Here is a 228,116-nt window from a genome sequence, read left to right on the forward strand (position 1 = left end):
AAAGACCAGCAGCCATAAAAAGCCGCGCAGAACGGACATCCTGACAATCTCGCATCGCGTGAGGGACGAGCATCATAGCAAATGCCTGGCGTCGTCCCGTCGACCTGACCCGCCGCTCTGACCCCGGCCGGCGCTCAAGACTTTCCCATGACGATTTTCAGCCGTCGCCGGGATACGAAACGTGACAATCTGGGACGGCCCCCGTCAGGGCGTCCGATCGAGCAGACAGGCGATGCAGAAATGGTGCATGGGCGTGAACTGCGGCGCATAGTCGCTTATTCTTGGCGGTGATCTCTGGAAGCGCGGACAATTTTGCGGTGTTTCCTTAGAGGGTGTGCACAAATTCGGTGAGCGAAGACAGGACCAGGCAGGATCGGCGCAGACGGAGCGGGCGAGGCGTAATCGTACCCGAGGGTCAATGCTCCTTTTGAGGCCGATACGCCGTATTGTCGGGTGCAGCCATTGGGTGAACACGCTCTCAACGGCTAGTCGATGATCGCCGCGATAGAGAGGGGAGCTGGCGCCACGGGCAGCGGGTCGAGACCATGCCACGCAGCCATTATCGGTTAGCCATCTTTGGTAGACAGGGAAGCGGCCCAAGTCGAGATTTCCCGGATGATCCATCTTGAGGACAGAGGAAAAGCAACATGACCGATATTGCCAAGCTGCTGGGCAAGGAAGCAGACAGCCTACTCAGCTATACCTGCACGGGCTTCAAGAAAGAAGACCTGTATCTGCCGGGCCCCGACTTCGTCGATCGCGTCTTCTCCGACACCGATCGCAGCCCGCACGTGATGCGTAACCTGCAGACGCTGTTCAATACCGGTCGCCTGGGCGGTACCGGTTACCTCAGCATCCTGCCGGTCGACCAGGGCATCGAGCACTCGGCCGGTGCGTCGTTTGCTCCCAACCCGATGTACTTCGATCCCAAGAACATCGTCGAGCTGGCCCTGCAGGGCGGCTGCAACTGCGTCTGCTCGACGCTGGGGGTGCTCTCTTCGGTGGCGCGACGCTATGCGCACAAGATCCCGATGATGCTCAAGCTCAACCATAACGAGAGCCTGACGCTGCCGGCGATGTACGAACAGACCATGTTCGCGCAGATCGAGCAGGCCCATGACATGGGCTGCATCGCGGTCGGCGCCACCATCTACTTCGGTTCCGAGGACTGCCGTCGCCAGATCCAGGAAGTCAGCGAAGCCTTCGAGCGCGCTCACGAGCTGGGCATGGTCACCGTGCTGTGGTCCTACCTGCGCAACCCGGCGTTCAAGAAGGATGGTGTCGACTACCACGTCTCCTCCGACCTCACCAGCCAGGCGGTGCACCTGGCGGCGACCATCAAGGCCGACATCGTCAAGCAGAAGCTGCCCGAGAACAACGGCGGCTACAAGGCGATCGGCTTCGGCCATACCCACGACAAGGTCTACAGCGAGCTGACCAGCGATCACCCGATCGATCTGGCCCGCTACCAGGTGGCCAACTCGTTCATGGGGCGCGCCGGACTGATCAACTCCGGTGGTGGCTCCAAGGGGCACTCCGACCTGGGCGAAGCGGTTCGTACGGCGGTCATCAACAAGCGTGCCGGCGGCATGGGCCTGATCTCCGGGCGCAAGGCGTTCCAGAAGCCGCTGAACGAGGGTATCGAACTGCTCAACGCGGTTCAGGATGTCTACCTTTCCAAGGATGTCACCGTCGCCTGATCCCGGGTCCGGGATCGACGCTGGACGCAGGACGCCACGGAATCTCCGAAGCCCGGCCATCGCCGGGCTTTTTTTCTGCCTCGATTTCAGGGAGTTGCACCGACCGACGGCATGCGACCTTGGTCTGGGGACTTAAGTTGAATTGTCTGACAAAGTCGCCTTCATTACCGTGCAAGACGTGTTCGATGATAACGCTATCATTTTGTCCCCACCGGGGTAGGGCGGCGCGAGTCGCGCCACTCGAGTGGGCAACGGTATGAGGGAGACGTGTCATGAAAGCGATTTGGAGCAAGACCTGTCTGGCGGTCGTGGCCAGTGCCGCCATCGGGATGTCGGCCTCGGCACAAGCCGCCGACGACTGTCCGCTGCCGGGCAACCTGCGCGTGGTGATCGGCTCGACCTCTACCGGGGGCGACACTTACCAGAACTCGAGCATCGTGGTGGATCAGTTGGCGGACAAGCTCGATATCAACGCCAAGGTCGATGCCGTCGGGGTGATGCCCGGCTTCCAGGCGCTGGAGCGCAGCCGTCACGGCAACACCGTGATGATCTTTCACGATGGCGCCTACCTGGGCAATCTCTACGGGGTGAACGGCTATCCCGATATCTTCGACAAGTTCATCGTCGGGCCGACCATCGCCATCAATCCGGGCAACGCCTATCTGGTGCCCAAGGATTCCCCTTATCAGTCGATGAGCGACATCATCGAGGCCGCGGGCGATGGCAAGCAGATCAAGGTCGCGATCCAGCCGGGCAGCGTCTCGGAGATCGGGTTCTCGGCGCTCAAGAATGCCGTGCGCATGAAGTATCCCGGCAAGGAGGGCAATATCGTTGCCGTCAATACCGGCTCCCAGGCGGACAAGAACCAGCTGCTGTTCGACGGGGCGGTGGACGTGATCAACGGCTCGGTGCAGGCCAACGAGCAGTACACCCAACTGCCGGCGGATGATCAGAAGGCGATGCGCTTCGTCTGGATCACCGCGCGCGAGCAGACCATCGCCGAGACCGACGAAGCGGGCATGGGCGATACCACGCGCGAGCAGCTGCTGCAGTACGTGACGCCGAATGTCAGCGTGCCGATGACGGCCGACCAGGACTTCACTTTCGACAAGGAATTTTTCTTCCTCTACAACAAGGACATGGATCCCGCCGCGATCCAGTGTATCGACGACGCGCTGGCGGAGATCTACGACGAGGGCGAGATCCAGCAGCAGCAGAAGCGCTCGTTCTTCGTGCCGGACTTCAAGCCTTCCCAGGAAGCGGCCAGCTACCTGAAAGAGAAAAACGACCAGTACAAGACCATCATCAACGACCTGAAAGGTTGATCCTGTCGCGTACCGGCCGACTGACGTCGGCCGGTACGGCTCGTTCCCACCACTGAGACTGCCGGCGATGACCCGGCGCAGGAGCCGCTTTCCATGGAAAGCCAATGGCTGTCGCTGCTCGATGTGACCATCGATTTCGACCAATCGCATCTCTTCTTTCCGCGAATCGTCACCTGGATTCTGGTCGTACTGCTGGCGATCATCCTGATCACTCGCTACCGGCGGCTGGTGCCGGGGCTCAAGCACGCGGGGCGCGTTCTGGCCGGGCGCGAGGGCGATTTCGACCACCGGCGCTTCTTCGGCACGCTGGCGCTGACCACGGCCTACTTCTACCTGATGGGCGTGTTGAGCGATGTGTTTCCCAACACCGGCTACAGCTTTCTGATCATGTCGGTGCTGTTCGTGTTTCTGCTCTCGCTGTTGTACGTGGATCGGCCGACGCGGCGCCTGTGGGTCATCCTGGTGCTCAATGCGCTGATCGCACCGACGCTGGCCTGGTACGTGCTGGCACAGCTTTTCCGCATCACCCTGCCCTGAGCCGCTGGCCCCCAACTCCTTCGCCCTGACTGCCGGAGACGTCTTTCATGGATATTCTGTCTCATCTCACGCCGATGTTCTTCGCGCTGATCGCCGCGGGGACCGCGATCGGCATCATCTTCGGCGCGATCCCCGGCATGACCGCCACCATGGCGGTGGCGGTCTGTCTGCCGCTGACCTACGCCTTCGGCCTCGAGAACGGCATCGCGCTGTTGCTGGGGCTTTACGTCGGCGGCATTTCCGGCGGGATGGTGCCGGCCGTACTGATCAACATCCCCGGCACGCCATCGTCGATCACCACCACCTTCGACGGCTATCCGATGGCCAAGCGGGGCGAGGGCGAGCGCGCGCTCAAGATCGGGATCGTCGCCTCGGTCTTCGGCGGGCTGTTCAGCGCCGCGGTACTGTTCTTCTTCGCGCCGTTGCTGGCGGACTTCGCGATCAAGTTCTCCTACGTCGAGAAATTCCTGATCATCCTGCTGGCGCTGACGGTCATCGCCTCGCTCTGTTCCAACATGCTGATGGGTGTGTTCAGCGGCGTGCTGGGGGTGTGGCTGAGCCTGATCGGCACCTACTCGATCACCGAGGGTGGCAACGGCGAGCCGCGGCTGATGTTCGACTTCATGCAGTACTACCTGATCGACGGCTTTTCGCTGCTGCCGGTACTGATCGGTATCTTTGGCCTGACCACCGTGCTGCTGGATGCCGAAAAGGGGTTCAGGGACGAGACCGGCCAGGGGCCGATTTCGCTCAAGAACGGTGCCAAGTTCCGGTTCGGCGTGTTCAAGGGCCAACTAACCAACCTGATACGCTCCTCGAGCATCGGCACCTTCGTCGGGATCCTGCCGGGCGTGGGGGGCAGTGCCGCTTCGGTACTGGCCTACAGCCAGGAGAAGAATTTCTCGCGGGACTCCTCGCAGATGGGCAAGGGCGCCCCGCAGGGGATCGTCTCGTCGGAGTCCTCCAACAACGCGCTGACCGGTGGTGCGCTGGTGCCGCTGCTGTCGCTGGGTATCCCCGGGGACTCCACCACCGCGATCCTGATCGGCGCGTTCACGCTCCAGGGCATCCAGGTCGGCCCGCTGTTCATCGGCAACAACCTCGATACCTGGTACCTGATGATCATCGCGCTGCTGGCGGCCAACGTGCTGATGTTCGGCATCATGTACTTCGCGATCCGCCATATCGCCAGGGTCATCGAGGTGCCGAAGTACATTCTCTATCCGCTGATCATCATGATGTGCGTCGTCGGTGCCTACGCCATCAACTACGGCATCATGTTCGATGTCTGGACGCTGCTGATCTTCGGCGTGTTCGGCTGGGTCGCCCACAAGATCGGACTGGAGACGGTGCCGCTGATCATCGGCTTCATTCTCGGCAAGTCGGCAGAGGTCTATTTCGTCAAGAGCCTGGAGTCATACGGCAACTACTCGATCTTCTTCACCAAGAGTCCGATCGCCGTGTGCCTGTGGGTATTGATCGCCGTGTCGCTGGCGTTCGCGATCTATCTGCGGGTGAGGAGTCGGCGCCAGGTCGCCGTCGAGAGCTGACCTGATCCCCCGTCGAACGGGTGAAACGGAACGAAAAAGCCCACGCCATCGGGGATGGCGTGGGCTCTTCAGTATGACACTGGTGGGCGCTCAGTCGACGCTCAGCTTACGCACCTGACTGAGGTTTTCCATCGTCGTCAGGCACGCCTCGGCGGCCTCGCGTCCCTTGGTGAGGAAGTGCTGCTGGAAGAACCCCAGATGCGCCTCGTGCTCATGGAAGTGGTGCGGCGTCAGCACCGCGGAGAGCACCGGCACTTCCTGTTCGACCTGCAGTGACATCAGTGCGTCGATCACGGCGGTGGAGACGAAGTCGTGGCGATAGATGCCGCCGTCGACGACGAAGCCGGAGGCGACGATCGCGGCGTAGCGGCCGCTCTTGGCCAGCAGCTTGGCCTGGAGCGGAATCTCGAACACGCCGGGGACGGTAAAGGTATCGACTTGCTCGGTGGCAAAGCCGCGTTCGGCGACCGCTTCGAGGAAGGCAGCGTGGCAGTTGCCGACGATATCGCCGTGCCAGTCGGCACGAATGAAGGCGATGCGTTGCGACAGCGTCTGCGGCGAGAGCTGCGGCGGATAGGGCTGATTCATGGTCGTTTCCTATTGATCGGTGACCGAAGTCACGTTAACCAGAATCAGGGCTTCGGATCCGCTTGGGAGTCACGGGAGGCGGTTGGCGTGGGGGCGAACGGTGAATGTCACCGACAGCCGCGCGGCTGACCGAATCGTCGTTGCAAGGGAACCGTTCTCTTTCATCCGGACTATCACCGTCGGCTTCGGAGTCTCACCGAATCTGCTGACCTCGAAGGCGACGCCTTCGAGCGCTCGCGGGCTGAGATACGGGCGTTCTTTTCACGCCGCATCATTACCGCCGGTGGGGACTTGCACCCCGCCCTGAGAACCGATCGCGGCGAACCGCAATCCGCCGATAGTCTACGCCGATCACGGCGCGCGAGAAAGTCGAACGCGGTGGACCCTGTGGTATCGTGAGCCGGTCGAAGCGGCCGGCTGGGCGAGGGTGGGACGCGCCCGTCACGGGCCGTTCAAGACCGATCTTCTCAACACTCGATCTTCTCAAACTATGGAAGCGTGCATGAACGAGCGCAACGAGAACGCCGATATCGCTCTGATGACGGAAATCGCCACCCTCTACTACACCGAGGGTGAGACCCAGGAGGTCATCGCCAATCGATTGGGGATCTCGCGGGTCAAGGCGGGACGCCTGCTCAAGCGCGCGCAGGCGGAAGGCATCGTCGACGTTCGTGTGCGCCAGCATCCCGCCGTCAGCGCGGAGATCGAGCAGGCGCTGAAACGGCGCTTCGGGGTCAAGCGCGCCCTGATCGCGCTCGATCACGCCGATGCCGACGTTCAGCGCGCCAACGTGGCCAGCCTGGTGGCCGATCATCTCTCGCGGCAGCTGAGCGAGGGGGCGATCGTCGCCGTCGGCATGGGGCGCAATGTCGGTGCGGTGGCGGACAACGTGTTCGAGCAGGGGCAGCGGCAGTGCTCGTTCGTCTGCGCCATCGGCGGTTCGGTGCGGGCGGGGGAGTACATGAATCCGGACCATATCTGCCGCCGCCTGGCGATCAAGTTCGGCGGCGACAGCGAGACGCTTTACGCGCCAGCGCTGGTGCAGAACCTCGAGCTGCGCGACGCCATGTACGAGAACCCGACCATTCGCCAGACCCTGGATCGCGCCCGGCGCGCCGACCTCGCCCTGATCGGCATCGGCGATCTCAGCGAGAACAGCAACATGGTGCGGATGGGCTGGTTCACCCCCCAGGAGACTGCCGAGGCGCGCCTCTCCGGCACGGTCGGCGACATGATGGGCTACGACTTCATCGACATCTACGGTCGGCCGTCGATGACGCCGATGCAGGGCCGCGTGATCGGCTTGACCATCACCGATCTGGCGCGGATCCCCGACGTGATCGCCATCGCCGCCGAGAACACCAAGGCGGCCGGTATCCTCGGCGCGCTGCGCACCGGGGTGATCGACACCCTCGCCACCAGCGTCACCAACGCCCACACCATTCTGCGCCTGGACGAGGCGACCCGGGTCGACGACAAGTCCGATTGAGCGCTGGCTGAGACCGGAGCGTTCCTCGGCAGCCGAGAGCATCAGGGCGGCCGATAATACCCTCGCCACCAGTGTCAACAACGAAAAACGCCCGGCCAGCAGGCCGGGCGTCTGGTTGGACGCTGTCGGGTGTAACGATCAGCCCAGCAGCTTCTCGGCGCGGGCGACGACCTTGTCGACCGTGAAACCGAAGTGCTTGAACAGATCGCCGGCCTTGGCGGACTCGCCATAGGTGGTCATGCCGATGACGTCGCCATCGAGGCCCACGTACTTGTACCAGGTCGACGGGATGGCGGCTTCGACCGCCAGACGCTTGCGCACGTCGCCCGGCAGCACCGACTCGCGATAGCTCTCGTCCTGCTCGTCGAAGGCGCTGGTGCAGGGCATGGAGACCACGCGGACCTTCTTGCCCTTGCCCTCGAGTTCGGTGGCGGCGTCCATCGCCAGGCCCACTTCGGAACCGGTGGCGATCAGGATCAGCTCCGGCTTGCCGCCCTCGGCTTCCTTGAGCACGTAGCCGCCGCGACGAATCTGCTTGAGCTGCTCGTCGTCGCGCGGCTGGGCCGGCAGATCCTGGCGCGAGAAGATCAGCGCCGTGGGGCCTTTCTCCCGCTTCAGGCCCTCGACCCAGGCCGCCGTCGTTTCGGTGGCGTCACACGGGCGCCACGTTGCCAGACCGGGCAGATTGCGCAGGTCGGCCAGCTGCTCGATCGGCTGGTGGGTCGGACCATCTTCGCCGAGACCGATGGAGTCGTGGGTGAAGACGTGAATGATGCGGGTATGCGACAGCGCCGACATGCGCACGGCGTTGTGCATGTACTCCATGAACACCAGGAAGGTCGCGTCGTAGGGAATGAAGCCGCCGTGGGTGGCGATGCCGTTGGCGATCGCGCCCATGCCGAACTCGCGCACGCCGTAGTGCAGGTAGCCGCCGTCGAAGTCTTCCTTGCTGATCGCCTTGGCGCCTTTCCACAGGGTCAGGTTGGAGGGGGCGAGGTCGGCGCTGCCGCCGAACAGCTCGGGCAGGTCCGGTCCCAGCTCGTTGAGGACGCCCAGCGAGGCCTTGCGCGAGGCGGTGGTCTCGGATTTCTCCTGCGCCGTCTTGATCAGGGCATCGCCGTCGAAGTTGGCCGGCAGCTCGCCGTTGTAGCGACGTTTCAGCTCCTTGGCCAGTTCCGGGTAGGCCTGCTCGTAAGCCGCCAGCTTGGCGTCGTACTCGGCTTCGCGTTTCTGGCCCTGCTCGCGGGCGTCCCACGCCGCGTAGTAGTCGTCGGGAATCTCGAACGCCGGATATTCCCAACCCAGCTCCTTGCGCGCGGCCGCGACTTCGTCTTCGCCGAGGGCGGCACCGTGGCTCTCCTCCTTGCCCGCCTTGTTGGGCGAACCGAAGCCGATCACGGTCTTGCAGATGATCAGGGTCGGCTTGTCGGTGACACGCTTGGCTTCCTCGATGGCGGCGTTGATCTGCTCGGCGTCGTGGCCGTCGACGTCGCGCACCACGTGCCAGTGGTAGGCCTCGAAGCGCTTGGCGGTGTCGTCGGTGAACCAGCCCTCGACCTCGCCATCGATGGAGATGCCGTTGTCGTCGTAGAACACGGTCAGGTTGCCCAGGCCCAGGGTGCCGGCCAGCGAGCACGCCTCGTGGCTGATCCCCTCCATCAGGCAGCCGTCGCCGGCGAAGACCCAGATGCGGTGGTCGACGATCTCGTGGCCGTCACGGTTGAACTGCGCCGCCAGAGTGCGCTCGGCGATGGCCATGCCGATACCGTTGGCCAGGCCCTGGCCCAGCGGCCCGGTGGTGGTCTCGATACCGGGCGTGTAACCGTGTTCCGGGTGACCGGGGGTCTTAGAACCCAACTGGCGGAAGTTCTCGAGCTCCTTCATCGGCAGGTCGTAACCGGTCAGATGAAGCAGCGAGTAGTGCAGCATCGAGCCGTGACCGTTGGAGAGAATGAAACGGTCGCGATCTTCCCAGTCCGGGTTGGCGGGGTTGTGCTTGAGATGGTCGTTCCACAGCACTTCCGCTATATCGGCCATGCCCATCGGCATGCCGGGGTGGCCGGAGTTGGCCTTCTGCACGGCGTCCATGGAAAGCGCGCGGATGGCGTTGGCTAGCTGACGACGAGATGGCATTGGCTTTCGGATCCCCTAGATCGTAAATGGATGATGTCGCGAGACGCGATCTGGCACTCGGTTCGACACGACAATCAAGTCTAACGTGGCATCAAGTCTAACGTGGCTGTTCAGTTTAGCGCGGATGGTCAATCCGGTGCGGAGGATTCGCTCCCCGCGGCTGATCCGTTTGACGCGAGCAGCGAGGCTTCGTTCACGATCGCCTCGAACGCGGCCGGATCGTGGGCGAAACGCCCCAGGAACAGACCATCGACCTTTCCCGCCAGGCGGGTCAACAGGTCGGGGCCGGCGCTGCCACCATAGATCACCCTAGCAGACGGGTGCGTGGAGAGGTGATCCCGCAACCCCTGGCAGACCGCTGCAATGTGCGCCAGTGACGCCGGTTCCGAGGCGCCGATCGCCCAGTGCGGTTCATAGGCGACCACCAGCGGCTGCGAGCGCTGATCCGGCGTTACCAGCGACAGCGCCGAGTCGATCTGGTGCCGGCAGTCGGCAATGGCATCGCGCGGCTCGCCATGGTCGGCTTCACCGATGCAGAGCACCGGTATCAGCCCCTGCGCCAGGGCGATCCGTGTCTTGGTGGCGACGACAGCGTCATCTTCCGCGAACAGGCGCCGGCGTTCGGCATGGCCGATCTCGACATAACGACAGCCCATCTCGGCCAGCATGGCCCCGCTCACCTCGCCAGTATAAGCGCCGGGTGGTGCCTGATACAGGTTCTGGCCACCCACGCCGATTGGCGTGTCGGCGAAGCAATCGAGCACCGGGGCGAGCGCCGGGAAGCTGGGCAGCACGAACAGCGACACCCGGCCGTCGACGACGGCCGGGTGATGGGCGAGAAGGGTGGCGATCCGGCGACACCACTCCAGGGTCTGGGCATAGCCGAAGTACATCTTGAAGCTGATGCCCAGGGTGATCGGGGCTTGAGCCATGGCGTCCTCGCGGTTGTCTAGCCTTGGGCCATCGAGAACGGGATCACCGGTCGATGACGGGTTGAATGGCGGCGACGATCAGGGAGAGCGAGACCGCGCCGGGATCCGGCGTGCCGAGGCTCTTCTCGGCCAGCGGGCGGGCGCGCCCCATCTTCGGCCGGAGCTCGGAGGTGGCGGTCGCCGCCGCTTCGCAGGCCTCGACGGCCTTGCGCCATGCCGTCGCCAGATCGTCGCCGGCATCCACCGCCTGTTCGAGCGCCTCGCTGAACGGCGCCAGCGCATCGACCAGCGTCTTGTCGCCCAGCTTGGCCTTGCCGAATGCCATCACGTCATTCTTGGCCTTGGTGATGCCTTCGGCATAGTGCGCCGGGGTTGGCGCGTCGTCGTCGCCGAGCGTCACGCTGAGGGCATTGAGCATGACGCCCCAGATCGCGCCGGAGGTGCCGCCTGCGCGATCCGACCACGCCTCGGCGGCCATGCGCAGCAGCGTGCCGGCCCCGGCACTGCGGCTCACCGCGTCTTCCGCGGCCAGTTCCGCGGCGACCGCCCCGCGCTGCATGCCGATGCCATGGTCGCCATCCCCGGCAATGGCATCGAGTCGCCCCAGCTCCTCCACCTTCTGGTCGATGATCTTGCGCGTCGCGCTCAACGCCTGGTAGAGGCAGCGCGCGGTAGCGATCGACGCTTCGCTGGCGGGTGGAATGGCATCGGCATCCGGGATGTCCAGCTGGGAGGCGTCGATGGGCGGGGCGGCCTCGAGACTGCCCTTGCGATAGGCTGGCGCATCGGCCGGCGCCTTCCACAACCGCTCCAGCTCGTCGTCGAGCCAGAACAGTGTCAACGAGGCGCCCGCCATGTCGAGACTGGTGACCAGTTCCCCCACTTCCGGCTCGACGATCTCCAGGCCGGCCTCCGTCAGCAACTGATTGACCCGCCGATAGACCACGAACAGCTCTTCGTACTTGATCGAGCCCAGGCCGTTGAGCAGCACCGAGGCCTTGGCCCCCTCGACACTGCCGACCCCGTCCGGGATCTCCTCCATCAGGTGAGAGACGAGTAGCTCGGCGAGAGCGTCGGCGCTGGGAACGTCCTGCTCGCTGATCCCCGGTTCGCCGTGGATGCCCAGGCCCACCGCCATCTTGCCGGCGGGTACGTGGAACAGCGCATCCTTCGCACCCGGCAGCGTGCAGCCGTCGAATGCCACGCCCATGGAGCGGGTGCGCAGGTTGGCCGCGCGGGAGACGCGTACGACCTCCTCCAGCGAATAGCCGGCCTCGGCCGCTGCCGCTGCGATCTTGAAGACGGTCAGGTCGCCGGCGATGCCGCGGCGCTTGTGCAGCTCGTCCTGGCCGGCGCTGGAGACATCGTCGATGACCGCGACGATCTCGCAGGGGATGCCCTCGCGGATCAGGCGCTCCCGGGCCTGGCCGAAATGCAGCACGTCGCCGGCGTAGTTGCCGAAGCTGAGCAGCACGCCGGCGCCATTGTTGGCTGCCTTGCAGACGTTGTAGACCTGCTGTGCCGACGGCGAGGCAAACAGATTGCCCATTACCGCGCCATGCGCCAGGCCCTGGCCGACCAGCCCCGCGAAGGCGGGGTAGTGGCCGGAGCCGCCGCCGATGACGACGGCGACGGTGCCCGGTTCGCTGCGGGTGCTGCGGATGACCCCGCCAGGTACCTGGCAGACCCGCTGCGCATGCGCGGCGACGAATCCTTCGGTCGCTTCGTCGACGAAATTCACAGGATCGTTGTAAAGACGTGTCATGGCCGACGCTCCCGGCGATTGAGATGTGTGCCAGGCCATGGACGATCGCTGTCCGGATCTGGCCTGATGAAAATATGATCCGATGGTGCACATTTGGTTGTCTATGGCGTTCGGGACCATCATAGCGACCGGAAAGGGCGAGGATATGCGACTTTGGTGGTGATATCGCATCGTTCCATCTCGTGGCTCGAGCGTGATTCTCTCGGCTTGCCAGCGGCTTTGGCGCCGATTCTTGCGTCGGTGACGCCGTTTGATACACGACTTTTTGCTCATATGAGATGTTGTTGTTCATATGAACAATGTGTGGCTATGATGACGCCGTCGACGTTCGACGCCATTGAGAGCATGGGAGGTGAGTGATGGCAAAGCAGTGGCGAGTGGCGCTGGGGTGTGACGAGGCGGCGTATGAGATGAAGCAGGCGATGATCGAGCATGTCCGGGCGCTGGGGCACGAAGTCGAGGACTTCGGCACCCACGAGGCGAAGCCGGTGCTCTATCCGGACATCGCGATCGAGGTCGCGGAGGCGATTGCCGAGGGTCGCTACGATCGCGGCGTCCTGATGTGCGGCACCGGCATTGGCGTGGCGATCTCCGCCAACAAGGTGGCCGGCATTCGCGCCGCCCAGGCTCACGACACCTACTCCGCCGAGCGCGCTCGAAAGAGCAATGATGCCCAGATCGTCACCATGGGCGCGCGCGTCATCGGTATCGAGTTGGCCAAGACGATCGTCGAGAGCTTCCTGAGTAACGAGTATGAGCCCGGCGGTCGCTCGCAGCCCAAGGTGGACCGGATCGAGGCTTACGAGCGTGAGCATCGCTGAGTCGGGTTGAAGGCTCGGCGTGCCGCCCGGTGTTTTCAGCGGGATGGCTGGACGGTCGACGGTCTCGATATGGGGTGGGAGGTAAAGGCTGCTGCATGGTGATCATATGATCATGAGGAAATGAGCGCCCGATTTTGCCTTGTTTTGATGCGTCGTCGTGCTGAAATTTATTAAGCCAATGAAATTGAAGTGAAAAAAGGTGGCTTTCATCGCAGCCACTGAAGCCTGCCTTGTTCAGTTTGCAAGCCAAGCGGTGAGTGATGGTGACATGAGGTGTTCATGTGAACTCCATGTGTCTCATTTGAATGGTGGTTTGGATCATTGCGGAGGGTTCTTCATGAAAATCGTCAAGGCGAGTCTGGCACTGGCACTCGGCATTCTGGCATCCGCGGGAGTGGCTTCATCGACCCTCGCCGCCGAGGGTCCGGGGACCGAGAAGCACGATAGCTATCGTTTCGTGGTGGTGCCGAAGGTGGTCCACCCCTGGTTCGACAAGGTCAATCAGGGTGCGCAGCAGGCTGCTGCTGCCATCAAGGCGCAGACCGGATCCGACGTGGAGATCCAGTACTCGGCTCCCCAGAGCGCCAACGTCGCCCAGCAGAACGAGATCATCGAGCGTGCCATCTCGACGCGTCCCGACGGGATCATCGTCGATCTTCTCGATCCCAGCGGCAACCGCACCGTGCTGGAGGAGGCCCAGGAGCAGGGGATTCCGATCACGCTGTTCGATTCGATCAACCCCGAGGGAATGAATCTGACCACCGTCGGCAGCGATTTCTGCGAGCAGGCCGAGATGGCGGCCAACCGCCTGATCGAGCTGTTGGATGGAAAGGGCAAGGTGGCAATCATGATGGGCGTGCCCACGGCCCCCAATCACGCCGAGCGGGCGCGCTGCGCGCAGGCCGTGTTTGATGCGCACGAGGGTATCGAGGTTGTCGCGACCGGCGTCGACAACGATGACATCAATACCGCGCAGCAGCAGGCCTCCGCGATCATGCAGGCCAACCCCGACCTCGATGGCTGGGTGGCGTCGGACGCCGCCGGACCGGTCGGTATCGGCCAGGCGATCAAGGAGGCCGACAAGGTCGGCAAGGTCCAGTTGGTCGGTCTCGATGACCTCAGCCAGATGCTGGTGTTGATCAAGGAGGGCGTGGCGGACTCCTCGTCGGCTTCGCGCCCGACCATGCAGGGCTACTGGTCGGTGATCAACATGTGGCAACTGGCTACCGGGGCGATCACGCCCAATCACATCGATACCGGTAACGTCATGATCACGCCCGATAACGTCGACTCCTTCATGGAGTGAGGCCCAGGGCGCCCCCGCCGGCAGCGATATCTCCGGCGGGGGCGGTTGCGGTGATTCAACGCGAGAGTCCACGGGAGGCGACGATGGCTTACTTGCATGTCGACCATGTCAGCAAGCGTTTTCCGGGCGTCAAGGCGCTGGATGACGTCGTGCTCGAGATCGAGATGGGCCGGGTGCATACGCTGGCGGGGGAGAATGGCGCGGGGAAGTCGACGCTGGTCAAGATCTTGACCGGCACCGAGAAGCCATCCCAGGGGCGGGTGATGATCGACGGTCAGGATGCGTCGAGTCACGACCACCTGCACAAGACCATTGCCTATGTCCCCCAGGAGATCAACCTGTTCGGCAACATGACCGTTGCCGAGAACCTCTTCATGCCGTTCTCGCGCTCCCGGCGCGGGGGCTGGCTATTTAAGCGTGGCGAGCTGGAGCGTGCGGCGCAGACCTGGCTCGATCGATTCAAGATCGCGGCCAGCCCTGGCGACAAGGTGCGCCACATCTCGATCTCCGATCAGCAGCTGCTGCAGATCGCGCGAGCCTGCACCAACGAGTCGATGAAGATCCTGATCCTCGATGAGCCGACCTCTTCGCTGACGGAGACCGAGGTCGAGCGCGTCTTCCGCGTGGTGCGGGATGTGGTGGCCTCGGGGTGCGGTGTCGTCTTCATTTCGCACAAGTTCGACGAGATGTTCGCCATCAGCGACACCATCAGCGTGTTGCGTAACGGTCGCAAGATCGAGACGCGGCCGGCGTCGCAGCTGGATGACCGTCAACTGGTCTCGCTGATGTCGGGGCAGGAGGTCAAGACGGACAGCCGCCTGCAGCCGGAGGGCGGGAGCGGGGAGGTGATGCTGCGAGTCGAGGGGCTCTGCGGGAAACGATTCGAGGATGTCTCGTTCACCTTGCGGCGCGGAGAGATCCTGGGGTTCGCCGGCCTGGTCGGGGCTGGCCGCTCCGAAGTGATGCAGACGCTGTTCGGCTTTCTGCCGGCCCGGTCCGGGACGGTCCAGCTGGAGGGGGAGGCGTGGCGGCTGGGGGATACGCACTACTCCATTCGCCACGGTCTCTTCTATCTCTCCGAGGAGCGCAAGTATCACGGCATCTTTCCCGGCCAGAGCGTGCGCCGCAATATCGGCATGGCATTGCTGCGCGCCACCGCCCGCCACGGGGTGATCGATGCCCGCCGGGAGCGGGCACGGGTCGGCGACATCGTGCGCGACTACGACATCAAGACGCCGACCATGAACAAGAACATCGCTTTCCTGTCGGGCGGCAATCAACAGAAGGCGATCATCGGGCGCGCCATGGCCTGTGACCCTCGCATACTGATCTTCGACGAGCCGACCAAGGGGATCGATATCCGCACCAAGATGGAGATCTATCGGTTGATGAAGGTGCTGGCGGAGCGTGGCGTGGGAATCATCCTGGTGTCTTCGGAGATGGATGAGCTGCGACGCTGCGCCAATCGCATCATCACACTCTACGAAGGGAAGGTCAGCGGAGAGTTTCATATCGATCAGGCCAGTGGAGACGCGCTGGTCGGAGCCATCCACGGTCATGGGGGAAGCGGGCATGCTGCGTAAGGCAATGGGGTTCATGGTCAGCAACCCTCTGAGTGGCGTGGTGGGGGTGTTGGCGCTCATCGTGGTGGTGGCGTCGCTGCTGTCGGAAAATTTCCTGAACAGCTACAACCTGGTCATCATCGCCAGGTCGCTGGCCTTCATCGGCATGATCACCATCGCGCAGTCGATGTTGATGATCCTGGGGGAGCTGGACCTGTCGCTCGGCGCCATCGGTGGCTTCTGCGGCGTGATCGGCGGCATCCTCATGGTCAAGCTGGGGCTGAATCCGTGGCTGGCATTCGCGCTCTGCCTGGTGATCGGGGCACTGTTCGGGCTGCTCAACGGCCTGCTGGTGACGCTGCTCCGGCTCCCCTCGCTGGTGCTGACGATCGGCATGGCGGGGGTCTACGGCGGACTCAACCTGGTCATCACCAAGGGGGTGGCGATCACCGGCATTCCCGCCGACATCGGGTTTCTCGGCAGCGGCAAGTGGGCCGGCCTGCCGGTGCCGTTCTGGATCATGCTGCTGTTCCTGGTCGTGGCCTGTTTCATCACGCTGAAGACCCCGTTCGGGCGCTACATGTATGCCGTCGGCAGCAATCTGTCGGCCGCCAGGATGCTGGGCATTCGCGCCGATCGTGTTCGTCTGGGCGTGTTCGCCTTCGCAGGCTTTCTGGCGGCGTTGGCCGGCATGCTGATGGTCGCCCGGCTCGGCTCGGCACAGCCCTCCATCGGGGATTCGTGGGTGCTGGGGCCTATCGCCGCCTCGGTGATTGGCGGGGTGCCGACCACGGGCGGCATCGGTACGCCGCTGGGGGCGATCTTCGGCGCGGCGATCATCGGAGTGATCGAGAACGTGATCGTGCTGCTGGGCATCTCCCCGTACTGGCAGTCGATGGTGAGCGGCGCCATCGTGGTGATCGCGATCTCGCTGGACTCCATTTCCCGGCGCTATTTCAAGCGCGATTGACCGGCCCGGCAGCCGGGCCGCTGTCGCGGTCCGGCTGTGGCACGGCCCCCGGCCGGATGCCCGACACCGACCTCCTCCTTTCTCATGGGCAGTGGCTCCACCCGAGCCTCTCCGCTGCCGTCGCTCACGATCACGATCGTGCGTTTCGATCCTTGCGGTGATCATATGATCTTATTTAGATCATTCTAACGCATTTTGTTTCCAATCGATTTCTCGAATCTTGCCGCCAACCCGACGATAACTTTAGTCGTAAGAAGTCAAATGAATTCATTTTAAATCTATGTTTATCAACAAGATAAAAATCATTTGGCTAAAGTCTTAGGGTGTGTTCCCGCTCTGCGTATTGATGTCTTTTCCGCTGCTGGGCTAAAAACATATGACCAAATATTGATCATGTGTTTAAGCGCAGGAGATCTTCCATGAGCGACGCCACTGCCACATCCACCCAAGCGACTTCCCACGACGACATCCCCCGCACGATGAAAGCGGTGGTCGCCTACGCACCCAACGATTATCGCTACGAAGAAGTGCCGGTCCCCGAGATCGAGGACAAGGAGATCCTGGTCAAGGTCGAGGGGTGCGGCATCTGCGCCGGGGACATCAAGTCCTACGACGGCGCGCCCAGCTTCTGGGGTGACGAGACCCAGCCCGCCTATATCAAGGCACCGATGATTCCGGGGCACGAGTTCATCGGCCGGGTGGTCAAGGTCGGTACCCAGGTCGAAGGCTACGCCGTCGGCGATCGGGTGATCTCCGAGCAGATCGTGCCGTGCTGGAACTGTCGCTTCTGCGGTCGGGGCCAGTACTGGATGTGCGAGAAGCATGACCTGTACGGCTTCCAGAACAACGTCAACGGCGGCATGGCCGAGTACATGAAGTTCACCAAGGAGGCGATCAACTACCACGTCCCCGAGGAGCTGCCGCTGGAGAAGGCGATCCTGATCGAGCCTTACGCCTGTTCGCTGCACGCGGTGCAGCGCGCCAAGATCGAACTGGGCGACGTGGTGGTGCTCTCCGGCGCCGGCACCCTGGGGCTCGGCATGGTCGGTGCGGCCAAGAAAGCGGGCGCCGAGAAATTGATCGTGCTCGACCTGTTCGACGACCGCCTGGAACTGGCCAGGAAATTCGGCGCCGACCTGACCCTGAACCCCAAGCGCGACGATGTGGTCTCGATCATCAAGGAGATGACCGAGGGTTACGGCTGCGACGTCTACATCGAGGCGACCGGGCATCCCAAGTCGGTGGAGCAGGGGCTGTCGATGATTCGCAAGCTGGGGCGTTTCGTCGAGTTCAGCGTGTTCAAGGATCCGGTCAGCGTCGACTGGAGCATCATCTCCGACCGCAAGGAGCTCGACGTGCTGGGTTCCCACCTCGGCCCGTACTGCTATCCGCTGGTCATCGAGGGGATCCGCAACGGCGACTTCCCGACCGAAGGTGTGGTGACTCACAAGCTGCCGCTGGAGAAATACGAGGAAGGCTTCGAGCTGATGAAGAGCGGATCGAAGTCACTGAAGATCGTGCTGATCCCCTGATTTCGGCGCGGCGGCGACGGTTGCCCCGGCGCCGTGCAGACGAAGACAGCGGTATCAGGAAAGAGGGCTCGAAGCGATGAGTACAACAGTTGCCAGTCGGCCAGCGGCGCCGGGCAAGCTGAAAGGGCGCCTGATCATCGGCGCCTGTGTGGTCGTGGTGCTGGCGGCAATGGCCTGGGATACCACGGTGGTCGAGATCGGCCACGAGGCGGAGTTGGCCGGCGGCTTCTCTGCCGAGACCTATGGCGGGGAGCATTTCCCGGCGATTCAGGCGAGCGTCGAGGAGCGCGCCGTCGATGCCGCTGAACTGGCGTCGGCGGTACTCGCGGATTCGACGGCGGCGGGTCAGAAGTACGGTGTCGGCGACGGCTTCGGCCCGGTGGTGCCGGTCACCTTCAGCGGGACATTCGGTGAGGCGCGTTCAGGCATCTATACCGTCGACGCCAAGGGCGTGCCCGACGAGATCACGCTGCGCGTGCAGACCGGCCCGGCGATCAATGGTACCGACCTGCGCGACGCCACCGGCCAGATCTCGTTCGGCGAGTTTGCCAACCAGATCGAGTATCAGAACGCCGGCGCCTCGATCAACGACGCCATGAAGAAAGCCGTGCTGGCGGACATCGATACCGCCGATCTGAGCGGCAAGACCGTCAGCGTGACCGGTGTGTTCAAGCTGATCAATCCCAAGAACTGGCTGGTGACACCCGTCAGCATGGAGGTGCAGTGATGGCTTCCTCCTCGAGTCGGCCTGCTCCTGCAGGCGAACCGGTCGACGATGTGGTGCTGTCGGCGCGGGATGTCGCCAAATCGTTTGGCAGCGTGCATGCGCTCAAGACGGTCAATTTCGACGTCTATCGCGGTCAGGTGACCACCCTGTTCGGCGAGAACGGGGCCGGCAAGTCGACGCTGATGAAGATCCTGTCCGGGGTGATCCAGCCGACCTCCGGCGAGATCGTGCTGGAGGGTGAACCGGTGCGGTTCGCCTCGACCACCGATGCCCAGCGCCTGGGCATTTCGATCATCCATCAGGAGTTGAGCCTGGCGCCCAATCTCAGCGTTCGCGACAACATCTTCATGGGCCGCGAGATCAAGGGGCCTGCCGGTATCGACTATGCCGAGGAGGCGCGTCAGACCCGGGCGTTGATGGAGGAGCTCGACGAACCGATCGATCCGCTGACGCCGGTGGAGGACCTGCGCCTGGGCCAGCAGCAGATCGTCGAAATCGCCCGCGCGCTGTCGGTGAATTCGCGCATCCTGATCATGGACGAGCCGACCTCGGCGCTGTCGGCGACCGAGGTCGAGGTGCTGTTCCGGGTGATTCGCGATCTCAAGAGCCGCGGCGTCTCGATCGTCTACATCTCCCACCACCTGGAGGAAGCGCTGCTCATCACCGACCACGCCGTGGTGCTGCGTGACGGCGTGATGACGGCCTATGCCCGGCGAGCGGACATCGATCTGGAGTGGATCGTGCGCAACATGGTCGGCGAGAACTTCGATCTCGGCTCGCCGCCGACTGGTCACGCCATGGGCGACGTGGCGCTGTCGCTCGAGGATGTCAGTGTCGCCGATACCGCGGTGCCGGACCGCTCGGTGGTCGACCATCTGTCGCTGGAGGTGCGCGCCGGCGAGATCGTCTGCATCTATGGCCTGATGGGCGCCGGACGCACCGAGCTGCTCGAGTGCGTGGCTGGCCGCGTGCCGCTGAGCGGCGGCCGGGTGGTGCTGGAAGGCGAGGACGTCTCGCACCTGAGCATCGCCGAGCGCATCGCCAAGGGCCTGGTGCTGGTGCCGGAAGACCGGCAGCGCGATGGTCTGGTGCAGACCATGTCGGTGGGCGAGAACCTGTCGCTGGCCAGCATCAAGGCGTTCACCCGCTGGCTGCTGACCTCGGGCAGCCGCGAGCGCGGCGTAGTCGACGAGTCGATCGCCAATGTCCATATCAAGACCGACGGGCCCAGGGCCGAGATCGGTTCGCTCTCCGGCGGCAACCAGCAGAAGGTGGTGATCGGCAAGATGCTGGCGACCCATCCCCGGGTGGTGGTGCTCGACGAGCCGAGCCGCGGTATCGACATCGGGGCCAAGGCCGAGGTGTTCAAGCTGCTGGCGGAAGGGGCCGCCAAGCAGGGGCTGGCGGTGATCTTCTCCACTTCCGAAGTCGGCGAATGCCTGAGCATCGCCCACCGCATCGTGGTGATGAGCCGCGGACACATCGCGGCGGAGTTCGGCGCCGACGCCTCCAAGGAGCAGATCATGGCCGCCTCGGGCGAGGCCGTGGTCGCGTGAGCGCTTTTACTCGAAGGGAGTTTTGATTATGTCCAAGCACAGCCAAGCGCCAGCGCGCCAGAGTGGTGGCTTCGATCTGGGGCGAATGCTGCTCGAGGGTCGCGCCTTCTTCGCCCTGATCGCGATCATCATCATCTTCTCGGCGCTGTCGCCGGTCTATTTCTCGACCAACAATTTCCTGACCATGTCGTCCCACGTGGCGATCTTCGGGCTGCTCTCCATCGGCATGCTGCTGGTGATCCTGACCGGCGGCATCGATCTGTCGGTGGGCTCGACCCTGGGCCTGTGCGGGGTGGTCGCCGGCTTTCTGATGCAGGGCGTGACGCTGGATGCGTTCGGCGTGACCCTCTATCCGCCGGTCTGGGTGGTGGTGATCCTCACCTGTGGGGTCGGGGCCTTCATCGGCGCCATCAACGGCGTGCTGATCGCCTACTTCAAGGTGCCGGCGTTCGTCGCCACCCTGGGCCTGCTCTATGTGGCCCGCGGCGTGGCGCTGCTGATGACCGACGGCCTGACCTACAACAACCTCGGCGGCGATCCGGCGCTGGGCAATACCGGTTTCGACTGGCTCGGCTTCAACCGCCTTTTCGGTGTGCCGGTGGGCGTCTGGGTGCTGGCGATCGTCGCGGTCGTCACCCTGCTGGCGCTGGCGCGCACGCCGTTCGGGCGCTGGGTCTACTCCACCGGTGGCAACGCCCGCGCCGCGGAGCTCTCCGGGGTGCCGGTCAAGCGGGTCCAGGTTTCGGTCTATGTGCTCTCCGGCATCTGTGCGGCGATCGCCGGGCTGGTGCTGTCGTCGCAGCTCACCTCCGCCGGCCCCACCGCCGGCACCACCTACGAGCTGACCGCCATCGCCGGCGTGGTCATCGGCGGGGCGGCGCTGACCGGTGGCCGCGGTACCGTGCGCGGCACGCTGCTGGGGGCCTTCGTGATCGGCTTTTTGTCCGATGGCCTGGTCATCATCGGCGTCTCCTCGTACTGGCAGACCGTCTTCACCGGTGCGGTGATCGTGCTGGCGGTGCTGCTCAACAGCATTCAGTACGGCGGGCGCCGGAAGCGCGTGGCTAGGCCCGCGGAACCGAAGGCACCCGACGACCCCTCTTCTCCGGCCTCGAGCGGCAACGCCGCGCGCGTGACATCCGAGGCGGAAAGTACGGCCGGTAAACCGGCAACACAGCACTAGCCTCACCGCTGCACGCTAGTCATCACAATCGCAAAAGAAGGGTGATCCATCATGTTCAAGACAGGAAAACGCCTGCTGATCGCAGCCCTCGCCGTCAGCGCGCCGTTGCTCGCCGGAACCGCCTTGGCGCAGGACAAGGGGCTGATCTCGGTCATCGTCAACGATACCTCCAACCCCTACTGGTTCACCGAAGGCAAGATCGCCCGGGAAACGGCCGAGGGGTTGGGGTATCGCGCCAACGTCAGCGCCCACAAGGGGGATACCAATACCGAAAGCCGCCAGATCGATACCGCGATCACCAACCAGGCCAAGGCGATCATTCTCGATCCCGCCAATGCCGATGGTTCCGTCGGTGCGGTGCGCAAGGCCGTCGACGCCGGTATCCCGGTATTCCTGGTCAACGCGGAAATCAACGAGCAGGGGCTGGCCAAGGCGCAACTGGTCTCCAACAACGCCCAGGGTGCCGCCCTCGGTGCCCAGCAGTGGGTACAGGCGGTCGGCGACTCGGCCAACTACGTCGAGCTGAAGGGCGCGCCGTCGGACAACAACGCCGCGACCCGCTCCAACGGTTACGAGACGGTGTTGAGCCAGTACCCGGATCTCAAGAAGGTCGGCGAGGATGTCGCCAACTGGGACCGTACCCAGGGATTCAACAAAATGCAGAGCCTGTTGCAGGCCAACCCTGACATCCAAGGGGTGATCAGTGGCAACGACGAGATGGCGCTGGGCGCGATCGCCGCACTCAAGGAAGCCGGCAAGCTGGACGATGTCGTGGTCGGTGGCTTCGACGGTTCGCCCGACGCGGTCGACGCGGTCAAGTCCGGCGAGCTCGCCTACACCGTGCTGCAGCCGGTGGCGATCTTCTCCAAGGCGGCGGTGCAGATGGCCGACAAGTTCATCACCACCGGTGAAACCGGTGTCCAGGGCGAGAAGCACCTCTTCGATTGCATCCTGATCACGCCGGATAACGTCGACAAGTACGTCTCGCCGTTCGTGCTCAAGCAGTAAAACGCAAGGCCGTCCCCCGAGACGCCGCCGCGGGTACCCGCCCGCGGCGGTTTTTTTTTCGTCTCGATTGAGGCCAGGTCCGAGCGTTGGCGTTGGCGCTAGCGGTGAAGGGGTAGGGACACCGTCAAATGTCCGGTCTGTAAAATATCGATGACCCGCTCAGCGGCGACAGCGTCATGTCTGGAATGCCCCGAGCTCCGCCGGTGACCTTGTCGCTGACTCATCATCGAGGCGTAGGCTCGAGCCGGAGCGGCATCACCTGGCATCAGGTCGCCCGACATGCCAACAACGGATCATCGGGTGGTTGGATAAAGGGTGGTAAGACAACGAGAGGGGCGTGGCTGGGGTGTTGCCCTGGCAAGAAATGGTGCCACCACACATCGCACAGGCCCGAGGTGGGTAATTTTCCAAGCACGTTAGTGAATATTCCTAAGCGCCGTGAAAATTGAAGCCCTGTTTAGGTACTTCGCGTAATCGTTTGCACTATGTAAAATGTTTTTATCCTCCCTGACTCTGTAGCATAACCATTGCGGCATTGAGTGATCAGGGCTTTCTAGAGGGTGAAAAGATTATCTGATTCCTGCCCGCGAGTGGCGCGGCCATCAGCCGGGTCAGAAGACGGTAGTTATCTCAGAGTGCCTTGTTACTAGTGTAATTTTTTGGGCAAGTTGAATGCGGGAAAGGCGACGAAAATATCCTCCCTACGGGCACCCGTCACAAGTCCACAGCTTCGAATACTGGCTGCATCTATACGATATGTTTTCGAGATGTCAGTCATCTTCTAGAAGAGCTTCAGGAGTCGTCTCATGGCTGAACTACAAAAAACCCTTACCGCCTGGAGGGGGGCAGCGCTATTCATCAATATAGTTCTGGGTGCAGGGCTGCTCGTTTTACCCGGTCTCACGGTGCAAAGAGTTGGAGATCTCTCGTTGGTCTCATGGATCATTTGTGCCGTGCTGGCCACTCCTCTGTTCGTCATCTTCATTATCCTGGGCTGCCGACACCCCGGACCAGGAGGGTTGGCCGCATACGTGCAACAAGCTTACGGCAGGTTCGCTTATGTCGTTGCCTCATTGATGTTTCTGGGCGCCGTCGTTCTGGGCCTCCCTGCGATTGCTTTGACGGGAGGCTACTACGCCAGTACGACATTTGGCGGCTCCGCACACATTTACGGATTGCTGATCATGGGGGCCGTGCTACTGCTCAATCTGCAGTCAGTCGAGGCCGCGGGCAAGCTAAATCAGGTTCTATCATGGGTGCTGGTGGTTTTCTTGACTGGCCTGGCACTGCTGTCGCTCTACCTGGTCTCGAATGAGCCTGCATACCATGCCATCGCAGCTCCAAGTTCTATTGACGAATTCCGCACCATTTGGTTGGCGGTTCCGATGATCTTCTTTGCCTTTACCGGGTGGGAAGTGGGAGCCAGCATCACCGGCGAGTTCAAGAACCCCAGAAAAGATCTCCCCATCGCCATGTGGATATCCTTCTTCGTAGCCATTGCGCTATATCTGATCATGGCCTATGTGGCTCAGCGTGCGAATTTGCAGAACGGTTACGCAGCGCCCTTCGCGACTATCATCAATAATCACCTTGGCGCCTATGGAAGCGTGATTGTCGGTCTCATCGCTATCACCTTGATCTTTGCGAATCTCAGTGCTGCCGGGTGGGGAGTGTCAAGGATGGTCTACTCTCTGGCGCAGGAAGGGATCGCGCCCTCCTATCTGCTTAATCTCACCAAAGGCCAGCCATATTATGCACTGATAACGATCGTTCTCATCTTCAGCACCGTTATCGTCTTTGACTGGATTGGGTTTTTGGGTATCGATAATCTTCTCAAGTTGGCGGGCCAGAATTTTCTGATCCTGTATGGTTTTTCGGCGCTGGTGCTTTTCAAGTTGGCGCAAGGAATGGCTGAGAAAATGATTGCCTGTCTTGGCGCTGGTGTGTGCTTGATAATCGTGCTTTTGCAGGGGCTAAGCGTTATTTATCCGATCCTGATCGTTGCGGTTTCCATTTTCGTGTACTCCTGGAAAGGCGAGATTAAGAGTGTGTCTTAGCAGTGAGATGTCAAGGAGACCTAGTCCCACATTTTGATCACTGGGGAGATTGATGAGCTTTTCACTTTTGGATGTTCAGTCAAGAAGTATTTGAGTTTCATCATTTCCTCGAGTGAGTCATAAGATATTTCCAAAATCAGATCCAGGTCGCCATAAACGGAGTACTTGCTTTTGATGATATCGAAAGTTTCGAGTTCTTTAAGCAGCTGTTCGCATTGCGAGCCATAGACATGATTGATGATGACGAAGCCTCTCAGCTTTTTTGAGCTTCTCTCCTTGTCTGTATTTAATATTACGTTGTAACCTTGAATGGTTCCGTCTGCCTCGAGTCTCTCGATTCTCTTCTCTACCGAAGTCCTGGAGCGGTTCACCAACCTGGCGATGTTCGAGAGCTTCTCTCTCGCATTCTTTTTCAATAGCTCTATGATCTGCGAGTCAACGTTGTCTTTGATGCCCATGCTCTTACTTCGCCTCATCAAAAATGCCAGCTATTTTAGCGTTCAACCTTTGCGGAGGCCTTGACACTGTCATTGCCAATCAATTTTCAGGCGCGGCCTGAATTGGTTTCAGTCTCTGTATCTTAGCAACAGGTCACGATCGAGGAGAATACCCCGCTCACGAGTTCTGCGGATGACTTAATATCAGACATAACGAATGCACTGTCATGGACGATAAACCCGATGGGGCGTGTCGCCTTATGGGAGTTCTCGACCCTGGCATTTTCCACCGTGGCCTCGCCCGATCGACGCCAGCATTGGCACCATCTCGAGATAATTAATCTTCCTCGTTCGATCGGTGGCCGCCATGCTTGTCAGGTCTTCGATGGCCATCAACGGGCCCGGAGCCGGTGACGCTTCGAGCTGAGCCGGGAGTTTCCCGCCGCTGCTCTCGCAAGAGCGGTCTTCGGTGACTCCCAGCGATGCTCGGAGAGTGGAACTTCGCCTACTCAGGTCGAGCCCGTCATAGCCGAATCAGGCGATAACGAACCCCGGCCTCGTCCAGCGTGGTGCGATGCTCGACGGTAAGGCTTTCATCGATCAATACGAGGTCGAATTCGTCGAGATCGGCGAGGCGGTGCAGCGCGCCATGGCCGAACTTGGCACTGTGGACGAGCAGTATCCGACGCTCTGCCGCCGCCATCTGGGCGCGCTTGATCTGGGTCACCGTCGGGTCCTGCACGTAGGCGGTAGTGCCGAGGATCGCCGAAGCGGAAAGCACCGCGATATTGGCACGCAGATTGGCGAGCGTCTGTTCGCAGAGCAGGCCGAAGGTGGCATTGAAACGAGGCTGGTAGTCGCCGCCCAGGGTGATCAACTTGATGCCGCTGGTGGCCTTGAGCCGGTCGATGCTCTCCAGGCCATTGGTGATCACGGTCAGCGGCTCCCGCGCCGGCAGTAGCAGGGCGAGTTCGGCGGCAGTGGTGGAGTCGTCCAGCATCACCGCTTCGCCGGGGGCGATCTCCTCCAGCGCCGCGCGGGCCAGGGCCTGCTTTTCTCGCGTGGCGATATGCGAGCGCAGTGCGAAGTTGCTTTCGAACACGCTGGAAGAGCGCGTGGTGACTCCGCCGTGCTGCTTGTTGACCATGCCCTGCTCGGAGAGGGCGTCGAGATCGCGGTGCACCGTCATCCGGCTGACGCCGAAGCGCTCGGCCAGTTCGTCGACCTGGGCCGAGCCGGCCTGGATGATGTAGTCCAGCATCGCCTGGCGGCGCGCTGGCGCCCCCCGGGTCACGGCACGCGTCGTCATGTCTGCGGGCGAGGTCATGACGCTCCCGTCGTCAACACGACCTTGATCGAGTCGCGCCGGGCGGCGATCTCGAAGCCGCGTTCGAAGTCGGTCAGCGCAACACGGTGGGTGACGATGCCGCGAGTCGTCACCAGCCCGCGGGCCAGCAGGTCGATCGCCACCGGGTAGGTATGCGGAGAGAGGTGAGAGCCGCGGATATCCAGCTCCTTGCGGTCGCCGATAGTGGACCAGTCGACGCTGGTGGGCTCCTTGAAGACGCTGAACTCGACGAAGCGGCCGAGCTTGCGTAGCGATTCCAGGCCCTGGGCCACGCCGCTCGACGAGCCCGTGGCGTCGATATAGACCTCGCAGCCGTAACCGCCGGTGAGTGCCCGAATCTCCTTGGCGATATCGTCGCGATGTGGATTGAAGCCGTGATCGGCACCGTAGTCGTAGGCCATTGCCAGGCGGTCGTCGTGGGTGTCGACCAGAATCAACTGCCTGGGCGTCTTGAGCCTGGCGAGCTGCACCATGGCCAGGCCGATCGGGCCGCCACCGGCGATCACCACGGTGTCGTCGAACTGAATCTCGGCGCGGTTGACGGCGTGGATGCCGCAGGCCAGCGGTTCGAGAAAGGCGGCTTCCTCGACGCTCAGGCGCGGGTCGACCGGGTGCAGCACCGCATTGGCCGGCACGCGCAGGTACTCGGCCATGCCCCCATCGGCGACACCGCCCTGGAAGCCGAAGATATGATGCACTTCACACATCCAGTAGTGGCCGCGCTGGCAGTAGAGACATTTGCCGCAGGGGAGGATCTGTTCCGGCACGACGCGATCACCGAGCGAGACGCCGAAGTGCTCCCCGGCACCCTCGCCCAGTGCGACGACTTCCCCCGTGAATTCGTGGCCGACGATCATCGGTGGTTTGACGAAAGGGGCGAAGCGGTCGCCGTCGCCCCAGTACATGGCGGCCCCGTCGCGGCACTTGAGATCGCTGGAGCAGATGCCGCAGGCCTGGATGCCGAGAATCAGTTCGTTGGGGCCGGGCCGGGGGGTGGGCACGCGCTCCAGCCGGTAGTCGCCGGGGCCACGACAGACCACGGCTTGCATGTCATCGGGTAGCATCGTCACGGTCTCCTGAACGGGTGAGCGGAAATCCACGTCAAACGTCGCCGTTTATAGATAGTCTTCGACGTTGTCCTGATCGATGAATACATGTCCCGTGTCGATGTACTCGGGCACTTCCGCACCATTGGCGCGCTGCCAGGCACTGATGATGAACCAGCACCCCATCAGCCTCGGGCGTAGTGCGGACGTGGAATCGATGACGCCTTCCTGGATCAGGCTCAAGGTCTGGTTGAGATCATCGATACCGACGATTTTGATCTGCCCCGCCTTGCCGGCTTCCTTGACTGCCTGGCCAATGCCGATGGGGCCGGCGGCATTGGAGGGGATCCAGCCATCCAGCTCGGGATGGGCCTGCATGATCGCCGCCGCCTGATTCTGTGCCGTGGAGATGCTGTCGTTGTCGACACCGGTAGCGACGATGTCAATGTCGGGATAACGATCAAACACCGCACGGCTGCACTCGGCGCGCTGCGCGTGGTTGGAAGCCGTTGGTACGCCCATCATGATGGCCACGTTGCCTTTCTGGTCGAGGAGTTCGACCAGGCGTTCTGCCGCTACCATCGCCTGGGTGCAGTAGTCGCTGCCGACGACGGGGAGATGCATGTCCTCGATCCCCTTGTCATCGATGACCGAGACGGGAATCTCCTGCTCCAGGGCCTCGCGGATCACGGCGCGGTTGCCGGTGGGGTCGAGCAGGTCGGTGATGATGGCGTCGGGTCGAGTCGCGATGGCTCTCTCGAGTATCTGATTCTGTTCTGCAACGCTGGCACTCTGGGGCGCGGTGTATTGAACGGTGACCTCGGCACCGGTCAGGCGCTGAATCTCGCGAGCCGCTTCCTGAGCCCCCTCGTTGAGCTGGTCGAACCAGGGGTGCACGACCTTGGGAACCACCACGAAGCGATACTGGCGCTGGGCATCATCGGCATGGGCGGTGGTGGAGATCGCCCACAGGGCCAGCGAAAACACATAAAACAGGTTTCGAAGCATGGCGTTACACATGATGTTTCACTCCTGCGAGGAGAGGGCTTTTTTGTCGATGTGTAGGAGAACGCTGTCATGTTGATCGGCGATGAAGAAATAACATCAAAAAGTGACGATGCGCCCTATGACTTTGGTCTCGATAAAACCGTTTCGTCATGAGGTTAGTTTTAACTACCTGAAATTAAATTAATTTTTCAAATTTTAGTTCTGGTTTAACACCATCGTCTAACGTCCAGGTATCACAAGATGGTGTTAGAAATGGCGCTCATGAAGCTCTCGCAACGATAGGCAAGTGTGCCGGCGGGGCCAATACACGGGAGGCAGCCATGTCGCGCGGTTATCTGCTGGGGCTGGACGGTGGCTCCAGTTCCACCAAGGCGGTGATTTTCGATACCCGGGGCAACGTCGTGGGAATCGGGCGGGAAGCGTCCCGGCTCGAGCATCCCCAGGCGCACTGGGTCGAGCGTGACATGAACGTCGCCTGGGCGAGCGCCACCGCATCGATACGCGCCGCCCTGGCGGCTGCCGGTCTCGAGGGCGGTGAGATACTGGCGGTGGGGGTCACGGCCCACGGCGATGGGCTTTACCCACTCGATCGCAAGGGTGAGCCGCTCGGCCACGCCATCACCTCGCTCGATAGCCGTGCGGCGGGTATCGTCGAGCGGTGGTGCGAGCGGGGTCTGCGCGAGGAGGCGTTGACGCGGATCGGGCAGACGCCTTTCGCCTTCTCGCCGGTGACCTTGCTGGCGTGGCTGCAGGCCAACCAACCCGAGCGCTACGCCGCTCTCGCCCACGTCCTGACCTGCAAGGACTGGCTGCGATTCAAGCTGACCGGCGAGATCGCCACCGACTTCACCGAGGCCAGCACCGGCTATACCGACGTCAACACCCAGCGCTACAGCCGCGACGCACTGTCGATGCTGGGCATCGCCTCGGCCTTCGAGGCCCTGCCCGACGTTCGCCTGCCCGAGGAGGTCGCCGGCCAGGTCTGCGCGTCGGCGGCGCGGGCCACCGGCCTCAAAGCCGGTATACCGGTCGCCACGGGGTTGCACGACGTAACTGCCAGCGCGGTGGGGCTGGGCAATATCGCATCGGACACGCTGACCATCGCGGCCGGGACGTTCAGCATCAACGAAGTCTTTTCCGACGCGCCCAAGCCCGATCCGCGTTGGGCGACACGCAACGGGCTGCGCCCTGGCCAGTGGCTCAACATGGCGATTTCACCGGCTTCGTCGAGCAATCTCGAGTGGTTTCATCGTCAGTGGGGGCAGCCGGGAGACGGTGGTACCGGGGCCTTCCTCGCCGACATGGAGGCGGCGCTCGACGCCGCCTTCCGCAGCCCGTCACGACTGGTCTACCACCCGTTCCTCTATGGTTCGCCCTACGACGAGCCGGCCAGTGCCGGGCTGTTCGGTCTCCAGGGCTGGCACGACCGGGGCCATGTCCTGCGCGCGATCCTGGAAGGGGTGGTGTTCAATCACCGGGTGCATGTCGATGCGCTGGCGTCGACGTTCCCTATCGATCGCATCCGGATCACCGGGGGCGGCAGTCACTCGCCGCGGTTGGCCCAGCTGTTCGCCGACTCGCTGGGGCGACCGCTGGAAACGTCGCGAATCCAGGAGGCCGCGGCCTGGGGCGCCGCGATCTGCGCCGGCGTGGCAGCCGAGATATTTCCCTCCATCGAGTCCACCACGGCGCTTTGCGAGGTCGATCACCGCTATAGCCCCGATTCGGAGCGCCAGGCAGCGTGCCAGCAGGGCTTCGAGCGTTATCAGCGCTTGATCGAAGGCATGAGAGCGCTATGGGCGACACTGGATGCCGAGGCGTCGCCCTCGGATTTGCCCGACACCCCGACCGAATCCACGCCGACGATGGGAGCAGGACAATGACGGAACCCGCCAATGCCGCACCGCTGACGCGCCGGCAGACCCTGGATCGCCTGCGCGCGGATCCCGCGGTGTCGGTGCTGATCATCGGTGCCGGAATCAACGGCGCCGGGCTGTTCCGCGACCTGGCGCTGCAGGGCGTCGATACCTTGATCGTCGACAAGCAGGACTTCTGTGCCGGCGCCAGCGCCGCACCGTCGCGACTGATCCATGGGGGACTCAAATATCTCGAGACCGGCGAGTTTCGGCTGGTGGCTCAGTCGACCCGCGAGCGCAACCTGCTGCTGCGCAACGCGCCGCACGTGGTGCATCCGTTGCGCACGGCAATGCCGACGCACAGCTGGTGGGGCGGGATCTGGCCGTCGATCCAGCGGTTTCTGCGTCGTCCGGCGAAGATCGACGATCGCGGCATCCTGATCAGCGAAGCGGGGCTGACGCTCTACGACTTCCTCGGCCGCCATTTCCGCAGCATGCCGCGTCACTCGGTGACGCTGGGGAAGCGGGTGCGCGAGTCGCTGCCGGACGTGCGTCACGACGTCAAGGCGCTCCACACCTACTACGATGCCGCGATCAGCCAGGCCGAGCGGCTCGGATTCGAGCTGATCGACGACGGCTGCCGTGCCCATCGCGGCGCGATGGCGCTCAATCACGTCACCCTGACCGGTAGCGATGGCGAGGCGATAACCTTCGCCGACGGAGACGGCAGCGCCTTCCAGGTGCGCCCGCGGATCATCGTCAACGCCGGCGGCGCCTGGATCGACGAGATCAACCGTCAACTGGGCCGGGAGACGCGGCATATCGGCGGCACCAAGGGCGGGCACCTGGTCGTCGACGTGCCACGGATCCGCGATCAGCTCGATGGGCGCATGATCTATTTCGGCACGCCCGATGGCCGCATCTGCCTGATCTATCCGTTCATGAGCCATGTGCTGGTCGGCGCCACCGACATCCGCTGCACCGACCCGGATCAGGCCGTCTGCGACGACGACGAGCGCGACTACCTGCTCGAAGCGGTGCATTACCTGTTTCCCGAGGTGACGATCGGTCCGGATCAGGTTCGCTACCGCTATAGCGGCGTGCGGCCATTGCCGCGCAGCGATGCCGCCGATCCGGGCCAGATCAGCCGCGATCACGCCATCGTCGAGGATCGCATCCACGCCTGGCCGGTATTGTCCCTGGTGGGGGGCAAATGGACCACGTTTCGCGGGTTCGCCGAGGAGGCGGCCGACGACCTGCTGGCGAGACTGGGGCGTCGGCGCGAGATCGATACCCGGCAGTTGGCCATCGGCGGTGGGCGGGACTTTCCCCGCGATGCGACCTCGCGGGAGGCGTGGCTCGCCCGGGCGACGGCCCTCTGCGAGGGCGACCGGTACCGGGCCATTACCCTGCTGGATCGCTATGGCACGCGGGGCGAATCGGTGGCACGGCACTGCGCGGGGATGAATGCCGGCGGCGCCTGCCGTCAGCGGCCGCTGGATTCGCTGCCCGGTTATCGGGTCGGGGAGATCGATTTCGTCTGCCGCTTCGAGCGCGTCGAGCATCTGGCGGACGTGCTGTTCCGGCGTCTGCCGATCGCGCTGGCCGGCCTGCTCGACAGCGCGGTGATCGAAGAGGTCGCGACACTGTGCGGCGGGGCCCTGGCGTGGTCGGAAGACCGTCGTCGGGAAGAGATCGACAGGGTACGGGAGATCGCCGTGCGCATGCACGGTGTCTCGCTCGCCCCGGCTGCCGACGACACCACGGGCAGCGCTACCGAGCCGTCTCCTTCTTCGCCGGGAAGCGCCCCGCGGGAGGGACCCTCCTCCAGTCAGGAGTCAGCATCATGACCCACAGATTTTCCGCCAGCGGATTGAGAACGGGGCGGCTGTTCCGTCGCGAGACCGGCCTGACCTGCATGGTGGCGTTCGATCGCACGCTGCTGGCGGGTCCGGTGGCGCATGCGATCGATGCGCGACGCACCTGCGAAGCCATCGTCAACTCGCGTCCGGATGCGGTACTGCTGTCGCCGGGCGTGCTCAAGTCCTGCGGGGCGCTGTTCGCCGATAGTCGGGCTCCCAGGGTCGTGCTGCGAATCGACTATCCGATGGTGGGCGACTTCACCCTGGCGGGGGAGGAGCATCACCGCATGATCGCCACCCCCGCCCAGGCGCAGGCGATGGGCGCGGATGCCGTGGTGATGTGCCTGATCTCCGGCTACGACGACCCTCGGCGCGAGGCCGACAATCTCGAGGCGGTGGCGGTGGCGGCGCGTCAGTGCGAAGCGATCGGGCTGCCGCTGATCGTCGAGGCGGTGGTGTGGGGGGCCAGGGAGGAAGGGTTGCTCGATGGAGAGCGTATCGCGCGAGTCGCGAGAATCGCCGCCGAGCTGGGAGCCGACCTGATCAAGGCGCAGTACACCGGCGATCCCGACGACATGCGTGCTCTGACGGAGAGCTGTCCGGTGCCGGTGCTCGTGCTGGGGGGCGCCGCGATGAACGATGACGAGGCGTTGACGCGATTTACCCGGGGTGCGCTGGACAATGGCGCCAGCGGCGTGATCTTCGGCCGCAACGCCTGGCAGCGCGAGGGCGTGACCGGGGGCATCGAGCGGCTGGTCGCCATCGTGCATGGGCGTGACGACGACGGAGGCGATGCGGCGCACGGCGAAAGCGATGGCGGCGGTGGCAAAACGTAGGCAGCTAGCTATTCTGTGTGTAGACTTTTGTACCCTGTCCCGATCCACTCGGGGCAGCGATGCCGTGCGTCGTTTCATCCGTCCTTCCGACCGGCGGCGCTGCGTTTTGTCAGGCGGGCCGCGCGCGTCCCGCAACCAGTGAACGAAGGGATCTCCGTACGCCATGAGTGAATACTCTCTGTTTACCTCCGAGTCCGTGTCCGAGGGGCACCCGGACAAGATCGCCGACCAGATTTCCGATGCCGTGCTGGACGCCATCATTGCCCGTGACAAGCAGGCCCGCGTCGCCTGCGAAACGCTGGTCAAGACCGGCGTGGCCATCGTCGCCGGCGAGATATCCACCACCGCCTGGGTCGATCTGGAAGAGCTGGTGCGCAAGGTGATCATGGATATCGGGTATACCTCGTCGGAGGTCGGCTTCGATGGCGAAACCTGTGGCGTGATCAACCTGATCGGCAAGCAGAGTGTCGATATCGCCCAGGGCGTCGACCGCAGCAAGCCCGAGGATCAGGGGGCGGGGGACCAGGGCCTGATGTTCGGCTACGCCACCAACGAGACCGAGTCGTTCATGCCGGCGCCGATCCACTACTCGCATCGTCTCGTCGAACGCCAGGCGGAACTGCGCAAGAACGGCACGCTTTCGTGGCTGCGTCCGGACGCCAAGAGCCAGATCACCTTCAGCTACGACGACCAGGGCCAGCCCAACGGGGTCGATGCCGTAGTGCTCTCGACCCAGCACGATCCGGACATCTCCCAGGATGACCTGCGCAAGGCGGTGGAGGATCTGATCATCCGCGACGTGCTGCCAACGAAGTGGATTCACGACAACACCCGGTTCCATATCAATCCGACCGGCAAGTTCGTGATCGGCGGTCCGGTGGGCGATTGCGGTCTGACCGGGCGCAAGATCATCGTCGACACCTATGGCGGCATGGCGCGTCACGGCGGCGGTGCCTTCTCCGGCAAGGATCCCTCCAAGGTCGACCGCAGCGCCGCTTACGCCGGGCGTTACGTGGCCAAGAACATCGTCGCCGCGGGGCTGGCCGACAAGTGCGAGATTCAGGTCTCCTACGCCATCGGCGTCGCCGAGCCGACCTCGGTGTCGATCAATACCTTCGGTACCGCCCGGATCAGTGAGGCCAAGATCATCGAACTGGTGCGCGAGCACTTCGACCTGCGCCCGCACGCGATCACCCGCATGCTCGATCTGCTCCATCCGATGTATCAACTGACCGCGTCCTACGGCCACTTCGGCCGCGAACCGTTCGAGTCCAGCTATACCTGGACCGACGTCAACGGCGAAACGCAGACCGAGACCTTCACCGCCTTCCCGTGGGAGAAGACGGACAGGGCAGAGACCCTGAGGGCCGCCGCCGGACTGTGACGAGTCCCGGCACGGCCAGCGGTACAGGACATAGCGGACCCGCCCACCGGGTCCGCTTTTTTGATGGAGCGGCGACGACAGGGAAGGGGACGATGCTGGAAATTGCAGCCATCTTCATCACGATCACCGCGCTGTTCGCGTGGTTCAACTATCGATTCATCAAGCTGCCCGCGACGATCGGCGTGATGTTCATCTCGCTGGTGACATCGGTGCTGCTGATCGCCTCGAGCCACCTCGGGTTCGACGCCATCACCGACTGGGCCGAAGCCTGGCTGGGACAGATCAACTTCAACGCCCTGCTGATGGACGGAATGCTCTCCTTTCTGCTGTTCGCGGGTGCGCTGCATGTCGATTTCCATCAGTTGAAGCGCTACCGCTACTCGATCGGCCTGCTCGCCACCGCCGGGGTGTTGATCTCGACGGTGGCGATCGGCAGCGCCGCCTGGTGGCTCTTCCGCACCTTCCATATCGGTGTGCCCTATCTCTACTGCCTGGTCTTCGGCGCCTTGATCTCGCCGACGGATCCGATCGCCGTTCTCGGCATCATGCGCAGTGCCGGTGCGCCGGAGGACATGGAGATCAAGATCGTCGGCGAGTCGCTGTTCAACGATGGGGTCGCGGTGGTGGTGTTCACCATGCTGCTGGGAGCAGCGACCGCGACGGAGGCGCTGACGGTGACCCACTCCGCGATGCTGTTTCTGGAAGAGGCCGGGGGCGGGATGCTGCTCGGGCTGGTGATGGGGTATGTCGCCTACCGGTTGATGAAGAGCATCGACCAGTATCAGATCGAAGTGCTGGTGACCCTGGCCCTGGTACTGGGTGGCTACACGCTGGCGACGCATCTGCAGGTCTCGGGGCCCATCTCGATGGTCATCGCCGGGCTGTTCATCGGCAATCGCGGGCGCGAATACGCCATGTCGGACACCACCCGCCGCTACGTCGATGGCTTCTGGGAACTGATCGACGAAATCCTGAACGCGGTGCTGTTCGTGCTGATCGGCCTCGAGTTACTGCTGATTCCCTTCGAATGGTCGTACTTGATCGTCGCGGGCCCGGTGATCGGCGTGATCCTGCTGACGCGCCTGGCCACCATCGGCCTGCCCATCGTCGTCTTGAGTCGCTGGGTCCACTTCCGCCACGGAACCACGCGGGTGCTCACCTGGGGCGGGTTGCGGGGCGGAATCTCGGTAGCGCTGGCGCTGGGCCTTCCCGAGAGCGATTACCGCAATACGCTGGTGATGGTGACCTACCTTATCGTGCTGTTCTCGATTCTGGTCCAGGGCTTGACCATTGGCGGCGTCGTGCAGCGGGTATTGGCACAGGGATCTGACCCGTCTTAGACTTTAGTGGTATGTGACGGCTCAGGCATGGTATCGGCGCCGGGCGTTCCTTACTCTTGTGTCATCGTGTTGTATCTTCTTCTTCGGCCGACCGGCCGATGGTATTCAAAAATGACGGGGTGAACCATGATGTTACGCACAGGGATGCTGGTCGCGGCACTAGGCCTGTCCGGCGCGCTGCTGGTGGGCTGCGGCGATGACAGCGATGATCAGGCGAAGAGCGAGACTCAGGAACCGTCATCCTCCCAGCAGGAAACCCAGTCTTCCGGCTCCGATTCCCAGGAGATGGCCGCTTCCGACTCCTCCGGCAGCGAAGGCAGCAGTGGCGGCGAGCCGGTGAACCTGATCTTCGGCACCGGCGGTACCGGCGGCTCCTACTATCCGATCGGCGGCGCGCTGAAGAGCGTGTTCGAGCAGAGCGATCTGGTCAATGGCGTGCAGGTGGTCTCGACCGGCGCCTCGGTGCAGAACATCAACAACATCACCGATGGTCTCAACCAGGTCGCCATCGTGATGAGCGACGTGGCCTATGACGCGGTCAAGGGCCAGAACCAGTTCGACGGCCAGCCCGCCGATATCGAGACCATCGCCGGGATGTATCCGAACGTGGTGCAGGTCGTTGCCACCGCTGACAGCGATATCCACAGCATTGCCGATCTGAAAGGCAAGCGCGTCGGCGTCGGCAAGGTCGGCTCCGGGGTCGAGCAGAGCGCCGCCAAGGTGCTGGAGTCTGCCGGTCTGAGCTACGACGATCTGGCCCAGGTCAGCCATACCGGTTACGCCGACAGCGTCACCGAGATGAGCAACGGCAATCTCGATGCCGCGTTCTTCACCTCCGGCGTTCCCAACTCCAGCATCACCGGTCTGATGCAGAGCACCGACATCACCTTCGTACCGGTCAGCGGCGACGTCGCCTCCAAGCTGCTGGAGAAATACCCGTACTACGAGAACTACGAGATCCCGGCCGGTGCCCCCGAGCGCTACAACCTGGGCGATGCCGTGGACACGGTGGCGATCCGCAACATCCTGATCGTACCCTCCTCGATGCGCGATGATGTCGCCGAGGACCTGGCCAAACGCTTCCACGACTATCTGGAATCCGGCAACGTTTCCGTCGGCGCACTCAAGCAGTTCGACCCTGCGACCATGGACCAGAATCTGGTCGTGCCGTTGCATCCGGGCGCCGAGGCGTATTACGAGACGCTGGCTGGCTCCGCGGATGCGAAGTCCGGCGACGCCGCCGCGACCACTGGCGACAACAGCGATCTCTCGGAAGAGACCGCCTCCATGCCGGCCAACGAGCAGGCGGCCACGACCGAAGCCGATGGCGCCGAATCCGAACCGGCCAAGCAGACCAGCGCCGAGACGCCAGAAGACAATATCGACACGACCGAAGGTAGCGACACCAGCGGCAGCGAGAACGCCCAGGACAAAGAACCGCAGTCCTGAGCGTCGGCGGGCGTCACCGGCAAGCATTGCGATGACGTGTGATTCCGATGCGTAAAACCTGGTTGAGTCTGGCAGCGGTGGCGATCCTCTTGATCGCCACCGCTTCGGTTCCGCTGCCGTGGTTGGTCATCCGCGAAGGGCCACAGTGGCGGTTCGCGTTTCCCGGGTGGCAGGGGACGACCTTCACCATTCGCTGGATGCATTCGGTCGAAAAAGAGGACTGGGAAGAGTGGTTCAGGGTGACCGATGCCGACGCCATCGAGATCACCGGGACGCGCTTCAAGACCTTCGGCGCCGGTGTGCCGTCGGATGCCGGCACCGAAACCCATCTCGAGGACGGTTGGGTAGTGATGACCGGGATCGATCGCGACGTCGATCCGTTGGCCGTCCAGGCCGCGGCAGAGGAGCATTACAGGCTGATCTTCGCCGGCCACACCATCGCCTTGTCTCGGGGTGACCCGCCGCCGATTCTCACCTTTTCCATCATCAGGGTGCCGTTGTGGCAAGCACTGCCGGCACTGTTGCGTCCCTGGTTATCGTAGATTCCCGCCTGGCGAGGAAGAAGTATGTCCGAACAAAAAGTCACGGTTTCCGCCGATGCTCCCGAGGATCCGTCGGTCAAGGAGGCGCTGGAGAAATTCGATCGCGAGAGCCTGGTCCGGGATCGACTGCCGCACAGAGTGATCCAGTTCGTCACCGCGGTGTCGGTACTGCTGGCGCTGTTCCACCTCTACACCTCTTTCTCCGGGCCGCTGGTGGACGTTGCCCAGCGCAGCATTCACCTCTATACGCTGCTGGGGCTGGCGTTCATCCTCTATCCGTTGACCCGCAAGGGCGCGCGGGACCACGTGCCGTGGGGTGACGCCATCCTCGCGCTGGTCGCCTTCGGCATTGGCGTCTACATGCTGACGGTGTCGGATCGGGTCATCGCCTCCGCGGGGCGCATCAACAATATCGACATGGTGGTCGGCTTCGTGGCGATTCTGCTGGTGCTGGATGCTACGCGTCGGGTGACCGGCTGGGGGCTGACGATCCTGGCCTCGCTGTTTCTGCTCTACGGCTTCTACGCCAAGCTGTCGTTCTATCCACAGGTGAACGAGGCGATCGTTCTCGCGACGTGCAAGCAGATCGTCTCGCACCTGGTGTATATCACCGAGGGCTTGCTGGGCACCGCGATCGGGGTCTCGGCGAGCTACATCATCCTGTTCATCCTGTTCGGTGCCTTCCTCGGCAAGTCTGGCCTGGGGCAGCTGTTCAACGATCTGGCGCTGGCCATCGCCGGGCATACCCGGGGCGGCCCGGCCAAGGTGGCGGTCATCGCCAGCGGCTTCCTGGGGTCGATCAACGGCTCCGCCATCGCCAACGTGGTGACGACCGGCGCCTTCACCATTCCGCTGATGAAAAAGACCGGCTACAAGCCCAATTTCGCCGGCGCGGTGGAGGCCGCGGCCAGCGTCGGTGGGCAGATCTTGCCGCCGATCATGGGCGCGGCGGCGTTCATCATGGCCGAGGTGCTCTCGGTGCCTTACACCCAGGTGATCCTGGCCGGCATCATCCCGGCCCTGCTCTACTACCTCGGGGTGCTGTTCCAGGTGCATCTGCGGGCCATGCGCAACGGGCTGGAAGGGATTCCCCGTTCGCAGTTGACCCCGCTCAAGGAGGTGATGCTCAAGCGCGGTCATCTGTTGATACCGATGGCGGTGCTGCTCTGGCTGCTGTTCGAGGGCCGTGCGCCGTTCTTCGCCGCCTTCTGGTCGATCGCCGCGACGGTGCTGATCTGCGGCACGCGTCGCGTGACCATCGGCCTGAGCCTGATCCTGGCGCTGTTGATCTTCGAGCCGCAACTGCGGGCGCTGATCGGTGGTCATGCGCTGCCCAATTTCCCGGCCAGTCGCTGGGTGCTGTTCCTGATCATCGCGATTCCGGTGGCGATCAATGCGCTCCGGGCCAGGCTCGGGATGGTGGCCGAGAAGATGGATGTCGGGGATTGCCGCGATGCCATGCACGACGGCGTGCGCAACGCGATTCCCGTGGCGGTGGCCTGCGGCGCGGTGGGGGTCATCGTGGGGATCGCCACGCTCACCGGCATTGCGCTGGAAGCGGCGGATGCCGTGGTGACACTGGGCCAGCAGATTCCCATTCCGATGATTCAACTGCTGGTCACGCTGGTGCTGACCATGATCGCCTCGATCGTGCTGGGCATGGGACTGCCCAGTATCCCGACCTACATCATCACCAGCACCATGGCGGCGCCGATTCTGCTCAACCTGCCGCTGTTCCGCGAGCTGGCCGGCAGCAACGAGACGGCGATCTTCGTCGCTCACATGTTCGTATTCTACTTCGGGCTGTTCGCCAACCTGACGCCCCCCGTGGCGCTGGCTGCCTATGCGGGCGCCGGCATCAGCGGCGGGTCGCCCAACGCGACCGGCTTCCAGGCGATGAAGCTGGCGATCGCCGGGTTCGTGGTACCGTACATGTTCGTGTTCGCCCACAGCATGCTGATGATCGATGCCACGCTGTGGAACACCCTGTGGGTCATCGTGACCGGCGTGGTCGGCGTGCTGCTGCTGGCGGTGGCGGTGGAGGGCTACCTGCGCCGGCCGCTCAACCCCTTCTGGCGGATCCTGGCGGCGGTCGGCGCGCTGGCGCTGATCTTCCCGGGGCTGGCCAGCGATGTCGTCGGCGCGGTGATTACCGTGGTGCTGTTCCTGCTGGCCAAGGCCAAGCCGCCCCAGCAGGCACCGGTCGGCGACTGACGGCTACCCGACAGCGGCCTGCTTCTGCATGACGCCGTCGAGCTCTACGGCAACGCCCGCGCTCCCGCCAGGGAGGGCGGGCGTTTTCGATGGTGGGCGGTCGACCGGACCTGGCGCCACCGGGCACGTCGCCGGCGGTGGCAACGATCCATCGAGTGGCGTCGGCGGGCATTCCTGGCCGAGGTTTGCTATAAGGAATTCAAGGCACCCATCCGGCAGCAGAGGTGTCAGTCAACGACCGATGAGGAGAACTGATGGCTATCAACGTCACTCGGCGCCAGTTTTTCAAACTGGGCGGGGCGGGGTTGGCGAGTTCGAGCCTGGCGATGATGGGGTTCGCCCCGGAGCCCGCCGAGGCCTCGATTCGTCAATTCAAGCTGACCCATGCCAAAGAGACTCGCAACACCTGCACCTACTGCTCCGTCGGCTGCGGCATCCTGATCTACAGCAAGGGTGACGGTTCCAAGAACGTCGAGCAGAACGTGTTCCATATCGAAGGCGACCCGGACCATCCGGTATCCCGCGGCTCACTCTGCCCCAAGGGGGCGGGTCTGCTGGACTTCGTGCACAGCAAGGGGCGACTGGCCTACCCGCAGGTTCGTGAGGCCGGCAGCGACGAGTGGAAGCGGATCAGCTGGGACGAGGCGCTCGGACGTATCGCCCGGCACATGAAGGATGACCGCGACGCCAACTTCGTCCAGCGCAACGCCCAGGGGCAGACGGTCAATCACTGGACGACGACGGGTTTCCTGGCGGCGTCCGGCTCCTCCAACGAAGCCGGCTACATCACCCACAAGGTGGTGCGCAATCTCGGCATGGTGGCGTTCGACAACCAGGCGCGCGTCTGACACGGACCGACGGTGGCAGGTCTTGCCCCTTCATTCGGTCGCGGTGCCATGACCAATCACTGGGTCGACATCCGCAATGCCAATCTGATTCTGTCGATGGGCGGCAACTCGGCCGAGGCACACCCCGTGGGCTTCCGTTGGGTCACCGAGGCCATCGAGCACAACCACGCCGAGCTGATCACCATCGATCCTCGTTTCACCCGCACCGGCGCCGTGGCGCAGGACAAGGCGTTCATTCGAACCGGCACCGATATCGCCTTTCTCGGCGGGCTGATCAGCTATCTGATCGAGACTGACCAGATCCAGCGCGAATACGTGCTGAACTACACCGACGCGGCGTTGATCGTGCGTCCGGATTACGGCTTCGAGGATGGCCTGTTCTCGGGCTACGACGAGTCGACCCGCAGCTACGACAAGCAGTCGTGGATGTACGAGATGGGCGACGATGGTTTCGTGCGCCGCGACGAGTCGCTGAGCGATCCCCGCTGCGTCTACCAGCTGCTGCGCGAGCACTACTCGCGCTACACGCCGGATATGGTCTCGAGCATCTCCGGGATTCCGGTCGAGACCATCCAGCGAATCTGGAAGAAGATCGCGGCGATGGCGGTGCCCGACAAGACCATGACCATCCTCTACGCGCTGGGTTGGACGCAGCACTCGATCGGCTCCCAGATCATCCGCACCGCGGCCATGGTCCAGCTGCTGCTGGGCAACATGGGTATGCCTGGCGGCGGCGTCAACGCCCTGCGCGGGCACTCCAACATCCAGGGGCTGACCGACCTGGGGCTGCTGTCGCAGCTGCTGCCGGGCTACATGACGCTGGCCAATGCCAAGGAGCAGGAGTACCGCGCCTACATCGACAAGCGCACCAAGCAGCCGACGGTGGAGGGGCAGGTCTCCTACTGGAAGAACTACGAGAAATTCCACGTCAGTCTGATGAAGTCATGGTTCGGCGAGGCCGCCAACGAGGGCAACAACTGGTGCTTCGACTGGCTGCCCAAGCTCGAGCGACCGCTCTACGACATTCTCGATACCTTCGAGCGCATGTCGAAGGGGGAGCTCAATGGCTACTTCTGCCAGGGCTTCAACCCGCTGGCCTCCTTCCCCGACCGGGCCAAGGTGACCCGGGCGCTGGCGTCACTGAAGTATCTGGTGGTGATGGACCCGCTCAATACCGAGACCAGCGAGTTCTGGAAGAACTACGGCGAATACAACGATGTCGACCCGAGCCAGATCGATACCGAGGTGTTCCGTCTGCCGACCTGCTGCTTCGCGGAGGACGACGGGTCGATCGTCAACAGCGCGCGCTGGCTGCAGTGGCACTGGGCGGCCGCGCCGCCGCCCGGTGACGCCCGGCCGGACACCCGGATCATGGGTGAGCTGTTTCTCAAGCTGAAGCAGCTCTATCTCGATGAGGGCGGTGTCTTTCCCGATCCGATCCTCAACCTGACCTGGGATTACAAGATCCCCGCGGAGCCCAAGGCGGAGGAGCTCGCGCGGGAGTACAACGGTCGCGCGCTGGAGGATCTCACCGACGAACAGGGCAACGTGACCCGGCGTGCCGGCGACCAGCTTGCCGGATTCGCGGAACTGACCAACGACGGTCGCACGGCGGCCGGCTGCTGGATATTCACCGGCTGCTGGACCGAAGACGGCAACCAGATGGCGAATCGCGACAACTCGGACCCCTACGGCACCGGCAATACCCTGGGCTGGGCCTGGGCCTGGCCGATGAATCGCCGCATCCTCTACAACCGCGCCAGTGCCGATCTGCAGGGCCGGCCGTGGGGCGCCAACAAGGCGTTCATCTGGTGGGACGGCAAGCAGGGGGCCTGGGTCGGCGCAGACGTGCCGGACTTCCCGACCAACTCGCCGCCATCCCAGGGGCAGATGCCGTTCATTATGCAGCCGGAGGGCGTCGGCCATCTGTTCGCCGGGCAGAGCATGGTCGACGGGCCCTTCCCCGAGCACTACGAACCGTTCGAGTCGCCGGTGCCGCAGAATCTGTTGCACCCGGGCAAGGAGAAGGCGCGCAACAATCCGGCCGCCCGGATCTTCGACGAGGACCGCGAAGCGCTGGGCAAGCCGGAGGAGTTCCCGCACGCGGCGACGACCTATCGTCTGACCGAGCATTTCCACTTCTGGACCAAGCACGCCGAGCTCAACGCCATCGTGCAGCCGCAGCAGTTCGTCGAAATCGGCGAAGCGCTGGCCGGCGAGATCGGCATCGTCGCCGGGGATTGGGTGAAGGTGTCGTCCAATCGTGGATTCATCAAGGCGGTGGCGGTAGTGACCAAACGGCTGCGGCCGATGATGATCGGCGACAAGCAGGTCCACCACGTGGGCATTCCGCTGCACTGGGGCTTTACCGGCGTGGCCAAGAAAGGCTACCTGGTCAACGCCCTGACGCCGTTCGTCGGTGACGCCAACACGCAGACGCCGGAATACAAGTCGTTCACCGTCCGCGTCGAGAAGGCATAGGGAGCTCGCCATGATCAATTCGCAAAACATCATCGCCCGCTCCGCCACGACCACCGAGCCTCCTCAGGCGCGCAGCCATGTGGAGGAAGTGGCCAAGCTGATCGATGTATCCAAGTGCATCGGCTGCAAGGCGTGCCAGGTGGCGTGCATGGAGTGGAACGACCTGCGCGACGACGTCGGCGAGTGCCACGGCACCTACGACAACCCCACCGACCTCACCGCCGAGTCCTGGACGGTGATGCGATTCAGCGAGCACGAAAGCGCCGACGGCAATCTCGAGTGGCTGATTCGCAAGGATGGCTGCATGCACTGCGCCGAGCCGGGCTGCCTCAAGGCCTGTCCGGCCCCCGGCGCGATCGTGCAGTACGCCAACGGCATCGTCGACTTCGATTCCAACCACTGCATCGGCTGCGGCTACTGCATCACCGGTTGCCCGTTCGACATTCCACGCATCTCTCCCAAGGACCAGAAGTCCTACAAGTGTACGCTCTGTTCGGACCGGGTCAGTGCCGGGATGGAGCCGGCCTGCGTCAAGACCTGCCCGACCAACTGCATCGAGTTCGGCACCAAGACGGACATGCTGGCACGCGCGGAGAAGCGGGTCGGCGATCTCAAGGCGCTGGGCTTCCGCGATGCCGGCATCTACGATCCGGCCGGGGTCGGCGGAACCCACGTCATGTACGTGCTGCATCATGCCGACGATCCCAATCGCTACAGCGGGCTGCCCAAGGATCCCCGCATCTCGCCGCTGGTCGGGGCGTGGAAGGGCGTGACCAAGCCGATCATGTCCGCGATCATCGGCATCACCGCCTTTGCCGGCGTGATCCACTACATGACCAAGGGGCCCAAGGAGGAGCCGGAAGATTCGCCCGAAGAGGAGCATCGAGCGACGCGCGACGGCGGCGTTCCGCCTTCCTCACTGGGCTATGACGCTACCCGGCGGCGTCCCGGAGCCGGTCGGAATGCGGACGATCGTCCGCAGGGAGAAGATCGATGAAGATGCCTCGGGATCGCCTGATTCGCTACTCGCCGCTGGATCGCGCCAATCACTGGACCATGGCCATGGTCTTCGTGCTGCTGGCGCTCTCCGGGCTGGCGTTCTTCCACCCGGCATTCTTCTTCCTCAGCCACACGCTGGGCGGGCCGGTATGGGCTCGCATTCTCCACCCGTTTCTCGGTGTGGTGCTGGTTCTGCTGTTCTACGCCATGGCAGCGCGACACGTGCGTCGCAATCTGCTCGGCGAGAACGACGTGCAGTGGATGCGCCAGATCGGTGACGTGCTCGACAATCGCGACGAGAAGTTGCCGCCCGTCGGCAAGTACAACCCCGGTCAGAAGCTGGTCTACTGGTCGCTGGTGGTATCGATCGCGCTGCTGCTGATCAGCGGCGTGATCATGTGGCGGCCGTGGTTCGCCGGCTACTTCCCGATTCCGCTGATTCGGTTCGCCAGCCTGCTCCATGCGGTGTCGGCCTTCGTTGCCATCGTCACCATCGTGGTTCACGTCTATGCCGCGATCTGGGTCAAGGGCTCGGTCCGCTCGATGACGCGAGGCTGGGTTACCCGCGCCTGGGCGCGTCATCACCATGGCCTGTGGGCCCGCGAACAGGAGGAGGCGCAGCGCCGTGAACAGCAACCCTGACGATTCGACGCCAGGCGCGAACGGCGACCACGCCTTCGGTCAGGCGCCTCCTTCCCCGGGGGCGCCGCCGATGGTGATGCTGCCTTCGCGCAAGCTCTTCGCCGAGCGTGCCCAGCGGCTGCGGCAGTTGGCCGACCGGCTGCCGACGATGACCGCCTACCTGCGCTTCATGGCGATGATCGTCGAGGCCCAGCATCGCGTCATCCAGTTGCCCCGGCCCTCGTTGGTGGGCGGAGCACAGCTGGCGATGACCCATGGCATTCCGCCCCTCTCCCTGGATGGGCTGTGGCGAGACATGTCCTGGGCGGAAGACCTCGATGCACTGCTGGCGGAACTGGACGGCCAGGTCGTGGCGCCCCAGCGGGCGTGGTTCGACGCGATCTGCGATCTCGCCGTCGCCGACCGTGTCGAACTGGCCCGGGCCATACTGGCCGGCCAGCCGCTGGCGTTGGAGCAACGCGGGATGGCGCCGCTGATGGGCGCGGCACTGCAGGTGGCCTGGACGCGCCAGGCACGCTCGCTCCCCGTGCCGCCGCCGCGTCCGTCGGGCGCCGCCGGCACCTTGTGCCCTTGCTGTGGTGCCCCGGCGGTGGGGAGTCTGGTCCAGATCGGCATGGCCCGCTCCCGGGTGCGCTACCTGCAGTGCGGGCTGTGTGCCAGCGAGTGGTACGCCGAGCGTGCCAGGTGCGCGCAGTGCGGTAGCAGTAAAGACCTGGATTACTGCGGCTTGGAGGATGAGCAGGGCGAGCGGGTGTTGCCCATCCAGGCCGAGACCTGCGATCAATGCCACAGCTATCTGAAACGGGTCAACCGGGAGTGGGAGGCCGCAGCCGATCCCTTGGCCGACGACCTCGCCAGCCTGGCGCTCGACATGATGATCGCCGACCGCGATCTGGCGCGACGCGCCTTCAATCCACTACTGGTGCTGGGCGAGCCGGCCTGAATCCACGCAGTTCGTGAGGTGGCGGTGCCGATGGCAAGCCACGGCGTACCCTTGCCGTGGCTTGCCAGGTGTCATTGGCTTTCGTCACCCTTGTTCCCGATCGCCGGTAACGATTAAATCGAGACTCCTCCCGCCGGTTACCGCGAGCCGTTCATGTCCGATAGTGCTGCCAATCCGAATGACCTGCGTCGCCAGTTGCCGGCGGTCGACCAACTGCTAAATCACCCCCGCTTCGAAGCCTCGCGCCGCGAGCATGGCGATGGTCTCGTGATCCGCGCCATCCGCACGACCTTGGCCGAATGGCGACGCCGCTTGGGCGATCCGGCGATGTCGCCGCTCCCGACGATCGATGAAGCGGCGCTGCTCGCGGCCGTGGAGCGCGCGCTGGCCGCCGAGGCACGGCTCAACGTCCGCGCCGTCTTCAATCTTACCGGCACCGTCATCCATACGAATCTGGGCCGCTCACCGCTCTCCGAAGCGGCCATCGATGCCGTGGTCCAGGCGGCGCGCCATCCGGTGGCGCTGGAATACGATCTCGACAAGGGGCGGCGCGGGGATCGCGATCGCCTGGTCGAGGGACTGCTGATCGAGCTCACCGGCGCCGAGGCGGCGACGGTGGTCAACAACAATGCCGCTGCCGTACTGCTGGCCCTGACGGCGCTCGGCGCCGGCCGCGAGGCAGTGATATCCCGCGGCGAGATGATCGAGATCGGCGGCGCCTTCCGGATGCCGGACGTGATGACCGCGGCAGGCTGTCGCTTGGTCGAGGTCGGTGCCACCAACCGCACCCACGGGCGGGATTTTCGTCAGGCTCTCGGTGATGACAGTGGCCTGATCGTCAAGGCGCACACCTCCAACTACGCCATTACCGGCTTCACCAGCAGCGTGCCCGAGGCGGAGCTGGCCACGATCGCCCGCGACCACGGCATCCCCTTCATGATCGATCTCGGCAGCGGGGCGCTGACCGATTTTCGCGAGCTTGGCCTGCCCCACGAGGCGCGACCGGGGGAGGCGATTGCCGCCGGGGCGGATCTGGTCACCTTCAGCGGCGACAAACTGCTCGGCGGCCCCCAGGCCGGTATCGTCGTCGGCAAGCGCGAGTTGATCGAGCGTCTCAAGCAGCATCCGCTAAAGCGGGCACTGCGCTGTGACAAGCTCACCCTCGCGGCCTTGGAAGCCACGCTCCGGTGTTATCGCGATAGTGCCGAGCCAGCCCGGCATCTGCCGACGCTGGCGATGCTCTCGCGTGGCGTCGACGAGATCGATGCTCAGGCGGCGCGACTGTTGCCTCGGATGCAGGCGGCGCTGGACGGCGTCGCCGAGGTCGTCACTCGCGCTTGCCGAAGTCAGCTCGGCAGCGGTTCGCTGCCCGTCGATCGGCTCGACAGCCGGGCGCTGGTCATGCGTTGCACCGAGGGCCCGGCGCTCGCCCGGCTCGAGCGCACCCTGCGCGCGCTACCGCGACCGGTGATCGGTCGCCTGCACGAAGGTGCGCTGTGGCTCGATCTTCGTTGCCTGTGCCGTGAGGCGGACGAGCGGTCGTTCCTGGCGCAGCTCTCGGGCATTCAGTCGCTGTGGCGTGCCACTCCATGATCGTCGGTACCGCCGGTCACGTCGACCACGGCAAGACGTCCCTGATCCACGCGCTGACCGGCGTGGCAACGGATCGCCTGAAGGAGGAGCAGGCACGGGGACTCACCATCGAGGCCGGCTATGCCTATCCCGAGCCACCACCGGGACAGGCCGGGGCCGTGCTGGGGTTCATCGATGTGCCGGGGCACGAGCGTTTCGTTGCCAATATGCTCTCCGGCGCCGTGGGTATCCAGGCGATGTTGCTGGTGATCGCGGCAGACGACGGCATCATGCCGCAGACGCTCGAACATGCCCGCATCCTCGAGCTGCTGGGCGTGACCCAGGCCTGGGTCGCGCTGACCAAGATCGATCGGGTGACGCCGGCGCGCATCGACGAAGTACGCCGCGAGATCGCCGCCTGGCTCGACACGACAGCTTTCGCCGGCGCGCCGATCTTTCCGCTCTCCAGCGTTACGGGGGCCGGGTTGCAACCGCTCGAGAGCACGCTCTGGGCGCAGGCGGCGCAGCCCTTGCCCGTTCATGAGACGGGGCGCTTCCGGCTCGCCGTCGATCGTGTCTTCGTCAAGCAGGGCGCTGGCGTCGTGGTGACCGGCACGGTGCGCAGCGGCCGCGTCGCCCTCGGCGACAAGGTACGGCTGTTGCCTGGCGACATGGATGCGCGAGTGCGCGGACTGCGCGCGCAGGATCGTGAGGTCGACCTGGCGCGGCCGGGTGAACGCTGCGCCCTCAATCTGAGCGGACCGGGCATCGAGCGGAGCCGGCTCGCCCGAGGGAACTGGGTCGTGGCGGCGGCCTCCCGGGCGGCCGATCGGGCACGACTCGACGTCGCCCTGGACTGGCTGCCGGAAGCGCCAGCGCTCAGGCACTGGACGCCGGTCCACCTGCATCACGGCAGCGCCCATGTGACGGGGCGGGTTGCACTGCTGGAGGCGGATACGCTGGACGCCGGCGGCTCGTCGCTGGCGCAGCTGGTGCTGGATTCGCCGCTGCAGGCGATCCACGGCGACCGCATCGTGATCCGCGATCACGGCGCCAGCCGTACCCTGGGAGGCGCCAGGGTGCTGGACGTCGCCCCGCCACGCCGCGGTGCCCGGAAACCGGATCGGCTGACCTGGTTGAGTCGACTGCGAGAGGTGCTGTCGGATGGCGTCGGGCCGCCGGATTGGCAGCCGCTGTTTTCCCCACGGCGGGAGCTCGCGAACCTCGAGATGACCAGCGTGGATCTCGCGGCGCTGGCGGTGAATCTCGATGTGCCGGTCGACGATGTGCAGCGGAGCGCGTCAGCGGCGCATTGGCTCGTGCTGTCAAACCCGACGGAACAGCATGCCCTGGCGCCGATCCATGAGCGATCGCTGTATGACGACGCGATCGAACGTCTGGCGTCGATCCACGAGCAGGAGCCGGCAATGCGAGGCGTCGATATCGATCGTCTGCGTCGCATGGTGGCGCCGCGACTTCCCGCCGACCTGTTTCGGCCGCTGCTCGAACACTGGAAAGCGCGTGGAGATCTCGCCCAGCACGGCCCCTTCGTGGCGCTGGCATCGCATACGGCGTCGCTGTCGGCGCAGGACGAAAAGCGCTGGGATGCGGTACGCCCGCTGCTCATGGCGCGGCCCTACGATCCACCTCGGGTGCGCGATATCGCCGGGCAGCTCGGGTGGGCCGAAACCGACGTGCGCCAGCTCCTGCATGACTGCGCGCTACTGGGCGATGTCTATCAGTTGCGACATGATCACTTCTTCCTGGCGAGCCGAGTTTCCGAGCTGGCAGCAGTGATTCGCCAAATCGATGGCGAGTCGCCAGCCGGGGCGACAGCGGCGGTATTTCGCGATCGGATCGGCTGCGGCCGGAAACTGGCGGTGGCGATTCTCGAGTTTTTCGACCGGATCGGATTCACCCGGCGGGTCGGGGATGGTCACAAGGTCATTCGGGACGATATGCTGTTCGAGTGATTGGGCTCGATCCCTGGCGGTCGAGCGTCCGCAGGGGGCGCGAGGTCGGCCGGTAAGGGCATTTCGTGAATCCTCTCTCAGGAAGAGAATCGTTCCCCGGTGGGGCGCCAGGATTTCAACTCCTGTAGGGGCTGCCAGCAGTCTCTGGTGGGTTCGACTCCCACTCTCTTCCGCCATCGTCTTGGCTGCAGACGAGGAGTTCGTCCGGTGTCGGCGGTCGCCGGGTTCCAGCGCTTTGCCTCGTACCGGTGGTATGAGAACGGCCATTTTTCGGATGTTGCAAAAAATTACGTGTTTTGTTGAATACTCAGTTACTTATAAACGCATGATTAAGAACACTTAAGTTTTGTTATTAGCAAAAACGATCAAGATATCACGAGAAAAACGTTGGCGTGGCGACGATGAAGGTCCACTCTGACACTGCCCACTTAGCCAAGTGGCTCTCACCGCGAAGGAACGTGGGAGTGGGTTCTTCTCTCTTCTTACCCTTCTATCGGTTACCACGATTCGGTGGCATCGATATCTTGCTTCTCACCTGTAACCGCGCGGCGCATTTGGCACTGAAGCGCGCCGGATTTGGCACCATGCCTAAGTCTTGGAGCAGGGCACTTTAGCGGTCCATTTGGCACCACCCCAGGTTAGCCGACGATAGGGTCAGGATATTCTTTCCACGCCGAATACCTGCAAGTGATGCACTCAAGTACTTCGTCGTTCTCCATCATCACCGCTAGTTTCCCGTCCTCTTTACATCTTGGGCATATTGCATGGTTGGGCTCATAGGGCCCTGCCTGACGTTCATCGAGCCTGAGAACGAAATAGCCTCGCCTTGTTTGCTCGAGGTGATAGCGATCAAACCGCGCCTCTCTGGCCTGAGCCTCCCTTAGCTGCCTCACTTGATCCAGCAGGGCATGATGTAGTGGTCAACTAATTCCGGACAGTGAATTGAGTGTTGCTTCCGCTCGTGCGGGCGACATGCCGCCGTTGTACTGATGGGGTCGCTGTCGGTTGTAGCGCTCCATCAGATAGAAGCTGATATCTCGTAAAGCCTCTTGTGCTGACAGATAGCCGATCGCGGGCATCCACTCGCTCTTGTAGCTGCGGAACAGCCGCTCCATCGGTGCGTTATCCCAGCAGTTTCCACGACGGCTCATGCTCTGTTGTATCCGGTAGCGCCACAGTCGCTGACGGAAGACTCGGCTCGCATATTGACCGCCCTGATCTGAATGGAACAGCAGCCCCGGCGGCCTGCCTCGCTGCTCGAAGGCCCTGTCCAGCGCATTGATGACCAGGGCCGCGTCGGGGCGATTAGATAATGCCCATCCGACGACGCGTCGTGCATACAGATCCAGCACGACGGCCAGATAGTGCCAACGGTTCTGTACCCACACGTAGGTGATATCGCCACACCACACCTGATTGGGCGCGGTGACAGTAAACTGACGGTTCAGGCGGTTGGGAATATCGGGTCGCTCGACCGTCGCCCGTCGGTAGGCCGGTGGTCGCGGCTGTTGGCATATCAGATCCATCTCCTGCATCAGACGTCGGACCTTGAATCGTCCCACGTCGGCCCCGGATTCCCGCATCTGCATCATGATCGTTCGGCTACCCGCGGAACGCCGGCTCTGGTTGAACAGCTCTCTAACGGTTGCGCGCAACGTCAACCGCTCGATATCGACGCGAGATCGGCGAAGGCGATGTTCGTAATAGCTCGAACGTGCAATGCCAAAGGCGCTACAGACCATATTCACAGGCGCCTGCTCACTCAACTGGTCTATCAGCGCGTACGATCGAGATCGTCCGACATCAAGAGAGCGGTAGCCTTTTTTAGTATCGCTTTCTCCCGCTCCAGCCGGTTGATGCGGCTCTCGAGTTCCTGGATTCGCTGCTGCTCGGGCCTCAGCGCTTTTGACTTTGGCGTGACACCACCGCGCTCTGCCCGGAGCTGATCTATCCAGCGTCTCAGAGGCGTTTCGCCGACATCGACGGCGCGAGCGGCTTGAGCCACGGAGTAGCCCTGGTCAAGTACGAGCCCAGCGGCTTCCCGCTTGAACTCGGTGGAGAATGAACGACGTTTTCTGGCCATGGATCACCTCTACTTTGGTGGCGACGATACCACCTAAATGGGTGTCCGGTTTTAGTGAACCACTACATGATGCTCCTGAAGCACTTCCGTAAGGGTGAACTGTGCTGAGGTCAGCCGTTCCATGATGTCGCTGACCGCTGCGTTCAAAGCTGCTGCGTCGTTGACGTCTTTAGCGGCTCTAGCTGTGTCGTAAGCCGTGCGAAGCGCTGTCAGTGCTGCACCTATCTCCACCATCTCTCATCCCCTGGTTTCATCAGCCCGAGTCCACTTCTTAACATACCGAACGTCGCACCATCGTAGGTAGCAGCGCCGCCGGATCTCGGCCTCGACCTCCTCAACGTAAAAGACATTTCTTCGCAGCACCGCCACGCCTCGATTGCTGTCAGCTCTCGAAGGTTACTGGACATACCCATATTTTTGTTGCCAAAGTGTAACCTCATCGCTTGATAGGCGATCACCTCAACCTAGAAAATGGGTAGGACTGTTATGACTTGGACTTGTGACTCTTGCGGTGGACCTATAAACGAAGCTGAGGACGGATGGGTAGAATGGCTGCACCAAGCGCTTCCCAACGGCGAAAGCACGCCCTCGCATTCCCTTCGTCTAGTACACGCTCGACTTGCTTCGCCTCGTAGTCAAGGGTGCCAGTACGACACTGATCAAGCGTACCGGCAGGGGGGGAATATGGTTTCTGACTTGGGGCTTGATTTTTTTGCGACTCCCGACGGACTGATGGTTCTGCTACAAAATCTGTCTGATAGTGAGTTCCAGAACCCCGAGGAGGTGCTGGAAATGATAAAACGCTTACACGTACCAAATTATGAGCAAGCTCAACCATTTATGAACCAAGCCGTCTCTGAAGGAGTGATCGAGCGTAATACCAAACCGGGTTACGAATTTCAGGGCGATCTTGTCGCTGTTAGAAAGTGGAAAGGAGTCTGAAGGCTATAGGCCGGCAGTGTTTTTGCACTGCCGGTGTTCCTAGAGCGAAGCGTGGCGCTGAGGGACGTTACATGGAGCGCCCACAATAGCCGCATAGCCCTCGTTCAATCGGCAGTTATCATTGCCCTAGAAAAGCCCCGCCGGCTCGGCCTCCACATCCCAACTGAAGATCAGCACCTCGCGAGCCTCCTGGCCCTTACCGCCACCCACTGTATACCTGATGTCGGTCGTCTCGATGTGGTAGCCAGCGAAAACGCGACGGATGTCGGGATGGTCGTTCAGCGAGATGATCGCCTTGCCCTTGAGCCTACCGAGGATATCGGCCATCTGCTCGTATTCTTCGATGCCAAAGGGAACGCCATAACCCTCGGTCTGCCAGTACGGCGGGTCGAGGTAAAACAGCGTGTGGGGGCGGTCGTATCGGGCGATGCAGTCTTGCCAGCTCAGGTGCTCAATGTAGGTGCTGGCCAGCCGCAGGTGCGCGGCTGACAGCGATTCCTCCAGTCTTAGCAGGTTGAGCCCCGGCGGTGTGGTGGTGGCGGTGCCGAATGTCTGGCCCTCGATGCGAGCGCCGAAGGCGTTCTGCTGCAGGTAGTAGAAGCGCGCGGCGCGTTGGATGTCCGTCAGCGTCTCGACGCGGGTCAGCTTCAGCCACTCGAATACCTGCCTGCTCGAGAGCGCCCACTTGAATTGCCTGACGAACTCTTCCAGATGGTTCTGGACGACCCGGTAGAGGTTCACCAGATCGCCGTTGATGTCGTTCAACACCTCGACCTGCGCGGGTTGAGCACGCAGGAAGAAGAGGGCCGCACCGCCGGCGAAGGGTTCCACGTAGCACTCATGGGCGGGCATTAGAGGGAAGATCCTATCGGCCAGCCTTCGCTTGCCGCCCATCCACGGGATTATCGGTTGAGCCACGATTTTGCATCCTGTTTGGCATGGAGCTCGTGGCTCTCTGGGTATGGAGTCGCCCGCAGCGCGGGCACTTGATTTCGATGGTGTCGAATCGGCTGGCGCGTGCCAGCAGCTTGCTACAACCGCTACAGCGGATCGCTTTCATTCATCCAGGCCTTCTGTCGATCTAACGTTTCGCCTAGACTCCCGCGTGCATCGCGCGATGCGGGGAGCCCTGGCCGACACGCAGGCTGGATCTGCTGTTGGGGTCGCCGGTGGTGTGTCCGCACCTCCGGCGATCGCTCCTCTTCCCCGGCCTAGCTGGCCGTCAAACTCTCCCAGGTCACCGCGAGCGCCGCCTCCGGCGTCTGGGCGTCCTGTATTGCCCACTCGCCGCGTTGCCGTGTGCCGGTGAACGTCTGCCAAGCGATGAACGCCTCGGCGCGGGCGAGCACTGCGGCGACGAGCTGCTCGAGCGTCTCGGTGCCGGTGTTACCATTGCGCCCCGCGAGGATTGCTTCCAAAGCCGGTGTTTGGGGCGCGTCGTCCGGCTTGTCGGCGTCCTGCCACGCACGATAGGCATTGGCCTCGGTCTGTTGGGTGCCCCAGCTTAGCCGCTCGATTTCCGGATACTCCCGGAGCAGCGGGCTAGCGGCGGCTTCGTAGCTGTCGTTCAGTCGCCTGAGCGCGCGGGCTCGAGCTTCCGCTAGCCGATCAGTGGAGGAAGGGGGCGGTGTGTGGGTAAAGCTGCCCATTAGATTTCAACCTCTCGTGTAGACCGCTGAACACTCCAAGCTTCGAAAGCTTCCCGGAATGCATCGTCAGTTTCGAACGCTGTTCTGGCTGGTTCCGGCCCATAGGGTGAAATGACCACCACGGTTAGCGAGCCGCTATCGCATGAAGCGCTCTCGATGGGAACGAATGGCAGTGTGTCGGAGGTGAAGTCATGAAAGACGCCGTCGCTGGCCCCCGTGAAATCGAATGTGTCACGCTGCCCGTTGACCTCGATAATCAGACGTTCCCCTTCACGGTGATATGTGACGGCGTCGTCACTCCGCACGGGTGATAGCAGTAGCTTCATAGCTTCTCCGTTTAGCGAGCGATACCGATCGCCATCCAGGCAGTTTTAGGGAACGAGTCCGTCGTCTCAAACTCGGAGGTGTCCGGCGCCCAGAACGCCAGATGGGCGTTATACCCATTGTTTGCGAGCCCCCCGGCAGGAATTGCCTGGTTGAACTTCGTGCCTCGGCTTCCCCAGTCCGGCAGAACGCAGACCGACCCCGTGTCATTTGCGAAGGGGGCGGGCATCGTTTTATAGAGCCTGCAGCGCAGGCGGGTGTCGTAGGGAATCGTGTCTACACCTCGGCAGATGAGCGTCCCATCCGCGAACTTGGTGTAGCTGCCGTTTTCGTTTTCTCCGGACTCGACAATTGCGCCAGACAATGGATCGGATACATCACCAACAGCGGTAGCGGAGCTTACCGAGCGAATCCAATTGATTGTGTCCGAATTCTGTCTCTGAACAGCGTTGAATTTACGCCCAGCGTTGTCGGTGTAATCAAACTCTTTGAATTGATAGCTGCCGCTGGAAGTTGCGCGCACAGAGATAACAGCTGTAGTCCCACCTGACTCAGGGGCATTCACCGGCTTGCTGCTATAGCAGCAATATGTAGCGTCAACGAAAGGGAGGCTTGCCAAGTCGTCAGCATCGGTCAGCCTCACACCATGTGAACCCACCCCAAACGCCCCGACCTCCATCAGGTTGCCGGCTTCGGTACCCACATTCCGCGTCGCCGCCGTTCCCACCTCATTCGGCAGCCCCGAGCCCCTGGCATGCATGATCTTTTCGGCATCGACACTGGCTGCCGCCGATTGCGCGGCTTCGCGATCGGCGGCCGTTGCTTGGCGATCTTCTCCGGTCTGCTGGCGATCGGCGGCCGTGGCCTCGGCGGCGGCGTTCGTTGCGGTGCGATCCTCTCCGGTCTGCTGGCGATCGGCGGCCGTAGCCTCGGCGGCAGCGGCTGTCGCGGTGCGATCCTTGCCGGTCTGCTGGCGATCGGCGGCCGCAGCCTCGGCAGCAGCGGTCGTTGCCTGGCGGTCCTCGCCGGTCTGCTGGCGATCAGCGGCGGTAGCTTCGGCATCGGCTTTTGTGGCTTCGCGATCTAGTCCGGTCTGTTGCCGATCGGCGGCCGTGGCTTCCCGCGCCCCGGCGATGGCATCCCGGTCCTCTCCGGTCTGCTTGCGATCAGCGGCCACTTGGTCGGCCAGCGTCTGCGCCAACGCTGCTTGCTGTTTCGCTGTGCGGGCCACGGCCACGGTGTTGGCCAGGGCGGGAACGAAGCGCAGGCGGTGGCCACCGGCAGCGAGGCCGGTGTCTGGGTTGGCGTCGTCGGTGACGACGAGGCCGTCACCGCCTAGGTCTTCGGGGAATATGACTTCTGCCATGTCAGAGGATCTCCAGCAGTTTCATGCTGTTGGTGTGCGTGAATTCATAGGGCTGGGCGAGCGGATCGAGCTGCTGCTGTCGCGCCAGAAACGTCCGGGCGAAGTTTTCCGGTCGGGCCGCCAGATTGAAGGCGTAGACGACCTCCCCATGGGTACCCAGCACGCGCTGCAGCGAGTAGAGACGCTGGTACGCCTCTTCCTCGGAGAGCCAATCCAGGCTGAACGTCGCGGTACGCCGCTGGCGCTTGACGTCGGCGTACTCGGTGCGATCGCCGGCCTCGGCGAATTCGGTGGCGTTGTCGAAGCCATGTTGGATGCCGAATGAGACGTTGACGTCCGGCTGCCAGGCGTCGGCGAGGAAAACGCGACCGAAGCGAACCGCGCCCTCCGGGTTGCCGGCGTCGTCGATCTCGACGCGCACGCTCTGGGCGAGCTGGACGTCGTCTGAGAAAACCGTCAGCAGCGGCGTATAGAGGGCGCGGTCATCCTCGGCGATGGTGCCGAGCCAGTAGTTGTCGTATTCCCACTCCAGCTCGCTGGTGGCAAAGAGCTGCGGCCATACGGTCTGCCAGGCGCTGTCCCAGAGTGGAAACTGCTGCTCGACATCGCCATAAATGCGCACGCGGTAGCGCGCCGGCGCGCTGAACGAGTGGGCGGCAATGGCCAGGCACTGGATCGGCCGCGGCTTGTCGAGCGTGATATCGAACCAGGTCGATTCAGGTGTGGCATCGACGCTCTTACAGCGTACGGCCAGCGTCGAGTCCTGGGCCAAGGCCAGCGGCAGGCCGGCTAGCCAGGCGCCGCCGGAGAGCGATGCCTTGTCGACCAGGTTGGGCCAGCACAGGGTGATCTTGTCGGGATTCAGTGCCATCAGCCCCAGAGCTCCAGTGTGAGACGCCCGGTGCGGGCGTTGATCTGCTGGCCAAGCACCAGCATGGTTCGGCCGGCGGCGTAACCCTGACGCGGGGTGACGATCTCGACGCCGGCGCCGATCTCGAGACGATGGCGAGCGACGCGCCCCTCGAGCGTCACGCGATCGCGGCGCACGCTGACCAGCTCCAGAATCGCCTCGGCGGCCGCCTGAGCATCGGCGAGATCCCGCAGGCAGGAGTCGATCTCCAGTTCGCCAGCGAGGGGATGGCGCTCGAGCACGTCGGGCCGCTCGGCGATCGCTTCGCGGTACTGCCGGCCAAGCCGGCCGCGGCGGCCCTCATCGACGGCGCCGGCGAGGTCGGTCTGCGTTGTCTCGAGACGATCGGCCCGCACCGTGACCCGCCAGATCGGCAGCCCATCGCTGCTGGCGCCAGCCGCTTTACGATCGAGCGATAGGATCTCGTGGTCCTGGATCTTCGCTGGCGAGCCGTCTGACTGAGTGAGGGGCACTTCGAGCCGTGCCGCGCGCAGCGTCCCTGCGGCGTCGATACGCCACCAGGCACCGGCGGCAACGAGCCGGTCGAGCAGCGCCGCCGTGTCGGCGGTATCGGTAACATAGAGCCCGACGCTGCCCATGCCCGAGAGCGCGGACGTATCGCATGGCTGATCGACTTCGTCGCAGAGCATGGCAATCACGGCGTCGATGCCGGTGTCGGCGGTGCGAGCGTCACAGGTCAACGTACCGACGGGGCTGTCACCCAAGCGCAGGTAGCCGCGCCAGGCTCGCCACTCACCGGCGGCAGGCGCGGTGCTTTGCAGCTGCGTCAGTGAGCTGTAGGCCGCTCCAGCCGTTAGTTTGGCGCCCTTGTCGTAGACGCTGGTGACCGTGCAATTATCTCGGCTGCTGATCTGATAGATAAGCTTGGCAGTGTTGACTAGCGTCGGCTGGGCGTTGCGCACGTCGCCATAGACGCGAGGCTTGGGCTGGCCCTGGATATCGTCGGCCGTGCCTTCGACGCCCTCCGGCAGCGTGTTGGTACCGGCATAGGTCTGATACGGATGCGGACGCTGCAACAGCGCCTGGGGCGCGCGCAGCTTGAGCGATACCTCGTTGCGCTGGTAGGTGAGCCCGGCGGCGGTGCCGCGCAGGATCTCGGTCACGCCCGTTTCGGTCGCCAGCGACAGCACCACGGCGCGACCATCCACGGCGTAGTCGACCAGGTAATCCAGGCCGCCATCGGTGTTGATCAACGTTGTTTCGCCGAAGCCGGAGCGATCGACACTAACGATCTCGCCGGCGTAGAGCCCGGCCTGGTAGAGCCCCGGTTGTTGGATGCGTGGCAGATAAAGCGTGTCGTCCGGCGCGTCATAAGCGCCATCGGAGAAACGCAGCACGCAGGGCTGGTTGTCCGGGTCGCGGGCTTCGATGGTGAGTAGCCAGGTCATGACATGGCCCCCATCCGCTCGCGATCATCCATGCTCTCATTGGTACCTGCGATGCGCTCCAGTTGCCGAATGGATCGCTGATGTCCCGCCTGAGCGACCCGAACGCCGGCAGCGCCGTGAGATTCGAGACGCTTCAGCAACTCGGTATTTTCAGCGGTAAGTTGGGCCAGCCGGCGGAGTAAGCCTTCGACTTGAGCGTTGCTGGTCGGCGGCTGTGAGGTCGGTGGCAGCGACACCATCTTGCCGCTGAGGAATTCCCGCACCGCCGGTGCTTCATCGGCCGTGGCGACCAGCTCGCCCCGGTGCAACTCCGCGCGATAGCCATCGAACGGCACGTACGAGAGCCCATCGGCGTGGCTGCCGTCGTACTGCTCGACCTGCTTGAGCTTCGCGATCTCCTTGGCCAGCTTGTCGATCTGTTTCTGGTAGTCGCGGATATCGTTCTTGGCGTCGTCCATGACGTCGCCGAATCGATCCAGGTCGCGGTTGATGTCGGAGACGCTGTCTATGGCCTTGTAGTCGAACGAGGTGCCGTAGTAGCTGTTCAGAGCCTTCTGCATCTCCGTCCAGACATCATCCAGGTCTTGCACGCCGTTGGAGTCGTAACCGGCCTTGTAGGTCTTGCCGCCGTACTCGATCTCGTAGCGGTTACGGGAATCGCCGACGCCATACCAGTCGGTCTCGTCTAACGCCAACTGCTTGTAGTCGCCTTTACCGGTCTGGGATTGGTAGAGATCGATGAAGTCCTTCATCGAGTACCAAAGCTTCCCGACGTTGTGCTTTTCGGCACTATTCCCCGACGTTTTGAGACCTCCGTCATACCAGGCGTTCTCGTCACCGATGTAGCCGGTATAGCCCTTATAGGAGCGATCCATGTCATCGAACGAGGAGGACGCTGCGCTGAACCGGTTCTCCTTGTAGGCGGCCGCGCTTCGGTCTTCGTAGAGGCCAAGCCGGGTCTGGTCCGCATCGTCGTAGCGGGACTGCTCACGGTCCAGCTTCGACTCGATGCTGGTGAGCTGGCGCTCGAGCTCGGCGCGCTGCTTGGCCGCTGCTTCGGCTTCCTGTCGGGCCTTCTCGATCCGCGCCAGCTCTTCCTGCGCCACGCCCAGTGCACCGATCGCGTCGCGGAGTGAAACCATGTTCGAGTTGAGGGTAATGAACTGGTCGGTGCTGCGCGCCATCTCAGACGTCAGGTTTGTGAGCCGCTCGAGCTGCTCCAGCGAGCGCTCTTCGATCGACCCGGTGTTGTTGCCCACCTTGTCGGTCGATGCCTTCACCGCCTCTAGCGCCGATATCTGGCCATCACCATCCGTGTCGAGCTGACGAAAGATCTGCTGCAGCTGCGAATCGCTGGCCAGCCCTTTGAAATACTTCCCGAATTCTCCGTAATCGATCAGCCCGTCCAGCGACGAGTCGATCTTGTCGAACATCGGATTCAGCGCGCCGCCGATACCGCGTGCCAGCCCGCCGAGCCGGGCGTTGGCGACTTCCTGCGCATCCAGCAGGCCGTCGCCGTTGGCATCGGTGGCGCGGATCAGCGCCTGGATCTCCGCATCGGTCGCGATCGGAGAGAGCGCGGAACGTACCTGGTGCTCCGTCAGCGCCTTGTTGCCGTTGGCCCGCAGCTGGGAGCCGAGCACGTTAGCCAGGGTCGCGTCCGTGGGCATGCCGGAGACGATGACCGATTCCAGCCCGGAGACGATGTCGTCACCGTTGAGATCCAGCGCCCGGATCATCGCGTCGAGCTGGCGATCGGTGGCCTTGCCGTTCATCACCAGCTTGAGCTGGTCGCGGGTCAGCACGCCGTCGATACCGCCTGCTAGGGTCGCGAAGTAGCCAGCCAGCTCGGTACCGATGGAGGCCGGGTTATCCCCACGCAGCACATCGGCGAGCTTCGTGGTGATGCCGTCGGTTTGCTCGATCAGCGCCTGCTTGATCTCGTCAGCGATATACTCCTCGGCAGACACCTGGTCGGGCAACTCGCCAAGCGCGTCGAGCACTTCATCGCGGATGCGTTGATAGCCGGAGCCTGAGCCGTAATACGACTGGCCGGCCTGCTGGTAGCGGTCGGCGTACTGGGTAATCGAGTTGAGCGCGTCGCGGTCGCCATTCTCGGCAAGTGCCAATTGGCGTGCGAATTGGGCCTGCGCTTCCTGCAAATTGACGCTTGGTGAGCCGCCGGTGGCGGTCTGCTGGTCGATCCAGGCGCTGATATTGCCCAAGGTGCCGTCGAGCTGGCTCGAGGCCTGCTCGAGCGCGGAGCGATAATCGGCGCTGGCCTGGCGGGCGTCCTGGAGCGCGGACTGCTCGTCTTGCAATGCCCAGATGCGCTCCTGGATCGGTCGCAGGCTCTCGTCGATCGTTTCCAGCTCTTGCTGGCGCTGCAGGTTCAGTGCCTCCTGGTCGCGGCCGGCGAGCTGCAAGAGCGTGACCTGCTGATCGAAGGCCTGGCTGGCGAAGGTCTCATACGCCTGGCGCACGGCGTCTTTGGCACTCTCGACCTGCGATTTGGCGGCCGCCTGCAGATCCTCGAGCGACTGTGTAGTCTCCTGGATCGGACCGGAGATCTCGGCGAAGGCGCCGGCGACGCTCATCAACTCGGCGTATGTCTTGCGGCCAGCTTCGGTATTGAGGTCGAGCGATTCCACGACGTCGCGGAACTGCTCGCGGGTCGAGGCGGCGGAGAGCCCCACGGTCTGGAGCACCGGGGTTAGCTGCTCGATCGCACGCTGCTGGCGCTCGGCATCGGTGAAGAAATTTTGATAGTAGGTCTGAGCCTGGCTCTGCAGGTTCTCTAGCCCGCCCGTGAGCTGAGCGAGATCCAGCGACGCCTCGACGGCCTGATCGCCCATCTTGTCGAAGGTCAGGTTGAGCTCATCCGTGATCGCGGAGACGGCGGCGTGGGCCGAGACGCCGGCGGTAATCTGGGAGAGCGCGTCGTCGATGGAGAGGTTCGTATCTTCGACGACTTGTGAGGCATAGGCACGAACGTTCCCTGACAGCCCATCGATCAACTTGTTGAGCTGCAATGCGCCGGCCAGTGCGGTCGACCACTCCTCGGTATTGTCGTTCGTGAGTTCCGGCACGCGCTCGAGTAGCGCTTTCTCGACGCCGTCGGATGCTTGGCCATCCAGCGTGCGTAACAGCCGCTCATAGCGCTTTGCGAACACCTCGCCGACGTTCGACTCGTTGATCTTCCAGCCGGAGGCGAAGTCGTCGGTGACGGCCTTGCGCTGCACCTCGGTCATCGCGTCCGACAGCACGCCATCGATCTGCTCGAACGCGTCGAGCATGTTGAGAATGTCCTCGGGCTCGGTCTTGACCTTGTCGAGGATCGTGAATGTGCCAAATGCCGTATCCGCGTGGTAATCGCGATACTCGTTGTCGCCGTTGGAGCCCAGCCCGCCTTGCCAGCCTTTGACCTTTGCCTTGCGACCGGAACCGAACAGCGAATCGACCATCCCGCCCAGTGTCGAGCCGGCGAACGCCCCGATCGGACCGCCAAAGTAGGTGCCGACCGCGCCACCGATGGTGGAACCCCATTGCGAGTTGGCCTGCTTGCCGAACAGTGATGATCCCAGCTTCGTCCCAACCTGGCTGCCTGCATAACCGGCCCCCAGAGATGCGATGCCATTCATACCACTGAAGTTGGAGAAGGAGCCGCCGAACTGTCCGCCGCTAGTTGCGACTTGGGAGCCAAAGCCTTGAGCGTAAGACGTCGCGCCGGTCGGCGCTCCGGTCCAGTCGATCGCTCCGAAGCCGTCGGTGATGCCCTGGTAGATCGTCTTGCCCAGACTGGTGAGATCCATGCCGCCACCGCCGAGACCGCCCATGCCATCGGCGGCGGCCGTTCCGGTACCGGCGAGCGATAGCCCCAGAGACGCGGTGATCTTGCGCGTGGTGTAGGCGTGGATGATCTCGGCCAGCGTCGAGATCGCGACCTGCTTGAACGCATCGAACGTGTTCTTGCTGCCGCTGATCACGTTCTCCCAGAAGTCGACGAAGGCGTCGTCGGTGCGCTCAAGGCTTCGCTTGAGCGTTGTCTCGAGCACGGTCATCTCGCGCGTGACCGCCTCCGCCGCGTTGCTGCCGTCCAGGCCATAGACCTGGGCGGCATCGCCGGCGTTCTGGTAGGCCAACTGGAGTTTGTCGACCAACTCGAAATAGCGGTCGAACGTGATGGCGCCCTGAGACACCGCCTGGTTGAGCAGTTGCGTGTCTGCCTGGAAGTCGCGCTGTGACTTGGCGACCGGGTCGAGCTTATCGAGCAAGCCCTGTAGGGCGTTGTCGTAGGCGCTCGTTTGCTTAGCCAGGGTCGCGACCGAGGTAGACGTCTGGTCAGCCGTCTCACCGGTATCGAACAGCCACTGATCCAGCGTCTTGAAGATCTTGACCCCGGATGTCGCCGAGGTTTGGATGCGAGCGACCTGCTCATCGAAGTCGTCAAGGCCTTGCTGGAGGGTCGCGACGACGGACTTCGCCTCCGCCAGCTGCGGGCTCAGCTTCTGGCGTTCAAACCAGGCCGAGCCGGCTCGGCCCTGGTTGGTGATCATCTGATCGCGGTTCTGCTTCTCCAGCGCCGAGAATTGCTTCTGCAGCTTCTCGGCTTCGATCCGGGCCTCGACCAGATCCTGCACCAGCGACGCTCGCTTGTTATGGACCTGTGCCTCGGTCAGACCATCCAGACTGCCGGTTAGCTGATCGACTTTCGTCTTCGCGTCATTGGCTTTCTTGCTGACGAAGCCCAGTTCTTCCCGGAAGGCGTAAAGCGCACCCACGGCGATCAATGCAGCACCCGCGGGGCCGCCAATCAACGCCAAGGCTGCCGAAGCACCACGCGCCGCTGCAGCCATCGTAGTGGCGGCAGCGCTAGAGGCACGCATCGCCCCTGTGTATGCCCCTTGGGCCACGGTTGCAGCTCGCGTTGCAGCCGCCTGTTCAGCCGAGGCCAAGGTCGCCGCGCGACTGGCGGACGTCACTGCCGCTTCTGTCTGGGTCAGCTTTGCGTTGGCGGCGGTTAGCTGGGTCGTAACCAGCATCTCGGAACGTCGCAGCTCCGCCATCCGAGCGATCGAGCGCTGGCGACCGGTCGCGGAAATTTGCGCCTGTAACCGCTGCGCTTCCAGCTCACGCTCCGCAACCAGCGAGGCCCTTACCTGGGCAAGGTTGGCGGCGTTGTTGGCCGCGTCCTGACGGGCGGAGAGGGCTCGGCGTGCGGCCAACGAGGCGTTGTTGGCCTCCGCCGTCTTCTCCGCCGCCGCCGTGCGGGCCAGGGCCAGTTGGCGACCCGCTTCGGCGGCGGATGCATCACGTTGGGCTTGGGTATCACGGACGGTGGCGATGGTACGGGCTGCATATCCTGCTGCTGAGCTGGCCAACGCGCCCGCGACTCGACCGCCGTAGAGGGTGGCAAGCACCGTAGCGATAGTGACCAGCTCGTCCATATGACCGACCAGGCCGAGCACGGCATCGCCCGTGAGGTGGACAGCGCCGCTGACTTGATCACTGGTTCCCACCCACTGGATCATCTCGTTGCGAGCCACGGCCATCTTCTGGCCAAACGAGGCAATCGACCCGCCGAAGGTCTCATCGATCGCCGCGCTGGCCTTTTCCAGCGCGTTGACGACGATCTCTGCGGTGATGCCGCCGGATGCCGCGAACTCACGCAGCTCGCCGAGCGTCATGTTCAGCGAGTCAGCGATTGCGTACATGATCGCCGGGGCTTGCTCCGAGACGGAATTGAACTCGTCTCCGCGCAGGGCGCCAGCAGCCAACCCCTGGGACAACTGTACGATCGCGGCAGACGCTTCCTCTGCGGTGGCACCGGAAACCGCGAACGACTTATTGATCGTCTCGACCAGGCTATAAGTGCGCTCATAGCCGAGATTGAGCTTGGTTGTCGCTCGGGTCAGGCGGGCATAGAGGTTGGCGGTGGACTCGTAGGATGTTCGGGTGTCATTGGCGATCGCCATCAGCCGTTGTTGGCTGGCGATCAGTCGCTCGTTGCTGTCCGAGACCGTGCGGATCTGGTTGGTGGTATTGGTCCATGCGTCCGAATAGCCGATTACCTCACGAACCGAAATCGCCCCACCCAAGGCGAGTAGCGAGTTGCGGGCGAGGTCGCTGACACGGTTGAGTTCCGTGACCTCACGATTGACACCGCGCACGCTGCGGCCGGTACGATCGAAAGCGGCCGATGACTGACGCCCTGAGCGATCCGATGTCGCCCCGAACTCGCGGACCTCACCGGAGGCGTCACGCAGCGTGCCGGAGAGATGGCGACCATCCCCGCGCAGGGTGACTTTGAGAGTGAGGTTGTCAGCCATCTAGCCTTTCGCCTTGTTCATCTCATTGAGCGCGCCGCGCTCGAGCAGCCGGATCTGTTGTAGGCGGTCACGGCCTTCGTCGGGTGGCACAGCGTGGATTTGCATGACCACGTAAACCGCGCTGTAATCCAGCCCGGTCAGCCCCCCCATCGGGGCCTGGCGCCATTGGGTCGAGCAGTCGAGGAACAGCTCCAGCGCGTCCCAGTTCTCCGGTAGTACCTCGAATTCGTCGGCCGTTGATTCGTCCAGCTCCTCTGGCTCATCCGGTAGCCGAACGCCGAGCTCCGCCGCTTCCGCGCGAAACTCGGCCTCCGATCGTGAAGCCCGGTCAGCACCGGCCCAGAAACGGCCGGCGTCGATCAGGTTCTGGGCCGGTTCTTTTTTGCGATCGACTCGTGGTAAGCACCCACGGTGGCGGCGGAGAGTGCCGGGTCATTCTTCACAGCTTCCAGCAGCTCGTTGCCGGCGAGCGGCTGGCCATCCTCGCCACCGATCTCGATCTCGCTAACGCTGGTCAGCACGGCATCCAGCAGCGTGGTGTCTTCCGGCAGTTCCTTGGCTTGGTCGTGGGGTAGCACCCTGAAGTGCGCCTTGAACTTGCCGGTCTGCTCCTTGCCCTCGGCGTCGTAGACGGTGGCGGTTACGGGGTATTGATAAGTGCGGTTGCGGTTGACCTTGAACACGGGCATAGCTCCTGAAATGTCTGAATCGTTCGGACTGGCCTTCCCAGCGGCTTCGGGCTGGTTAGAAAGAGCGCCGCGCTTAGCGGCAGATGATGCGGACTTCGTCGTTGCCCTGGACCGGCTCCGGCCGATAGTTCATCGAAAGCATCTGCACGCCCTGGTCGTCGGCGTAGGTCGGGCTGGCCAGCGAGCAGGACGGCATCACGATCTCGATGATCGAGCCCGGCTCGGTGCCGTGGATCAACGAGATCTCGCCGGTTTCGACGTTGAGCGAGCGCTGGAAGTAGTTCACTGCGACGACGCCAGGGTCATCGATCGTCAGCGAGCCGCTCGGCTGACGCCCGGTGATGGCGATGTCGTTGGCCCCGACCACCGTGCGCTGGCGGGTCTGCGCGCTCATGTCGAGCGAGAACGACTGGAACGGCGACGCGATGCCAAACACCTTCAAAGGCTGGGTGTTGAGCGTGTTGATCGGCAGCGCCTTGGGCCAGTGAGTGAGATCCACCTCCGGCAGCGCGACGTTGGTCACCGGCTGAATCAGCGCCATCAGCGTGACCTGGAGCGCCGGGATCGACTCGGCGTTGAGCGTGAACTGCGGCGTGCCGCGCGCACCGCGCCCTTCGTGCAGGTTCTTGTCGACGTGGCAGTAGAAACGGCCGCTGTCTTCGTTGTCGGAGACCGGCGCGTAGACGACCTGGGCAGTCGTCTCGCCATCCGCCGGCACGATGGTCTCTGTCCAGCCACAGGTACGCAGCAGGGCGCCCCAGGGCGGCGGCGTTCCGGCCTCACCGGAAGTGGTCAGCTCCACGCCCACCTGCACCTGGACGTGCTTCTCGCCCGGCGCTTGCGGTGCGTTGCCGTAGTGGGGCCGGATGTAGCTGCGGTCGATGTCGTTGCCGGCCAGCGGCGTCACGTCGATGGAGGTCGGCAGGATCGCCGTCATGTCCGGCACGGTGTCCGCGTTGTAGCTCGCTTCGATGCCGAAGCGCAGTACGCGGCGATTGGTACGTTGGTTGCTCACGGGGTTGTCTCCTGAGATTGATCGGCCCACCAGTAGTCAGTCGAGACGACATCGACCCAGAATAGGGCGCTGTCGGTCAGGGCGAGCAGCTGCCCGCCGTTCCAGCGAATCGGCAGCTCCGCGCCAGGCGGCTGCCAGTAGATGAGCCGCGAGAGAACCGGCTGACGCAGATTCGCCAACTGGTCCTTCGCGGTGCCAAAGCGCGCGCTACCGAAGCGGGCCACGCCTGTCACCACCATCACTTCGCAGCTCACCTTGTGCAGCGTGCGCGGGTGGCGCTCCTGGTGCGTGACGCGCTCGCGGCCGCTGATCAGCGTGAGGCTCGGGTTGCCCCGGACCTGCTGGGCGGCCTTGACATCCGCCGCCAGGCTGGCTTGCACGCCCAGCGCGGCACCGTTCAGCCGCTCGAGCCACGGCTCCAGGCTCAGCATCAGTTGGCCTTGCTACCCGACGACGGCAACTCCTCGACGACGAGCCCGCCGTTGGCCAGCAGTTCCTTGTGGGCACTGTGGTTCCTGGCGATCTCGACGGTTTGCCAGCTGCCGGTGAAGACCAGGCCGATCGCGGTTCGCTTGGCGCCGGTCTGCTTCGTTCGCACCCGCAAGCGAACCGGTGTCGGCTTGTAGGGCGCTTTCTGCGCGACCGGCGCCGCGGACTTCTCTTCGGTCGCCTTGGGCGCGTCCTGTTTTTCCTGGGGCTGGGGTTTCGTGGCCATCGTCGGCACTCCTCAGAATCCACCGCCGCGAAATACGCGACGGCTGTCATTGAATTGAACGTCGCCGGCGGAGCTGGGCGCCTCGCTGGCGGTTCGCCCGAGCTTGATATCGCCGCGCGAGACGCCGAGCAGGAACCGCATGGCATCGTCGTAACGGCCTTTCACCGCGTCGCTGACCTGGTCGTCGTAGAGCCGGTAGCGAGCGATGTCGGCAGCGATCGCGGCCACCGCACCCGGTACCGGCACCATCGGCGTCTCGATGCCTGCGGCGGCGAGGCGACCATCGATCTCGCCGGCCGCGTCATCGCAGGCGCGCTGCACGGTGCTGGTGTCGATGCCACCGTTGTCGTCCGGTGCCAGCGCCCGCAGCTCGTCCTCGCCGAAGCGAGTTACCAGCGCCATCTGGTCGACGTAGGCCATCACTGCGTGTCCGTATCCGGCTGCGCCGGGAACGAGCACTCCTCGACGACCAGCGTCGGGTCGCTTTCGAAGGCCGCGATCTGCTCGGTGCTCAGGCCAGAAAGCGCGATGCCGTGCCCCTCCGGCGTGAACACGTGACCGCAGCGGCGGCGCTTCAAAATCGACTTGCGAGTGCGGATGAACAGCGCGGGGATCTCGTCCTGGGCGGCATCGGTAGCGTCGTCGCCCTGGGCGTCATCACTCACGCCCTCGGCGGTGCGCTCGCCCGCTTCAGGGTCGACCGGGGGCAGCGCTTCGCCCGAGCCGTCGCCAGTGACGCTGTTGCCCGTAACGACCTCAATCGGGCCGCTGTCCGGCGTGTTCGTCGGCCCGGCGGCAGATTCGACGGTCGCTGCCGGCGTTGCCGCCGATTCCCCGGTCTCCGCCGGTGCTTCCTGCTCGGGCGCCTGGCTGTCGGAATTCGGGGCGGGTTTCGCGGTGCTTTTGGCACTGGTCGAACGCTTACGGTTAGTGGTGGTCATGTCGCTTTCTCCTCAGATGAACGGGAGCCTGGCGCCACTTACGCGGCGCTTGGCAGCCAGGGGTTGAGAAGCAGCTGGGAAGTGCCGGCCCACTCGTTGGTCGCGCCGTTGGCCGCCTGGCTATTGTTCAGCACACGGCGCGCAGCGCCTTCCATGGAGCCCGGCACCATGGTGTGGGTGTGACGCAGCGCCAGCGGTCGGCCGTGATCGCCCTTGAGATCCTGCAGGCGCTTGCGGGCGGCCTCGTAGGTTTCCGGCGTGAACTCTTCCTGGCAGCGCACGATCAGCTGCCACAGACCGGGGCCGGCATTGACGCGGGCATCGGTGCCGAACACGAACTCGTCCGTCATGAAGACTCGGTCGCTGTTCAGATCAGTGAGCGCCCGGAACGAGTAGTCGCGCCGGCGCTGGAAGATCATCGGCTTGATGGCGCGGGAGAAATCCGCGACGTACCAGGCGGCGCCACTGCCACCGATATCGTTGGAGACGGAGATTTCCTTGCCGTTCTTGTCCAGCACCGGGTGGTCTGCGTCGAACAGCTGCTGGCCGTCGTAGCAGACCGGATTCTTGGCCAGTACCTCGACGGCCAGCTCGTTGGGGTGCTCGCGGCTGGACCGGCCGAACTCCTGAAACGTGGGACCGTAGAGGCCGTAGGTGTCGTCCTCGATCGCATCGCGAGAGACGCCGGCGGTTAGCTCGAACTTGCGGTTCTTGATCGCGAAGTCCGCGCCTTCCAGACCATGGATGACACGGTCTCCAAGCCATTCGCGCATGCGCGGCAGCGTCTTGAGCCAGGGGTAAACCTCAACGGCAGTGGTCGAGGGCACCACGGTGCAGATCTGTTCGTACTGCGAGCCGTTGTCGCCCAGCGAGTTGAAGCCTTGCTGGAAGTTGGTGTTGTACGCCTTGAACAGCGCGTTGAGATTGGCGGATGTGAGATCCATCGTCGGTCGTCCTCGAGATTGATGATCGGTGTGGTATGCGGGGCTTGGCTTGAGGGGCTTAGCCCAGCGCCACGCCATTGGTCGGGTCGACGTTGACCCACACGCCACCATCGCCATCGACGCCGTCGATGATCCCGGCCGGTGAGCGCGTGCCGCCGCCGTCGGTCAGCGCCACGGTCTCGGCGTCGACGACGTAGCAGGGCTTGCCGATATCGCCAGCGGCGATCTCATCAGCACCGCTGGCGCCAGCCAGCTTGAAATAGCCGCGATTGACCTCGGCATGGGCGTCGCCTGAAAGGCCGCCCGAGTTGTCGACGAGCTTGTCGAACACGCCGACAGCAGTCAGGCCGGTGGCCTCGCGGCCGGGCTGGACGTAGCCGTCGGTATCGATCATGGCAAGCGTGCCGGCGTGGCAGACGGCGCCGGCGAGCACGAGATGGGCGCGGCGCATGCCGGCGCGGGATGCGGTATTGCGATTCATCGGTGGTGGTCCTCGGTCGAGAATTCAGGGGGCGAGACGCGAGAGTCGGCGGCGTTTACTGGGCCGTCGGGTTGGCCTTGCGGTACTCCTCGGGTGAGATACCCGACGCGCGGCAGACAGCCAGCTCGGTCTCGGAAAGCGCGTCCGACTTGTCGTCAGCCGGCGGCTTGCCCTGGGTCTGCGAGTTGCCACGCAGCGCGGCGATCGGCGGCGCTCCGTCGAGGTACGCTTTGCACGCGGCGAGCCCCTGGCCCTGGAGCCAGTCCGCCGTTGCCTGGCCGGGGATGCGGCCGTCTTTGACGCCTTCTTCAATCAGCGCCTTCAGCTCGGCGTCGTTGCTGCCGGTGCGCAGCGCGGCGAGTGCCGTCTGTTGTTCCTCGAATACTGCCTTGGGAACGTACTGGGTCATGTCCGGCTGTGCGGGCGTCACGCCGGCTTTCAGCGCGGCCACGGCGTCGGCGGGCTTTGCGTCATCCTTGGCACCGAGTGCCAAACGCAGCGCGCTGGCGTCATCGCTGCCGGCCTTGAGCGCGGCGATCTTCTGGTCGATCTGTTCGTCGGTGGCGTCGGCTTTCAGTCCGAGCGCGGCAATCAGCTTCTCGCGGTCCACGGTGGTGACCTCCTGGTCATTGGGAGTGCGGCCTGACGACATGCGCGCTGCGGCCAGTTCGGTGATAGCGCCGGTGTCGATCGCCGGCGTGTTGGTCAACCCGACGTGCAGCAGGTCGAGCACATCGCCCGATTGCGCGTCGTAGGGGAAAACGGGGGAGAGATAGCGATACGAATCGTCGTCGATCGCCGCCCTAGCGGCAGCGGTCCACTTCACGCGGCCGTATAGGCCGTCAGCACGCCATTCCAGCGAGCGCGGGTCGACCCAGCCGGCGGCAGGCGCAGGCAAGCCGTTACGCTCGGCGAGCAGCGTCTGGTGTTCGTAGTCGATGACGATATCGGTGGAGCGAGCCGCCGCTCGCTCGATGATCGAGCGAGCGTGGGACTCAAGAAGATGCCACGGGCCTTGGCCCTCGAGCGATCCACGCGGCGCCGTGAAGGTGCCGGCGGGGATCAGCCGGGTCAGGTCATCGCTGGCGGAGACGCGCAGCGAACAGACCGCAACGGGGTTGGCGGTCGGCGCCGAGCATGCGGCGATGGGGTGGCGAAGTGCGAGTGTCGTATCCATGCGCCCATGGTGGCGGGCGCAGGGTGAGGCGGGGGATTAAAGCGTTTTGGGAATTATCGGCGGTAGAACATTTGAGGTAGGAGGCCGTTCAATCTCAATGCTCGCCCGTTTCCTTTTCTCGTCGTTGACGAATTTGATGCTGCATCGCGTTAACATGCTTTCGACTGATCAGTGCAGGCAACTGAAACGAATAGAGCACTCCTAGCGTCGTGGTGAAGAGAAGCGCTCGCTCTAACCAGCACTGCGACCAGTCTGGCCAGTGGCTGTCAAGGCTCACGACAAACGATAAAACTAGAGTGACCAGATAGATGTAAAAAATGATGGAGTACTTCAACAGCTCATTCTTGATTAATCGAAGGTAATATGTGTCTTGCCTCCAGTTGCGCCCACGCAGGATCCTATCGTTAGCAACGATAGCCATCACGGCGGCTAGAAAACCGGCCAGAATAGAGAAAACCGTGACTAGTACGGTCACGGCGTCCTCGCTGGAGTGAAACCAGGGCTGCAGCTTCCAAGATGCCAATGCCGCTAAAACTAAGCTCGCGGCGACATAGAACACCTTTTTTTTGCTGATCCTCTGTTTCTGTGCGTTTATCTCTGCCATGCGCCTCTCTGGCGTAGCTCACTTCTGAAGGTTTGGAGCTCGTCCCATACCTCAATATGGTCGAGATCGTTCTGGCCGTCTTTGCGGCCCAACCGCACCTGCTTCGTCAGGATCACGTCTCCGGATCTAATCTCGTTTCCTTGTCGGGTTTTGATCACGACTTCTGAATCGTCCGGTATTTCATCGATCACGTCCATTGCAGCATCATCGAGAGTCGTCAGTACGACCGGTTCTGCGCGGCTACCACCGACTGGTGCGATCGTAGTTGTGATATTGAAGTCGCCCCAATGGCCTGCCAGGATGGCTCGCTGCTGATCGTCCTCGGCTTCTTCTGTGAACAATCCTTGAACTCCTCTACGGAATCGACGCCAAGCCGCGGTGAGACCCTGAGGCTCATCCCCGTCCAGCTCGCGCGTTGCTGCATAGAGGGTGCCTTTTAGCTTCATCTCTCTGACCCCCTCTAGCTCAAGCGTCCTGCGTTTCTCTTGATTTGACGCTGGTTCAAAGTCAAAAGTCTGAGTGTTTGGGGGTAAATTTGCTTGGCTGAAGAGATCCCTTAGATACCGTGCCACCATGCTGTAACCTCGCATAGCGCCATCGGTGCAGATGATTAGCTCATCTTCGTCAATCAGGACGAAAGCGTCAGCTAATTTGAAAGCTCGATCTACTGGTGGAGCCTCAGGGGCATCGAGGTCATGAACGGCGACGGTATCAGCGCCAAATGTACCTATTGATTCGCCCGGAGCGCCGGCTCCGATCGCAATCCTAAGAGGCTCAGCGACGTTTTCCCAGTCAGCATGCCGTTGCCTAACCCCAACCACCCCCATCGTCCGAATCGCCACTTTTGTATCTGCAACGTGTGGTAGCTGCTGAAGTGCTCTTCTGACCAAGCTGGCGAAGTTTTCCTGTGGGCGATTGGCACGAGTGTAGACGGCGCGAACATAATGGAGTCTTTTACTGGTAGGACGACGAGCCATGGTTTCTTCCTGTGACGACGCTGAGTGTGTTTTGTATCTTAACGTCACAATCTCCCCCGTCTATGGCTATTCTCCTACACCCTTGGTGGCTCGGCGGCCCATGACGCTACTTGTCGCCAATCTAACGCACCTCTAACGCTTCTCGCCGCATTTTCTCGGGCCAGCGTAGCGCCCAGCCGCTCCGAACGCCTCACAGCGCCTTACAGGCGGTCGGTCACAATCCGCCTTCGAGGTAGAGCGAGAGGGTATCCAGCACCTCGTCGCGGTCGTCGCTGGAGACGCCCAGAAACTCACGACCGGGGATGTCGCCCCATAGGTGCGGGAACTCGGATTGCTCGCCGCCGTAGTGCTGCATGGCGGCGTAGATCATCGAGCTGCCCCAGAGCAGCTCGTCGTCGTTGGTCTCGTAGTGGATCTGTCGAGCGAGCTGACCGCTTTCGCCTTCGAGGATGCGGTCGTGTCCTTTGCGCTCGACGGTGGTCTCGGAGAGTGGCGTCCAGGGCGTGCCGTCCGGTGCCTCCTTCTCCTGGAAGCGCTCGTGGGTGCTCGCCACCATCGCTTCGCCGATCGCCTTGAACGCCGGCTGCAGCCGAATCGAGCGCTGCTGCATGGCGCTGAGCGCCTGCAGTACCTGGTCGTCGTCGATGGTGATGGACATGCTCTCTCCTGGGAGATGGGCTTGATCACGCCCCCGGATCGGCTCAAACTGGACCTACGAGTGCGAGAGGCCAACATTCGTCTGGCGTACCCAGCGCATCGCGCTGATGAGGTATCTGGGGATGACGAACCAGCCTCGCTCTCTTCCTACCGCAGTCCTATCTCAGCCGTTCCATCTTGTTTCTCACGTTGCGCTCCGCTGCCGACTCCTTGACCTTGAACAGCGTCAGGAAGTAGTTGCGCTTGCCGTCCTGCGTTCGCTTGAGCGCGGCGCGGTAGGTCACGCCATCCACCGTCAGATAGATCAGCCGGCCATCCTCGCCCGTGCGCCGATAGACCTCGCCCCGGTCCAGCAGCGTCTGCACGCGCCGATAGTCGGCCAGGCCGATCTCCGGGTGCCTCTCGATATGCGCCGCCAGGCTCGCCTGGGAGAGCAGCACCGTTGGCGATTCGGCGCCGAGGATCTCGCGTTCGGTCGGCGGTACCACGGCGATGGGGAACTCGCCCTGGATCTCGCCGGCGCAGAAACGGCCGAACAGGTCGCTCTCGACCAGATCCTTGACGTTGAGTCTGGCCACGTTCGCCTCGACCGTATCCAGCCGATTGAGCCGGGCGGCGACGGCTGTCTCTGCAGCGCTCTTGCCCGGCGCGTAATCCCAGCCCGGTTGCACGCCGTTTGGCACTTCGGTCACTTCGCCGGTGCGATCGTTGACGTGCTGGGTCATGCCGTCGTTGGGGGCAGTATCTGGCCCGGTGCGACCGCTGCGCTCGAGCTGGCGGCGGCTCATCGTCTCGACGCCACAGTTGCAGCCCCAGCCGTTGGGTGGCCAGTGAGTGTGAAACCACGGGTCGCCAGCGGCCAGCACCAGGCCGTCCCACCGCTGATGCTGGATGCGCGGGTTCTCGACGGTGTTGTGGACGTAGCGCCAGTAGGGCCGCGCGCGAACCACATCCGGGTCGGTCATCTGCTGCCAGCGCCCGGCCATGTAGCTGGTGTCCATGTTGGTCTTGTAGATGACGCGGGTTCGCCAAGCGGTGCCGGCTTTGGAGCCTTCCCCAGTCCAGCCCGTCCAGCCGCGCTTGGCGACGATCTCTCGGAACTGGCGGCGGAACTCGCCCAGGCTCTGACCGTTCGCGATCGAGTCATCGACGGCCGCACGCAGGTCGGCGAGCAGATCCGCTTTGGTGGCGCCGGCGACGACGAATGCCTTGTCGTGTTCGTCCCGCCACAGGTCGTCCCAGCGGTTGGTGGGCAGGCTCTGCTTCTGGCGGAAGTAGGCGACCTGTTCCTTGAACGGCCGCCGGAACATGGCGCTAACCGTTGGCATCGGTTGCCTCGGCTTCATCGCTGACGGTCGAACGCCCCGCGAGGTTGGCGGCGAGGAAGGCTTGGCCCATCACCTCGGCAAGCTGTTCTTCGTCCAGATCGCTGAACGCCTCCAGGATGCGTGACTGTAGATCCTCGAACGTCTCGGCCTCATCGACGATCACCTGGAGCTGATCGACCCAGCCGTCGATCGCGGGCTGTGCCTCGCGCTCGAGCACGCTGGAGGCCGGCTCGCGATAATGCTCAGGCTGTGCGGGTGTCGGCACCGCCGGTGCCTCGCGCAGCGCGGCCAGCCCCGGCGGCCGGCCGGTCTTGAGCATCGCCTGGCCAAACGGCTGCAGCTGAGCGCGTGGCGTCAGGATCTCGTCTTGTTTGGTCGCCTCGGGGATGCCGGTTTTCTCGTGTGCCCACCATTTGGGGATGGCCATGCCCATATCGACTAGTATCGGCAGTGTGCTGGCCAGCGTTTCGAAGTCTTCGGTTTCGCCCATATCGAGCACGAACCGGGGCGCCCGGCGGCGGTTGTCGACGCCGAAGTTGAGTGCAGCCATCGGCCATAGGATGTCGCGCTGGATGGTGCCGCCGTACTGGCGGATATCCGAGCGGATCAGCGACGCCTGGCCGCGCTCGTGGACGTTGCCCAGGGCGTTGGTGTTGGTACCTTCGCCGGTACCGCTGGTCAGCGTGCCGCCGAGAATGGCTTTCGCCTTGGCGCGTTCGCACCAGTGGATCATCGACTCGAACATATCGGCACGGCCGCCGGCGGCTTCCATGAACTCGATTGCCATCCCTTCGGGGATGATGCCGGCGGCGTCCTTGCCCATGGAGACCACGGCCCGCAAGAGCGTCGCTTTCTCCTGCTGGGTGGCGTTCTTCGGGTATTTGCCGACCCGCGCCGGCAGCCCGTAGATCTCGAGCAGTTGGGCGAGATCGCCGAGGGCGTAGTTCTGGAACAGATAGGGCCAGACCAGCATCCGACCGAGGCCCATCCGCGCCACATAGCCTGGCTTGGCCCGGTGGCGGTGCTGCACCCAGCCCAGCGCCCATAGGTCGGCACCATTGTTGGAGCTGTCGCGCAGCGTGATGCGGTTCTGATCCTCTCCGTGCAGGCGAAACCACGAGTGTGGGCGCAGCTGCGGCTGCTCGATGAAGCGTTGGGCGCCGTCGCGGTTCCAGGCAAGCTCGAGATTGGCCCAGCCGTGGCCGATGCCGGTCCCCATATCGAGTATCAGATCCTCGACCTCGAGCCCGTCGAACACCTCGGCGCAGAAATCCGCCGCGCGCTTTTCAGCGGCGCTGGCGTTGTCCGGCGGCACGATCTGCCACTCCAGCTCGGCGGCGAGTTGACGGCGTTTGCCCAGGTCCGCGCCGATCTGGCTGTCTTTCTCCTCCATGTCGTCGAACAGCTCGGACTGACTCTTGAGGTCGCCTTGCTCGGCGGCCTCCAGGATCTGATGGAGCTTCGCCGGGGTCAGCCCCTTGCTCGGGTGCTCGGCGAATTCGCGTTTGAGGTTGCCGACCGTCGAGCGGTCGTCGGCATCTGTCTGCTGTTCATCCAGGGCGCGGGACCGCTCATCGCGGCCGGTGCCAAAGAGTGCGCGTAAACGTTGTGTCAGGCTCACCAGCCGCCTCCTAAACCGTCGTAGAGATCACCGACGTCATCGTCATCGGCGTAATGGTTGCTGCCGGCCTTGGGCACGGCGATAAAGTCGATCTCGCTGACGTCCATCAGGCTGGCGTAATAGGCCAATGCCAAGGCGATTGCGGCGTCGCCGTGGCGCGCCTTGGCATCACCGGTCTTGCCATCCGGCAGCTTGGGTATCCCCTTGATCACCTGCAGAGCGCGCAGGTCGTCGGCCACGTCGCGGTCGCGGGGAATCGCAATCTCGCCATCCTCGAACGCGGCTTTGAACTTGGGCATCGCCTCCAGGTACCAGCCCTGGGAAAGCATCACTGCCTCGATACGGCCGCTGCCGTACTGGTCCACCGCCTGCTCGGCGAGGTACTGGCCGTTACCGCGTGCGTCCAAAGCGCCAGCCTGAAGGCGCGGCAGCCGATCGACGATGTAGAACAGCACTTGCTCCTGCTGTTTGAACGGCACGTTGCGCAGTTCGACCAGAAACGGCACTAGGCGCTTGAGCTGTTGATCGATCGCCATGGGGGCGATCACGGTCAGGTCGCCGGAGCGGGCGAAGTCTTCCCCGAAACAGTGGGTATGTTGCGGATCGAGCTGCATCAGCAGCGGCAGCAGTTCTTCCTGGCACCATTGCGCCATCTCGACCGCGCGTAGGGTTTCCGGCAGCGCGTTGAATGTCGCCGAGCCCTCGAAGCGCAGCACCGGGGCATCGACCATGCGTGACTCGATCAGGGCACGGGAGAGGTAGGCGCCACCGCCCGACTTGGGAACGCAGTAGTACTCCTCGAGCGCATCCTCGCGGGTCGCGGTATCGGCGAGCAGGTTCGCCTTCCACTGATCCTCGGCCGCTTGGGTCCACGTCTTGCCGCGCACCTGGCAGATGCGCTTGTAAAGCCCCTGTTCGCAGGCGTCGTCGAGCGTGATGCGGTGGACCGAATAGCGCTTCTTGCCGGCGCGGCTGTCCTGCACCAGTTCGTTGAAGAGGTTGTCGACGCCGTTGTGGGTCGAGATCAGACGCACCTTGGCGCCCCACATGGTGAGTGCCAGCGCTGCCTTCAGCACTTCGGCTAGCTCGCCATGGAAGGCGGCCTCGTCGATGGTGACGTTGCCCTGGCGGCCGCGAAGATTGCTCGGCCGGCTGGATAGCGCCTGGATCTTGAAACCACTGGAGAAGCGAATATTGAAGGTGAGGATGTCCTTGTCTTCATCCTGGATGATCTCTTCCTCGATCGCGCTGGCCGCCTTGTTGAACGCCCTGGCCCACATGGCGGCCGCGTCGATGAACTCGATCGCCATCTCGCGGTTCGAGCCCACGTAGAAATGGTTGGTGCCGCCGGCGGCCTTTGCCGCGCTGGCGCTCAACACGGCGTCCGCCGCTTCGCCCCAAGTGATACCGGTTCGGCGCGACTTCTCGGCTATCTTGAGATCGGATTCATCCTCGATCCACGTCTGCTGGTAGGGCAGCAGCACCGACTTGGGCATGGCGATCATTTGTTGAAGACCCCCCGAATCAATGCGGCGACCACGATGGCGAAGCCAAGGGAGTCGCCAGCATCGACGATAGCCTGAGCAATGGTGAGTTCATCCATCAGGCGATCCCCAGGATGTCGCGCTTGATCGCGTCGATGGCATCGCGGCTCATGCCCTGGCTGGCCATGGCGCCCTCGGCCGCCGCCGCTGCCTCGGCGGCGACTTCGACACGCAGCTCCCGCGCCCACTTCTTCTGGCTCAAGCTGACCCGGCCGATATCGGCCAGCGCCTTGGTCACGCTGCCTAGCTGCTTGGCGGCTTTGGCCGGATCTTCCTCGGCTTTGCGCATGGCGATCGAGATCCGCAGCAGTTGGTCCTGCACGATGCGCGCGGTGGCATCCAGCAGCGCGCCGGATTCGTCCTCCTGCTCGGCGGTCAGGGCGCGGGCGAGTTCCGTCGTCTTGCGCACATCGCCCATCGCTTCCTCGAACTCTTGCTGGAGATCGGAGCCGTAGCGGGCGACGCTGGAGCGCGAGATCTTGTAGCCGTTGGATTCGAGCCACTCGGCCAGGCCGGTGTAATCCTGGAAGCCGCTCGAGACGAGCTTCTCGTTCAGCTGGTCGCGGATCTCTGGCGGAAGCTCATAGACCTTGGAGCGTGGGGGCATGGGTTTACTCCGGCAACGGCTTGGCGACGCCGGGAACGTTGGCGAGGCCAGTCGCGGCATCATGGCCACGAGCTGTCAGCGTGACGATCATGCCGGCACGCGGCGATTGGGTGATCACGAGCTGCTGCTCTTCGAGCCACGCCAGGTCGCCATGCAGCCGATCACGACTGACGCGATGGGCGTAGGCACCGACCAGCTCGTCGTTGAGCGAGTATTCATTGGTGGTGTACTGATTGCGCCGCGCCAGGATGCGCAGGATCGAAAGGCGCCGGCCCTCGGTCTCGAAGTCTGGATAGTTCATCGGTTCCCTCGCTCATTGAACAGGTAGGTGTGGATGCGATCCGTGAGCTGCCCCTGGGCGCGTTGTGTCGCGGATATCTCGGCCAGTAGCCGGTTGGTCTTGGCCTGTTCGGCACGTAGGTGGTCGATGTCATCGCGGCTGGGCAGCGAATGCACCTGGTGTTCGAGAGAGGTCATGTGGCGCTCCACTTCGTCGATGCGGGAATCCACCCGACGGATCGCTGTCTCGCTGGCTCGTGTCCGGTTGATCCACCAGATGCCGGCGGAGAAGAGCAATACCGAGATCGCCTGCAGGAAATCCCAGACGACACGGATGGCATCCCAGTTGAGTGGTCCCATCGTTTCCTCTGCGTTACGCGTTATGGTTTTGCCGGAGCCAGCGCTCGCGCTTGGCACGCCTGGCTCCGTTGATCGACTCGGGCCAGTCTCAGCCAGCCTCGAGAGCCCCAGCGATGCAGGGCGGTGATGTAGCTGCCGACATCGCGTTGGGTGTAGTCGCCGAGCGGTTTGGCCGGTTCGGCTTCGCGCTCGGTCATCCCGGCGGGGATCGCGCAGATCACCACCGGTGGTGCGTTGTCGATCATCGGCGGCGGTGCCGGCACGCTCTCGCAGGCGGTGAGCATTGCGGTGGAGACAACGATACCGATGAGCTTCATGGCAGATCCTCGATCGCCTGACGCAATACCGGCGCCACCGGCGCATCGTCCGCCGTCGGCGCCTGGCGGATACGCTCGGCTGAGGGCCGATAACGCTCGTCGAGCGTGTCGAGTTGGTTGTTCAGCTCACGGGTGGCGGTCTCACCGGCCGCACGCTCCTCGCGTTCGGTCGCCAATTCGCGAGAGCGCTGGAAGGCCACGTTTAGCCACGCGTCGCGATCGCGTTCGGCGGTTATCAAAGCCTGTTTGGCATCGACCAAATCGTCGCGCAGCCCGTCGATGGTGTGTTGCTGGTAGAGCAGGCAGCCGATCACCAGCGCGCCGGTCGCCAGCGCCACCCACAGGGTTGGCGGCACGATCTTGAACAGGCCGCCGAGGCGGCTCAGAAGTGATAGCACGGTGACCTCCCGCCCCAGGCGCTGACGTAGCGCGGTGTATAGCGCAGCAGGATGCGATCCACGTAGTCGCGGTTTTCTCGTTTTGCCCAGTCCGCGCGAGCGGTGTAGTTCGCTACCGAGCCGAACCATACGGCGGGGTTATCGCCGGCGTCGTCGGCCAGTTTCTGGTCACGCCAGACCCATCCCAGCCCACCGTTGTAGCCGGAAAGCGTCATTGCCCAGCGCTGGCAGGCATCGGCGGCGTCTACCCGCTGCCAGATCCAGCGGTCGTAGCGCGCCATCGCCCGCATCGCCCAGCCGGGTGAGTACGGCGCCACCGGCCCCAGGTCCGGGTAGATTTCGACGATCCAGGCGCTGGTGCTCGGCATGAACTGCGCCAGCCCCTGGGCGCCGACGGGGCTATCGACATCCGGACGCCAGGCGCTCTCTTGCTGGATCTGCGCGGCGTGAACAGCGACGGAGCCATCCAGCCCCCAGGTCTGCTGGACGATACGGGTCAGCTCGCGTTGGTATCGCTCGGCGTTGGCCGGCGGCTGCCAGGCAGTGGCCGGCTGGCAGCCGACCAGCAGCAAGGTTAGAAAGAGGCCGAGGCGAATCACGCTTCGCCCCCGTAGCGCGCCAGTAGCGCGTCGGTATGGCGCTGGTAGCGACGCAGCACCGCATAGAGCCGGGCGCGTTCTGTGACGTCATTCGCGGGCAGAGTTCGTAGCTTGCCGATCGCGATCTCGGCCAGCCCGGTCATGATCGACCAGCCCTCGGCGGCGAGGTCGGCATCGTTCGTTGAGCCAGTCGCCGGCGCCTGAGATTCGACGGCTTGCGGGTCAGATGGCTCGGCTCCATCTGTGCCGCTGGAAACTGGGCCAACTGGTGCCGGCGGCTGGCTATCCAGTTCGCGCCGGCCGGCAACCGTCACGAGCAGGCCGTTGCCCCGGTGAGTGTCCTCGACCGCCTCGAGGCAGCCAGACCCCAGCAGCTCGGTGATGTGCCGATCCACGCGCTCGCGACCCGCCGTCGAAGCGACATTGAGTGCGATGGAAACCAGGGCCGGCGGGACCGGGCCGCGTCGTTCGCGCTGCTCGGCGTGGACCGCCGCCAGGATCTTGCGATGCTGGCCGTTCATCACACGCCCAGCCCGACAGCGATGGCCACGGCGGCCATCAGGATGACGCGTCGCAACATCATGTAGGTGATCAGGCTATTGCCAGCAGTCGAGCGTGATTGGTAATCCCCAGGGCGGGCGTACCAGAACACCCAGCGGTCGAGCCAGTAGGCGAGATAAATCGCCCAGAACACCTTGGTCAGCGACCACAGCAGCAGCCCCACCTGCTGTGGGTAGACGGCACCCACGGCAGTCGTGGTGACGATGGCCAGCAGCAGGCAGGGCCACAGCCGGGTGGCGCCTTTGAGCTTTTCAAACAGGGTCTGGAACACGGTGCCGTCTCCGTCGGTTTCGGGTCAGAATCGATGCGCGTGGCGTGAGTTCTGACGTTACCGGCGGGAGCGGTCGAGGCGGGATTCAAGCGGTTTACGAAAAACGCCCACCGGGTGGTGGGCGTTGGGTCTTTCGAGAAAAGGCGCTCTGGCGTTCTGAGAGCATTATCGCTGGTGCGGTGATGGTGTAAAGCTATCCTCGAAGCTCGCTCTTATCCTGGCTGAGCTTGCCGTTGGCTGGGTCGTAATACCATCGGCTCGATGTGTTGATCGGCTTTCCGCAGTAGAGGAAATAGAAGCTATCTCCCGTCACGCGAGAGAAGCCACCGCCTTCGCGCATAACTTCTGCCTGACAACCATCCTTGGTGCTGAGATCTTGGATGGCCAGGGCAAACTCGTTTTTGTAGGTGTCGGCATCTTGAGAGAGCTCAGCGATGTCGAGCGACTCTTCCATGCTAATCGGGTCTTTGCTGCAACCCGAGAGCGAGAGGCAGATCGCTACCGAGGCTAGGAGAAGTGAGGCGTACTTCATGGTTTTCTCCTACCAGTGGCAAGCATCGCGAAGCGGTTGAATGGCTTCTTCAAGTCCAGTGACCGGGAATTGTGCAGTAATCGGCGATTCATTGAACGGCGTTGCTCTGACTGTCAGCATGTCGTGCCCGAACATACTCTCCAGGAAAGGAATGGAACTGCCTCCTCGCCATAGCCCGAGAGCCTTATTGTCAGTCGAGCTGTCCATATTGATCGTTCTGGCCTTCAAATCATCGACTCGAGTCGTGACCTGACCGTACGACTGAATATCGGTCATGTGGTTGCCAGCAAAGATTAGGTACATCGACGTTGTATTTTCGGAGCAGCGAGCGATTAGCGTCGCGCTTTCCGGCCGCCCGAACCTGCTTCTCACCGGCTGCGTCGAGTCGGTCATCAATACCACCGTTTTGGAATCGTCGATCGGTGAGGTTGAGGTGTTCACACTCCACGCAGATTTCTGTGACGTGCTTGTCGCAGGACGGTACTCGGCGTCATAGCAGGCCAAGCGACTTTGATCGTCACTGATGCCAGCACATTCTTCGTTGGCGTTAGCGGCGCCGGCTACGGCGATCGCGGTCAGCGCCATAATGGTCGCTACTGTTTTCATTCTATTTTCCCTTGCGTCTTCGTTATTAGAACAGGCCCGGCTGAAGCCGATTTCGGGCCAGTTTTCGTTGTTCGGCCAGTATCGAGTAGACCTGAACCTCGGTCAGCCGATGCTCCCGCGCGAGCTGCGTCACGTTGGCACCGTTGTGGCGCTCGAAAATTTCGCGATCCCTAAGCGCAATCTCCAGCCTGTCGCCCTTGGGCAGGTAGAACGAATGCCCACCATGGAAGTGTGCCAAGGCGCGCACGGCGCGGAAAGCCCGCGCTCGCGCTATCTCCTCGTTATCGCCATGGCGGCGGTAGACCGCTTCGATCACTAGCAGAATATCGGTGAGCCCCTGTGGCCACTTCTTGAGAATCTCCGGGTCGGTCATCCGTTCCAGGGCGTCGTCCGGCACGTCCGGGAACATATCGAGGTTATCGGCCATTGCGCATTCCTCCTATACCGGTTTCTGCCATCAATCGTTGTAAGCGATCTCTGTTTTCTCGCCGCTGTGATTCGCTCATTTGCGGCTTACCAAGACGCGGGCGTTGGAGGCGATCAGGCATTGCCTCGATCAACTGGCGCGGCGCTGGCCAGCGGTTGACGCTACCGGCCAGGCGCTGGAACGCAGTTCTCAGTCGTCGAGTGTCGAGCTCCGCATCCCATCCGATCGGCTTGGCCCACAGCGTGTCGACCCATGCCTGCTGGGTGTAGGCGATGTCGTCTTCCCACGGCGCGTTCTGCAGGCGAAGCACCACCAGCCGGGCGAGCCCCTGGGCGATCTCATCGCGGAACCATTGCGCGGGCTGGCTCATGCCGGGATGGGTCATGACTGCCTCCCCACATCCAGCGCGGCAAGTGCGCGGGCGACGCCCTTGGTCGGACGACGATGGCCATCGTCGGGAAGTGCGGCGCGGGCCTCGGCGCGCGCGCCCATGCTCTCGACGACACGCTTGAGATAGTTGTGGTTCTTGAGCGGCCGAGTGTCCTCGCCGCTGTCGCGCTTGGCGCGGATTGCCTCGACCGTATCCGACAGCGCCGCGCCGACCAGGCTGGTATCCGACGCCAGTGCCAGCGTCTCGCGTGCCAGGCGTAGCTGGCGCTCATAGGCGGTGCTGCGACTCTTGCCCCGGAAGAGCCCGAGATAAGCAACCAGCGGTCGCGATACGTCGCGCGGCAGATCGGAGAGGATGCCCATCAGCTCGCGCAGGGATTCGTCCTCGACCATCTGCTCAAGGGTGAACTGGGTATGGCACGCGGGGCAGCGAACGTCGGTCATTTGCCTCTCCGTTTGGCATCGATCACCAGCCCCTGCATTAGCCGCGTCAACTGGTCATCGTCGAGCCAGTCGACACGCTCGATGTTGAACATGCGCTGCGCCATGCCGTCGGCGTAGGCCCAAGGGCGACCGGAGTCGGCCAGCAATGCTTCGACCTTGCTCATGACCGAGGCGCGGGTGCGCGGCGGGCGTGGCGCCTTCCGGCCGGCTCGTTTGGCCGGTGCCGGCTTCCAGCCCAGGCGCTGGAACTCATTGATCACCGCGCCCACATTGCGATTCGTGAGTTCTTTGGCACTGCTGACGCCAGCAACACGAGCGAGCAGTGCGCGGTAGTCGTCTTCGCTCAGGCCCAATTGGCTCTTGGCGATATGGATCTGGGCGAGCTTGCTGCGGTGGATCATGATGATTTCCCGAGCGCTGTTTGGCGCTGACCGTTCACGCCCTGATAAAACTCCACACGTTTGCCATCGGCGCGTCCTTGGATCAGGGCAGAAGCGTCATGGTTGCGAAGGCCTTTGGTGTTGTCGCGCCCGGTCATCGTTTCCAGCGGCTGCTGCCAGCGGCGTTCCTGGTAGCGCTGAATGACGGCATTCTCGGCGTCGCTGCGTTCGTGTTTGATCACGTGCTGGGCGACTGTGTGAATCCAGCTCTGCGCATAGAGATCGCCGCGACGGATCTTCGTTGTCCGCTTGAGACGCTTGCTCTGGGTCTTGAGATAGGCGTTCCGGTCGCGGGTGAGCTGGCGCAGCAGCACCTCGAAGGCATAGCCACTCACTTCTCCGGCGCCGTTAACGCCGTAGAACTCGAATCGACCGTGCCAACGCTTGCCATCATGAACCGGGCAGTAGATCAGCTCGGCGCCGAATGCACTGGCGACCATGTTGGCCAACATGCCGAGGTGTGCGGGAGGCCGCTCACCGGCAGCGACCTTGGCGATATGGCTGTCGACATCACTGACCGTGACGTCATCAGAAGTAATGCCATGTGCCGCCATCAGCTTCTGCGCCTGACGCATTGCAGCCGCTGCTTCATTGGCATTGCTCGACTTCGCCAGGCGAAGGCATTTCTTTATCTTGTCGAGGATCTTCGAATCCATTGGAGTCTCCTGCGGCTGCTCATCAGTGCCGGGCCACCACGCTCGGCAGACGCCTCGGGTCGACCCGAGGCGTTTCGCTCAGTGGGTCGTTTCTTTCCGGGCTTTCTCGCGATACTCGATCATGGCGTGATGGATAGCCGTCACACCGACCAGAGCAAGCGCTTGAGTCGTGCTCAGGCTGCGTGGGTCGCTGACTTCGAACCCGGCATCGACCGACACGCCTCCATGCTCGTTCTCGAAGATCCGGATCGTGCAGGGCGTGCCGTGGCTGTCGCGTTTCTGGCTCATGCTTCGCTCCGGTGATGCGTGACGTGGTAGCGGTACTGGATGCCGGCAGCGACATCGCTGTCGCGTAGGTAGTCGTTCACCACGTCGACCTTGCCGCCGTAGACCTTGCGCGCGACTCTTCGGGCCGCTTCCTCGTGGCTCCAGGTGCAGGTAGCGCGTTTGCCCTTCAGCGTGGCGGCGTAACCGCCCATCGCTGGGCGGACACGAATGGTGGCGGTATCCATGCTCACACCCCCGCGATATCGAGTGAGATGGGCAAGTACTGCTCGCTGTCACCGACCCGCTCATAGAGCCGGATGTATGACTTGGAGCCAGTGACCTGGACGGCATCGCTGATGGCATCCATGGCCTTGAGCCAGCGCTTGTCGTCGATATCCAGACGGCGCAGGCCGAGCACCTGGCCGGTGCGGATGTTGCCGGCCTGGTCAACGCGGAAAGCATCCTGGACGATCGTTGCGATCTCGGGGCGGGCATCCTGAGTCCACTCGCGCAGGCACTCGTCGATCAGCCCCTTCGCAGCCTGCAGGCGCTCGTCGAACGAGATCCGCTCCTGGATGGCGCGGACCACCTTGTAGCGGCCATCGAACGAGTAGAGGGTGACGTTGCCTTTCTTGCCGCCGATCTGGACGTCGTACTCGCTCGCGGATGTCTCGACGAACTGCTCGATCTCGCTGAAGGCGTCGCCCTTGTAGTCGCGTAGCTCGTCACGGAGCTGATTGGCGCGATCGACCATCGATAGCACGATCTCGTCGCGAAGCTGATCGATCGGCCTGATCTGGGATTCGGGGATCAGACGGCCCTTGGCGTCCTGGCGGAATCCGGCGGGGATCTGTTGCGGTGCGTTCATTGGTGACTCCCGATTTGCTCTTCGCGTTGGATGGCTTGGCTGACCGCTTCGATGGCGGCCATGTAGCGAGCGGTATGCGGCCCATGCAGGCAGACCAGTGCCGCAAACGGCTGGAACTGGTGGCGGCGAGTGATTGCCACCGCGACGTTGGGAGAGCGTTCGGCGCCCATGTCGCGTAGCAACTGACTGACAGTTGCCTGGCCGATGTCGTCGGTATCGATCAGCCTCAGAATGGCGTTGTGGGTGGTCATCTCAGGCTCCTCGGATTTTGAAGTTGGCGCTGGCGTTACGGTGGCTACGGTGTTTTCGGTGATGGCGCATGGGTTCGATCGCTGCGCCGTTGCGGTGCGGCAGTGCCTCGCACTCGTCGCGCCATCCGGCGAGCAGCTCGGCGATGTCGATCAGGTCGTCTTCGTCGAGCCACGGACCGTGGGTCGGGTCGGCATGCTGGCGCGGCATCACGCCGGTGTCCTGCTGCTGCCAGCAGCGCAGAATCGCGGCTTGCTGGCTGGCCAGCGGCGGTTCGCACTCGGTCGCGGCACGTTCCTCAAACAGTTCGGGATCGGCGCAGAACTGGGTGAAGCTCACTCGTCGCCGTTCAAGGCGGAGCTTCACGAACCGTGCCATCAGCTCGCAGCGCTCCGGGTTCGCCAGGTAGCGGTCGAGCTGGATGCCGGCGCGGGCGATGCCCAGTAGCTGGAAGCGATCGGCGTAGTAGTCGAGCTGTTCGTCCGAGATGCGCGTCATGACTCACCTCCCTGCGTGTTGTCGGGGTTGTGCGGGCAGTTCTGGCAGGTACGCCAGGCGCGCATCGCCATCGGGTTATGGGTGGGGGCCTGGCGCTGTCGGTAGCTGCGGCACTGATCGCTGGTGATCACCGCTTCCTGCGCTGGGCAGTGAGTGCCATCCAGGGCTTCGATCACGCGCTGCTCGACGCCGGTGGTGTTCGGGCTCGGGTAGCGGTTGGCGAGTGCCAAAGAGACCGCCGAGCGCGACATGCCGATACGCTCGCCGGCGCGGGTCATGTTGGTGGCCTCGACCTCGGCGGCGAGCAGTTCGATCCAGTGCGGCGGCGCGTCGCCCCAGGATGAAATATCGACCTGTCGCGGCTTTCGAACGGCGCTCATGGCTCACCTCCGTCCACGCGCGTGACGCGGGAATAAACGACCGACTTGGTGTTCGGGTCGTAAAGCTCTTTGGTGCGGCGGATCTGCGGCGCCATCGGCCCGGTCCAGCGACCGGCGGCGAGACGATAACGGGTTGGTAGCGCCGGGCCCGGCTCCCGAGTGATGGCGAGATAGTCAGCACGCGCCAGAAACTTGCAGTACTCGTGGGCGGTAGCCTCGGCGATGGTGCGATCCGGCGTCGTCGCGGCGCTGGCAAGATCGGCGGCGGTGAATTCCCCGATGATCTTCATGGTGCGCCACAGCTGTTCGCGGCCCGGCGCAGGTGGCTCGCTGCCATCGCGGCGCACGCGGGGGGCTTCGAATCCGATATCTCTTGCCAGTCGGTATTCCACGACTTTTCCAGGCTTCTTATGCGGATCATTACGCTCGAGGTAGCCGGCAGCCGTCAGCCCGCGCAGATAGTCGGTGATCCGTGAGGCAGGCACCTTGGGCAGTAGCAGGTCGAGCCGCGCCATGGTGATGGTGAGCTTGTTGGCATGCAGGGTGCGGATCGATTCCCAGATCTGCTGACGGCTGGGAACGTCTCCGGCCAGAGTCGGTTGGTTGCGCTTTGCCATGCTCAGCCCCTCCGTGCCGGCGGTTGACCGGTATGGATCTCGCGCTCGTCCCAAGTGGCAACGTCGACGCGATCCCAGCCATTGGCCAGCGCTTCCTGGTGGATCTGGTAGAGGTTGACGGCAACCCGGCGCAGGCAGCCGCGCACCCGATCGTTGACCAGCGCAAGCAGGTCGTCGGCAATCTGGATATCCGCATGGCTGCGCGCGGCGAGTGCTCGCACGTCATCCAGACTGGCGGCTTCCGCCGGTACCCACTCGAGCACGCGGTTGTGCAGGCGCTCGAGACGCCCCATCGACGCCGGCACGCGCTCTTCGCCGATCAGAATGATGGTGCCTTCGGAGGCGTTGTAGAGGTCGGTCAATACGTTGGCGGCGGCCTTGTCGATCACGTACTGGACGTCGTCGACGATCAGCGGCCGGCCGGAGCGGGAGAGCTGCTCGGCGATCTGGTCGACCATCTCCGAGATGGTCTTGGCCGGGATCACGCCGATCTCGCGCAGGATCGCCAGCAGGAAGGCTTTCTTGGTCCAGCTCTCGCGGCACTCGACGTAATAAGCGCGGTGCTGATTGGCGGAGTAGGACGCGGCCAGACTCTTGCCGTACCCGCTGGGGCCATACATCACCACCAGCCCCGGCAGGCCCGCCGGTCGGCTCGAGGCGCGCTCGATGGCGGCGGCGAGTAGGGCGACATTGGTGAGTGGTACAATGGTGTTGACGCTCATGGTGCTTCCTTACAGTGGTTCCTGCGGGTGTCATGGGCCGTGGTTCAGACGGCCCGCCGGGTGCGGGTGGGTTGCCGCCCACTCGCATCCATCTCGGTATCCATCACCTTGGCGATGGCCTTGAAGTCGCTGTTATTCCGGTAGTGGTCGTGCCAGCGCAGGGCCGCGTCGGACAATTCCTCTCCGGCCCGGAGCTGCGCATCGAGTTGGTTCCAGAATCGGTACCGCTCGACCTTTCCTTGGGGTATCTCGAACTTCGGTGCTTCATTCGCGAGCTGCTTGGCATGCTCGCGGGCTTCTTCGAGCTGGCGATCATTGCGCACGGAGGGCTGCTCGGACTCGACCCGGCGCAATTCGAACTCGCCACCGGTCAGCGTCTTGGCTTTCTTCACGATCCTGGCGATCTGGCCTTTCTCGCGCTTCTCTCCGGCGCGTTCCATCATCGACTGCGGCATGGCCGGGGTAGCGTTGCCGTCCAGGATCGCTTCGCCGATCCACTCGCCCTCGAGCGTGTAGATACCGACGGCACCCACGTCGCGGTAGTCCCAGGCGACGCGGATCTCTTCGCCGTGGAAGTCGCGCAGCGCATCCAGGAAGTAGATGCCGGAATTGATCTTCACTTCGCCGCGATGGGTCTTGCGGGTCTCCTGAGGACGCATCAGCGAGGCGACCACATCCGCTGGCGCGGTCAGCGCCTCGAAGCCTTCGGCTTCGGCCGACTTCCACGCTTCCATCGGCGAGCGATGGCGCAGGTTGCCGGTGTCCAGGTCGCGGATCTTCGGCAGGCCGCGATGCGGCCGATGGTTGTAGGCATCGATGGCCTGGCAGAGCCGGTCGTAGAATTCCTGAAAGCTCGGAATCTGAGCCGGTTTCAGACCGTTGGCGATGTCGCGGCGTGATAGCCGGTGGGCGCGGGTGCCGGCTTCTTTATCCATGTCCGCGCCGATATAGCTCGGCATGGTCTTGGCGAGATTGACCAGGATCGATCGGTGAGCGCGTTCGATAACGCCGCGCGCCTGGGAGTTGTAAGGCAGCGAGTGCGTGATGGTGCCGCCGAGACGATCGACCACTTCATAAACAGTGGCGTTGTCAAAACCGGAACCGTTGTCGACATAGAAGACGTTGAACATGCCGGTGCGGCTGACTGCGTCGCGCAGCACATCTAGGGTGGCCAGCGTCGATTCGGCCAGGTTGAGCGCAAAGCCGGTGATGCGACGCGTTGCCCAGTCGATGACCATGGTGATCTCGGGGCGGAATGCCTGGCCGGTCAGCGGGTTGATCACTTCGGCGTCAAAGGTGTGACCGTCCGCGACCCAGACATCGTTTGGCCACAGCGTGTCAGCCTTACGGCGCTTGAACGGCTGCAGCGTCTTGAGTTCGTGGGCGCCCATGCGGCCGCGTTCGCGGGCTTCCGGCGATAGCTTCGCCAGCCATCGGCGCACCTGATGGATGCTCGGATGTGGCGGTTGGGTCTGCTCGACCAGCAACTGGTAGGCAGCTTCCACGCTCGGTTTCTGCGGGCGCTGGTAACGCTTGAGGAAGTCGCCAGCCCAGTTCGGCACGCCCATATCGGCCTTGCGGCGCTTCGGCGCCAGACCGCGCTCGCCATGCTTGCGGTAATCGGCCAACCAGCGTTTTAGCGTGCGCTCGGAAAGCGTGCGAGTGTCCGTCTTGCGATCGTTGGCCAGCACCACCCGCTCGGCGAGGTAGGGCGATAGATCGTCGGTCGCGGCCAGCGTTAACAGCGTTTCGATGGCGCGCGTCTGGGTGACGTGCTGTGTCATCCGCTCGATTTCTCGAACGAAGGCGACGCGGGCTCCCATGACGCGGCGCTGGGTATCGGTCAGCGCACGCTGCTCGGGGCGTTCGGATTCCTGTGTCTCATCGGCGGCGGTGATGACCTCCGGCTCGGCTTCGCCGGCACTACGCATCAGCAATGCGTTCTGCGTCTCCGCTGGCAGCACGCCGAAGGCGTATTCGAGCGCCTTGGTGCCGAGGCGGCGTTGGCCCTCCCAGGCGGACCGGTCTGCTGCTTTCTTGACGCCTCGTTCGGTACCGGGCATTCCTGGAAGACCAGCAAGCTCGCGAGCGGTGAACCAGCCGCGTGTGAGTGGAGAGGCTTGGGCATTCATTCCTCTTCCCCCATCAACTGCTTCAGCTTGCGCATGTCGGCCTTGAGCTGGTCCATCATCTGCTGACGACGGCCGTACTCGGCGTGAAGTGCCTCTCGGCCATAGGCCACGCGACCACCGCGCTGATGTACCAACCAATCGGTAAAGGCGTGGCTCGAGCACACCTCTTCGATCAGCGGCACGCGATAGAACGGGATGTTGTGATCGGCGCGGGCCGGTGAGCTCCAGGCATCCAGCATGTTCTTGGAAACGTCGTCACCGGAGAGCCGGCTCATCTGGGAAGCGACCTCGTAACGGTCGATTGGGCATTCCTTGAGTACGATGCCGACCAACTCGCTCACTTGGGCGGCGTAGTTGCCGCTACCCGGCGCGGGGACCACCGGCATGGGAACGGCGAAGATGTCTAAAGTCTGAGTGTCTCGAACGCGACGCATGTTTACGCTCCCGTGACAACTTGCCGATGCGCGCTGTCGCCATGAACGTTAGACTCTGCGCGAGTCATCGCATTTTTGGGTCGACGCAAGTTTGCTTCGGAGCGTCCTGGTCGCTGACGGTGGGGTGTGCCGTCCGAGTTCCAGCGCTCAGGCCAAATGACACACGGGGCCAGCCCGATCTTGTTGGCGATGGCGCGTTCGACTCGTGGGTACTGTCGGTGCTTCGCGTCTTTGACTGCGCTGCTCACGACGCCAAGCTCGTCGGCGAGTTTGATGAGAGAGCTCCCCCTGACTCGGAGCTGATACTTGAGCCATTCCCAGCGATGGGTTGGTTCCAGCGGGACATCGGTTGCTTTCATGGCGTCACCTGCGTGGCGTTTTTTTGGGATGTCTAACCCGTCCTTGGACGTAAACATAAACCGAACTTGGGTCTGTATCAACCCGTTTTTGGTGTTCTGATTCTTCAGATTTGAAGCGTTGAAGCCCTTGTTCGGGTTTTGTCTGAAGTTTCAGAAGCTTAGAGAGAAACGGAATTTATGACTGACGACGCAAATTCGGTTCCGAATCCCGAGAATGGAATCGGAACCCGAATCGCTGAAGTGGCAGAGAGGCTGGGGAGCAGGAAAAAAGCCGCCGAAGCGGCGGGGGTTTCTGTTTCCACGCTGAATCGCTGGATCACTGGCGAGTCGGTTCCGGTGTTCGCGGGCGTGGCTCGGCTGTGCCTGGCGGCGGGTGTGTCGCTGGACTGGGTTGCAACGGGTAGTGCGGTAACAACGAGAGCATCGAGTGGTCGCAACATGGATTCCCCGCAGGGGGTTCAGTTGCCCGAGGGCATGTCCATCGGCGACTTTGCGTTTGTACCGCTATACGATGCGCAGTGCAGCGCTGGCGACGGCGCTTGGAATGAGAACTGCCGCGTGCTGACGCACATTTCGTTCACGCGCTACTCACTGCGCAAGCAAGGGCTCACGCCGGATCACCTCTCTGCGATCCGTATCGATGGGGATTCGATGGAGCCGGTGCTTCACAGCGGCGATACGGTGCTGATCGACCATACGCGCACCACGGTCGAAGGCGAGGGCATCTATATCCTGCGCCTGGATGGCCACCTGTACGCCAAGCGCCTGCAGCGCCAGTTCGACGGCGTTGCCATCATCAGCGCAAATAAGGAGTACGAGAAGATCGTCGTCCCGCGTGATCGTATGGACGAACTGGAAATCGTCGGCCGCGCGGTGTGGTCGGCGGGATGGCTCTGACAACGATAACGGAGGCCGCTATGGTCCAGTACACAGTACGCATGGTGTTACACGGAGCGAATTCGGAAGATTACAAAAATCTTCACCAGCAAATGCAGCAGCGAGGGTTCACTGACCGACTGCGAGCTGACAATGGGACTACTTGGTTGATGCCAGATGGTGAGTATGACTACAGGGGAAGCGAGTCCATCCAGCAGGTAGTAGACAAGGCGGAGTCCGCAGCGAGAGCGGTGGGTAAGCAATACGGCGTTTTAGCGACCGAGAGTGCTCGGAGGCAGTGGACGGGCTTGCAGCAACTCTGAGGTAGTGCCAAGTAGCTTGCGAAAAGGGCCGATCTATGCCGGATCGACCCTTTTTTGTCTTTGTGCAGTTTTGGCACTGCTTTAGACATCGCACCGCGCTGAAAGCGGCGCCACGTCCCGCTTCATCCCACTTGCGCCCACCAAATCCCACTTAACTCCATCAGTGCCATATCTCCTGCTAACTCACATCACCGCGTATTTCGGTGGATTCGACGCTCAGCCACGCTGATGTCTGCTTTTCCCTATCGCCGGCCTCGCCCGTTGCGTGACCCCCTGCGTGATCGTGATTCCCGCTTCCGTGCAAGTCGTGACTACAATGATGCCCTGACGACAACGTCGCCATCGATGGAGACACCATGCAGGGTTCGCTGATCGGTATCGTGGTAGGGATGGTGGTCTGGATGGCCTCTGCCGAATGGGGGTGGGGGATTGGTGCAGGCATCGCCTCGGGAATCGCCTGGGATCTCTGGCGCCAACGTTCGCGGCATGACGACTGAGGCGTTGGCGGCTCGGGCCAGTCCGACAGGTCGAAATGGCCCGATGGCGATATCAGTTGCGGGTCTTGACCCCCTCGAGTAGCGCCGCCATGTCGTCGGCATGCTCCTCTTCCTGCGCCAGGATGTCCTCCATCACTCGGCGAGAGGTCGGATCCTTGTCACCAAGGTAGGTGATGATCTCGCGGTAGCTGTCGATCGCGATCCGCTCGGCAATGAGATCCTCCTTGATCATCTCCTCGAGCGTTTCCCCCTCGGCGTACTCCGAGTGCGAGCGGCTCAGCAAACCCTCCGGCGAGAAATTGGGGGCACCGCCCAACTGGGTAATGCGTTCGGCGAGCTGGTCGGCGTGCTGCTGCTCTTCCTGGGCATGCTCCAGGAATTCGTCCTTGGCAATGCTCGCGCTGAGACCGTCGGCCATATAGTAATGACGCTTGTAACGCAGGACACAGACGATCTCGGTTGCCAGTGCCTCGTTGAGAATCTTGATGACCGTCTCGCGGTCGGCGCTATATCCCTCGGTGACGGCGCCATTCTCGATATGCTGGCGGGCCCGTTCGCGAATCGTCTTGATATCGGTCAAAAAGGTCTGCTCGCTCATGACTTCCTCCTTGATGGTGATGGTGCGATGGGTGGCGGCCAGGCAGCGGCACGCCCCGGTCGTGATCTCAACGTAGTCGATCGAACCCCGTTGTCCCAGGGATATCTCGGGAGTCGAGTGCGCTCGCCGCGCCAGCAGCGTGTAATACAATAGCGTCGGGGTCGTGAGCTAAGATCCGGGGACACACCCGTCAGGATCCATGACATGGCCTCGCACGACCACTCGCATCACGACCCTCATGATCACGCCGGGCAGGGGCATTCTCACGGCCACGACCATGGGCACTCCCACGATCATGCGCCAACCGTGACGGCGGACAGTGTCCGGCGCGTCAGGCTGGCGATGATCCTGACCGCCGGCTTCATGCTGGCGGAGGTGGTGGGCGGCTGGATCTCCGGCTCGCTGGCGCTGCTGGCCGACGCCGGCCACATGTTCAGCGACAGCTTTTCGCTCGGCCTGGCGCTGTTCGCCTTCTATATGGGCGACAAGGCACCGGACAGGTTTCGCACTTTCGGTTATCAGCGCTTCCAGGTGCTGGCCGCCTTCGTCAACGGGCTGACGCTGCTGGCGATCGCGGTATGGATCGTGATCGCTGCGATCCAGCGATTCACCCAGCCGGTCGAGGTCCTGGCAGGTCCGATGATGGTGGTAGCCGTGCTGGGGCTGCTGGTGAACATCGTGGTCTTCAGAATTCTTCACGGGGGCGACCAGGAAAACCTCAACCTGCGCGGCGCCTTGCTGCATGTGATCGGCGACCTGCTGGGATCGGTGGCGGCCATCGTGGCATCCGTGGTGATCCTGATCACGGGCTGGACGCCGATCGACCCCCTGCTGTCGATGCTGGCCGCGACATTGATTCTGCGCGCCGCCTGGAAGATCCTGGGGCGCTCGGCGCATACCCTGCTCGAGGGCACGCCCGAAGGTGTCGATGTCGGCCAGATCCGGCAGGCGCTACTCGACGTCGAGGGCGTCAAGAGCCTGCACGACATTCATGTCTGGGGCCTGACGCCGCAGGACCCGCTGCTCAGCGCGCACCTGGTGATCGAGTCTCCCGCCTTACACGACGGTGTCATCGAGCGTGCCTACGCTATGCTCCAGTCCCGCTTCGGGATCCAGCACGCCACCCTGCAGGTCGAGACGCGAGACTGCCTCACCGGGGGCGAGTGCAACCACGGCATGATCGTGCATCCCTGAGCCCGTCGCGCGGGATGTCGCTTCGTGATGAGCCTTGTTCATGAGAAGGGCAGGAAGGTTTCATTGGCCGTGATCGCCCCGGAGAGGCAGAATCGCCATCATACGGTCGTCAATCCATCGTCGGTCGTCGCTACCGGGACATCGGCGCTCGAGAGCGAGACCTCGCCCAGCGTGTGATCGCGCGGGCCCGCATCGAAGAGAGCACTGTCATGAGCACGCAGCCTCCACTGGGGTTCAGTTTCGAATTCTTCCCTCCCAATACCGACGCGGGGCGCGAGAAGCTCGGTGGGGTCCGCGATGCGCTGGCTGCTCGCAAGCCGCGGTTTTTCTCCGTCACCTATGGGGCCGGTGGCTCCACCCAGGCGCGCACGTTCGACACCGTCAAGACGGTCCGTCGCAGTGGCGTCGCCACGGCGCCACACCTCTCCTGTGTCGGTAGCGACAAGTCGTCGCTGCGTGATCTGCTGCACACCTACCGGGAGGATGGCGTGGATAGCCTGGTGGCGTTGCGTGGTGACTTACCATCTGGCATGGGGGGCGCAGGCGAATTGCGTTACGCCAACGAGCTGGTCGAGTTCATTCGCGACGAGACCGGCGATCATTTCGAGATCGCGGTGGCCGCCTACCCGGAAGCCCATCCCCAGGCAGCCAGCTTCGAACGTGACCTGGAAAACTTCGCCCGCAAGGCCAAGGCGGGCGCGGATCTCGCGATCACCCAGTACTTCTTCACCGCCGACGCCTATTTCCACTTCGTGGACCGGGTTCGCGCCATGGGGGTGGAGACGCCGATCATTCCCGGCATCATGCCGATCACCAATTACACCAAGCTGGCTCGTTTCTCCGATACCTGCGGCGCCGACATCCCGCGCTGGATCCGCAAGCAGCTCGAGGCCTACGGCGATGACAGCGACAGCATCCAGGCCTTCGGTACCGAGGTGATCTCGAAGCTATGCCGGCGGTTACTGGAGGGCGGGGCCCCTGGCCTGCATTTCTATACGCTGAATCAATCCGCGCCGGTGCTCAAGGTGCTCGACAACTTGAGCTGAATCTGGCCGCCGAGTTCGCCTCGCCGAAACCCGGCCGTTCGCGTTAGTGCCGCCGGTTGGCTACGTTGAAACCAGTCCCGATCAAGCAAGTCGTCGATCGGGACCCGTCACTCACGCAGAGGAGAACGCCATGCAACGCAATGGATTGATCGGTCTGACCGCGGGGGTCGCGCTAGCCCTGTCGGGGTGGGCACAGGCGGAAACCACGGTAGAGATGCATGCGGTGTCCGCCGACGGGGTCGGTGATAGCGTCGGTACGGTGGTCGCCAAGGACACCGATTATGGACTGTTGCTGACGCCGGACCTGTCGGGGCTGAAGGCCGGACTTCACGGTTTCCACCTGCATACCAACGCCAGTTGCGAGACCAGCGAGACTGATGGCGAAGTCACGCCCGGTGGCGCTGCCGGGGGCCATTTCGACCCTGACGAGACCGGCACCCACCAGGGGCCCTACAGCGACGAGGGCCATCTCGGGGATCTGCCGGCCCTCACGGTCGGGGACGACGGCAAAGCGGCGACACCAGTGCTGGCGCCTCGACTCACCGAAGCCGATCTCGCCGGTCACTCGCTGATGATTCACCAAGGTGGCGACAACTACAGCGACGAGCCCAAGTTGGGTGGGGGCGGGAGCCGAGTGGCCTGCGGCGTCATCGACGGTAACTAGCGAACATTGAGCGGCACGCAACTCGACGGCTCCACCAAAGGTGGAGCCGTTTCGTTGCGGAGCCGGTTCGTCTTGAGGCTGTTTTCTTAAGCTATTGTTTTCTGGTTGGCTGGCGCGCCATAATCTGTTCATTTATCCAGTTGTGGGGCGCCCGGCCAATGGCCAACTTTCGAACGCATCTCGGCGTGGCGACCGTCGGGGGAGTCGCGGTCGCTCAGGCCGGATGGCAGGCGGGGCAGTGGAGCGGCTGGCAGTCGCTGGCGGTCGCGATGCTGGTGGCGTTCGGCGGGATTCTTCCGGATATCGATGCCGATCAGTCCCAGGCCATTCGTCTGATCTTCAATATCCTGGCCGTCGTCGCGGTGGTGCTGGCAGTGCTGGTCCTGCAGCATCGAGTCACGCCGGCCTATCTGTTTGCCGCCTGCGGCGGTATCTATCTCGGCGTGCGCTACCTGGCCGGTGCGATCTTCGCACGCTTCACGGTTCATCGCGGGTTGTGGCATTCGCTGCTGGCAGCGTCGATCAGCGGGCTGTCGACGGCAGCGATCAGCTTCTCCCTGCTGGGTCAGCCTGAACGCCTGGCCTGGATCCACGGGTTGGCGATGACACTGGGCTTCGTCATCCATCTGACGCTGGACGAGCTGTACAGCGTCGATCTCACCGGGGCGCGCTTCAAGCGTTCGTTCGGCACGGCCCTCAAGCCGTTCAGCTGGCAGTCTCCGGGCAGTGCGCTGATGCTGGCGCTGATATCGGCGCACCTGTTGAGCTGGCTACCGTCCTTCTCGGTGCTGCGGCAACTGGTGATGCAGGGTGTGGCGCTGTGGCACTGAGGCGCTGCTGCGGGGCCGCCAATCGATGGCGACGACTCGAGAACCTTGCGAGCGTTAGACGTTATCCCTCGCTACGCTTTTCCCATCCGATCTGAATCATCAGCCCCAATGATGGCATGGAGTCCACGATGCATCTGGTATTCGACGTCAATGAAACACTGCTCGACACGGGAGCGCTCGATCCGCTGTTCAAGCGCTGGTTCGGCACCGACGCTGCGCGCTCTGAATGGTTCCTGACGCTTCAGGAGACCTGGATGACGGCCAACTTGGTGGGGGAGTTCGAACCCTTTGCAGATCTTGCCAGAAGTGCGCTGCGCCAACTCGGGGCCAAACATGGCGTCGCGATCGCTGTGGGCGACGAGCAGGAGCTGGTCGAGGCGATTCTCTCGCTGCCGGCCCACGCCGATTCGGCGGCGGCGCTGGCGCAGCTGCGCGAGCATGGGCATACGCTGACGGCGCTGACCAATAGCGCGCTGAAGGCAGCGCATCGGCAGCTCGACAACGCCGGACTGAGCGGTTATTTCGATGCCATTCTAAGTGTCGAGAGCGTGGGGCGATACAAGCCGTCTCCAGAGCCTTACCGGCATGCGGCGAGCCACTGGGGCGTCGCCACTGCCGAGCTGATCATGATCGCCGCTCACGGCTGGGATTTGATCGGTGCCAACGCGGCCGGGCTGCGAACCGGGTTCATCGCACGGCCGGGCAAGGCAATGGATCCGCAGCTCGGCGACGTGCCGGACTGGCAGGATGACGACCTTGCCCGTCTGGTTCAGCGCGCTGTCGCGCAGTGACGACTGCCGCCGTTGGCGTCAATGCAGCTTGCCGGGGTCGATGATCCGCACCGGGCGGACCTCGTCGCTGGCTGGCCGCTGTTTGTCACGCGGTTGATTGACGCGAGTCGGAATTTCCTGCGGTGTGTCGTCTTCGATCGGTAATTGTTCGAAGAAGTCGCAGCTGACGCAGTCGCGGTAGCGAATGCCGTTCTGCTCCCACGAACGTATGCGGTCCATGGCGGCACAGCGAGGGCAGATTGCGCCGGCGATGAAGCGTTTCGGCGTCTGGGACATGCATTACCTCGAAAGCAGTGGGCGGGCGCTGACTGGCGCCCGCCCGGTTCACTGTGGGATCAGACACCGCCCAGGATCAGGCAGCATCCTTGGCGTCGATACCGGAGTGGCGCAGTAGCGCATCGATGCTCGGTTCACGGCCACGGAAGGCTTCGAACAGCTCTGCCGCTTCCCGTGAGCCACCCTGTTCGAGAATCGCTTCGCGGAAGCGTCGGCCGGTCTCGGGATCGAAAATCCCGGCTTCCTCGAAGGCGCTGTAGGCATCCGCCGACAGCACCTCGGCCCATTTGTAGCTGTAGTAACCGGCAGCGTAGCCACCGGCGAAGATATGCGCGAAACCGTTCTGGAAGCGATTGAAGTCGACGGTCGGCACGACCGAGACCTTGGCTCTCACGTCATCGAGCAGACGCTGGACGTCACTGGCGCTCGGTTTCTCGAGTTCGTGATGGAGACGGAAGTCGAATAGCGAGAATTCGAGCTGGCGCATCATCTGCATCGCCGACTGGAAATTGCGCGCCGCCTGCAGCTTGTCCAGCAGCTCGTCCGGCAATTTGTCGCCGGTGTCGACGTGGCCGGCGATCAGGTCGAGGCCCTCGCGCTCCCAGCAGAAATTCTCCATGAACTGGCTCGGCAGCTCGACGGCATCCCAGGCGACGCCGCTGATGCCGGAAACGTCGGCGACCGTCTGCTGCGTCAACATGTGGTGCAGGCCATGGCCGAACTCGTGGAACAGCGTCAGCACCTCCTCGTGGGTCAGCAGTGCCGGCTTGCCTGCCACCGGGGGCGTGAAGTTGCAGGTGAGATAGGCCACCGGCAGCTGCAGTTCGCCATTCTCGCGCTGGAGACGCGTGCGGCAGACGTCCATCCAGGCGCCGCCACGCTTGCCTTCTCGGGCGTACAGGTCCAGATAGAAACCGGCGATGGGGCGATCGCCATCGAGCACGTCGAAGTATTTGACGTCCGGGTGATAGCAGGGCGCTTCCGGGTTCTCCGCCATGCGGATGCCGTAGAGCTTGTTGGTGACGCGGAATAGGCCCTCGATGGCGCGCGGCGCCGGGAAGTAGGGCCGCAACTGCTCCTGCGAGATATCGTAGCGCGCCTGGCGCAGCTTCTCGCTGACGAAGCCGGTGTCCCACGGTTTCAATGCATCGAGGCCGAGGGTCTCCTTGGCGAAGGCTTCGAGCTCGTTGAATTCGCGCTGCGCCTGCGGGTGCGCGCGCTCGGCGAGGTCGTCGAGGAAGCCGAGCACCTGTTCGGGCGTTTCGGCCATCTTGGTGGCCAGCGAGTAGTCAGCATAGGTGTCGAAACCGAGCAGACGGGCCAGCTCCTGACGCAGCCGCAGCGTCTCCTCTATCACTGGTGCATTGTCGTTTTCGCCGGCCTTGGGGCCCTGGTCGGAAGCCCGCGTGACATAGGCGGTGTAGACCTCACGGCGCAGTTCGCGATCTTCGGCGAAGGTCATGACCGGCAGGAAGCTGGGAACGTCCAGGGTGATCCGATAACCGGTAACGCCCTTGGCTTCGGCATTGGCCTTCAATGTCTCCAGGGCGCTCTCGGGCAGGCCGCCCAGGCGGTCGGCGTCGGCAAGATCGAGATGCCAGGATTGGGTCGCATCCAGCAACTGGTTGGAGAAGGTGTTGCCGAGTTCCGATAGGCGAGCCTGGATTTCGCCGTAGCGTTTCTTGTCCTCGGCTGGTAGATCGACGCCGGCGAGGCGAAAGTTGCGCAGGGTGTTGTCGATCGCCTTGCGCTGCGCGGTCTCGAGTGAGGCGAACTCGTCGCTCTGCCGCAGACGTTCGAATGCCTGGAAAAGCGCGGTGTGCTGGCCGACCCAGGTACCGTACTCGGAAAGCATGGCCAGGCACTGCTGATAGGCGTCGCGCAGCGCGTCGCTGTTCATCGTCGAATTGAGATGGGACACCGGCGACCACGCCTGGGACAGGCGGTCGTCGAGCGATTCCAGCGGCGCGGCCAGGGTCTGCCAGCTCACGTCCTGCTGCCGGGCCAGGGTCTCGGTGGCCTGCCGGTTGTCGGCAATGATCTTTTCGATGGCCGGTACGACGTGTTCGGGACGGATCGCCTCGAACGGCGGCAGGGTATGATGCTCGAGCAGCGGGTTATTCGACATGGTCACCTCGGACGATGGAATCAGTGTCATTCTATATGGGGGAAGCCGAGGCAGCTTTCAATCCGGGCTCCAGTTGGCAGCGCCCGCTGTTGGACGCTGGCCCGGGCCAGATTGGCGAGCCGCCCCGGTGCTGATAGGCTCTTCGCGTTTTCGCGCCAGCCCTGCCTGTCCCGGGTGGGTAGTCCGCGGCCGCAATCCGTTCGCTAAAGGTCCCGAATGATGAGTGAAACTCTGGAGCGCTGGCAGTCCCGCCGTGCCTTCATCCTGGCGGTCACCGGCGCCGCCGTGGGGCTGGGCAACATCTGGCGCTTCCCCTACATGACGGGCGAGAACGGAGGCTCGGCGTTCCTGCTGCTCTACATCCTCTTCGTACTGCTGCTGGGGCTGCCGATGATGATGGCCGAGATCATGATCGGTCGCGCCGGTCGGCGCAGCCCGATGCAGGCGCTGGCGTTCCTGGCCGACGAGGCCGATGTCAGTCGTCACTGGAAATGGCTGGGGCTGTTCGGCGCGATCACGGTCTTCTTCATCCTGTCGTTCTACTCGGTGGTCTCCGGCTGGTCGATCGAGTACCTGGTCAGTGCCGTGAATGGCAACTTCGTCGGTCTCTCTCCCCAGCAGGTCGGTGCGAGCTTCAATGCCTTCCTGGCAGACCCGTTGCGCATGACCTTCAACCATACCCTGTTCATGCTGCTGACCATGTCGGTGGTGGCGGCCGGTATCGTCAACGGGATCGAAAAGCTCAACAACGTGATGATGCCGCTGCTTTACGGGATCCTGATCGTTCTCGCGGGCTACGCCGTGACCACGCCGGGCTTCGGGGCCGCCATGCACTGGCTGTTCACGCCGAACGTCGCTGCCATTACCTGGAGCGTCGTGCTCAATGCCATGGGACACGCCTTCTTTACTCTGGCGGTGGGGGCGTGTGCCCTGATGGCCTATGGCGCCTACATGCCCGAGGAGCAGAGCTTGCCCAAGGCCGTCTTCGCCGTGGCTCTGCTCGACATCACGGTGGCGCTGCTCTCCGGTATCGCCATCTTCTCCGTGGTTTTCACCCATGGTCTCGATCCCAGCGAAGGGCCCGGGCTGATGTTCGTCACGCTGCCGATCGCCTTCAGCGATTTGCCGGGCGGCCAGGTCTGGCTGGGCGCCTTCTTTCTGCTGCTGCTGGTGGCGACTTGGACGTCGTCGATCAATCTCGCCGAGCCGATGGTGTCGATGCTGGTCGGTTCCGGGTGGCGTCGCAGCCGCGCTGCTATTCTGATCGGGTCGCTGGTGTGGCTGGTGGGGCTGTTGTCGGCGCTCTCGTTCTCTACCCTGGCAGACGTGCACTGGGTCGGCGAGATGAACTTCTTCACGCTGGTGTCGACCATTCCGCCCGATATCTTCCTGCCGATCGGTGGTCTGCTGATCGCCATCTTCGCGGCCTGGGTGATGTCGAGGGAGGCCGCCGTGGCGGCGCTGGGCGTCGGCGCCGGCAGTTTCCGACTATGGCAATGGCTGGTGCGTTACGTGTCGATCCCGCTGACGGTGGTGGTGCTGGCGTCCAGCCTTCTCTAGGCCGTGCTGCGAGGGACAAGCCGATTCTGGATAGCGACAGGAGGAGAACTCATGGCAATTCGAACATTTCAGGGTGTGACGCCCAGCCTCGGTCAACGAGTGTTCATCGATGATACCAGCGTCGTGCTGGGGGACGTGGCGCTGGGTGACGACTGCTCGGTATGGCCGATGGCGGTCATTCGGGGTGATGTCCATCGCATTCGCATCGGCGCGCGCACCAGTGTGCAGGATGGCTGCGTGCTGCATTGTACCCACGCAAGCGACTACAACCCCGGCGGCCATCCCTTGATCATCGGGGACGAGGTCACGATCGGCCACCAGGCCACTCTGCACGGCTGCCGGATCGGAGATCGGGTTCTCATCGGGATGGGCGCCGTGGTTCTGGACGGGGTCGTGATCGAAGATGAGGTGATCGTCGCCGCGGGCGCCATGGTTCCGCCGGGCAAAGTGCTGGAGAGCGGTCATGTCTACGCCGGTAACCCGGCCAAGCCGCTACGCGAGCTCAAGGCCGCCGAGCGGACGTTTTTCAGTTACTCCGCGGGAAATTACGTCAAGCTGAAGGACCAGCACCTGAGCGGAGAATGATCGGAGGCTGGCGCACTCAGGGCTCGAGGCGGTCGCTCAGCAGCTGCGAGCGCCTCTCGGCGCGCCGGGCCCTCGATTCGGCACGCTGCATGTCGATCAGCCCCGCCTTGACGTAGTCGAGATGCTCGTGGGCCAACGTGCGAGCATCCTCGGCTCTCCCTTCCTGAATCGCCTCGAGCAGCGCACGGTGCTGTGCCATCAGACGCTGGCGGGCATTGGGACGCTCGAACAGATGCGCCAGGTTGCCGACGATACTCTTCTCCAGCAAATGGAAGAGGCCACGAATGGTATGCAGCATCAGGACATTGTGGGCGGCCTCGGCAATGGCGAGATGAAAGGCGGCATCGGCCTTGGCCTCGCGTAATGGGTCGCCTTGCTGAACGGGATCCCGATAACTTCTGTCCAGCGCCTCGAACCGTTGCTGCAGCATCTCCTTGTCGGCCGGGGTTGCCCGCATCGCCGCGTGGTAGGCCGTGATCCCCTCCATTGCATCGCGGAACTCCAGCACATCCAGGTGAAACTCGTCGTGACGCGACAGCATCTCCAGCATGGGGTCGCCGTAGCTGGCGGCGAGACGCTCACTGACGTAGGTGCCACCACCTTGCCGGCTGATCAGCAGGCCTCGAGCGGCCAGCTTTTGAATGGCTTCACGTAGCGAGGGGCGTGACACGCCAAAGCGTTCGGCCAGTTGCCTCTCGGCCGGCAGGCGGTGGCCCGGTTTGAGGCTGCCCTCGAGGATCATCGTCTCGAGGCGTTCGGTGATGACATCGGCAAGACGAGGCTGCCTGACGGTGGGGTAGTTCACGCGATGAAGCTCCCGATAACGATTGCAGTCATTGGTTTTACCAATGTTCTGGCACTGCTCAAAGCGCTGCCTGCCGTGGTAGCGGTTGTCGGGCCTCGATTCGGACCAAAGTATGAAGCGGCCAGGCTTCAATGGTGCGCTGCCACGCCAGGGACGACGCTGACAATCGGCCCGGATTGTCCTGGGATGTATCGGACCTCCGCTGTCGGACGTCATCGATTTCAGTTTTTTTGACTCGAGGGCTTGCCAACGCGGCGGTCGATCCGTAAAGTACGCATCCGCTGCCGCCGAGAGAGGTTTTCGGAGGCGGTGAAGAAGAAAGCCAAGCAGTTGATTTGATTGAAATAATCGGTTGACGCAAGGCAAGGGAAGCAGGCAGAATGCTCCCGCTTCTTGGCAAGGATCGGCGCCGACAGCAGCACGCGACGCCAAGCAGGATTCGACAAAAAAGACGTTGACATCCTCGCCTCGATCCTTAAAATACGCCACTCCTTACGGCGGCCCAGAAAACAAGCGCTGACAAGTACTTGGATTCGAAACGGCAAAGTAAGGCGCTCTTTAACAATCGATCAGGTAATTGATGTGGGCGCTTGTTCTCGCGTGACAGCCAGTCACGACATATCGAGGCAAGCGACTCGTCAAGATTCGTTTGACCTTGAACCAAGTTTGGTCCGCTTTTTTCCTTCGGGAGAAGTAAGGACTATCAGACTTTAAACTGAAGAGTTTGATCATGGCTCAGATTGAACGCTGGCGGCAGGCCTAACACATGCAAGTCGAGCGGCAGCACGGGGAGCTTGCTCCCTGGTGGCGAGCGGCGGACGGGTGAGTAATGCATAGGAATCTGCCCGGTAGTGGGGGATAACGTGGGGAAACCCACGCTAATACCGCATACGTCCTACGGGAGAAAGCGGAGGATCTTCGGACTTCGCGCTATCGGATGAGCCTATGTCGGATTAGCTAGTTGGTAAGGTAACGGCTTACCAAGGCGACGATCCGTAGCTGGTCTGAGAGGATGATCAGCCACACTGGGACTGAGACACGGCCCAGACTCCTACGGGAGGCAGCAGTGGGGAATATTGGACAATGGGCGAAAGCCTGATCCAGCCATGCCGCGTGTGTGAAGAAGGCTTTCGGGTTGTAAAGCACTTTCAGCGAGGAAGAAAGCCTCTGGGTTAATACCCCAGAGGAAGGACATCACTCGCAGAAGAAGCACCGGCTAACTCCGTGCCAGCAGCCGCGGTAATACGGAGGGTGCGAGCGTTAATCGGAATTACTGGGCGTAAAGCGCGCGTAGGTGGCTTGGCACGCCGGTTGTGAAAGCCCCGGGCTCAACCTGGGAACGGCATCCGGAACGGCCAGGCTAGAGTGCAGGAGAGGAAGGTAGAATTCCCGGTGTAGCGGTGAAATGCGTAGAGATCGGGAGGAATACCAGTGGCGAAGGCGGCCTTCTGGCCTGACACTGACACTGAGGTGCGAAAGCGTGGGTAGCAAACAGGATTAGATACCCTGGTAGTCCACGCCGTAAACGATGTCGACTAGCCGTTGGGACCTTTAAGGACTTAGTGGCGCAGTTAACGCGATAAGTCGACCGCCTGGGGAGTACGGCCGCAAGGTTAAAACTCAAATGAATTGACGGGGGCCCGCACAAGCGGTGGAGCATGTGGTTTAATTCGATGCAACGCGAAGAACCTTACCTACCCTTGACATCCAGAGAACTTTCCAGAGATGGATTGGTGCCTTCGGGAACTCTGAGACAGGTGCTGCATGGCTGTCGTCAGCTCGTGTTGTGAAATGTTGGGTTAAGTCCCGTAACGAGCGCAACCCTTGTCCTTATTTGCCAGCGATTCGGTCGGGAACTCTAAGGAGACTGCCGGTGACAAACCGGAGGAAGGTGGGGACGACGTCAAGTCATCATGGCCCTTACGGGTAGGGCTACACACGTGCTACAATGGCCGGTACAAAGGGTTGCGAGACCGCGAGGTGGAGCGAATCCCAGAAAGCCGGCCTCAGTCCGGATCGGAGTCTGCAACTCGACTCCGTGAAGTCGGAATCGCTAGTAATCGTGAATCAGAATGTCACGGTGAATACGTTCCCGGGCCTTGTACACACCGCCCGTCACACCATGGGAGTGGACTGCACCAGAAGTGGTTAGCTTAACCTTCGGGAGAGCGATCACCACGGTGTGGTTCATGACTGGGGTGAAGTCGTAACAAGGTAGCCGTAGGGGAACCTGCGGCTGGATCACCTCCTTAAACGACCAGCTTCACGTGGTTCAAGCGTCCACAATCAATTACCTGATCGGCCAAGAGCAATGACTGTTTGGGTCACGGACCCAGTGGTAAGCCGGGTCTGTAGCTCAGTTGGTTAGAGCGCACCCCTGATAAGGGTGAGGTCGGCAGTTCGAGTCTGCCCAGACCCACCAAATTTTGCCGAATACGGCGTTGCTTTTTCCCTCGTGTAGCAGGCTACACGTCGGCAAAAAGCGCCTTGTCTTCGACAAAATTGCATTTGTCGGGGCCATAGCTCAGCTGGGAGAGCGCCTGCCTTGCACGCAGGAGGTCAGCGGTTCGATCCCGCTTGGCTCCACCATGTCTTTCCTGAGAAATCGCACCACACAGTCATTGAGTTCTAAGCCATCCGCTTCGTCGCGTCATACGCCGGCAAAGTCGATCGCTTAGAGCTTCTGCTCTAAACGCTCTTTAACAATTTGGATCATGCTGACAGTTCTTCTCGCAAGAGAAGAACGAAAGTGATACGTCTCAAGCGTATCCGGCAATTGTCGTTAGACTAATCGCACGACCAGACTCCTTCGGGTTATATGGTCAAGCGATTAAGCGCACACGGTGGATGCCTTGGCAGCCAGAGGCGATGAAGGACGTTGTAGCCTGCGAAAAGGTTCGGTGAGGTGGCAAACAACCTGCGACCCGGACATGTCCGAATGGGGAAACCCACCCAGCACAAGCTGGGTATCCCACACTGAATCCATAGGTGTTGGGAAGCGAACCGGGAGAACTGAAACATCTAAGTACCCCGAGGAAAAGAAATCAACCGAGATTCCCCCAGTAGCGGCGAGCGAACGGGGAGTAGCCCTTAAGCATGTGACTGGTTAGACGAACGCGCCTGGAAAGGCCGGCCATAGTGGGTGATAGCCCCGTAGTCGAAAACCTGAATGTGTGAAATCGAGTAGGTCGGGGCACGTGAAACCCTGACTGAACATGGGGGGACCATCCTCCAAGGCTAAATACTCCTGGCTGACCGATAGTGAACCAGTACCGTGAGGGAAAGGCGAAAAGAACCCCGGAGAGGGGAGTGAAATAGATCCTGAAACCGTGTGCGTACAAGCAGTGGGAGCCGACTTGTTCGGTGACCGCGTACCTTTTGTATAATGGGTCAGCGACTTATATTCAGTGGCGAGCTTAACCGTATAGGGGAGGCGTAGAGAAATCGAGTCTTAACTGGGCGACCAGTCGCTGGATATAGACCCGAAACCGGGCGATCTATCCATGGCCAGGGTGAAGATTGAGTAACATCAATTGGAGGCCCGAACCCAAGTATGTTGAAAAATGCTGGGATGAGCTGTGGATCGGAGTGAAAGGCTAATCAAGCTCGGAGATAGCTGGTTCTCCTCGAAAGCTATTTAGGTAGCGCCTCACGTATTACCGCCGGGGGTAGAGCACTGTTTCGGCTAGGGGCCCATCCCGGGTTACCAACCCGAGGCAAACTCCGAATACCGGTGAGTAGAGCGTGGGAGACACACGGCGGGTGCTAACGTCCGTCGTGAAAAGGGAAACAACCCAGACCGTCAGCTAAGGCCCCCAAATTCTGGTTAAGTGGGAAACGATGTGGGAAGGCATAGACAGCTAGGAGGTTGGCTTAGAAGCAGCCATCCTTTAAAGAAAGCGTAATAGCTCACTAGTCGAGTCGGCCTGCGCGGAAGATGTAACGGGGCTCAAACCAGATGCCGAAGCTACGGGTTCATCCTCTGGATGAGCGGTAGAGGAGCGTCGTGTAAGTCTGTGAAGGTGTGTTGAGAAGCATGCTGGAGATATCACGAGTGCGAATGCTGACATGAGTAACGACAAGGGGAGTGAAAAACTCCCCCGCCGGAAGACCAAGGTTTTCTGTTCTATGTTAATCAGAGCAGAGTGAGTCGGCCCCTAAGGCGAGGCTGAAAAGCGTAGTCGATGGGAAACGGGTCAATATTCCCGTACCGGATGTGGTTGCGATGGGGGGACGAAGAAGGCTAGGTGAGCCAGGCGTTGGTTGTCCTGGTGAAAGTCAGTAGGCTGAGGACTTAGGCAAATCCGGGTCCTTAAGGCCGAGAGACGAGACGAACGGACTACGGTCCGGAAGTCATCGATGCCACGCTTCCAGGAAAAGCCTCTAAGCTTCAGATCACATGCGACCGTACCCCAAACCGACACAGGTGGTCAGGGTGAGAATCCCAAGGCGCTTGAGAGAACTCGGGTGAAGGAACTAGGCAAAATGGCACCGTAACTTCGGGAGAAGGTGCGCCGGCTTAGGGTGAAGGACTTCGCGTCCCGAGCTCGAACCGGTCGAAGATACCAGGTGGCTGCAACTGTTTATTAAAAACACAGCACTCTGCTAACGCGTAAGCGGACGTATAGGGTGTGACGCCTGCCCGGTGCCGGAAGGTTAATTGATGGTGTTAGCCGTAAGGCGAAGCTCTTGATCGAAGCCCCGGTAAACGGCGGCCGTAACTATAACGGTCCTAAGGTAGCGAAATTCCTTGTCGGGTAAGTTCCGACCTGCACGAATGGCGTAATGATGGCCACGCTGTCTCCACCCGAGACTCAGTGAAATTGAAATCGCAGTGAAGATGCTGTGTACCCGCGGCTAGACGGAAAGACCCCGTGAACCTTTACTATAGCTTCACACTGGACGCTGATGTTGCTTGTGTAGGATAGCTGGGAGGCTTGGAAACCCGGACGCCAGTTCGGGTGGAGCCAACCTTGAAATACCAGCCTGGCATCATTGGCGTTCTAACTTGGCACCGTGATCCGGTGTGAGGACAGTGTGTGGTGGGTAGTTTGACTGGGGCGGTCTCCTCCGAAAGCGTAACGGAGGAGCACGAAGGTACCCTCAGCACGGTTGGAAATCGTGCATTGAGTGCAAGAGCATAAGGGTGCTTAACTGCGAGACAGACACGTCGAGCAGGTACGAAAGTAGGTTCTAGTGATCCGGTGGTTCTGTATGGAAGGGCCATCGCTCAACGGATAAAAGGTACTCCGGGGATAACAGGCTGATACCGCCCAAGAGTTCACATCGACGGCGGTGTTTGGCACCTCGATGTCGGCTCATCACATCCTGGGGCTGAAGTCGGTCCCAAGGGTATGGCTGTTCGCCATTTAAAGTGGTACGCGAGCTGGGTTTAGAACGTCGTGAGACAGTTCGGTCCCTATCTGCCGTGGGCGTTGGAGATTTGAGAAGTGCTGCTCCTAGTACGAGAGGACCGGAGTGGACGCACCTCTGGTGTTCCGGTTGTCACGCCAGTGGCATCGCCGGGTAGCTATGTGCGGACGGGATAACCGCTGAAGGCATCTAAGCGGGAAGCCTCCTTCAAGATGAGATCTCCCTGAGACTTCGAGTCTCCTAAAGGGTCCAGCAAGACTAGCTGGTTGATAGGCACGGTGTGGAAGCGCTGCAAGGCGTTGAGCTAACGTGTACTAATGCCCCGTGAGGCTTGACCATATAACCCCAAGGGGTTTTGGAAAGAGGCGTCGTGGCGAAAGCCGGGACGCGAGGTCGAGCGATTAGTACGACAATGACTGGATACGCGGGCCGAGGAAGAGCCGGCCAAACGAGACGTAGCCGTCAGCATGATCCGAATCAGTTGAAGCGATGCGAGGAAAAGATCGTTTCAGCGTCAGTTTTGCCTGACGACCATAGCGAGTGGGAACCACCTGATCCATGCCGAACTCAGAAGTGAAACCGCTTAGCGCCGATGGTAGTGTGGGGTCTCCCCATGTGAGAGTAGGTCATCGTCAGGCACTTATTTCGAACCCCGGCCATTGGTCGGGGTTCATTCGTTTTAGGGGCCTCCCCTGGACCCGTTCGTCGGGAACGAACGGGAATCGCTTCAGCAGGCCCGAAGGGCGAGTCTCAGGAGGAGACGAGTCAAGTCGCGGAGCGCCGGGTGGCCGGCCCGAACATCGTCAGGCTTCTATCCCCAACCCCAGCTTCGAAAGAGGCTGGGGTTTTGCCTTGCCCGGTGGATCATCGCTACGGGCTACGGGCTACGGGCTACGGGCCATGAGCTCGGCTCGGCGACTTCCGCGGTAAGTCCACGTTTGCGCTTGGAGCGCAGCTTCTCTGGCCGGAGACCGGGGAGGGCGCCTCTATTCTTCCCATCGACAAGGTTCGTGACGCTTCGTTTGCCAGGCGCCTTGTCTGTTTGCGTTGCGCGGGTGGGAATTAAAAGATTGGCGACGCTAAAAGCCGACAACTTTAGATTGCCCGCCTAGCAATTAGGATGAATTGGGGAAGGTGCGTTTACCGTTGGATGATTGTGCGATCAACGGCTATGTTGAGTGGGCAATACATGGAAGCTGTTACCAAGGAGAAGATTCGATGCGCACCGAACTACTGAAAAAAATGGCGATGGCAATGCTGGTAGGCTTTATGGCCTTTGGCGTGGTTGCTTGCGATAACGACGAAGGCCCGGCCGAAGAGGCTGGAGAGTCAGTCGACAATGCCGTGGATAATGCTGGCGACGCCATGGAAGACGCGGGTGAAAACATTCAGGATAAAGCGGAAGACGCACAGAATTAATACAACCATGAAGTAGCGATAGTCTGGTAACTGAAGACCGACTGCCGCCCCTTCGGAGAGACCGAACCTGCTGGACGGTCTCAACCAAGAAGCCCGAGCCCACATCAGTGGAGCTCGGGCTTCTGTCATTCATGGTTGTTGTCCCATGAATTGTCGCCTGGACCATCCTGCCCGAATCTTGCCCAGGCAGGATGACCCAGTCAGACGGTCAGGAGCCTTCACCCTCCGGCAGTGCGTAGGCGATCACGTAGTCCCCGGTGGGAGTCTCCATGAAGTGGTGGCCCGTGGCGACGATGACCACGTATTGACGGCCGTTGGCTTCGTAGACCATCGGATTGGCCTGACCACCGGCCGGCAGCGGTGCCTGCCAGATCGTCTTGCCGCTCTCGATGTCGATGGCACGGATCAGGTCGTCGGTTGCCGCGGCAATGAAGATCAGCCCGCCGGCGGTGACCACGGAGCCGCCGTTGTTGGGCGTCCCTATGTCGATCGGCAGACCTGAGCGGATACCCCAGGGACCATTGGCCCGGGCGGTGCCCAGTGGTCGATCCCACAATGTGTCGCCGCTCGCCAGGTCGATGGCGCGGATGTGGCCATACGGCGGCTGCTTGCACAGCATGCCGGTGTAGGGCACGCGCCAGCCAGCATTGACGTTGATCGCGTAAGGCGTGTTGGCTTGAGGGTCTCCGGCGCCTTCCGCACCGCCGCTGTCTTCCTTCTGCTCTTCTCGCGGCACCCAGCCGAGCTTGTTGGCTACATCGCGCGGCACCAGCTCGTTGTAGTTGGGCATGTCGTTATAGTTGGCGATGATCACACCGCGATGCGGATCGATCGCCACGCTGCCCCAGTCGGAGCCTCCGTTGTAACCGGTGTACTGGATCCACGGCTGTTCGGCGGTGGGCGGCGTATACATGCCTTTCCAGCTTGCCTGGCGATACTGGATTCGGCAGAACAGTTGATCGAACGGGGTCATGCCCCACATGTCTTTCTCGTCGATATCCGGCTGACGCAGCGTCGCGTAGAGCGAAAACGGCTGGGTCTCGCTACGCTGCTCCGGTTCGGCACCCCCTTGGGGGACCGGGCGCTCTTCGGCGCCACCGCCGAGCAGTTCGCCTGTCTCGCGATTGAATACGTAGATATCGCCCTGCTTGGTCGGCATGACCAGTGCCGGCACTTTGCCGTTACCGGTGGGAAAGTCGATCAAGGTCGGCTGCGAACCGGGATCGTAATCCCAGACGTCCTTGTGCGCCGTCTGGAAATGCCACTTTGGCAGGCCCGTTTCGACATCGAGGGCGACCATGGAGCTGGCCCACTCGTTCTCTTCCGGCGTCCGCGAGCTGCTCCAGTAGTCGGCAGCGCTGTTGGCCATCGGTAGATAGACTAGTCCCAGCTTGCTGTCACCGGCGGCGGTAGTCCACATGTTGGGCGAGCCACGGACGTAGGTTTCATCGCCCGTCAGCGGTTCGCTCTGATCCGGCCGCCCGGCGTCCCACGCCCACTGCAGCTCACCCGTGACCGCGTCAAAGCCCTTGATCACGCCGGACGGCGGATAACGCCGCTGGCCATCCAATACCTGGTGGCCGGTCACGACGATGTCACGCACGACGACGGGAGCCGAATTGATCGACACGTAGCCCGGCGGGGTCTCGCCCATGTTGCGCTTGATGTCGACCTGGCCGTTGTCGCCGAAATCGGTGCAGGGCTCGCCGGTAGCGGCATCGACCTCGATGATGCGACCGTCGAGGGTGCCGGAGATGATCCTGGCGCGGCAGGTTTGCGCCTCATTGGCTGCAACGGCCGGCTGCTGCGGCGTGTCGTCACCCGCTGTCCCGTCGTCGCCTTCCTGCGTGTCGGTCGCCGCTGACTGTTCACCCTGCTCATCGGCGGTCGCCGATTCGGCGGATGGGTCCAGGCGATCTTCCGGCACTTCGTAATAGGTCACGCCACGGCAGGCGGCGGTGTAAGGAATCGCATCCTCCGATACGACCGGGTCGTAGCGCCAGTTCTCTTCACCGGTCGCGGCATTCAGGGAGATCAGGATGTTGCGGGAGGTGCACAGGAAGACGTCATCGCCGACTTTCAGCGGTGTGGTCTCGGCGCCCCAGCGGTGATCCAGAATATCGCCGGTGCGGTACTGCCACGCCACTTCCAGGTCGCCCACATTGTCCGGGGTGATCTGGTCTGCGGGTGAGTAGCGAGTCGCAGCGGAGTCACGACCGTAAGCGGCCCAGTCTCCATCGGCCGGTACATCGGCAGGCTGGGCATCGCCCACGTCCGTCGAGAGGGACTCGTCAGCGACCGCCGGGACGTCCTCGAGGTGCTGGTAGCCGCGACCGGGAACGAATGCCAAGGCGCCCGCGACGATCAGGCCAAGGAATAGAACGCCCGCCAGGGAGAAGCCGGTCTTGCGGGTGGGTCCGTCTTTGAGCGCAGGCGTAACCAGCGCTACCAGGATGGCGAGAATGAGTACGACATCCAGGCGTGGAATCCAGCGCCAGTAATTCAGTCCCGATTCCCAAGCGGCCCACAAGAACGTCCCTACGAAGACGACACCGTAAATGACGGCACCGGAAACCTTGCCGCGAAACAGTTGGATGCCGGAAATCAGCATCAATACACCGGCGACCAGGTAATACCAGGAGCCGCCCAATGTCGCTAGATAGGCGCCGCCGGCTCCCAGAGCCAGCCCGACAAGCGCAACAATGATTCCGACGAGCTTGGCGAACACACTGCCAGCACCGCCGGAAGAAGTCGTAGTGGCCACAGAACTCTCCCTTGAATGACTTATTGACTGCCGAATGACCGCATACTCCGATGCGATCAATGACCCCATGCGACAAGCTGTCGCATGGGACAAGCGTAGTCATGGTAATGGAAGCTGACGATGAATTCAGGCCGAAAACGGGCCGACTCGACGCCATTTGTCGGAGGCAACTTAGTGGCAGTCGCCAAGCTGCGGGAGTGCCCGTGCGCTGTCGCTTCGGTCGAAACGCTAGCGGTGGTGAAGGGATCTGCCTCCCAATGCGCCAGGCGGAAGTCGCAAGAGGGAGTTTTTGTTGGGAAGCCTTGGGCATGGCCAGCCCCGGCTGTCCGGCGACCACGGCTTGATGACCTTTCACTGCCCGCCTCGTGCCCGGGATCGGCGAAGAACCAATGCGCGAAGAGAGACTTCAGTTGACGCCAAAGTTGCTCTTCATGTCTCTTGTATATTTTATACGAAAAGCCTAGTGTCGACGAAAAGCTCGGTGTCGAAACGTAATTTTTCGTGGCAGGATGACTCAACGTCGCCTGGATCACGGCCTCGAACGGAAGGGCGCAACGCCCGACCCCTTTGCAGTACGAACGAACAATAAGCGCAGAAGGGAGTAATCGTTGTATGAATAAATTTCTCAAGCTGGTCACCGTTACGACCGCCCTGAGTCTGGCCGCGGGGTCTCTGGCCATGGCGCAGGAAGGCCCGATCGTCATCGGCGTGCAGGCGCCGACGACCGGTTCCGAGGCGACCTACGGCAAGGACATGTTCAACGCCATATCGCTGGCCGCGGACGAGATCAACGCCGATGGCGGCCTGCTGGATGGTCGCCAGATCGAGCTGATCTCCGGGGACACCGCCTGCGACCCCCAGCAGTCGGTCAACGCAGCCAGTCGACTGGCGTCGCAGGAAGTGGTGGGTGTCGTGGGCGGTTACTGCTCCGGAGCGACTCAGCCGACGCTCAAGACCTACGGCGATGCCAATATCCCGTTCGTCATCGTGGCGGCCAACTCGACGCAATTGATCCCGGCCAACCCTGGCAATGCGGTGATGATCAACTCCACCGGTGACGACCAGGCCAAGACCGCGCTCGATTTCTTCGAGGGCAAGGGCATCGAGAAACTGGCCATCGTCAACCAGGGTGACGCCTATTCGCAGGACCTGGCCAATCTGACTCGCGATGCCTGGACCGCCGCGGGCCATACTGTCTCCGCCTTCGAGTACGTCAACAAGGGGGAGCAGGACTTCTCCGCCCTGGTCAACAAGATCCGGGGCTCCGGCGCCGAGGCGGTGTTCTGGACCGCCTACTATGCCGATGGCGGCCTGCTGATTCGCCAGCTACGTCAGCGCGGCTTCCAGGGCATCATCGCGGTGGGTGACGGTTCCAACTCGCCGGAGCTGTTCAATATCGCCGGCAAGGCCGCCGAGGGCGTATTTGCCTTCTCCAACCCGACGGCCGACTTCCTGCCGGCTGCCAAGCAGTTCGCCAGCGACTACCAATCGAAATTCGGCAATGCGCCGGGGCCGTACGCGCCGCTCGCCTACGATGGCATGCAATTGATGGCCTGGGCCATCGACAAGGCTGGCTCCACCGATGGCGATGCCATCATCAAGGCACTCAATAGTGCCGATGGCCAGGAATGGCTGGCCGGTCCGATCTCCTTCACGCCGCAGCACACCCTGGCGCGAAGCAATTTCGTGGTGCTCGAGGGGCAGGGCGGCAAGTGGACCCGCTACGAAAAATGACGGCTGCATCACCGGTTCGGGCTTCCGCTCGAACCGGTGGTGTTGGAACGCCGCGTAGAGCTTGATCTCCACGCCGCGTTCGTCTTCCTCATCCGCTGTTCGCTGGCCAGAGACAAACGCCATGACCTGGTACGATTCTTTTCTGCAGCAGCTCGTCGACGGGCTGGTGCTGGGCTCTTTCTATGCCCTGGTGGCGCTCGGTTACACCATGGTGTTCGGGGTCATCAAGCTGCTCAACTTCGCCCACGGCGATCTCTACATGACCGGTGCCTTCGCCGGGTTCGGCGGGCTGTCGCTGGTCTCCGGCTTTCTCGGGGCCGGCTGGCTCGGCATCTTCGTGGCCATGCTGCTGGCAATGCTTGCCGTCGGTTGCCTCGGGGTGGTGATCGAACGGGTGGCTTATCATCCGATGCTCGGCGCGCCGCGGCTGTCGATACTGATCACCGCACTGGCGGTTTCGTTGGTACTGCAGAACGCGGCGCTGGCGCTGACCGGCGGCCAGTACACGGCCTTCAGCACCGATCTCGGCTTCGGCGGCATCAGTCTCGGCAATCTTTTCCTCTCCTACAACCAGATCGTGCTGGTGGCGGCCGCCGCCGTGCTGATGATCGCGCTCGAGCTGTTCGTCTCCAGGACGCTTTATGGACGGGCGATGCGCGCGGTCTCCATCGACAAGGACATGTGCCGGATGATGGGGATCAACGTCTCCGCCGTCATTGCGGTGACCTTCTTCATCGGTTCGGGACTGGCTGCCGCCGCAGGGACGATGGCTGGCGCCTATTACGGCAGCATCTGGTACTTCATGGGGTTTCTGATCGGGCTCAAGGCGTTCACCGCCGCGGTGATCGGCGGTATCGGCAGCATCACCGGTGCGATGCTGGGAGGTCTGATTCTGGGGCTGCTGGAGTCCTTCGGCACTCATATTCCGTTCATCGGCAGCGAGTGGAAAGATGTCTTCACCTTCTCGATCCTGATTCTGGTACTGGTGTTCAAACCCACCGGCCTGCTGGGCAAATCCGAAGTGGAGAGGATGTGACATGGACAAGCATTCGCCACCAACGCCCACCGATGTCGACGAGCACGATTCCGGCCGGGCGAAACCGCGCAATCCACTCCAGAAACTCTACGCAGCCTTCGAATCGCCGGGGCGGCGGCGGGCGCTTCATCTCACGATTCTGGCGATCCTGATCGTCACCCCGTGGATCTCGAGTCAGTACACCACCGTCATTCTGACCAACGCGCTGCTCTACGTCGTGCTGTGTCTGGGGCTGAATATCGTGGTCGGCTACGCCGGGCTGCTCGATCTCGGCTATGCCGCCTTCTTCGCGGTCGGTGCCTATACCGTCGGTATCCTGACCCAGCAGTTCGGCGTCAATTTCTGGGCCGCGATCCCCTTTGCGCTGATGGCGGCGGCGCTCGCCGGGGTCATCATCGGCGGGCCGACCTTGCGCTTGCGCAGCGACTATCTCGCCATCGTGACCCTGGGGTTCGGTGAGATCGTGCGCTTTACCGCGCGCAACCTGGAGATCACCGGCGGCGCCAGCGGGCTGTCGCATATCCCGGAACCGTCGCTGTTCGGCTGGCACATCGACAGCTCGATCGACTTCTATTACGTCTTCGTGGTACTGGCGGTGCTTGCCTATGTCGCCAGCCAGCGGCTGTTCGACTCCCGTCTGGGCCGGGCATGGCTCTACGTGCGCCACGACGAGGATGCGGCCGAGGCGATGGGGATCAACCGGGTTGCGACCAAACTGGCGGCCTATGTGACCGGCGCCATCTTCGGGGCGATCGGGGGAATCTTCTTCTCGGTCAATCTGGGCGCCATCTCGCCAGAGAGCTTCAGCTTCCAGCAATCCGTACTGATTCTGCTGGCAGTGGTGCTGGGTGGCATGGGCAAGATTCCCGGCGTCATCCTGGGGGCGTTCATCGTCGTGCTCGGGCCCGAATTGCTGCGCGATTTCGGCACCCTGCGACTGCTAATCTTCGCGGTCCTGCTGCTACTGATCATGCTGTTCCGGCCGAGCGGTATCTGGCCCGAGAAACGTTCATAGGGGAAAGCGATGCTGCTGCAACTGAAACAGGTGTCGCTGAGCTTCGCCGGCAACACCGTACTGCACGAGGTCGACTTCGGCGTCGCCGCGGGGCGTATCCATAGCCTGATCGGCCCCAATGGCGCCGGCAAGACGTCGATGTTCAACGTCATCACCGGCTTCTATCGGCCCCAGCAGGGCGACATCACGCTGGATGGCGAGCAGATCGTCAAGCGCAAGCCTCATGCCGTCACCCGCCTGGGGGTCGCCCGGACCTTCCAGAACGTGCGGCTGTTCCGTGAGATGTCGGTGCTCGAGAACGTCATGGCGGGGCAGCACTGTCGCAGCCGGGCCGGTGCCTTGGCGGCCATTCTGCGGCTGCCGAGTCAGCGCGCCGAGGAGCGGCGGATTCTCGAGACCAGTCTCGAATGCCTCGATTTCGTCGGCCTGATGGGGCACCAGGACCGGCTGGCGACCAATCTCGCCTACGGCCACCAGCGCCGCGTCGAGATCGCCCGCGCCCTGGCCACCGAGCCCAAGCTCCTGTTGCTCGACGAGCCGGCGGCGGGCCTCAACAGCGGCGAGAAGCAGGCGCTGATCGAACTGATTCGACGTATCCGGGACGAGCGCGGCGTCGCCGTGCTGCTGATCGAGCACGACATGAGCCTGGTGATGAATGTCTCCGAGCGCATCAGCGTGCTCGATCACGGCAGTTTGATCACCGAGGGCGACCCCCACTCGGTGCAGAACGATCCCAAGGTGATCGAGGCCTATCTCGGCCAGGACGACGAGGAGCTGGCACTGTGATACAGACCATTGACCAGACCGACGCGCCGGCAATCGATTCGCGCCCGGGCAAGGTGCGTCTCGGCATCCGCGATGTCGAAGCCTTCTACGGTCAGATTCAGGCGCTGCGGGGCGTCTCGCTGGATGTCCACGAGGGCGAGATCGTGACCTTGCTGGGCAGCAACGGGGCCGGCAAGTCGACCACGCTCAAGACCATTTCCGGGCTGGTCCGGGCGCAGCGGGGCGAGGTCCAGCTGGAGGGTGAGTCGATCGCCAAGCTGGCCGCCCACGAGATCGCCCGGCGTGGCGTGGTTCACGTGCCCGAGGGAAGACGCATCCTGCGCGGGCTGACGGTCAAGGAGAACCTGGAACTGGGCGCGTTCACGGTCAAGGACAGCGGGTTGCGCCGGCAACGACTCGACGAAGTCTACGCACTCTTTCCGATCCTCCACGAGCGTCGCCATCAGGATGGGTCGCTGCTCTCCGGCGGCCAGCAGCAGATGCTGGCGATGGGGCGCGCGTTGATGCACGGCCCCAGCGTGATGCTGCTCGACGAGCCCTCGATGGGGCTGGCGCCCAAGCTCGTGACCGACATCATGCGCATCATCAAGCGGCTCAACGAGGCCGGCACCACGATCCTGCTGGTCGAACAGAACGCGCGTCTGGCATTGCGCCTGGCGCATTACGCCTACGTGATCGAGAACGGCGAGATTCGGATGCAGGGGGCGGCTGCCGAACTTCGCCAGGACGAATCGATCGTGAAGGCCTACCTGGGGGTGGGCGAGTAGCGCAACGCGGGAGGGGAACATGCAGACGAGCCGCGTGATCCATGTCGTCGGCTGTCACGCCGAGGGCGAAGTGGGAGACGTCATCGTGGGCGGCGTGGCACCGCCGCCCGGAGAGACACTCTGGGCGCAGTCGCGCTGGATCGCCCGCGACCGGACCCTGCGTGACTTCATGCTCAACGAGCCGCGCGGCGGCGTCTTTCGCCACGTCAACCTGCTGGTGCCGGCCAGGGACCCCCGCGCGCAGATGGGCTGGATCATCATGGAGCCGGAAGACACGCCGCCGATGTCCGGTTCCAACAGTTTGTGCGTGGTGACCGTGCTGCTCGAGACCGGCATCCTGCCCATGCGTGAGCCGGAAACCCATCTCGTGCTCGAGGCTCCCGGTGGCGTGATAGAAGCCGTGGCGCGCTGCGAGAACGGCCGCGTCCTCGACGTCACCGTGCGCAACCTGCCGGCCTTCGTCGATCAGCGGGACCTGCAACTGGAGGTCCCTGGGCTGGGCACGCTGCGTGTCGACACGGCTTTTGGCGGCGACAGCTTCGTGATCGTCGACGCCGAGGATCTCGGCTTCCGGCTGGTGCCGGACGAGGCGCGGGAGCTGGTCGAAGCCGGTATCCGGATCACCAATGCGGTCAACGAGCAGTTCGGATTCCGCCACCCTGCCAATCCCGATTGGCGGCACGTCTCGTTCTGCCAGATCGCCGCACCGCTGATACGGGAGGGTGACGCCTGGCTGGGACGCAATACGGTGGCGATTCAACCCGGCAAGCTCGACCGTTCGCCTACCGGCACCGGCTGTTCGGCGCGCATGGCGCTGCTGCACGCCCAGGGCAAGCTGGGATTGAACGAGACCTTCATCGGTGAATCGATCATCGATTCCCGTTTTGTCTGCCGACTCGACGGCACGACTCGCGTCGGCGAGGTGGCGGCGGTGACGCCACTGATCCGCGGCCGTGCTTATATCACCGGCACCCACCAGTACACTCTCGATCCACAGGATCCGTGGCCTGGCGGCTACCGGCTCGCCGATACCTGGCCACGAATCGGAGCGCGGTGAAACGCCGGTTCGTCGGAGCGTGGGTCGCGGTCAGGATGTCGCGGGCTCGGGCTGGCGATCGGGCTTGATACGTGGCCGCTCGGCCATGATTCGCCCCAGCCGCTCCAGCGCCAGTTCGAGACGCTCGACCAGGCCCTCCAGCAGCACCCGGCGATCGGCGGCGACATCGCCATGCTCGGCAATGGCCTCGTCCAGGCGCTTGCCGGCCTCGCGAATGCCCTGCGGCTGGCGGCCGTTGGCGCTCTCCTCGAAGCCGCTGGCCAGCGCCCGCAGCAACTGGCGATGGGCACGCCGGATCATGGGATGAGGGGCGTCGTCGAGCCGATCCCGCAGTCGCAGCGTGGCCGTCCCCAGGTCCAGCCCCGTCAAGCCGAGGATGAACAGGTGGCGCTGGTCTTCGGGCAGCATGTCGTCGTGCTGCGCCAACTGCAGTATGCGATCGGCCATGTGGCCACTGAAGCGGGTTTCGGCATCGCGTATGGAACGTCGCCGCAGCTGGTGGATGTCCCGGGAAATGGCGTTGATCAGACGGCGTCGGCGTAGCCGCGTGCCCAGTCCGGGCAGCAGCCGGAAACCCATCACTACGCAGGTCAGGCCGATGATCACCGCCACCGCCCGGTTGGCGAAGCTGTCGAAGGAGAAATCCATGTTGTTGCCGGGCATGGTCAGCAGGATATTGAAGATCGTGAAGGCGAGGCAGTAGCCCATCGTGGCCGGATTGGTCGCGCCCAGGAGCCCCAGGAACAGCGGCGTGCCGAACAGCAGCGCCAGCATCGGGAAACCGTTGGCCTGCGACAGCAGCACGTGGCCGAACAGGAACGCGCTGGGAATGGCGGCGAGCATGCCCTTGTAGAACATCATGGTGATCGCGACCGGATTGTCGCGGCTGGCGAAGAACGACGAGAACAGCGTCCCCAGCAGCATGGCGACCATGGCACTGTTCCAGGCGGTGAGAATCCAGAAGGTGGCCAGCGTGCCGAATACCAGGCCGGAGCGCAGTGCGTTGATGCCGGCGGCGAGATGATCGCGATGCCAGGCCAGCGAGGTCGAACGCAGCTTGTGCGTACCGGGTGACGCAATCGCCTCGCGGGCATCCAGCATCACCATGGCGTGACCGATCGATTCCCGCAGCCCCAGCCGGGCGCGACGGTCCAGCGGTGCCATGCCCGCCTCGTCGCTCTCATGCACGAGGTGGCGAAGTTCCTGTAACTCCTGCCGCGCCTTGGGAACGCCCTTGACATGCTCCGCCTCGCGAAAGCCCTGGGCCACCTGCCGTGCGATCTCGATGCTGCGGGGGTCCAGCTTGTCGGCGTGGTCGTGCAGCATCTGGTGCAGTGCCTGGAGGTTGGCCAGAAAGCGCAGCGTTCGTCGGGTCAGCACGTGGGTCGCACGGATGCGTCCCGGTCCCTCCGGCCCTTCGAAGCGAGCTGCCTGACTGTCCGTCTCCAGCACCGTCAACGGGCCGAGGCTACCTCGCAATGCCTTCTGCATGGCGGGAATGTCGCTGCTCGCCTCCAGGCGCAGGGCGGCATTCTCGAACGCTTCGTTGATGACGGTGTCGGCCTGCGACGCGAGGTGCTTGCCGACTCGCGACGGCCACAGCAGCGAACTGACCAGGGTGGCGCAGATGGCGCCCAGGCCCAGTTCCGATAGTCGCGCCACCGCGATGTCGAAGATACCGCCGGGGGTGCTCCCATTGGATATCACCACGATCAGCATGGCGGTGACGGCCGCCATCAGGCAGCCGTAGGTGTAGTTGTTGCGCCACAGCGAGCCGACGTAGGTGCACAGCATGATCCATAGCGTCAGAGTGATCAGCGCCGGCACTCGGGCCTGGGCGAAAAGCGCCATGATGGCGATGCCCGTCACGGCGCCGATGAAGGTACCGCTGATCTGGCAGATACCTTTCTCGATCACCATGCCGCTCATGGGCCGGATCTGCAGAAAAGCCGCCGAAATCAACGCCCAGTAGGGACGATCGAGATTGAACCAGAGCGCCAGGTAGAGCGCGATCATCATCGCCACGGTGGTCTTGATGGCGAACTTGACCGCCGAGGCATCGGGCATCAGGTAGGTCTTGACGAGCGGCGGCATGGTGCTCACTGCGGCGCTTCGGTTGCGTTCTCGGCCGGCGTCTCGGCGGTCGACTGCGACTGCGCCGTCGGCCGGCGATCGGCGGGCAGGCTGCGCGGGGTGGTGGTGCTGGCGGGCTCACCGGCGGGCTCGGCCGGATGCTCGCCGTCCGCATGCTGAACTCTGACCGTCGCGGTCATCCCGGCGCTGAGCAGAGTGTCGTCAGGAATATGGTCCAGCGTGATCCGAACCGGAATGCGTTGAGCCAGCCTCACCCAGTTGAAGGTCGGCTGGACCTGCGGCAATAGCTGATTGTTGAGCGTGGTGTTGGTGTCGGCGATGCCGCGGCCGATACCGGCCACATGGCCATGCAGATGGGTGTCGCCGTTCATCAGGATGACCTCTGCCGGATCGCCGACATCGATGGAGGACATCTTGGTCTCCTCGAAATAGCCCATGACGTAGTAGGAGTTCGACTGCACCAGCGCCATCACCGGGGTACCGCGAGTCACGTAGTTGCCGGCGGCCAGTTGCAGGTTGAGCACATGGCCGTTGATCGGCGCCACGACGCGAGTGCGCTCCAGATCGAGCTTGGCACTGGCGAGGTCGGCCTGGGCCTGCTTGAGATTGGCGGCGGCGACGCGGCTGTTGATCTGGGCGATCTGGCGATCTTCCGCGCTGATCGACCGGCTGCTCAACTGGTTGCGACGCTGGGCCTCCGTCTGACGCAGCTGGAGGGTGGCCTCGCGGTTCTCGACCGTGGCCTGGGCCTGGTCCAGAGCCGCCTGGTAGCGCGCGGGGTCGATCTCGAACAGGGGGTCGCCCTGGGCGACGAACCCGGTGTCGTTGACATTGAGCGTCCGAACCCAGCCGGAAACGTCGGGAGCGATGGTGACCACCTCCGCGCGCACCCGGGCATCACGCGTCCACGGCGTGAAGAGGTAGTAGTTCCATAGCCAGATGCCGGCGGCCACGGCGATCGCGACGACGACGAGGGTCATGAGGATACGTAGCGAATTGCGCATCAAGTACTCTCGAGCAGGAAGGAGAACAGAAAAGTGATACCGGCAGTGAACAGCACGAACAGCGAGACATCGAACCAGGCTTCGTACCAGAGCGCACGCTGTCCGACCATCCAGTGCAGCAATGAGCGCAGGACGATGGTCGCGATGAAGCCGAACAGGGCATAGATCAGCAGAGGACTGATGAAGATCCCGCCGACGGCGATTTCCTGTAAACCCATATTTTCCCTGTGGCGGTGGCGTGACGAACGGATAATATTAGCACGCTACTGAAATCGTTGTCAGAGACATGAGCGTCGCGGCTACCGAGCAGTCTAGCTGGAAACCGAGGTACCGAGCACCAACCGGCGATGTTCGACGTCGCTCGATCGCCCGGCTCGTCGAGCGATAGTCGGTGAAGCGGTCGTGGTCGGCCTCTCAAGCCTCGTCGAGCGCCGGGGGCGCCAGCGCCACCGCAGGCAGATGGCAACATCGATTGCGACCTTCTGCCTTGGCCCGGTAGAGCGCACGGTCGGCCCGCATCATCAGGCTCTTGAGGCTATCGTTCTCGTGACGCTGGGTCAGGCCGATGCTCAGCGTCATCGACAGCGTGACGGCGTCGTTCACCACCAACGGAGTGTCGGCAACGGCGGCGCGCAAGCGTTCGGCCATCAGCGCGACGGCTTCCGGGGACATGCCGGAGAGCACCACGGCGAACTCCTCGCCACCGATGCGCCCGAGCAGGGCATCCTCCTGCATCAGCTCATCGAGCTGGCGGGCCAGCGCGCACAACGCCTGATCTCCCACCGGATGACCATATTCGTCGTTGATCCGCTTGAAGTGGTCGATGTCGATCAACAGCACGCTCAGTGGGGCGTTCCGGTCCCGGCGCAGCCGCTTCACCGCGGCACGCCACAGGGCACGCCGGTTGTGGAGGCCGGTCAGGGCATCGGTGGAGGCCAACTGATGCAGCTTGTGCTCCATCGCCTTGCGACGGGTGATGTCGAGGCTCCAGATCAGCCACGCCGACTGCGCATGGATGTGCAGTGGTCTCGCGCTCAGCAGGGCCCAGTAAGGCGCGCGAGGCGCCAGCCTGACCTCCAGCTGATGCACGGTCTCCCCGCGGCTCAGGCGCGCGACGAGTTGTCGATAGTCATCGCCATTCTCGAACAGGGTCTCGAGATGGAACTCCTCGGCTCGCCGGGTATCCGTCTGGGTCAGCAGGTCCTCGCTGATGTAGAAGATCCGGCGCTGGTCGGCGCTGATCAGGGTGACGTCACTCGGCGTCGAGTCAAGAATCGTGCGCAGTAGCGCCTCGCGTTCGTGCAGCAGGCGCGTGCGACTCCGGACGCGCCGCTCCAGCGAGCTGTTGAGCGCCTGCAGCTCCTCGGCGAGATGACGAGAGCGCCGCTGCGAACTCAGGATGCGCAATGCCAGGATGAGGCAGCCGCAGGCCAGCAGCACCAGGGTGACGGTGAGCCAGTGGAACGTTCGCTGCAGCGATTGGCGTTCCCAGTCGAGTTGCGCCGCGACCGCGATATTGGAGACGACGATCAGCTCGTGCGCCGGACGCAATTGCCTCGGCAACTCGGCCAGCATGTCGGCGGCCACGCGCCTTGCGCCGGCCTGGTCGTGCCAGTCCAGCCGCTGCATCCAGCCCGCGCTGAGCGAGTCGAGATGGGCGATCGTCCGGTGTACTTCGGGCCTGGGTTGCGGCAGATAGTCGAAGACACGGCTGTGGCGGAAAGGGTCGAGGGTATTGCGCATGACGCCCAGGCGCAGGATCAACGCGGCAGCACCTGTCTGGCCCTCCTCGACGGCATGGGCGGTGTCGAGCAGGCGCTGGATCTCCGAGCGCAACTGATAGCTCTGCCACACCTCGGTGTGCAGGCCGGGCGAGGCGTAGTCATCGCCTTTCTCCGAGATCAGCTTGAGCCCCGCCAGCGCGGCGACGATCATCGTCCCGGCCAGCGCGATCAACAGCATGACCGGCCAGCGTCGGCCCTTGCCGGCTCCGATGGCGTCTGATCCGCTCACTGGAGCTGTAGTTCGCTCAGCTGCCATACGGTGCGGCTGTAGTAGGTGCGTTCGTGGAGTTCGGGATAGTCGCTATAGGGATACATGACGACCAGCGGCCCATAACGGTCGACGGCGAGGTAGTGGCCGTTGCGGCGATAGGCGACGACGGGATCGTAGTTCTCCAGGTCCGAACGGGGAATGATGTCGCTGTAGTCGTCGAGACCCACGGCGAGCATCCTGCCGGGCGCGGCGATCGACTGGCTCCGCAGCAGGACGTTGATCGACACTCCCGACCAGCGAGCTTCGGGATCGCTGGTGTCGGGGATCGAGCCCGTCACTTCGCGGCTGGGCAGCGCCTCCAGGCTCGTCAGCGTGAACGACGCCAGCACCCGGCCGTGGGGATCGACGAGCGTCAACAGCGGCATATCCCTGGGGTAGGGCGGCTCGTCCGCTTGCGCCGCCAATGACGATATCGCGATCAGTATGCCGACGATGAGTGGTCGCAACATGATGGCTTTTCCCGGGCTTTCTTGTGTTATCGGCGTGGCGACGGTTTTCTGGACCGCCCTCGTGCCTTCGCCGCCCCGCCTCAGGCGTTGGCGTCGGCGACCAGGACACGGGAGAACTTGACGATCTCGTCGCGGCGATCGTCCCATCCCAGATGATGCCAGAAGCGGTGCGCCTGGTGATTGTCCGCCAGGGTGTCGAGATGCACCTTCTCGATACCGGCCGCCAGCAGTGCCGTCAGGCAGCGATCGACCATCGCTCGTGCCAGCCCCAGGTGGCGATAGTCCGGGTCGACCATGACATGCTGCAGATAGCCGCGACGGCCGTCGTGTCCCGCCATGGCGCAGCCCACGATGCCGTCCCCGACGGCCGGTCGCGCAACGAAACTCAGGCCGGGATTGCGCGCGAGATAGCGCTGCGTCGCCGCGTAGCCATCGGCGCTGCGGAGCACCACCCCCGGGGTACGCGACATCATGGCGGCGAAGTCCGGGTGATCGTCGATGGTCATGGGCAGGATGTCGGGCATGGGACTGGAGTTCATGGCGCGGGCCTCGATCTACGGTGGCGGCTGAAGCGAATATTGATGACGGCCAGCCCGGCGACGACCATGGCGCCGCCGGCCATCTTGTTGATACCCAGCGGGTCGTCGAGCAGCCATACGCCGAGGATGACGGCGAAGACCGGCATCAGCAGGGTCAGCGGTACGACGCGGCTGACGGGGTGCTTTTGCAGGAGCCGATACCAGAGTCCGTAGGCGGCGATCGATGACATCAAGGCGGTGTACACGACCGCACCCCACCCGGCCAGGCCGGCGTTCTGCAAGGCGTGCCACTGGTCGTCCTCGAAGAGCCAACTGCCCGTCGCGACCAACGGTATCGCGAACAGCGAGATCCAGCCGGTCATGGTCAACGGGGCGATCGGTGGCGCGAGCTTGATGATCATGGTCGAGACGGCCCAGAACAGGGCGCTGGCGAGCAGCAGGGCAGTCGAGGCTGGCGGCGGCAGGGATGGGCCCCCGGCCAGCACCACGACACCGCCGAAGGCGAGGATCAGGCCGAAGATTCGGCGCGGGCCGAGCTTCTCCTTGAGAAAGATCGCGGCCAGCAGCGTCGCGAAGGGTGTCCCCATCTGCACCAGCAGCGCGCCGGTACCGGCTTCCGCATGCTGCAGGCCGAGAAACAGCAGCGGAAAATGCAGGCCGCCAAAGGTGACGGCCAGCACCAGGAGCCAACCGAGCTGCTGGCGCGAGATGCGAGTGAACGGCACGATCAGCACGGCGACCAGCATGAAGCGGAGTACCGTCACCAGCAGCGGCGGCAGATCCTCGATACCAAGCTTGATCACGATGATATTGAAAGCCCAGATGGCAATGATACCCAGGCCGATCAGCAAGTCCTTCAGGGGCACGTGCAGTACTCGTCATTGGAAGGGGGCGTCGACGAAGGCGCCGGATGGCCCATTGTCTCAGCGGCTCTCGCGAGAGCAAGAGTATTTTGAGATGTCGTCTTCCACGGGGCTTCGGCGCTTCGCCGGTCGGCGTAATCTGCGTTTCTCAGCTCGGGGAATGCGCTACTCTACGCAAAATCGACCGATTCTTCGTCGCCAGGTCGGGAATCTTCGCACTCGAGAGCCAACCCATGATCAAGGGAATCATCTTCTGCGTCTGCTTTCTCTTCGCCCAGCTGTTCGTGCTGTCCTATATCGACCATCGCCACGGAAGCGGCGAATCCGTGACGCGTCAGGCGGTCGCGGCGCAGAACAACCAGCGTCAGCGCGACGAGGAGGAGCAGGCTTGACGATCAGTCTCGCGACCCGGGGGGGAAGGGCATGCTGTCCCGAGCGTTGATTCCCGCCGCGTGGCTGGCGTCGATGCTGCTCACCATGCCGGCCTGGGCGGAAGCGCCGACTCGCCACGCTCTGGTCCTCGACAATGGCCAACGCACGCACACGATTCGGATCGAGGTCGCCGAGACCCCGCAGCAGCGCTCGAGAGGCCTGATGGAGCGCGATTCGCTTCCTGTCGACGCCGGAATGCTGTTCCTCTACGGCGCCGAACAGCCGGCGACGAGCGCCTACTGGATGTACCGGACGCGAATTCCGCTGGATATCGCCTTCATCGACGAGGGTGGCGTGATCCGTTCGCTGAGGACCATGTCTCCCTGCCGCGCCGAAGCGTCGAGCCGATGCCCCGTCTACCCGGCGGGGGCGCGCTTTCGCGCCGCGCTGGAGGCCAATGCCGGCTACTTCGCCGAACGCGGGATCGAGGTCGGCGATCGTGTCGAGCTCGCACCCTGGATCGAGTCGCCGTGAAATGCATTCGCTTCCGGCATGAGGCATGCCGATAATGGTGAAGGGTAGGCGGCCCATCGGCTTTGGAACACGGCAAAAGCGCATGGTGACGGTGTCCGTGGGTTGACCGATGGGTCAAGCCCGCTCCCTGGGGATGAGCTTCCCCGCGCCACGACGGTTTTGCCGGTCAAAAACTCGCTATATGATGGCGCGCCGTCGGGGATAAGTTATGTTGCAATGGGTAAGTCACGGGCACGGTGCGATCTGAATCACACCCTGACGCACGCCGGCCGGCCTGTTGTCTTCGCGATCGGAACGCCGATCAACACAATAAACGGGAAAAATTCGAGGTATGCGCATGAAACGCCACGCATTAACCGCAGCCGTTCTCTCCTCCGCCCTGATGGGCGCCCTGTCGATCTCCACGCCAGCCATGGCGCAGGATCAGCAATACATCACCATCGGTACCGGCGGTCAGACCGGGGTCTATTACGTCGTCGGTCAGTCCGTCTGCCGGATGGTCAATCGCAGCGCCGAGGAGAGCGGCATTCGGTGCAACGCACCGTCCACCGGTGGTTCCGTTGCCAATATCAACGGCATCAAGTCCGGTGAGCTGAACATGGGGGTGGCGCAGTCGGACGTGCAGTACAACGCCTACAACGGCAAGGCGCAGTTCGACCAGCCGATGGAGAACCTGCGTTCGGTCTTCTCGCTCCACGGCGAGCCGTTGACCATCCTGGCGCGCAAGGATGCCAACATCCAGTCGGTGCAGGACCTGAAGGGCAAGCGTGTCAATATCGGCAACCCGGGGTCGGGTCAGCGCGCCACCATGGAAGTGCTGATGGACGCCGAGGGGTGGGACACCAGCGTCTTCTCGCTCTCCTCCGAGCTCGGTGCCGCCGAGATGGCCTCCGCGCTGGCTGACAACAACATCGATGCCATGGCCTACGTGGTCGGTCACCCCAATGGCGCCATCCAGGAAGCGACCACCACCGTCGCCTCCAACCTCGTCCCGTTGAACGACGATGCCGTCAAGGGGCTGGTCGACGAGTTCCCCTACTACAGCATGTCCACCATCCCGGGTGGCATGTACGAGGGCAACCCGGACGACGTCGAGACCTTCGGTGTTCGCGCGACCTTCGTGACCTCCGCCGACGTCGACGACGAAGTCGTCTATCAGACGGTCAAGGCCGTGTTCGACAACTTCGATCGCTTCAAGCGTCTGCACCCCGCGTTCGCCAACCTGACGCCGGAAGACATGATCAGCCAGGGCCTTTCCGCCCCGCTGCATGACGGTGCCAAGCGCTACTACAAGGAGCAGGGCTGGCTGTAATGGCCCGACGCCATTCTCGATAGAAGGCGTTGACACTCTGGCGCGGCGGTTGTCTGCAACCGCCGCGCCGTTGGATGGAATCCCCGCGACGGTGATCGTCGCATCGAATCAAGCGTGAACCGATGTCGTGTCGACGTCGGTCCACTCACCGGCCGCCAAGGGCGCCGGGCCCTTTCTCGAGTGAGAGAGTAGGGGGCACTGTTTTGCACAACAGCGAACGGAACGCCGAGGGCGAGATATCATCGCAAGGCGGACAGGCCTCGATGGCGTGGCGCTCCGGAGCCCTGTGGCGCAACCATTCGCTCGCGCAGGCAACGATTCCGTGTTTCCTCACGTCAGGATCTGCTCATGACCGATAACAAGACTTCCGGCCCCGATCAGGCCAAGCTGGAAGAACTGGCCGCGACCGATACCGGTGGTCGCAAGTTGACCGGAACGCCCAACCGCATCCTGCTCGGTGTGGCGGCGCTGTGGTCGCTGTTCCAGCTCTGGATCGCTTCGCCGCTCCCCTTCATCGTCGGGTTTGGCGTCTTCAGTGCCACCGAGGCACGCTCCATTCACCTGGCTTTTGCGGTTTTCCTGGCCTTCATGGCTTACCCGGCGTTCAAGCGCTCGCCACGAGAGCGCATGCCGATCCTCGATTGGGTGATGGCCTTGGTCGGGGCGTTCTGTGCGTCCTACCTCTACTTCTTCTACGCCCAGCTATCGCAGCGCCCCGGTGCGCCGATTCTGCAGGACGTGATCGTCGGTGTGGTGGGGATCGTGCTGCTGCTCGAGGCGACACGCCGAGCGCTCGGCCCGCCGCTGATGATCATCGCGCTGATCTTTCTGGTCTATTCCCTGGCGGGGCCCTACATGCCAGGGATCCTGGCCCACCGTGGCGTCAGCTTCTCCGGGCTGGTCAACCATCAGTGGCTGACCACGCAAGGGGTGTTCGGCATCGCGCTGGGGGTCTCCACCAGCTTCGTCTTCCTGTTCGTGCTGTTTGGCGCACTGCTCGACAAGGCCGGCGCCGGCAACTACTTCATCAAGGTGGCGTTCTCGCTGCTGGGGCACTACCGCGGTGGCCCGGCCAAGGCCGCCGTCGTCTCTTCCGGCCTCACCGGCCTGATTTCCGGCTCTTCGATCGCCAATACCGTGACCACCGGCACCTTTACCATTCCGATGATGAAGCGCGTCGGTTTCAGCGCTACCAAGGCAGGGGCGGTCGAGGTCTCCTCGTCCGTCAACGGCCAGATCATGCCTCCGGTGATGGGCGCGGCCGCGTTCCTGATGGTCGAGTATGTCGGCATTCCGTATATCGAGGTGATCAAGCACGCCTTCGTCCCCGCCGTGATCTCCTATATCGCGCTGCTGTACATCGTCCATCTCGAGGCGCTCAAGGCGGGCATGCAGGGGCTGCCCAGCGGTAACCCGCAGCGGCCCTGGCTCAACAAGATCCTGGGCTTCCTGACCGGGCTGGTCGGCATCATGGCGCTGGCATTCGCCGTCTACTACGGCATCGGCTGGCTCAAGCCGGCGCTGGGCGATTCGGCTTCCTGGGTCATCGCCCTGGGCGTTGGCGCCGTCTATATCGCACTGCTGAAGATTGGTTCGCACTATCCGGAACTGGAAGTGGACGACCCCTCCCAGGAGATCACCCAGCTGCCGCGCACCAAACCCACGGTGATGGTGGGGTTGCACTACATCCTGCCGGTGATCGTGCTGGTGTGGTGCCTGATGGTGGAGCGCCTGTCGCCGGGCCTGTCGGCGTTCTGGGCCACCGCCTTCATGATCTTCATCATCCTGACGCAACGCCCGGTCGACGCTTTCTTCCGTGGCAAGAGCGAGCTGGCCAGCGACATCAAGCGTGGTGGCATGGATCTGTGGGACGGACTGATCGATGGCGCCCGCAACATGATCGGCATCGGTATCGCCACTGCGACCGCGGGGATCATCGTCGGCGCCGTCGCGCAGACGGGGGTTGGGCTGGTGCTGGCGGATCTGGTCGAAACGCTGTCGATGGGCAACCTGCTGCTGATGCTGCTGCTCACCGCGGTGCTCAGCCTGATTCTGGGCATGGGGCTGCCGACCACCGCCAACTATATCGTGGTTTCCGCGCTGCTGGCGCCGGTGATCGTGCAACTGGGCGAACAGAACGGGCTGATCGTGCCGCTGATCGCGGTCCACCTGTTCGTGTTCTACTTCGGCATCATGGCCGACGTCACGCCGCCGGTGGGGCTGGCCTCGTTCGCGGCGGCGGCGATCTCCGGCGCGGATCCGATCCGCACGGGCTTCCAGGCGTTCTACTACAGCTTGCGGACCGCGGCGCTGCCCTTCCTGTTCATTTTCAACACCGATCTGCTGCTGATCAATGTCGACTGGCTTCACGGGATCGTGATTTTCATCGTGGCGACGGCCGCCATGCTGATCTTCGCAGCGGCGACGCAGGGATTCATGCTGGTCAGGAGCCGCTGGTACGAGAGCCTGCTGCTGCTGCTGATTGCCTTTTCCCTGTTCCGCCCCGGTTTCTGGATGGACATGGTCGATGCGCCCTATGAAGAGGTGCCACCGGCTCAATTCGAGCAGGCGCTGGGGGAGATCGGCCCTGATGGCCACCTGATGACGCGGATCGAGGGGCTCGATGCCTATGGCGCGCCGACCAGTTTCGTGATTCAGGTGCCGGCGACGGAGGGCGAGACCGGGGCCGAGCGGCTGCAGAGCCTGGGCCTACATCTGATGCAGGAAGATGGCAAGATGCTGGTGGACATGACCGATTTCGGCAGCCAGGCGGAAAAGCTGGGCTTCGACTTCGATCAGCAGATCGTCTCGGTGCGTATCCCCAGGTCGCAGTTGCCGAAAGAGCTGATGTGGATTCCGGCGCTGCTGCTGTTCGGGCTGGTCGTGATGCTCCAGCGGCGTCGCCGCGGACCCAAGGACGGCAAGTCCGAGCACCTGGCGACCGCCTGACGCCGCGTCGCGTCCGTGTCAACATGACGGCCGTCTCTCGCGAGGCGGCCGTTTTCGTGGCGAGGCGTCATCGCGCCGTCAATGCATGACGACATCATGACCGGAAGTGAGGTGAACGTGAGCTTTCCCGACGCATCCATCGATTATCGCCGCCACCCCGAGTGCTACCGGATCGGTCATGGCGAGCGTGGCGTCTTTCATGTCCAGCCCTACAAGGACGAGCTGCTGCCGCTGTGGGCAATTCGCAACGAAGCCGATGCCAGACAGGCGATCGAAGACTTGAGCGCCAGATACAGGGCCTATCGCGAGCAGGACGATTTTGTCGGCATGGACATGGCGCGGAAATATCTACAGATGGGCTATACCCGGGCCCGGCGCTATGCGCGCTACCCCGGCGGGCGCAAGAAAGATGCCGACGGTAGCCTACGCCAGCCCGGCAATGCCGACCCGGAGAAGGCACGTATCGCCGAGCGCTATCAAGTGGCGCTCGACGCGGTACGCAGCGATGATGCCTATCTGCGTGCCAAGCGCGACTATCAACGCCGCCGCAAGGCGGACAGGCGTCGATGACAGGCCGCCCATGGGCGGCATTACCCGTGTGTTTTCTGACAGGAGCCCCTTCGTGCCAACGCTTTCTGCGATTTATCGCTACCCGATCAAGTCGACCGCGGGGGCGTCCCTGCGCCATGCGCGGGTCGAGGAGGAGGGCGTTGTCGGCGATCGCCGCTTCATGGTGGTCAAGCCTGACGGCACCTTTATCACCGCCCGAACCCATCCCGGGCTTCAGCGAGTCCGGGCGCAGTTCGACGGCGAGCGGCTGACCCTGACCCATGACGCCCTGCCCCCGGTGGACGTGGCTCGCGAGGAGTTCTCGGGCCACCCCTTCGATACCCAGGTCTGGGCCGATCCCTTCACCGCCACCACCACTCACACCTCGCTCGACGAATGGTTCAGTGACGTCGCCGGCGAACCGGCGCGGCTGCTCTGGCTGGGGGAGCGGTCATCGCGCTATCGGGACACGATCGGGGTGAGAGTCAGTTTCGCCGATGGCTATCCGTTGTTGCTGATCTCCGAGGCCTCGCTGGAGGATCTCAACGCCCGCACCGACGGCACGCACGTGATGGCGCAGTTCCGGCCCAACCTGGTCGTCGCCGGCACCGTGCCCTACGCCGAGGACGGCTGGAAGCGCATTCGCATCGGCGAGGTGACATTTCGTGTCGATGCGCCCTGCGCTCGCTGCGCCATGGTGACGGTCGATCCGGCCCGGGGCGAAAAACGTCGCGACAAGGAGCCGTTGAAGACGCTGGCGAGCTATCGACGCGGCGACAAGGGAAAAGTCTTTTTTGGCCAGAATCTGGTGGCGGAAAACCGGGGAGAGGTCCGCCTGGACGATGCCATCGAAGTGCTGGAAACGAGCCGTTGAGACGACCCGTCGAGGTGAACCGGGGATGAACCTGTCATGAATTGAAGATGAACGTAGTCTTCCGGTAACGTTCAGATAACCTGAACTGTCGACCGGATGAGTATCGTTCATTTTCACGCAAGGTTATCGATCAAATTGTTACATTAGTTTTTATTAAATATTCGATGTGTCCGAGCGGGTGACCGACAAGCGGCCATCCGCATGATGGCGCCTTTCATCCAGCGTTAATCCGCCATTCACCGCCCGTTCAGACTCGCCGCCGAAAGCCGCTCGAATCGGGGTGACACTCTGGACAGCAGCATGGCCGCTAGCCCTCTCTGCATGTAACGGCGTGTGAGTGCCGATGTCTGGCCGGCATTCCTGAATCAACATTCAATCACCTCGCGTTACAAAATTTGCTGTCGGCAAATCACTTTTTGCTTGCCCGCACCTACCCCTCCGCCTTACGACTTTAAGCGAAGCCTACGCCTTTGGTCTCATGGCTGCTCCCAACCGTCATCGAGTCGTCGGCAAGGCCGGGAAATTTCGAGTTTTCGTTTATCCGTCACGCAATGGCGTCAGTCGACTCAAAAGCCATGATGGCGCTGAACGACGACCCGCCATTGGTCATCTAGGGGTGTTAGACATGCAATTCTTCGATCGTCTGCTGCTTGAAAACCGCGCCTGGGCCGCCGGCATGAAAATGGCCGATCCAGGTATCTTCGAACGTCTGCATGAGGGGCAGGCGCCCGCCGCGCTGTGGATTGGCTGCTGCGACAGTCGCGTACCGGCGGAGCAGATCTGCAACGCCAAGCCCGGTGAGCTGTTCATTCACCGCAATATCGCCAACCTGGTGCACGAGGACGATGCCAATGTATCGAGCGTCCTGGAGTTCGCCATCAACGCGCTGAAGGTGGATCACATCATCGTCTGTGGCCACCGTGGCTGCGGCGGTATCCAGGCGGCGGTGAGCGGTGGTGACGCCCTGCAGGCCTTGCCGTACGTCGACCAGCACCTGGGCCAGGTCAAGCAGCTGGTCGCCGAGCGCGAGGAAGAACTCGGGCGTTTCTCTCAGTTGAGCGAGAAGGTCGACCATGTCGTCGAGCTCAACGTCATCGCGCAGATCGAGCGACTGTCGACCATGTCACTGGTCACCGACAGTTGGCAGGCGCGCAAGGCGCCGAGTCTGCACGGATGGGTCTACGACCTGGCGAGTGGGCACCTGGAAGAGGTCTATCGTCGCGAGCCCGATTGGGCGGAAGGTGCTTCCGCCGAACCGAGCTGGCAGCGCGCTGCCGCCGGGTGAGCCGACACTTACCGCTGTGACTCATGGACTCGAGGACACGACAATGACACAAACGACACGATCGGCACCGTCGACCCACACGGCATCGAATCGGCATGACCGGCCCACCACGCTCTCCCTACGCCACCTCTCGCGGGACATCCCTGCCGGTATCGTGGTCTTTCTAGTGGCGATTCCACTCTGTCTGGGGATCGCTTTGGCCTCGGGGGCACCGCCCATTGCCGGGCTGGTGGCCGGCATGGTCGGCGGGCTGGTGGTGACGATGTTCAGCGGTTCGGCGCTCAGCGTCAGCGGTCCGGCGGCCGGCCTGACCGTCATCGTGCTGGATGCGATCGAACAGTTGGGCAGCTTTTCCGCTTTCCTGATCGCGGTGGTGCTGGCCGGCGCGCTGCAACTGCTGATGGGGGTCTTCAAGCTGGGCCGGATCGGCGCCTTCGTGCCGACCTCGGTGATCAAGGGCATGCTGGCCGGCATCGGCCTGATCCTGGTGCTGGGGCAATTCCCGATGGCGCTGGGACATCCGCTGGAGGACATGCCCTCGATCACCGAACCGGTCGCCCTGTTCAGCGGCATCTCGCCGCTGGCCACGCTGATCGCGCTGTTCAGCCTGGCGCTGCTGGTGCTGTGGGAACAGCCGGTGATCAAGCGGCACCGGGCACTGGCATTGATCCCGGGGCCGCTGCTGGTGGTGCTCGGCAGTATCGCCATCGATCGCCTGGTGGGCGGCGCGATGCCCGGCTGGGCGCTGGGAGCGGGGCACCACATCGATCTTGGCGGTCTGTCCGGACCCTCGGAGCTGATCGCCCAGATGACACGTCCCGATCTCGGTGCGCTGGCCAATCCGGCGGTCTATACGGTCGCCATCACCATCGCCATCATCGCCAGCCTCGAGACGCTGTTGAGCCTGGAGGCCATCGACAAGCTCGATCCGCTCAAGCGGCACTCGCCGCCGCACCGCGAATTGAAGGCCCAGGGCATCGGCAACATGGTGTGCGGGCTGGTCGGGGCGCTGCCGGTCACCGCGGTGATCGTGCGCAGCTCCGCCAACGCCAATGCCGGCGGACGTACCCGGCTGTCGAGCCTGATTCACGGCGGGCTGCTGCTGGTGAGCGTGGCGTTTCTGGCGGTTTGGCTCGAGCTGATTCCCCTGGCGACGCTAGCGGCGATCCTGCTGCACACCGGCTACAAGCTGGCCAAGCCGGCACTGTTCATGGAGCAGTATCGCGAAGGCATGCGTCGCTTCATTCCCTTCACCGTGACGGTGGTCACGATTCTCGCCACCGACCTGCTGATGGGCGTACTGGTGGGACTGGTCTGCAGCCTCTACTTCCTGCTCCAGTCCGGCTACCGCTCGGCCATCACCTGCACCCGGCGCGGCGAGCACATGCTGCTGAAGTTCCAGCAGGATGTGTCGTTTCTGAACCGTGAGGAGATGCGCCAGTGTCTCGACGCCGTACCGGACAACGGCGAACTGATCATCGATGCCCGCGGGGCGAACTACATCGATCCTGACATCCGCGAGGACATCGACCGATTCGTCGACAATGCGGCAGCACGCGGGATCGTGGTGGAGCTGCGTGACGTGGAAGGCACCAACGGCACCTTCGGCCATGTCGAATCGCCTCCCGGCGCCGCTCACGCGGTCTGATCGATGGCCGGTGCGTCCGGCAGTGACCGCCGCGCCTCTGAAGAGGCGCGGCGGTTTGCGTTTCAGCGGTCCGGTATCACTGGCCTCGCCCTGTCATGTCGACGCCCCGGCTTGCCCGGTACCGAGTGTCGAGCGACCATCGCGGGTCAGAGCGGCTTGCGCAGATAGACGCGCTTCAGCCCGAGCTCTTCGGCGCGATGCGTCTCCATGTAGCCGTAGCGTCGGTAGATCGCCAGATTCTCGTGCATCAGCTCCTGGGTGTAGAGCGTGATGTCGCGAAAGCCCAACTGGCGAGCGCGGGCTTCCGCGAACTCCAGCAAGATCCGGCCGAAGCCGCGGCCCTGGGCGGACGAGCTGACCGCCACGTTGTCCAGCAGCAGGGTGTCGGGCTTGGGGATCAGCACCAGCAGGCCGACGATCTCGCCGCCGGCCTGCAGCAGGTTGACGTAACCGGCATCGATATAGCGCGCATAGCGCTTGTCGTCGATGTCCTGTATCGGCCCCGGCGTCTTGCCGATGCGGGCGATGTAGTGGCCGTAGGCGTCGCGGACCAGCGCTTCCACCACGCTCAAGTCCTCGGCGGTGGCCACACGCAGCCTGGCATTCGTCGGGTTCATCGGCGCTCCTTGTCAAACCGGGTATCGCAGTCGTCGGCGCCCAGTTGCATGACCTCGGTCGGCGCGCCCTCGGCGTCGAGTTTCACCTGGCCGATACCGGCGCGATTCCACAGTCGCTCGCCTTTCGCGCTGCGCTCGGGGCGGTAGGGTTCGATCAGCATGCGGCGGCGCTTGGTGAGCCAGTTGAGCGGCGACCAGGGCGCATAGAGCCAGCGATTGAGGCGGTCGAACCCGTCGAGCAGGGTATCGGGAAAGGTATTCTTGAGACCGCTGCTGGTGATCTGCCACATCTGGGGGCTGTTGCGGCGCTGGCGAATGGTGATCGCATAGACGAAGGAGTAGTGGACGTCGCCGGAGAGGATCACGTAGCGCTGCGGGGTGCGACTATGGCGCAGGATGTTGAGCATGGTACGGGCAGCCCCGGGGTGTGCCATCCAGTTCTCGGCGTCGACCAGCAGCGGCTTGCCGAACCAGGTGAACAGGCGCTGGATGCCCTCGATCAGCTTGACGCCGAAGATCGGGGCCGGCGACACGATGATGACCGATGGTTCCCCGAGCAACGCCTGCTGGAACTCGCTCAGTGCTTCCCAGTCCATCAATCCCGAGGGACGGTGGCGCTTGCGCTCGCTGCGCCAGCGTCGGGTGCGCGTATCCAGCACCACCAGGCGAGGCGTCGAGTCGATGGTGTAGCCCCAGCCGGTGAAGCGCAGCAGCCGGGTCACCAGTTGGTCGTGCAGTTGGCAGTCGAAGCCGCTGTCACCGGTGGCGGAGTCCAGCCACTCGCGGCTGGCGCGCAGCGGCTCGGCCAGTCCATCGGGATCGTTGCCCCAGCCCTGGCAGAACAGGTAAGCGATCAGGGCATTGCCCACGATCCGGCGCGAGAAGGGATGGTCGTAGACCGCGGCTTCCCAGGCGGCGGAGAGGTTCCAGTCGTCGGTGACGTCGTGGTCGTCGAAGATCATCAGCGTGGGCAGGTGGGCGAGCAGGCGTGCCACCCCCGGCAGCCCGGTGACGAACGCATCGATATGCCGCTGCTCCCGGCGATAGCGGTCCTGCTCCTCCGCGCTGAGGCGGGGCGGCTCGACCTCGATCAGCCGCCATGGAGTGGGCGACCAGACCAGCAGGTACATCGCCATCACCTCGGCGAAGGTGATCAGGTGGTTCTCGGCGCTGGCGGTGGTGAAGATCGGCTTGCGCACGCCACCGAAGAACTTCTCGCGCAGCGCCTCGGTGGAGCGGATCGCCGGCAGCAGTTCGTCCCGATGATAGTAGGTCTCGTCGCGGGCATAGAGCTCGCGGCCGCTGGCAATGTCCGTCCCTTCCAGGCATTCGTCGTGGAGGCCGAGGCGGGCGATCAACGCATGGATGGCGGCCAGCATCGGGCCGGCGACGTCGTCGGCGTAGATCTGGTCACCGGTCAGCAGCAGTGCCGCCGGCCTGGCGGCGGCGTCGTCGTGGCAGCCGTCCAGCCAGCGGTCGGCGCGTGCCAGGCCGTCCCCGCTGGCGTGGTGGGGTTTGCGACAGGAGCCATGAAGCAGATTGTCGTGACGCGAGCGCAGCACCAGCGTGGGGAGCGGCTCGTTGCCGTAGCACAGCGCCTGGCCCCAGTCGCCGGTCGAGCACCATTCGGATTCGCCACGATAGGCGAGGTCGTAGGCGATGCGGACATCCTGGGGCAGGGCCGCATCCAGCTCGAGGTCGATCAGATGGAGGTGGGCGTGGGTGCCCACTTCGACCCGGGTGGTTGCTGCGGCCAGCGGGTGTGTCCATGACGCAGCGGCGGTGGTCAGGGTCAGCTGGAGCTCGAGCGGGCGTGATGCGGCCAGCCACAGCACCAGCCGCCGCGGCGCCGCCCGGCGGAGTATCGGCCCGGCCAGGATGTCGGGGAGGTCGTCTGACAAGTCGCGGTTCCTGAAAGTCTCGATGGGCCAAGCATACTTCAGTCGTGGCTCCCGGCCACGCCCCCGGTGAGGATCCATCGCTGTACGTTCAGCGCCGTCGCTTGAGCGTCCTGTCGATCACGTCCAGTCCTGGCGTATAGTCGCCACGGGCCGCCTGCAGGGCTCTCGCCAGCGCCTGCTCGGCGACCCGGTCGTGGTCCTGGGGCAGCGAATTCACCTTGCAGGGCAGGAAGTCGAGCAGCCGGTCGTCGCCGAAGGTGGCCAGACGCAGGTCGGCCGGGGGGGCGCCGTCCGCGAGCAGCACGTCGAGCAGACCCTCCATCAGGGTGTAGGAGGCGGTGACGATGGCGTCCGGCAAGCCGTCGTCATCCAGCAGTCGTTGGATCAGCCGGGCGCCGCTATCGCGGTCGTAGCGCTCTCCGCTGAAGCAGCGGGGATGGCACCTGGGCTCGCTGGCCAGGGCATCCAGAAACCCGCGCCGCCGCTCGGCGCTGATCGAGAGATCCGGGACGGCATCCAGCCACACCACGTGGGTCACGTCGTCGGCCAGCACCGAACGGGTCAGCATCTCGCCGGCGGCGCGACCGTTGGTCACGATATTGACGAAACGCTCGGGATCCAGCGGTCGGTCGATGGCGATGATCGGCAGTCCCTGAGCCAATAGCTCGACGTAGAACGGATCCTGGGGGCTCAGGCTGCTGGCGACCAACAGCACGTCGCAGCGCTGGGCGCGCAGGGACCTGGCGACCTCGCGCTCGCTCTGCGGGTCGTCGTCGGAACCGGCGATCAGCAACTGGTAGCCCTGCCGGCGCGCACCATGCTCGAGACGTTTGGCCAGCCGTGCATAGCTGCCGTTCTCCAGATCCGGCACGATCAGGCCGAGGGTGCGGCTGTCGCCTCCCCGCAGTGCGGCCGCCTGGGCATCGATTCGATAGTCGTGGGCATTGGCGATGGCCAGCACCCGTGTCACTGTGGCATCGCTGATGCGTCTTGCTTTGGCCTGGCCGTTGAGGACATAGCTGGCGGTCGTGCGGGAGACGCCGGCCAGTCGGGCGATATCGGCAAGCTTCATGCAAGGCTCCTGCAAGGCTCATGGGAGGGGGCGGCGCATTTTTCACGGTCTGAACGATACCGCGTCGGGCCCTGGCGGCCCAGTCTGATTTCGGCGACCGTGATGCCGGCCATGGCGTGAGGCGAAGGTCTAGCTTGCCAAACCGGTCGCCAGCGGAGAGCATTGGCACCATTGAGGTGACACGATTCAGCTAGGGCGCTCGAAGCTGTCCGTCCGGCTGACCCCGGCGGCGCCGGACTGGCCACGAGTCGTGCATCGAACGACCCACTCGGAGAGATCGTTATGTTGACCCTCCAGCCGCAAGACGCGGCGCTCGATTGCCACGCCGACAGTTGGCAGGAGGCGCTGGATCAGGCCGCCGCCTCGTTGCACGAGGCCGGTCTGGTCGAAGCCGGCTATCGCGATGCCCTGCATGCCCGCGAGGCGCAGGGCTCGACCTTCCTCGGCAGCGGTATCGCCATTCCCCACGGTACCCCCGAGAGCCGCGGGCAGATCCACCGCACCGGCGTCCGCCTGCTGCAGTTCCCGGCCGGGGTGACCTGGCACGACGGCAATCGGGTGTTCCTGCTGGTGGCGATCGCCGCCGCCAGCGACGAGCATCTCGACGTGCTGCGCCATCTGACTCACGTCCTCGATGACGAGGGGGTCGCCGAGCGCATCGCCAACGCCGACAGCGCCGAAGCGATGGTCGCGCTGCTCGCCAAATCGCCGGTCAAGGCGCGCCTGGACGCCGGCACGCTGTGCCTGGGCTTTCCGGCGCGGGATCGTTTCGAGCTGGCGTTGGCGGCGGCGGCGCGACTGCGCCAGGCGGAGTGCGTCGACGCGCGCTTCGTCGCCGCGATCACCGAGCAGGAGCCGGTCGCGCTCGGTCAGGGGCTGTGGCTGGTGAGCGCTTCCCTCGGGGTCAGCCAGCCGGCGCTGGGGCTGGCGACGCCGGAGCGGTCGTTCAGCGGTCCGAAAGGCGTGGTCAATGGCGTCTTCTGCGTGGCGGCGCAAGGCGACGTGCACCGGACGCTGCTGGAGCGGCTGGCGGATCTGCTGGACAGCGGCGAAGGCGAGGCGCTGATCGATGCCGACGCGGATCACGTCCTGGCGCGGTTGTCCGGCGAATCGAACCAGGCCGAGACCGCTCGGGCGACGCTGCTCAATGCCCATGGCCTGCACGCACGACCTGCCAAGTTGCTGGTCCAGGCGGCCCGCGAGCAGTCGTTGCCGGTTCGGGTGCGCTTGATGGAGGGCGCGGCGGAGACGGTTTCCGCCGCCAGCCTCACCAAGGTCATCGGGCTGGGTGCCCGACGCGGTCAGACGCTGATCTTCTCCGCCGAGGGGGAGGGGGCCCAGGCAGCGCTGGCGGCGATGGTCGCTGCCGTCAAGGCGGGGCTCGGTGAATCGGTGCGCCCGCTGGCGGACGGCGGCCTCGCCGATCGTGCGTCTCGAGACGAGACCGTGGCGCCAACGGCCGAGACCGTGCAGGAGCCGATCGCCGACGACACGGCGTTGCCGGCCACGGCCGCCTCGCCGGGCCTGGCGATCGCGCCGGTCTTCGTGATGCGCTCGCCCAGCTTCGACTACCCCGAGCGGGCTCGCGATCTGGCGTCGGAGCAACAAGGGGGGGCCGAGCGCCAGCGAGAGCGCTTGCGTGCCAGCCTGAACGAGGCGCGTGATCAGTTGCATGCGCTGATCGGCACCGCCAAGGGCGGCGACGTGGCCGAGATCCTCTCCATGCACGCCGAGATGCTCGACGATCCTGAGCTGCACGAAGCGGCCTTCGAGGGCATGCGCGATGGCCTCAGCGCCGAAGCCGCCTGGTGGCAGGCGATCGATACCGCGGCCCGCGCCCAGGAAGTGCTGGCGGATCGCCTGCTGGCCGAGCGTGCCGCTGACCTGCGCGATGTCGGCCGTCGCGTGCTCGGCGTGTTGTGCGGGGTGAAGATGCCGACTCCGCCGTCGCGTCCCTACATTCTGGTCACCGACGACATCGGGCCCTCCGATGTGGCGCGTCTCGATACCGCCCAAGTGCGGGGACTGCTGACCGCCCGCGGCGGCGCCACTTCCCACAGCGCCATCCTGGCGCGGGCGCTGGGCATCCCCGCCGTCGTGGGTGCGGGCCCGCGGGCGCTGACGCTCGCCAACGACGATGAACTGATCCTCGATGGCGATCTCGGCCGGGTGATCGTGCGCCCCAGTGCGGAGCGCCGTGATCGCGCCGAGCTGCGGCTCAAGGAGCTCGAGCGTTTGCGCCGCGAGGCCCATGGGGCGCGCTTCGAAGAAGGGCGCACCGCCGACGGCAAGCGTATCGAGGTCGCCGCCAACCTGGGCAACACCGCTCACGCCGCCGACGCGGTAGAGCAGGGCGCCGAGGGTGTCGGGCTGCTGCGCACCGAATTCCTGTTCATGGCGCATCCGGAGGCGCCGGATCTGGAGACCCAGATCGGCGAGTACCGACGCGCCTTCGACGCCCTCGATGGCCGTCCGCTGGTGGCGCGCACGCTGGATGTGGGCGGCGACAAGCCCCTGCCTTACTGGCCGGTGGCGGCGGAAGACAACCCCTTTCTCGGCCTGCGCGGCATTCGTCTGGCGCTGACCCGACCCGAGGTGCTCGAGACCCAGTTGCGGGCACTGTTGACCGCCGCCGGTGATCGGCCGCTGCGGATCATGTTCCCGATGGTCAAGGACGTCGACGAGTACCGCCAGGCGCGCGCCATCGTCGACCGCCTGCAGGCGGAGATCGGTGCCGGCGACATTCAGGTCGGAGTGATGATCGAGATTCCTTCCGCGGCACTGCTGGCACCGAGCCTGGCCGCCGAGGTCGATTTCTTCTCCATCGGCACCAACGATCTGACCCAGTACACCCTGGCGATCGATCGTGGCCACCCCGAGCTCTCTTCCCAGGCGGATGGCTTGCATCCGGCGGTATTGCGGCTGATCCAGATGACCGTCGAGGCCGCCCACGCCGAGGGCAAGTGGGTCGGCGTCTGCGGCGAGCTGGGGTCGGATGCCGCCGCCGTGCCGGTGCTGGTCGGCCTGGGAGTCGATGAACTGTCGGTGTCGGTGCGCCAGGTGCCGATGGTCAAGGCGCGGCTGCGTGGCATCACTCAGGCAACGGCGCGGCTGCACGCCGAGACGGCGCTGGCCCAGGCCACCAGCCAGGCCGTGCGCGATGCGCTGGAGGCGCTCTGATGGCCCATGTGCTGGTGGTGACGCTCAATCCGGCGCTGGATCTGTCGATCCAGTTGCCGCGACTCGAGCCGGGGGCGGTCAATCGCACGCGGTCGTCGCATCTGGCGGCGGCCGGCAAGGGTCTCAACGTGGCCCAGGTGCTGGTGTCGCTGGGCCATCGGGTGACGCTGTCGGGCTTCCTGGGCGCGGACAACGATACCGCCTTCGTCCAGGCCTGCCGGCGCGACGGTATCGAGGATGCCAGCCTGCGCCTGCCCGGCGAGACCCGGATCAACGCCAAGCTGGCCGAGGACGACGGCCGAGTGACCGACGTCAACGGCCCGGGGCTCGAGGTCTCCGAGGCCGCGCTGGCCGAGCTGACCGAGGCGCTGGTCGCCTGCTGCGAGACTGCGGCGCCGTCGGCGGTGGTGGTGACCGGCAGCCTGCCACCGGGCGTGTCTCCCGCGGCGCTGGCGAGGCTGATCGAGACGCTCAAGGCGAGCGGTATCCCGGTCTGGGTCGATACCAGCGGGCCGGCGCTGACGGCGGCACTGGCGGTGGCGCCTCACGCGGCCAAGCCCAACGAGCAGGAGCTGGCCGATTGGGCCGGCGGCCCGCTGGACGACCCGGCCTCGCAGCTCGATGCGGCCCGGCGGCTGCATGCGGCCGGTATCGAGGAGTCGATACTGTCGCTGGGTGCGGCGGGTACGCTGTGGGTCAGCCGCCGCGGCGAATGGCGGGCGATCCCGCCCAGTGTCCAGGTCAAGAGTACGGTGGGGGCCGGCGACACCCTGCTGGCCGCCTTGCTGCATGGGGTGATCGCGGATCAGGCACCGCAGGACGCACTGCGCCAGGCGACGGCGCTGGCGGCCGAAGCGGTCCGGCATGTCGGTGTCGGTAATCCGCACGTCGAGGATTTCCAGCAACTACTGCAACAGACGCGTGTCACTCGCTGTGGCGACACGCGTCAGGAGGGGGCATGAACGGTGAACGCATGAACGTCATTCTGGTTACGGCCTGCCCCAGTGGCATGGCGACGACCTTTCTGGCCGCGAGACGGCTGGAGCAGGCCGCGCGGCGTCGCGGCTGGCAACCCCAGATAGAGATGCACGGCGAGCTCGAGCCGGTTGCGCCGGTATCGGCCCAGGCGATCGCCGAGGCAGACCTGGTCGTGGTGGCCGCCGAGCGGGTGCCGGAAGCGTCCCGCTTCGTCGGCAAGCGGCTCTACCGTGCCCCGGTCCAGCAGGCGCTGCCCGATCCCGAGGCATTTCTCGAGCGCGCCGCCCGCGAGGCGACGGCGTTCGATGCCGCCGACGAGCCCGCCGACGCCCCGGCGGTGGCCGAGGCGAATCCTTCCCGGGCCAGACGGATCGTCGCGGTGACTGCCTGTCCTACCGGGGTGGCGCACACCTTCATGGCCGCCGAGGCCCTAGAACAGGCCGGCCGGGCACTGGGTCACCGGATCCATGTCGAGACCCAAGGCTCTGTGGGCGCCCAGAACCCGATCAGTGAAGCCGATATCGAGGCCGCGGATATCGTGCTGCTGGCCTGCGACATCGAGGTCGACGACACCCGTTTCGCCGGCAAGCCGATCTACCGCACCTCCACCGGCAGCGCCCTCAAGCAGCCACAGCAGACGATCCAGAAGGCCCTCGCAGAGGCGCAGGTCGAGTCGGCCGGCAGTGAAAAAGGGGCCGGCGGCGAGCGCAAGAGCGCCAAGGAGCGCGGGTTCTACAAGCACCTGCTGACCGGTGTCTCGTTCATGCTGCCGATGGTGGTGGCGGGCGGGCTCTGTATCGCGCTCTCGTTCGTGTTCGGGATCAAGGCCTACGAGCAGGAGGGGACGCTGGCGGCGGCGCTGATGCAGATCGGCGGTGGTACCGCCTTCGCCTTGATGGTGCCGGTGCTGGCCGGCTACATCGCTTACTCCATCGCCGACCGTCCGGGCATCGCACCGGGGATGATCGGCGGGATGCTGGCCTCCACCCTGGGCGCCGGCTTCATCGGCGGGATCCTCGCGGGCTTCCTGGCCGGCTACTCGGCCAAGGCGGTGACTCGCTACGTCAGGCTGCCGGCGAGCGTCGAGTCGCTCAAGCCGATCCTGATCATCCCGCTGCTGGCGAGCCTGTTCACCGGGCTGGTGATGATCTACGTGGTGGGCACGCCGGTGGCGGCGATCCTCTCCGGACTGACCCAGTTCCTCAACAACATGGGCTCCACCAATGCGGTGCTGCTGGGCCTGCTGCTCGGCGCGATGATGTGCTTCGACATGGGCGGCCCGGTCAACAAGGCGGCCTACACCTTCGGCGTGGGGCTGCTGTCGACCGAGACCTACATGCCGATGGCGGCGATCATGGCCGCGGGCATGGTGCCGCCCATCGGCATGGGGCTGGCCACGTTCCTGCGGCGCAGCCGGTTCGCCCAGGCCGAGCGTGAAGCGGGCAAGGCGTCATTCGTGCTGGGCCTTTGCTTCATCAGCGAGGGGGCGATCCCGTTCGCCGCCAAGGATCCGTTGCGGGTGATTCCGATCTCGATGCTCGGCGGTGCGGTGACCGGGGCGCTTTCGATGTGGTTCGGCGTCAAGCTGATGGCACCGCACGGCGGCTTGTTCGTGCTGCTGATCCCGAACGCGGTCAACCTGGCGCTGCTCTACCTGCTGGCCATTGCCGCCGGCTCGCTGATCACCGGGATCGGCTACGCACTGCTCAAGCGTGGCGGGGCGGAGACGGTGCCGGTCGCACCGGCCTCGCCCGACGTCGCCGGGATGAGTCGCCAGGCTTCCTGACACGATTCCGATTCGCGAGCAGCGGCATCGCATCCTACATTGGGTGGATGAAGACGGGATCGGTACGGACGGGGACGATCAAGACCGGCTGGCAACGGCTCGTTGCCGTCGGCCTCCGTCCTGGTGCCGATGACCCGACCGCAACCAGCCGAGGTGGGCAATGAAGATTCACTGGCAGGGTGATCGCCTGACCGTCGCCGAGGGCGATATCACCCGGTTCGAGGGCGATGCCATCGTCAATGCCGCCAACAGGAGCCTGCAGGGGGGTGGCGGCGTCGATGGGGCGATTCATCGTGCGGCAGGTCCGGAACTGCTCGAGGCGTGTCGGGAGCTGCGACGCACGACCTGGCCGGACGGCTTGCCCGTCGGTGAAGTGGCGATGACGCCGGGTTTCAAGCTGCCGGCGCGTCACGTCATCCATACGGTTGGGCCGGTATTCGCCAAGTCGGAAGATCGTTCCGAACTGCTGGCCGACTGCTATCGCAACGCCTTGCACCTTGCCGCCGAGCATCGATTCGAGCGGCTGGCCTTTCCCGCCATCTCCACCGGGATCTACGGCTATCCGGCCGCCGCCGCCGCCAGCATCGTGGCGGCGGTGATGCGCGAGCGACTACCGGCGCTGCCCGGCCTCGCGGTGACGCTGGTGTTCTTCTCGGCGAGAGACGCCGATGGCTTCCTGAAGAGCGCTTCCCTCTAGGGCTGGCTCAAACTATCCACGCGGTCGCGACGTATCGAGTGAACAGGCCCCCTAGGCGCCCCCGGTAACCGCCGCTACCGCAGGGGAAGGGTGATCCTCGTTTCCCGCTCCGGTCGCTGGCCTCACTCTTCCGGCTGGTACTTGTAGCCGACCCCATAGACCGAGCGGATGATGTCACGCTCGGGCCAGACGTCGGCGATCTTGCGGCGCAGTTTCTTGACGTGACTGTCGACGGTGCGCTCGGAGACGATGCGGTGGTCGCGATACATGTGGTCCATCAACTGGTCGCGGGAGAATATCCGGCCCGGGCTGTGCATCATTACCTTGAGCAACTGGAACTCGACGGCGGTCAGGTTGAGGTCCTCGCTCCCCGCCATGGCACGCCAGCCATCCTCGTCCAGCGTCAGGTGATCTCCTTGGGGGAGCGCTTCGTCCGTGCCGGTGATGCCATGGCTGCGTCGCAGCACGGCCTTGACGCGAGCCACGACTTCCCGGGGGCTGAAAGGTTTGCAGATATAGTCGTCGGCGCCCAGTTCGAGCCCCAGCAACCGATCCACCTCTTCGACCCGTGCGGTCAGCATGATCACCGGGATGGCGGGAAATCGCTCGCGAATCTGGCGGCACAGGGTGAGGCCGTCGGTGCCGGGCAGCATCAGGTCGAGCAGCACCAGCATCGGCTGGTTCTCCTCCAGCCACTCCATGACGGCGTTGCCGTGGTCGATGTGGTCGGAGGCATAGCCGCTCTTCGACAGGTAATCGGCGACCAGGCGGGCGATCTTGGGTTCATCCTCGACGATCAGAATGGTGTCGTTCATCAAACCGGCTCCCTATCGATTGGTATGGCTGCCGCTGCTGCTGGCCGGCTCCCCGGCGGGAGAAGAGGGCTCGGCGGAGGATTCGGCAGGCAGGTCCAGCGGAAACGCCAGCGTCCATCGCAACCCGCCCAGTGGTGAAGCGGAGGGTGTCAGTACGCCCCCTTGGGCCTCGATCAGCGCCCGGGCGATGGAGAGGCCCAGCCCGCTGCCGCCGCTACGGCGGCTGCGTGAGCCCTCTACCCGATACAGCCGTTCGGTCAGGCGAGGCAGTTCGTCGGCAGGCACCCCCGGCGGCGTATCCTCCCAGATCACTTCCGCCTTGTCGTGCCGTCGCCGCAGGGTGACTTGCAGCGTACCGGGGCCGTCGGTGTAGGCAATGGTGTTGGAGAGCAGGTTGTCCCATAGCTGGCGCAGGCGCTGACTGTCGGCGCGCACCCAGACGGGGGCAGTGTCGAGCCGAAGGGTCAGACCGTGGCTCTCGAGGCGCAACTCGCTGTCCTCGAGCCGCTGGACCAGCGACTCCTCGAGATCCACCGGCACCAGATGCATGTCCAGGGCGCCAGCGTCGCTCTGGGCGAGCAGCCGCAGATCCTCGACCAGGTGTCCGAGCTGGTCGACCTCCTGTTGCAGCGATCCCAGGTTGTCCGGCGACAGCGGCCGCACGCCATCCTGCATGGCCTCGATCTCACCCCGCAGTACCGCCAACGGCGTGCGCAGTTCATGAGCGATATCCGCGACCCAGCGCTGCCTCGCGCGCCGGTTGGCCTCGAGGGTCTCGGCGAGTTGGTTGAAATCCGCGGAGAGGCTCGACAACTCGTCGCGGCCACGTTCGGACAGGCGCACGCTGTAGTCGCCCAGGGTCAGACGCCGGGTGGCCAGCGTCATGAACCGGGCACGGCGACCCAGCCACCAGGCCAGCCCGCCCGCCAGCAGTAACGAGGTAAGAAACAGCGCGCCGACGATGATCGTGAGATTGCGCTGCTGGCGCTCGAGAAATATCTGGTCCATGCGCGCCATGAGGCGTTCCGGCGGGAGGTAGCCGAGTTGCCCCACCAGCTTGTCGCCGCTGCGGATGGGAACGAAGTGCGGCTCCGGCGGTGGCGGAATGTCCAGGTCGAGGTCCTGCGGCGGCGGCTTGAGCAGGGGTTCGCCGATGACGGGGTTGCTCAACTCGTCGAGCAGCACGTAGCCGCGGGCGTCGGAAAGTTGTCGATCGATCCCGGTCGGGGGGTGGCGGTCGCTCGACCATAGCTGGCTGCGGACCAGGCTCTGCCAGGCGCGGGGGTTGTCGCGCAGCCACTGCCAACTGCCGCGCTGCGTCCACTGCTCTCCCAGCGCGTTGGCCAGCGTTTCGGCCCGTGTCGACTGGCTGCGTTCCAGGTAGTTGACGAACCCTTCGTCCAGGCTTCTCGAGACGAACACGAACACCAGGCCGCTGATCAGCACGTTGGTGACCAGGATGATGGCGAAAAGCTTGAGGCTCAGGCGTGACAGCCGCGGCCAGTCACGTCGACTGCTGAGCGATGGAAGCATAGGGGCAGGCTTTTCCACGAATGACGACGATCCCTAAGTGTGACGCAACGCATGGCAGTGACGGTTCAGGCAATCGGCAAAGATTGTGGAGATTGCCACACCCGCCTCTGCGCTTCGAACTTTCGGCTCCGGGCTTCTTGCCCCGGTGCGCCGGGTTCGGGGAACGGTAGAGGGCGGCTCCGACATCAGGTCTCGTCGCTTCGGGATATCCGTCGCTCGCCCCAGACGAAGTCGATCGGCCGGTGGGGCTGGTCGGTGGCGTCGAAGGATGCCCACAGTGCGGCGAACGTGACGCCGCTGACCGGGTGCCGGTGCGCCGGCAGCAGCTCCGCCAGCGGATGGAGCACGAAAGCATAGCGCTCGATGTCCTCCCGCGGTAGCCGCCGGGTGTCGTCGCACTCGACGCTGTCGCCCCACAGCAGCAGGTCGATGTCCAGGGTGCGGGCGACGAACTTGGCCGGCCCTGCCGGGCGGCCGTTCTCCCTCTCGATCGCCTTGCAGTGACGATCGATCGTCGCCGGGGAGAGTTCGGTTTCGAAGGCCACCACCATATTGTAGAACGGGCGCTCGTCGTCGAAACCGACCGCCGGGCTTTCGAAGACCCGGGAAAGCTGCAGCGGGTGAGGGGCGGCGAGCGACTCCAGCGCCTCCAGCGCCCGGGTCAGATGGTGCTGGCGCCGGATGTTGCTGCCCAGCCCGAGAGCGACCAGCGGCATCAGTCGACGCTGCGCTCGATGCGCACGCCCACGGCGCGTGCCGCCGCCACCGCTCCCGGCTTGCGAACGGTCAGGCGCAGGTGGCGGATGCCGAACTCGTCGATCAGCAACGCCGCGACGCGCTCCGCAAACGTCTCGACCAGGCCATGGGCGTTGGCGTCGGCATAGTCGGAGAGACGCTGGCAGATGGCAGCGTAGTCGAGTGTCCGGGAGAGATCGTCGGCACGGGCCGCCGGGCGAATGTCGGTGCGAAGCTCCAGGTCGAGCTCGAGGCGTTGGCGCACCTTGCGTTCCCAGTCGTAGACGCCGATCACCGTCTCCAGGCTCAAGCCTTCGATCAATACCTGATCCACGCGACCTCCTCGTCAGCGCTGATGTCCGTCAGCGTTCATCGTGCGGGCGGTGGGTCGAAGCGGACCCGCCGTCCAGGGTGGCGTCGATTGTACGCGATGAGAGTGGCAGAATCAGGGCTCTCGATGATGTCCGCGCCGCGCGGTCAAGGGGAGTTGAGTCTTGCCACCGATCGTTGTCACCGGCCTGCTGTTGGCAGCTGGCTATCTCAGTGGTTCGCTGCTCGGCGCGATCTGGGTCTGCCGGGCCTGGGGGCTGCGCGATCCACGCTGGGCAGGCTCGGGAAATCCGGGGTTCTCCAATGTCCTGCGGGCCTTCGGCTGGCGTCCGGCGCTGGTGACGCTGGTCATCGATGCGGTCAAGGGAATGCCGGTGCTGTGGCTGGCGGGTGCGCTGTCGCTCTCGGTCTGGGCCCAGGGGCTGGTGGGGTTGAGCGTGCTGGTCGGGCACAGCTGCCCGGTCTGGCATCGGGGGCGGGGTGGCAAGGCGGTGGCCAGCGCGTTTGGGGTGCTGTTGATGCTGGCGACGCCGGTGGCGTTGGTCTGCGCGCTGTGCTGGTTCCTGCTCGCCTGGCGAGTACGTACGGCGGCCGTGGCGTCCCTGGCGTCGGCGCTGCTGGCGCCGCTGCTCAGCTACTGGCTGGTGCCGCCGATGACGGGCGTCATCTGCGTGTTCTCGCTGCTGGTGCTGGCACGCCACGGCTGGAACATTCGGCGGTGGCGGGAGCGGCGCCGCGAGGCGCACGAGCCGGCGCTGGCCGATCCCTTCGATGAAGAAGACGCCCTGCGCGACCGTCGCGAGGGCAATGACCGGGATTAGTGCCGGGGAGGCGCCAGCTCCGCCAGCGGCCAGCGCGGCCTCGGCTGTATCGCGTCGCTGCGCTGGCCCGCGATCAGCCGCTGCGCACCGGCGTAGGCGATCATGGCGCCGTTGTCGGTGCAGAATCGCCCGCGCGGATAGAATGCCCTGGCCCCCAGCTTGGTCAGCGCAACGTCGAGTGTCTCGCGCAGGCGCCGGTTGGCGCTGACCCCTCCGGCGACGACCAGCCTCTCCCGGCCGCTCTCCTTGAGGGCGCGCCGGCACTTGATGATCAAGGTATCGACGACGGCATCCTCGAAGGCCCGGGCGACATCGGCCCGGGCCTGGCTGTCGAGGGCGTCCTGCTCGCGTAGCTGGCGGAGCGCGGTCAAGGTGTGGGTCTTGAGCCCGGAAAAACTGAAGTCGAGCCCCGGCCGATCGGTCATCGGGCGGGGGAAGCGAAAGCGTTCGCTGCGGCCTTGCTCGGCCAGTGCGGCGACCTGCGGGCCGCCGGGATAGGGCAGTTCGAGCATCTTGGCGACCTTGTCGAAGGCTTCGCCGGCAGCGTCGTCGACGGATTCGCCCAGCAAGCGGTAGTCGCCCAGGCCGCGCACGTCGACCAGTTGGGTATGCCCACCGGAGACCAGCAGGGCGACGAACGGAAATGCGGGGGCGGTCTCTTCCAGCATCGGTGCCAGCAGATGGCCTTCCATGTGATGCACGCCCAGCACCGGGATGTCGAGCGCGCGGGCCATGCCGTGAGCGGTGCAGGCGCCGACCATTAGCGCGCCGACCAGTCCGGGCCCGGCGGTATAGGCGATCGCATCCAGGTCCTGCTTGGTCAGCTGCGCGTCGGCCAGCACCTGGTCCACCAGTGGCAGCAGCTTGCGGGTGTGATCGCGGGAGGCCAGCTCCGGTACGACCCCACCGAATTCGGCATGCAGGGCTATCTGGCTGTAGAGCGCATCGGCCAGCAGCCCGGCATCGGTGTCATAGAGCGCGACGCCGGTTTCGTCGCATGAAGTTTCGATACCCAGCACGCGCATGGTCGAATCATCCGTCGGAGTCGTTGAAGGAAATGCTGAAGCGGAAGGCGCGCTAGTTTACGCCGTCGAAAAGATATTTGCATTGGTTCATGGGCAGGACTAGAATGCTCTGCTCTGCAGGACTGGGTCGTGCGCCCTGAAGATCCGGTATGTGGTGTTGCAGACGATCGGCGAGAGAGTGAATCATCCCTCGTAGCGCCGTCTGAAACCGCACGGATCGTCTTCTCGGGCGTGCGTTCAAACCGAACTCAATTCCCAAGGTAGGTGAGTGCTTCATGCCCGCTGTTAAAGTACGTGATAACGAGCCGTTCGACGTCGCGCTGCGTCGCTTCAAACGCTCCTGCGAGAAAGCCGGAGTTCTATCCGAAGTCCGCCGTCGCGAAACTTACGAAAAGCCCACTGCGGTTCGCAAGCGCAAAGCTGCGGCTGCCGTGAAGCGTCACGCCAAGAAGTTGCAGCGTGAGCGTAAGCGTTTCGAACGCTTGTATTGATCCGTACTGCGGTGACCTCGGTCACCCCAGAGGGACGATCAAACGGCCGCCGTCAAGGTGGCCGTTTGTTTTTACCCCGCCGCCTTCACTGATGTCGGCACATGGGCAGCGTTCTCCGTCTGGTCTATCTTCATGGATAGGCAGTACGGAGCCTCCCCAGCCTCCAGTCCGATTCTCCAGAGCGTCCTGACGACATGGCCGGACAGATCTCCCAGCGCTTCATCGATGACCTGTTGGCGCGCACCGATATCGTCGATGTGATCTCCGAGCGAGTGCAGCTCAAGAAGAGTGGGCGCAATCACAGCGGCCTCTGCCCGTTTCACCAGGAAAATTCACCGTCTTTCACGGTCAGCCAGGACAAGCAGTTCTATCACTGCTTCGGGTGCAGCGCTCACGGCAACGCGCTGCGTTTCCTGATGGAGTTCGACAACCTGCGTTTTCCCGAAGCGGTCGAGCAGCTCGCGTCCCGCGCCGGGATGCAGGTCGAGCGGGAAGGTGGGGAGGACCCGGGCGCCCGTCAGCGTCAGCAGAAGCGCGAGGAAGGCGTCAACCTGCTGGAGCTGGCGGCCCGCTTCTTTCGTGAGCGGCTCGCCTTGGGGGGCGGGCGTCAAGCGCGGGAGTACCTCGAGCGTCGGGGGCTGAGTCAGGAGATCATTCGGGACTTCGGCATTGGTTACGCCGAGGATGAATGGGAGTCGCTCAAGCGATATCTGCTCGAGCAGGGCATTGGCGAGGCGGTTCAGGTCGAGTACGGGCTGCTGGTGCACCGTGAAGAGACCGGGCGCACCTACGACCGGTTTCGCGATCGCGTGATGTTCCCGATCCGGGACTGGAAAGGGCGCACCATCGCTTTTGGCGGGCGAGTGCTCGGCGATGCCAAGCCCAAGTACCTCAACTCGCCGGAGACACCGGTCTTCCACAAGGGCCGCGAACTCTACGGGTTGTTCGAGGCGCGCCAGGCCAACCGGCAACTCGCGCGGGTGCTGGTGGTCGAGGGCTACATGGATGTGGTGGCGCTGGCGCAATTCGGCATTCGCAATGCGTGTGCCACCCTGGGCACGGCGCTGACCACCGATCACCTGCAGCGGCTGTTCCGGCTGGTGGACGAAGTGGTGTTCTGCTTCGACGGCGACAATGCCGGTCGCCAGGCGGCCCGTCGCTCGTTGCAGACGGCGTTGCCTTCGATGATCGACGGCCGGCAGGTCCGCTTCCTGTTCCTTCCGGAGGGGGAGGACCCCGATACGCTGGTGCGTCAGGAGGGTCAGGAGGCGTTCGAGAACCGCATCACCTGCGCCAGCCCGCTGTCGGAGTTCCTGTTCGAACAGGCGGCGGAAGGGCGCGACCTGAAGCAGGTCGAGGGTCGTGAACGTTTCGTCACGGCCGTGCTGGAGATGCTCAAGCATCTCCCCGAGGGGGTTCTCAAGTCGTTGCTGGTGAAGGAGCTGTCGACGCGCAGCGGGATCGAGCAGTCGCAGTTCGCCGACTGGTTCGCCAGTCATGCCCCGCCAGCGCCACGTCCCGGCGCGACGGCGGATGCCGAAGGCTACGAGGCGTTGATGATGACGCCGGATGGCGACGTCGAAGCGGCTTCAGACCCGGGTTCGACGGTCGATAATGGGAATAATCGAGCAAGTCGGCGCGGGTTCCCGGCAACTCGCGCAGGAACTGCTACGCTTTCCCTGACCATTCCGGCTCGGATATTGCATCTGCTATTGCACGAGCCGGGATTGGTCGACGGCTTGCCGGAATCGGTCGACTGGTGCCCCGCCGAGGTGCCCGACGGGCGGTTGTGTCGCGAGGTAGTGCAGTTGTTGCGTGCCGGGCGTTATCGCAGTCCTCAAGTGTTGCTGGCGCATTTTCACGGCAGCCCGGATGGGGAGCGGCTCGATCAACTGGTTCGTCGAGAGCTCGCCATCCCCCGTGACGTGCGAGCCAGCGAACTGGACAACTGGGTACGCCATCTGGAGCGCGAGAGCGCCAGATTGACGCCGGTCGAGGAGTACCAGCAACTGCTGGAGAAGAGTCGTCGGTCGGGGGCACTGAGTTCGGATGAGAAACATCGGTTGCGGGAGTTGATCGGCAAGTTGGCCGAAAGGTCGTGAGTCGCGCGGGCTCGCCGATGGCAGCCTAGGTTGATCGGGGCATCGCGGACGAATTGAAATAAAGATCGAGACTGTCGGCAGGGAAGCGTGAAGTGGTCGATCGGTGAGGTTGTCAGCCGGTAAACCGGTTGGAGAGGTTGAATTGGCGACGATCGCCACCAGATAGGTAACCAAACACACTAGCACACCTGGTAGACAAGGTAATAGAAGCTGGCAGCAAAAAGCGGGGGCGCGCTATACTAGCCGGCTTTTGGGGCGTCGCGCTGTCACCCCAGGTGCTTCATTCTTCTTCGTCGAGTAGGGTTTCTATGGCTGGAAATGCACAGCAGTCACGTTTGAAGGAGTTGATCGCACGCGGCAAGGAGCAGGGCTTCCTGACCTACGCCGAAGTGAATGATCATCTCCCCGAAGATATCGCTGATCCCGATCAGGTGGAAGACATTATCTCCATGATCAATGACATGGGGATTAATGTCGTCGAGGAGGCACCTGACGAAGACACGCTGATGATGTCCGACGATTCCACCGACGAGTCGGCGGCGGAAGAGGCCGTGGCGGCGTTGGCAGCGGTCGAGAGCGATGTCGGACGTACCACCGACCCGGTGCGCATGTACATGCGCGAGATGGGAACGGTGGAGCTGCTGACCCGCGAAGGCGAAATCGAGATCGCCAAGCGCATCGAGGAAGGCCTGCGCGAGGTGATGTCGTCGCTGGCCTATCTGCCCGGGGCGGTGGACTCCATCCTCAATGCCTATGATCAGACCCAGGACGAGGAAGCGCCGGGACGTCTATCGGACTTGTTCTCCGGTTTCATCGATCCCGACGAAGGTATCCCCGGCGTTGCCGAGGTCGAGATGCCCGAAGAAGTCGAAGCCGATATCAGCGGCGACGACGATGAAGAAGACGACGAAGACAGCGAAGAAGACGACAACTCCAGCGAAGGCGGTCCCGACCCCGAGGAAGCGCGGGTGCGCTTCGAGCAGATTCGCGAGCAGAACGAATCCGCCAAGGCGGCCATCGAGAAGCACGGGCGGGGCTCCAGCGAAGCCAACGCCGAGCAGGCGCGCCTGGCCGAACTGTTCTCGCCGATCAAGCTTTCGCCCAAGCACTTCGAACGGCTGGTCGGTCAGGTCCGGATCAGCGTCGACCAGGTTCGTGGTCAGGAAAAGGCGATCATGCAGGTGTTCGTCAAGCAGGGCAAAGTGCCGCGCAAGACGTTCATCAGCTCTTTCCTGGGTAACGAGGCCTCAGGTAGCTGGTTCGATGAGTTTCTCGCCAAGCACGGCAAGTATGCCGAACGCCTCGAGCCTTTCCGTGGCGACGTGCAGCGGGCGCAGCGCAAGATCAGCTTCGAGCAGGAGATGGTGCTGCTCAGCGTAGGCCAGCTGAAAGAGGTCAATCGCCGCCTTTCCATCGGCGAAGCCAAGGCGCGTCGAGCCAAGAAGGAGATGGTCGAGGCCAACCTTCGCCTGGTCATCTCGATTGCCAAGAAGTACACCAACCGCGGCCTGCAGTTCCTGGACCTGATCCAGGAGGGCAACATCGGTCTGATGAAGGCGGTGGACAAGTTCGAGTATCGTCGCGGCTACAAGTTCTCGACCTATGCCACCTGGTGGATTCGCCAGGCGATCACCCGCTCGATCGCCGACCAGGCGCGCACCATCCGTATTCCGGTGCACATGATCGAGACGATCAACAAGCTCAACCGCGTGTCGCGCCAGATGCTGCAGGAGATGGGCCGCGAACCGACTCCGGAAGAGCTGGGCGAGCGCCTTGAGATGCCGGAAGACAAGGTTCGCAAGGTGCTCAAGATCGCCAAGGAACCGATCTCCATGGAGACACCGATCGGCGACGACGAGGATTCGCATCTCGGCGACTTCATCGAGGACAGCACCATGGTGCTGCCGATCGACTCCGCTACCGGCGAAGGCCTGATCGAAGCCACCCGCAACGTGCTGGGCGGCCTGACCGCGCGAGAAGCCAAGGTGCTGCGCATGCGCTTCGGCATCGACATGAATACCGACCACACCCTCGAGGAGGTCGGCAAGCAGTTCGATGTCACCCGCGAGCGAATTCGCCAGATCGAAGCGAAGGCGCTGCGCAAGCTGCGTCACCCGTCGCGCTCCGAGCCGCTGCGCTCGTTCCTCGACGAGTAAGCGCGAAGCCCTGTCGCGGGCACGAACGACGAGCCCCGCCAACCGAGAGGTTGGCGGGGCTTTGATTTTGCCGACGCTCGGTTTTGACAACGCTGCAGATGGCCTCTTATCAGAAATGAGCCACCTCGTGACGCCTTTCAAGCTAGCGCTGGGCGCTCGGGCGACGCGCCGGGGCTTGCGACATGGATGTCGCAAGAGGCGCATTGGGCAGGATGCCCTTTTGCGCCGACCCGAGCGTGGCGATCGAGTGATCAGGGTTTCGCGAGCTTGTGGCGTCAAAAAAAGGGGAGCGCGAGGGCCCTCCCTCGCATTAACTTGCGCGAGGGAGATAAAGTCCCGACAGTGGATGTTTCTTCTCTCGACAATGAGTTGGCGAAATCATTGTGTGGAGTGAGTATTACCAAGCCCACGCGGATGCAATGGGCGAGGTCGCCGCGCCAATACCGACTACTCCTCGTCCTGGGATAGCCTCGCCGCACGACTCGCCTGCAGCGTGCGCGTCATCAGAGCGCGCAGGGCAGCCGGGCGCACCGGCTTGAGCAGGATCTGATAGCCGCCCCGCTTGATCTCCTCGGCGACTTCTTCGGTGCGATCGGCGGTGATGACGATTCCCGGCACGGCTTGCTCGCAGAGCTCTTCCAGCGCTTCCAGCGCCATCATGCCGGTGACTTCGTTGTCGAGATGGTAGTCCGCCAGGATCGCATCCGGGTCGCCGCCCATGTTGCGGATCGCCGACTTGGCGCCGCCGATGGAGGTGGCGGTGTAGACCTCGCACTCCCAGCCTTCGAGCATCGCCTTCATGCCCTCGAGGATCAGGCGTTCGTTGTCGATACAGAGGATGCGAGTGCCCACCAGCTTGTTGCTGGCACGCCTGCCGGGCGCCTTCTCCTCCGGAGCGGCGGCGCCTCGTCGTCCGGCCACCAGCGGCACGGAGACCGAAAAGACGGTGCCCATGCCGACTCGGGAGCGGACCAGGATCGGATGATCCAGCACCCGGCTCATGCGTTCGGCGATCGACAGACCAAGCCCCAGCCCACGTTCGCTCTCCTTGTGACGGGAGGCCTGATCGAGACGGCGGAACTCCTGGAAGATCTCGCTCAGCTTTGACTCCGGGATCCCGGGTCCGGTGTCCCAGACCTCGATCGTTATGCGCTCGGCGTGGCGCCGGCAGCCCAGCAGGACGCGGCCTTGCTGGGTGTAACGCAGGGCGTTGGAAAGAAAATTCTGGACGATGCGGCGCAGCATCTGGGCGTCGCTGTCGACCCACAGGCTGGTGGAGACCATGTCGAGATCGAGACCGCGATCGTCCGCCATGACCTCGAATTCGGCACGCAACGGCCTCAGGATGTCGGCCAGCGGGAACTGGCTGCGACGCGGGGTGAGTGCGCCGGCATCGAGCTTGGAGATGTCGAGCAGCGTGCCCAGCAGCTCCTCGGCAGCCTGCAGGGAGTTGTCGATGTGGCCAATGGTTCGGCTGTGGTCGGGTTGATCGATCTGCTGTCCGAGCGCCGAGGTGAACAGCCGAGCGGCGTTCAGCGGCTGCAGCAGGTCGTGGCTGGCGGCGGCGAGGAAGCGTGTCTTGGAGGCGTTGGCATCCTCGGCGGTCTGCTTGGCCTGGCGCAGCGCCTGTTCGGCCTCGGCGCGGACCCGGTTCTCCTGACGTAGCGCCGCGTTGGCTTCGGACAGCGCCTGGGTACGCTCGCGCACGCGCTCCTCCAGGTTCTCGTTGGTCTCGCGCAGGGCTATCTCGGCCAGTCGGCGCTCGGTGATGTCCTGGTAGAGGGCGAAAAAGCCCAGAATGCGTCCGCCCTCGCCGAAATGAGGCGTGTAGGTCACCAGCATGTAGCGGACGCCGCCGTCACCGTCGTCGAGCGATATCTCGAAAGTGACCCGCTCCCCGCCCAGGGCGCGTTTCATCCACGGCGTGCGCTGCCGTGCCGTCTGGGCCGGCAGCACGTTGTCCGCTCGCTCCCCGATCACGGCGTTGCGGTCGATCCCCATGGCCGCTTCGTAGGCGCGGTTGGTGAAGAGGTAGCGGCACTCCTTGTCGAAGTAGGCGATCAATGCCGGCACGTTGTCGGTATAGATACGGATGTTGCTCTCCGAGCGGATCAGCGCCTCCTCGGTGCGCTTCTGCTGGGTGATGTCCTGGTAGGTGTAGACGAACCCGCCCCCCGGCATCGGGTTGCCCAGCACTTCCAGCACCGAACCGTCGGGGCGGTAGCGCTCGTAGCGGTGGGGCTGGCCGCTTCTGATGTTCTCGATCAGCTGCTCGACATGCTCCTCCGGATCGCCGGGGCCGTACTCGCCGTTGTGGGCGTTGTAGCGGAACACCTTCTCCATCGGCGTGCCGACGCGGATCAGGTTGTCGGGGAAGCGGAAGATCTCCAGGTAGCGCTGATTCCACACCACCAGGTTGAGGTTCTGGTCGACCACCCCGATGCCCTGGTTGATGTTCTCGATGGTCGCCTGGAGCAGGGCGCGGTTGAACTCCAGCACCTGGGACGCCTCGTCGACGATCGAGATGACGTCGGAGATGCCGATGCCGCGGCCCTGGAGCGCCGAGTTGACCACGATTCGCGATGACGAGGCGCCGAGGACCGACGCCAGCAGGCGCTCGGTGAACTGAATGACGTCGATCGAGGCGCGGGTGTTGTTGTCCATTGGCTTGGCGTTGCGCCGGGCGTAGTCCTCGAAGGCCCGCTCGACCTGCGACTTGCCCAGGAACCGTTCGCACAGCACCTTGAGATCGCCCATGGTGGTCGCCCCGGTCCAGGGGCGATTGACCGTGGTCTGGCGGGTCTCGATGCTGTCGACGAACAGCGAAGCCTGGATGCGCTCAACCACCCGCTGGGGCGTCAGCTGCGAGATGAAGATGTAGAAGAACAGGTTGAAGCCCAGCGACAGCATGGCACCGTGGGCGAAACTGTCGGTGACGTTGAGCCCGAACAGGTGTAGCGGCGAGAGCCACTCCACGCCTAGCGGCCCGCCCACCAGCCACGCTTCCGGCAGCAGTCCGGCCTGGATCAGCGCCGGCATCAGCAGGGTATAGGCCCAGATGGCGAAACCGACATTGAGCCCGGTCACCACGCCCAGGCGATTGCCGCGCTTCCAGTAGAGCCCGCCCAGCACCGCGGGTGCGAACTGCGCTATGGCGGCAAGGGAGAGCAGGCCGGTGGCGGCCAGCGAGCTGTATTCGGCGACCAGCTGGTAGAAGAGATAGGCCAGGGCGAGAATGACGACGATGGTGAGGCGTCGAGCGCGCAGCACCAGACGGCCGTAGTCGCGTGGCTTCTTCTCGAACCAGCGTAGCCGGAACAGCGCCGGCAGCAGGATCTCGTTGGAGATCATGATCGCGTTGGAGACGACCGCCATGATCACCATGCCGGTCGCCGCCGAGAGGCCGCCGACGAAGGTCATCATCGCCAGCCACGGTTGGTCGGCGACGATCGGCAGGGCGAGCACATAGCTGTCCGGAGCCAGGTTCTCGCCGGCGAACAGCGAGAGCCCCGCCGCAGCCAGCGGCAGGACGAAGAAGCCGATGGCGATCAGGTAGATCGGAAAGAGCCAGCGCGCCCGCTTGGCATCGTCGGTATGGGTGTTCTCGACCACGGTGATATGGAACTGGCGAGGCAGGCAGAAGACCGCCAGCATCGCCAGCAATGTCTGGGTCCAGAAGCTGGTGTCGAAGTTCTGCTCGGTCAACTGCTGCTGCAGTTTCAGGTAGGTGTCGGCGCGCGTCAGCAGCTCGCCGAGCCCGTCGAACATGCCCCAGGTGACGTAGGCACCCAGGACCAGGAAGACCAGCAGCTTGACCACCGATTCGAAGGCGATGGCCTGGATCAGCCCTTCGTGGTGCTCGGTGGCGTTGGTGTCCCGGGTCCCGAAGAGAATCGCGAACGCCGCCATGAAGATGGTGATGTAGAAGGCGGTGTCGTCGACGATCGGTGCCTTCACCGCGTGGCCGTCGCTGGTCATGACCCGGAACGCGGTGGAGACCGCCTTCAGTTGCAGCGCGATGTACGGCAGGGTGCCGATCAGCGCGATCAGGCTGGCGAACGCCGCCAGTGACTGCGACTTGCCGTAGCGGGACGCGATGAAGTCGGCGATCGAGGTGACGTTCTGGCGCTTGGCGACGCGGATCATCTTGGTGATGACCGGCCAGAACAGCAGGAAGGCAAGCACCGGGCCGACGAAGATGCTGGCGAACGACCAGCCGGAAGTCGCGGCCTGGCCGACGCTGCCGTAAAAGGTCCAGGAGGTGCAGTAGACGGCCAGCGCCAGACTGTAGACAATCGGCCGGCGGCTGGCAGGGCCATGACGCCTGGCATGGCGATCCCCTCGCCAGGCAATCGCGAACAGCGTGGCCACGTAGAGCAGCGCCACGATGATCAACAACCCGCCTTCAAACATGAACTCTCTCCCTTGACCTGAAGCCATCCTCGAGCCAGTTCGGCTCAGTGGGTCGCCGCGACCCGGTGCGGCCCGACAGTGGTGCCGCGTGTTGCATCAACCCTTGGAGCATACCGTCTCGAGTTGCGAGTCGTCGTCCGAGAGATGACGCAGACGATCGATGTCGGGCCGGCGATCATCGCCGACGAGCGGAACGCGCTCGCGGGTGCTGCAGTTGACCAGGTACGCCTGGTGGGTCAGCACGTCGCGATACTGCATTTCGAAACGATAGAGGACGAACTCGACGAGGCGCTCGCCGTCGGCTTGCGAGGTCACCAGCTTGTCACGATCCACCACGCTGAACGCCGTGGTCAGCGGATAGAGGTAGGTCCACGGGCGCCACGGCATCCGGCTCTTCTCGGTCGACACCATGGCCGCCGACTGGGGCAACTGCTCGCGCTTGGCTTCATACCAGCCGTACTCGTAGCTGATCTGGTAGACCAGCAGGCCCAGCCCCGCACACGCGGGAATGATCCAGCGAGGCAGCCGTCCACCGCTGAGAGAACGCAACAACAGCGCTACGCCGGCGGCGCCCAGGCCGGCCGAGGCTGCCGCGACCAAATGCCATATCATGGTGATTCCTTGCGCAAAGAATCGGGCTTCCCGCTGGGAAGCCCGATCCGATTGAAACCCGTCAGCCTGGTTGGTCAGGACGGCATTGTCGCCTAGTGATCGATCGCGACACCAGCCCCCTTGGGATAGCGTACGCTTTCCACCAGATCCTGAATCTCCTGGGGTGGCTCCTCGGTGACGCTGGAGACCAGGTAGGCCACCACGAAGTTGAGGATCGCGCCGACGGCGCCGATCGATAGCGGCGAGATGCCCAGCACCCAGTTGGCCTCGACGTCGGCCAGGTTGTTGGTGTCGGGAATGAAGAACCAGCCCTTGTAGACGAAGATGTAGACCAGGGTGAAGACCAGCCCCGAGAGCATCCCGGCAATCGCTCCCTTGTTGTTGATCCGCTTGGAGAAGATCCCCATCATCAGCGCCGGGAACAGCGAGGCGGCGGCGATACCGAAGGCCAGTGCCACGACCTGGGCGGCGAACCCGGGAGGATTGACGCCGAGATAGGTCGCCACCACGATCGCCACGGACATCGAGATGCGTGCCGCCCGCAGTTCGCCTTTTTCGGTGATCTTCGGGTTGATCGCCCCCTTGATCAGGTCATGACTGATTGCCGAGGAGATCGCCAGCAGCAGGCCTGCCGCGGTGGACAGCGCTGCCGCCAGGCCTCCCGCCGCGATCAGGCCGACCACCCAGCCGGGCAGGTTCGCGATTTCAGGGTTGGCCAGTACCAGGATGTCGTTGCTGACCTCGAGTTCATTGCCCTGCCAGCCGCGGTCGGAGAAGTCGGCGGCATTGTTGTAGAGCTGGATCCTGCCGTCGTTGTTCTTGTCGTCGAAGGTGATCAGCCCGGTCTCCTCCCAGGTGCGAATCCAGTCGGGACGATCTGCATAGGCGATGGGATTGGCGGCGGCATCCTCGTAGTTCTGGACCTGGGCGGCCATGTCCGGGTAGATGGTGGTCACCAGGTTGAGCCGGGCCATCGAGGCCACGGCCGGCGCCGTCAGGTAGAGCAGGCCGATGAACACCAGTGCCCAGCCGGCGGACCAGCGTGCGTCGGCGACCTTGGGCACGGTGAAGAAGCGCATGATGACGTGCGGCAGCCCCGCGGTACCGATCATCAACGATAGCGTGAACAGCACCATGTTCAGCTTGTTGTCGACCATCGCCGTGTATTCGTTGAAGCCCAGCGCGGTCACGACCTCGTTGAGCTTGGACAGCAGCGGCTCGCCGGAGGCGCTGTGATCGGAGAACAGACCGAGCGGCGGGATCGGGTTGTCGGTCAGCTCCAGCGAGATGAACACTGCCGGGATGGTATAGGCGACGATCAGCACGATGTACTGAGCCACCTGGGTATAGGTGATGCCCTTCATGCCCCCGAGGACCGAATAGAAGAACACGACGATGGCGGCGATGATGAGGCCGGTGGTCGCATCGACCTCCAGAAAGCGCGAGAAGGCCACTCCGGCGCCGGCCATCTGACCGATGACGTAGGTGAGCGAGGCGACGATCAAGCAGACCACCGCTACCATGCGTGCCGGCTTGCTGTAAAAGCGATCGCCGATGAACTCGGGAACGGTGAACTTGCCGAACTTGCGCAGATAGGGGGCCAGCAGCAGGGCCAGCAGGACATAGCCACCGGTCCAGCCCATCAGAAAGGTGGAGGCGCCGTAGCCTGCCGAGGCGATGATACCCGCCATGGAAATGAACGAGGCGGCGGACATCCAGTCGGCACCGATCGCCATGCCGTTGGTGATCGGGTGAACGCCGCCGCCAGCGACATAGAAGTCCCTGGTCGAACCGGCCTTGGCCCAGATCGCAATGCCGATGTAGATAGCAAAGGAGCCGCCGACAAAGAGAACGTTGATCGCGAATTGGCTCATGCCGACTTACTCCCCGAGACCGAATTTTTTGTCCAGCCGATTCATCTTCCAGGCATAGAAGAAGATCAAGCCGATGAAGACCAGAATGGATCCCTGCTGGGCGAACCAGAAGCCCAGGTCGGTGCCGCCGACGGAGATGCCGGCCAGCAAGGGGCGTAGCAGGATCGCGCAGCCGTAGGAGACCAGTGCCCAGACGATCAGGCAGCCGGTTATCAGGCGAAGATTCGCCTTCCAATAGGCAGCAGCTTTGGATTTGTCATCTGCCATATCATCGTTCTCCGCATCGTTAAGGGGGGAGGTGGCTCTTCGTTTATGTGTATTCGGCAAAACAATCGCTCGTCCACAAGCCACATTTATTCTGAGTGATTCACAGGTGCATGAATCCTGCGCTGGGAGAATAGTCCGGTCGGCGCTTTTCGATCACAGTTGGTGTAGCGACTAAAGTTGCACTTTATTTGAGTTATTGGTCTTGTGGCGAGATGGGTTGTCGGCATGTGATTCCCTGAATCACTTGATATCAACATTGATTAATGAAAACAAGATGTTGATTACCCTACCTTAGTATCGGGGCGCAATAGTGATGGCCATGTATCGTTAGCCGGTTAAACATGAGCAAGGGTGGCGCCGCGACGCCTTAGGAGATGTCCGGCATTCTGCAACGAAAGTCTGTGTGTCCAGGATAATAATGGTGTCGAATTCGGGTGGAACTTATCGGCCGAGGGAAGTCGTCTTCATCCATTTGCGTATTGCAATACCGAACCCTGATGGTCTCTTTCTGAGCGAGACTGGGGCCAAAAGTCAGTCGCGAGTTGAAGGTGGCGGGAATAGAATTCTACAACAGTGAATTGATAGTTGCCGTTCTCCTGGCGTCAGGCTTGCTACGCCTTTTTCAGGGGGAAACTGACTTGGCCAAGATGACGATAGCGCGAGCGGGCCGTAGCGAGGCATCCCGGCCCGACCGGCAGAGTCTGAAGTCGTGTCGTGATCGCCACTCGAATCATTTACCGCAGCGCAGCCGGCCGGGGTACGGCGGCGTTGGGGCGGGGGTCGCCTGATGGTCGACATCGATCTTTCCCAATTGCCTTTTACGCTGCTCGACGACAGCGGGCGCGAACGGGTAGCGCGTGGCGCCGATATGGCCTACTTCGACAGCGACGAGGTCGTGCTCGAAGCCGGTCAGCCCGGCGAGTTCGTCTTCATCATCCACAAGGGCGAGGTTGCCGAGTTCGATCCACACGCGCCGGCCAGCCATTCGCGCATCGCCCACTACACGGCGGGCGACCTGTTCGGCGCCATCAGCATCCTCAACGGCACCAGTCGCTATCGCTTCAAGGCGGAGCAGGAGAGCCTCTGCTACGTGATACCCAAGGCGCTGTTCGAGCGCCTCTGCGACGATTACCCGGCTTTCGCCGACTTCTTCCGCCATGGGCTGGTGCAGAAGACCCGGCTGCTGGCCGAGCGTCGCATCGAGAGTGGCGCGAACATGGCAGGGTTCATGCTCGCGCGAATCAGCGAATGCATGCGGGCGCCGGTGATCGTCGATGCCGTCACTACCATTGCCGCGGCGGTCGCCCGGCTCAACGAGAGCCACGCGGATAGTCTGCTGGTAGGCGAGGGCTGCCGATTCGGCGTGGTGACCAAAACCGACTTGCTCAATGCGTTGGTGATGGAAGGCGCGACCCAGGCGCGCCCGGTCGTCACCATCGCCCACTTCGAGCTGGTCTCCGCCGGTCCCGATCAGTACTTGTTCGACGCGCTGGTGCAGATGACTCGGCATCGGGTGGCCCGGGTGGTGGTGGTCGAGCAGGGTCGTCCGGTCGGCGTGGTCGAGCTGACCGACCTGCTCAGCTATTTCTCGAGCCACTCCTACATGGTCGGACTCGAGCTCGAGCAGGCCGACACCGTCGAGAAACTGGCTCGCGCCAGCGCGAAACTGTCGGGTCTGGTCCAGACGCTGATGGCCCAGGGGGTCAAGCTCCGCTTCGTCATGGACCTGCTGGCGGCGCTCAACGGGCGCATCGTCGAGAAGGCCTTCCAGTTCCTCACCCAGCCGCACCATCGTGCCCGGAGCTGCCTGATGGTGATGGGCAGTGAAGGCCGTGGCGAACAGATCCTCAAGACCGATCAGGACAATGCCCTGATCGTCGCCGACGGCATGGATTGGCCGGACTGCGCCGCCGTCATGCAGCGCGTCACCGAAACGCTCTGCACGTTGGGTTATCCGCCGTGTCCGGGCAACATCATGGTGTCCAACCCGGCCTGGGTGAACAGTGAAAGCGGGTGGCGGACGGCGATCACGCGCTGGGCCGAACGTCGCGACGGCACCTCGTTGATGAACCTCGCCATCATGCTGGACGCTCACGGCGTGGCCGGCGACACTCGCTTGCTGGAGCGTCTGCGCAGACATCTCTTCGACAGCTGTGCCCGCGATGAGCTGCTGCTGTCGCACTTTGCCCGCGCGGCGCTGCACTTCTCCGCGCCGTTGACCCTGTTCGGTTCGCTCAGGAAGCCTCGGCATGGTATCGACATCAAGAAGGGCGGCATTTTCCCGATCGTGCACGGGGTCCGTACCTTGGCGCTGGAGTGCCGCATCACCGCGACATCGACCCTGGCCCGACTGGAGGCGCTTGCCGGCCAGGGGCGGCTGGAAGCGGATTTCGCCGCGGATCTGGGCGAGGCGCTGGCGCTGTTCATCGAACTCCGCCTCAAACGGCAACTGGCGCAACTCGACGGTCGGCAGAGCAGCGACGAACCCGATCTGATCATGGTTCAGAACCTCTCCTCGCTGGAGCGCGATCTGCTGCGCGAGGCGCTGCATATCGTCAAGGACTTCCAGCAGCGTCTGACGCACCGTTTCCATCTCGAGTACTGACGAGAAGTGCGATGATACGTTCGCTACGCCGTGCCGCCGATCGGCGCCGCCAGGCCGATGGCCGCTACGGCAAACTGTTCGGCGCCTACGCCGGCGACGAGATGGTGTCCATCGACTGCGAGACCACCGGTCTCGACACCCGGCGCGCCGAGCTGATCTCGATCGCTGCGGTGGCCTTCGAGGGCGAGCGGGTGCTGACCAGCGGGGCGCTGGATCTACGCCTCCGGCCACCAGCCACCCTGAGCGGCGATTCCATCAAGGTCCATCGCTTGCGCGGTGTCGACCTGGATGATGGCGAGGCGCTGGACGAAGCGCTGGAGAAGTTCCTGGACTTCGTCGGCAACCGTCCGCTGCTGGGTTGGTGTATCGATTACGACCTGGCCGTGATCGATCGCCAGTTGCGGCCGCTGTTCGGCTTCGGCCTGCCCAACCCCAGCCTCGACATGGCACGGATATATCGGCGCGAGATGCAGCGGACGCAGCCGCAACGGGAGCCGGTGGTGAGTTTCGAGGCGGCCGCCGAGGCTCTCGGGGTGCCGGTGATGGGCCGTCATACCGCCCTTGGCGATGCGGTGACCACGGCCCTGATGTACATCCGTCTGAAGCAGGGTGCGCTGGTGGCGCGCTAGAGACCTGTCAGGCCATGGCATCGCAAGTCGCCGGGCGCGGTGATAGCATGAGCATGCCTTCATATCCCTGTGTGTCATTCGACCCATGCAAGCATCTACCGGTACCCAGAAATACGAGTTCAACAAGCTGCAGAAGCGGCTGCGTCGCCAGGTCGGCAATGCGATCATCGACTACGGGATGATCCATGACGGCGACAAGGTGATGGTCTGCCTGTCCGGCGGCAAGGACTCCTACACCATGCTGGAGATTCTGATGAATCTGCAGCGCAACGCGCCGGTCGACTTCGAACTGGTGGCGGTCAATCTCGATCAGAAACAGCCCGGCTTCCCCGAGCACGTGCTGCCCGAGTATCTCGATGCCAAGGGAGTGGGTTACCACATCCTGGAGCGTGACACCTACTCGGTGGTCAAGGAGAAGACACCCGAAGGCAAGACCACCTGCGCGCTCTGCTCGCGCCTTCGCCGTGGTTCGCTCTACGGTTTCGCCGAGGAGATCGGTGCGACCAAGGTGGCGCTGGGCCATCACCGCGAGGACATCCTCGAGACTCTGTTTCTCAACATGTTCTTCGGTGGTTCGCTCAAGTCGATGCCGCCCAAGCTGCTGTCGGACGATGGCAAGAACATCGTCATCCGACCGCTGGCGTACTGTCGCGAAGCCGATATCGCCGAGTTCTCGCGCCAGATGGCGTTTCCGATCATCCCCTGCAACCTGTGCGGTTCCCAGCCCAACCTGCAGCGTCAGGTGGTCAAGGAGATGCTGGCGGAGTGGGAGGCCAAGCACCCCGGGCGCCTGGAGACCATGTTCAAGGCGGTGACCAACGTCGCGCCCTCGCAGCTCGCCGATCGCAACCTGTTCGATTTCGAGGGCCTGGAAGCCAAGCAGCGCCAGATGCAGGAGACGCGGATCGACACGTTCGACCTGCTCGCTCGCGAAGCCTGAGCGATTGCGGATTGTCGAAGGCCCGCCGGGGAGAGTTTCCGGCGGGCCTTCGGCGTTGTGGCAGACGTTTTGAGAGCCGGATTTATCCCAGCGGGCCGCCCAGTATCGTCTTGCTCATTCCCGCCATGATGTGACTGCCGTCCTCGGCTGCCAGTTCGGCGTACCACGCCCGTGTGGCGTCAGGGTCGGCGCCATGGGTGGTTTCGGCGCGCTTGCGGGCTCGGCTGACGATCTCCCCGACTCGTTCGACCCGGGCGCCGTCGTAGGCCTTCAATGCCTTCGCCACATCGCCGTCGGCATCATCCAGCGCCCGCGCCAGCACCCAGGCATCCTCCATCGCCTGGCAGCCGCCCTGGCCCAGGTCCGGGGCCATGCCGTGGGCCGCATCGCCCAGAATCGCCGCGCGTTCGCCGACGACCGTCTCGAGCGGTTCGATGTCGTGAATTTCGACGCGGGCCATGGCCGCGGGGTCGAAACGCGCGATCAACTTCTGCACCGGCTCCGCCCAGCCGGCGAAGTGGCGTGCCAGTTCGTCGCGGTAACGCATCGGGTCGTTCGGTGTGTCGATCGGCAGGGGCACGTCGAAGAAGCAGTAGAATTCCGGGGTGGCGGGATCGCCGCTCATCGGCATCATCGAGACGCGCTGGTGGTCACCGACGTACTGGACCCAGCTCTCGAGCGGTGCCAGGTCCGGCGTGGCCGCCACGCGGACGTTCCAGTTGACGTAGCCGCAGTAGCGCCGCTCGACAGGCCTGCCGAGGGCGCGTTCGCGCAGCGCCGAGTGGGTGCCGTCGGCGATCACGATCAGGTCCGCCTGGCGAGTCGAGCCGTCGGCGAATTCGGCGGTGACGCCGCTGTCGGTGGTCCGGAAGTCGGTACATGCCAGCCCGAGGGTGACGTTGTCTTCGCCGACGGCGTCCAGAAGCAGCTGCTGGAGGGTCGCCCGGGCGATGGGGCAGGCGCGCTGGCCGACCTGGTCATAGAGCGGCTGCAGGCTGAACCGCGTCAGCGGGGCGCCGTCCTTGCCGTGATACGCCATGGCATCCATGCGGCCGCTGGCCTGCTCGATGGCGTCGCCCACGCCCAGGGCCTTGAGCACCTTGACGCCATTGGACCAGACCGAGATGGCGGCACCTACCGGGCGCAGTTCGGAGACCCGGTCGACCACCTCGACCCGGTGTCCCGATTCCTGCAGGGCCAGCGCCGCGGTGAGTCCGCCCATGCCGGCGCCGATGACGAGAACGTTGAGCGTCATGGTTTATCCTGGTTGTTGTCGTTGGTTCGATAAAATCTGACCGATCGATCAGGTTTATCATCCTACGCATAAATCCCGCCCGCTGGGAATGCTGGCAGTGTCGTCGTGCCATCAGCCAGGGTAGCGTATTGATTGTTCCGACAAGCCAACAGGGGGCGATACGGTGACAGTGCCGATGCAGGAGACCCAGGATGGCGACAGGCTGCGCGAAGCGCTGGCGGCCGGCGATGGCTCGCGCCACGAGACTGCCTCGGGAGGATTCATCGTGGAGGGACGAGCGCCGACGCCCGCGCGCCTCGTCCTCTGTCACGGTGCGGGCGCGGGCCACGATTCCGAGTTCCTGGTGCGGCTGCGCCGGCGACTGGCCGCGCTCGGCCTCCAGGTGGTGGCGGTGGAGTTCGATTACATGACTGCCATGGGTCGGAGTGGCAGACGGCGCCCTCCACCCAGGATCGAGACGCTGGTGGACGAACTCGCCGAGTGGCGTCGGGTGCTGACGGAACTGGACGCGGCAACGCCGCTGTGGTTCGGCGGCAAGTCGATGGGCGGCCGGGTCGCTAGCCTGCTGGCTACCCGGATCGGCCTGGCGGGGCTGGTCCTGTTCGGATACCCGTTCCATCCTCCCGGCAAGCCGGCCCGGTTGCGACTCGAGCACTGGCCGCAGATCGCCTGCCCCGTGCTGCTGTTCCAGGGGACCCGCGATCCGTTCGGGCGGCGTGACGAGGTCGAGGGGTATCGGCTGCCGGGACAGGTCGAGTGTCACTTCATGGAAGGTGGAGACCATGACTGGCAGGTGCCCAAACGTGCTGCGCACACGCAGTCGATGCTGATCGACGAAGCTGTCGGCCACGTGGTTCGGAGGCTCGGCGCAAGTGGATGATCCGGATGGAGAAAAGCGGGGTGAAAAGCTGTTGACTTTCAACCGGTCACAGGTAGAATGCAGCGCCACGTGACCACGGGTGGTTAGCTCAGCTGGGAGAGCACCAGCCTTACAAGCTGGGGGTCACAGGTTCGAACCCTGTACCACCCACCATCATGGTTTCATGATGCTCGGGTATCACGTGTTGCAAGTCGCAGTAGCGGGAAAAGCGTTGGAATATGCGGACCGGTAGTTCAGTCGGTTAGAATGCCGGCCTGTCACGCCGGAGGTCGCGAGTTCGAGTCTCGTCCGGTCCGCCATTTCAGCATTTTTCTCACGCCGTCAAGGTATGCGATGTTGCAGGTGGGGCAGTTCGCTAGTTGCGTAGTTCGTATCGGGGTCCGTGTTTCGGCATGAATTCTCGATGCACAGAGTGGACCGGTAGTTCAGTCGGTTAGAATGCCGGCCTGTCACGCCGGAGGTCGCGAGTTCGAGTCTCGTCCGGTCCGCCACGCTTCGCACTGGTTGTATTTGTAGTATTGAGTCGTTTGATGTTTGGGTGGTTAGCTCAGTTGGTTAGAGCACCAGCTTCACATGCTGGGGGTCACAGGTTCGAGTCCCGTACCACCCACCATAGCGGACCGGTAGTTCAGTTGGTTAGAATGCCGGCCTGTCACGCCGGAGGTCGCGAGTTCGAGTCTCGTCCGGTCCGCCATATCGACGTCTTCTGCTGCACTCGATACGTTTCACGCCTCGCTGTATGGCGCTGCCGCGATGATCGCGGTTTCCCGCGCTCGAACTTCTGAAGTTCTTTCTTCTCTCTCGTATCTCATGCCATGGTTTCGCCCCGTCTGGCGGCCGAATCATCACCTCTTCTTGTCTTCATGCACTCTAACCCCGTGCTCCCTATCCCCCGTGCGGTGCTACCGCTTTGGTGGAATGGCTCTCGTTGCGGTTTTCGTTACACTGACCCTCATACGCGCGTTTGAAACCGCTGCCGGCGGTGTGCGCCTCGACATGAGTGGATCCGATTCGTGACGCGTTTTCCCAATCTCTTTCGTCCTTTGCAAGTTGGCTCGCTGACGCTGCGCAACCGCGTGGTGATGGGGTCGATGCATACCAACCTGGAAGAAGCACCGAACGGCTTCGATCGTCTGGCGGCGTTCTACGCGGAACGGGCGCGTCATGGGGTGGGGTTGATCGTCACCGGTGGCATTGCGCCCAACCCTGAAGGGGCGGTCTTCCAGGGCGCCGCCAAGCTCACCGACGAAGCCGAGGCCGAGCAGCACCGCCCGGTGGTGGAAGCCGTCCATGCACGCGGCGCGCATATCTGTCTGCAGATTCTGCACGCGGGTCGCTACGCCTACTCTCCGGATCTGGTAGCGCCTTCGGCGATTGCCGCGCCGATCAACCGCTTTACGCCACGCGCGCTGAGTGACAGCGAGATCGAGCGGCAGATCGATGACTTCGCGCGCTGTGCCGAGCTGGCGCAGCGCGCGGGATACGACGGCGTCGAGATCATGGGGTCGGAGGGATATCTGATCAATCAGTTCCTGTGCCGCCGGACCAACCACCGCGACGACGCCTGGGGCGGCGATAGCCAGCGCCGGCAGCGCTTCGCCACCGAGATCGTGCGTCGCGTTCGTGACACGTGTGGCCCGGATTTCCTGCTGATCTTTCGGCTGTCGATGATCGATCTGGTGGAGGAGGGCAGTACCGGCGACGAGGTCGTGGCGCTGGCGCTGGCGATCGAGCGTGCCGGTGCGGATGTGATCAACAGCGGTATCGGCTGGCATGAGGCGCGGGTGCCGACCATCGTCACCAGCGTGCCGCGCGCCGCTTTCGTCCCGGTCAGCCGGGCGGTGCGCGAAGCGATCTCGATACCGTTGATCGCGACCAATCGTATCAACATGCCGGCGATCGCCGAGGCGGTACTGGCCGAGGGGCACGCCGACCTAGTCTCCATGGCGCGTCCTTTTCTCGCCGATCCGGCCTGGATGGCCAAGGCCGAGCAGGATCGAGTCGAGGAGATCAATACCTGCATCGCCTGCAATCAGGCCTGCCTCGACCACACTTTCCAGGGCAAGCTGACTTCCTGTCTGGTCAATCCGCGCGCCTGTCATGAAACGGAGCTGACGCTACCGCCGACCGATGCCCCCAAGCGCATCGCCGTGGTAGGGGCTGGTCCGGCGGGCCTGGCCGCAGCCACCGCCTGCGCCGAGCGTGGCCATCGGGTGACGCTTTTCGAACGCGATCCGCAGATTGGCGGTCAGTTCCGGTTGGCGCAGCGCATACCCGGGAAGGAGGAGTTCGCCGAGACGCTGCGCTATTTCTCGACGCGGCTCGGGCTGCTCGGCGTGGAGCTGCGCCTCAACGTGGATGCCGATGTCCAGCAGTTGCGGGAGTTCGACGAGGTCGTCATCGCCACCGGCGTCAGGCCCCGCGAACTCGAACTGGAGGGCAGCGATCACCCCTGCGTCATCTCCTACCCCATGGCGATCCTGCACCCGGAGCGCGTCGGGCGTCGCGTCGCCATCATCGGTGCCGGCGGCATAGGTTTCGATGTCGCTGAACTGTTGGCGCATGCCGAGCAGCCGGCGCTCGATGTCGAGCGTTGGTGCGACGAGTGGGGCGTCGACTTGACGGTTGAACACGCCGGCGGCTTGAAGCCGCGGCTGAAGCCCACGGTGCCGCGACAGATTACGCTGCTGCAGCGCAAGACCGGCAAGCCGGGCGCAGGGCTCGGGGTGACTACCGGCTGGGTCCACCGGGCCGCGCTTCGGGCTCGGCGTGTCGAGACGCTGTCGGGCTGTGTCTATCGGCACATCGACAGTGACGGTCTGCACCTCGATGTCGAGGGGGAGTCCAGGCGACTGGCGGTCGACAGCATCGTGATCTGCGCCGGGCAGGAGTCGCAGCAGGCGCTCTATGAGGCGCTGGTCGTAACCGGGGCGCGAGTTCATCGTATCGGCGGCGCCGATCTGGCGGCGGAACTCGATGCCAAGCGGGCCATCGACCAGGGGGTGCGGCTGGCGGCGACCCTGTGAGCGCGTGCCGGGTTTGCGTTGAGTCAGCGTGAGAGGGAAGGGCTCCCGCGCTGCCGATAGTCGGGAGCAGATGTTAGACTCGGGTGTTCACCAGTGAGCGCGAGCCGGGCGACGGCGACCCCGACGCCGACTGGGTCGCGCTTCTTGTTATTCAGGCCGCCGTGGAATCGACCGCCATGCCTGACCCTCAGAAAACGCGGACTCTGCACGCCGTGACCGGCCCGAGTCGCTTTTCTCGATGGAGGGATCGTACAAGGACCCCCAGATGACATCCGACTGTAACCCTCGCTATCTGGCGAGCGACAACACCTCCGGCATCTGCCCGGAAGCGCTTGATTACCTGATTCGAGCCAATGCCAGCGACGATCTCGCCTACGGCAACGATGCCTGGACTCACCGTGCCGCGGATCGCTTCCGCGAACTCTTCGACTACGACTGTGACGTCTTCTTCGTCTTCAACGGTACTGCCGCCAACTCGCTTTCGCTGGCCGCGCTGGGCCAGAGTTACCACAGCGTGATCTGCCACGAACTGGCTCATATCGAGACCGACGAGTGCGGTGGGCCGGAGTTTTTCTCCAACGGCTCCAAGTTGCTGACCAGCCCGGGTGAGAACGGCAAGCTGACGCCGGAGGGCATCGAGCGCCTGGTGGTCAAGCGCAACGATATCCACTACCCCAAGCCGCGGGTGGTCTCGATCACTCAGGCCACCGAAGTGGGGACGGTCTATTCCCGCGAGGAGCTGCTGGCGATTCGCACCGTGGCGGACAAGTACGATCTGCGCGTGCACATGGACGGGGCGCGTTTCGCCAACGCCTGCAGTGCGCTGGATGCCTCCCCGGCCGAGCTGACCTGGCAGGCCGGTGTCGACGTACTCTGCTTTTCCGGCACCAAGAACGGCCTGCCGATGGGCGAGGCGATTCTGTTCTTCAACAAGGAGCTGGCCGAGGATTTCGCCTATCGCTGCAAGCAGGCGGGGCAGTTGGCTTCCAAGATGCGCTTCATCGCCGCGCCCTGGCTGGGCCTGCTGGAATCCGGTGCCTGGCGGCGCAATGCCGATCACGCCAACGCCATGGCACGCTATCTCGCCGACGGCCTGGCATCGCTTCCCGGCGCGTCGCTGATGTTTCCAACCCAGGCCAACAGCGTCTTCGTGAGTCTGCCGGAACCGGTCATCTCCCAGTTGCGCGCCCAGGGCTGGACGTTCTACACCTTCATCGGCGCCGGCGGGGCGCGTTTCGTCTGCTCCTGGAACACGACCTCGGAGCTGCTCGACCAGCTGTTGGCCGATGCCCGCGCCGCCTTCGAGGTGCCCTGAGGGGCACCGGCGCCCGACCCCCTCGGGCGCCGGCCGGGCCTCGTCATCCGCGCGATGATTCGCGAGCGAATTTGTCCCGGATTTTCTATGAGTTACCGATACCTGCGTGAATCGACGCATTTTGTCGATGCAAATTCCCCGTGCATCGAAACCGGATCGTGGTAGCGTGTTCTAAAGCGTGTATTCCGACGCTGCGTTGAAAAGACTCGCAAAAAGAGTCTTCCCGACGCTTCGTGCATCTGTCTATGCTGATAGTCAGCTAGCCCGGCTGGCAGGGCGTTCGCCCTGAGCGGTTGGGGGTCACGACCAGGAGGCTTCCATGAGCATCTTCGATCACGTGCAGAGCCGTTACGAGCAGGTTCAACAGGAAGAGATGAGCCTGCAGGAATATCTAGAGCTGTGCCGGAAGGATCCCCGTGTCTACGCCAATGCCGCCGAGCGAATGCTGAACGCCATCGGGGAGCCCGAGACCATCGATACGGCCAAGGACTCCCGCCTGTCGCGTATCTTCTCCAACAAGGTCATTCGCCGCTATCCCGCCTTCGCCGAGTTCTACGGCATGGAAGAGGCGATCGAGCAGATCGTCGCCTACTTCCGCCATGCCGCCCAGGGGCTCGAGGAGCGCAAGCAGATTCTCTACCTGCTGGGCCCGGTTGGCGGCGGCAAGTCATCGCTGGCCGAGCGCCTGAAGCTGCTGATGGAGCGTGTCCCGTTCTACGCGATCAAGGATTCGCCGGTCTACGAGTCGCCCCTCGGGCTGTTCTCGCCGGAAGAGGATGGTGAGCTGCTCGAGAAGGAGTACAGCATCCCCCAGCGTCACCTGCGCGGGCCGATGTCGCCCTGGGCGGCGAAGCGACTCAAGGAGTACGGTGGCGACCTGTCGCGGTTCCGGGTGGTGCGTCTGCATCCTTCCCGCCTCAACCAGATCGCGGTCTCCAAGACCGAACCCGGCGACGAGAACAACCAGGACATCTCATCGCTGGTGGGCAAGGTCGACATCCGCCAGCTGGAGCTCTACTCCCAGGACGACCCGGACGCCTACAGCTTCTCCGGCGGCCTGTGCAAGGCCAACCAGGGGCTGATGGAGTTCGTCGAGATGTTCAAGGCGCCGATCAAGGTGCTGCATCCGCTGCTGACGGCCACCCAGGAAGGCAACTACAACCCCACCGAAGGCATGGGCGCGATTCCCTTCGACGGCATCATCATGGCCCACTCCAACGAGAGCGAGTGGCAGCAGTTCCGCAACAACCGCAACAACGAGGCGTTCCTCGACCGCGTCTACATCGTCAAGGTGCCTTACTGCCTGCGCGTGTCGGAGGAGATCAAGATCTACCAGAAGCTGCTCGAGCACTCCTCGCTGGACGAGGCGCCCTGCGCGCCGGACACCTTGCGCATGCTGGCGCAGTTCTCGGTACTTTCGCGACTCAAGGAGCCGGAGAATTCGAGCATCTATTCCAAGATGCGCGTCTACGACGGCGAGAACCTGAAGGATACCGATCCCAAGGCCAAGTCGATCCAGGAGTATCGTGACGCCGCCGGCGTCGACGAGGGCATGAATGGGCTCTCCACGCGGTTCGCGTTCAAGATTCTCTCCAAGGTGTTCAACTTCGACGCTCACGAGATCGCCGCCAATCCGGTGCATCTGCTCTACGTGCTGGAGCAGGCGCTGGAGCGCGAGCAGTTGCCGAAGGAGACCCACGAGCGCTACCTGCGCTTCATCAAGGAGTATCTGGCGCCGCGCTACGTCGATTTCATCGGCAAGGAGATCCAGACCGCCTACCTCGAGTCCTACACCGAGTACGGTCAGAACATCTTCGACCGCTACGTGACCTATGCCGATTTCTGGATCCAGGACCAGGAGTACCGCGATCCCGAGACCGGCGAGCTGTTCGACCGGCAGTCGCTCAACGAGGACCTCGAGAAGATCGAGAAGCCGGCCGGCATCTCCAATCCCAAGGATTTCCGCCATGAGGTGGTCAACTTCGTGCTGCGGGCGCGGGCGCACAACAACGGCATGAACCCCAGCTGGCAGTCTTACGAGAAACTCCGCGGGGTGATCGAGCACAAGATGTTCGCCAACACCGAGGAGCTGCTGCCGGTGATCTCGTTCAACGCCAAGGCGTCGGCCTCCGATCAGCGCAAGCACGAGGATTTCGTCGATCGCATGGTGCAGCGCGGTTACACCGAGAAGCAGGTGCGGCTGCTGTCGGAGTGGTATCTGCGGGTGCGCAAGTCGCACTGAACGATCGTGAGTCGATGTCAGCGGCGCGGGATCGCGGGTCGGATTCCGTGCCTTGGGGCAGGGGCCATAGGCGGGCGGCCGCTGTCGCAGTCAGTCTGCGGGAGGTGCCATGAGCTACTTCATCGATCGACGCCCCAATGCGCGCAACAAGAGTGCCGTGAATCGTCAGCGGTTCCTGCAGCGCTATCGCTCCCACATCAAGCGGGCCGTGGAAGAGTCGGTGAATCGGCGCTCGATCACCGACATGGAGCGTGGCGAGAAAGTCTCCATCCCCGCCAAGGATATTTCCGAACCTTCGTTTCAGCACGGCCCGGGCGGTCGGCGGACGGTCGTGAGTCCCGGCAACAGGGAGTTCGCCGAGGGCGACCGGCTGAGGCGACCCAGCGGTGGCGGTGGGCAGGGTAGCGGCGAGGGTCAGGCAGGCAATCAGGGCGAGGGCGTGGATGAGTTCGTGTTCTCGCTCTCCCGGGAGGAGTTTCTCGATTTCGTCTTCGATGGCCTAGAGCTGCCGCATCTCGAGCGCAAGCAGTTGCAGGTACTGGAAGAAACGCGACCGGTGCGCGCGGGGATCTCCAAGGAGGGAGTGCCGGCACGGATCAATATCGTGCGCTCGATGCGCGAGGCCCAGGCCCGGCGGATCGGCATGCGGGCGCCGCTGAAGCGTGCCCTGCGCGAGGCCCAGGAAGCGCTCGAAGCCGAGGAGCGCAAGGACCCGGTGCTGCGTAACCCGGCGCGTGTCAGCGAGCTGAAATCGGAGATCGAACGACTGGAGAAGCGGATCGAGGCGATCCCGTTCCTGGATACCTACGACCTGCGCTACAACCATCTCACCCATCAGCCGATGCCATCGAACCAGGCGGTGATGTTCTGCATCATGGATGTCTCGGGGTCGATGACTCAGGCGCACAAGGACATCGGCAAACGCTTCTTCCTGCTGCTCTATCTATTCCTGGAGCGCAATTACGAGAAGGTCGAGCTGGTGTTCGTGCGTCACCATACCGTGGCCAAGGAGGTCGACGAGGAGGAGTTCTTCTATTCCCGGGAGACCGGCGGCACCATCGTTTCCAGTGCATTGACCCTGGTCGACAGCATCATCGAGGCGCGCTACGCGCCGGAGCAGTGGAATCTCTACGTGGCGCAGGCCAGCGATGGCGACAACTGGGACGACGACTCGTCTACCTGTCTCGAGTTGCTCGACGAGTCACTGATGCGCAAGTTGCAGTATTTCACCTACGTGGAGATCACGCCTCACGCCCACCAGGCGCTGTGGGAAGCCTACGATTCGGTCAGGGCGGCCTATCCCGAGCGCTTCGCCATGCAGCAGATCGTCCAGGCGGAAGATATCTACCCGGTTTTCCGTGAGCTCTTCCGCCAGCGGGCGAAGGGGTGAGCGCAGAGGCCTGGTGACGTAACGCAGCGAGGAGATAGAGAGCGATGACGCGACGCGAGCCCATTGCCACCGGTTCGGACTGGAACTTCGAGGCGCTGGAAGCCTACGAGCACGCCATTGGCGCCTTGGCGCGGGAGTATCGGCTGGACACCTATCCCAACCAGATCGAGATCATTACCTCCGAACAGATGATGGATGCCTACGCCAGCGTGGGCATGCCGATCGGCTACCACCACTGGTCGTTCGGCAAGCAGTTCCTGTCGGTGGAGCAGGCCTATCGCCGGGGCCAGATGGGGCTGGCCTACGAACTGGTGATCAACTCCGACCCCTGCATCGCCTACCTGATGGAGGAGAACTCGCTGATGATGCAGGTGCTGGTCATCGCCCACGCCTGCTACGGCCACAACTCGTTCTTCAAGGGCAACTATCTGTTCCGCGCCTGGACGGACGCTTCGGCGATCGTCGATTATCTCGTCTTTGCCCGTAAATATGTCGCCAAGTGCGAAGAGCGGCATGGCGTCGAGGCGGTGGAGCAGCTTCTCGACGCCTGCCACGCGCTGCAGAACTACGGCGTCGACCGCTACAAGCGCCCATCACCGGTCTCCGCCGAGGAGGAGGTGCGGCGCCAGGACGAGCGCGAGGCCTACCTCCAGACCCAGGTCAACCGGCTCTGGAGCACGATCCCGACCCCGATCGGTGGCTTGGTCCAGCAGCCATCGCACGATTTCGAGAACGATCCCCTGGGGCTGCACAGACACGACCGCTACCCCAGTGAGCCCCAGGAAAACCTGCTCTATTTCCTGGAGAAGAATGCGCCACTGCTGGAGCCCTGGCAGCGCGAGATCGTGCGCATCGTGCGCAAGCTGGCCCAGTACTTCTACCCGCAGCGCCAGACCCAGGTGATGAACGAGGGTTGGGCCACCTTCTGGCACTACACGCTGATGAATCGTTTGTACGACGACGGCCTGATCGACGAAGGCATCATGCTGGAGTTCCTGCAGTCCCATACGTCCGTGGTCAGCCAGCCGGGTTTCGACAGTCCCTATTTCAACGGCATCAATCCCTATGCGCTGGGCTTCGCGATGTTCAGCGACATCCAGCGCATTTGTCAGTCGCCCTCCGACGAGGACCGCGAATGGTTCCCCGAGATTGCCGGCAGCGACTGGTTGGAGACGCTGCATTTCGCGATGCAGAACTTCAAGGATGAGTCGTTCATCCAGCAGTTCCTGTCACCCAAGGTGATTCGCGATCTCAAGTTGTTCAGCCTGGTCGACGACGACCGTGACGACAGCCTGCAGATCGAGGCGATTCACGATGATCGGGGTTATCGGCGCATCCGCGAGGCGCTGAGCGTGCAGTACGCGCTGTCGGCCCGGGAGCCCAATATCCAGGTGTGGGAGGCCGACATTCGCGGTGACCGCTCGCTCACCCTGCGCCACGTACAGGACCGGCGCCGGCCGCTGGGCCAGAGCCTGTTCCCGGTAATGCGCTACCTGCACCAGCTCTGGGGGTTCCCGATCAAGCTCGAGTCGATGGAGGAAGGTGAGGTCGTGCGTCGCTATCAGTGGCCGATTCCGGAGTCGAATCGCGAGTCGGCATGAATTCTGGGTCCGCCGCCGGGGGTGATGTCAGGACGCGCTGGCCGTCCAGCCGCTGCACCAGCCATCGCTGGCGACCCGGTAGTCGGGAAACAGACCACACGCCTGGCTCGACGCGGTGAAGAAGTCGCAGTTGGCGCAGCGCCGACCCGCCTGGTAGGCAGGGTTGTCCGCAGCATTCGAGGCCTCCTCGACATAATCGAGCGCCTTGGCTTGATAGGCGTCCGGGTCCAGCATCGGCTTGTCCTGGGCCAGGGTGGGCAGGCCCCGCCAGCCCAGCAGCAGCAGGCCGGAGGCGCACAGGCCATGGCGCAGAAAGCGCCGACGTCCTTCACCATTCGGCGACCCGCCGGCCTCTCTCGTCCTCTTTTTCGTTGATTCCTGCATGACCCGTCTCCGGTTCGTTGTCCTGACGCACACCGCTTCTGGATGACTGGAAGTCTGCGATGTGTCGTGACATTGTCACAATACACTCGCAGCCGCCATTCGCTGCCGGGCAATTTCGCCATTCACGGTGTCGCCAAGGGTCGATTATGCGCTATGTCCAGTTTGTGACCGATCATGGAGAGATGATGCTGGTGGGGGACGAGCAGGGCTTGCGCGAACTGCGCCTGCCCGGGAGTTCCCGTTCCGGGACGCCGGAGTCGAGCTGGCAGGAGGACGCCGACTTCTTTGCCCAGGCCCGGGCCGAGCTCGACGCTTACCTGGCGGGGCGACGGCGGAGCTTCAATGTCACGCTGGCCCCCGAGGGGAGCGATTTCCAGCTGCAGGTCTGGCAGGGCCTGTTGCGTATCCCATATGGGCAGACCAGCACCTATGGCGAGATGGCACATCGCCTGGGCAGGGAGGGCGCGGCGCAGGCGATCGGCGGTGCGGTGGGGGCCAATCCGCTGCCGTTGTTCATCCCCTGTCACCGGGTCGTCGCCGCCCGGGGGATGGGCGGCTACAGCGGTGGCGAGTCGTTGAAGCGCGCCCTGCTGACGCTGGAAGGCGGTTGGCCCGGGAGCTGATATACTCGCGCCGGATCATTCATTCTTCGGGCCTCGCGAAAGGCCGAACGCCGGTGGGAGAGGGAAATGCAGAACGCCGTCATTCTGATCAATGTCGAAAAGGGCCGGATACGGGGTGTCGCCGAGCGCCTGGCCGATCTCGAGGGCATCAGCGAAGTCTATTCGACCTGCGGTCGTTACGACCTTATCGCCATCGCCCGGACGCGGGATTTCGAATCCTTGGCCTCGCTGGTGACCGAACGGCTGATGAGCGTCGAGGGCATCCGTGACACCGAAACGCTCAATGCCATGCAGGTGCATTCGCGCCACGATCTCGACGCCATGTTCTCCGTCGGCCTGTAATTCGGGTGGCGCGTCGTCGCAAGCGGGGGCTGCTGGGGCAACTGGCTCGCTCGTCCCGGATTGGCCTGATCTTCGTCGTTGTCATCAGCGGGTTGTGGTACTGGCAGGAGGCGAGCGTCCGCGACCAGTTGAGCTGGATGGGCGTACCCGAGTGGCAGTGGAACGATTGGCGGGGCTGGAACCGGGTGCTTCGCAACGACGGCTTCCTGTTGGGGTGGTCGGACGTGCGGGGCGGACCGCTCTGGGTTGGCTATGTATTGAATCGGGTCGACGATCCCCACAGCCTTCCACGGCCCGACCGGTTCGAGTCCGACTGGCGCAGCCTGTGGCCGATCGACAGCAGTGACTACACCCACAGCGGCTATGATCGGGGGCATCTGGCGCCGAACTACGCCATGTCGGTCGTCCATGGACGGGATGCGCAGATGGCCAGCTTCCTGATGACCAACATCGCGCCGCAGCGACCCAAACTCAATCGGCAGCTATGGCAGCGCCTGGAGGAGGCTGTCATCGACGATTTCGTGCCCAGATTCGGGCGCGTCTGGGTCGTCACCGGGCCGGTCTACGACGACCAGTTGCTGCATCGGGTCGGGTTTTCTCAAATTCCCGTGGGATTCTACAAGATCCTGATCGCACCTGGCGCGACACCCCGTGCGCTGGCATTTCTGATGCCGCAGAACGTCGACGGCAACGAGCCTCTCGCCCGCTTTGCGGTCACGATCGACGAGATCGAGGCGCGTACCGGCCTGGATTTCTTCCCTCAACTGGCCGATCCCGTCGAGCGCAAGCTGGAAGGGCGGGTAGACAAGGAGGGCTGGGGGCTCGAGGCGGTCTCGACGCGGCCTGGGCGTTATCGATGATGGCGATGCCATCTCTACGGATCACGATATGGAGGGGCGTGCAGAGATGATGGCGACAGCGTTTGCGAGAAGGAGTCTCAGGAGAAAACGATCATGACACGTGGTGCCCAGGAGAGGACTTGAACCTCCACATCCGTAAGGATACTAGCACCTGAAGCTAGCGCGTCTACCAATTCCGCCACCTGGGCGTGTCATGTATCGGGTGCTGCCAGGAGTTTGGAAAACTCCTCTGGAATGGTGCCCGGAAGAGGACTTGAACCTCCACATCCGTAAGGATACTAGCACCTGAAGCTAGCGCGTCTACCAATTCCGCCATCCGGGCCAAACCGGCCTTGTCCATTCTAAATGACCATCGCCGAGAGCGATGGTGCCCAGAAGAGGACTTGAACCTCCACGTCCGTAAGGACACTAGCACCTGAAGCTAGCGCGTCTACCAATTCCGCCATCTGGGCCAAGGCGCGATGCATAATACCGATTTTGCATTCGAATGCAAGCGTCCGGTGATGGCGCTTGGGTTTCCGCCCGAACGGGCCCCCCGGGGCGATTCCCATACCTGGCAATCGACCACGACCTTGGCCGTTTGGCAGCGCATGGTTGGGTCGAACAGGCGTGAACGCTATACTTGGAGAATGAATCCAAAAAGATCGAACGGCTCAGGCCGCCCGCCGCGTGAATTCTCTCTACCGCCTAGGCCCAGCAGGCTCAACGCAAGGACGATGGTTGCATGACTCATTGGACGTTGGATGACGATCCGCACGCGGCTCGTGAAACGGAAAAATATGACAACCCCGTGCCCAGTCGCGAGTATCTGCTGGCACGGCTGGAGAGCTACGGCAAGCCGATCACTCATGAAGACATGAGTGCCATGCTGGGGCTGGAAGACGACAACCAGCTGGAAGCCGTGCGCCGCAGGCTGGCGGCGATGGAGCGTGACGGCCAGATCCTCAAGGATCGCAGAGGCGCCTATGCCCTGATCGACAAGCTCGATCTGATCAAGGGGCGCGTTCAGGGTCACCGTGACGGCATGGGCTTCCTGATTCGTCACGATGGCGTCAAGCCCGACCTGGTGCTGCCGCCGCGCCAGATGCGCCGTGTGTTCGACGGCGACGTGGTACTGGCCCGCGTCAGCGGCAAGGATCGTCGAGGTCGCGCCGAGGGCACCATCGCCGAGGTGCTGGCCCGCAATACCCAGACGCTGGTCGGTGTGTTCCGTCAGAACAGCTCCGAATTCGCGGTGCTGATCCCCGAGAATTCGCGGATCAGCCAGGAAGTGATCATCCCCCACAGCGTCAGCGGTGGCGCGAAGGACGGCCAGATCGTTTCCGTCCACATCACCCAGCAGCCGGAGACCCGCAAGCAGCCGGTAGGGGAAGTGGTGGAAGTTCTGGGAGAGCGGATGGACCCCGGGCTCGAGATCGACATCGCGATTCGCTCCCACGATATTCCCGCGGAGTTTCCGCCGGAAGTGGACGAGCAGATCGCCGGCATGTCCGCCGAGGTGAAGGAGGAGGACAAGACGGCGCGAATCGACCTCCGCGAGATGCCGCTGGTGACCATCGACGGTGAGGACGCCAAGGATTTCGACGATGCCGTCTGCGCCTGGAAGACCAAGTCCGGGAGCTGGAAGCTGGTCGTGGCGATTGCCGACGTCTCCCACTACGTTCGCGGCGGCAGTGCACTCGACAACGAGGCCTACATCCGCGGCAACTCCGTCTACTTTCCCGGCCAGGTCGTACCGATGCTGCCGGAGCTGCTCTCCAACGGGCTCTGCTCCCTCAACCCGCACGTCGACCGCCTGACCATGGTCTGCGAGATGAACATCTCCCAGAACGGCACCATCAGTCGCTACAAGTTCTACGAGGCGGTGATCCAGTCCCACGCCCGGCTGACCTACAACCAGGTCGGCGCGATGCTGGAGGAGCCGGACAGCGACGAAGGGGCGGCACTTCGCGAACGCTACCGCGAACTGGTGCCGTCGCTGGAGAACCTGCACGCGCTCTACAAGGTGCTGCGCCAGGCGCGGGAAGTGCGTGGCGCCATCGATTTCGAGACCACGGAGACGCAGATCGTCTTCAACGACGAGCGCAAGATCGAGAAGATCGTGCCGCGCACGCGCAACGACGCCCACAAGCTGATCGAGGAGTGCATGCTGGCGGCCAACGTGGCCACGGCGCGCTTCCTCGACAAGCACGACCTGCCCGCGCTCTATCGCGTCCACCAGTCACCGGCTCCCGAGCGGCTCGAGAACCTGCGCGTGTTCCTGGGTGAACTGGGGCTGACCCTGGGCGGCGGTGACGAACCGACGCCGAAGGACTACCAGGCGCTGCGGGAGGTGATTCAGGGGCGTCCCGACTTCGACATCATCCAGACCGTCATGCTGCGCTCGATGAGCCAGGCGGTCTACTCGCCGCAGAACGACGGGCATTTCGGTCTCGCTTACCAGGCGTATGCGCATTTCACGTCGCCGATCCGCCGCTATCCCGACCTGCTGGTACATCGTGCGATCCGGTCGGTCATTCGCGGCCCGCGTCAGACCCAGACCGTGCAGCGGGCGGAGGGGGCGCCGGTCGAGAAACCCTCGATCTGGTGCCCGTACACCTTCGAACAGATGGTCGAACTGGGCGAGCACTGCTCGATGACCGAGCGTCGCGCCGACGAGGCGACCCGGGATGTCACCGACTGGCTGAAGTGCGAGTTCCTCTCCGACAAGGTCGGCGAGGTCTACGAGGGCACCATCGCCTCGGTCACCCAGTTCGGGATCTTCGTGCGGCTCGACGACGTCTACGTGGAAGGGCTGGTGCACGTGACGTCGCTGCCGTCCGACTACTATCACTACGAAGCGGAAAAGCACCGCCTCAAGGGCGAACGCAGCGGGGTCGCCTATCGTCTGGGAGATGGCGTCACCGTGCGTATCGCCCGCGTCGATCTCGACGACCGCAAGATAGATTTCGATCTGGCCGACGCGGCGCCGCGTCACCGCCGCACGCCGCGTGGCCAGAAGCCCGGTGGCGACGCCCCCGCCGCCGGCGCACCCGCCAAGAAGTCCTCTTCACGCAAGAGCCGGCCGGGCAAGCGCGAGCGCCAGGGGGCAGCGGAGGGCAGTGACGAAGTCGGCAAGCGTCGTTCCCGCGGCCCGCGTCAGCGCGGTGGCAAGCGATGATGGCGGCCATCGGCCAGCCGTCCAGCAGGCGCCAGCCGAGATGAGTCGTCCTGCGAATCGCCGCACCTCCGCGAAGCCGCGCGAGCTGCCTCGCATGCCGGACGGGCTGGAGCCCGTCCATGGCGTTCACGCCGTTCGCGCGCTGTTCGAACGCGGCCAGCCGCCGAAAGTGCTATGGATTCAGCAAGGTCATGCCGAGCAACGCCTGGAGACTCTCCTGCAGCAGGCCCACGCGGCGGGTTGCGAGTTGAGGCGAATGGCGCGCGAGGCGCTCGATGGCGTCTCCCACCAGGCATCCCACCAGGGCGTGATCGGCTTCTGCGAGCCGTTGATCGCCGAGAACGAAACGACCCTGTGGTGGCGGCTCGAGCAGTGGCAGGCCAGCCGGCCGCCGCTGCTGCTGATTCTGGATGGCGTCACCGATCCCCACAATCTGGGAGCCTGCCTGCGCAGCGCCGACGCCGCCGGGGTCAATGGCGTGATCGTACCCAAGGACAAGTCGGCGCCGCTCAACGCGACGGTGCGCAAGGTGGCGTGCGGGGCGGCGGAGCTGGTGCCGGTGTTTCAGGTCACCAATCTCGCCCGCTGCATGGAGAAGCTCAAGCAGCATGGGATCTGGATCACCGGTACCGCCGGCGAGGCGGACTCGCTCCTGTACGATGCGGATTTCACCGTGCCCTGTGCCCTGGTGATGGGTGCCGAGGGCAAGGGCATGCGCCGGCTGACTCGCGAGGCCTGCGATGGGCTGGTCAAACTGCCGATGCAGGGCGGTGTCTCCAGTCTCAATGTCTCTGTCGCCACCGGCATCTGTCTGTTCGAGGCGGTGCGCCAGCGGGCCGGGGGTGTTGCCGGTTAAACTTGCGCTGGCAGGGCTTGGTCTCTACAATTGCGCGGTTCTGTGGGCAGGCTATGCTCATGGAGCGCGACTCCCGCTCGGACCTGTCCGGGCGAATCGCCAATTGGTCTGAATATCCGGGATCGTGAGCGGGGCATGACGCCGTTCACCCGATATCGACTCCTTGCTTCTCGTGGTGGCCATCTCTTCAGGAGCGTCGCCGCGCGGAAGCTGCCAAACCGCAAGGAGCTAACATGCGTCATTATGAAATCGTGTTTATGGTCCATCCGGACCAGAGCGAGCAGGTTCCGGCCATGGTCGAGCGCTACACCAGCCTCGTGACCGAGAACGGCGGTACCGTGCATCGTCTCGAGGATTGGGGCCGTCGCCACCTGGCCTACCCGATCAACAAGATCCACAAGGCACACTACGTGCTGATGAACATCGAGTGCAGCGGCGAGACCCTCGACGAGATCGAGAACATCTTCCGTTTCAACGATGCCATCATCCGCAGCATGATCGTGCGCAACAAAGAGGCCGTTACCGAAGCCTCGCCGATGATGAAGCCGGCTGAAGAGAAGAGCCGTCGCCGTGACGACAAGCCCTCCGAGCGTGGCGATCGTGAGCGTTCAGAGCGCCCCGAGCGTTCCGAAACCACCGCCGAAACCAACTGATTCGATTTCGCTAAGGAGAGACTCTCATGGCACGTTTTTTCCGTCGCCGTAAGTTCTGCCGCTTCACTGCCGAAGGCGTGAAGTACATCGATTACAAAGACATCGATACGCTGAAAGCCTACGTCACCGAAACTGGCAAGATCGTCCCGAGCCGTATTACCGGTACTCAGGCGCGCTACCAGCGTCAACTGTCTACCGCGATCAAGCGGGCGCGTTACCTGGCGCTGTTGCCGTACTCCGACAGCCACCAGTAAACCCTGATCCGGTAGTCTACGATCGGTAATCCATAGCGAGGCATCATGCTGGCACTGGCACGTTGGATCATGCGCGGTACGCCACAAGCGATAGCGGCGGCCGCACTGACAGCGCTGGTGCCGTGGCTGTTCTGGTTCAGCGCCGCCGTTGCCGGGTTGGTTACCCTGCGCCGGGGCATGACCACGGCGGCGCCGGTGTTGCTGGCCGCAGCCCTCCCCGCCGGTTGGTGGTGGATGCAGGGCGATTCGGTTCCGCTGGCCACCATTCTGCTGGTGACGTTGATGGCGACGGTGCTGCGTTCACGCATGCGCTGGTCCGAAGCGCTCATCGTCGGCAGCGTGGTCTGCATGGTTCTTGTCCAGCTTGGCATCTTCGTGCCGGCCGGAGGGACCGCGCCATTGCTGGCGGAACTGCGGCAGAGCTCGTCGGAGGTTGCCAGCATGCTCGATCAGCTATCGGCGCAGGGCGTCGATACCGAGCTGATGGCGACGCTGGTGATCGGCGGGGCAACCGGCCTGGTCGTGCTGCTCGCCGGGATCGCCTGCCTGGCGCTGGCCCGCAGTTGGCAGGCGGGGCTATACAACCCCGGAGGGTTTCGCGAGGAGTTTCATTCACTGAAGCTATCGCGCAAGCAGCTCCTGTTGCTGGTGGGTTTGATGGCGCTGGGCATGGTGCTGGCCGTTCCCGCCGCCAGTCTGCTGGCCTGGGTTCCGCTGCTGGTCGCCGGCGTGGCACTGGTTCATGGGTTTATCGGTTTGAAGGGAATGAGCGGGTTCTGGCTGGTAGGCTTCTATGCCTTGCTGTTGACCACCTGGCCCACGATTCTGATTGTACTGCTGTTGGCGTTGGTAGATACCTTCGCGGATTTTCGCGGTCGACTGACACGCAGTGATTGACGAGAGGTTCACGAGAATGGAAGTCATTCTGCTCGATAACATCGGCAAGCTGGGCGACCTGGGTGACAAGGTCACCGTCAAGCCCGGATATGGCCGTAATTACCTGGTTCCCTACGGCCTGGCCGTGCCGGCAACCAAAGACAACGTCGAAGCGTTCGAAGCGCAGCGCGCCGAGCTCGAAGCCCAGGCTGCAGAGCGCAAGGCCCAGGCCGAGACTCGCGCGGCACAGCTCGCCGAAATCGAACTGTCTCTGGTCGCGAAAGCGGGCGATGAAGGCAAGCTGTTCGGCTCCATCGGCCCGCGCGATCTGGCCGAAGCCATGGCTCAGGCTGGCATCGAAGTCGCCAAGAGCGAAGTGCGCATGCCGGAAGGCCCGCTTCGCCAGACCGGCGAATACGACATCGCGCTGCAACTGCATGCCGAAGTCACTTCCAGCGTCCGTGTGGTGGTGGTGGCCGAGTAAATCTCGACCGTCGTCGTCGCCGAGACGTCTGGCCGAAGGCACGCAGGGCTCACGCCCTGCGTGCCTTTTTCATGGCCGGGAGGCGTGGCGATGGTGGCTGCCGACTGGGTAGAATGAGCGCCAGACTTTTGCAGCGTGTTCTGCGCGCGACACGGGATGAACGCCAAGCATGAATCAACGCGTCGACAATGATCACGAAACCGCCCAGCTGAAGATGCCGCCCCACTCGCTCGAAGCGGAGCAGTCGGTGCTGGGCGGGTTGATGCTCGACAACAGCAGCTGGGATACGGTGTCGGAGCGGTTGGTCGCGGACGACTTCTATCGTCACGAGCATCGCCTGGCATTCAATGCGATGGCGGAACTGGCCGAGAGCGCGCATCCACTCGATGTCGTCACGCTGTCGGAAGCGCTGGAGCGCCGCGATCAGCTCGAGAGCGTGGGGGGGCTCGCCTACCTGGCGGAGCTGGCCCGCAATACGCCTTCGGCCAGCAACATTCGCGCCTACGCCGATATCGTCCGCGAGCGGGCGACACTGCGGAAACTGATCCAGGCCTCGCGTCAGATCGCCGACAGTGCCTACTCGCCGGAAGGGCGGCCGCCGGACGAGCTGGTCAACGAGGCCGAGCGCCTGGTGTTCCAGATCAGCGAGTCGCGACCTAAGTTCGGTGGGCCGATCGGCATGAGCGACCTGCTGACCAAGGCGGTCGACCGGATCGACGAGCTGTTCAACATGAAGGGGCAGATGACCGGGATCTCGACCGGTTTTCGCGATCTCGACGACATGACCTCGGGTCTGCAACCCTCGGACCTGGTGATCATCGCGGGCCGCCCCTCCATGGGCAAGACCACCTTCGCCATGAATCTGGTCGAGCACGCGGTGGTTTCCAGCGACAAGCCGGTCATCGTGTTCTCGATGGAGATGCCGGCGGAATCGCTGATGCTGCGTATGCTCTCTTCGCTGGGGCGAATCGATCAGACGCGGGTGCGTACCGGCCAGCTCGAGGACGAGGATTGGCCGCGCCTGACCTCGGCGGTCAACCTGCTCAAGGATCGGCAACTTTTCATCGACGATACGCCGGCGCTGTCGCCCAACGAGCTGCGGTCGCGGGTGCGTCGCATCGCCCGCGAGCACGGCAATGTCGGGCTGGTGATGATCGACTATCTACAGCTGATGCAGGTACCGGGGCTGTCCGAGAACCGTACCGCCGAGATTTCGGAGATATCGCGCTCGCTGAAGGGCGTGGCCAAGGAGTTCAACTGCCCGGTGGTTTCGCTCTCTCAGCTCAACCGCTCGCTGGAGCAGCGGCCCAACAAGCGCCCGGTCATGTCCGACTTGCGTGAATCCGGCGCCATCGAGCAGGATGCCGATGTCATCGCCTTCGTCTACCGCGACGAGGTCTACAATTCCGACAATCCGGACAACAAGGGGCTGGCCGAGCTGATCATCGGCAAGCAGCGTAACGGTCCTATCGGTACCGTCCACATGGCTTTCATCGGCAAGTACACGCGATTCGAGGATCTGGCGCCGGATAGCTACGGTCAGCACTACGAGTAAGTCGACGGATAGTGAAGAAGCCGGCGTTGCCGGTGTTTTGGAAAGATATCAAGGAGTCGAATCATGGCAGGTGGATTTCAGCGGGGGCGTCGTCAGCGGGTTCCCAAGATCGAGGTGCGTGGCCAGTTGGAAAAGCTGGAGCGTGAAGGCCCTTTCAAGGAGTGGCTGGGCATGCCCGATCTCTACCGCCATTGGCTCACGGTCGATGGCGAACTCTATAGTTATCAGACGGAAGATGCCGAACTGCCGGTTGCCATCGGCGACCGCGTGGTGTTTCGCTACAAGGAGGCGAAGGCGGGCAGGTGGATCGACCGCAACTCTCTGGGCAAGGCGATCGATCCTTCCGCTTATCAGTAGTCGCTGCCATGACGATGCGGGATTGTATCTTTATGTGTCATGACGGTGTCATGATGTTTCGCTTTTATGGCGTTCATGAACCCACCCTCCGCTTCCCTCGGCAGCCCTTCTCTCGACGAGATCGTCGCCCGTCGTGATCTGAGCGTTCATTTCCAGCCGATCGTTGCCGTCACGACCGGACATATTCTGGCGTACGAGGCGTTGTCTCGCGGTCCACGGGACTCGCCCTACGCCAATCCGATCCCGATGTTCCGGGCGGCCCGCGAGCGCGGCCTGCTTGCCGCGCTTGAGCGCGGATGCCGGGAGCGGGCGATCAAGCGTTGGGTGGATACCGGCCTCGGCGAGCTTCTGTTCCTCAACGCCAGTCCGGAAGTCCTGATCGACCCTGAAGATCTCGGCGGCCAGACGCTGGCGCTTCTTCACCAGCACGGTCTCTCGCCCGACCGCATCGTCATCGAGATCACCGAACAGTCGCCGGGGATCGATTGCGAGCTGATGGCCGAGGCTGCCCGCCATTATCAGTCTATGGGGTTCTCCATCGCGCTGGACGACCTGGGAGACGGCTACGCCGGTCTGCGACTCTGGTCCCAGCTCGATCCCGACTACGTCAAGCTGGATCGCCACTTCGTCAGTCGCCTCGACGAGAACCCCGTCAAGCGCCGGTTCGTTCGCTCCATCATCGACATCGCGCACAGCATGGATAGCCGTGTCATCGCGGAGGGCGTGGAGCGGGAGGGGGAGCTGGATACCCTGCTCGAGCTGGGGGCGGATTATTGCCAGGGGTGGTTGTTCGCGCGCCCCGATGCCGCTCCCCACCGGGTACGCGAGGCTCTCGAAGCCCGACTGGTGTCACTGGCTGCCAACCATCGCCCGCCCACCGCCGCGACAGAGATCCGGCGCCTCAGTGTGCCGCTGCCCGCGCTGGACGCCGCTCTCTGCGTGGCGGAGGCGTCCGAGCGATTCAGCCGTCTGCCCCATGCCAACGCGTTGGCGGTCGTCGATGGCCGGAGTCGACCGATCGGCATCCTGGGGCGCCAGCAACTGATGGCGCTGCTCGGCAAACGCTTCGGCTTCGATCTTCACGGCCGTCAGCCGGTCACCAAGGTGATGCGGACCCAGGCGCTCTGCGTGGAGGCCCACGAGCCTCTGGAGCGGGTCTCGCGCAAGGTGACTGGGCGCGAGGAGGCATCCCGCGACGAGGATTTCGTCATCACCGACGGTGGCCGCTATCTGGGTATGGGGCACGTCATCAACCTGCTGCAACTGTTCACCGAGCAGCAGGTCCAGTTGGCGCGCCAGGCCAATCCGTTGACCCAACTGCCAGGCAACCGCCCCATCAGGTTGGCGTTGGAACACTATCAGCGCCAGGCCCGGGGTTTCGTCGCCTGCTATCTGGATCTGGACAACTTCAAGCCCTTCAATGACCGGTTTGGTTACGCCCTGGGGGATCGAGTGATTCTCGCGCTGGCGAGCCTGGTGAGAAGCGAACTGGGGAGGGAGGACTTTCTGGGCCATCTTGGCGGCGACGATTTCATACTGCTGCTGAATGACGGGAAGGATCTCCACCGTCGGCTGGCCGGCATACAACGCCGCTTCAGCAGGGAGAGCCAAGCGCTGGTGCCCGCAGACGCCAGAGCGGAAGGTGGCTTTCATGCCAAAGATCGCTACGATCAATGGCGTTTTTTCCCGCTGGTCCGGCTGTCGATCATTGCGCTTCGCGTCGGTGCCGAGGCCATGGTCGATAGCTTCGGCGATCTCTGGAGCCACTTCAAGCCGGCGGCCAAGCGTGCCGCCAACGGTCGAATCGTGGTGACGCTGGACCGCCGTTCGGCAGGTGTCCGGGGGTGAACGATCGGCGTGTCTTGGCGTCTTAGGATCTGTTCACACTCTCCACGCGACTCGCGGCGTAGGGTGTGAACAGGCCCTGGTCACAGTTTTGTCACATCCGAGTGTCAGGGTGTCGCGACGGGATGGCAAGGAGCGTCTCCCGATCCAGAACACGATTCCATCAACGACCCACAGGAGGGAACCATGGAACTCAAGGAGCTAGCGCACTATCAACGACATCACGAGAACTTCGAGATCCGCGTCATCGCCCATGCCGGCAGCCGCTACTATCAAGTCATGCTGGAGCCGGAAGACGGTACCACGCAGGCCTTGACCCGGCGCGGCAAGCCGATGCTGTTTCGCGCTCTCGACGATGTCTACGGCGAACTGAAACAGGCCGGCATCCACCGCGCCTATCTGGTCCAGCAGGTTGCCAACGACGAGATCGTCGGCCACGAGCCCCATTATCACGATCCGCTGCTGTCGCGGATGCCGCTGGTCTTCTGATCCCGGATCGACGGTCTCCAGGACTCCAATCCGACCTATTTTCCATTCACCAACCTGATTTCCCTCCGGCGAGTCCCGCAGTGACTTGCCATGGTCTGGAGGGAATACTGTTTCTCTTCTCTCTTCTCTCTTCTCTCTTCTCTCTTCTCTCGTTTACACCGATGCCGGGCTGCCAGGCTACGTGGACCTGCCGTCGTCAGTGCCGCCGATAGCCTTCTGCGTGATCACCTTGGCCGTAGGGCGCCTCGAAGTGGATCGAACGCAGGAATCGCTCTGCCTGGTCGAGGATGGCCGCTCGCTTGTCTTCCTGCATCCGACCCCAGCTTCCGTAGATCAGTTTCATGCGGTGGTTGCCCCGTAGACGCTCGCGATGCCGCTCCAGAAAGTGCCAGTACAAGCTGTTGAAGGGGCAAGCGCCCTCGCCGGTGACCTGCTTGACGTCGTAGCGGCACTGGCGGCAGTGATCCGACATGCGGTCGATGTACTTTCCCGACGCGCAGTAGGGCTTGGAGCCGAGATAGCCCCCGTCGGCGTAGAGGGTCATGCCCAGCGTGTTGGGCAGCTCGACCCATTCGAAGGCGTCGACGTAGACCGCCAGATACCAGTCGCAGAGTGCCGCCGGGGCGACCCCGCAAAGCAGCGCGAAGTTGCCGGTGATCATCAGGCGCTGGATATGGTGGGCATAGGCGTTATCGCGGGTCATCTCCAGGGCGCGTCGGACGCAGCGCAGATCGGTGTCGGCGGTCCAGTAGAAATCGGGCAGCCCACGCCGTGCGTCGAGCCGGTTCGCGCGCTTGTAGTGCGGCATGCGTTGCCAGTAGATGCCGCGGACGTACTCACGCCAGCCCAGGATCTGGCGCACGAAGCCCTCCACGGCGTTGATGGGTGCCTCCTCGCGCCGCCAGGCCTCCACGGCGGCATCGCAGACCTCTCGGGGCGAGAGCAGGCCGATGTTCAGCGACGCCGAGAGTCGCGAGTGAAACAGCCACGGGTCCGCGTCGCTGATGGCGTCCTGGTAGGTGCCGAAGTCCGGTAGCGCGTGGGCGACGAAATGGCGCAGGTCGCCCAATGCCTGGCGTCGCGTCACCGCCCAGTTGAAGCCATCCAGGGTGCCGAAATGGTCGCCGAACTGCGCTTCGACCAGCGCCTGGACCTCGCGGGTGATAGCGTCCCGACGATGACGTGGCGGCTCAGGGAACTGAAGGCCGCTATCGACGGGTCGCCGGTTGTCGTGATCGAAGTTCCACTGACCGCCGGCCGGTTCGTCCTCCTCCATCAGCAATCCGGTCCGCTTGCGCATCTGGCGGTAGAAATCTTCCATCCGAAAGCGTCTGCGCCCCTCCAGCCATTCGCCGAACTCGGCGATGGAGCAGTAGAAGCGGGTATCGTCGTAGAGTCGCCAGCGCGTGCCCCGACGCTGGATACGCTCCAGCAGCCGCCATTCGCCGGGATGTGTCACCCGGATTTCGTCGCAGCCATAGGCGTCGGCGAGTCGCTCGGCTTCCTGCAGAAGATCCTGGCGGTTGTCGTCGTCGTCGAGCCGGCTGTAGTGGACCTGATACCCTTTGTCGCGCAGGGTATCGGCGAAGTGGCGCATCGCCGACAATATCAACACGATCTTCTGGGGGTGGTGAGGGACATATTCCCCTTCCGCCTTGACCTCGCAGAGAGCGACGACGGCATCGGCCGGGGCGTTGGCGAGGAGTTCCAGCTCCTCGCACAACTGATCACCCAGAATCAGGATCAGCGGACGCGACATTAAGTTATCCATAAATTATACACATTGTATTGATCGTATAAGATGATCGGGTAAGTACAAGCGACGTTGGTAGAATTTCATCAAAAGATGGCAGGGAAAGGAGTGGTGCTATGGCGGCCCGTTACGGAGTGCTGCTGGTCAATCTGGGAACGCCTGAGGCGCCCACGGCCAAGGCCGTGAGGGAATATCTCGGGGAGTTCCTCGGCGACCCCCGGGTCATCGATGCGCCACGCTGGCTGTGGTGGCCGATTCTGCATGGCGTCATCCTGCGAATTCGCCCGCCCAAGGTCGCCAAGGCCTATGCCTCGGTCTGGCAGGAGGAGGGGTCACCGCTGCTGGCGATCGGACGGCGCCAGCAGCGCGCGTTGAGGGAGTCGCTGGCTATCCGCAGCGGTGAGTCCATCCCGGTGGAGCTGGCGATGACCTACGGCAAGCCGAGCATGGAGGAGGCCGGGCTCAAGCTGCGTGAAGCCGGCGTCGGGCGCATCCTGGTGGTGCCGCTCTATCCCCAGTTTTCGCGTACCACGACCGGCGCGGTGTTCCAGCGCCTGGCCAAGGCGCTGGAACCCTGTCCGCACCTGCCGGAGCTGCGCTTCGTGCGCGACTATCACGACCACCCGGACTATATCGCGGCGCTGGCGGCCAGCGTCCGCCAGCACTGGGAGGCCAATGGCGACCGGGGGCGGCTGTTGATGTCCTATCACGGCATTCCCAGGCGCTACGTCGACAACGGCGATCCCTATGCCAGGCACTGCGAGACGACGAGTCGGCTATTGGCCGAGGAGTTGGGGCTCGGCGAAGGGGAGTGGTTTCAGAGTTATCAGTCGCGGTTCGGCCGCGAGGAGTGGCTCAAACCCTACACTGACGAGACGCTCAAGGCCTGGGGCGCGGACAAGACCGAGTGCGTCGATGTTATCAGCCCGGCCTTTGCGGCCGACTGTCTGGAGACCCTGGAAGAGATCGATGCCGAGAACCGTCACTACTTCCAGCAGGCCGGGGGCGGGCGATATCGGTACATCCCGGCGCTCAATGAACGTCCGGAGCACGTCACCCTGCTGACCCATCTGGTCGAGCAGCACACCGCCGGCTGGTAATGCCGGCGGCGCTCCTAGGGCAGCGGTGAGTTGCCCTGGGGGGCTTCCTCGATGGTGTGTCTGGGCTTGTCGCTCTCCAGCTCCACCGGATTGCCGCGGGTGCGGGGATCCGGCTTCAGTTTGTGGTGCAGTGCGCTCTTGGCCAGCATGTGGGCCGATACCGGTGCGGTGATAAAGGCGAAGATGGTGATCAGCAGTTCCTGGATGACCGGCCCGTCTTCCCGGCTGAAGTAGATCAGCGAGCCGATCAGGGTGAAGCCGACACCCAGTGTCGTCGTCTTGGAAGGGCCGTGGAGACGCATGTAGAAATCCTTGAGATGCGTCAGACCCAGCGAGCCGATGAAGGCGAATGCGCCACCGGCAATGAGCATGAAGGCGACCGCGCCCTCGATAATCGTATCCAGCATCGTCACGCCTCCTATTCGATGATGTCGCCGCGCAGCAGGTACTTGCAGATGGCGATGGTGCTGACGAAGCCCAGCATCGCGATCAGCAGCGCCGCCTCGAAGTAGTCCTTGTTGTTGACCCAGATACCGAACAGTACGATCAGTGCGATCGAGTTCATGTACATGGTGTCCACCGCCAGCACGCGATCTGGCAGACTCGGTCCGACCACGGCGCGATAGAAGTTGAGTACGATGGCGGCGCAGAACAACGCCAGCGCGATCCACAGGGCCATGTCGATCATGATTCGAAGATCTCCAGCAGGGGGCGCTCGTAGCGCTGGTGAATTTCGTCGATCAACGCCTTGGTGTCCGCCACGTCCAGCGCGTGGATGAGCAGCGTCCTGCCGTCGAGCCGCAGGTGGGCGGAGACGGTTCCCGGCGTCATGGTGATGGTGCTGGCCAGGATGGTGATCGGAAAATTCTCCTTCAGCGTGAGCGGGTACTCGACGAAGGCCGGTCGCATCCGGCCCCGGGGGTCGAGAATCAACTTCGAGACCTGGATGTTGGCGGTCACGATATCGCCCAGCACGCGGAAGAAGTAGCCCAGCAGTTTCAGAGGGCGCTTGATGGTCGGCTGGCGCTCCCAGAAAGGTCGGCAGACCACCGGGATCAGAATCGCCAGCACGCCGCCGAGGAGCCACTGCCCCAGCGCGACGCTCTCCTGCAGCAGCAGCCACACCACCAGCAGCAGTAGTGATAACACCGGCATTGGCAGCCAGCGAGTGGGAGGAATCATGAGTCACCTCCGGCGACGTTGCCAGACAGGACCGCCTCGGCATAGGCGTCGTGATCGAGCAGTTGAGTGGCGCTGGCATCGGTGAACCGCGTGACCGGGCCGGCGAGAATCGACAGTGCCGGTGACGCGCCGAGCAGCAGGATCAGTCCCGCCAGCATCGCCGGCTTCAATCTGGGGCCGTCGCTGTCACCGCGCCCCGCCTTCCAGAACACGGTCGAGCCGCTACGCGCCATGGCGACGAGTCCGGCCAGGCTCGACAGCAGCAGCAGCGACCACAGCCAGGGTTGCTCGCTCGGCAGCGCGGCATTCAGCAGCAGCGCCTTGCCGATGGCGCCGGACAGCGGCGGCAGGCCGATCACCGTGACCGCACCGACGAAGTAGAACAGTCCCAGCAGGGCCGGTTGGGTCACGCCGCGGCCGGGAACGATCCGCGCGCCAGCCTTGCCGCGCTGCTCGCCGATCGCATCGGCCAGCAGGAACAGGCCGCCGCTGACCAGGGTGGTATGGATCATGTAGTAGAGCACGGCCGCGAGGGGCGCCTCACGATTCATGCTGACCCCGACCAGCAGGGTGCCGACCGAAATCAGGATCAGATAGGCCACCTGGTTGCGCAGGTCGCGGGCCGATAGCACGCCAAGGCCGCCGAGGGCGAGTGTCGCCAAGGCGAACCACCACAGCCAGGGTTGAACGAAATTGGCCAGCTCGCCGGCCCCGCCGCCGAAGATCAGCGTGTAGACCCTCAGGATCGCGTAGATGCCCACCTTGGTCATGATCGCGAACAGCGCCGCTACCGGCGCCGGCGCGCTGCTGTAGGCGCGCGGCAGCCAGAAATAGAGCGGCAGGATCGCGGCCTTGAGACCGAACACCACCAGCAGCAGGAACGCGCCCGCCTTGATCAGACCGAGCCGGTCGGGATCGAGCGCAGCGACCTTCTGCGACATGTCCGCCATGTTGAGCGTGCCGGTGGTGCCGTAGAGCACGCCGAGCGCGATCAGGAACATCGCCGAGCCGGCCAGGTTCAGCGCCACGTAGTGGAAGCCGGCCTGGGTTCGATCCTTGCCACCGCCATGCATCAGCAGCGAGTAGGAGGCGATCAGCAACACTTCGAAGAATACGAACAGATTGAACATGTCGCCGGTCAGGAAAGCACCGTTGATCCCCATCAACTGCAGCTGGAACAGGCCGTGGAAATTGCTGCCCTTGCGGTCGTCGCCGGCGCAGGCGTAAGCGACGCTGCCCAGGGCCAGGAAGGCTGTCAGGCAGACCATCAGCGCCGAGAGTCGATCGAGCACCAGCACGATGCCGAAAGGTGGCTGCCAGTCGCCCAGCGCGTAGTAGGTGATCTCTCCGCTATCGCTCTGGATCACCAGCACGACGCTGATCACCAGCAGTGCCGCGGTGCTGGCCAAGGCGATCGCCCGTCGAGGCAGCACGATCGAGTCTCGTTTGACCAGCATCAGCAGTCCGCTCAGCAGCGGCAGGAGGACCGGAAGCACGATCAGGTGATGCATCATGACTTCCCCTCCTTCGGCTCTTCGCCGCGCTGGTCGTTGACCTGGTCGCTACCCTGGTCGCCGCGCACGCGCATCGCCAGGATCACCGAGAATGCGGTCATGGCAAAGCCGATCACGATGGCGGTCAGGACCAGGGCCTGGGGGAGCGGGTCGGCGTAGTGGGTGACGCCTTCGCGAATGACCGCCGCCCCGTTGGTGGTGAGCCCGCCGGTGGAGAACAGGAACAGGTTGACCGCATAGGAGAGCAGGGTCAGTCCCACGACCACGGGAAAGGTGCGGCCCCGCAACGCCAGGTAGAGACCACTGGCGGCCAGGAAACCGGTTACGGTGGCGTAGAGCGCTTCCATCAGACGGTCTCCTTTTCGTTCTCTTTGCTGGGCCGGTGTCGCGTGGTCAGTTTGCCCAGGTTGGCCAGAATCATCAGCGTGGCGCCCACGACCGTCAGGTAGACCCCGAGATCGAACAGCATCGCCGTGGCCAGCTCGATCTCGCCGATAAACGGAATCGAGAAATGGCCGAAGGCGGAGGTCAGGAAGTTGTGGCCGAACAGCCAGCTGCCGAGGCCGGTCAGGGTGGCGATGGCGACGCCCGTCACGGCGATGGGCTGGTACTGGAAGGAGAGGCGCTGCTGGGCCCAGTCCACGCCACGGGCGATGTAGAGGAGAATCAGCGCGACCGCCGTCACCAGGCCGGCGATGAAGCCGCCGCCGGGTTCGTTGTGACCCCGCAGGAAGATGAATACCGACACTAGCAGCGCCAGCGGCAGCAGGGTCTGTGACACCGTGGCCAGCAGCATCGGGTGCAGGTCCTTGGACCAGGGGCGGCCTTCGCTGTCGCTCGATGGCATGAACAGGCGTAGGCGATTGAGCAGCTTGTAGATGCCGATGGCGGCGATGCAGAGCACGGTGATCTCGCCCAGGGTATCGAATCCGCGGAAGTCGACCAGGATGACGTTGACCACGTTGTGCCCGCCACCGCCGCTGACGCTGTTGTCGAGGAAGAAGCCGGAGATGCTGTCCAGCGGCCTTGTCAGCAGGGCGTAGTTGAGGCTCGCCACCACGCCACCGAAACCGGCCGCCAGCAGCACGTCCCTCACCACGCGTGCGCCGGTGGACTCCTTGGGCGTGCGCTGGGGCAGGAAGAACAGAGCCAGCATCAGCAGGATCACGGTCACCACTTCGACCGCCAGCTGCGTCAGCGCGAGATCGGGGGCGGAGAAGCGGGCGAACGCCAACGACACCATCAGTCCGACGACCGACAGCATCATCAGCGAGACCAGCCGGCGGCGGTGGAGCACGGCGGTACCCAGGCCCGCCAGGATCGTGATGCCAGCGCCGGCGAGCAGCAGGCCGTCGAGCGGCTGCGGCTGGCGCGAGCCCTGCAACTGGTCCAGGTCCAGCAGTCCGCTGCCGGTGAGGAACAGCACCGCCACGATCAGCCATAGCATGTAGCGCTGCAGCGAGCCGTTCTCGAGCCGGTCGATGGCGATCTGGGTCCATTGCAGCAGGCGGCGCACGCTGTGCTCGAAGATCATCAGCGCGTTGCGTTGCGGGAACTGGCGCTGGAAGCTGAACAGATTGCGGCGCACGGCGTAGATGCCGACCCCGCCGGCCAGCGCGATGGCGCTCATCAGCAGTGGCAGGTTGAAGCCGTGCCAGATCGACAGATGAAGCTCTGGCCTCGGCGCCAGGATCGTGGCCTGGGCGGCGGCATCCAGCACTCCCGACACGATCACTGCGGGTATCAGCCCGATGACGACGCACAGACCGACCAGCAGCAGCATGGGCAGGCGCATCGGAAACGGCGCTTCATGCGGCGCCTTGGGCAGCTCCTTCGCTTCCGGGCCGAAGAAGACATTCCGGATCAGGCGCAGCGAATAGGCCACCGATAGTATGCTGCCGAGCGTCGCCAGCACCGGGATCAGCCAGGCCAGGCCGCCCAGCAGGCTGCTCTCCAGTGTCTCGGTCAGCATCATCTCTTTGGAGATGAAACCGTTGAGCAGCGGCACCCCCGCCATGGAGGCCGCGGCCAGGCCCGACAGCGCCGCCGTCATCGGCATGCTGTGGCGCAACCCGCTCAGCTTGCGGATGTCCCGCGTGCCGGTCTCGTGATCGATGATCCCGGAGGACATGAACAGTGCCGCCTTGAACATCGCGTGATTGATGATGTGGAAGAGCCCCGCCACCACGGCCAGCTTGCTGTCCAGCCCGAACAGCATGGTGATCAGACCCAGGTGACTCACGGTGGAGAACGCCAGCACGCCCTTGAGGTCGTATTTGAGCAGCGCGAAGTAGGCGGCGTAGATCATCGTCACCAGCCCGGTGAGGGTGACGATGTAGAGCCACAACTGGGAGCCGGCCAGCGCCGGGTGCAGGCGGGCGAGCAGGAACACGCCGGCCTTGACCATGGTGGCGGAGTGCAGGAACGCCGAAACCGGCGTCGGTGCGGCCATCGCATGGGGAAGCCAGAAGTGGAAAGGGAACTGCGCCGATTTGGTGAACGCGCCGAGCAGTACCAGCAGCAGCGCCGGCAGATAGCGCGGGTCGGCCTGGATCAGCTCGCGGCTGTCGAGCACCGTCTGCAGGTCGAAGGTACCGACGATATGGCCGATCAGCAGGAAGCCGGCCAGCATCGCCAACCCGCCCATGCCGGTGACCGCCAGGGCCATGCGCGCGCCGCGACGTGCCTCGCTCTGTCGATACCAGTAGCCGATCAGCAAGAACGACGACAGGCTGGTCAGTTCCCAGAACACCCACAGCAGCAACAGGTTGTCGGCCATCACGATGCCGATCATGGAGGTCATGAACAGCATCAGGTAGGCGTAGAAGCGCGGCATGCTGTCCTCGGGCGACAGGTAGTAGCGCGAGTAGAGAATGATCAGCAGGCCGATGCCCAGAATCAACAGCAGGAACAGCAGCGAGAGGCCGTCGAGACGGAAGGCCAGATCGAGGCCCAGCTGCGGCACCCAGCTCATGCTGGAGTGGTACACCTCACCCGCAATCACGCCCGGAGCATGGGCGATCACGATGCCCAGCGCGATCGCGGGAAGCAGGGCGGTGGACCAGGCATTGAGATTGCGTTGCCGGTTACTGCTCAGCAAGGGTATGAGGCTGCCCAGAAGCGGCAGCAGAACGATCAGCGGCAGTGACATGAAGTTGTCGCTCTATTCTTGGATCAGGGAGGCCCGTTTCTCGATCTGCCTCATGGTGGCAGCCGGTCCGTTCGAGCTTCGTTTCTCGCCCGTCGCAATCGATCCGCGCCCCTAGCTCGCCTCAGTGTAAGCGATGTTGCCAGTCGCACGAGGCGTGCGTCTTGGGGATGGTCGAAGTCGGGGCGATGATGTCCTTCTCCGCGCGAGATGGGGCGGGTGGCCCACTGCGGACAAGCGGCGATGGCGGTATCCATGGTCTCATGGCGTGCCAGTCGCCAGGTCAGAGTCGCTGGGGCGGATCGGTCAGATAAGGACGACGGGCGCCGCGGGGTGCCAGCATCCAGGCAGGGGTCCGGCCACCAGGTGTGATCGTGCCAGCGATGGATGGCGGTGTCTGGGCACCGATACGAGTCGGGGCACCAATACGACAGGTCGCGCATGTCAGCGAAAGCTGGCTAGGCATGTGGCCCGGCATGGTGTCTCTCCTCCCTTCAGGAAACGCCTGGTCATGGTTCGCTGAGCGCGAAATTATTGAAAATATTAGTAAATTATGGAAACCAAATGGTGGCGTTGGTCCGACTTTACCACGCCGATATACACCTAGCCATAGGGGGCGATGGATGGTGGCTGCCCCGGCGCGGGTAACCTGGAGCCTCCAATCTGGCTTCGACGAAGGCGCGAAACGTCGGGGGCCGGCGCCGCTTTCCGGCCCTCGCGCAGGGCGCGTTGTCATCGGCTGCAGGTCACTTCCCCGGGCGACGGGATACGCTACACTGCGGTGCAATCCGCCAGCGCAACCGCATCGGCGTCCAGCGTCTCCTGGAACCACTTCAGCATAAGGATATGTCTCCGTGAAGCGTTCACTACCGGTCAAGGCTCCCGCCGCACTCTCGCTCTGCCTCTCGCTGGCGCTGCTGGGGTGTCAGAGCGTCGCCGATACCCATACTGCGTCGAAAGGTCGCGCCAGCGAAACGATCGCCTCCAGCGCTCCCCAGAAGACGACATCGAGCCCGTCCGACTCCCGGGCGGCGACCGAGGAGACCGACAACGGTTCCGGTGCCGCCGCCACGGATGCCGGGGTTGTGCAGGATCCGGCCGGATTCGACGCCTGGGTCGACCAGTTCCGGCAGCGGGCGGCCGCCGAGGGGATCGATCAGGCGACGCTGGCCGAAGCGTTCGATCGGGCCAGTTACCAGCCCCGCATTCTCGAGTACGACCGTTCCCAGCCCGAGTTCACCCGCCAGATCTGGAGCTATCTCGACAGCGCCGTCTCGGCGTCGCGCGTCTCCAATGGTCGTGAGCGCCTTGCCGCCAACCGGGCCACGGTGGATGAGGTCAACCGGCAATACGGCGTTCCCGGGGAAATCATCGTTGCCATCTGGGGGATCGAGAGCAACTACGGCAGCAACTTCGGCGACTTCGAGACCATCGATGCGCTCTCGACGCTGGGTTTCGACGGACGACGTCAGTCGTTTGCGCAGGGCGAGCTGATGGCGGCCCTCAAGATACTGCAGAATGGCGATATCGACCGGGATCACATGCGAGGCTCCTGGGCGGGGGCGATGGGACATACCCAGTTCATCCCGAGCAGCTTCCTGGCCTATGCGGTCGACGAGGACGGTGATGGTCGCCGGGATATCTGGGGCAGCATTCCCGACGTGATGGCGTCGACGGCCAACTACCTCGATGCATCCGGTTGGCAGCGCGGGCAACCCTGGGGCGTCGAGGTCACGTTGCCGGACGGCTTCGACTACTCCCAGACCGAGCTGTCGGTGCGTCACCCGAGTCAGGCATGGCAGGCCCAGGGGGTGAAGCGCCTCGACGGCCAGCCGCTGCCGGACTTCGATCAGGCTTCGGTGATCGCTCCGGCGGGCGCCCAGGGGCCGGCATTTCTGGTCGGGCCCAACTTTCGCGTGATCATGCGCTACAACGCCTCGACCAGCTACGCGCTGGCCGTCGCCACGCTGTCGGACCGGCTGGCCGGACGCCCGGGGATCCAGGGTGAATGGCCGCGTGACGAACCGGCGCTCTCGCGTGATCGCATCCGTCGCATGCAGCAGGGGCTCAACGCCCACGGCTTCGATGTAGGCACGCCGGATGGTCTGGTCGGTCCCAACACCCGCGCCGGCCTGCGGGCCTACCAGCGCAGCATCGGCGTGGTCCCCGACGGCTATCCGACGCAATCCCTGATCCAGCGCCTGACCAGCGGCTGACCCCACCTCGGTGCGCGGCGGGGGCTCTTTCCGCGTCGCGCGCTCGCTCGCGGCCATCCCCGGTGGATCGCGCTCGCGTGTCATCTCGATATCGCCCAGCCTCGGAATTGGCACCGATTTGACCGCCATTCCCGGCCATGCCCGGTGTCCGGTGGCTGGCAGACTGTGACCGCGAATCTTTAGTGGCGGTCGGCGACTTCTGGCGGACTGCCCCGAACCATCGAGGAAGTCATGGGCGTCCAACGTTTCATAGCCAGTAACAGCCGCGAGGCCATGCGTCAGGTGAGATCGGCACTGGGGGATCAGGTGCTGATCCTCTCCAATCGTGCGGTCGAAGGGGGTGTCGAGATCATCGCCATGCCGGAGCAGGCCCATGAGCAGGCGCTGGCCGGTCTCGAGCCGCAAGCGAGTCCCGCGGCGACCGCCGTGCCGGAGCCTGCCGCCACGCCCACGGTAGAGACGCTCGAGGCGCTCAACCGCCGGTTGCTGGATGACGTGCGCGCGCTGCTGCGCGACAACGCCTCATCCCCGCGGACCGATTCTCCGTCGCTCACGGCCTCGTTGCGCCGACGCCTGATGCAGGCGGGGTTCAGCGCATCGCTGGCCGATGACATTCTCCAGGACCCGCCGGAGGAGCTGCGCGAGGAGACGCCTGAATCTCCCCTCGTGGAAGCCTGGCTGCTGCGCCAGCTGCGCTCGCGGCTGGCCTGGCTGGAGGACGAGGACGCGCTGTTCGCCGAGGGCGGGGTGTTCGCGCTGGTCGGTCCCACCGGCGTCGGCAAGACCACCACCACGGCCAAGCTGGCCTCTCGCTACGTGATGCGCCACGGACCCAAGGACGTGGCCCTGGTGACCACGGACAGCTACCGCATCGGCGCCGCGGAGCAGTTGCGAATCTACGCCAGGCTACTGGGAACCGAGGTCTACGCGCTCGAGGAGGATGGCGACCTGGGGGAGCTGGTCGCCAGACTGACGCAGCCGCGTCGCGCCTTGCTGTCACGCAGCGCGGGGAAAAAGCTGACGGTGATCGATACCGTCGGCATGAGTCAGCGCGACCAGCGGCTGGTGGGGGAGATCTCTCGCCTGGCCGAGGGGCCCGCGCCGGCAAGGCGCGTACTCGTGCTCAACGCCGCCAGCCACGGCGATACCCTGGCGCAGGTCATCGAAGCCTGGCAGCAGGCGTCGCTGGATGCCGGGGCGCCGCTGTGGGGCTGCATCCTGACCAAGCTCGACGAGGCGGCGCGACTGGGCAGCGTGCTCGATGTGGTCATGCGGCATCGTCTCAAGCTCTGTTACGTCTCCCGCGGTCAACGCGTGCCGGAGGATCTCGAGCGAGTGGAGGCCGATGCGCTGCTCGCCGAAGCGCTGTCGCTGGCGGGCGAGTCGCCCTTCGACGAGCTTCGGGAAACGGAGGCGCTGCCACTGCCGCGGGCCCGCCAGCAGGCGCTCTCCCGCGGTGTGCTGCGTCAGGGCGGCGCACTGGAGACGACGCTCGCTACCTTGAGGCAGCACAACCTGGGCATGGCGTTGCTCGAACAGGTCTGGCAGCGCGCCAATCGCGTCGGGGCCGCCGCCGGCGATTTTGCGCGACTCATGGACGACATGACTCAGCAGCGGCTGGTGGCCTCCAGCCGGAGTGCCCATGCGCTGTACTGGTCCAAGAGTGGCAATGTCAGCGGTGGCGACCGGGCGATGCCGCTGGTCTCGCTGGATCATCACGGCATGCCGCAGCCGCTGGCCTGGCCGCGCCACCGGCTGCCGGCCGGCCAGCGCGGTCAGCTGGAGTGGGCGCGGCCGCTCGGCGTCGGCTGGCACCTGTTCGCGCAGCTGCCGAATGTCGCCGAGCTCGAGGATCTCGATAGCCAGGGGCAGGGCTGGCTGGCATCGGTGACGGGAAGCCGCCGCTTGCGTCACGCTGGCGAATGGCTGGCGCTATCCCAGGCGATGGCGCTCGGAGAGAAGGTGGGCCAATGGCCGGTGCGCCATCAGGGCCGCGCGGCGGACCTTCATGTGACACGACTGGAGACGAGCCTCAGCCAGCGTCGCCAGGATCCTCACGCGCTGCCGGTCGTGGCCTGGCATGGCGAAGTCCGCGATCGTGACGACGGCCGCCGGTTGGCGAGCCGTTACTGGCTCGGCACGGCACAAGCCGGGTTCGATGCCGCCTCGCGGCTGCCATCGGCACTTGCCGGCGATGCCCTGCCCGGCATGACGCGGCAGGCGGATCGGATTCTGGTCGATCGCGGCCTGGTGACCCACGACAGCGAGCAGCGCTGGCACCTGGCCGCGATGCTGGCAGCGCTGGCGCTACGGCTGAGCGAAGAGGAGCAGGCCTGGGCGATGGATGTCCGGGCCAGCTTGTCGGGGATTGCCCAGCGTCGCTGTGGACGGCGTCCCAAGGCGCTGCTGGAGGCGCTCATGGATACGCTGAGCGCGCATGCCGCGCTGGCGCGGGCGGGAGTGGTCACGTCTGCCGATGTGGCCGTGGCGGCGTGAGCGACCAGGCGGCCGGCTTGCGCGCCCGGCTGAGCCCCGCTGCGGTCCCCCTGCGGGTATTGGGCGAGCCGGGGGGCGATGCGCTGGGGCGGGCACTGGCCACGCTGCCCGCCCCGGAAGGCAGAACCTGGCTGGCGCTGGGAGAGCACGAAGCGGGGATCTCTCCGGTCGGATGGTTGCTGTGGGTGGATACGACAAGGCTCGACGTGGCGGATCTCTATCGGCGGCTCAAGCTGGCGGTTCCCGCCGGCCGCCCCCGGGTACCCGTGCTGTGCTGGTTGCACGACTCCCGTGGCGGCACCTTCTTCCCGGCGCTGGACGAAGAGAGCGCTCGCCTGCTCGATAATCTCGGCGTCACCGCGGCCCGGTTTCTCGGTATCGAACTGATTCGCGATCCCACGAGCTGGCTGAGCCGATCTTCATCGAAGGTTCGGGCATCGGCGGGTTGATGCCGCTCGCCATCGAGTCGGTGGCGCCATGGGCACGACTATCCGAAGGGGAGGATCATCGCCTCAGAAGAGTCGCGCGAGCAGCGCGGTAACGGCGGTTTCCACGCGCAGAATGCGCTCTCCCAGATGAATCCCCTCGAAGCCCAGCTCGAGGAACCTTTCGACCTCGTAATCGACGAAGCCGCCTTCCGGGCCGATCGCCAGCAGCGTCGGCTCGGTGATGGCGCGAGGGCAGGCCTGGGCCAGTCCGGGGTGCGCCAGCAGCCCACGCCGGCCCTCGAGCAGGGCTGGCAGCCGATCTTCCACGAACGGTCTGAAACGGGTCTCCAGCGTGATCTCCGGCAGCCGGGTATCGCGGGCCTGTTCCAGTCCGAGCAGCAAGTGCTGGCGGATCTTCTCCGGCTTCAGTTCGGGGGATTGCCAGTAGCTCTTCTCGACACGCCGGGTATGCATCAAGGTCACGCGTTTCACCCCGAGTGCCGAGACGTGCTCCAGCGTCCTCGCCAGCATCCGCGGGCGGGGCAGTGCCAGCAGCAGATGGACCGGCAGCGGCGCCGGTGGCTCGCGGTCGAGGGTGACCCGGAATCGCGCTTCGCCGTCGCTCAACGCGAGCAGTTCCCCGCGGCCCATCAGGCCATCCAGGGCGCCCACGGTCAGGCTGTCGCCGGGTGTGGCGCGGTGGACGTCGACGAGGTGACGCAGGCGGCGCGGATCACGGACGGTGGCGTGAGTGTCGTCCAGCCACTCGTCGGGCTGCAGCAGAATCAGGTTCATGAGGTAGCGGGTCGGCGCATCGTGACGGAGGATCGGGCAGGGCGATCATTCTGCCTGAAGCCGGGGAGCCTGAACACAGCGGCGAGCGCCTGGCCTTTCTGACATAATGCGCCCATGCATTCAGTCACAGTTCCAGAAGAAGGCTAGCGATGAAGGTTCTGATCATTGGCGGGGGCGGGCGCGAACATGCGCTGGCATGGAAAGTGGCGCAATCGCCACAGGTCGAGACGGTATTCGTGGCGCCGGGGAATGCCGGCACCGCGCGGGAGCCCGGTCTGACCAACGTGGCCATCGACGTCATGGAGAGCGAGGCGCTGATCGCCTTCGCCCGCGACAACGCCGTCGAGTTGACGATCGTCGGTCCGGAAGCCCCGCTCGTCGCCGGCGTCGTCGACGCTTTCCAGGCGGCCGGACTGGCGATCTTCGGCCCGAGCGAGGGCGCCGCCCAGCTCGAGGGCTCCAAGGCGTTCACCAAGGACTTCCTGGCGCGCCATGCGATCCCTTCCGCCGACTATCAAACCTTCAGCGACGTCACGCCCGCCCTGGCCTATCTCGAGCAGATGGGCGCACCGATCGTGATCAAGGCCGATGGCCTGGCGGCGGGCAAGGGCGTGGTCGTGGCGATGACCGAAGCCGAAGCCGAAGCGGCGATTCGCGACATGCTCGAAGACAACGCCTTTGGCGACGCCGGGGCGCGGGTCGTGATCGAGGAGTTTCTCGACGGCGAGGAAGCGAGCTTCATCGTCATGGTCGACGGCGAGCACGTGCTGCCGATGGCCACCAGCCAGGACCACAAGCGGGCGGGCGATGGCGACACCGGCCCCAACACCGGCGGCATGGGCGCCTACTCGCCGGCCCCCGTGGTCACCGAAAGCGTCTACCGGCGCATCATGGACGAGGTGATTCTGCCCACCGTCCGTGGCATGGCCAGCGAGGGGCATCCCTACACCGGTTTTCTCTATGCCGGGCTGATGATCGACGCCGAGGGCGCCCCCAAGGTGATCGAGTACAACTGCCGCTTCGGCGACCCGGAAACCCAGCCGATCCTGATGCGCTTGAAAAGCGATCTGGTGGCGCTGTGCCAGGCGGCGCTCGCGCGCCAGCTCGATCAGGTCGAGTGCGAGTGGGATTCGCGCGCCGCCGTCGGCGTGGTGCTGGCGGCGGAGGGGTATCCCGGCAGCTACCGCAAGGGTGACGAGATCACCGGGCTCGAGGCGGCGGACGCGGCCGGCTGCAAGGTCTTCCACGCCGGCACCCGCATGAGCGACGATGGTCGCGTCGTCACCAGCGGTGGGCGCGTGCTATGTGTTACCGCTCTCGGCGAGACGGTCGGCGCCGCGGCGGCACAGGCCTACGCCGGTCTCGACGTGGTGCGCTGGCCCGGCGCCGAGTACCGGCGCGATATCGCTTATCGCGCCATCGCCCGAGAGCGTCAGCCGTCGTGAAAAACCGGTCGCTCTAGCAACAAGGAAAATCCGCCATGCAGCAAGTGAGGCATCGATCAACGATCGGAGAGCGACTCGAACGCGCGAGTCGCCGCGGCATTGTGGCGGGTCTCTGCGCTAGCCGGTCGAGCGTGCTGAATGACGAGGTTCTGCATGTCGCGTGAATTTCCGATCATTGCGGTGACAGGCTCCTCCGGCGCGGGGACCACCACGGTCAAGCGTACCTTCGAGCGGATGTTCGCTCGCGAGGACGTACATGCCGCGTTCATCGACGGTGATGCCTTCCATCGCTACTCGCGGGCGGAACTGGCGCAGATCCTGCAGGTCGAGCCGGAACGCAAGGCGGAGCTGTCCCACTTCTCGGTCAATGCCAACCTGCTCGACCGTCTCGATGCGCTGTTCCAGGAGTACGGCGAGAACGGCAAGGGCACCTATCGCCACTACATTCATGCCGAGGACAAGCGCATGATCGAGGCGGGCTGGCAGGTCGGGACCTTCACCGACTGGCAGCCGATCCCCAGCGGCACGGACCTGATGCTCTACGAGGGGCTGCATGGCGGCCTGGTGACCCACGAGGTCGACATCGCCAGGCACGTCGACATGCTGATCGGGGTGGCACCGACGATCAATCTCGAATGGCTGCAGAAGATCGACCGCGATACCAAGCTGCGCGGCTACTCCCAGGAGGCGGTCATCGACACCATCCTGGGGCGCATGCACGACTACGTGCGCTACATCCAGCCCCAGCTGTCGCGCACGCACATCAATTTCCAGCGCGTACCGACGGTCGATACCTCGAATCCCTTCGAGCTGCAGGACGTGCCCAACGATGGCGAATCGTTCGTGGTCATCCGGTTCCGGGATCCGGCGGCCGTCGACTTCCCCTACCTGGTCACCATGATTCATGATGCCTTCATGAGCCGACCCAACACGCTGGTCGTCCCGGGGGCGCGCCTGTCGCTGGCGATGGACCTGATCCTCGCGCCCCAGGTGCGCCAACTGCTGGCCCAGCGTCGCTTCCGCTGAGCCCGGCCGCCGCCCTATCCTTTACGCCGACATCAGGAGCTCTCATGGAACCGACACTCTTCAGCAAGATCATCGATCGCGAGATACCGGCGGATATCGTCTACGAGGATGACGAGGTGCTCGCCTTCAACGATATCGATCCGAAGGCACCCACGCACATCCTGATCATTCCGAAGAAGCCCATCGCCACCTTGAATGACATCGAGGAGGGTGATCTGGCCCTGATCGGCCGATTGCAGTACACCGCCGCCAAGCTGGCCAAGGAGCTCGGGTTCGCCGAGGAGGGCTATCGCGTGGTGATGAACTGCAACGAGGCGGGCGGGCAATCGGTCTATCATATCCACATGCACTTGCTGGGCGGGCGTCGCATGCAGTGGCCGCCAGGCTGACAACCGGTCTGCTCGTCCGAGTGGCGTCAACAAGGAGGTTCCGATGACTCGCAAGATTTCCCGCGCCGACAACCTGATCCACCAGTTCGATACGGTGCTGCGCACGCTGGTGCCCAGGGCGGCCCAGCCGAGCCGGCCGTCGCCGGCCAACGTCCAGCCGGCTGGCGCGCTCGACGACGAGCAGCGCCATCACGTGGCGGGGCTGATGCGGATCAACCACACCGGTGAGGTCTGCGCCCAGGCGCTCTACCAGGGCCAGGGGCTGACGGCCAAGCTGACCGAAACCCGCGAGCGCATGGAAGAGGCGGCCGCGGAGGAGATCGATCATCTGGCCTGGTGCGATCAGCGACTGCAGGAGCTCGACAGCCGTACCAGCTATCTCAATCCGGCGTTCTACGCGGCTTCGTTCGGGTTGGGCGCGGTGGCCGGGGCGATCGGCGACCGGCTCAGCCTCGGATTCGTCGCCGCCACGGAAGAGCAGGTGGGGCGGCATCTCGAGGCCCATCTGCGCAAGCTGCCGATCGATGACAAGCGCTCGCGGGCGGTGCTCGAGCAGATGCGCATCGACGAGGCGCAGCACGAACGCTGGGCGCTGGAGTCCGGCGGCAGTCGCTTCCCGCTACCGGTGAAATGGGGCATGCGGCTGATGTCGAAGGTGATGACCAAGAGCGTCTATCGGATCTGAGCTGCGGGCTACGGGCTACGGGCTACGGGCTACGGGCTACGGGCTACGGGCTACGGGCTACGAAAAAAGCCAGCGACAGAGGTCGCTGGCTTTTTTCTTTACGGCAAAATCGCGGGCGCAGACGGGGTGTCGCGGCTCGCGCTCAGGCCTCGACGATCTCGTAGTCGTGGGTGATCTCCACCCCGCCTTTGCTCAGCATCAGTGACGCGCTGCAGTATTTCTCGGCGGAAAGGTCGACGGCGCGCTTGACCACGGCGTCCTTCAAACCCTTGCCGGTGACGACGAAGTGGACGTGGATCTTGGTGAAGACGCTGGGGGTGCCGTCGAAGCGCTCGGCTTCCAGCGTGGCGACGCAATCGGTGACCTCGGCGCGGGCCTTCTCGAGGATCTGGATCACGTCGAACGAGGTGCAGCCGCCCAGACCCATCAGCACCATCTCCATGGGTCTCGGCCCGGTGTTGCGGCCACCGTGATCCGGGTTGCCGTCGATGACGACGCTATGGCCGCTGCCGGATTCGGTGACGAACTGGCGGCCGTCGGTCCATTTGACTGTGGCTTTCATGGCAAGGATTCCTTACTGGGATTCGTCGTTGAATCGTTCGGTTGTCGATGGCGGCAGGATAACACTCCCGGCAAGTGCTGGTGGTGTCCGGGTTCTTCATCCCTGCGTGAGTCGTGCTTCCAGCTCGGCCAGGCGCTGCGGCGTGCCGACATCGACCCAGTCGCCGCGGTGGTGCCAGCCACCGACACGGCCCGCCTGCATCGCGTCGATCAGCAGTGGTGCCAGCTTGATGGCCGCTCCAGCCGGCAGGTCGGCGACCAGCTCGGGGCGCACGACACCGAGACCGGCATAGATCAACCGCGGCTCGCCATCGACGTGCAGCCGGCCCTGGGCGTCGAGATGGAAGTCGCCCCGCCGGTGGAAGTCGGTCGTATCCACCATCACCAGCGAGGCGAGGTCGTCATTGGCGAGCGCGAGGCGTGCGAGCGGAAAATCCGTCCAGACGTCGCCGTTGAGCAGGATGAACGGTGCTTCGCCCAGTAGTGGCAGCGCCTGACGCAATCCGCCCGCGGTTTCCAACGGCGTCCGTTCGACGCTGAATTGAAGCGAGACGCCATAGCGCTCGCCGTCGCCGAGGGCGTCGATGATCTGCTGGCCGCGATAGCTGACGTTGATCACGATGTCGTGGATGCCTGCCGTTGCCAGCCGCTCGAGGTGATGCACGATCAGCGGTTTGCCGGCGACCGTCAGCAGCGGCTTGGGACAGTGGTCGGTGAGCGGACGCATGCGGGTGCCGAGGCCGGCGGCGAGAATCATCGCTTTCATGACGAGGCACCCCGGTCGAGGTTGGCGTGGTGCTCGGCCAGGCGTGCTTCCATCGCCGGGCGATAGCTTTCGCGCAGCCAGCGGTGGAAATCGCCGAGGGCGGGCAGTGCCGTCAGCCCCTCGTCGAGATGCCCGTAGAAATGGGGCAGCCAGTCGAGATAGCGGGGTTTGCCGTCGCGCAGAAAGAGGCGACAGAATTGGCCCAGAATCTTGAGCTGACGCTGGGCGCCGATCGCCTCGACACCGGCCCGGAACGTCTCGGCGTCCAGATCGGCGTCGATCCGCCCCGCGGCGAGACAGCGCTGGCGAAAATCCTCGATCCAGAGGTCCATCTCCTGGCGTGACCAGTGGTGATAGCGACCTCGCAGCAGGGAGATCAGATCGTAGCCAAGAGGCCCGGCCAGCGCGCCCTGAAAGTCGATGATCCAGAGCCGCTCCCGATGGATCATCAGGTTCATGGCGTCGAAGTCGCGGTGTACGGCGACGGTGGGGAGCCTGGCGATATGAGCGAGCAGGTGGCGCTTGACCTCGGGCCACTGCGGTGGTGTCCCGATCTCGAGCCAGCGGGTCAGGCCCCAGTCGGGGAAGCGGTCCATCTCCTCCTCGAGGAAGTCGGCGGTGTAGTGGGGCAGCGGGGCGACCGGCGCGAGTCGTTCGACCTCGTCGAGCAGCGCCAGTGCCTGCGATGTCCCCTGGCGTGCGCCGGACTCGGTCTCGAAGTGGTGGTGAAGGCTGTCGTTGCCGAGGTCGTCGAGCTCGATGAATCCCGACTCCAGGTCGACGGCGTGCAGTCGAGGTACCGGCAGGCCGGCCTCGCGCCATTCGCGGCCGATGGTCACGAATGGCCGGCTGTCCTCCAGCGCCGGCGGCGCATCCATGACGATCCGTGTCGCACCGTCCGGGAAGGTGACGCGACAGTAGCCACGAAGGCTGGCGTCGCCAGCCACCGTTTCCAGCCGGCAGGCCTCCGGTGACAGGTGATGCTGGGCGGCGATCCAGTGGCGAAGAGCATCCAGGCGCAGGGTCATGCAGGCTTCCGCTGATAATGAGAGAGCGTGGCGGCGCACTGCCGATGACAGCGCTTGCCGCGAGTTGACGGGCCGGAACTGGCACCGCATGCTGGGCGCTAATCCGGAATCGCCGCGCCAATTTTCACGCTGTCGAGCGGTGCGCCAGGAGCGCGATAGGGTAGCATCCGGCGGCCAGCGATCAATGCCGCATTCGGACGCCATCGCAACTCGGTCTGGCCTCCGCCGAGGTTTCGACGCGCCCCGCGGTGTCCAGACGACTCAACAAGGAATGGCTTCGCGGCAACTCCCGTCGAGGTCTGTATAATACCGGCTTCACTCGGCAAGGACATAGAGGACATGGGCAAGCGACTGGTCTGGACTGCCCTCACCGGCCTGATTTCATCGACGGCCCAGGCGGCGCCCCCCGCCCCCCTACCGGCGGACCAGCTGGACTGGTCTCCATGGGGGGATCAGGCCCCGGCTGGCGCGCTTTGTGGTGGCCGCTATATCGAACCGGGCTACCTGCTGCCCGAGGGCAAGACCCCCGAGGAGGTGCTGTCCGATTCGGGTTCGGCCGAGTACGGCGATGATGGCGAGACCATTCTGGGCGGCAATGTCGTGCTGCGGCGTGGCGAAAGCCAACTGGAGTCGCCGCGGGTGCGAGTCAACGCTGCCCGTGACACCGCCTTCGCCGATGGCCCCCTGACGATTCGCTATCCGGGCATGCTGGTGCGCGGTGACGATGGCCAGGTCTCGCTCGACAGCGATGCGGCGCGCATCGATGACGCCCACTACGTCGTCCATGAGCAGCGGCTGCGCGGGGATGCCCAGTCGATGCAGCGTCTCGACGACGGCCGCTATCGCATGACCGAAGCCAGCTTCACCACCTGTGCCCCGGATAGCCGACTGTGGCGGGTCGTGGGCAGCGACGTCACCATCGACCGCGAGCAGGGCTTCGGCACCGCGTCCAACGCGCGGCTCGAGATGGGCGACGTGCCGGTCTTCTACTGGCCGTGGGTACGTTTTCCCATCGACGATCGCCGCCAGAGCGGGTTCCTGTGGCCGACCGTAGGGCTCTCCAGCGACGGTCTGGACTATAGCCAGCCGTACTATCTCAATCTGGCACCCAATTACGATGCCACCCTCACGCCACGGATCATCTCCGACCACGGTTTCATGCTGGGCGGCGAGTTCCGCTACCTGTTCGACAGCGACGAGGGGTCCGTCGAGGGCGCCTACCTGCCCAACGACAATGGCGGCAACAACGACAATCCCAACGATCCCAACGATGCCTTCGACGGCGAGGATCGCTGGTACATCGACTACAGCCACTACGGACGCTTCACCGACCGGCTGGATTACGCCATGCGTTACGGCGCCGCCAGCGACGGGCGCTATTTCGACGATTTCGGGCGTGACTTCGGCGAGCAGGATACCGAATACCTCGAGCGCCTGGCACGGCTGAGCTATCAGGGTAATACCTGGTATCTGGATGCCCGCGCCCAGGGCTATCAGCGCATGGATTTTCCGCTCGACGAGGACGATCGGCCGTTCTACAAGCTGCCCAGCCTGACCGCCAATGCCCGCTGGCAGCAGGATAGCGGCTTCTACCAGGAGTGGAATTCCAACGCGACCTACTTCCGGCGCGATCTGCATGGCGTCGACAGCAACGGTTTCTGGGAAGACGAGGAGACCGGCGATACCCGCCAGATCCGCCTGCGTGAAGCGGCCAACGGGTCGCGTATCAACCTGACCCCGGCCATCGGCTGGCGCGCCCAGCCCAGTTGGGGCTTCTTGGAGCCGCGCTTCCAGCTGTGGCAGACCAACTACGAGCTCGACTACGGCAATCGCGACACCGATCGGGACGAGAGCCTGTCGCGCACGGTGCCGGTCTACTCGGTCGACTCTGGCCTGATTTTCCAGCGTGACGTCACGCTGTTCGACAGCGACTGGAAGCAGACCTTCGAGCCGCGGCTCTACTACGCCTATGTGCCGGAACGGAATCAGTCGGAGTTTCCCGATTTCGACACCGACGAGCTGCCGATCTCGTGGAGCCAGCTCTGGTCGCCTTATCGCTTCACCGGGGCCGATCGGGTAGGGGACGTCAATAAGCTCTCCTACGGCGCTTCGACGCGTTTCCTCGAGGACGACACCGGTCGCGAGCGTCTGTCGCTGTCCGTGGGGCAGAGCGCCTACTTCTCGGATCGCAAGATCGATATCGAGGGCGACCCGACCACGCTGCCGAACAAGGAGACCGACTACGAGGACTGGTATCGTGCCACCCGCGACCGCTCACCGGTCATCACCCAGCTCGACTGGCGGATCAACGATCAGTGGCGCTCGCGCTACGAGTGGTTCTACGATCCGGACCGCTCCAAGACTGAAAAGGCGTCGGCCTATCTCCAGTACCTGAGTCCGGTCGGCCATGTCGTGAACCTTGGCTACCGTTGGCAGATCCAAGGATTCGATCCGTCGGGAGACGAAGAGGATCGTCTTAACTACAGTCGCGAGGATTTCGACGTGTCGTTCGCCTACAAGGCCACGTCATCGTTGGACCTGATAGGCCGTTATCTCTATGACAACACCAACAGCCGCGACCTGGAATCGCTGGCCGGCGTCCAGTTCAACAGCTGCTGTAGCGCGGTACAGGTGGTGTGGCGTGAATGGGTCGAAGACAACGATACCGCCAACACCATCGATGACGACTATACGGACCGGGGCCTGTTCCTGCGCTTCGTGTTCAAGGGGCTGGGCGGCGTCGGCCAGGAAGCCGACAGCTACTTCGCCCAGGCGGTACCGGGCTATGAAGCGACGCAGTTCTGATGACTCGGTTGTCCCGATCAATCCATGTTTACGGCGAGCCCGAACGGCTCGCCTTTCCATCAAGCAAGAGAGGTAGGCATGCGTCCTAGAGTATGGATCCCCCTGGCGCTGGTAATGCTGCTGTCGCCGTTGTCCGCGATGGCGGAAGTGGTGCAGCTGGATCGTATCGTCGCCGTGGTCAACGACGATGCCATCATGCATAGCCAGCTCGAACGACGGGTCGCCCAGGCGCGCGACCAGCTCCAGGCCAACAACATCCAGATGCCGCCCGAGCAGGCGCTGGAGCGCCAGGTGCTGGACCGCATGATCACCGAGCAGATCGAGTTGCAGATGGCCAAGAATGCCAAGCTGAGCATCGACGAGACCCAGCTCAACAGCACCATGCGAGGCATCGCCCAGAACAACGGGATGACCCTGGATGAGTTCGCGAACAAGCTTGAGCAGCAGGGCCAGACCCTGGCGGAAGTACGTGAGCAGGTGCGTCGAGAATTGCTGATTCGACAAGTGCAGCAGGATCGGGTCGCCAGCAGAATCACGGTCTCCGATCGCGAGGTCGATCGTTTTCTGGCGCAGCGCGGCGGGAACAGCAATGTCGCCTATCACCTCGCCCAGATTCTGATCGCCGTGCCGCAGTCGCCGACGCCGGATCAGGTCGCCCAGGCGCAGGCCGAGGCACAGAAGCTCTATCAGCAACTGCAGGAGGGCGCCGACTTCCAGCAGCTGGCCGTGGCCGAGTCCGATGACGCGCAGGCGTTGCAGGGTGGCGATCTCGGTTGGCGCCAGGCGGCACAGATTCCCTCCATCTTCGCCGATGTGATCCCCGATCTCTCCAAGGGTGAAGTCAGCGAGCCGATTCGCAGCCCCAGCGGTTTCCACCTGGTCAAGCTGATCGACACCCGGGGTGGCGACAGCGGACAGATGACCCGCGACCAGGCCAGCCAGGCGATCTTCCAGCGCAAGGTCAATGACGAGCTGGAAGCCTGGACGCAGGAGATTCGCGCCAGCGCCTATATCGACAACCGTCTCGACAACGGCTGATGGCCTTGCCGGTATTGGCGCTGACCACCGGCGAACCGGCGGGTGTCGGCCCCGAACTCGCGCTCGCGGTGGCTCGGGACTGGCAGCAGCTGGCGGCGACGGTGGTCGCCGTGGGGGACCCGGACCTGCTGGCCCAGCGTGCCCGGCTGCTCGGCTGGCCGGTCGAACTGGAGGTCGTCGAGCCGGGGGCGGAGTTGCCACCGCCCAGCGACGGTCGCCTGCCGGTCTGGCCGGTGTCGCTGGCGAGACCGTCGACGCCCGGTCGGCTGGACCCCGCCAACGCCGGCTACGTGCTGGAGACGCTCGATGTCGCCATCGAGGCCTGTCGGCAGGGGGCCGCCGACGCCATGGTGACGGCGCCGCTTCACAAGGGAGCGATCATCGAGGGCGGGTATCCCGGTTTCACCGGCCACACCGAGTATCTTCGCGACGCCTGCAGTGTCGAGGAGGTGGTGATGATGCTTGCCACCGAAGGCACGCCCCGACCACTGCGGGTCGCGCTGGCGACTACCCATCTGCCGCTCTCGCGAGTTGCCGAGGCGATCACCGATGCGGGCCTGGCGCGTGTCATCCGGGTCCTGGCGGCGGAGCTGACCCGGCGCTTCGGCATCGCGTCGCCCCGGATTCTCGTCTGTGGGCTCAACCCCCACGCCGGGGAGGACGGACACCTGGGGCGCGAGGAGATCGAGGTCATCACGCCCGCGCTGGAGCGGCTGCGTGACGAAGGCCTCGACCTGGTGGGGCCGCTGCCCGCGGATACGCTGTTCACCCCCCGTCACCTCGATCGTGCCGATGCCGTGCTGGCGATGTATCACGACCAGGGCCTGCCGGTGCTCAAGTACGCCGGGTTCGGCCAGGCCGCCAATATTACCCTGGGCCTGGGGATGGTTCGCACTTCTGTCGACCACGGTACTGCCCTGGATCTCGCCGGCACCGGCCTGGCCGAAGTGGGGAGCCTCCGGGTCGCGCTGCAGATGGCTCGGCAGATGACCGCCCGCGCTCACTGAAGGAATCTTGTTGTCATGGCTACACGCTCCTCCGATCGTTCACCGATGCCTCGTGCCCGGAAACGGTTCGGCCAGAACTTCCTCCGCGACGGCGGGGTGATCTCGCGCATCGTTCGGGCCATCGGGCCCCGCAGTGGCGATCGCCTGGTCGAGATCGGCCCCGGCCAGGGCGCCCTGACCGGGCCGCTGCTGGAGGCTACCGGCGCGCTGGAAGTGATCGAGCTGGATCGCGATCTGATCCCCGGCCTGCGAGTGCAGTTCTACGACTACCCCGAGTTCACGATTCACGAGGGGGATGCGCTCAAGTTCGATTTTCACGAGCTGTGGCGGCAGGATGGACGCCCGTTGCGGGTGGTCGGCAATCTCCCCTACAACATCTCGACGCCGTTGATCTTTCACCTGTTGACGGCCCGCGGCGCCATCCGGGATATGCACTTCATGCTGCAGAAGGAGGTCGTCGAGCGCCTCGCCGCCGAGCCCGGCGGGCCTGACTGGGGGCGGCTGTCGGTGATGACCCAGTATCACTGCGCGGTCGAATCGCTGTTCGTGGTGCCGCCCGGCGCCTTCGTGCCGCAACCCAAGGTGGATTCGGCGATCGTGCGGCTGACGCCTCATGCCGAGCTGCCTTCGCCGGCCCTCGACGAGGCCCACTTTGCCGATGTGGTGAGAGAGGCTTTCGGTCAGCGTCGCAAGACCCTGCGCAACAACCTCAAGGGAATGATCGACGCGGAGGCACTGGCGGCGCTGGGGATCGATCCCGGCCGTCGGCCGCAGACGCTGCGAGTCGAGGAGTTCGTCGCCATCAGCAACCATCTCGCCGGCCTCCAGCCCGAGAACCCTGCCGCCACGGAGACGTGTTCATGAGCGAGTTCGCACCCGCCGTCACCGTCGACGTCGAGCCGGCGTTTCGCGAGGACGAATCGTCGCCCGGCGACAACCGTTTCGTGTTCAGCTACACGGTGACCGTGCACAATCACTCCGACCGCAGCGTGCAGCTGCTGTCGCGTTACTGGAAGATCACCCAGGGCCACGGCAAGGTGCAGGAAGTGCGGGGCAACGGGGTGGTCGGCAAGCAGCCGACGATCACCGCCGGGCACAGCTTTCGCTATACCAGCCGTGCGGTGATCGAATGTCCCGTCGGCGTCATGCAGGGCAGTTATACCTGTATCGATCTGGCCAGCCAGGCCACCTTCGATGTCGCCGTCGCGCCGTTTCGCCTGGCCGGCCCCAACCAGGTCCACTGAGCGGCGCGCAATCGGCATTTGCCGCCGCCGCTGCGCCGGCGCGGATCGCGCAACTGGGCGGCACCACCCACACGAGGAAGCGCATGGCGACCTACGCAATCGGCGACCTGCAGGGCTGTCACGCCGAATTCGAAGCCCTGCTCGAGCAGCTCGACTTCTCGCCCTCCCGGGATCACCTGTGGCTGGCCGGTGACCTGGTCAACCGCGGCCCCGATTCGCTGGGTTGTCTGCGCAGGAGCGTCGCGCTGGACGGTGCCGCCAGCGTAGTGCTGGGCAACCACGATCTGCACCTGCTGGCCGTCGCGCGGGGCCATGGCAAGCTCAAGCGCAACGACACCCTGAGCGATATTCTCGAAGCCCCGGACCGGCACCAGATGCTCGAATGGCTGCGCCATCAGCCGCTGCTGGTCGCCGACCCCGCGCGCGGCTGCGTGATGACCCATGCCGGGCTGCTGCCGCGATGGTCGCTCGCCCGGGCGAGCGAATTGGCGGCAGAGGCGGAAGCGGTCTTGCGGTCGGACGACGTGGATGCTTTTCTGAACGTGATGTACGGCAACCAGCCGGCCCGCTTCGAGCCGGACCTGACCGGCACGGACCGTATCCGGGCCATCGTCAACGTCTTCACCCGCATGCGCTTCATCGACGGCGACGGCACCCTGGATTTTGCCGCCAAGGAGGGGCTGGACAGCGCGCCGGCGGGCTACGCCCCCTGGTTCACCTATCCCCGCGCCGACGACCTGACGCTGCTGTTCGGCCACTGGGCCGCGCTGGAGGGGCGCACCCCGGGGGCCAGGGTAGATGCGCAGGCGCTGGATACCGGCTGCGTATGGGGTGGGGCCCTGACCGCCCTCGATCTCGACAGCGGCGAACGGAGCTCGGTGCCATCCCGGTCGGCAGACCGATGAGCGGCTCCGCTGCCGGTCGCTCACAGCCAAGCCTTTTCAGGAGTGATTCATGACCCAGTCTTTCGCTCATCTCGATCCGACGACCCTGGCGCAGTGGCTGAGCGAAGGGCGCTCGTTCAAGCTCGTCGACATTCGCGATCCCATGAGTTTTGCCCAGGGCCATATCCCTGGCAGCTACCACCTCGACAACACCACCGTGGCGGAACTGGTGGACAGGACGCCCAGCGACACGCCCGTGGTGGTGGTCTGCTATCACGGCCACTCCAGTCAACAGGCCGCCTCCTGGCTGGCCGGGCAGGGCTTCGGCGAGGTCTACAGCCTGGATGGCGGGTTCGTCGACTGGGCGCATCGCCGGCCCGAACATGTCGAACGCTAGCGGTCTCGCGGCATGAGCATGTCCCCCGATCCCCGTCTCGACGGGCTGGAGGTCTACCTGGTGGGTGGCGCCGTTCGCGACGCCCGTCTGGGCTGGCCGGTGGGCGATCGTGACTGGGTAGTCGTCGGCGCCACGCCGGAGGCCCTGCGCCAGCGCGGCTTCAAGCCCGTCGGTCGCGATTTTCCGGTCTTCCTGCATCCCGATACCCACGAGGAGTATGCGCTGGCCCGCACCGAGCGCAAGCAGGGCCATGGCTACACCGGATTCGAAGTGCACGCGAGTCCCGAGGTGACGCTGGAAGCCGATCTGGCGCGACGGGATTTCACCATCAACGCCATGGCCGAGACCCCCGAGGGCGAACTGGTCGACCCCTATGGCGGCGCCGACGATCTTGCGGCCAGGAGGCTCAGGCATGTCTCGGCCGCGTTCGTCGAGGACCCGCTGCGGGTGCTGCGCGCGGCGCGCTTCCTGGCGCGTTACCGCAAGCTCGGTTTCACCATCGCCGCGGAGACGATGGCGCTGATGCGTCAGCTCACCGACAGCGGCGAAATGCGATATCTGGTCGCCGAGCGAGTGTGGACGGAGACGCACAAGGCGCTGGGCGAAGCCGACCCTTCCGCCTATTTCCAGACGCTGGAAGCGTGCGGGGCGCTGGCGGTGCTGATGCCGCCGCTGGCGACGCCATCGCTACCCCAGGCGCTGGCGCGACTCGAACCGGTCCCCGACGAGTCCACTTCCCATAGTGTGGCGCTATGGCGCTGGGCGCGGCTCGGCGAGCACCTCGAGGATGACGAGCAGTCCCGGCTCAACGATGCCGTCAAGGCGCCCAACGCCTTTCGGGATGCCATGCGGCTGGCAGCCCTGTCTCGCCGGTTGCGTCTCCGCATCAATGATCTGCGGCCCGGTGACACCGAGGATCGTGCCGGCGCGATCATGGCCTGGCTGGACGGGATCGACGCCTGGCGACGGCCCGAGCGCGTCGCGCCGCTGCTGGCTCTGATCGCCCATGACGATGGCGGACTGGCGGACGATCTGGCACTGGCCTGGCGGCTGGCGTCCCAGATCCTGCCCCAGGCGCTGCTCGACGAGGGCCTGCGTGGGCCGCAGCTGGGTCAGGAGCTTGCCCGGCGGCGAGAGCAGACCATCCGCGAGGCGCTGGAGACGGCTTAGGTTTTCTCAGTCGGGCCGAAGATCTGTAGGGGACATAGATGGAGATGGAATCGTCCAGTTGGATAGGCGCATTGGGTCTAGTCATATCGATACTGGCAGTCAGCGTGAGTTATCGGCTCGGTCGTCGGTCCGAGCTGGGTTTGGCGGTCTGGACTCAGGAATTGCGTGCGTGGTCGGGTGACGTCGTAAAGGCGCTGACTGCAGCTCGTTATGCGCTAGCCAATAGCACTGGTACTACGCGAATCGATATTAGCCATGCTCAGAGCCTATCTGCGTTGATCGACATTGGTAGGCTCTATCTCCCGAATCAGAATGCCGATAAGCATGGTGTCGAAAAGCCCCCCGCATACCGTGGTGACAGACACTCTGCGCTGGATCCTTTGGTTGCGTCGGTTCGTTTGTTGGAAGCCGAGCTTGAAGACCACGCGGGAGAGGCCCGTGTGCTTTGGGAGTTGCAGCGTGAATTCGTTTCTCGCGTCTCCGACATTCTCGAGCCGCGCCTTCATAACCAAGCTATCGCGCGACTGTTGCGGCGCGGTTATGTCGATAGAAAGCGGGATCCTTCGGCGGGAGGGCTATTGCCCCAAAAGCTAAAGCGCCCAATGGGGGCGACCGCAGCTCTGGCGGTGGCCAGGGAGCGGGCGCGTTGCAGCGACTACTGATCTGATTGGTTTGGCTGCTGTTGTCGTCCTTGGTTATCAGCATTCATATAAAAACGCCCGCGGCGATCACTCGCCGCGGGCGTTTGACGTGGTGGTTCCGGTCTAGACGAACAGCCCCACGATCAGCGCCATGATCAGCCCGGTCAGACCGATGATCGTCTCCATCACCGTCCAGCTCTTGAGCGTCTGCGCCTCGGTCAGACCGAAGTAGCGGTTGACCAGCCAGAAACCGGAGTCGTTGACGTGGCTCAGTACCGTGGCGCCGGAAGCGATCGCGATGACCAGCAGACCGAGCACCGGGCCATCGAGATTCAGCGTGGTGATCACCGGGGCCATCAGGCCGGCGGCGGTGATCATCGCGACGGTGGCCGAACCCTGGATCACCCGCACCGCGGTGGAGATCAAAAACGCCAGCAGAATCGGCGGCAGCGCGCTCTCGGCCATGATGTTGCCCATCACTTCACCGACGCCAGAATCGATCAGCACCTGCTTGAATACGCCGCCCGCACCGGTGACCAGAATGATGATGCCGGCCGGTTCCAGGGCCTTGGTGGCGACCTCCATCACCTGTTCCCGTGTCATGCCGCGACGCGTTCCCAGCAGGGTGAAGGCGAGCAGGGTAGCCAGGGTGAGGGCCACGAACGGGTGGCCGAGAAAGGTCAGCGCGGCCAGTACCGGGCTGTCCGCCGGCAGGATCACGCCGGAGACGGTGTTGAGCACGATCAGCGCCAGCGGCAGCAGAATGATCGACAGGATCAGCTTGAAGCTGGGCAGGCCGGCGGTATCGACATCGTTTTTCGGCAGCTCCATGTAATCCGGGATCTGGGCGTCGATGCGCTTGGCGATCCAGCGCCCGAACAGCGGCCCAGCAATGATCATGGCCGGCAGGCCGCAGATCGCCCCGAACAGGATCACGTAGCCGAGATCGGCTCCGATCAGCTTGGCCACCGCGATCGGGCCCGGTGTCGGCGGAATGAACGAGTGAGTGACCGCGAGCCCAGCGAGGAGCGGAATGCCGTAGTAGAGCAGCGAGCGCCCGGTGCGGCGGGTGAGGGCATAGATCAACGGCACCAGGATGATGAAGGCGACATCGAGGAATACCGGAATCGCGACGAGGAAACCGGTGACCCCCATCGCCCACTGCGAGCGGTTCTCGCCGAACTTGTCGAGCAGCGTGCTGGCCAGGCGATCGACCCCGCCGGAGACCTCCAGCATCTTGCCGAACATCGCGCCCAGGCCCACCACGGTGGCGACGAAGCCGAGCGTGCCGCCCATGCCTTTCTCGACCGTATCCAGCAGTTGGTCGACGTTCATGCCGGTGGCCAGCCCGACCAGACCACTGACGACGAGCAGCGCGACAAAGGCGTGCAGGCGCAGCTTCATGACCAGATAAAGCAGCACGATGATGCTGCCCAGCGCGGCGAGTATGAGAGAAGTTGGGCTATCCATGTCGACGACATTCCTTGGTGAAAGCACGCGGCGTCGGAGGCCGGGTATACGCCAATGGTGGCGTTGTGCTTCGCGGTGGAGTTGGCGAAAATGGATGTTACCGGTAACAGATCGGTCCCAACAATGCGCCTAAAGGTGTAGAGACAACTTCTATCCAATCGGGATAGGCCATTGGCAGGCCGGCGAGCGCGCACGGCACCAATCACACCCGTACCAGTCACACAGGTATCGATTACCGATATAGTCGCTACCTGCGTAGCAACCCCGCTGGTACCAATCGGAAGGCAACGTCATGGACGCAAAGATGAATCGGCGCATCGTCGTAATGGGCGTATCCAGCTGCGGCAAGACCGAAGTCGGGCAGCGGCTGGCAACCGCGCTGGGAGGGCGCTTCCTCGACGGAGACGACTACCATTCGCCGGAAAGCGTCGCCAAGATGTCGCATGGCGAACCCCTCAACGACGAGGATCGGGCCGGTTGGCTGCAGCGACTGGCGGCGTTTCTGGCCGAGGCCAGGACCAAGGACGAGACGCTGGTCATCGGCTGCTCTGCGCTCAAGAAGCGCTATCGCGATACGCTGCGCCAGGGCGATGAAGATCTGACCTTCGTGCATCTCGCCGGAAGCCGCGAGCTGCTGCTGCAGCGCATCCAGTCGCGCCGCGATCACTTCTTCAAGGGCGAGGCGATGCTGGACAGCCAGTTGGCGACCCTCGAGGCGCCCGGCGAGGACGAGGCGGTCACCGTCGATATCGCCGGCACGATCGAGCAGGTGGTCAACGAGGCGGTGCTGAAACTCGAGAAGCGACCGCTTGCCGGCGGGCGCTGAGAGACCCGCCCTCGCCTGGAAGGGAATCATCGCCATCGGGGCGCCGGTCACAGGCTCCCGCCAACGCGTACCTCGAATCCCAGGTTTTCGCTGGTCGGTTGTCGCGGGGCACCCCGAAGGCGCGCCAGCAGGCGCACGGCGATGATATCCCCGATGCGTCGCCGCGGTGTCACCACCGTCGCCAGCGGCGGGGCGGTCGCCTCCACGATATCGAGACCGTTGAAGCCGGCCAGGGCGAGGGCATCGGGCACCGCCAGGCGCCGGCGCTGGCACTCGAACAGCGCGCCGGCGGCGAGGTCGTCATTGCAGCAGAACACCGCCTCCAGCGCTGGCCAGCGTTCCAGCATCGAGCCCAGCATCTCGCCGCCGAGGCGATAGCTCGACGGCTGCGGCGTGGTCAGGCAGGACTCGGTGGAGAGACCGGCGGCGCGCAGTGCCGCCTCCCAGCCCGCCATCCGCAGCTGCGCGCGATAGTCCATGCGCGCGCCGAGAAAGCCGATCCTCCGATATCCGCGGTCGAGAAACGCCTGTGTCATCGCCATGCCGGCCTCGTGCTGGTCGAGCCCGACATTGATGTCCAGCGGCGTCTCGGTCAGCTCCAGCGTCTCCACCACCGGCACACCGGCCCGTCGCAGCAGCCGCTCGGCATGCTCTGTATGTCGAGTCCCCGACAGTACCAGGCCATCCACCCCATAGCCCAGATAGGTGTCGATCAGGCGCTCCTCCTCGAGGATCGAGTAGCCGGTATGGCCGATCAGCAGCTGATAGCCGGCGGCGCGCAGCCCCTCCTCGATGCCGCGCTGGATATCCGAGAATACCGCGTTGGAGAGTGACGGGATCAGCAGCGCGACACTGTGACTGCGGCCGCTGGCCAGCGCCCCGGCGGCGTGATTGGGGATATAGCCGAGCTCGGCGATCGCCGCCTCGATACGCTGGCGCAGCGGTAGCGAGACCCGCTGCGGCTCGCGCAGGGCGCGCGAGACGGTGATCTTGGTGACCCCGACCCGATCGGCGATATCCTGAAGCGTGACGCGTCCCGAAGCGCGGCGCGGCATGACGATCTCCCCAGCGCGGCAGCGGCGCCCGACGCTGGCGATCGATAGGGATATCGCGCCCGAGGCGGGTCCGATGATGATGATGGTTAGCGGTAACTTTCGAGCAGACTAGCACGCTGCCCTGGCGCTGGCTGTGCGGCCATGGTTGTAGCCGGTCGGATTGCCGGAGGTGGGGTCGAGCCCGTGCTCAAGGGGCGCTATCGCCGATCAGCAGCTCGGTCTCCAGGGTGCGCGAGCGGCGCGGTTCTAGGTCGAGCAGCATGGCCGCCGCCAGCCGGCCCTTGGTGGTGCTGTCCTGGCGTACCGTGGTCAGTCGTGGGCGCCGCCGCTGGCCTTCGGCGATGCCGTCGAAGCCGGTGATGCGCAGATCCTCCGGCACCCGCAGCCCGCGCCGCTCGGCCAGGTCGATGGCGGTCAGGGCGACACGATCGGAGAGACAGATGAGCAGGTCCGGACGTGACGCCGCGGGCTGGTCGAGCAGCGCGGCGACCACCGGCACGCAGCCTTCGTAGGTGTTCTGGTCGACGTTCCACAGTGCCACGCTGTCGGGATCGATGGCGGCCTCCGTCAGCGCCTTGAAGATCCCGTCGAGGCGCCGCCGGGTGACGGTGAGGTCGGCCGACAGCAGCGCCTCCAGGCCGATCTGGCCCACGTGGGACTGGGTCAGGCGCAGCCCGACGATGGCGACTCGCTGCGGCGGATGGCGCAGGGCATGACGGGCCAGTGCGAGGCTGGCCGGATAGTTGTCGACATGCACCGCAGGGATACCCGGTAGATCGATGTCGATGGCCACCGCGGGGCGACCCGCGATCAGGTCGAGGATGCGCGAGGAGGCGCCGTGCAGGCCGTAGACGATGACCCCGTCGGCCATGTCGACACCGCCGCCGCTCTGCTCCAGGCGTCCCGGCAGCAGCATCAGCGAGTGGCCGTGCTGGTCCAACTGTGCGGCGACACCGGCGATCAGCTCGCTGGCGACGCTGTCGCTCAGGCTGTAGAAGAGATTTTCCGCCAGCAGCATGGCGATGATGCCGGAACGGCCGGTGCGCAGCATGCGCCCGCGGGAGTCGGGGCCGTGGTAGCCGAGCGCCGCGGCGGCGGCGAGAATCTCCTCGCGCCGGGCCTGGGAGAGCTGGTCGGGGCGATTGAAGGCGTTGGAGACGGTGGCGGCGGAGACGCCGAGACGTGCAGCCACCGTCTTCAGCGTCATGCGCTTGGTCGGGCTCACGGTCGCACGCGGGGGATGGGATGCCGTGTCGCGCGCTGCTGGCGCCGTGCACGGATGGCCGTGGCCGGAAGCATAGGTGAGTCTCCTCGTCGGGAATCGGATGGCGGCCAGGACGCCGGCCGCCATCCCGCCTTGGGCTTTGCCTAGGTGGCGCTCAGCCATACCGCCGCATTGCCGGCCAGCGTCGCCTCGCTCACCGCATCGGGCTGGCTCTGGGCGAGCAGCGGGGCCGCCGGCAGGGCGATCGGCGTATCGCCCAGGTTGAGCACCACCCGAACGTCGCCGTTGGTCAGCACCAGCACATCCTCACGCGGGCTAGCTGCCCACGCCAGTTCGCCCTGGCCAAGGTTATGGTCGCGGCGCAGTTTGAGCAACCGCTGATATAGGCTGAGCGTCGAATCCGGCTGATCGAGCTGACGGTCGACGGCGTAGTCGACGTAGTTGTCCGGCTGTGGCAGCCAGCGCTCGCCGCTGTCGTTGAAGCCGAAGGCCGGGGCGTCGGCGCGCCAAGGCAACGGCACCCGACAGCCGTCGCGGCCGCCATCCTCACCGCCGGGGCGGAAGAAGCCCGGGTCCTGGCGGTAGCGGTCGGGCATGCTGGTGTGATCCGGCAGGCCCAGCTCCTCGCCCTGGTAGAGGTAGGCGGAGCCGGGCAGCGCCAGGGTCAGCATGATGATCGCCCGCGCCCGGCGCAGGCCCAGCGCCTCGTCGGGCTGCTCGTCACCGATGCCGATCTTCTGCGGCCGCACGCCGGGATTCGACAGCCCCAGGCGCGAGGCATGGCGCACGCCGTCGTGGTTGGACATCACCCAGGTGGTGGTGGCGCCGACCGCGCCGGTGACGGCGAGCGAGCGGTCGATGACGGTGCGCAGCGCCGCGGCATCCCAGTGGGCGATCAGGTAATCGAAGTTGAACGCCTGCTGCATCTCGTCGGGGCGAATGTAGCGCGCCACCCGCTCCGGCTTGAGCCAGGCCTCGGCGACCATCATGCGGTCGTCGCCGTACTCCGCCAGGATTCGGTGCCAGCGGCGATAGATGTCGTGCACGCCCTCCTGGTCCCACATCGGCCCACGGTTGCCGCCTTCGACCATCACCTGCTCGCCGTCCCAGTCCGGCAGGCCCGGCTGCTTGATCATGCCGTGGGCCACGTCGACGCGGAAGCCGTCGACCCCGCGGGCGAGCCAGAAGCGCAGCACGCGCTCGAACTCGTCGCCCACCTCCGGGTTCTGCCAGTCGAAGTCGGGCTGGGCAGTGTCGAACATGTGCAGATACCACTGGCCGTCTGCGACCCGGGTCCAGGCCGCGCCGCCGAAGATGCTCTGCCAGTTGTTGGGCGGCAGTTCGCCCTGCTCGCCACGCCCGTCGCGAAAGAGATAGCGCGCCCGTGCCGGGCTGCCCGGCGGGCTGGCCAGCGCCTCCTGGAACCAGACGTGTTCGCTGGAGCTGTGATTGGGCACCAGGTCGACGATCACTCGCATGCCGCGCTCGTGGGCACCGGCCAGCAGGCGGTCGAAGTCGTCGAGGGTGCCGAACAGCGGGTCGACGTCGCAGTAGTCGGCGACGTCGTAGCCGGCATCGGCCTGGGGCGAGCGGTAGAACGGCGATAGCCATAGCGCATCGATCCCCAGCGCGGCGAGATAGTCGAGGCGTGCGCTGACACCGGCGAGATCGCCCATGCCGTCGCCGTTGGCGTCCATGAAGCTGCGCGGATAGATCTGATAGATGACGGCGTCGCGCCACCACTGCGGCTGGGTCATGCAGAATTCCTCGTCACAAGGCGAATCAGGGGCTCGGGGGTGGCGCGCCAGTCCCAGCCGTTCGCAGGTTGTCTGGGCGTGGACCGACTGGCCGCCGATGTCGACTGGCGTGGGCCCCGCTCATGAGGCGGCTCCCTGCGCGGCGGCGGGTGCGGCGTGGCGTTCGTACGGCGGCACCGCGCGGCCGTCGCAGTCGAACAGATGAGCGTGAAGCGGATCGAAGTCGAGCGTCACCCGCTGGCCGCGCCGGAACGGGCTGGGCGCCTGGCTGCGGCACACCAGCAGCTCGCCGTCGTCGCGTTCCAGATAGAGGTAGGCCTCGCTGCCGAGATACTCGACATTGACGATCTCCAGCCCCTCGCCGTGCTCGCTGGGGGTGGGAATCAGATGCTCCGGGCGCACGCCCAGGGTCGCCTCGTTGGCACTGCCGCTGCCGGCGCTGAAGGCCAGCGGCAGGGTGCGCTGGCCGACGGCCGGAATCTCCACGCGGCAGCCGTGCTCGGCGTCGGCCTCGGCGGCGACCGCGATGAAGTTCATCTTGGGCGAGCCGATGAAGCCGGCGACGAAGCGTGACGCGGGGCGTTCGTAGAGCTCGCGCGGGGTGCCGATCTGCTCCACATGGCCGGCGTTGAGCACCACGATGCGGTCGGCCAGGGTCATCGCCTCGACCTGGTCGTGGGTGACGTAGATCATGGTCGAACCCAGGCGCTCGTGGAGCCTGGCGATCTCGTTGCGGGTCTGCACCCGCA

At 63.9% G+C, this 228,116-nt stretch carries 205 protein-coding genes, 11 tRNA genes, 3 rRNA genes, 1 other RNA gene and 1 riboswitch (2 of these 221 cut by a window edge); of the genes, 113 read left to right on the top strand and 107 right to left on the bottom strand.

Annotated features, from left to right (window positions below):
• Positions 1-39, bottom strand: partial view of a CidA/LrgA family protein gene (locus AAGT95_RS09190; RefSeq protein WP_342596278.1) — the beginning only. 333 nt of this gene lie to the left of the window's left edge; the window shows 39 of its 372 coding nt (coding positions 1-39); the start codon lies at positions 37-39; its stop codon lies beyond the left edge, outside the window.
• A 608-nt stretch (positions 40-647) separates the two neighbouring features.
• Here AAGT95_RS09190 and AAGT95_RS09195 point away from each other — a divergent pair.
• The 4 genes from AAGT95_RS09195 to AAGT95_RS09210 all read left to right on the top strand — a co-directional run bounded on the left by AAGT95_RS09195 (position 648) and on the right by AAGT95_RS09210 (position 5,112).
• Positions 648-1,700: a class I fructose-bisphosphate aldolase gene (locus tag AAGT95_RS09195; protein ID WP_110601286.1), complete on the top strand. Its 1,053-nt coding sequence runs from the start codon at positions 648-650 to the stop codon at positions 1,698-1,700.
• A gap of 272 nt (positions 1,701-1,972) precedes the next feature.
• Positions 1,973-3,025 carry an ABC transporter substrate-binding protein gene (locus AAGT95_RS09200; RefSeq protein WP_110601285.1) on the top strand — a complete coding sequence of 351 codons (1,053 nt, stop codon included), beginning with the start codon at positions 1,973-1,975 and terminating at the stop codon, positions 3,023-3,025.
• A gap of 93 nt (positions 3,026-3,118) precedes the next feature.
• Positions 3,119-3,562 (top strand): tripartite tricarboxylate transporter TctB family protein, encoded by a 444-nt coding sequence (locus tag AAGT95_RS09205; protein ID WP_110601284.1) that lies wholly within the window; start codon positions 3,119-3,121, stop codon positions 3,560-3,562.
• Positions 3,563-3,609: 47 nt separating this feature from the next.
• On the top strand, positions 3,610-5,112 hold the full coding sequence (locus tag AAGT95_RS09210; protein ID WP_342596279.1) for a tripartite tricarboxylate transporter permease: 1,503 nt from the start codon (positions 3,610-3,612) through the stop codon (positions 5,110-5,112).
• A gap of 90 nt (positions 5,113-5,202) precedes the next feature.
• Here AAGT95_RS09210 and AAGT95_RS09215 read toward each other — a convergent pair whose 3' ends face one another.
• Positions 5,203-5,700: a 6,7-dimethyl-8-ribityllumazine synthase gene (locus AAGT95_RS09215; RefSeq protein WP_110601280.1), complete on the bottom strand. Its 498-nt coding sequence runs from the start codon at positions 5,698-5,700 to the stop codon at positions 5,203-5,205.
• Positions 5,701-5,849: 149 nt separating this feature from the next.
• Positions 5,850-6,015: riboswitch (FMN riboswitch) on the bottom strand.
• Between the two features lie 187 nt (positions 6,016-6,202).
• Between AAGT95_RS09215 and AAGT95_RS09220 the strand changes: the two genes are divergently transcribed.
• Positions 6,203-7,189 carry a sugar-binding transcriptional regulator gene (locus AAGT95_RS09220; protein ID WP_110601278.1) on the top strand — a complete coding sequence of 329 codons (987 nt, stop codon included), beginning with the start codon at positions 6,203-6,205 and terminating at the stop codon, positions 7,187-7,189.
• A gap of 138 nt (positions 7,190-7,327) precedes the next feature.
• Here the strand turns inward: AAGT95_RS09220 and tkt are convergent, their stop codons facing one another.
• From tkt to AAGT95_RS09235, 3 genes are all read right to left on the bottom strand, one after another.
• Positions 7,328-9,322 carry a transketolase gene (gene tkt, locus AAGT95_RS09225; protein ID WP_342596280.1) on the bottom strand — a complete coding sequence of 665 codons (1,995 nt, stop codon included), beginning with the start codon at positions 9,320-9,322 and terminating at the stop codon, positions 7,328-7,330.
• A 128-nt stretch (positions 9,323-9,450) separates the two neighbouring features.
• On the bottom strand, positions 9,451-10,254 hold the full coding sequence (locus tag AAGT95_RS09230) for a triose-phosphate isomerase family protein (RefSeq protein ID WP_342596281.1): 804 nt from the start codon (positions 10,252-10,254) through the stop codon (positions 9,451-9,453).
• Positions 10,255-10,297: 43 nt separating this feature from the next.
• On the bottom strand, positions 10,298-12,019 hold the full coding sequence (locus tag AAGT95_RS09235) for a dihydroxyacetone kinase family protein (protein WP_342596282.1): 1,722 nt from the start codon (positions 12,017-12,019) through the stop codon (positions 10,298-10,300).
• A 359-nt stretch (positions 12,020-12,378) separates the two neighbouring features.
• Here AAGT95_RS09235 and rpiB point away from each other — a divergent pair, with 359 nt between their 5' ends.
• From rpiB to AAGT95_RS09285, 10 genes are all read left to right on the top strand, one after another.
• On the top strand, positions 12,379-12,840 hold the full coding sequence (gene rpiB, locus AAGT95_RS09240) for a ribose 5-phosphate isomerase B (protein WP_110601270.1): 462 nt from the start codon (positions 12,379-12,381) through the stop codon (positions 12,838-12,840).
• Between the two features lie 337 nt (positions 12,841-13,177).
• A complete protein-coding gene (locus AAGT95_RS09245; RefSeq protein ID WP_110601269.1) occupies positions 13,178-14,146 on the top strand; it encodes a substrate-binding domain-containing protein in 969 nt (322 codons plus the stop codon).
• Between the two features lie 83 nt (positions 14,147-14,229).
• On the top strand, positions 14,230-15,729 hold the full coding sequence (locus tag AAGT95_RS09250) for a sugar ABC transporter ATP-binding protein (protein ID WP_342596283.1): 1,500 nt from the start codon (positions 14,230-14,232) through the stop codon (positions 15,727-15,729).
• Positions 15,719-16,678 (top strand): ABC transporter permease, encoded by a 960-nt coding sequence (locus tag AAGT95_RS09255; RefSeq protein WP_110601266.1) that lies wholly within the window; start codon positions 15,719-15,721, stop codon positions 16,676-16,678. Before AAGT95_RS09250 ends, AAGT95_RS09255 begins: the two co-directional genes overlap by 11 nt.
• 419 nt (positions 16,679-17,097) lie before the next feature.
• Positions 17,098-18,210 (top strand): MDR/zinc-dependent alcohol dehydrogenase-like family protein, encoded by a 1,113-nt coding sequence (locus tag AAGT95_RS09260; protein ID WP_342596284.1) that lies wholly within the window; start codon positions 17,098-17,100, stop codon positions 18,208-18,210.
• 76 nt (positions 18,211-18,286) lie between these two features.
• Positions 18,287-18,937: a DUF2291 domain-containing protein gene (locus tag AAGT95_RS09265; RefSeq protein WP_342596285.1), complete on the top strand. Its 651-nt coding sequence runs from the start codon at positions 18,287-18,289 to the stop codon at positions 18,935-18,937.
• Complete coding sequence (locus AAGT95_RS09270; protein ID WP_342596286.1) at positions 18,937-20,493, top strand: sugar ABC transporter ATP-binding protein; 1,557 nt, start codon at positions 18,937-18,939, stop codon at positions 20,491-20,493. Before AAGT95_RS09265 ends, AAGT95_RS09270 begins: the two co-directional genes overlap by 1 nt.
• 28 nt (positions 20,494-20,521) lie before the next feature.
• Positions 20,522-21,676: an ABC transporter permease gene (locus AAGT95_RS09275; protein WP_342596287.1), complete on the top strand. Its 1,155-nt coding sequence runs from the start codon at positions 20,522-20,524 to the stop codon at positions 21,674-21,676.
• Positions 21,677-21,727: 51 nt separating this feature from the next.
• Entirely contained in the window at positions 21,728-22,684 is a 957-nt protein-coding gene (locus tag AAGT95_RS09280) for a D-ribose ABC transporter substrate-binding protein (RefSeq protein WP_342596288.1), read from the top strand.
• An 806-nt stretch (positions 22,685-23,490) separates the two neighbouring features.
• The gene (locus AAGT95_RS09285) at positions 23,491-24,741 is read left to right on the top strand and encodes an APC family permease (RefSeq protein ID WP_342596289.1); all 1,251 of its coding nucleotides are present in this window, start codon (positions 23,491-23,493) and stop codon (positions 24,739-24,741) included.
• 20 nt (positions 24,742-24,761) lie between these two features.
• On the opposite strand, the gene AAGT95_RS09290 is transcribed toward AAGT95_RS09285, so the two are convergent.
• From AAGT95_RS09290 to AAGT95_RS09305, 4 genes are all read right to left on the bottom strand, one after another.
• Positions 24,762-25,199 (bottom strand): Lrp/AsnC family transcriptional regulator, encoded by a 438-nt coding sequence (locus AAGT95_RS09290; RefSeq protein ID WP_162302625.1) that lies wholly within the window; start codon positions 25,197-25,199, stop codon positions 24,762-24,764.
• Positions 25,200-25,701: 502 nt separating this feature from the next.
• Positions 25,702-26,505 carry a DeoR/GlpR family DNA-binding transcription regulator gene (locus tag AAGT95_RS09295; protein WP_342596290.1) on the bottom strand — a complete coding sequence of 268 codons (804 nt, stop codon included), beginning with the start codon at positions 26,503-26,505 and terminating at the stop codon, positions 25,702-25,704.
• Entirely contained in the window at positions 26,502-27,590 is a 1,089-nt protein-coding gene (locus tag AAGT95_RS09300; RefSeq protein ID WP_342596291.1) for an alcohol dehydrogenase catalytic domain-containing protein, read from the bottom strand. The genes AAGT95_RS09295 and AAGT95_RS09300 overlap by 4 nt, the downstream gene beginning before the upstream one ends.
• Before the next feature lie 51 nt (positions 27,591-27,641).
• Positions 27,642-28,592: a substrate-binding domain-containing protein gene (locus tag AAGT95_RS09305; RefSeq protein WP_342596292.1), complete on the bottom strand. Its 951-nt coding sequence runs from the start codon at positions 28,590-28,592 to the stop codon at positions 27,642-27,644.
• Positions 28,593-28,900: 308 nt separating this feature from the next.
• On the opposite strand from AAGT95_RS09305, the gene AAGT95_RS09310 reads away from it, so the two are divergent.
• The 15 genes from AAGT95_RS09310 (at position 28,901) to AAGT95_RS09380 (ending at position 49,697) form a co-directional block, all read left to right on the top strand.
• Positions 28,901-30,463: an FGGY-family carbohydrate kinase gene (locus AAGT95_RS09310; protein WP_342596293.1), complete on the top strand. Its 1,563-nt coding sequence runs from the start codon at positions 28,901-28,903 to the stop codon at positions 30,461-30,463.
• Positions 30,460-32,286, top strand: a complete 1,827-nt coding sequence (locus AAGT95_RS09315) for a glycerol-3-phosphate dehydrogenase/oxidase (RefSeq protein ID WP_342596294.1) — start codon at positions 30,460-30,462, stop codon at positions 32,284-32,286. Before AAGT95_RS09310 ends, AAGT95_RS09315 begins: the two co-directional genes overlap by 4 nt.
• Positions 32,283-33,134, top strand: a complete 852-nt coding sequence (locus AAGT95_RS09320; RefSeq protein ID WP_342596295.1) for a hypothetical protein — start codon at positions 32,283-32,285, stop codon at positions 33,132-33,134. The genes AAGT95_RS09315 and AAGT95_RS09320 overlap by 4 nt, the downstream gene beginning before the upstream one ends.
• Positions 33,135-33,297: 163 nt before the next feature.
• Positions 33,298-34,518: a methionine adenosyltransferase gene (metK, locus tag AAGT95_RS09325; protein ID WP_342596296.1), complete on the top strand. Its 1,221-nt coding sequence runs from the start codon at positions 33,298-33,300 to the stop codon at positions 34,516-34,518.
• Positions 34,519-34,610: 92 nt separating this feature from the next.
• Complete coding sequence (locus AAGT95_RS09330; protein ID WP_110601244.1) at positions 34,611-35,858, top strand: cation:proton antiporter; 1,248 nt, start codon at positions 34,611-34,613, stop codon at positions 35,856-35,858.
• Positions 35,859-35,984: 126 nt separating this feature from the next.
• Positions 35,985-37,307 (top strand): TAXI family TRAP transporter solute-binding subunit, encoded by a 1,323-nt coding sequence (locus AAGT95_RS09335; protein ID WP_110601243.1) that lies wholly within the window; start codon positions 35,985-35,987, stop codon positions 37,305-37,307.
• A gap of 47 nt (positions 37,308-37,354) precedes the next feature.
• A complete protein-coding gene (locus AAGT95_RS09340) occupies positions 37,355-37,849 on the top strand; it encodes a DUF1850 domain-containing protein (protein WP_110601242.1) in 495 nt (164 codons plus the stop codon).
• Between the two features lie 24 nt (positions 37,850-37,873).
• Positions 37,874-40,063, top strand: a complete 2,190-nt coding sequence (locus AAGT95_RS09345) for a TRAP transporter permease (protein ID WP_342596297.1) — start codon at positions 37,874-37,876, stop codon at positions 40,061-40,063.
• Between the two features lie 254 nt (positions 40,064-40,317).
• On the top strand, positions 40,318-43,392 hold the full coding sequence (gene fdnG, locus AAGT95_RS09350) for a formate dehydrogenase-N subunit alpha (RefSeq protein WP_342596298.1): 3,075 nt from the start codon (positions 40,318-40,320) through the stop codon (positions 43,390-43,392).
• A 10-nt stretch (positions 43,393-43,402) separates the two neighbouring features.
• The gene (gene fdxH, locus AAGT95_RS09355; RefSeq protein WP_342596299.1) at positions 43,403-44,389 is read left to right on the top strand and encodes a formate dehydrogenase subunit beta; all 987 of its coding nucleotides are present in this window, start codon (positions 43,403-43,405) and stop codon (positions 44,387-44,389) included.
• A complete protein-coding gene (locus AAGT95_RS09360; RefSeq protein ID WP_342596300.1) occupies positions 44,386-45,033 on the top strand; it encodes a formate dehydrogenase subunit gamma in 648 nt (215 codons plus the stop codon). The genes fdxH and AAGT95_RS09360 overlap by 4 nt, the downstream gene beginning before the upstream one ends.
• Complete coding sequence (fdhE, locus tag AAGT95_RS09365) at positions 45,017-45,976, top strand: formate dehydrogenase accessory protein FdhE (protein ID WP_342596301.1); 960 nt, start codon at positions 45,017-45,019, stop codon at positions 45,974-45,976. Before AAGT95_RS09360 ends, fdhE begins: the two co-directional genes overlap by 17 nt.
• Before the next feature lie 153 nt (positions 45,977-46,129).
• Positions 46,130-47,569 (top strand): L-seryl-tRNA(Sec) selenium transferase, encoded by a 1,440-nt coding sequence (gene selA / locus AAGT95_RS09370; protein ID WP_342596302.1) that lies wholly within the window; start codon positions 46,130-46,132, stop codon positions 47,567-47,569.
• The gene (selB, locus tag AAGT95_RS09375) at positions 47,566-49,521 is read left to right on the top strand and encodes a selenocysteine-specific translation elongation factor (protein ID WP_342596303.1); all 1,956 of its coding nucleotides are present in this window, start codon (positions 47,566-47,568) and stop codon (positions 49,519-49,521) included. The genes selA and selB overlap by 4 nt, the downstream gene beginning before the upstream one ends.
• An 80-nt stretch (positions 49,522-49,601) precedes the next feature.
• Positions 49,602-49,697, top strand: a tRNA-Sec gene (locus tag AAGT95_RS09380).
• Between the two features lie 744 nt (positions 49,698-50,441).
• Here the strand turns inward: AAGT95_RS09380 and AAGT95_RS09385 are convergent.
• Positions 50,442-51,604, bottom strand: a protein-coding gene (locus tag AAGT95_RS09385) for an IS3 family transposase (RefSeq protein ID WP_342595547.1) whose coding sequence is annotated in 2 segments (ribosomal slippage) — positions 50,442-51,349 and positions 51,349-51,604 — 1,164 coding nt in all. Because the reading frame shifts where the segments join, the coding sequence is not laid out codon by codon here.
• Between the two features lie 684 nt (positions 51,605-52,288).
• Here AAGT95_RS09385 and AAGT95_RS09390 point away from each other — a divergent pair.
• The gene (locus AAGT95_RS09390) at positions 52,289-52,546 is read left to right on the top strand and encodes a hypothetical protein (RefSeq protein ID WP_342596304.1); all 258 of its coding nucleotides are present in this window, start codon (positions 52,289-52,291) and stop codon (positions 52,544-52,546) included.
• A gap of 126 nt (positions 52,547-52,672) precedes the next feature.
• Here AAGT95_RS09390 and AAGT95_RS09395 read toward each other — a convergent pair whose 3' ends face one another.
• From AAGT95_RS09395 to AAGT95_RS09635, 51 genes are all read right to left on the bottom strand, one after another.
• The gene (locus AAGT95_RS09395) at positions 52,673-53,440 is read right to left on the bottom strand and encodes a DNA adenine methylase (RefSeq protein ID WP_342596305.1); all 768 of its coding nucleotides are present in this window, start codon (positions 53,438-53,440) and stop codon (positions 52,673-52,675) included.
• Positions 53,412-53,606, bottom strand: coding sequence for a Com family DNA-binding transcriptional regulator (locus AAGT95_RS21650; RefSeq protein WP_425356051.1), 195 nt, complete (start codon positions 53,604-53,606; stop codon positions 53,412-53,414). Before AAGT95_RS21650 ends, AAGT95_RS09395 begins: the two co-directional genes overlap by 29 nt.
• 151 nt (positions 53,607-53,757) lie before the next feature.
• Positions 53,758-54,195 carry a hypothetical protein gene (locus AAGT95_RS09400; protein WP_342596306.1) on the bottom strand — a complete coding sequence of 146 codons (438 nt, stop codon included), beginning with the start codon at positions 54,193-54,195 and terminating at the stop codon, positions 53,758-53,760.
• Positions 54,195-54,521 carry a hypothetical protein gene (locus AAGT95_RS09405; protein WP_342596307.1) on the bottom strand — a complete coding sequence of 109 codons (327 nt, stop codon included), beginning with the start codon at positions 54,519-54,521 and terminating at the stop codon, positions 54,195-54,197. The genes AAGT95_RS09400 and AAGT95_RS09405 overlap by 1 nt, the downstream gene beginning before the upstream one ends.
• A gap of 11 nt (positions 54,522-54,532) precedes the next feature.
• Positions 54,533-55,885: a hypothetical protein gene (locus tag AAGT95_RS09410; protein WP_342596308.1), complete on the bottom strand. Its 1,353-nt coding sequence runs from the start codon at positions 55,883-55,885 to the stop codon at positions 54,533-54,535.
• Between the two features lies 1 nt (position 55,886).
• Positions 55,887-56,756, bottom strand: coding sequence for a hypothetical protein (locus tag AAGT95_RS09415; protein ID WP_342596309.1), 870 nt, complete (start codon positions 56,754-56,756; stop codon positions 55,887-55,889).
• Positions 56,756-58,204, bottom strand: coding sequence for a hypothetical protein (locus tag AAGT95_RS09420; RefSeq protein WP_342596310.1), 1,449 nt, complete (start codon positions 58,202-58,204; stop codon positions 56,756-56,758). Before AAGT95_RS09420 ends, AAGT95_RS09415 begins: the two co-directional genes overlap by 1 nt.
• Entirely contained in the window at positions 58,201-64,533 is a 6,333-nt protein-coding gene (locus AAGT95_RS09425) for a tape measure protein (RefSeq protein WP_342596311.1), read from the bottom strand. Before AAGT95_RS09425 ends, AAGT95_RS09420 begins: the two co-directional genes overlap by 4 nt.
• The gene (locus tag AAGT95_RS21655; protein ID WP_425356055.1) at positions 64,534-64,896 is read right to left on the bottom strand and encodes a DUF1799 domain-containing protein; all 363 of its coding nucleotides are present in this window, start codon (positions 64,894-64,896) and stop codon (positions 64,534-64,536) included.
• Positions 64,893-65,216: a hypothetical protein gene (locus AAGT95_RS09430; RefSeq protein WP_342596312.1), complete on the bottom strand. Its 324-nt coding sequence runs from the start codon at positions 65,214-65,216 to the stop codon at positions 64,893-64,895. Before AAGT95_RS09430 ends, AAGT95_RS21655 begins: the two co-directional genes overlap by 4 nt.
• Before the next feature lie 79 nt (positions 65,217-65,295).
• Positions 65,296-66,237, bottom strand: a complete 942-nt coding sequence (locus AAGT95_RS09435) for a phage tail tube protein (protein ID WP_342596313.1) — start codon at positions 66,235-66,237, stop codon at positions 65,296-65,298.
• A complete protein-coding gene (locus tag AAGT95_RS09440) occupies positions 66,234-66,668 on the bottom strand; it encodes a phage tail terminator protein (protein WP_342596314.1) in 435 nt (144 codons plus the stop codon). The genes AAGT95_RS09435 and AAGT95_RS09440 overlap by 4 nt, the downstream gene beginning before the upstream one ends.
• Complete coding sequence (locus AAGT95_RS09445) at positions 66,668-66,952, bottom strand: hypothetical protein (RefSeq protein WP_342596315.1); 285 nt, start codon at positions 66,950-66,952, stop codon at positions 66,668-66,670. The genes AAGT95_RS09440 and AAGT95_RS09445 overlap by 1 nt, the downstream gene beginning before the upstream one ends.
• Before the next feature lie 12 nt (positions 66,953-66,964).
• Positions 66,965-67,372: a DUF1320 domain-containing protein gene (locus AAGT95_RS09450; protein WP_342596316.1), complete on the bottom strand. Its 408-nt coding sequence runs from the start codon at positions 67,370-67,372 to the stop codon at positions 66,965-66,967.
• Entirely contained in the window at positions 67,372-67,893 is a 522-nt protein-coding gene (locus AAGT95_RS09455) for a hypothetical protein (RefSeq protein ID WP_342596317.1), read from the bottom strand. Before AAGT95_RS09455 ends, AAGT95_RS09450 begins: the two co-directional genes overlap by 1 nt.
• Before the next feature lie 38 nt (positions 67,894-67,931).
• The gene (locus AAGT95_RS09460; protein ID WP_342596318.1) at positions 67,932-68,837 is read right to left on the bottom strand and encodes a Mu-like prophage major head subunit gpT family protein; all 906 of its coding nucleotides are present in this window, start codon (positions 68,835-68,837) and stop codon (positions 67,932-67,934) included.
• Positions 68,838-68,895: 58 nt separating this feature from the next.
• On the bottom strand, positions 68,896-69,318 hold the full coding sequence (locus AAGT95_RS09465) for a hypothetical protein (RefSeq protein WP_342596319.1): 423 nt from the start codon (positions 69,316-69,318) through the stop codon (positions 68,896-68,898).
• A 55-nt stretch (positions 69,319-69,373) separates the two neighbouring features.
• The gene (locus AAGT95_RS09470; protein ID WP_342596320.1) at positions 69,374-70,495 is read right to left on the bottom strand and encodes a phage protease; all 1,122 of its coding nucleotides are present in this window, start codon (positions 70,493-70,495) and stop codon (positions 69,374-69,376) included.
• Positions 70,496-70,589: 94 nt separating this feature from the next.
• Complete coding sequence (locus AAGT95_RS09475) at positions 70,590-71,099, bottom strand: hypothetical protein (protein WP_342596321.1); 510 nt, start codon at positions 71,097-71,099, stop codon at positions 70,590-70,592.
• Complete coding sequence (locus AAGT95_RS09480) at positions 71,087-72,076, bottom strand: hypothetical protein (protein WP_342596322.1); 990 nt, start codon at positions 72,074-72,076, stop codon at positions 71,087-71,089. The genes AAGT95_RS09475 and AAGT95_RS09480 overlap by 13 nt, the downstream gene beginning before the upstream one ends.
• 214 nt (positions 72,077-72,290) lie before the next feature.
• Positions 72,291-72,734, bottom strand: coding sequence for a phage virion morphogenesis protein (locus AAGT95_RS09485; protein WP_342596323.1), 444 nt, complete (start codon positions 72,732-72,734; stop codon positions 72,291-72,293).
• A gap of 157 nt (positions 72,735-72,891) precedes the next feature.
• The gene (locus AAGT95_RS09490) at positions 72,892-74,061 is read right to left on the bottom strand and encodes a phage minor head protein (protein ID WP_342596324.1); all 1,170 of its coding nucleotides are present in this window, start codon (positions 74,059-74,061) and stop codon (positions 72,892-72,894) included.
• Complete coding sequence (locus AAGT95_RS09495) at positions 74,048-75,682, bottom strand: DUF935 domain-containing protein (RefSeq protein ID WP_342596325.1); 1,635 nt, start codon at positions 75,680-75,682, stop codon at positions 74,048-74,050. Before AAGT95_RS09495 ends, AAGT95_RS09490 begins: the two co-directional genes overlap by 14 nt.
• Positions 75,679-77,187, bottom strand: coding sequence for a hypothetical protein (locus tag AAGT95_RS09500; protein WP_342596326.1), 1,509 nt, complete (start codon positions 77,185-77,187; stop codon positions 75,679-75,681). The genes AAGT95_RS09495 and AAGT95_RS09500 overlap by 4 nt, the downstream gene beginning before the upstream one ends.
• Positions 77,188-77,284: 97 nt before the next feature.
• Positions 77,285-77,833, bottom strand: coding sequence for a DUF3486 family protein (locus AAGT95_RS09505; RefSeq protein ID WP_342596327.1), 549 nt, complete (start codon positions 77,831-77,833; stop codon positions 77,285-77,287).
• A gap of 4 nt (positions 77,834-77,837) precedes the next feature.
• On the bottom strand, positions 77,838-78,134 hold the full coding sequence (locus AAGT95_RS09510) for an ArsR family transcriptional regulator (RefSeq protein WP_342596328.1): 297 nt from the start codon (positions 78,132-78,134) through the stop codon (positions 77,838-77,840).
• Entirely contained in the window at positions 78,131-78,472 is a 342-nt protein-coding gene (locus AAGT95_RS09515; RefSeq protein ID WP_157958913.1) for a DUF2730 family protein, read from the bottom strand. The genes AAGT95_RS09510 and AAGT95_RS09515 overlap by 4 nt, the downstream gene beginning before the upstream one ends.
• 20 nt (positions 78,473-78,492) lie before the next feature.
• Positions 78,493-78,789: a hypothetical protein gene (locus AAGT95_RS09520; protein WP_342596329.1), complete on the bottom strand. Its 297-nt coding sequence runs from the start codon at positions 78,787-78,789 to the stop codon at positions 78,493-78,495.
• On the bottom strand, positions 78,786-79,187 hold the full coding sequence (locus tag AAGT95_RS09525) for a hypothetical protein (RefSeq protein ID WP_342596330.1): 402 nt from the start codon (positions 79,185-79,187) through the stop codon (positions 78,786-78,788). Before AAGT95_RS09525 ends, AAGT95_RS09520 begins: the two co-directional genes overlap by 4 nt.
• Complete coding sequence (locus tag AAGT95_RS09530; RefSeq protein WP_342596331.1) at positions 79,172-79,786, bottom strand: transglycosylase SLT domain-containing protein; 615 nt, start codon at positions 79,784-79,786, stop codon at positions 79,172-79,174. The genes AAGT95_RS09525 and AAGT95_RS09530 overlap by 16 nt, the downstream gene beginning before the upstream one ends.
• On the bottom strand, positions 79,783-80,307 hold the full coding sequence (locus tag AAGT95_RS09535; protein ID WP_342596332.1) for a hypothetical protein: 525 nt from the start codon (positions 80,305-80,307) through the stop codon (positions 79,783-79,785). The genes AAGT95_RS09530 and AAGT95_RS09535 overlap by 4 nt, the downstream gene beginning before the upstream one ends.
• Positions 80,307-80,618 carry a putative holin gene (locus tag AAGT95_RS09540; protein WP_110678752.1) on the bottom strand — a complete coding sequence of 104 codons (312 nt, stop codon included), beginning with the start codon at positions 80,616-80,618 and terminating at the stop codon, positions 80,307-80,309. The genes AAGT95_RS09535 and AAGT95_RS09540 overlap by 1 nt, the downstream gene beginning before the upstream one ends.
• Positions 80,619-80,811: 193 nt before the next feature.
• Positions 80,812-81,150 carry a hypothetical protein gene (locus tag AAGT95_RS09545; protein WP_110678753.1) on the bottom strand — a complete coding sequence of 113 codons (339 nt, stop codon included), beginning with the start codon at positions 81,148-81,150 and terminating at the stop codon, positions 80,812-80,814.
• Positions 81,151-81,159: 9 nt separating this feature from the next.
• On the bottom strand, positions 81,160-81,756 hold the full coding sequence (locus tag AAGT95_RS09550; protein WP_342596333.1) for a type VI secretion system-associated protein TagO: 597 nt from the start codon (positions 81,754-81,756) through the stop codon (positions 81,160-81,162).
• 25 nt (positions 81,757-81,781) lie between these two features.
• A complete protein-coding gene (locus tag AAGT95_RS09555; protein ID WP_342596334.1) occupies positions 81,782-82,183 on the bottom strand; it encodes a Mor transcription activator family protein in 402 nt (133 codons plus the stop codon).
• Positions 82,173-82,568 (bottom strand): hypothetical protein, encoded by a 396-nt coding sequence (locus tag AAGT95_RS09560; protein ID WP_342596335.1) that lies wholly within the window; start codon positions 82,566-82,568, stop codon positions 82,173-82,175. The genes AAGT95_RS09555 and AAGT95_RS09560 overlap by 11 nt, the downstream gene beginning before the upstream one ends.
• Positions 82,565-83,017: a hypothetical protein gene (locus AAGT95_RS09565; RefSeq protein ID WP_342596336.1), complete on the bottom strand. Its 453-nt coding sequence runs from the start codon at positions 83,015-83,017 to the stop codon at positions 82,565-82,567. Before AAGT95_RS09565 ends, AAGT95_RS09560 begins: the two co-directional genes overlap by 4 nt.
• Positions 83,014-83,418: a regulatory protein GemA gene (locus AAGT95_RS09570; RefSeq protein WP_342596337.1), complete on the bottom strand. Its 405-nt coding sequence runs from the start codon at positions 83,416-83,418 to the stop codon at positions 83,014-83,016. The genes AAGT95_RS09565 and AAGT95_RS09570 overlap by 4 nt, the downstream gene beginning before the upstream one ends.
• A complete protein-coding gene (locus AAGT95_RS09575; protein WP_342596338.1) occupies positions 83,415-84,113 on the bottom strand; it encodes a DUF2786 domain-containing protein in 699 nt (232 codons plus the stop codon). Before AAGT95_RS09575 ends, AAGT95_RS09570 begins: the two co-directional genes overlap by 4 nt.
• A 9-nt stretch (positions 84,114-84,122) precedes the next feature.
• Positions 84,123-84,193: hammerhead ribozyme type II (locus AAGT95_RS09580), an RNA gene on the bottom strand.
• A complete protein-coding gene (locus AAGT95_RS09585; RefSeq protein WP_342596339.1) occupies positions 84,192-84,401 on the bottom strand; it encodes a hypothetical protein in 210 nt (69 codons plus the stop codon). Before AAGT95_RS09585 ends, AAGT95_RS09580 begins: the two co-directional genes overlap by 2 nt.
• On the bottom strand, positions 84,398-84,625 hold the full coding sequence (locus AAGT95_RS09590) for a hypothetical protein (RefSeq protein ID WP_342596340.1): 228 nt from the start codon (positions 84,623-84,625) through the stop codon (positions 84,398-84,400). Before AAGT95_RS09590 ends, AAGT95_RS09585 begins: the two co-directional genes overlap by 4 nt.
• A 2-nt stretch (positions 84,626-84,627) precedes the next feature.
• Entirely contained in the window at positions 84,628-85,248 is a 621-nt protein-coding gene (locus AAGT95_RS09595) for a DUF3164 family protein (protein ID WP_342596341.1), read from the bottom strand.
• Positions 85,245-85,499 (bottom strand): hypothetical protein, encoded by a 255-nt coding sequence (locus AAGT95_RS09600; RefSeq protein WP_342596342.1) that lies wholly within the window; start codon positions 85,497-85,499, stop codon positions 85,245-85,247. Before AAGT95_RS09600 ends, AAGT95_RS09595 begins: the two co-directional genes overlap by 4 nt.
• A gap of 1 nt (position 85,500) precedes the next feature.
• Positions 85,501-85,995: a hypothetical protein gene (locus tag AAGT95_RS09605; RefSeq protein ID WP_342596343.1), complete on the bottom strand. Its 495-nt coding sequence runs from the start codon at positions 85,993-85,995 to the stop codon at positions 85,501-85,503.
• On the bottom strand, positions 85,992-86,375 hold the full coding sequence (locus tag AAGT95_RS09610) for a LysR family transcriptional regulator (protein ID WP_342596344.1): 384 nt from the start codon (positions 86,373-86,375) through the stop codon (positions 85,992-85,994). Before AAGT95_RS09610 ends, AAGT95_RS09605 begins: the two co-directional genes overlap by 4 nt.
• The gene (locus AAGT95_RS09615; protein WP_342596345.1) at positions 86,372-86,992 is read right to left on the bottom strand and encodes a hypothetical protein; all 621 of its coding nucleotides are present in this window, start codon (positions 86,990-86,992) and stop codon (positions 86,372-86,374) included. Before AAGT95_RS09615 ends, AAGT95_RS09610 begins: the two co-directional genes overlap by 4 nt.
• 2 nt (positions 86,993-86,994) lie before the next feature.
• Entirely contained in the window at positions 86,995-87,714 is a 720-nt protein-coding gene (locus tag AAGT95_RS09620; protein ID WP_342596346.1) for an ATP-binding protein, read from the bottom strand.
• Between the two features lie 44 nt (positions 87,715-87,758).
• Positions 87,759-89,777, bottom strand: coding sequence for a Mu transposase C-terminal domain-containing protein (locus AAGT95_RS09625; RefSeq protein ID WP_342596347.1), 2,019 nt, complete (start codon positions 89,775-89,777; stop codon positions 87,759-87,761).
• 65 nt (positions 89,778-89,842) lie between these two features.
• Positions 89,843-90,280, bottom strand: coding sequence for a hypothetical protein (locus tag AAGT95_RS09630; protein ID WP_342596348.1), 438 nt, complete (start codon positions 90,278-90,280; stop codon positions 89,843-89,845).
• Between the two features lie 2 nt (positions 90,281-90,282).
• A complete protein-coding gene (locus AAGT95_RS09635; protein WP_342596349.1) occupies positions 90,283-90,696 on the bottom strand; it encodes a helix-turn-helix domain-containing protein in 414 nt (137 codons plus the stop codon).
• Positions 90,697-90,816: 120 nt separating this feature from the next.
• Between AAGT95_RS09635 and AAGT95_RS09640 the strand changes: the two genes are divergently transcribed.
• Positions 90,817-91,536 carry a helix-turn-helix transcriptional regulator gene (locus tag AAGT95_RS09640; protein WP_342596350.1) on the top strand — a complete coding sequence of 240 codons (720 nt, stop codon included), beginning with the start codon at positions 90,817-90,819 and terminating at the stop codon, positions 91,534-91,536.
• A 658-nt stretch (positions 91,537-92,194) separates the two neighbouring features.
• Complete coding sequence (locus AAGT95_RS09645; protein WP_342596351.1) at positions 92,195-92,335, top strand: hypothetical protein; 141 nt, start codon at positions 92,195-92,197, stop codon at positions 92,333-92,335.
• Between the two features lie 52 nt (positions 92,336-92,387).
• Here AAGT95_RS09645 and AAGT95_RS09650 read toward each other — a convergent pair whose 3' ends face one another.
• Positions 92,388-92,933: a ferritin-like domain-containing protein gene (locus AAGT95_RS09650; protein ID WP_110709962.1), complete on the bottom strand. Its 546-nt coding sequence runs from the start codon at positions 92,931-92,933 to the stop codon at positions 92,388-92,390.
• Positions 92,934-93,137: 204 nt separating this feature from the next.
• On the opposite strand from AAGT95_RS09650, the gene AAGT95_RS09655 reads away from it, so the two are divergent.
• From AAGT95_RS09655 to AAGT95_RS09675, 5 genes are all read left to right on the top strand, one after another.
• Entirely contained in the window at positions 93,138-94,127 is a 990-nt protein-coding gene (locus AAGT95_RS09655; protein ID WP_110601230.1) for a cation diffusion facilitator family transporter, read from the top strand.
• Positions 94,128-94,336: 209 nt separating this feature from the next.
• The gene (gene metF, locus AAGT95_RS09660) at positions 94,337-95,173 is read left to right on the top strand and encodes a methylenetetrahydrofolate reductase [NAD(P)H] (RefSeq protein WP_342596352.1); all 837 of its coding nucleotides are present in this window, start codon (positions 94,337-94,339) and stop codon (positions 95,171-95,173) included.
• A gap of 130 nt (positions 95,174-95,303) precedes the next feature.
• The gene (sodC, locus tag AAGT95_RS09665; protein WP_342596353.1) at positions 95,304-95,837 is read left to right on the top strand and encodes a superoxide dismutase [Cu-Zn] SodC; all 534 of its coding nucleotides are present in this window, start codon (positions 95,304-95,306) and stop codon (positions 95,835-95,837) included.
• A 158-nt stretch (positions 95,838-95,995) separates the two neighbouring features.
• Positions 95,996-96,667 (top strand): metal-dependent hydrolase, encoded by a 672-nt coding sequence (locus tag AAGT95_RS09670; protein WP_110601227.1) that lies wholly within the window; start codon positions 95,996-95,998, stop codon positions 96,665-96,667.
• 128 nt (positions 96,668-96,795) lie between these two features.
• Positions 96,796-97,458 carry a haloacid dehalogenase type II gene (locus AAGT95_RS09675; RefSeq protein WP_342596354.1) on the top strand — a complete coding sequence of 221 codons (663 nt, stop codon included), beginning with the start codon at positions 96,796-96,798 and terminating at the stop codon, positions 97,456-97,458.
• An 18-nt stretch (positions 97,459-97,476) separates the two neighbouring features.
• On the opposite strand, the gene AAGT95_RS09680 is transcribed toward AAGT95_RS09675, so the two are convergent.
• Both AAGT95_RS09680 and prlC read right to left on the bottom strand, forming a co-directional pair.
• The gene (locus AAGT95_RS09680) at positions 97,477-97,734 is read right to left on the bottom strand and encodes a YheV family putative zinc ribbon protein (protein WP_110601225.1); all 258 of its coding nucleotides are present in this window, start codon (positions 97,732-97,734) and stop codon (positions 97,477-97,479) included.
• A 76-nt stretch (positions 97,735-97,810) separates the two neighbouring features.
• Positions 97,811-99,862 carry an oligopeptidase A gene (prlC, locus tag AAGT95_RS09685; protein ID WP_342596355.1) on the bottom strand — a complete coding sequence of 684 codons (2,052 nt, stop codon included), beginning with the start codon at positions 99,860-99,862 and terminating at the stop codon, positions 97,811-97,813.
• Between the two features lie 219 nt (positions 99,863-100,081).
• Here prlC and AAGT95_RS09690 point away from each other — a divergent pair, with 219 nt between their 5' ends.
• The gene (locus AAGT95_RS09690) at positions 100,082-101,422 is read left to right on the top strand and encodes a sodium-dependent transporter (protein ID WP_342596356.1); all 1,341 of its coding nucleotides are present in this window, start codon (positions 100,082-100,084) and stop codon (positions 101,420-101,422) included.
• A 51-nt stretch (positions 101,423-101,473) separates the two neighbouring features.
• Positions 101,474-102,007 (top strand): gamma carbonic anhydrase family protein, encoded by a 534-nt coding sequence (locus AAGT95_RS09695; protein WP_110601222.1) that lies wholly within the window; start codon positions 101,474-101,476, stop codon positions 102,005-102,007.
• A 16-nt stretch (positions 102,008-102,023) separates the two neighbouring features.
• On the opposite strand, the gene AAGT95_RS09700 is transcribed toward AAGT95_RS09695, so the two are convergent.
• Together AAGT95_RS09700 and AAGT95_RS09705 are read right to left on the bottom strand one after the other, a co-directional pair.
• Positions 102,024-102,812, bottom strand: coding sequence for a GntR family transcriptional regulator (locus AAGT95_RS09700; protein ID WP_110601221.1), 789 nt, complete (start codon positions 102,810-102,812; stop codon positions 102,024-102,026).
• A 221-nt stretch (positions 102,813-103,033) separates the two neighbouring features.
• Positions 103,034-103,273, bottom strand: coding sequence for a hypothetical protein (locus AAGT95_RS09705; RefSeq protein WP_342596357.1), 240 nt, complete (start codon positions 103,271-103,273; stop codon positions 103,034-103,036).
• Positions 103,274-103,524: 251 nt separating this feature from the next.
• Here AAGT95_RS09705 and AAGT95_RS09710 point away from each other — a divergent pair.
• From AAGT95_RS09710 to AAGT95_RS09735, 6 genes are all read left to right on the top strand, one after another.
• A 16S ribosomal RNA gene (locus AAGT95_RS09710) occupies positions 103,525-105,064 on the top strand.
• Between the two features lie 93 nt (positions 105,065-105,157).
• Positions 105,158-105,234, top strand: a tRNA-Ile gene (locus tag AAGT95_RS09715).
• Between the two features lie 91 nt (positions 105,235-105,325).
• A tRNA-Ala gene (locus AAGT95_RS09720) sits at positions 105,326-105,401 on the top strand.
• 231 nt (positions 105,402-105,632) lie between these two features.
• Positions 105,633-108,524: ribosomal RNA gene (locus tag AAGT95_RS09725) — 23S ribosomal RNA — on the top strand.
• Positions 108,525-108,708: 184 nt separating this feature from the next.
• Positions 108,709-108,823: ribosomal RNA gene (gene rrf, locus AAGT95_RS09730) — 5S ribosomal RNA — on the top strand.
• The 16S, 23S and 5S rRNA genes sit together here with 2 tRNA genes alongside, the layout of an rRNA operon.
• Positions 108,824-109,403: 580 nt before the next feature.
• Positions 109,404-109,604, top strand: coding sequence for a hypothetical protein (locus AAGT95_RS09735; RefSeq protein WP_110709763.1), 201 nt, complete (start codon positions 109,404-109,406; stop codon positions 109,602-109,604).
• Positions 109,605-109,812: 208 nt separating this feature from the next.
• Here the strand turns inward: AAGT95_RS09735 and AAGT95_RS09740 are convergent, their stop codons facing one another.
• Positions 109,813-112,368 (bottom strand): membrane-bound PQQ-dependent dehydrogenase, glucose/quinate/shikimate family, encoded by a 2,556-nt coding sequence (locus AAGT95_RS09740; RefSeq protein WP_425356052.1) that lies wholly within the window; start codon positions 112,366-112,368, stop codon positions 109,813-109,815.
• 612 nt (positions 112,369-112,980) lie between these two features.
• On the opposite strand from AAGT95_RS09740, the gene AAGT95_RS09745 reads away from it, so the two are divergent.
• The 6 genes from AAGT95_RS09745 to AAGT95_RS09770 all read left to right on the top strand — a co-directional run bounded on the left by AAGT95_RS09745 (position 112,981) and on the right by AAGT95_RS09770 (position 118,763).
• Entirely contained in the window at positions 112,981-114,102 is a 1,122-nt protein-coding gene (locus tag AAGT95_RS09745; RefSeq protein WP_110709764.1) for a branched-chain amino acid ABC transporter substrate-binding protein, read from the top strand.
• A gap of 121 nt (positions 114,103-114,223) precedes the next feature.
• On the top strand, positions 114,224-115,138 hold the full coding sequence (locus AAGT95_RS09750) for a branched-chain amino acid ABC transporter permease (protein ID WP_110602455.1): 915 nt from the start codon (positions 114,224-114,226) through the stop codon (positions 115,136-115,138).
• Between the two features lies 1 nt (position 115,139).
• Positions 115,140-116,153, top strand: a complete 1,014-nt coding sequence (locus AAGT95_RS09755) for a branched-chain amino acid ABC transporter permease (protein ID WP_232822310.1) — start codon at positions 115,140-115,142, stop codon at positions 116,151-116,153.
• A gap of 9 nt (positions 116,154-116,162) precedes the next feature.
• Positions 116,163-116,939: an ABC transporter ATP-binding protein gene (locus tag AAGT95_RS09760; protein ID WP_342596359.1), complete on the top strand. Its 777-nt coding sequence runs from the start codon at positions 116,163-116,165 to the stop codon at positions 116,937-116,939.
• Entirely contained in the window at positions 116,936-117,706 is a 771-nt protein-coding gene (locus AAGT95_RS09765; protein WP_425353341.1) for an ABC transporter ATP-binding protein, read from the top strand. Before AAGT95_RS09760 ends, AAGT95_RS09765 begins: the two co-directional genes overlap by 4 nt.
• A 19-nt stretch (positions 117,707-117,725) precedes the next feature.
• Positions 117,726-118,763: a trans-3-hydroxy-L-proline dehydratase gene (locus AAGT95_RS09770; protein ID WP_342596360.1), complete on the top strand. Its 1,038-nt coding sequence runs from the start codon at positions 117,726-117,728 to the stop codon at positions 118,761-118,763.
• 30 nt (positions 118,764-118,793) lie between these two features.
• Here the strand turns inward: AAGT95_RS09770 and AAGT95_RS09775 are convergent, their stop codons facing one another.
• The 7 genes from AAGT95_RS09775 to AAGT95_RS09805 form a co-directional block, all read right to left on the bottom strand.
• Entirely contained in the window at positions 118,794-120,857 is a 2,064-nt protein-coding gene (locus tag AAGT95_RS09775) for an FUSC family protein (RefSeq protein ID WP_110602753.1), read from the bottom strand.
• A 5-nt stretch (positions 120,858-120,862) separates the two neighbouring features.
• A complete protein-coding gene (locus AAGT95_RS09780; RefSeq protein ID WP_342596361.1) occupies positions 120,863-121,861 on the bottom strand; it encodes an HlyD family secretion protein in 999 nt (332 codons plus the stop codon).
• Positions 121,861-122,079, bottom strand: coding sequence for a DUF1656 domain-containing protein (locus tag AAGT95_RS09785; RefSeq protein ID WP_110602460.1), 219 nt, complete (start codon positions 122,077-122,079; stop codon positions 121,861-121,863). Before AAGT95_RS09785 ends, AAGT95_RS09780 begins: the two co-directional genes overlap by 1 nt.
• A 196-nt stretch (positions 122,080-122,275) precedes the next feature.
• Entirely contained in the window at positions 122,276-123,874 is a 1,599-nt protein-coding gene (locus AAGT95_RS09790; protein WP_342596362.1) for a GGDEF domain-containing protein, read from the bottom strand.
• The gene (locus AAGT95_RS09795; protein WP_110602463.1) at positions 123,871-124,365 is read right to left on the bottom strand and encodes an oxidoreductase; all 495 of its coding nucleotides are present in this window, start codon (positions 124,363-124,365) and stop codon (positions 123,871-123,873) included. The genes AAGT95_RS09790 and AAGT95_RS09795 overlap by 4 nt, the downstream gene beginning before the upstream one ends.
• An 80-nt stretch (positions 124,366-124,445) precedes the next feature.
• A complete protein-coding gene (locus tag AAGT95_RS09800; protein ID WP_205909494.1) occupies positions 124,446-124,904 on the bottom strand; it encodes a GNAT family N-acetyltransferase in 459 nt (152 codons plus the stop codon).
• Positions 124,901-125,770 carry a DMT family transporter gene (locus tag AAGT95_RS09805; protein ID WP_110602464.1) on the bottom strand — a complete coding sequence of 290 codons (870 nt, stop codon included), beginning with the start codon at positions 125,768-125,770 and terminating at the stop codon, positions 124,901-124,903. The genes AAGT95_RS09800 and AAGT95_RS09805 overlap by 4 nt, the downstream gene beginning before the upstream one ends.
• Positions 125,771-126,000: 230 nt before the next feature.
• On the opposite strand from AAGT95_RS09805, the gene AAGT95_RS09810 reads away from it, so the two are divergent.
• The 8 genes from AAGT95_RS09810 to AAGT95_RS09845 all read left to right on the top strand — a co-directional run bounded on the left by AAGT95_RS09810 (position 126,001) and on the right by AAGT95_RS09845 (position 135,290).
• The gene (locus AAGT95_RS09810) at positions 126,001-126,159 is read left to right on the top strand and encodes a hypothetical protein (protein WP_157958245.1); all 159 of its coding nucleotides are present in this window, start codon (positions 126,001-126,003) and stop codon (positions 126,157-126,159) included.
• Between the two features lie 31 nt (positions 126,160-126,190).
• Complete coding sequence (locus tag AAGT95_RS09815; protein WP_342596363.1) at positions 126,191-126,673, top strand: DUF192 domain-containing protein; 483 nt, start codon at positions 126,191-126,193, stop codon at positions 126,671-126,673.
• Positions 126,674-127,010: 337 nt separating this feature from the next.
• Positions 127,011-127,985: a TAXI family TRAP transporter solute-binding subunit gene (locus AAGT95_RS09820; protein WP_110602757.1), complete on the top strand. Its 975-nt coding sequence runs from the start codon at positions 127,011-127,013 to the stop codon at positions 127,983-127,985.
• Between the two features lie 348 nt (positions 127,986-128,333).
• Positions 128,334-130,934 (top strand): TRAP transporter permease, encoded by a 2,601-nt coding sequence (locus tag AAGT95_RS09825; protein WP_110602467.1) that lies wholly within the window; start codon positions 128,334-128,336, stop codon positions 130,932-130,934.
• Between the two features lie 96 nt (positions 130,935-131,030).
• The gene (locus AAGT95_RS09830; protein ID WP_110602759.1) at positions 131,031-131,504 is read left to right on the top strand and encodes a DUF4385 family protein; all 474 of its coding nucleotides are present in this window, start codon (positions 131,031-131,033) and stop codon (positions 131,502-131,504) included.
• A 52-nt stretch (positions 131,505-131,556) separates the two neighbouring features.
• Positions 131,557-132,357, top strand: coding sequence for an MOSC domain-containing protein (locus tag AAGT95_RS09835; RefSeq protein ID WP_342596364.1), 801 nt, complete (start codon positions 131,557-131,559; stop codon positions 132,355-132,357).
• Between the two features lie 625 nt (positions 132,358-132,982).
• Positions 132,983-133,642 carry a carbonic anhydrase gene (locus tag AAGT95_RS09840; RefSeq protein WP_342596365.1) on the top strand — a complete coding sequence of 220 codons (660 nt, stop codon included), beginning with the start codon at positions 132,983-132,985 and terminating at the stop codon, positions 133,640-133,642.
• A 43-nt stretch (positions 133,643-133,685) separates the two neighbouring features.
• Positions 133,686-135,290 (top strand): SulP family inorganic anion transporter, encoded by a 1,605-nt coding sequence (locus tag AAGT95_RS09845; RefSeq protein WP_342596366.1) that lies wholly within the window; start codon positions 133,686-133,688, stop codon positions 135,288-135,290.
• Positions 135,291-135,436: 146 nt separating this feature from the next.
• On the opposite strand, the gene AAGT95_RS09850 is transcribed toward AAGT95_RS09845, so the two are convergent.
• The 3 genes from AAGT95_RS09850 to cra all read right to left on the bottom strand — a co-directional run bounded on the left by AAGT95_RS09850 (position 135,437) and on the right by cra (position 138,880).
• Positions 135,437-135,907: a GNAT family N-acetyltransferase gene (locus AAGT95_RS09850; protein WP_342596367.1), complete on the bottom strand. Its 471-nt coding sequence runs from the start codon at positions 135,905-135,907 to the stop codon at positions 135,437-135,439.
• Positions 135,904-137,808: an alkaline phosphatase D family protein gene (locus AAGT95_RS09855; RefSeq protein WP_342596368.1), complete on the bottom strand. Its 1,905-nt coding sequence runs from the start codon at positions 137,806-137,808 to the stop codon at positions 135,904-135,906. Before AAGT95_RS09855 ends, AAGT95_RS09850 begins: the two co-directional genes overlap by 4 nt.
• Positions 137,809-137,896: 88 nt before the next feature.
• Entirely contained in the window at positions 137,897-138,880 is a 984-nt protein-coding gene (gene cra / locus AAGT95_RS09860; RefSeq protein ID WP_342596369.1) for a catabolite repressor/activator, read from the bottom strand.
• A 282-nt stretch (positions 138,881-139,162) separates the two neighbouring features.
• Between cra and ptsP the strand changes: the two genes are divergently transcribed.
• The 4 genes from ptsP (at position 139,163) to AAGT95_RS09880 (ending at position 145,521) form a co-directional block, all read left to right on the top strand.
• Positions 139,163-142,060 carry a phosphoenolpyruvate--protein phosphotransferase gene (gene ptsP / locus AAGT95_RS09865; RefSeq protein ID WP_342596370.1) on the top strand — a complete coding sequence of 966 codons (2,898 nt, stop codon included), beginning with the start codon at positions 139,163-139,165 and terminating at the stop codon, positions 142,058-142,060.
• Positions 142,060-143,022 (top strand): 1-phosphofructokinase, encoded by a 963-nt coding sequence (pfkB, locus tag AAGT95_RS09870; protein WP_342596371.1) that lies wholly within the window; start codon positions 142,060-142,062, stop codon positions 143,020-143,022. The genes ptsP and pfkB overlap by 1 nt, the downstream gene beginning before the upstream one ends.
• An 11-nt stretch (positions 143,023-143,033) precedes the next feature.
• A complete protein-coding gene (locus AAGT95_RS09875; protein WP_110602761.1) occupies positions 143,034-144,824 on the top strand; it encodes a PTS fructose-like transporter subunit IIB in 1,791 nt (596 codons plus the stop codon).
• Between the two features lie 160 nt (positions 144,825-144,984).
• Positions 144,985-145,521, top strand: a complete 537-nt coding sequence (locus tag AAGT95_RS09880) for an O-acetyl-ADP-ribose deacetylase (protein WP_110602481.1) — start codon at positions 144,985-144,987, stop codon at positions 145,519-145,521.
• A gap of 122 nt (positions 145,522-145,643) precedes the next feature.
• Here AAGT95_RS09880 and AAGT95_RS09885 read toward each other — a convergent pair whose 3' ends face one another.
• The 4 genes from AAGT95_RS09885 to folB form a co-directional block, all read right to left on the bottom strand.
• A complete protein-coding gene (locus AAGT95_RS09885) occupies positions 145,644-146,336 on the bottom strand; it encodes a response regulator (RefSeq protein WP_342596372.1) in 693 nt (230 codons plus the stop codon).
• A 12-nt stretch (positions 146,337-146,348) separates the two neighbouring features.
• Entirely contained in the window at positions 146,349-147,869 is a 1,521-nt protein-coding gene (locus tag AAGT95_RS09890) for an ATP-binding protein (protein WP_342596373.1), read from the bottom strand.
• 185 nt (positions 147,870-148,054) lie between these two features.
• A complete protein-coding gene (gene folK / locus AAGT95_RS09895) occupies positions 148,055-148,585 on the bottom strand; it encodes a 2-amino-4-hydroxy-6-hydroxymethyldihydropteridine diphosphokinase (RefSeq protein ID WP_342596374.1) in 531 nt (176 codons plus the stop codon).
• The gene (gene folB, locus AAGT95_RS09900; protein WP_110602487.1) at positions 148,585-148,938 is read right to left on the bottom strand and encodes a dihydroneopterin aldolase; all 354 of its coding nucleotides are present in this window, start codon (positions 148,936-148,938) and stop codon (positions 148,585-148,587) included. The genes folK and folB overlap by 1 nt, the downstream gene beginning before the upstream one ends.
• Positions 148,939-149,098: 160 nt before the next feature.
• Between folB and AAGT95_RS09905 the strand changes: the two genes are divergently transcribed.
• On the top strand, positions 149,099-149,755 hold the full coding sequence (locus AAGT95_RS09905; protein WP_205909495.1) for a glycerol-3-phosphate acyltransferase: 657 nt from the start codon (positions 149,099-149,101) through the stop codon (positions 149,753-149,755).
• On the opposite strand, the gene tsaD is transcribed toward AAGT95_RS09905, so the two are convergent.
• Positions 149,752-150,780, bottom strand: coding sequence for a tRNA (adenosine(37)-N6)-threonylcarbamoyltransferase complex transferase subunit TsaD (tsaD, locus tag AAGT95_RS09910; RefSeq protein ID WP_110602489.1), 1,029 nt, complete (start codon positions 150,778-150,780; stop codon positions 149,752-149,754). The two genes, AAGT95_RS09905 and tsaD, sit on opposite strands and share 4 nt — an antisense overlap.
• Positions 150,781-151,055: 275 nt before the next feature.
• On the opposite strand from tsaD, the gene rpsU reads away from it, so the two are divergent.
• The 3 genes from rpsU to rpoD all read left to right on the top strand — a co-directional run bounded on the left by rpsU (position 151,056) and on the right by rpoD (position 155,529).
• Complete coding sequence (rpsU, locus tag AAGT95_RS09915; RefSeq protein ID WP_075560838.1) at positions 151,056-151,271, top strand: 30S ribosomal protein S21; 216 nt, start codon at positions 151,056-151,058, stop codon at positions 151,269-151,271.
• A gap of 194 nt (positions 151,272-151,465) precedes the next feature.
• Entirely contained in the window at positions 151,466-153,373 is a 1,908-nt protein-coding gene (dnaG, locus tag AAGT95_RS09920; RefSeq protein ID WP_342596375.1) for a DNA primase, read from the top strand.
• A 308-nt stretch (positions 153,374-153,681) separates the two neighbouring features.
• Complete coding sequence (gene rpoD, locus AAGT95_RS09925) at positions 153,682-155,529, top strand: RNA polymerase sigma factor RpoD (RefSeq protein WP_342596376.1); 1,848 nt, start codon at positions 153,682-153,684, stop codon at positions 155,527-155,529.
• Between the two features lie 447 nt (positions 155,530-155,976).
• On the opposite strand, the gene AAGT95_RS09930 is transcribed toward rpoD, so the two are convergent.
• The 4 genes from AAGT95_RS09930 to AAGT95_RS09945 all read right to left on the bottom strand — a co-directional run bounded on the left by AAGT95_RS09930 (position 155,977) and on the right by AAGT95_RS09945 (position 162,695).
• Positions 155,977-159,942 carry a NahK/ErcS family hybrid sensor histidine kinase/response regulator gene (locus AAGT95_RS09930; RefSeq protein ID WP_342596377.1) on the bottom strand — a complete coding sequence of 1,322 codons (3,966 nt, stop codon included), beginning with the start codon at positions 159,940-159,942 and terminating at the stop codon, positions 155,977-155,979.
• 96 nt (positions 159,943-160,038) lie between these two features.
• The gene (locus AAGT95_RS09935) at positions 160,039-160,554 is read right to left on the bottom strand and encodes a hypothetical protein (protein WP_342596378.1); all 516 of its coding nucleotides are present in this window, start codon (positions 160,552-160,554) and stop codon (positions 160,039-160,041) included.
• Positions 160,555-160,646: 92 nt separating this feature from the next.
• On the bottom strand, positions 160,647-162,428 hold the full coding sequence (locus AAGT95_RS09940; RefSeq protein WP_342596379.1) for a sodium:solute symporter family protein: 1,782 nt from the start codon (positions 162,426-162,428) through the stop codon (positions 160,647-160,649).
• 6 nt (positions 162,429-162,434) lie between these two features.
• A complete protein-coding gene (locus AAGT95_RS09945) occupies positions 162,435-162,695 on the bottom strand; it encodes a DUF4212 domain-containing protein (protein ID WP_110602498.1) in 261 nt (86 codons plus the stop codon).
• A gap of 787 nt (positions 162,696-163,482) precedes the next feature.
• Here AAGT95_RS09945 and AAGT95_RS09950 point away from each other — a divergent pair.
• The 3 genes from AAGT95_RS09950 to ttcA all read left to right on the top strand — a co-directional run bounded on the left by AAGT95_RS09950 (position 163,483) and on the right by ttcA (position 166,869).
• Entirely contained in the window at positions 163,483-165,300 is a 1,818-nt protein-coding gene (locus tag AAGT95_RS09950; RefSeq protein ID WP_342596380.1) for a putative nucleotidyltransferase substrate binding domain-containing protein, read from the top strand.
• Positions 165,301-165,311: 11 nt separating this feature from the next.
• Positions 165,312-165,929 carry a 3'-5' exonuclease gene (locus tag AAGT95_RS09955; RefSeq protein WP_342596381.1) on the top strand — a complete coding sequence of 206 codons (618 nt, stop codon included), beginning with the start codon at positions 165,312-165,314 and terminating at the stop codon, positions 165,927-165,929.
• An 85-nt stretch (positions 165,930-166,014) separates the two neighbouring features.
• Positions 166,015-166,869 carry a tRNA 2-thiocytidine(32) synthetase TtcA gene (gene ttcA, locus AAGT95_RS09960; protein ID WP_110602503.1) on the top strand — a complete coding sequence of 285 codons (855 nt, stop codon included), beginning with the start codon at positions 166,015-166,017 and terminating at the stop codon, positions 166,867-166,869.
• Between the two features lie 82 nt (positions 166,870-166,951).
• Here ttcA and hpxO read toward each other — a convergent pair whose 3' ends face one another.
• A complete protein-coding gene (hpxO, locus tag AAGT95_RS09965; protein ID WP_342596382.1) occupies positions 166,952-168,124 on the bottom strand; it encodes an FAD-dependent urate hydroxylase HpxO in 1,173 nt (390 codons plus the stop codon).
• A gap of 163 nt (positions 168,125-168,287) precedes the next feature.
• Here hpxO and AAGT95_RS09970 point away from each other — a divergent pair, with 163 nt between their 5' ends.
• The 11 genes from AAGT95_RS09970 (at position 168,288) to AAGT95_RS10020 (ending at position 178,578) form a co-directional block, all read left to right on the top strand.
• On the top strand, positions 168,288-169,004 hold the full coding sequence (locus AAGT95_RS09970; RefSeq protein ID WP_342596383.1) for an alpha/beta family hydrolase: 717 nt from the start codon (positions 168,288-168,290) through the stop codon (positions 169,002-169,004).
• Between the two features lie 77 nt (positions 169,005-169,081).
• Positions 169,082-169,157: transfer RNA gene (locus AAGT95_RS09975), tRNA-Val, on the top strand.
• Positions 169,158-169,226: 69 nt separating this feature from the next.
• Positions 169,227-169,303: transfer RNA gene (locus AAGT95_RS09980), tRNA-Asp, on the top strand.
• A gap of 115 nt (positions 169,304-169,418) precedes the next feature.
• Positions 169,419-169,495: transfer RNA gene (locus AAGT95_RS09985), tRNA-Asp, on the top strand.
• 45 nt (positions 169,496-169,540) lie between these two features.
• Positions 169,541-169,617, top strand: a tRNA-Val gene (locus AAGT95_RS09990).
• Positions 169,618-169,621: 4 nt separating this feature from the next.
• Positions 169,622-169,698: transfer RNA gene (locus AAGT95_RS09995), tRNA-Asp, on the top strand.
• A gap of 319 nt (positions 169,699-170,017) precedes the next feature.
• Positions 170,018-172,030 (top strand): NADPH-dependent 2,4-dienoyl-CoA reductase, encoded by a 2,013-nt coding sequence (locus AAGT95_RS10000; protein WP_342596384.1) that lies wholly within the window; start codon positions 170,018-170,020, stop codon positions 172,028-172,030.
• Positions 172,031-172,295: 265 nt separating this feature from the next.
• Complete coding sequence (locus AAGT95_RS10005; RefSeq protein WP_110602511.1) at positions 172,296-173,345, top strand: threonine aldolase family protein; 1,050 nt, start codon at positions 172,296-172,298, stop codon at positions 173,343-173,345.
• Between the two features lie 319 nt (positions 173,346-173,664).
• Positions 173,665-175,587: a PrkA family serine protein kinase gene (locus tag AAGT95_RS10010; RefSeq protein WP_110602513.1), complete on the top strand. Its 1,923-nt coding sequence runs from the start codon at positions 173,665-173,667 to the stop codon at positions 175,585-175,587.
• 109 nt (positions 175,588-175,696) lie between these two features.
• On the top strand, positions 175,697-176,977 hold the full coding sequence (locus tag AAGT95_RS10015; RefSeq protein ID WP_110602515.1) for a YeaH/YhbH family protein: 1,281 nt from the start codon (positions 175,697-175,699) through the stop codon (positions 176,975-176,977).
• A 44-nt stretch (positions 176,978-177,021) separates the two neighbouring features.
• Entirely contained in the window at positions 177,022-178,578 is a 1,557-nt protein-coding gene (locus AAGT95_RS10020) for a SpoVR family protein (RefSeq protein WP_342596385.1), read from the top strand.
• A 27-nt stretch (positions 178,579-178,605) separates the two neighbouring features.
• Here the strand turns inward: AAGT95_RS10020 and AAGT95_RS10025 are convergent, their stop codons facing one another.
• Positions 178,606-178,962 (bottom strand): high-potential iron-sulfur protein, encoded by a 357-nt coding sequence (locus AAGT95_RS10025; RefSeq protein WP_342596386.1) that lies wholly within the window; start codon positions 178,960-178,962, stop codon positions 178,606-178,608.
• Between the two features lie 146 nt (positions 178,963-179,108).
• On the opposite strand from AAGT95_RS10025, the gene AAGT95_RS10030 reads away from it, so the two are divergent.
• The 3 genes from AAGT95_RS10030 (at position 179,109) to AAGT95_RS10040 (ending at position 180,787) form a co-directional block, all read left to right on the top strand.
• A complete protein-coding gene (locus tag AAGT95_RS10030; RefSeq protein WP_342596387.1) occupies positions 179,109-179,585 on the top strand; it encodes a methylated-DNA--[protein]-cysteine S-methyltransferase in 477 nt (158 codons plus the stop codon).
• A 66-nt stretch (positions 179,586-179,651) separates the two neighbouring features.
• A complete protein-coding gene (locus AAGT95_RS10035; protein WP_110602523.1) occupies positions 179,652-179,927 on the top strand; it encodes an Lrp/AsnC family transcriptional regulator in 276 nt (91 codons plus the stop codon).
• A gap of 5 nt (positions 179,928-179,932) precedes the next feature.
• Positions 179,933-180,787: a DNA/RNA non-specific endonuclease gene (locus AAGT95_RS10040; RefSeq protein ID WP_240612445.1), complete on the top strand. Its 855-nt coding sequence runs from the start codon at positions 179,933-179,935 to the stop codon at positions 180,785-180,787.
• A 101-nt stretch (positions 180,788-180,888) separates the two neighbouring features.
• Here the strand turns inward: AAGT95_RS10040 and AAGT95_RS10045 are convergent.
• From AAGT95_RS10045 to AAGT95_RS10055, 3 genes are all read right to left on the bottom strand, one after another.
• A tRNA-Leu gene (locus AAGT95_RS10045) sits at positions 180,889-180,975 on the bottom strand.
• Positions 180,976-181,022: 47 nt separating this feature from the next.
• Positions 181,023-181,109, bottom strand: a tRNA-Leu gene (locus tag AAGT95_RS10050).
• 43 nt (positions 181,110-181,152) lie between these two features.
• Positions 181,153-181,239, bottom strand: a tRNA-Leu gene (locus AAGT95_RS10055).
• 272 nt (positions 181,240-181,511) lie between these two features.
• Between AAGT95_RS10055 and rnr the strand changes: the two genes are divergently transcribed.
• The 10 genes from rnr (at position 181,512) to AAGT95_RS10105 (ending at position 191,316) form a co-directional block, all read left to right on the top strand.
• The gene (rnr, locus tag AAGT95_RS10060) at positions 181,512-183,947 is read left to right on the top strand and encodes a ribonuclease R (RefSeq protein WP_342596388.1); all 2,436 of its coding nucleotides are present in this window, start codon (positions 181,512-181,514) and stop codon (positions 183,945-183,947) included.
• Positions 183,948-183,987: 40 nt separating this feature from the next.
• Positions 183,988-184,803, top strand: coding sequence for a 23S rRNA (guanosine(2251)-2'-O)-methyltransferase RlmB (gene rlmB, locus AAGT95_RS10065; RefSeq protein ID WP_342596389.1), 816 nt, complete (start codon positions 183,988-183,990; stop codon positions 184,801-184,803).
• Positions 184,804-185,036: 233 nt separating this feature from the next.
• Positions 185,037-185,456 (top strand): 30S ribosomal protein S6, encoded by a 420-nt coding sequence (rpsF, locus tag AAGT95_RS10070; protein ID WP_110602534.1) that lies wholly within the window; start codon positions 185,037-185,039, stop codon positions 185,454-185,456.
• Between the two features lie 26 nt (positions 185,457-185,482).
• Positions 185,483-185,710, top strand: coding sequence for a 30S ribosomal protein S18 (gene rpsR, locus AAGT95_RS10075; RefSeq protein ID WP_035472385.1), 228 nt, complete (start codon positions 185,483-185,485; stop codon positions 185,708-185,710).
• Between the two features lie 45 nt (positions 185,711-185,755).
• Positions 185,756-186,607, top strand: a complete 852-nt coding sequence (locus AAGT95_RS10080; protein WP_342596390.1) for a hypothetical protein — start codon at positions 185,756-185,758, stop codon at positions 186,605-186,607.
• Between the two features lie 16 nt (positions 186,608-186,623).
• Positions 186,624-187,070 (top strand): 50S ribosomal protein L9, encoded by a 447-nt coding sequence (gene rplI / locus AAGT95_RS10085; RefSeq protein WP_071231349.1) that lies wholly within the window; start codon positions 186,624-186,626, stop codon positions 187,068-187,070.
• A 169-nt stretch (positions 187,071-187,239) separates the two neighbouring features.
• Complete coding sequence (gene dnaB / locus AAGT95_RS10090) at positions 187,240-188,625, top strand: replicative DNA helicase (RefSeq protein ID WP_110602538.1); 1,386 nt, start codon at positions 187,240-187,242, stop codon at positions 188,623-188,625.
• Positions 188,626-188,688: 63 nt separating this feature from the next.
• The gene (locus AAGT95_RS10095) at positions 188,689-188,982 is read left to right on the top strand and encodes a hypothetical protein (RefSeq protein WP_110602539.1); all 294 of its coding nucleotides are present in this window, start codon (positions 188,689-188,691) and stop codon (positions 188,980-188,982) included.
• A gap of 75 nt (positions 188,983-189,057) precedes the next feature.
• Positions 189,058-190,830, top strand: a complete 1,773-nt coding sequence (locus AAGT95_RS10100; protein ID WP_342596391.1) for a bifunctional diguanylate cyclase/phosphodiesterase — start codon at positions 189,058-189,060, stop codon at positions 190,828-190,830.
• A gap of 183 nt (positions 190,831-191,013) precedes the next feature.
• On the top strand, positions 191,014-191,316 hold the full coding sequence (locus AAGT95_RS10105) for a DUF6482 family protein (protein ID WP_110602541.1): 303 nt from the start codon (positions 191,014-191,016) through the stop codon (positions 191,314-191,316).
• A gap of 196 nt (positions 191,317-191,512) precedes the next feature.
• On the opposite strand, the gene AAGT95_RS10110 is transcribed toward AAGT95_RS10105, so the two are convergent.
• Positions 191,513-193,075 (bottom strand): cryptochrome/photolyase family protein, encoded by a 1,563-nt coding sequence (locus AAGT95_RS10110; RefSeq protein ID WP_342596392.1) that lies wholly within the window; start codon positions 193,073-193,075, stop codon positions 191,513-191,515.
• Positions 193,076-193,185: 110 nt separating this feature from the next.
• Between AAGT95_RS10110 and hemH the strand changes: the two genes are divergently transcribed.
• Entirely contained in the window at positions 193,186-194,169 is a 984-nt protein-coding gene (gene hemH / locus AAGT95_RS10115) for a ferrochelatase (protein ID WP_110602545.1), read from the top strand.
• Positions 194,170-194,183: 14 nt separating this feature from the next.
• Here hemH and AAGT95_RS10120 read toward each other — a convergent pair whose 3' ends face one another.
• Genes AAGT95_RS10120 through AAGT95_RS10145 form a run of 6 tightly spaced genes read right to left on the bottom strand, consistent with a single transcriptional unit; the run spans position 194,184 to position 200,016 of the window.
• Positions 194,184-194,576, bottom strand: coding sequence for a Na+/H+ antiporter subunit G (locus AAGT95_RS10120; RefSeq protein WP_198655798.1), 393 nt, complete (start codon positions 194,574-194,576; stop codon positions 194,184-194,186).
• A gap of 11 nt (positions 194,577-194,587) precedes the next feature.
• Positions 194,588-194,857: a K+/H+ antiporter subunit F gene (locus AAGT95_RS10125; RefSeq protein ID WP_110602547.1), complete on the bottom strand. Its 270-nt coding sequence runs from the start codon at positions 194,855-194,857 to the stop codon at positions 194,588-194,590.
• Positions 194,854-195,351 carry a Na+/H+ antiporter subunit E gene (locus tag AAGT95_RS10130; protein ID WP_110602549.1) on the bottom strand — a complete coding sequence of 166 codons (498 nt, stop codon included), beginning with the start codon at positions 195,349-195,351 and terminating at the stop codon, positions 194,854-194,856. Before AAGT95_RS10130 ends, AAGT95_RS10125 begins: the two co-directional genes overlap by 4 nt.
• Entirely contained in the window at positions 195,348-196,865 is a 1,518-nt protein-coding gene (locus AAGT95_RS10135; protein WP_110602551.1) for a monovalent cation/H+ antiporter subunit D, read from the bottom strand. The genes AAGT95_RS10130 and AAGT95_RS10135 overlap by 4 nt, the downstream gene beginning before the upstream one ends.
• Positions 196,862-197,212: a Na+/H+ antiporter subunit C gene (locus AAGT95_RS10140; RefSeq protein ID WP_342596393.1), complete on the bottom strand. Its 351-nt coding sequence runs from the start codon at positions 197,210-197,212 to the stop codon at positions 196,862-196,864. The genes AAGT95_RS10135 and AAGT95_RS10140 overlap by 4 nt, the downstream gene beginning before the upstream one ends.
• Complete coding sequence (locus AAGT95_RS10145) at positions 197,212-200,016, bottom strand: monovalent cation/H+ antiporter subunit A (RefSeq protein ID WP_342596394.1); 2,805 nt, start codon at positions 200,014-200,016, stop codon at positions 197,212-197,214. Before AAGT95_RS10145 ends, AAGT95_RS10140 begins: the two co-directional genes overlap by 1 nt.
• 851 nt (positions 200,017-200,867) lie before the next feature.
• Here AAGT95_RS10145 and AAGT95_RS10150 point away from each other — a divergent pair.
• The 3 genes from AAGT95_RS10150 to AAGT95_RS10160 all read left to right on the top strand — a co-directional run bounded on the left by AAGT95_RS10150 (position 200,868) and on the right by AAGT95_RS10160 (position 205,174).
• Entirely contained in the window at positions 200,868-202,229 is a 1,362-nt protein-coding gene (locus tag AAGT95_RS10150; protein WP_342596395.1) for a lytic murein transglycosylase, read from the top strand.
• Between the two features lie 231 nt (positions 202,230-202,460).
• Positions 202,461-204,725, top strand: coding sequence for a flagellar biosynthesis protein FlhF (gene flhF, locus AAGT95_RS10155; protein WP_342596396.1), 2,265 nt, complete (start codon positions 202,461-202,463; stop codon positions 204,723-204,725).
• Positions 204,722-205,174 (top strand): hypothetical protein, encoded by a 453-nt coding sequence (locus AAGT95_RS10160; protein ID WP_342596397.1) that lies wholly within the window; start codon positions 204,722-204,724, stop codon positions 205,172-205,174. Before flhF ends, AAGT95_RS10160 begins: the two co-directional genes overlap by 4 nt.
• A 63-nt stretch (positions 205,175-205,237) precedes the next feature.
• Here AAGT95_RS10160 and AAGT95_RS10165 read toward each other — a convergent pair whose 3' ends face one another.
• A complete protein-coding gene (locus AAGT95_RS10165) occupies positions 205,238-205,948 on the bottom strand; it encodes a 16S rRNA (uracil(1498)-N(3))-methyltransferase (protein WP_110602560.1) in 711 nt (236 codons plus the stop codon).
• 149 nt (positions 205,949-206,097) lie between these two features.
• Here AAGT95_RS10165 and purD point away from each other — a divergent pair, with 149 nt between their 5' ends.
• The 4 genes from purD (at position 206,098) to coq7 (ending at position 209,493) form a co-directional block, all read left to right on the top strand.
• Complete coding sequence (gene purD, locus AAGT95_RS10170; protein WP_110602562.1) at positions 206,098-207,393, top strand: phosphoribosylamine--glycine ligase; 1,296 nt, start codon at positions 206,098-206,100, stop codon at positions 207,391-207,393.
• A gap of 153 nt (positions 207,394-207,546) precedes the next feature.
• Positions 207,547-208,419, top strand: coding sequence for a phosphoribulokinase (locus AAGT95_RS10175; RefSeq protein ID WP_110602564.1), 873 nt, complete (start codon positions 207,547-207,549; stop codon positions 208,417-208,419).
• Positions 208,420-208,463: 44 nt separating this feature from the next.
• On the top strand, positions 208,464-208,808 hold the full coding sequence (locus tag AAGT95_RS10180; protein WP_110709808.1) for a histidine triad nucleotide-binding protein: 345 nt from the start codon (positions 208,464-208,466) through the stop codon (positions 208,806-208,808).
• Positions 208,809-208,851: 43 nt separating this feature from the next.
• Positions 208,852-209,493, top strand: coding sequence for a 2-polyprenyl-3-methyl-6-methoxy-1,4-benzoquinone monooxygenase (gene coq7 / locus AAGT95_RS10185; RefSeq protein WP_110709809.1), 642 nt, complete (start codon positions 208,852-208,854; stop codon positions 209,491-209,493).
• A 142-nt stretch (positions 209,494-209,635) separates the two neighbouring features.
• Here coq7 and AAGT95_RS10190 read toward each other — a convergent pair whose 3' ends face one another.
• The 3 genes from AAGT95_RS10190 to AAGT95_RS10200 form a co-directional block, all read right to left on the bottom strand.
• Positions 209,636-210,055 carry an OsmC family protein gene (locus tag AAGT95_RS10190; protein WP_110602569.1) on the bottom strand — a complete coding sequence of 140 codons (420 nt, stop codon included), beginning with the start codon at positions 210,053-210,055 and terminating at the stop codon, positions 209,636-209,638.
• A gap of 96 nt (positions 210,056-210,151) precedes the next feature.
• Complete coding sequence (gene murU / locus AAGT95_RS10195; RefSeq protein ID WP_342596398.1) at positions 210,152-210,820, bottom strand: N-acetylmuramate alpha-1-phosphate uridylyltransferase MurU; 669 nt, start codon at positions 210,818-210,820, stop codon at positions 210,152-210,154.
• The gene (locus tag AAGT95_RS10200) at positions 210,817-211,848 is read right to left on the bottom strand and encodes an aminoglycoside phosphotransferase family protein (protein WP_342596399.1); all 1,032 of its coding nucleotides are present in this window, start codon (positions 211,846-211,848) and stop codon (positions 210,817-210,819) included. The genes murU and AAGT95_RS10200 overlap by 4 nt, the downstream gene beginning before the upstream one ends.
• A gap of 339 nt (positions 211,849-212,187) precedes the next feature.
• On the opposite strand from AAGT95_RS10200, the gene AAGT95_RS10205 reads away from it, so the two are divergent.
• The 9 genes from AAGT95_RS10205 to AAGT95_RS10245 all read left to right on the top strand — a co-directional run bounded on the left by AAGT95_RS10205 (position 212,188) and on the right by AAGT95_RS10245 (position 221,055).
• Positions 212,188-214,653, top strand: coding sequence for an LPS-assembly protein LptD (locus AAGT95_RS10205; protein WP_342596400.1), 2,466 nt, complete (start codon positions 212,188-212,190; stop codon positions 214,651-214,653).
• A 78-nt stretch (positions 214,654-214,731) separates the two neighbouring features.
• Positions 214,732-215,691: a peptidylprolyl isomerase gene (locus AAGT95_RS10210; RefSeq protein WP_110602577.1), complete on the top strand. Its 960-nt coding sequence runs from the start codon at positions 214,732-214,734 to the stop codon at positions 215,689-215,691.
• A complete protein-coding gene (gene pdxA / locus AAGT95_RS10215; RefSeq protein WP_342596401.1) occupies positions 215,691-216,698 on the top strand; it encodes a 4-hydroxythreonine-4-phosphate dehydrogenase PdxA in 1,008 nt (335 codons plus the stop codon). The genes AAGT95_RS10210 and pdxA overlap by 1 nt, the downstream gene beginning before the upstream one ends.
• Positions 216,699-216,713: 15 nt before the next feature.
• On the top strand, positions 216,714-217,562 hold the full coding sequence (gene rsmA, locus AAGT95_RS10220) for a 16S rRNA (adenine(1518)-N(6)/adenine(1519)-N(6))-dimethyltransferase RsmA (protein ID WP_342596402.1): 849 nt from the start codon (positions 216,714-216,716) through the stop codon (positions 217,560-217,562).
• The gene (apaG, locus tag AAGT95_RS10225; RefSeq protein ID WP_110602583.1) at positions 217,559-217,942 is read left to right on the top strand and encodes a Co2+/Mg2+ efflux protein ApaG; all 384 of its coding nucleotides are present in this window, start codon (positions 217,559-217,561) and stop codon (positions 217,940-217,942) included. Before rsmA ends, apaG begins: the two co-directional genes overlap by 4 nt.
• 83 nt (positions 217,943-218,025) lie before the next feature.
• A complete protein-coding gene (locus AAGT95_RS10230; RefSeq protein ID WP_342596403.1) occupies positions 218,026-218,847 on the top strand; it encodes a symmetrical bis(5'-nucleosyl)-tetraphosphatase in 822 nt (273 codons plus the stop codon).
• Between the two features lie 49 nt (positions 218,848-218,896).
• Entirely contained in the window at positions 218,897-219,223 is a 327-nt protein-coding gene (glpE, locus tag AAGT95_RS10235; RefSeq protein WP_110602586.1) for a thiosulfate sulfurtransferase GlpE, read from the top strand.
• A gap of 12 nt (positions 219,224-219,235) precedes the next feature.
• Positions 219,236-220,393 (top strand): polynucleotide adenylyltransferase, encoded by a 1,158-nt coding sequence (locus AAGT95_RS10240; RefSeq protein ID WP_342596404.1) that lies wholly within the window; start codon positions 219,236-219,238, stop codon positions 220,391-220,393.
• Positions 220,394-220,431: 38 nt separating this feature from the next.
• Entirely contained in the window at positions 220,432-221,055 is a 624-nt protein-coding gene (locus AAGT95_RS10245; protein ID WP_342596405.1) for a hypothetical protein, read from the top strand.
• A gap of 102 nt (positions 221,056-221,157) precedes the next feature.
• Here the strand turns inward: AAGT95_RS10245 and AAGT95_RS10250 are convergent, their stop codons facing one another.
• Positions 221,158-222,504 (bottom strand): gluconate:H+ symporter, encoded by a 1,347-nt coding sequence (locus tag AAGT95_RS10250; protein ID WP_342596406.1) that lies wholly within the window; start codon positions 222,502-222,504, stop codon positions 221,158-221,160.
• Positions 222,505-222,808: 304 nt separating this feature from the next.
• On the opposite strand from AAGT95_RS10250, the gene AAGT95_RS10255 reads away from it, so the two are divergent.
• Positions 222,809-223,330 (top strand): gluconokinase, encoded by a 522-nt coding sequence (locus tag AAGT95_RS10255; RefSeq protein ID WP_342596407.1) that lies wholly within the window; start codon positions 222,809-222,811, stop codon positions 223,328-223,330.
• Positions 223,331-223,377: 47 nt separating this feature from the next.
• On the opposite strand, the gene AAGT95_RS10260 is transcribed toward AAGT95_RS10255, so the two are convergent.
• From AAGT95_RS10260 to AAGT95_RS10275, 4 genes are all read right to left on the bottom strand, one after another.
• Positions 223,378-224,385 (bottom strand): LacI family DNA-binding transcriptional regulator, encoded by a 1,008-nt coding sequence (locus tag AAGT95_RS10260; RefSeq protein WP_342596408.1) that lies wholly within the window; start codon positions 224,383-224,385, stop codon positions 223,378-223,380.
• A 187-nt stretch (positions 224,386-224,572) separates the two neighbouring features.
• Positions 224,573-225,610 (bottom strand): LacI family DNA-binding transcriptional regulator, encoded by a 1,038-nt coding sequence (locus AAGT95_RS10265; protein ID WP_342596409.1) that lies wholly within the window; start codon positions 225,608-225,610, stop codon positions 224,573-224,575.
• A gap of 143 nt (positions 225,611-225,753) precedes the next feature.
• Entirely contained in the window at positions 225,754-227,367 is a 1,614-nt protein-coding gene (locus tag AAGT95_RS10270; RefSeq protein WP_342596410.1) for a glycoside hydrolase family 13 protein, read from the bottom strand.
• 120 nt (positions 227,368-227,487) lie between these two features.
• A protein-coding gene (locus AAGT95_RS10275) for a sn-glycerol-3-phosphate ABC transporter ATP-binding protein UgpC (RefSeq protein ID WP_342596411.1) crosses the window boundary here: on the bottom strand, positions 227,488-228,116 show its 3' portion. The gene runs 502 nt beyond the window's last position; only the last 629 of its 1,131 coding nucleotides appear in the window; the start codon falls outside the window, past its right edge — the gene reads right to left on this strand; its stop codon occupies positions 227,488-227,490.

It is taken from the genome of Salinicola lusitanus, assembly GCF_038648475.1.
Lineage (GTDB): Bacteria > Pseudomonadota > Gammaproteobacteria > Pseudomonadales > Halomonadaceae > Salinicola > Salinicola lusitanus.

Bases quoted from the DNA above. Each gene is read 5' to 3' on its own strand.
- selB (WP_342596303.1), top strand. From the start codon at position 47,566: ATGATCGTCGGTACCGCCGGTCACGTCGACCACGGCAAGACGTCCCTG.
- AAGT95_RS09490 (WP_342596324.1), bottom strand. From the start codon at position 74,061: ATGCCAACGGTTAGCGCCATGTTCCGGCGGCCGTTCAAGGAACAGGTC.
- AAGT95_RS09280 (WP_342596288.1), top strand. From the start codon at position 21,728: ATGTTCAAGACAGGAAAACGCCTGCTGATCGCAGCCCTCGCCGTCAGC.
- AAGT95_RS09940 (WP_342596379.1), bottom strand. From the start codon at position 162,428: ATGAGCCAATTCGCGATCAACGTTCTCTTTGTCGGCGGCTCCTTTGCT.
- rpiB (WP_110601270.1), top strand. From the start codon at position 12,379: ATGGCAAAGCAGTGGCGAGTGGCGCTGGGGTGTGACGAGGCGGCGTAT.
- hemH (WP_110602545.1), top strand. From the start codon at position 193,186: ATGGCGGCCCGTTACGGAGTGCTGCTGGTCAATCTGGGAACGCCTGAG.
- AAGT95_RS09890 (WP_342596373.1), bottom strand. From the start codon at position 147,869: ATGCTTCCATCGCTCAGCAGTCGACGTGACTGGCCGCGGCTGTCACGC.
- AAGT95_RS10240 (WP_342596404.1), top strand. From the start codon at position 219,236: ATGAGCATGTCCCCCGATCCCCGTCTCGACGGGCTGGAGGTCTACCTG.
- AAGT95_RS10190 (WP_110602569.1), bottom strand. From the start codon at position 210,055: ATGAAAGCCACAGTCAAATGGACCGACGGCCGCCAGTTCGTCACCGAA.
- AAGT95_RS09320 (WP_342596295.1), top strand. From the start codon at position 32,283: ATGACCCACAGATTTTCCGCCAGCGGATTGAGAACGGGGCGGCTGTTC.
- metK (WP_342596296.1), top strand. From the start codon at position 33,298: ATGAGTGAATACTCTCTGTTTACCTCCGAGTCCGTGTCCGAGGGGCAC.
- AAGT95_RS09515 (WP_157958913.1), bottom strand. From the start codon at position 78,472: ATGGGACCACTCAACTGGGATGCCATCCGTGTCGTCTGGGATTTCCTG.
- hpxO (WP_342596382.1), bottom strand. From the start codon at position 168,124: ATGACGCTCAACGTTCTCGTCATCGGCGCCGGCATGGGCGGACTCACC.
- AAGT95_RS09215 (WP_110601280.1), bottom strand. From the start codon at position 5,700: ATGAATCAGCCCTATCCGCCGCAGCTCTCGCCGCAGACGCTGTCGCAA.
- AAGT95_RS09885 (WP_342596372.1), bottom strand. From the start codon at position 146,336: ATGAACGACACCATTCTGATCGTCGAGGATGAACCCAAGATCGCCCGC.
- AAGT95_RS09630 (WP_342596348.1), bottom strand. From the start codon at position 90,280: ATGCGTCGCGTTCGAGACACTCAGACTTTAGACATCTTCGCCGTTCCC.
- AAGT95_RS09195 (WP_110601286.1), top strand. From the start codon at position 648: ATGACCGATATTGCCAAGCTGCTGGGCAAGGAAGCAGACAGCCTACTC.
- AAGT95_RS09245 (WP_110601269.1), top strand. From the start codon at position 13,178: ATGAAAATCGTCAAGGCGAGTCTGGCACTGGCACTCGGCATTCTGGCA.
- AAGT95_RS09260 (WP_342596284.1), top strand. From the start codon at position 17,098: ATGAGCGACGCCACTGCCACATCCACCCAAGCGACTTCCCACGACGAC.
- flhF (WP_342596396.1), top strand. From the start codon at position 202,461: ATGGGCGTCCAACGTTTCATAGCCAGTAACAGCCGCGAGGCCATGCGT.
- AAGT95_RS09565 (WP_342596336.1), bottom strand. From the start codon at position 83,017: ATGACCGACGTTCGCTGCCCCGCGTGCCATACCCAGTTCACCCTTGAG.
- AAGT95_RS09335 (WP_110601243.1), top strand. From the start codon at position 35,985: ATGATGTTACGCACAGGGATGCTGGTCGCGGCACTAGGCCTGTCCGGC.
- AAGT95_RS09520 (WP_342596329.1), bottom strand. From the start codon at position 78,789: ATGAAGCTCATCGGTATCGTTGTCTCCACCGCAATGCTCACCGCCTGC.
- dnaB (WP_110602538.1), top strand. From the start codon at position 187,240: ATGAATCAACGCGTCGACAATGATCACGAAACCGCCCAGCTGAAGATG.
- AAGT95_RS09935 (WP_342596378.1), bottom strand. From the start codon at position 160,554: ATGATATGGCATTTGGTCGCGGCAGCCTCGGCCGGCCTGGGCGCCGCC.
- rnr (WP_342596388.1), top strand. From the start codon at position 181,512: ATGACTCATTGGACGTTGGATGACGATCCGCACGCGGCTCGTGAAACG.
- AAGT95_RS09505 (WP_342596327.1), bottom strand. From the start codon at position 77,833: ATGCCCCCACGCTCCAAGGTCTATGAGCTTCCGCCAGAGATCCGCGAC.
- murU (WP_342596398.1), bottom strand. From the start codon at position 210,820: ATGAAAGCGATGATTCTCGCCGCCGGCCTCGGCACCCGCATGCGTCCG.
- AAGT95_RS09830 (WP_110602759.1), top strand. From the start codon at position 131,031: ATGACCGGAAGTGAGGTGAACGTGAGCTTTCCCGACGCATCCATCGAT.
- AAGT95_RS09785 (WP_110602460.1), bottom strand. From the start codon at position 122,079: ATGGGTTTACAGGAAATCGCCGTCGGCGGGATCTTCATCAGTCCTCTG.
- AAGT95_RS09300 (WP_342596291.1), bottom strand. From the start codon at position 27,590: ATGCTACCCGATGACATGCAAGCCGTGGTCTGTCGTGGCCCCGGCGAC.
- AAGT95_RS09440 (WP_342596314.1), bottom strand. From the start codon at position 66,668: ATGCTGAGCCTGGAGCCGTGGCTCGAGCGGCTGAACGGTGCCGCGCTG.
- AAGT95_RS09625 (WP_342596347.1), bottom strand. From the start codon at position 89,777: ATGCCCGGTACCGAACGAGGCGTCAAGAAAGCAGCAGACCGGTCCGCC.
- AAGT95_RS09950 (WP_342596380.1), top strand. From the start codon at position 163,483: ATGGTCGACATCGATCTTTCCCAATTGCCTTTTACGCTGCTCGACGAC.
- purD (WP_110602562.1), top strand. From the start codon at position 206,098: ATGAAGGTTCTGATCATTGGCGGGGGCGGGCGCGAACATGCGCTGGCA.
- AAGT95_RS10145 (WP_342596394.1), bottom strand. From the start codon at position 200,016: ATGTCACTGCCGCTGATCGTTCTGCTGCCGCTTCTGGGCAGCCTCATA.
- AAGT95_RS10250 (WP_342596406.1), bottom strand. From the start codon at position 222,504: ATGGATAGCCCAACTTCTCTCATACTCGCCGCGCTGGGCAGCATCATC.
- AAGT95_RS09535 (WP_342596332.1), bottom strand. From the start codon at position 80,307: ATGAACGGCCAGCATCGCAAGATCCTGGCGGCGGTCCACGCCGAGCAG.
- rsmA (WP_342596402.1), top strand. From the start codon at position 216,714: ATGGCTACACGCTCCTCCGATCGTTCACCGATGCCTCGTGCCCGGAAA.
- AAGT95_RS09220 (WP_110601278.1), top strand. From the start codon at position 6,203: ATGAACGAGCGCAACGAGAACGCCGATATCGCTCTGATGACGGAAATC.
- AAGT95_RS10030 (WP_342596387.1), top strand. From the start codon at position 179,109: ATGCGCTATGTCCAGTTTGTGACCGATCATGGAGAGATGATGCTGGTG.
- prlC (WP_342596355.1), bottom strand. From the start codon at position 99,862: ATGTCGAATAACCCGCTGCTCGAGCATCATACCCTGCCGCCGTTCGAG.
- AAGT95_RS09600 (WP_342596342.1), bottom strand. From the start codon at position 85,499: ATGACCACCCACAACGCCATTCTGAGGCTGATCGATACCGACGACATC.
- AAGT95_RS09290 (WP_162302625.1), bottom strand. From the start codon at position 25,199: ATGGGCATCAAAGACAACGTTGACTCGCAGATCATAGAGCTATTGAAA.
- selA (WP_342596302.1), top strand. From the start codon at position 46,130: ATGTCCGATAGTGCTGCCAATCCGAATGACCTGCGTCGCCAGTTGCCG.
- cra (WP_342596369.1), bottom strand. From the start codon at position 138,880: ATGAAGCTTGCCGATATCGCCCGACTGGCCGGCGTCTCCCGCACGACC.
- AAGT95_RS09330 (WP_110601244.1), top strand. From the start codon at position 34,611: ATGCTGGAAATTGCAGCCATCTTCATCACGATCACCGCGCTGTTCGCG.
- AAGT95_RS09810 (WP_157958245.1), top strand. From the start codon at position 126,001: ATGATCAAGGGAATCATCTTCTGCGTCTGCTTTCTCTTCGCCCAGCTG.
- AAGT95_RS09585 (WP_342596339.1), bottom strand. From the start codon at position 84,401: ATGAGCCAGAAACGCGACAGCCACGGCACGCCCTGCACGATCCGGATC.
- AAGT95_RS10010 (WP_110602513.1), top strand. From the start codon at position 173,665: ATGAGCATCTTCGATCACGTGCAGAGCCGTTACGAGCAGGTTCAACAG.
- AAGT95_RS09460 (WP_342596318.1), bottom strand. From the start codon at position 68,837: ATGGATCTCACATCCGCCAATCTCAACGCGCTGTTCAAGGCGTACAAC.
- metF (WP_342596352.1), top strand. From the start codon at position 94,337: ATGAGCACGCAGCCTCCACTGGGGTTCAGTTTCGAATTCTTCCCTCCC.
- AAGT95_RS10165 (WP_110602560.1), bottom strand. From the start codon at position 205,948: ATGAACCTGATTCTGCTGCAGCCCGACGAGTGGCTGGACGACACTCAC.
- AAGT95_RS09770 (WP_342596360.1), top strand. From the start codon at position 117,726: ATGCAGACGAGCCGCGTGATCCATGTCGTCGGCTGTCACGCCGAGGGC.
- AAGT95_RS09880 (WP_110602481.1), top strand. From the start codon at position 144,985: ATGAAGATTCACTGGCAGGGTGATCGCCTGACCGTCGCCGAGGGCGAT.
- AAGT95_RS09230 (WP_342596281.1), bottom strand. From the start codon at position 10,254: ATGGCTCAAGCCCCGATCACCCTGGGCATCAGCTTCAAGATGTACTTC.
- AAGT95_RS09615 (WP_342596345.1), bottom strand. From the start codon at position 86,992: ATGGCAAAGCGCAACCAACCGACTCTGGCCGGAGACGTTCCCAGCCGT.
- AAGT95_RS09400 (WP_342596306.1), bottom strand. From the start codon at position 54,195: ATGGGCAGCTTTACCCACACACCGCCCCCTTCCTCCACTGATCGGCTA.
- AAGT95_RS09210 (WP_342596279.1), top strand. From the start codon at position 3,610: ATGGATATTCTGTCTCATCTCACGCCGATGTTCTTCGCGCTGATCGCC.
- AAGT95_RS09850 (WP_342596367.1), bottom strand. From the start codon at position 135,907: ATGAACCCGACGAATGCCAGGCTGCGTGTGGCCACCGCCGAGGACTTG.
- AAGT95_RS09560 (WP_342596335.1), bottom strand. From the start codon at position 82,568: ATGACCCATCCCGGCATGAGCCAGCCCGCGCAATGGTTCCGCGATGAG.
- AAGT95_RS09945 (WP_110602498.1), bottom strand. From the start codon at position 162,695: ATGGCAGATGACAAATCCAAAGCTGCTGCCTATTGGAAGGCGAATCTT.
- AAGT95_RS10105 (WP_110602541.1), top strand. From the start codon at position 191,014: ATGGAACTCAAGGAGCTAGCGCACTATCAACGACATCACGAGAACTTC.
- AAGT95_RS10025 (WP_342596386.1), bottom strand. From the start codon at position 178,962: ATGCAGGAATCAACGAAAAAGAGGACGAGAGAGGCCGGCGGGTCGCCG.
- AAGT95_RS09510 (WP_342596328.1), bottom strand. From the start codon at position 78,134: ATGAACTATCCAGACTTCGAGACCGAGGGCCGGCGCCTTTCGATCCTG.
- AAGT95_RS10180 (WP_110709808.1), top strand. From the start codon at position 208,464: ATGGAACCGACACTCTTCAGCAAGATCATCGATCGCGAGATACCGGCG.
- AAGT95_RS09470 (WP_342596320.1), bottom strand. From the start codon at position 70,495: ATGGATACGACACTCGCACTTCGCCACCCCATCGCCGCATGCTCGGCG.
- AAGT95_RS09705 (WP_342596357.1), bottom strand. From the start codon at position 103,273: ATGTCAACGTCTTTTTTGTCGAATCCTGCTTGGCGTCGCGTGCTGCTG.
- AAGT95_RS09595 (WP_342596341.1), bottom strand. From the start codon at position 85,248: ATGAACGCACCGCAACAGATCCCCGCCGGATTCCGCCAGGACGCCAAG.
- AAGT95_RS10200 (WP_342596399.1), bottom strand. From the start codon at position 211,848: ATGACCCTGCGCCTGGATGCTCTTCGCCACTGGATCGCCGCCCAGCAT.
- AAGT95_RS09475 (WP_342596321.1), bottom strand. From the start codon at position 71,099: ATGGCAGAGATAAACGCACAGAAACAGAGGATCAGCAAAAAAAAGGTG.
- AAGT95_RS09275 (WP_342596287.1), top strand. From the start codon at position 20,522: ATGTCCAAGCACAGCCAAGCGCCAGCGCGCCAGAGTGGTGGCTTCGAT.
- dnaG (WP_342596375.1), top strand. From the start codon at position 151,466: ATGGCCGGACAGATCTCCCAGCGCTTCATCGATGACCTGTTGGCGCGC.
- AAGT95_RS09235 (WP_342596282.1), bottom strand. From the start codon at position 12,019: ATGACACGTCTTTACAACGATCCTGTGAATTTCGTCGACGAAGCGACC.
- AAGT95_RS09405 (WP_342596307.1), bottom strand. From the start codon at position 54,521: ATGAAGCTACTGCTATCACCCGTGCGGAGTGACGACGCCGTCACATAT.
- AAGT95_RS09420 (WP_342596310.1), bottom strand. From the start codon at position 58,204: ATGACCTGGCTACTCACCATCGAAGCCCGCGACCCGGACAACCAGCCC.
- AAGT95_RS09315 (WP_342596294.1), top strand. From the start codon at position 30,460: ATGACGGAACCCGCCAATGCCGCACCGCTGACGCGCCGGCAGACCCTG.
- AAGT95_RS09610 (WP_342596344.1), bottom strand. From the start codon at position 86,375: ATGAGCGCCGTTCGAAAGCCGCGACAGGTCGATATTTCATCCTGGGGC.
- AAGT95_RS09825 (WP_110602467.1), top strand. From the start codon at position 128,334: ATGACCGATAACAAGACTTCCGGCCCCGATCAGGCCAAGCTGGAAGAA.
- AAGT95_RS09605 (WP_342596343.1), bottom strand. From the start codon at position 85,995: ATGACGCGCATCTCGGACGAACAGCTCGACTACTACGCCGATCGCTTC.
- AAGT95_RS10110 (WP_342596392.1), bottom strand. From the start codon at position 193,075: ATGTCGCGTCCGCTGATCCTGATTCTGGGTGATCAGTTGTGCGAGGAG.
- coq7 (WP_110709809.1), top strand. From the start codon at position 208,852: ATGACTCGCAAGATTTCCCGCGCCGACAACCTGATCCACCAGTTCGAT.
- AAGT95_RS10015 (WP_110602515.1), top strand. From the start codon at position 175,697: ATGAGCTACTTCATCGATCGACGCCCCAATGCGCGCAACAAGAGTGCC.
- AAGT95_RS09735 (WP_110709763.1), top strand. From the start codon at position 109,404: ATGCGCACCGAACTACTGAAAAAAATGGCGATGGCAATGCTGGTAGGC.
- AAGT95_RS09645 (WP_342596351.1), top strand. From the start codon at position 92,195: ATGCAGGGTTCGCTGATCGGTATCGTGGTAGGGATGGTGGTCTGGATG.
- AAGT95_RS09395 (WP_342596305.1), bottom strand. From the start codon at position 53,440: ATGGGCGGCAAGCGAAGGCTGGCCGATAGGATCTTCCCTCTAATGCCC.
- apaG (WP_110602583.1), top strand. From the start codon at position 217,559: ATGAGCGAGTTCGCACCCGCCGTCACCGTCGACGTCGAGCCGGCGTTT.
- AAGT95_RS10135 (WP_110602551.1), bottom strand. From the start codon at position 196,865: ATGATGCATCACCTGATCGTGCTTCCGGTCCTCCTGCCGCTGCTGAGC.
- AAGT95_RS09265 (WP_342596285.1), top strand. From the start codon at position 18,287: ATGAGTACAACAGTTGCCAGTCGGCCAGCGGCGCCGGGCAAGCTGAAA.
- AAGT95_RS09820 (WP_110602757.1), top strand. From the start codon at position 127,011: ATGAAACGCCACGCATTAACCGCAGCCGTTCTCTCCTCCGCCCTGATG.
- rpoD (WP_342596376.1), top strand. From the start codon at position 153,682: ATGGCTGGAAATGCACAGCAGTCACGTTTGAAGGAGTTGATCGCACGC.
- AAGT95_RS09285 (WP_342596289.1), top strand. From the start codon at position 23,491: ATGGCTGAACTACAAAAAACCCTTACCGCCTGGAGGGGGGCAGCGCTA.
- AAGT95_RS09295 (WP_342596290.1), bottom strand. From the start codon at position 26,505: ATGACCTCGCCCGCAGACATGACGACGCGTGCCGTGACCCGGGGGGCG.
- AAGT95_RS10245 (WP_342596405.1), top strand. From the start codon at position 220,432: ATGGAGATGGAATCGTCCAGTTGGATAGGCGCATTGGGTCTAGTCATA.
- folK (WP_342596374.1), bottom strand. From the start codon at position 148,585: ATGCCGCTGGTCGCTCTCGGGCTGGGCAGCAACATCCGGCGCCAGCAC.
- AAGT95_RS09780 (WP_342596361.1), bottom strand. From the start codon at position 121,861: ATGCGCAATTCGCTACGTATCCTCATGACCCTCGTCGTCGTCGCGATC.
- ttcA (WP_110602503.1), top strand. From the start codon at position 166,015: ATGCAAGCATCTACCGGTACCCAGAAATACGAGTTCAACAAGCTGCAG.
- AAGT95_RS09555 (WP_342596334.1), bottom strand. From the start codon at position 82,183: ATGGCCGATAACCTCGATATGTTCCCGGACGTGCCGGACGACGCCCTG.
- AAGT95_RS09500 (WP_342596326.1), bottom strand. From the start codon at position 77,187: ATGATCGCCATGCCCAAGTCGGTGCTGCTGCCCTACCAGCAGACGTGG.
- AAGT95_RS09930 (WP_342596377.1), bottom strand. From the start codon at position 159,942: ATGTTTGAAGGCGGGTTGTTGATCATCGTGGCGCTGCTCTACGTGGCC.
- pdxA (WP_342596401.1), top strand. From the start codon at position 215,691: ATGGCCTTGCCGGTATTGGCGCTGACCACCGGCGAACCGGCGGGTGTC.
- AAGT95_RS10020 (WP_342596385.1), top strand. From the start codon at position 177,022: ATGACGCGACGCGAGCCCATTGCCACCGGTTCGGACTGGAACTTCGAG.
- AAGT95_RS09390 (WP_342596304.1), top strand. From the start codon at position 52,289: ATGGTTTCTGACTTGGGGCTTGATTTTTTTGCGACTCCCGACGGACTG.
- AAGT95_RS09640 (WP_342596350.1), top strand. From the start codon at position 90,817: ATGACTGACGACGCAAATTCGGTTCCGAATCCCGAGAATGGAATCGGA.
- AAGT95_RS10230 (WP_342596403.1), top strand. From the start codon at position 218,026: ATGGCGACCTACGCAATCGGCGACCTGCAGGGCTGTCACGCCGAATTC.
- AAGT95_RS10140 (WP_342596393.1), bottom strand. From the start codon at position 197,212: ATGGAAGCGCTCTACGCCACCGTAACCGGTTTCCTGGCCGCCAGTGGT.
- AAGT95_RS09590 (WP_342596340.1), bottom strand. From the start codon at position 84,625: ATGGATACCGCCACCATTCGTGTCCGCCCAGCGATGGGCGGTTACGCC.
- AAGT95_RS09270 (WP_342596286.1), top strand. From the start codon at position 18,937: ATGGCTTCCTCCTCGAGTCGGCCTGCTCCTGCAGGCGAACCGGTCGAC.
- AAGT95_RS10125 (WP_110602547.1), bottom strand. From the start codon at position 194,857: ATGATCGACATGGCCCTGTGGATCGCGCTGGCGTTGTTCTGCGCCGCC.
- AAGT95_RS09455 (WP_342596317.1), bottom strand. From the start codon at position 67,893: ATGACCACCACTAACCGTAAGCGTTCGACCAGTGCCAAAAGCACCGCG.
- ptsP (WP_342596370.1), top strand. From the start codon at position 139,163: ATGTTGACCCTCCAGCCGCAAGACGCGGCGCTCGATTGCCACGCCGAC.
- AAGT95_RS09620 (WP_342596346.1), bottom strand. From the start codon at position 87,714: ATGAGCGTCAACACCATTGTACCACTCACCAATGTCGCCCTACTCGCC.
- tsaD (WP_110602489.1), bottom strand. From the start codon at position 150,780: ATGCGCGTGCTGGGTATCGAAACTTCATGCGACGAAACCGGCGTCGCG.
- AAGT95_RS10100 (WP_342596391.1), top strand. From the start codon at position 189,058: ATGAACCCACCCTCCGCTTCCCTCGGCAGCCCTTCTCTCGACGAGATC.
- rplI (WP_071231349.1), top strand. From the start codon at position 186,624: ATGGAAGTCATTCTGCTCGATAACATCGGCAAGCTGGGCGACCTGGGT.
- AAGT95_RS09680 (WP_110601225.1), bottom strand. From the start codon at position 97,734: ATGTCCCAGACGCCGAAACGCTTCATCGCCGGCGCAATCTGCCCTCGC.
- AAGT95_RS10255 (WP_342596407.1), top strand. From the start codon at position 222,809: ATGAATCGGCGCATCGTCGTAATGGGCGTATCCAGCTGCGGCAAGACC.
- AAGT95_RS09205 (WP_110601284.1), top strand. From the start codon at position 3,119: ATGGAAAGCCAATGGCTGTCGCTGCTCGATGTGACCATCGATTTCGAC.
- AAGT95_RS09340 (WP_110601242.1), top strand. From the start codon at position 37,355: ATGCGTAAAACCTGGTTGAGTCTGGCAGCGGTGGCGATCCTCTTGATC.
- AAGT95_RS09415 (WP_342596309.1), bottom strand. From the start codon at position 56,756: ATGGCACTGAATCCCGACAAGATCACCCTGTGCTGGCCCAACCTGGTC.
- rpsF (WP_110602534.1), top strand. From the start codon at position 185,037: ATGCGTCATTATGAAATCGTGTTTATGGTCCATCCGGACCAGAGCGAG.
- AAGT95_RS09655 (WP_110601230.1), top strand. From the start codon at position 93,138: ATGGCCTCGCACGACCACTCGCATCACGACCCTCATGATCACGCCGGG.
- rpsU (WP_075560838.1), top strand. From the start codon at position 151,056: ATGCCCGCTGTTAAAGTACGTGATAACGAGCCGTTCGACGTCGCGCTG.
- AAGT95_RS09670 (WP_110601227.1), top strand. From the start codon at position 95,996: ATGGCCAACTTTCGAACGCATCTCGGCGTGGCGACCGTCGGGGGAGTC.
- pfkB (WP_342596371.1), top strand. From the start codon at position 142,060: ATGGCCCATGTGCTGGTGGTGACGCTCAATCCGGCGCTGGATCTGTCG.
- sodC (WP_342596353.1), top strand. From the start codon at position 95,304: ATGCAACGCAATGGATTGATCGGTCTGACCGCGGGGGTCGCGCTAGCC.
- AAGT95_RS09575 (WP_342596338.1), bottom strand. From the start codon at position 84,113: ATGGATTCGAAGATCCTCGACAAGATAAAGAAATGCCTTCGCCTGGCG.
- AAGT95_RS09545 (WP_110678753.1), bottom strand. From the start codon at position 81,150: ATGAAGTACGCCTCACTTCTCCTAGCCTCGGTAGCGATCTGCCTCTCG.
- AAGT95_RS09675 (WP_342596354.1), top strand. From the start codon at position 96,796: ATGCATCTGGTATTCGACGTCAATGAAACACTGCTCGACACGGGAGCG.
- AAGT95_RS09485 (WP_342596323.1), bottom strand. From the start codon at position 72,734: ATGTCCATCACCATCGACGACGACCAGGTACTGCAGGCGCTCAGCGCC.
- AAGT95_RS09690 (WP_342596356.1), top strand. From the start codon at position 100,082: ATGAGTGAAACTCTGGAGCGCTGGCAGTCCCGCCGTGCCTTCATCCTG.
- AAGT95_RS09635 (WP_342596349.1), bottom strand. From the start codon at position 90,696: ATGTTTACGTCCAAGGACGGGTTAGACATCCCAAAAAAACGCCACGCA.
- AAGT95_RS09550 (WP_342596333.1), bottom strand. From the start codon at position 81,756: ATGAAAACAGTAGCGACCATTATGGCGCTGACCGCGATCGCCGTAGCC.
- AAGT95_RS09425 (WP_342596311.1), bottom strand. From the start codon at position 64,533: ATGGCTGACAACCTCACTCTCAAAGTCACCCTGCGCGGGGATGGTCGC.
- AAGT95_RS09750 (WP_110602455.1), top strand. From the start codon at position 114,224: ATGACCTGGTACGATTCTTTTCTGCAGCAGCTCGTCGACGGGCTGGTG.
- rpsR (WP_035472385.1), top strand. From the start codon at position 185,483: ATGGCACGTTTTTTCCGTCGCCGTAAGTTCTGCCGCTTCACTGCCGAA.
- AAGT95_RS09255 (WP_110601266.1), top strand. From the start codon at position 15,719: ATGCTGCGTAAGGCAATGGGGTTCATGGTCAGCAACCCTCTGAGTGGC.
- AAGT95_RS09570 (WP_342596337.1), bottom strand. From the start codon at position 83,418: ATGATCCACCGCAGCAAGCTCGCCCAGATCCATATCGCCAAGAGCCAA.
- AAGT95_RS09480 (WP_342596322.1), bottom strand. From the start codon at position 72,076: ATGGCTCGTCGTCCTACCAGTAAAAGACTCCATTATGTTCGCGCCGTC.
- AAGT95_RS10095 (WP_110602539.1), top strand. From the start codon at position 188,689: ATGGCAGGTGGATTTCAGCGGGGGCGTCGTCAGCGGGTTCCCAAGATC.
- rlmB (WP_342596389.1), top strand. From the start codon at position 183,988: ATGAGTCGTCCTGCGAATCGCCGCACCTCCGCGAAGCCGCGCGAGCTG.
- AAGT95_RS09465 (WP_342596319.1), bottom strand. From the start codon at position 69,318: ATGAATCGCAATACCGCATCCCGCGCCGGCATGCGCCGCGCCCATCTC.
- AAGT95_RS09815 (WP_342596363.1), top strand. From the start codon at position 126,191: ATGCTGTCCCGAGCGTTGATTCCCGCCGCGTGGCTGGCGTCGATGCTG.
- AAGT95_RS09450 (WP_342596316.1), bottom strand. From the start codon at position 67,372: ATGGCCTACGTCGACCAGATGGCGCTGGTAACTCGCTTCGGCGAGGAC.
- AAGT95_RS09795 (WP_110602463.1), bottom strand. From the start codon at position 124,365: ATGTTGCGACCACTCATCGTCGGCATACTGATCGCGATATCGTCATTG.
- AAGT95_RS09445 (WP_342596315.1), bottom strand. From the start codon at position 66,952: ATGGCCACGAAACCCCAGCCCCAGGAAAAACAGGACGCGCCCAAGGCG.
- AAGT95_RS09760 (WP_342596359.1), top strand. From the start codon at position 116,163: ATGCTGCTGCAACTGAAACAGGTGTCGCTGAGCTTCGCCGGCAACACC.
- AAGT95_RS09845 (WP_342596366.1), top strand. From the start codon at position 133,686: ATGACACAAACGACACGATCGGCACCGTCGACCCACACGGCATCGAAT.
- AAGT95_RS10080 (WP_342596390.1), top strand. From the start codon at position 185,756: ATGCTGGCACTGGCACGTTGGATCATGCGCGGTACGCCACAAGCGATA.
- AAGT95_RS09755 (WP_232822310.1), top strand. From the start codon at position 115,140: ATGGACAAGCATTCGCCACCAACGCCCACCGATGTCGACGAGCACGAT.
- AAGT95_RS09695 (WP_110601222.1), top strand. From the start codon at position 101,474: ATGGCAATTCGAACATTTCAGGGTGTGACGCCCAGCCTCGGTCAACGA.
- tkt (WP_342596280.1), bottom strand. From the start codon at position 9,322: ATGCCATCTCGTCGTCAGCTAGCCAACGCCATCCGCGCGCTTTCCATG.
- AAGT95_RS10130 (WP_110602549.1), bottom strand. From the start codon at position 195,351: ATGATTCCTCCCACTCGCTGGCTGCCAATGCCGGTGTTATCACTACTG.
- AAGT95_RS09305 (WP_342596292.1), bottom strand. From the start codon at position 28,592: ATGTGTAACGCCATGCTTCGAAACCTGTTTTATGTGTTTTCGCTGGCC.
- fdxH (WP_342596299.1), top strand. From the start codon at position 43,403: ATGATCAATTCGCAAAACATCATCGCCCGCTCCGCCACGACCACCGAG.
- AAGT95_RS10205 (WP_342596400.1), top strand. From the start codon at position 212,188: ATGGGCAAGCGACTGGTCTGGACTGCCCTCACCGGCCTGATTTCATCG.
- AAGT95_RS09775 (WP_110602753.1), bottom strand. From the start codon at position 120,857: ATGCCGCCGCTCGTCAAGACCTACCTGATGCCCGATGCCTCGGCGGTC.
- AAGT95_RS09200 (WP_110601285.1), top strand. From the start codon at position 1,973: ATGAAAGCGATTTGGAGCAAGACCTGTCTGGCGGTCGTGGCCAGTGCC.
- AAGT95_RS09310 (WP_342596293.1), top strand. From the start codon at position 28,901: ATGTCGCGCGGTTATCTGCTGGGGCTGGACGGTGGCTCCAGTTCCACC.
- AAGT95_RS09345 (WP_342596297.1), top strand. From the start codon at position 37,874: ATGTCCGAACAAAAAGTCACGGTTTCCGCCGATGCTCCCGAGGATCCG.
- AAGT95_RS10260 (WP_342596408.1), bottom strand. From the start codon at position 224,385: ATGCCGCGCCGCGCTTCGGGACGCGTCACGCTTCAGGATATCGCCGAT.
- AAGT95_RS09875 (WP_110602761.1), top strand. From the start codon at position 143,034: ATGAACGTCATTCTGGTTACGGCCTGCCCCAGTGGCATGGCGACGACC.
- AAGT95_RS09250 (WP_342596283.1), top strand. From the start codon at position 14,230: ATGGCTTACTTGCATGTCGACCATGTCAGCAAGCGTTTTCCGGGCGTC.
- AAGT95_RS10270 (WP_342596410.1), bottom strand. From the start codon at position 227,367: ATGACCCAGCCGCAGTGGTGGCGCGACGCCGTCATCTATCAGATCTAT.
- AAGT95_RS09410 (WP_342596308.1), bottom strand. From the start codon at position 55,885: ATGGCAGAAGTCATATTCCCCGAAGACCTAGGCGGTGACGGCCTCGTC.
- AAGT95_RS10175 (WP_110602564.1), top strand. From the start codon at position 207,547: ATGTCGCGTGAATTTCCGATCATTGCGGTGACAGGCTCCTCCGGCGCG.
- AAGT95_RS10120 (WP_198655798.1), bottom strand. From the start codon at position 194,576: ATGCTGGATACGATTATCGAGGGCGCGGTCGCCTTCATGCTCATTGCC.
- AAGT95_RS10035 (WP_110602523.1), top strand. From the start codon at position 179,652: ATGCAGAACGCCGTCATTCTGATCAATGTCGAAAAGGGCCGGATACGG.
- AAGT95_RS10005 (WP_110602511.1), top strand. From the start codon at position 172,296: ATGACATCCGACTGTAACCCTCGCTATCTGGCGAGCGACAACACCTCC.
- AAGT95_RS09800 (WP_205909494.1), bottom strand. From the start codon at position 124,904: ATGAACTCCAGTCCCATGCCCGACATCCTGCCCATGACCATCGACGAT.
- AAGT95_RS21650 (WP_425356051.1), bottom strand. From the start codon at position 53,606: ATGAAAGCGATCCGCTGTAGCGGTTGTAGCAAGCTGCTGGCACGCGCC.
- AAGT95_RS09360 (WP_342596300.1), top strand. From the start codon at position 44,386: ATGAAGATGCCTCGGGATCGCCTGATTCGCTACTCGCCGCTGGATCGC.
- AAGT95_RS09650 (WP_110709962.1), bottom strand. From the start codon at position 92,933: ATGAGCGAGCAGACCTTTTTGACCGATATCAAGACGATTCGCGAACGG.
- AAGT95_RS09840 (WP_342596365.1), top strand. From the start codon at position 132,983: ATGCAATTCTTCGATCGTCTGCTGCTTGAAAACCGCGCCTGGGCCGCC.
- glpE (WP_110602586.1), top strand. From the start codon at position 218,897: ATGACCCAGTCTTTCGCTCATCTCGATCCGACGACCCTGGCGCAGTGG.
- AAGT95_RS09955 (WP_342596381.1), top strand. From the start codon at position 165,312: ATGATACGTTCGCTACGCCGTGCCGCCGATCGGCGCCGCCAGGCCGAT.
- AAGT95_RS10210 (WP_110602577.1), top strand. From the start codon at position 214,732: ATGCGTCCTAGAGTATGGATCCCCCTGGCGCTGGTAATGCTGCTGTCG.
- AAGT95_RS09745 (WP_110709764.1), top strand. From the start codon at position 112,981: ATGAATAAATTTCTCAAGCTGGTCACCGTTACGACCGCCCTGAGTCTG.